The 230,686-nt window shown below is 61.6% G+C and carries 182 protein-coding genes, 3 tRNA genes, 1 other RNA gene and 7 pseudogenes (2 of these 193 running past the window's edge); 80 read left to right on the plus strand and 113 right to left on the minus strand.

All coding sequences use genetic code 11. The features are described from left to right. From iscR to ubiT, 3 genes are all read right to left on the minus strand, one after another. Positions 1–91 carry the start of a Fe-S cluster assembly transcriptional regulator IscR gene (gene iscR / locus C3F36_RS01385; protein WP_025327241.1) on the minus strand. The gene continues 413 nt to the left of window position 1, outside the view, so 91 of the gene's 504 nt are visible here — the first part of the coding sequence; the start codon lies at positions 89–91; its stop codon lies off the left edge, out of view. A 94-nt stretch (positions 92–185) separates the two neighbouring features. Further along, positions 186–911 carry a tRNA (cytosine(32)/uridine(32)-2'-O)-methyltransferase TrmJ gene (trmJ, locus tag C3F36_RS01390; RefSeq protein WP_042880722.1) on the minus strand — a complete coding sequence of 242 codons (726 nt, stop codon included), beginning with the start codon at positions 909–911 and terminating at the stop codon, positions 186–188. A 190-nt stretch (positions 912–1,101) separates the two neighbouring features. Continuing rightward, entirely contained in the window at positions 1,102–1,614 is a 513-nt protein-coding gene (gene ubiT / locus C3F36_RS01395) for a ubiquinone anaerobic biosynthesis accessory factor UbiT (RefSeq protein WP_041213385.1), read from the minus strand. 189 nt (positions 1,615–1,803) lie between these two features. Between ubiT and ubiU the strand changes: the two genes are divergently transcribed. Together ubiU and C3F36_RS01405 are read left to right on the plus strand one after the other, a co-directional pair. Next, entirely contained in the window at positions 1,804–2,799 is a 996-nt protein-coding gene (gene ubiU, locus C3F36_RS01400; RefSeq protein WP_010675064.1) for a ubiquinone anaerobic biosynthesis protein UbiU, read from the plus strand. 12 nt (positions 2,800–2,811) lie between these two features. After that, positions 2,812–3,684, plus strand: coding sequence for a U32 family peptidase (locus tag C3F36_RS01405; protein ID WP_039038733.1), 873 nt, complete (start codon positions 2,812–2,814; stop codon positions 3,682–3,684). A gap of 75 nt (positions 3,685–3,759) precedes the next feature. Here C3F36_RS01405 and nlpI read toward each other — a convergent pair whose 3' ends face one another. The 7 genes from nlpI to queA form a co-directional block, all read right to left on the minus strand. Next, positions 3,760–4,692 carry a lipoprotein NlpI gene (gene nlpI, locus C3F36_RS01410; protein ID WP_280520777.1) on the minus strand — a complete coding sequence of 311 codons (933 nt, stop codon included), beginning with the start codon at positions 4,690–4,692 and terminating at the stop codon, positions 3,760–3,762. Between the two features lie 90 nt (positions 4,693–4,782). Next, a complete protein-coding gene (locus tag C3F36_RS01415) occupies positions 4,783–5,151 on the minus strand; it encodes a rhodanese-like domain-containing protein (RefSeq protein ID WP_039038735.1) in 369 nt (122 codons plus the stop codon). Between the two features lie 100 nt (positions 5,152–5,251). Continuing rightward, on the minus strand, positions 5,252–6,199 hold the full coding sequence (gene secF / locus C3F36_RS01420) for a protein translocase subunit SecF (RefSeq protein WP_039038736.1): 948 nt from the start codon (positions 6,197–6,199) through the stop codon (positions 5,252–5,254). A 9-nt stretch (positions 6,200–6,208) separates the two neighbouring features. Then, complete coding sequence (gene secD, locus C3F36_RS01425; protein WP_039038737.1) at positions 6,209–8,062, minus strand: protein translocase subunit SecD; 1,854 nt, start codon at positions 8,060–8,062, stop codon at positions 6,209–6,211. Positions 8,063–8,080: 18 nt separating this feature from the next. Beyond that, positions 8,081–8,416, minus strand: a complete 336-nt coding sequence (gene yajC, locus C3F36_RS01430; protein WP_010675070.1) for a preprotein translocase subunit YajC — start codon at positions 8,414–8,416, stop codon at positions 8,081–8,083. A 50-nt stretch (positions 8,417–8,466) separates the two neighbouring features. Beyond that, positions 8,467–9,603, minus strand: a complete 1,137-nt coding sequence (gene tgt / locus C3F36_RS01435) for a tRNA guanosine(34) transglycosylase Tgt (RefSeq protein WP_010675071.1) — start codon at positions 9,601–9,603, stop codon at positions 8,467–8,469. A 118-nt stretch (positions 9,604–9,721) separates the two neighbouring features. Beyond that, on the minus strand, positions 9,722–10,789 hold the full coding sequence (queA, locus tag C3F36_RS01440) for a tRNA preQ1(34) S-adenosylmethionine ribosyltransferase-isomerase QueA (protein WP_041215015.1): 1,068 nt from the start codon (positions 10,787–10,789) through the stop codon (positions 9,722–9,724). A 211-nt stretch (positions 10,790–11,000) separates the two neighbouring features. Between queA and C3F36_RS01445 the strand changes: the two genes are divergently transcribed. From C3F36_RS01445 to C3F36_RS01460, 4 genes and pseudogenes are all read left to right on the plus strand, one after another. After that, the gene (locus tag C3F36_RS01445; RefSeq protein ID WP_104454300.1) at positions 11,001–11,447 is read left to right on the plus strand and encodes a CBS domain-containing protein; all 447 of its coding nucleotides are present in this window, start codon (positions 11,001–11,003) and stop codon (positions 11,445–11,447) included. 629 nt (positions 11,448–12,076) lie between these two features. Further along, on the plus strand, positions 12,077–12,643 hold the full coding sequence (gene ahpC / locus C3F36_RS01450) for an alkyl hydroperoxide reductase subunit C (RefSeq protein WP_010675074.1): 567 nt from the start codon (positions 12,077–12,079) through the stop codon (positions 12,641–12,643). Between the two features lie 142 nt (positions 12,644–12,785). Next, positions 12,786–14,372: an alkyl hydroperoxide reductase subunit F gene (gene ahpF, locus C3F36_RS01455; protein ID WP_104454301.1), complete on the plus strand. Its 1,587-nt coding sequence runs from the start codon at positions 12,786–12,788 to the stop codon at positions 14,370–14,372. Positions 14,373–14,556: 184 nt separating this feature from the next. Further along, positions 14,557–14,865: pseudogene (locus tag C3F36_RS01460) on the plus strand (helix-turn-helix domain-containing protein); the annotation flags it as partial. A gap of 79 nt (positions 14,866–14,944) precedes the next feature. Here C3F36_RS01460 and istB read toward each other — a convergent pair. Continuing rightward, positions 14,945–15,700 carry an IS21-like element ISAs27 family helper ATPase IstB gene (gene istB / locus C3F36_RS01465; protein ID WP_043851824.1) on the minus strand — a complete coding sequence of 252 codons (756 nt, stop codon included), beginning with the start codon at positions 15,698–15,700 and terminating at the stop codon, positions 14,945–14,947. A gap of 22 nt (positions 15,701–15,722) precedes the next feature. After that, the gene (gene istA / locus C3F36_RS01470) at positions 15,723–17,288 is read right to left on the minus strand and encodes an IS21-like element ISAs27 family transposase (RefSeq protein WP_043851823.1); all 1,566 of its coding nucleotides are present in this window, start codon (positions 17,286–17,288) and stop codon (positions 15,723–15,725) included. A gap of 204 nt (positions 17,289–17,492) precedes the next feature. Between istA and C3F36_RS01475 the strand changes: the two are divergent. Continuing rightward, positions 17,493–18,230 (plus strand): annotated as a pseudogene (locus C3F36_RS01475) (IS481-like element ISAs19 family transposase); the annotation flags it as partial. 50 nt (positions 18,231–18,280) lie between these two features. Here the strand turns inward: C3F36_RS01475 and C3F36_RS23685 are convergent. From C3F36_RS23685 to C3F36_RS01510, 7 genes and pseudogenes are all read right to left on the minus strand, one after another. Next, a pseudogene (locus C3F36_RS23685) lies at positions 18,281–18,433 on the minus strand (IS5/IS1182 family transposase); the annotation flags it as partial. Between the two features lie 243 nt (positions 18,434–18,676). Beyond that, positions 18,677–21,553: an aminomethyl-transferring glycine dehydrogenase gene (gene gcvP / locus C3F36_RS01485; protein WP_104454302.1), complete on the minus strand. Its 2,877-nt coding sequence runs from the start codon at positions 21,551–21,553 to the stop codon at positions 18,677–18,679. Positions 21,554–21,785: 232 nt separating this feature from the next. Next, on the minus strand, positions 21,786–22,175 hold the full coding sequence (gene gcvH, locus C3F36_RS01490; RefSeq protein ID WP_010675081.1) for a glycine cleavage system protein GcvH: 390 nt from the start codon (positions 22,173–22,175) through the stop codon (positions 21,786–21,788). 76 nt (positions 22,176–22,251) lie between these two features. After that, positions 22,252–23,349: a glycine cleavage system aminomethyltransferase GcvT gene (gene gcvT / locus C3F36_RS01495; protein WP_104454303.1), complete on the minus strand. Its 1,098-nt coding sequence runs from the start codon at positions 23,347–23,349 to the stop codon at positions 22,252–22,254. A 381-nt stretch (positions 23,350–23,730) separates the two neighbouring features. Further along, complete coding sequence (locus C3F36_RS01500) at positions 23,731–24,951, minus strand: FAD-dependent 2-octaprenylphenol hydroxylase (RefSeq protein ID WP_199769641.1); 1,221 nt, start codon at positions 24,949–24,951, stop codon at positions 23,731–23,733. Between the two features lie 100 nt (positions 24,952–25,051). Further along, positions 25,052–26,275 carry a 2-octaprenyl-6-methoxyphenyl hydroxylase gene (gene ubiH, locus C3F36_RS01505; protein WP_104454304.1) on the minus strand — a complete coding sequence of 408 codons (1,224 nt, stop codon included), beginning with the start codon at positions 26,273–26,275 and terminating at the stop codon, positions 25,052–25,054. A gap of 187 nt (positions 26,276–26,462) precedes the next feature. Beyond that, the gene (locus C3F36_RS01510; RefSeq protein WP_042864005.1) at positions 26,463–27,032 is read right to left on the minus strand and encodes a UPF0149 family protein; all 570 of its coding nucleotides are present in this window, start codon (positions 27,030–27,032) and stop codon (positions 26,463–26,465) included. Between the two features lie 173 nt (positions 27,033–27,205). On the opposite strand from C3F36_RS01510, the gene zapA reads away from it, so the two are divergent. From zapA to C3F36_RS01525, 3 genes are all read left to right on the plus strand, one after another. After that, positions 27,206–27,538: a cell division protein ZapA gene (gene zapA, locus C3F36_RS01515; RefSeq protein ID WP_158656059.1), complete on the plus strand. Its 333-nt coding sequence runs from the start codon at positions 27,206–27,208 to the stop codon at positions 27,536–27,538. A gap of 16 nt (positions 27,539–27,554) precedes the next feature. Beyond that, positions 27,555–27,737, plus strand: a non-coding RNA gene (ssrS, locus tag C3F36_RS01520) — 6S RNA. A 202-nt stretch (positions 27,738–27,939) separates the two neighbouring features. After that, complete coding sequence (locus tag C3F36_RS01525; protein ID WP_041205620.1) at positions 27,940–29,277, plus strand: IS4-like element ISAeme15 family transposase; 1,338 nt, start codon at positions 27,940–27,942, stop codon at positions 29,275–29,277. 36 nt (positions 29,278–29,313) lie between these two features. Here the strand turns inward: C3F36_RS01525 and emrD are convergent, their stop codons facing one another. From emrD to C3F36_RS01565, 8 genes are all read right to left on the minus strand, one after another. Continuing rightward, positions 29,314–30,513 carry a multidrug efflux MFS transporter EmrD gene (gene emrD / locus C3F36_RS01530; protein WP_104454306.1) on the minus strand — a complete coding sequence of 400 codons (1,200 nt, stop codon included), beginning with the start codon at positions 30,511–30,513 and terminating at the stop codon, positions 29,314–29,316. A gap of 269 nt (positions 30,514–30,782) precedes the next feature. Continuing rightward, positions 30,783–32,213 (minus strand): ABC transporter ATP-binding protein, encoded by a 1,431-nt coding sequence (locus tag C3F36_RS01535; RefSeq protein ID WP_104454307.1) that lies wholly within the window; start codon positions 32,211–32,213, stop codon positions 30,783–30,785. Then, on the minus strand, positions 32,210–33,016 hold the full coding sequence (locus C3F36_RS01540; protein WP_104454308.1) for an ABC transporter permease: 807 nt from the start codon (positions 33,014–33,016) through the stop codon (positions 32,210–32,212). The genes C3F36_RS01535 and C3F36_RS01540 overlap by 4 nt, the downstream gene beginning before the upstream one ends. Positions 33,017–33,018: 2 nt before the next feature. Then, positions 33,019–33,981 carry an ABC transporter permease gene (locus tag C3F36_RS01545; RefSeq protein WP_104454309.1) on the minus strand — a complete coding sequence of 321 codons (963 nt, stop codon included), beginning with the start codon at positions 33,979–33,981 and terminating at the stop codon, positions 33,019–33,021. Further along, complete coding sequence (locus tag C3F36_RS01550) at positions 33,978–35,504, minus strand: ABC transporter substrate-binding protein (RefSeq protein ID WP_104454310.1); 1,527 nt, start codon at positions 35,502–35,504, stop codon at positions 33,978–33,980. The genes C3F36_RS01545 and C3F36_RS01550 overlap by 4 nt, the downstream gene beginning before the upstream one ends. A gap of 196 nt (positions 35,505–35,700) precedes the next feature. Then, positions 35,701–36,363, minus strand: coding sequence for a glutathione S-transferase family protein (locus C3F36_RS01555; protein WP_039038751.1), 663 nt, complete (start codon positions 36,361–36,363; stop codon positions 35,701–35,703). 31 nt (positions 36,364–36,394) lie between these two features. After that, positions 36,395–37,003, minus strand: coding sequence for a glutathione S-transferase family protein (locus C3F36_RS01560; RefSeq protein ID WP_048207874.1), 609 nt, complete (start codon positions 37,001–37,003; stop codon positions 36,395–36,397). Positions 37,004–37,123: 120 nt separating this feature from the next. Next, complete coding sequence (locus C3F36_RS01565; protein ID WP_104454311.1) at positions 37,124–37,579, minus strand: hypothetical protein; 456 nt, start codon at positions 37,577–37,579, stop codon at positions 37,124–37,126. A gap of 200 nt (positions 37,580–37,779) precedes the next feature. Here C3F36_RS01565 and suhB point away from each other — a divergent pair, with 200 nt between their 5' ends. Further along, a complete protein-coding gene (gene suhB, locus C3F36_RS01570; RefSeq protein WP_039038754.1) occupies positions 37,780–38,583 on the plus strand; it encodes an inositol-1-monophosphatase in 804 nt (267 codons plus the stop codon). Positions 38,584–38,683: 100 nt separating this feature from the next. On the opposite strand, the gene C3F36_RS01575 is transcribed toward suhB, so the two are convergent. Beyond that, a complete protein-coding gene (locus C3F36_RS01575; RefSeq protein ID WP_039038755.1) occupies positions 38,684–39,559 on the minus strand; it encodes a flagellar protein MotY in 876 nt (291 codons plus the stop codon). 68 nt (positions 39,560–39,627) lie between these two features. Next, positions 39,628–41,601, minus strand: coding sequence for a methyl-accepting chemotaxis protein (locus C3F36_RS01580; protein WP_199769642.1), 1,974 nt, complete (start codon positions 41,599–41,601; stop codon positions 39,628–39,630). 145 nt (positions 41,602–41,746) lie between these two features. On the opposite strand from C3F36_RS01580, the gene rnt reads away from it, so the two are divergent. Both rnt and C3F36_RS01590 read left to right on the plus strand, forming a co-directional pair. After that, complete coding sequence (rnt, locus tag C3F36_RS01585; RefSeq protein ID WP_010675098.1) at positions 41,747–42,409, plus strand: ribonuclease T; 663 nt, start codon at positions 41,747–41,749, stop codon at positions 42,407–42,409. A 226-nt stretch (positions 42,410–42,635) separates the two neighbouring features. Then, positions 42,636–43,958: a Na+/H+ antiporter family protein gene (locus C3F36_RS01590; protein ID WP_104454312.1), complete on the plus strand. Its 1,323-nt coding sequence runs from the start codon at positions 42,636–42,638 to the stop codon at positions 43,956–43,958. 63 nt (positions 43,959–44,021) lie between these two features. On the opposite strand, the gene C3F36_RS01595 is transcribed toward C3F36_RS01590, so the two are convergent. The 8 genes from C3F36_RS01595 to ydiJ all read right to left on the minus strand — a co-directional run bounded on the left by C3F36_RS01595 (position 44,022) and on the right by ydiJ (position 55,367). Beyond that, complete coding sequence (locus tag C3F36_RS01595) at positions 44,022–45,215, minus strand: MFS transporter (protein ID WP_048207897.1); 1,194 nt, start codon at positions 45,213–45,215, stop codon at positions 44,022–44,024. A 104-nt stretch (positions 45,216–45,319) separates the two neighbouring features. Continuing rightward, positions 45,320–46,225, minus strand: a complete 906-nt coding sequence (locus C3F36_RS01600; RefSeq protein ID WP_104454313.1) for a LysR family transcriptional regulator — start codon at positions 46,223–46,225, stop codon at positions 45,320–45,322. Positions 46,226–46,433: 208 nt separating this feature from the next. After that, positions 46,434–48,341: a putative bifunctional diguanylate cyclase/phosphodiesterase gene (locus tag C3F36_RS01605; RefSeq protein WP_104454314.1), complete on the minus strand. Its 1,908-nt coding sequence runs from the start codon at positions 48,339–48,341 to the stop codon at positions 46,434–46,436. A gap of 1 nt (position 48,342) precedes the next feature. Continuing rightward, complete coding sequence (locus tag C3F36_RS01610; protein ID WP_104454315.1) at positions 48,343–48,825, minus strand: molybdopterin-dependent oxidoreductase; 483 nt, start codon at positions 48,823–48,825, stop codon at positions 48,343–48,345. A 331-nt stretch (positions 48,826–49,156) separates the two neighbouring features. Beyond that, entirely contained in the window at positions 49,157–51,055 is a 1,899-nt protein-coding gene (locus tag C3F36_RS01615; protein WP_182958328.1) for a DEAD/DEAH box helicase, read from the minus strand. Positions 51,056–51,235: 180 nt separating this feature from the next. Further along, positions 51,236–51,697 carry a hotdog fold thioesterase gene (locus C3F36_RS01620; protein ID WP_042882837.1) on the minus strand — a complete coding sequence of 154 codons (462 nt, stop codon included), beginning with the start codon at positions 51,695–51,697 and terminating at the stop codon, positions 51,236–51,238. A gap of 125 nt (positions 51,698–51,822) precedes the next feature. Continuing rightward, the gene (locus C3F36_RS01625; RefSeq protein ID WP_103858443.1) at positions 51,823–52,311 is read right to left on the minus strand and encodes a hypothetical protein; all 489 of its coding nucleotides are present in this window, start codon (positions 52,309–52,311) and stop codon (positions 51,823–51,825) included. Then, the gene (gene ydiJ / locus C3F36_RS01630) at positions 52,311–55,367 is read right to left on the minus strand and encodes a D-2-hydroxyglutarate dehydrogenase YdiJ (RefSeq protein ID WP_199769643.1); all 3,057 of its coding nucleotides are present in this window, start codon (positions 55,365–55,367) and stop codon (positions 52,311–52,313) included. Before ydiJ ends, C3F36_RS01625 begins: the two co-directional genes overlap by 1 nt. A gap of 169 nt (positions 55,368–55,536) precedes the next feature. Here ydiJ and C3F36_RS01635 point away from each other — a divergent pair, with 169 nt between their 5' ends. From C3F36_RS01635 to C3F36_RS01650, 4 genes are all read left to right on the plus strand, one after another. Then, positions 55,537–56,463 (plus strand): cation diffusion facilitator family transporter, encoded by a 927-nt coding sequence (locus C3F36_RS01635; protein WP_041214996.1) that lies wholly within the window; start codon positions 55,537–55,539, stop codon positions 56,461–56,463. Positions 56,464–56,763: 300 nt separating this feature from the next. Next, positions 56,764–58,305, plus strand: coding sequence for a TerC family protein (locus tag C3F36_RS01640; protein WP_104454318.1), 1,542 nt, complete (start codon positions 56,764–56,766; stop codon positions 58,303–58,305). 175 nt (positions 58,306–58,480) lie between these two features. After that, the gene (locus tag C3F36_RS01645) at positions 58,481–59,590 is read left to right on the plus strand and encodes an alkene reductase (protein WP_104454319.1); all 1,110 of its coding nucleotides are present in this window, start codon (positions 58,481–58,483) and stop codon (positions 59,588–59,590) included. Positions 59,591–59,729: 139 nt separating this feature from the next. Further along, positions 59,730–60,716, plus strand: coding sequence for a zinc-binding dehydrogenase (locus C3F36_RS01650; protein WP_104454320.1), 987 nt, complete (start codon positions 59,730–59,732; stop codon positions 60,714–60,716). 74 nt (positions 60,717–60,790) lie between these two features. On the opposite strand, the gene C3F36_RS01655 is transcribed toward C3F36_RS01650, so the two are convergent. Further along, positions 60,791–61,810, minus strand: a complete 1,020-nt coding sequence (locus C3F36_RS01655; RefSeq protein WP_104454321.1) for an adenosine deaminase — start codon at positions 61,808–61,810, stop codon at positions 60,791–60,793. 202 nt (positions 61,811–62,012) lie between these two features. Between C3F36_RS01655 and C3F36_RS01660 the strand changes: the two genes are divergently transcribed. The 5 genes from C3F36_RS01660 (at position 62,013) to C3F36_RS01680 (ending at position 66,564) form a co-directional block, all read left to right on the plus strand. After that, a complete protein-coding gene (locus tag C3F36_RS01660) occupies positions 62,013–62,762 on the plus strand; it encodes an HAD-IIA family hydrolase (RefSeq protein ID WP_005337281.1) in 750 nt (249 codons plus the stop codon). 141 nt (positions 62,763–62,903) lie between these two features. After that, the gene (locus tag C3F36_RS01665; protein WP_104454322.1) at positions 62,904–63,272 is read left to right on the plus strand and encodes a cupin domain-containing protein; all 369 of its coding nucleotides are present in this window, start codon (positions 62,904–62,906) and stop codon (positions 63,270–63,272) included. Between the two features lie 205 nt (positions 63,273–63,477). Next, positions 63,478–65,142 carry an asparagine synthase B gene (gene asnB / locus C3F36_RS01670; RefSeq protein ID WP_041213050.1) on the plus strand — a complete coding sequence of 555 codons (1,665 nt, stop codon included), beginning with the start codon at positions 63,478–63,480 and terminating at the stop codon, positions 65,140–65,142. 169 nt (positions 65,143–65,311) lie between these two features. Further along, positions 65,312–65,812, plus strand: coding sequence for a thioredoxin family protein (locus tag C3F36_RS01675; protein WP_052814548.1), 501 nt, complete (start codon positions 65,312–65,314; stop codon positions 65,810–65,812). Between the two features lie 128 nt (positions 65,813–65,940). Then, positions 65,941–66,564 carry a glutathione S-transferase family protein gene (locus C3F36_RS01680; RefSeq protein WP_104454323.1) on the plus strand — a complete coding sequence of 208 codons (624 nt, stop codon included), beginning with the start codon at positions 65,941–65,943 and terminating at the stop codon, positions 66,562–66,564. 72 nt (positions 66,565–66,636) lie between these two features. On the opposite strand, the gene maiA is transcribed toward C3F36_RS01680, so the two are convergent. From maiA to C3F36_RS01710, 6 genes are all read right to left on the minus strand, one after another. Further along, positions 66,637–67,275: a maleylacetoacetate isomerase gene (gene maiA / locus C3F36_RS01685; protein ID WP_199769644.1), complete on the minus strand. Its 639-nt coding sequence runs from the start codon at positions 67,273–67,275 to the stop codon at positions 66,637–66,639. Between the two features lie 69 nt (positions 67,276–67,344). Continuing rightward, positions 67,345–68,343: a fumarylacetoacetate hydrolase family protein gene (locus tag C3F36_RS01690; protein ID WP_104454325.1), complete on the minus strand. Its 999-nt coding sequence runs from the start codon at positions 68,341–68,343 to the stop codon at positions 67,345–67,347. A 10-nt stretch (positions 68,344–68,353) separates the two neighbouring features. Next, positions 68,354–69,502, minus strand: coding sequence for a homogentisate 1,2-dioxygenase (locus C3F36_RS01695; protein ID WP_104454326.1), 1,149 nt, complete (start codon positions 69,500–69,502; stop codon positions 68,354–68,356). Beyond that, complete coding sequence (gene hppD, locus C3F36_RS01700; protein ID WP_041214989.1) at positions 69,495–70,649, minus strand: 4-hydroxyphenylpyruvate dioxygenase; 1,155 nt, start codon at positions 70,647–70,649, stop codon at positions 69,495–69,497. Before hppD ends, C3F36_RS01695 begins: the two co-directional genes overlap by 8 nt. A 239-nt stretch (positions 70,650–70,888) precedes the next feature. Next, positions 70,889–71,542 (minus strand): HAD family hydrolase, encoded by a 654-nt coding sequence (locus C3F36_RS01705; RefSeq protein WP_104454327.1) that lies wholly within the window; start codon positions 71,540–71,542, stop codon positions 70,889–70,891. Continuing rightward, positions 71,539–72,183 carry a TIGR01621 family pseudouridine synthase gene (locus C3F36_RS01710; RefSeq protein ID WP_104454328.1) on the minus strand — a complete coding sequence of 215 codons (645 nt, stop codon included), beginning with the start codon at positions 72,181–72,183 and terminating at the stop codon, positions 71,539–71,541. Before C3F36_RS01710 ends, C3F36_RS01705 begins: the two co-directional genes overlap by 4 nt. 88 nt (positions 72,184–72,271) lie before the next feature. Here C3F36_RS01710 and C3F36_RS01715 point away from each other — a divergent pair, with 88 nt between their 5' ends. Beyond that, positions 72,272–73,864: a GGDEF domain-containing protein gene (locus C3F36_RS01715; protein ID WP_104454329.1), complete on the plus strand. Its 1,593-nt coding sequence runs from the start codon at positions 72,272–72,274 to the stop codon at positions 73,862–73,864. Positions 73,865–73,967: 103 nt separating this feature from the next. On the opposite strand, the gene C3F36_RS01720 is transcribed toward C3F36_RS01715, so the two are convergent. Further along, positions 73,968–75,521, minus strand: coding sequence for a methyl-accepting chemotaxis protein (locus C3F36_RS01720; protein ID WP_104454330.1), 1,554 nt, complete (start codon positions 75,519–75,521; stop codon positions 73,968–73,970). Positions 75,522–75,904: 383 nt separating this feature from the next. Between C3F36_RS01720 and prpB the strand changes: the two genes are divergently transcribed. From prpB to prpF, 5 genes are all read left to right on the plus strand, one after another. Beyond that, entirely contained in the window at positions 75,905–76,804 is a 900-nt protein-coding gene (prpB, locus tag C3F36_RS01725) for a methylisocitrate lyase (protein WP_104454331.1), read from the plus strand. A 64-nt stretch (positions 76,805–76,868) separates the two neighbouring features. Next, the gene (prpC, locus tag C3F36_RS01730) at positions 76,869–78,026 is read left to right on the plus strand and encodes a bifunctional 2-methylcitrate synthase/citrate synthase (RefSeq protein ID WP_104454332.1); all 1,158 of its coding nucleotides are present in this window, start codon (positions 76,869–76,871) and stop codon (positions 78,024–78,026) included. After that, positions 78,026–78,178, plus strand: coding sequence for a hypothetical protein (locus tag C3F36_RS23185; RefSeq protein ID WP_158656061.1), 153 nt, complete (start codon positions 78,026–78,028; stop codon positions 78,176–78,178). Before prpC ends, C3F36_RS23185 begins: the two co-directional genes overlap by 1 nt. Beyond that, on the plus strand, positions 78,178–80,796 hold the full coding sequence (gene acnD, locus C3F36_RS01735; RefSeq protein ID WP_199769645.1) for a Fe/S-dependent 2-methylisocitrate dehydratase AcnD: 2,619 nt from the start codon (positions 78,178–78,180) through the stop codon (positions 80,794–80,796). Before C3F36_RS23185 ends, acnD begins: the two co-directional genes overlap by 1 nt. 152 nt (positions 80,797–80,948) lie before the next feature. Beyond that, complete coding sequence (prpF, locus tag C3F36_RS01740; RefSeq protein WP_104454333.1) at positions 80,949–82,148, plus strand: 2-methylaconitate cis-trans isomerase PrpF; 1,200 nt, start codon at positions 80,949–80,951, stop codon at positions 82,146–82,148. Positions 82,149–82,252: 104 nt separating this feature from the next. On the opposite strand, the gene C3F36_RS23190 is transcribed toward prpF, so the two are convergent. The 3 genes from C3F36_RS23190 to C3F36_RS01750 form a co-directional block, all read right to left on the minus strand. Continuing rightward, complete coding sequence (locus tag C3F36_RS23190) at positions 82,253–82,486, minus strand: DUF6719 family protein (RefSeq protein ID WP_102983837.1); 234 nt, start codon at positions 82,484–82,486, stop codon at positions 82,253–82,255. A gap of 163 nt (positions 82,487–82,649) precedes the next feature. Then, a complete protein-coding gene (locus tag C3F36_RS01745; RefSeq protein WP_104454334.1) occupies positions 82,650–83,696 on the minus strand; it encodes an alpha/beta hydrolase in 1,047 nt (348 codons plus the stop codon). Between the two features lie 97 nt (positions 83,697–83,793). Further along, a complete protein-coding gene (locus tag C3F36_RS01750) occupies positions 83,794–85,950 on the minus strand; it encodes a TonB-dependent siderophore receptor (RefSeq protein ID WP_104454335.1) in 2,157 nt (718 codons plus the stop codon). A gap of 130 nt (positions 85,951–86,080) precedes the next feature. Between C3F36_RS01750 and C3F36_RS01755 the strand changes: the two genes are divergently transcribed. The 4 genes and pseudogenes from C3F36_RS01755 (at position 86,081) to C3F36_RS01770 (ending at position 90,626) form a co-directional block, all read left to right on the plus strand. Beyond that, entirely contained in the window at positions 86,081–87,019 is a 939-nt protein-coding gene (locus C3F36_RS01755; RefSeq protein WP_233759694.1) for a helix-turn-helix transcriptional regulator, read from the plus strand. 163 nt (positions 87,020–87,182) lie between these two features. Beyond that, positions 87,183–87,839, plus strand: coding sequence for a Bax inhibitor-1/YccA family protein (locus C3F36_RS01760; RefSeq protein WP_010675134.1), 657 nt, complete (start codon positions 87,183–87,185; stop codon positions 87,837–87,839). Positions 87,840–88,018: 179 nt separating this feature from the next. Beyond that, positions 88,019–90,159: pseudogene (yccS, locus tag C3F36_RS01765) on the plus strand (YccS family putative transporter). Positions 90,160–90,281: 122 nt separating this feature from the next. After that, complete coding sequence (locus C3F36_RS01770) at positions 90,282–90,626, plus strand: TusE/DsrC/DsvC family sulfur relay protein (protein ID WP_039038798.1); 345 nt, start codon at positions 90,282–90,284, stop codon at positions 90,624–90,626. A 105-nt stretch (positions 90,627–90,731) separates the two neighbouring features. On the opposite strand, the gene dedD is transcribed toward C3F36_RS01770, so the two are convergent. The 7 genes from dedD to C3F36_RS01805 all read right to left on the minus strand — a co-directional run bounded on the left by dedD (position 90,732) and on the right by C3F36_RS01805 (position 99,641). Beyond that, entirely contained in the window at positions 90,732–91,535 is an 804-nt protein-coding gene (dedD, locus tag C3F36_RS01775; RefSeq protein ID WP_104454337.1) for a cell division protein DedD, read from the minus strand. A 179-nt stretch (positions 91,536–91,714) separates the two neighbouring features. Further along, positions 91,715–92,974, minus strand: coding sequence for a bifunctional tetrahydrofolate synthase/dihydrofolate synthase (gene folC / locus C3F36_RS01780; protein ID WP_199769646.1), 1,260 nt, complete (start codon positions 92,972–92,974; stop codon positions 91,715–91,717). A gap of 2 nt (positions 92,975–92,976) precedes the next feature. Next, entirely contained in the window at positions 92,977–93,840 is an 864-nt protein-coding gene (gene accD, locus C3F36_RS01785; RefSeq protein WP_010675139.1) for an acetyl-CoA carboxylase, carboxyltransferase subunit beta, read from the minus strand. A gap of 119 nt (positions 93,841–93,959) precedes the next feature. After that, positions 93,960–94,769, minus strand: a complete 810-nt coding sequence (gene truA / locus C3F36_RS01790) for a tRNA pseudouridine(38-40) synthase TruA (RefSeq protein WP_048207918.1) — start codon at positions 94,767–94,769, stop codon at positions 93,960–93,962. Between the two features lie 166 nt (positions 94,770–94,935). Continuing rightward, positions 94,936–97,062: a FimV/HubP family polar landmark protein gene (locus tag C3F36_RS01795; RefSeq protein WP_104454339.1), complete on the minus strand. Its 2,127-nt coding sequence runs from the start codon at positions 97,060–97,062 to the stop codon at positions 94,936–94,938. A 293-nt stretch (positions 97,063–97,355) separates the two neighbouring features. Next, positions 97,356–98,372, minus strand: a complete 1,017-nt coding sequence (locus C3F36_RS01800) for an aspartate-semialdehyde dehydrogenase (protein WP_041214974.1) — start codon at positions 98,370–98,372, stop codon at positions 97,356–97,358. 147 nt (positions 98,373–98,519) lie between these two features. Beyond that, a complete protein-coding gene (locus tag C3F36_RS01805; RefSeq protein ID WP_045524344.1) occupies positions 98,520–99,641 on the minus strand; it encodes a 4-phosphoerythronate dehydrogenase in 1,122 nt (373 codons plus the stop codon). Between the two features lie 250 nt (positions 99,642–99,891). Between C3F36_RS01805 and C3F36_RS01810 the strand changes: the two genes are divergently transcribed. Further along, a complete protein-coding gene (locus C3F36_RS01810; RefSeq protein WP_104454340.1) occupies positions 99,892–100,614 on the plus strand; it encodes a phosphatase PAP2 family protein in 723 nt (240 codons plus the stop codon). A 53-nt stretch (positions 100,615–100,667) separates the two neighbouring features. Here C3F36_RS01810 and C3F36_RS01815 read toward each other — a convergent pair whose 3' ends face one another. Then, the gene (locus C3F36_RS01815) at positions 100,668–101,489 is read right to left on the minus strand and encodes a MetQ/NlpA family ABC transporter substrate-binding protein (RefSeq protein WP_041214971.1); all 822 of its coding nucleotides are present in this window, start codon (positions 101,487–101,489) and stop codon (positions 100,668–100,670) included. A gap of 341 nt (positions 101,490–101,830) precedes the next feature. Between C3F36_RS01815 and C3F36_RS01825 the strand changes: the two genes are divergently transcribed. From C3F36_RS01825 to C3F36_RS01835, 3 genes are all read left to right on the plus strand, one after another. Next, positions 101,831–102,217, plus strand: a complete 387-nt coding sequence (locus C3F36_RS01825; RefSeq protein WP_104454342.1) for a VOC family protein — start codon at positions 101,831–101,833, stop codon at positions 102,215–102,217. Positions 102,218–102,286: 69 nt separating this feature from the next. Then, positions 102,287–102,826 carry an isochorismatase family protein gene (locus C3F36_RS01830; protein ID WP_104454343.1) on the plus strand — a complete coding sequence of 180 codons (540 nt, stop codon included), beginning with the start codon at positions 102,287–102,289 and terminating at the stop codon, positions 102,824–102,826. A gap of 5 nt (positions 102,827–102,831) precedes the next feature. Continuing rightward, the gene (locus C3F36_RS01835; protein WP_223915819.1) at positions 102,832–103,023 is read left to right on the plus strand and encodes a hypothetical protein; all 192 of its coding nucleotides are present in this window, start codon (positions 102,832–102,834) and stop codon (positions 103,021–103,023) included. Positions 103,024–103,041: 18 nt separating this feature from the next. Here the strand turns inward: C3F36_RS01835 and modF are convergent, their stop codons facing one another. Together modF and ppsA are read right to left on the minus strand one after the other, a co-directional pair. Next, a complete protein-coding gene (gene modF, locus C3F36_RS01840; RefSeq protein WP_104454344.1) occupies positions 103,042–104,496 on the minus strand; it encodes a molybdate ABC transporter ATP-binding protein ModF in 1,455 nt (484 codons plus the stop codon). A gap of 118 nt (positions 104,497–104,614) precedes the next feature. After that, positions 104,615–106,987 carry a phosphoenolpyruvate synthase gene (gene ppsA, locus C3F36_RS01845; RefSeq protein ID WP_039041363.1) on the minus strand — a complete coding sequence of 791 codons (2,373 nt, stop codon included), beginning with the start codon at positions 106,985–106,987 and terminating at the stop codon, positions 104,615–104,617. A 307-nt stretch (positions 106,988–107,294) separates the two neighbouring features. Here ppsA and ppsR point away from each other — a divergent pair, with 307 nt between their 5' ends. Continuing rightward, complete coding sequence (gene ppsR, locus C3F36_RS01850) at positions 107,295–108,107, plus strand: posphoenolpyruvate synthetase regulatory kinase/phosphorylase PpsR (protein ID WP_010675153.1); 813 nt, start codon at positions 107,295–107,297, stop codon at positions 108,105–108,107. A gap of 129 nt (positions 108,108–108,236) precedes the next feature. Here ppsR and C3F36_RS01855 read toward each other — a convergent pair whose 3' ends face one another. Next, entirely contained in the window at positions 108,237–108,512 is a 276-nt protein-coding gene (locus tag C3F36_RS01855) for a hypothetical protein (RefSeq protein WP_081000923.1), read from the minus strand. A gap of 356 nt (positions 108,513–108,868) precedes the next feature. Between C3F36_RS01855 and C3F36_RS01860 the strand changes: the two genes are divergently transcribed. Further along, positions 108,869–110,245 carry an amino acid permease gene (locus C3F36_RS01860; RefSeq protein WP_104454345.1) on the plus strand — a complete coding sequence of 459 codons (1,377 nt, stop codon included), beginning with the start codon at positions 108,869–108,871 and terminating at the stop codon, positions 110,243–110,245. Positions 110,246–110,407: 162 nt separating this feature from the next. Here C3F36_RS01860 and C3F36_RS01865 read toward each other — a convergent pair whose 3' ends face one another. The 9 genes from C3F36_RS01865 to C3F36_RS01905 all read right to left on the minus strand — a co-directional run bounded on the left by C3F36_RS01865 (position 110,408) and on the right by C3F36_RS01905 (position 133,667). Then, positions 110,408–111,109 (minus strand): SIMPL domain-containing protein, encoded by a 702-nt coding sequence (locus C3F36_RS01865; RefSeq protein WP_104454346.1) that lies wholly within the window; start codon positions 111,107–111,109, stop codon positions 110,408–110,410. Between the two features lie 54 nt (positions 111,110–111,163). Continuing rightward, positions 111,164–111,721: a hypothetical protein gene (locus C3F36_RS01870; protein ID WP_010675157.1), complete on the minus strand. Its 558-nt coding sequence runs from the start codon at positions 111,719–111,721 to the stop codon at positions 111,164–111,166. An 87-nt stretch (positions 111,722–111,808) separates the two neighbouring features. Continuing rightward, on the minus strand, positions 111,809–124,378 hold the full coding sequence (locus C3F36_RS01875; protein WP_158656064.1) for a retention module-containing protein: 12,570 nt from the start codon (positions 124,376–124,378) through the stop codon (positions 111,809–111,811). Between the two features lie 267 nt (positions 124,379–124,645). Further along, a complete protein-coding gene (locus tag C3F36_RS01880; RefSeq protein ID WP_069652577.1) occupies positions 124,646–126,571 on the minus strand; it encodes an EAL domain-containing protein in 1,926 nt (641 codons plus the stop codon). 3 nt (positions 126,572–126,574) lie between these two features. After that, entirely contained in the window at positions 126,575–127,318 is a 744-nt protein-coding gene (locus C3F36_RS01885) for a transglutaminase-like cysteine peptidase (protein ID WP_372587717.1), read from the minus strand. 114 nt (positions 127,319–127,432) lie between these two features. Beyond that, a complete protein-coding gene (locus C3F36_RS01890; RefSeq protein ID WP_010675164.1) occupies positions 127,433–128,764 on the minus strand; it encodes a TolC family outer membrane protein in 1,332 nt (443 codons plus the stop codon). A 35-nt stretch (positions 128,765–128,799) separates the two neighbouring features. After that, positions 128,800–130,215, minus strand: coding sequence for an HlyD family type I secretion periplasmic adaptor subunit (locus C3F36_RS01895; protein ID WP_010675165.1), 1,416 nt, complete (start codon positions 130,213–130,215; stop codon positions 128,800–128,802). Further along, positions 130,208–132,352 (minus strand): type I secretion system permease/ATPase, encoded by a 2,145-nt coding sequence (locus C3F36_RS01900; RefSeq protein ID WP_039040368.1) that lies wholly within the window; start codon positions 132,350–132,352, stop codon positions 130,208–130,210. The genes C3F36_RS01895 and C3F36_RS01900 overlap by 8 nt, the downstream gene beginning before the upstream one ends. 370 nt (positions 132,353–132,722) lie before the next feature. Continuing rightward, entirely contained in the window at positions 132,723–133,667 is a 945-nt protein-coding gene (locus C3F36_RS01905; RefSeq protein WP_042864044.1) for a TIGR01212 family radical SAM protein, read from the minus strand. Between the two features lie 613 nt (positions 133,668–134,280). Between C3F36_RS01905 and gltB the strand changes: the two genes are divergently transcribed. Together gltB and C3F36_RS01915 are read left to right on the plus strand one after the other, a co-directional pair. Next, complete coding sequence (gltB, locus tag C3F36_RS01910) at positions 134,281–138,738, plus strand: glutamate synthase large subunit (RefSeq protein WP_104454348.1); 4,458 nt, start codon at positions 134,281–134,283, stop codon at positions 138,736–138,738. 12 nt (positions 138,739–138,750) lie between these two features. Continuing rightward, positions 138,751–140,166, plus strand: coding sequence for an FAD-dependent oxidoreductase (locus tag C3F36_RS01915; protein WP_042014661.1), 1,416 nt, complete (start codon positions 138,751–138,753; stop codon positions 140,164–140,166). Between the two features lie 82 nt (positions 140,167–140,248). Here the strand turns inward: C3F36_RS01915 and C3F36_RS01920 are convergent, their stop codons facing one another. Further along, positions 140,249–140,827 carry an O-methyltransferase gene (locus C3F36_RS01920; RefSeq protein WP_104454349.1) on the minus strand — a complete coding sequence of 193 codons (579 nt, stop codon included), beginning with the start codon at positions 140,825–140,827 and terminating at the stop codon, positions 140,249–140,251. Positions 140,828–140,888: 61 nt separating this feature from the next. Between C3F36_RS01920 and C3F36_RS01925 the strand changes: the two genes are divergently transcribed. Further along, entirely contained in the window at positions 140,889–141,083 is a 195-nt protein-coding gene (locus C3F36_RS01925) for a hypothetical protein (RefSeq protein ID WP_104454350.1), read from the plus strand. Here C3F36_RS01925 and C3F36_RS01930 read toward each other — a convergent pair. From C3F36_RS01930 to C3F36_RS01950, 5 genes are all read right to left on the minus strand, one after another. Next, positions 141,080–141,511, minus strand: a complete 432-nt coding sequence (locus C3F36_RS01930) for a protease (RefSeq protein ID WP_161957683.1) — start codon at positions 141,509–141,511, stop codon at positions 141,080–141,082. The genes C3F36_RS01925 and C3F36_RS01930 overlap by 4 nt on opposite strands. Positions 141,512–141,555: 44 nt before the next feature. Next, positions 141,556–142,596, minus strand: coding sequence for a M35 family metallo-endopeptidase (locus tag C3F36_RS01935; RefSeq protein WP_199769647.1), 1,041 nt, complete (start codon positions 142,594–142,596; stop codon positions 141,556–141,558). Positions 142,597–142,849: 253 nt separating this feature from the next. Next, entirely contained in the window at positions 142,850–143,485 is a 636-nt protein-coding gene (locus C3F36_RS01940; RefSeq protein ID WP_042879439.1) for a DUF2913 family protein, read from the minus strand. A 114-nt stretch (positions 143,486–143,599) separates the two neighbouring features. Next, complete coding sequence (locus C3F36_RS01945; RefSeq protein ID WP_010675179.1) at positions 143,600–144,895, minus strand: DEAD/DEAH box helicase; 1,296 nt, start codon at positions 144,893–144,895, stop codon at positions 143,600–143,602. A 245-nt stretch (positions 144,896–145,140) separates the two neighbouring features. Continuing rightward, positions 145,141–145,791 (minus strand): DedA family protein, encoded by a 651-nt coding sequence (locus C3F36_RS01950; protein WP_010675180.1) that lies wholly within the window; start codon positions 145,789–145,791, stop codon positions 145,141–145,143. Positions 145,792–146,122: 331 nt separating this feature from the next. Between C3F36_RS01950 and C3F36_RS01955 the strand changes: the two genes are divergently transcribed. Continuing rightward, entirely contained in the window at positions 146,123–147,091 is a 969-nt protein-coding gene (locus C3F36_RS01955) for an autotransporter domain-containing protein (RefSeq protein ID WP_104454351.1), read from the plus strand. A gap of 216 nt (positions 147,092–147,307) precedes the next feature. Continuing rightward, positions 147,308–147,940, plus strand: a complete 633-nt coding sequence (locus C3F36_RS01960) for a topoisomerase DNA-binding C4 zinc finger domain-containing protein (RefSeq protein ID WP_104454352.1) — start codon at positions 147,308–147,310, stop codon at positions 147,938–147,940. A 193-nt stretch (positions 147,941–148,133) separates the two neighbouring features. Here the strand turns inward: C3F36_RS01960 and C3F36_RS01965 are convergent, their stop codons facing one another. The 7 genes from C3F36_RS01965 to dapB form a co-directional block, all read right to left on the minus strand. Further along, positions 148,134–149,114, minus strand: coding sequence for an IS5-like element IS5 family transposase (locus tag C3F36_RS01965; protein ID WP_233759695.1), 981 nt, complete (start codon positions 149,112–149,114; stop codon positions 148,134–148,136). Positions 149,115–149,239: 125 nt separating this feature from the next. Next, the gene (locus tag C3F36_RS01970) at positions 149,240–150,403 is read right to left on the minus strand and encodes a DUF1615 domain-containing protein (protein WP_199769648.1); all 1,164 of its coding nucleotides are present in this window, start codon (positions 150,401–150,403) and stop codon (positions 149,240–149,242) included. Positions 150,404–150,548: 145 nt separating this feature from the next. Continuing rightward, a complete protein-coding gene (locus C3F36_RS01975) occupies positions 150,549–151,454 on the minus strand; it encodes a GGDEF domain-containing protein (RefSeq protein ID WP_052130408.1) in 906 nt (301 codons plus the stop codon). A gap of 242 nt (positions 151,455–151,696) precedes the next feature. Then, the gene (gene leuA, locus C3F36_RS01980) at positions 151,697–153,355 is read right to left on the minus strand and encodes a 2-isopropylmalate synthase (RefSeq protein WP_104454354.1); all 1,659 of its coding nucleotides are present in this window, start codon (positions 153,353–153,355) and stop codon (positions 151,697–151,699) included. A gap of 503 nt (positions 153,356–153,858) precedes the next feature. Then, a complete protein-coding gene (gene carB / locus C3F36_RS01985; RefSeq protein ID WP_010675188.1) occupies positions 153,859–157,083 on the minus strand; it encodes a carbamoyl-phosphate synthase large subunit in 3,225 nt (1,074 codons plus the stop codon). 16 nt (positions 157,084–157,099) lie between these two features. Further along, positions 157,100–158,236, minus strand: coding sequence for a glutamine-hydrolyzing carbamoyl-phosphate synthase small subunit (gene carA / locus C3F36_RS01990; RefSeq protein WP_010675189.1), 1,137 nt, complete (start codon positions 158,234–158,236; stop codon positions 157,100–157,102). A 659-nt stretch (positions 158,237–158,895) separates the two neighbouring features. Beyond that, positions 158,896–159,708 carry a 4-hydroxy-tetrahydrodipicolinate reductase gene (gene dapB / locus C3F36_RS01995; protein ID WP_010675190.1) on the minus strand — a complete coding sequence of 271 codons (813 nt, stop codon included), beginning with the start codon at positions 159,706–159,708 and terminating at the stop codon, positions 158,896–158,898. 316 nt (positions 159,709–160,024) lie between these two features. Between dapB and C3F36_RS02000 the strand changes: the two genes are divergently transcribed. From C3F36_RS02000 to serA, 4 genes are all read left to right on the plus strand, one after another. Next, positions 160,025–161,371, plus strand: coding sequence for a Na+/H+ antiporter NhaC family protein (locus tag C3F36_RS02000; protein WP_104454355.1), 1,347 nt, complete (start codon positions 160,025–160,027; stop codon positions 161,369–161,371). Between the two features lie 104 nt (positions 161,372–161,475). Beyond that, positions 161,476–162,072, plus strand: coding sequence for a 5-formyltetrahydrofolate cyclo-ligase (locus C3F36_RS02005; protein ID WP_104454356.1), 597 nt, complete (start codon positions 161,476–161,478; stop codon positions 162,070–162,072). Positions 162,073–162,215: 143 nt separating this feature from the next. Then, complete coding sequence (gene rpiA / locus C3F36_RS02010) at positions 162,216–162,869, plus strand: ribose-5-phosphate isomerase RpiA (RefSeq protein ID WP_104454357.1); 654 nt, start codon at positions 162,216–162,218, stop codon at positions 162,867–162,869. Between the two features lie 265 nt (positions 162,870–163,134). Then, the gene (gene serA / locus C3F36_RS02015) at positions 163,135–164,367 is read left to right on the plus strand and encodes a phosphoglycerate dehydrogenase (protein WP_039040384.1); all 1,233 of its coding nucleotides are present in this window, start codon (positions 163,135–163,137) and stop codon (positions 164,365–164,367) included. A gap of 78 nt (positions 164,368–164,445) precedes the next feature. Here serA and C3F36_RS02020 read toward each other — a convergent pair whose 3' ends face one another. Next, entirely contained in the window at positions 164,446–164,826 is a 381-nt protein-coding gene (locus C3F36_RS02020) for a diacylglycerol kinase (RefSeq protein WP_039040385.1), read from the minus strand. A 141-nt stretch (positions 164,827–164,967) separates the two neighbouring features. Here C3F36_RS02020 and C3F36_RS02025 point away from each other — a divergent pair, with 141 nt between their 5' ends. Then, a complete protein-coding gene (locus tag C3F36_RS02025) occupies positions 164,968–166,035 on the plus strand; it encodes a 3-deoxy-7-phosphoheptulonate synthase (protein ID WP_041213104.1) in 1,068 nt (355 codons plus the stop codon). Positions 166,036–166,275: 240 nt separating this feature from the next. Here C3F36_RS02025 and C3F36_RS02035 read toward each other — a convergent pair whose 3' ends face one another. From C3F36_RS02035 to C3F36_RS02045, 3 genes are all read right to left on the minus strand, one after another. Then, the gene (locus C3F36_RS02035) at positions 166,276–167,049 is read right to left on the minus strand and encodes an ATP-binding cassette domain-containing protein (RefSeq protein WP_104454358.1); all 774 of its coding nucleotides are present in this window, start codon (positions 167,047–167,049) and stop codon (positions 166,276–166,278) included. Further along, the gene (gene btuC / locus C3F36_RS02040) at positions 167,036–168,043 is read right to left on the minus strand and encodes a vitamin B12 ABC transporter permease BtuC (protein ID WP_104454359.1); all 1,008 of its coding nucleotides are present in this window, start codon (positions 168,041–168,043) and stop codon (positions 167,036–167,038) included. Before btuC ends, C3F36_RS02035 begins: the two co-directional genes overlap by 14 nt. A 75-nt stretch (positions 168,044–168,118) precedes the next feature. Further along, on the minus strand, positions 168,119–168,850 hold the full coding sequence (locus C3F36_RS02045; RefSeq protein WP_104454360.1) for a substrate-binding periplasmic protein: 732 nt from the start codon (positions 168,848–168,850) through the stop codon (positions 168,119–168,121). A gap of 112 nt (positions 168,851–168,962) precedes the next feature. Between C3F36_RS02045 and C3F36_RS02050 the strand changes: the two genes are divergently transcribed. Beyond that, positions 168,963–169,319 (plus strand): DMT family protein, encoded by a 357-nt coding sequence (locus C3F36_RS02050; RefSeq protein ID WP_010675200.1) that lies wholly within the window; start codon positions 168,963–168,965, stop codon positions 169,317–169,319. A gap of 56 nt (positions 169,320–169,375) precedes the next feature. Next, the gene (gene tapW, locus C3F36_RS02055) at positions 169,376–170,512 is read left to right on the plus strand and encodes a type IVa pilus ATPase TapW (protein WP_029314740.1); all 1,137 of its coding nucleotides are present in this window, start codon (positions 169,376–169,378) and stop codon (positions 170,510–170,512) included. Between the two features lie 61 nt (positions 170,513–170,573). On the opposite strand, the gene C3F36_RS02060 is transcribed toward tapW, so the two are convergent. From C3F36_RS02060 to C3F36_RS02070, 3 genes are read right to left on the minus strand one after another with little or no spacing between them, the layout of a single operon-like run. After that, a complete protein-coding gene (locus C3F36_RS02060) occupies positions 170,574–170,816 on the minus strand; it encodes a FeoC-like transcriptional regulator (RefSeq protein WP_010675202.1) in 243 nt (80 codons plus the stop codon). Between the two features lie 46 nt (positions 170,817–170,862). Next, the gene (feoB, locus tag C3F36_RS02065) at positions 170,863–173,133 is read right to left on the minus strand and encodes a Fe(2+) transporter permease subunit FeoB (RefSeq protein WP_104454361.1); all 2,271 of its coding nucleotides are present in this window, start codon (positions 173,131–173,133) and stop codon (positions 170,863–170,865) included. Continuing rightward, on the minus strand, positions 173,130–173,357 hold the full coding sequence (locus C3F36_RS02070) for a FeoA family protein (protein WP_010675204.1): 228 nt from the start codon (positions 173,355–173,357) through the stop codon (positions 173,130–173,132). The genes feoB and C3F36_RS02070 overlap by 4 nt, the downstream gene beginning before the upstream one ends. A 119-nt stretch (positions 173,358–173,476) precedes the next feature. Between C3F36_RS02070 and C3F36_RS02075 the strand changes: the two genes are divergently transcribed. The 7 genes from C3F36_RS02075 to C3F36_RS02105 all read left to right on the plus strand — a co-directional run bounded on the left by C3F36_RS02075 (position 173,477) and on the right by C3F36_RS02105 (position 178,736). Beyond that, complete coding sequence (locus tag C3F36_RS02075; protein ID WP_039041208.1) at positions 173,477–173,806, plus strand: translation initiation factor; 330 nt, start codon at positions 173,477–173,479, stop codon at positions 173,804–173,806. A 253-nt stretch (positions 173,807–174,059) separates the two neighbouring features. After that, complete coding sequence (locus C3F36_RS02080; protein ID WP_010675206.1) at positions 174,060–174,617, plus strand: TMEM165/GDT1 family protein; 558 nt, start codon at positions 174,060–174,062, stop codon at positions 174,615–174,617. A 217-nt stretch (positions 174,618–174,834) separates the two neighbouring features. Further along, on the plus strand, positions 174,835–175,773 hold the full coding sequence (locus tag C3F36_RS02085) for a DUF2157 domain-containing protein (RefSeq protein WP_042014993.1): 939 nt from the start codon (positions 174,835–174,837) through the stop codon (positions 175,771–175,773). Further along, positions 175,766–176,773 (plus strand): DUF4401 domain-containing protein, encoded by a 1,008-nt coding sequence (locus C3F36_RS02090; RefSeq protein ID WP_104454362.1) that lies wholly within the window; start codon positions 175,766–175,768, stop codon positions 176,771–176,773. The genes C3F36_RS02085 and C3F36_RS02090 overlap by 8 nt, the downstream gene beginning before the upstream one ends. Next, positions 176,770–177,264, plus strand: coding sequence for a GDYXXLXY domain-containing protein (locus C3F36_RS02095; protein ID WP_104454363.1), 495 nt, complete (start codon positions 176,770–176,772; stop codon positions 177,262–177,264). The genes C3F36_RS02090 and C3F36_RS02095 overlap by 4 nt, the downstream gene beginning before the upstream one ends. A 190-nt stretch (positions 177,265–177,454) precedes the next feature. Beyond that, a complete protein-coding gene (locus C3F36_RS02100) occupies positions 177,455–178,177 on the plus strand; it encodes a substrate-binding periplasmic protein (RefSeq protein ID WP_104454364.1) in 723 nt (240 codons plus the stop codon). Between the two features lie 280 nt (positions 178,178–178,457). Further along, on the plus strand, positions 178,458–178,736 hold the full coding sequence (locus tag C3F36_RS02105) for a hypothetical protein (RefSeq protein ID WP_029314742.1): 279 nt from the start codon (positions 178,458–178,460) through the stop codon (positions 178,734–178,736). A gap of 102 nt (positions 178,737–178,838) precedes the next feature. Here the strand turns inward: C3F36_RS02105 and C3F36_RS02110 are convergent, their stop codons facing one another. Further along, the gene (locus C3F36_RS02110; protein ID WP_039041204.1) at positions 178,839–179,126 is read right to left on the minus strand and encodes a hypothetical protein; all 288 of its coding nucleotides are present in this window, start codon (positions 179,124–179,126) and stop codon (positions 178,839–178,841) included. Positions 179,127–179,212: 86 nt separating this feature from the next. Next, positions 179,213–180,271 carry a GGDEF domain-containing protein gene (locus C3F36_RS02115; protein ID WP_104454365.1) on the minus strand — a complete coding sequence of 353 codons (1,059 nt, stop codon included), beginning with the start codon at positions 180,269–180,271 and terminating at the stop codon, positions 179,213–179,215. A gap of 1,391 nt (positions 180,272–181,662) precedes the next feature. Here C3F36_RS02115 and C3F36_RS02120 point away from each other — a divergent pair. Then, positions 181,663–184,734 carry an STAND family AAA ATPase gene (locus C3F36_RS02120; protein WP_102948574.1) on the plus strand — a complete coding sequence of 1,024 codons (3,072 nt, stop codon included), beginning with the start codon at positions 181,663–181,665 and terminating at the stop codon, positions 184,732–184,734. 528 nt (positions 184,735–185,262) lie between these two features. On the opposite strand, the gene cysS is transcribed toward C3F36_RS02120, so the two are convergent. Then, positions 185,263–186,639, minus strand: a complete 1,377-nt coding sequence (gene cysS / locus C3F36_RS02125) for a cysteine--tRNA ligase (RefSeq protein WP_104454366.1) — start codon at positions 186,637–186,639, stop codon at positions 185,263–185,265. Positions 186,640–186,830: 191 nt separating this feature from the next. Between cysS and C3F36_RS02130 the strand changes: the two genes are divergently transcribed. From C3F36_RS02130 to acuI, 6 genes are all read left to right on the plus strand, one after another. After that, entirely contained in the window at positions 186,831–187,328 is a 498-nt protein-coding gene (locus C3F36_RS02130; RefSeq protein ID WP_039041198.1) for a peptidylprolyl isomerase, read from the plus strand. Beyond that, positions 187,318–188,004: a DUF4269 domain-containing protein gene (locus tag C3F36_RS02135; RefSeq protein WP_104454367.1), complete on the plus strand. Its 687-nt coding sequence runs from the start codon at positions 187,318–187,320 to the stop codon at positions 188,002–188,004. Before C3F36_RS02130 ends, C3F36_RS02135 begins: the two co-directional genes overlap by 11 nt. A 13-nt stretch (positions 188,005–188,017) precedes the next feature. After that, positions 188,018–188,743 carry a UDP-2,3-diacylglucosamine diphosphatase gene (gene lpxH / locus C3F36_RS02140; protein ID WP_104454368.1) on the plus strand — a complete coding sequence of 242 codons (726 nt, stop codon included), beginning with the start codon at positions 188,018–188,020 and terminating at the stop codon, positions 188,741–188,743. A gap of 128 nt (positions 188,744–188,871) precedes the next feature. Beyond that, the gene (locus tag C3F36_RS02145) at positions 188,872–189,120 is read left to right on the plus strand and encodes a GlsB/YeaQ/YmgE family stress response membrane protein (protein ID WP_010675223.1); all 249 of its coding nucleotides are present in this window, start codon (positions 188,872–188,874) and stop codon (positions 189,118–189,120) included. 154 nt (positions 189,121–189,274) lie between these two features. After that, a complete protein-coding gene (gene acuR, locus C3F36_RS02150; protein WP_041213120.1) occupies positions 189,275–189,910 on the plus strand; it encodes an acrylate utilization transcriptional regulator AcuR in 636 nt (211 codons plus the stop codon). 52 nt (positions 189,911–189,962) lie between these two features. Further along, entirely contained in the window at positions 189,963–190,946 is a 984-nt protein-coding gene (gene acuI, locus C3F36_RS02155; RefSeq protein ID WP_104454369.1) for an acrylyl-CoA reductase (NADPH), read from the plus strand. A 162-nt stretch (positions 190,947–191,108) separates the two neighbouring features. Here acuI and C3F36_RS02160 read toward each other — a convergent pair whose 3' ends face one another. The 4 genes from C3F36_RS02160 to C3F36_RS02175 form a co-directional block, all read right to left on the minus strand. After that, a complete protein-coding gene (locus tag C3F36_RS02160; protein ID WP_042014762.1) occupies positions 191,109–191,582 on the minus strand; it encodes a DMT family transporter in 474 nt (157 codons plus the stop codon). Between the two features lie 14 nt (positions 191,583–191,596). After that, on the minus strand, positions 191,597–192,385 hold the full coding sequence (locus tag C3F36_RS02165) for an amidohydrolase family protein (protein WP_233759696.1): 789 nt from the start codon (positions 192,383–192,385) through the stop codon (positions 191,597–191,599). 151 nt (positions 192,386–192,536) lie between these two features. Continuing rightward, a complete protein-coding gene (locus C3F36_RS02170; protein WP_104454370.1) occupies positions 192,537–193,454 on the minus strand; it encodes an IS5 family transposase in 918 nt (305 codons plus the stop codon). A gap of 21 nt (positions 193,455–193,475) precedes the next feature. After that, positions 193,476–194,141 (minus strand): hypothetical protein, encoded by a 666-nt coding sequence (locus C3F36_RS02175; RefSeq protein WP_199769649.1) that lies wholly within the window; start codon positions 194,139–194,141, stop codon positions 193,476–193,478. A gap of 58 nt (positions 194,142–194,199) precedes the next feature. On the opposite strand from C3F36_RS02175, the gene C3F36_RS02180 reads away from it, so the two are divergent. From C3F36_RS02180 to C3F36_RS02190, 3 genes are all read left to right on the plus strand, one after another. Next, positions 194,200–195,105, plus strand: coding sequence for a LysR family transcriptional regulator (locus C3F36_RS02180; RefSeq protein WP_043156228.1), 906 nt, complete (start codon positions 194,200–194,202; stop codon positions 195,103–195,105). 575 nt (positions 195,106–195,680) lie between these two features. Continuing rightward, positions 195,681–196,700 (plus strand): Fic family protein, encoded by a 1,020-nt coding sequence (locus C3F36_RS02185; protein ID WP_103260365.1) that lies wholly within the window; start codon positions 195,681–195,683, stop codon positions 196,698–196,700. Between the two features lie 228 nt (positions 196,701–196,928). Next, positions 196,929–197,909, plus strand: a complete 981-nt coding sequence (locus tag C3F36_RS02190) for an IS5-like element IS5 family transposase (protein ID WP_026141915.1) — start codon at positions 196,929–196,931, stop codon at positions 197,907–197,909. 108 nt (positions 197,910–198,017) lie between these two features. On the opposite strand, the gene C3F36_RS02195 is transcribed toward C3F36_RS02190, so the two are convergent. From C3F36_RS02195 to C3F36_RS02250, 12 genes and pseudogenes are all read right to left on the minus strand, one after another. Then, positions 198,018–198,686, minus strand: a complete 669-nt coding sequence (locus tag C3F36_RS02195; protein WP_158656065.1) for a tyrosine-type recombinase/integrase — start codon at positions 198,684–198,686, stop codon at positions 198,018–198,020. Positions 198,687–199,093: 407 nt separating this feature from the next. Beyond that, positions 199,094–199,180: transfer RNA gene (locus C3F36_RS02200), tRNA-Leu, on the minus strand. Between the two features lie 40 nt (positions 199,181–199,220). Further along, positions 199,221–199,294: transfer RNA gene (locus C3F36_RS02205), tRNA-Cys, on the minus strand. A gap of 34 nt (positions 199,295–199,328) precedes the next feature. Continuing rightward, positions 199,329–199,404: transfer RNA gene (locus C3F36_RS02210), tRNA-Gly, on the minus strand. Positions 199,405–199,583: 179 nt separating this feature from the next. Continuing rightward, positions 199,584–200,138 (minus strand): CDP-diacylglycerol--glycerol-3-phosphate 3-phosphatidyltransferase, encoded by a 555-nt coding sequence (gene pgsA, locus C3F36_RS02215; RefSeq protein ID WP_104454371.1) that lies wholly within the window; start codon positions 200,136–200,138, stop codon positions 199,584–199,586. Between the two features lie 213 nt (positions 200,139–200,351). Further along, complete coding sequence (gene uvrC, locus C3F36_RS02220) at positions 200,352–202,202, minus strand: excinuclease ABC subunit UvrC (RefSeq protein ID WP_104454372.1); 1,851 nt, start codon at positions 202,200–202,202, stop codon at positions 200,352–200,354. A gap of 179 nt (positions 202,203–202,381) precedes the next feature. Further along, positions 202,382–203,026, minus strand: a complete 645-nt coding sequence (uvrY, locus tag C3F36_RS02225; RefSeq protein WP_010675231.1) for a UvrY/SirA/GacA family response regulator transcription factor — start codon at positions 203,024–203,026, stop codon at positions 202,382–202,384. Between the two features lie 210 nt (positions 203,027–203,236). Further along, a complete protein-coding gene (gene kdsB / locus C3F36_RS02230) occupies positions 203,237–204,016 on the minus strand; it encodes a 3-deoxy-manno-octulosonate cytidylyltransferase (protein ID WP_104454373.1) in 780 nt (259 codons plus the stop codon). Next, positions 204,013–204,210 carry a Trm112 family protein gene (locus C3F36_RS02235; RefSeq protein ID WP_010675233.1) on the minus strand — a complete coding sequence of 66 codons (198 nt, stop codon included), beginning with the start codon at positions 204,208–204,210 and terminating at the stop codon, positions 204,013–204,015. The genes kdsB and C3F36_RS02235 overlap by 4 nt, the downstream gene beginning before the upstream one ends. A gap of 111 nt (positions 204,211–204,321) precedes the next feature. Then, positions 204,322–205,320, minus strand: a complete 999-nt coding sequence (gene lpxK / locus C3F36_RS02240; protein WP_104454374.1) for a tetraacyldisaccharide 4'-kinase — start codon at positions 205,318–205,320, stop codon at positions 204,322–204,324. Further along, positions 205,320–207,089, minus strand: a complete 1,770-nt coding sequence (msbA, locus tag C3F36_RS02245; protein ID WP_042014329.1) for a lipid A ABC transporter ATP-binding protein/permease MsbA — start codon at positions 207,087–207,089, stop codon at positions 205,320–205,322. Before msbA ends, lpxK begins: the two co-directional genes overlap by 1 nt. A 134-nt stretch (positions 207,090–207,223) precedes the next feature. Then, a pseudogene (locus tag C3F36_RS02250) lies at positions 207,224–209,451 on the minus strand (DNA internalization-related competence protein ComEC/Rec2). Positions 209,452–209,479: 28 nt separating this feature from the next. Between C3F36_RS02250 and C3F36_RS02255 the strand changes: the two are divergent. The 3 genes from C3F36_RS02255 to C3F36_RS02265 all read left to right on the plus strand — a co-directional run bounded on the left by C3F36_RS02255 (position 209,480) and on the right by C3F36_RS02265 (position 212,107). After that, on the plus strand, positions 209,480–209,998 hold the full coding sequence (locus tag C3F36_RS02255) for a DUF2062 domain-containing protein (protein ID WP_039040274.1): 519 nt from the start codon (positions 209,480–209,482) through the stop codon (positions 209,996–209,998). Further along, a complete protein-coding gene (locus tag C3F36_RS02260) occupies positions 209,992–210,486 on the plus strand; it encodes a DUF2062 domain-containing protein (RefSeq protein WP_104454375.1) in 495 nt (164 codons plus the stop codon). Before C3F36_RS02255 ends, C3F36_RS02260 begins: the two co-directional genes overlap by 7 nt. Positions 210,487–210,601: 115 nt before the next feature. Next, positions 210,602–212,107 (plus strand): helicase HerA-like domain-containing protein, encoded by a 1,506-nt coding sequence (locus C3F36_RS02265; RefSeq protein WP_104454376.1) that lies wholly within the window; start codon positions 210,602–210,604, stop codon positions 212,105–212,107. Between the two features lie 79 nt (positions 212,108–212,186). Here the strand turns inward: C3F36_RS02265 and C3F36_RS02270 are convergent, their stop codons facing one another. The 3 genes from C3F36_RS02270 to C3F36_RS02280 all read right to left on the minus strand — a co-directional run bounded on the left by C3F36_RS02270 (position 212,187) and on the right by C3F36_RS02280 (position 215,746). Beyond that, positions 212,187–213,377 carry an amino acid aminotransferase gene (locus C3F36_RS02270; RefSeq protein ID WP_041213134.1) on the minus strand — a complete coding sequence of 397 codons (1,191 nt, stop codon included), beginning with the start codon at positions 213,375–213,377 and terminating at the stop codon, positions 212,187–212,189. Between the two features lie 135 nt (positions 213,378–213,512). Continuing rightward, complete coding sequence (locus C3F36_RS02275) at positions 213,513–214,454, minus strand: hypothetical protein (RefSeq protein ID WP_164882637.1); 942 nt, start codon at positions 214,452–214,454, stop codon at positions 213,513–213,515. Between the two features lie 218 nt (positions 214,455–214,672). Beyond that, entirely contained in the window at positions 214,673–215,746 is a 1,074-nt protein-coding gene (locus C3F36_RS02280; protein ID WP_104454377.1) for a porin, read from the minus strand. A gap of 378 nt (positions 215,747–216,124) precedes the next feature. Between C3F36_RS02280 and dinG the strand changes: the two genes are divergently transcribed. The 3 genes from dinG to C3F36_RS02295 all read left to right on the plus strand — a co-directional run bounded on the left by dinG (position 216,125) and on the right by C3F36_RS02295 (position 220,037). After that, complete coding sequence (gene dinG / locus C3F36_RS02285) at positions 216,125–218,197, plus strand: ATP-dependent DNA helicase DinG (RefSeq protein WP_104454378.1); 2,073 nt, start codon at positions 216,125–216,127, stop codon at positions 218,195–218,197. A gap of 213 nt (positions 218,198–218,410) precedes the next feature. Beyond that, a complete protein-coding gene (locus C3F36_RS02290; protein WP_039040268.1) occupies positions 218,411–219,070 on the plus strand; it encodes a YccT family protein in 660 nt (219 codons plus the stop codon). Positions 219,071–219,140: 70 nt separating this feature from the next. Continuing rightward, positions 219,141–220,037, plus strand: a complete 897-nt coding sequence (locus C3F36_RS02295) for a histone deacetylase family protein (RefSeq protein ID WP_104454379.1) — start codon at positions 219,141–219,143, stop codon at positions 220,035–220,037. Between the two features lie 89 nt (positions 220,038–220,126). Here the strand turns inward: C3F36_RS02295 and C3F36_RS02300 are convergent, their stop codons facing one another. Further along, complete coding sequence (locus C3F36_RS02300) at positions 220,127–221,275, minus strand: MFS transporter (protein WP_104454380.1); 1,149 nt, start codon at positions 221,273–221,275, stop codon at positions 220,127–220,129. 301 nt (positions 221,276–221,576) lie between these two features. After that, entirely contained in the window at positions 221,577–222,527 is a 951-nt protein-coding gene (gene ylqF / locus C3F36_RS02305) for a ribosome biogenesis GTPase YlqF (RefSeq protein ID WP_041213141.1), read from the minus strand. Positions 222,528–222,868: 341 nt separating this feature from the next. On the opposite strand from ylqF, the gene C3F36_RS02310 reads away from it, so the two are divergent. The 5 genes and pseudogenes from C3F36_RS02310 to rnk all read left to right on the plus strand — a co-directional run bounded on the left by C3F36_RS02310 (position 222,869) and on the right by rnk (position 227,830). Then, complete coding sequence (locus tag C3F36_RS02310) at positions 222,869–224,260, plus strand: alkaline phosphatase (RefSeq protein WP_039040264.1); 1,392 nt, start codon at positions 222,869–222,871, stop codon at positions 224,258–224,260. A gap of 24 nt (positions 224,261–224,284) precedes the next feature. Next, the gene (locus C3F36_RS02315; RefSeq protein ID WP_171865824.1) at positions 224,285–225,652 is read left to right on the plus strand and encodes an alkaline phosphatase; all 1,368 of its coding nucleotides are present in this window, start codon (positions 224,285–224,287) and stop codon (positions 225,650–225,652) included. A gap of 50 nt (positions 225,653–225,702) precedes the next feature. Next, positions 225,703–226,386 carry a hypothetical protein gene (locus C3F36_RS02320; protein ID WP_048208747.1) on the plus strand — a complete coding sequence of 228 codons (684 nt, stop codon included), beginning with the start codon at positions 225,703–225,705 and terminating at the stop codon, positions 226,384–226,386. 81 nt (positions 226,387–226,467) lie between these two features. Continuing rightward, a pseudogene (locus C3F36_RS02325) lies at positions 226,468–227,201 on the plus strand (substrate-binding periplasmic protein). 233 nt (positions 227,202–227,434) lie between these two features. Then, on the plus strand, positions 227,435–227,830 hold the full coding sequence (rnk, locus tag C3F36_RS02330; RefSeq protein WP_010675253.1) for a nucleoside diphosphate kinase regulator: 396 nt from the start codon (positions 227,435–227,437) through the stop codon (positions 227,828–227,830). 100 nt (positions 227,831–227,930) lie between these two features. On the opposite strand, the pseudogene C3F36_RS24050 reads toward rnk, so the two are convergent. Further along, positions 227,931–229,057 (minus strand): annotated as a pseudogene (locus tag C3F36_RS24050) (GGDEF domain-containing protein). A 461-nt stretch (positions 229,058–229,518) separates the two neighbouring features. On the opposite strand from C3F36_RS24050, the gene C3F36_RS02340 reads away from it, so the two are divergent. Both C3F36_RS02340 and C3F36_RS02345 read left to right on the plus strand, forming a co-directional pair. Next, positions 229,519–230,307: a transporter substrate-binding domain-containing protein gene (locus C3F36_RS02340; RefSeq protein WP_010675255.1), complete on the plus strand. Its 789-nt coding sequence runs from the start codon at positions 229,519–229,521 to the stop codon at positions 230,305–230,307. A 99-nt stretch (positions 230,308–230,406) separates the two neighbouring features. Then, positions 230,407–230,686, plus strand: the 5' portion of a protein-coding gene (locus tag C3F36_RS02345; protein ID WP_199769699.1) for an amino acid ABC transporter permease. The gene runs 665 nt beyond the window's last position; only the first 280 of its 945 coding nucleotides appear in the window; it begins with the start codon at positions 230,407–230,409; its stop codon lies off the right edge, out of view.

Raw genomic sequence — 230,686 nt, forward strand, 5'->3', positions numbered from 1 at the left:
TATCAGCCAGGGGCACAGGCCCCTGCTCTGCATGCAACGCCACGTCGAGCATGGCTGTCACCGCGTAACGTCCTTTTGAGGTCAGTCTCATATGCCTTACCGTCTTGCGAACCAATCAATATGTGGCATATGGTCACATACCCGACTAAATCAGTCAAGTATATGCTTGAGTAAATCAGTCGGGATTAATCCTGTGCCCTGGACTTCTGGACAGAGGTGAGAATGCCCCGCAGGATGTTCAACTCCACCGCTTCGGGTCTGGCCCGATTGAACAGACGACGCAGTTTGCTCATCACATGGCCTGGGTGGTCATCGGCAATGAATCCCGTCTTTTGCAACGTCTGCTCCAGATGCTGATAAAACCCTTCCAGTTGCTGGGCGCTGGGGTACTCGACCCGCTCATCCTCCGGCTCCTGGTTCTGTACTTCCAGCCAGCGCATCCGCACCTCGTAACAAAGGGTCTGCACTGCCATGGCCAGATTGAGGGAGCTGTATTCTGGATTGGCGGGAATGGCCACATGGAAGTGGCATTTTTGCAGTTCGTCATTGGTGAGGCCGGTGCGTTCACGGCCAAACACCAGCGCGACCGGGTGCTCCATGCCCTCGGCAACCAGCTTCTCGCCCGCTTCACGGGGATCCAGCATGGGCCAGCTCAGGGTGCGGGAGCGGGCACTGGTGCCGATGACCAGACCACAGTCGGCAATGGCCTCGTCCAGGGTCGGCACGATTCGGGCGCGAGCCAGGATATCGCTGGCCCCCGCCGCCAGGGCGACGGCCTCCTCATCCGGCTGGGCCTGGGGATCGACCAGCACCAGTTGAGTCAGTCCCATGGTCTTCATGGCCCGCGCCGCGGATCCCATGTTGCCGGTGTGAGAGGTGTTTACCAACACGATACGAATCTGATCCAACATGCCCAGTCAATCTTAAGTCAAAAATGGCGCGCAATTGTAACATAACCAATCGCTATTTTGGCACCGCTTCCGACCAGGCATTTCTGCACAAACAGGCAGATGACGCCTCCCCACCCTGCGTGGTCACGCTGACAGTGGGGTACTGCGGCTCAAGTTCACCTGTTCCGCAGCACTCGGGCAAGAAAACGGCTCAGCCCATTGTCGCGGCAGTGGGCACGTGCGTCTCGCGGGCCCGCTCGATAAAGGTCGCCAGATCCATCAGGGGGTATTTCATCAATCCCAGCCCGTCCAGATCCAGGCTGTCCATCAGATTTTTCACCTCCAGGCCCAGCTCTGTATCCCCCTCTATCTTCAGTCGGCGCTGGAAGAAGAGGGAATCCGGGTCTTCACGGCGCCCGGCGATCAGAACAAGATCCTGGCTATTGCCGCTGAAACAGACATCGGCGTGTTCACACTCCCTCGCCACTACCAATTTGCCCCCCTGCTCGCTGATAAACCAGCATAACCCCAGATCGCTGACTTCCACTTTCAGCCACTTGCCCGCAAGAAACGCAAATTCCCCCTCTTCGATGGCCTCCCGGAATACCCTACCCAGCAGGGCCTCCATCAGGTTTTGTTGCAGCGGGAAGGGCACCAGCTTGAGGGGGTGGCGCAAGAGACGGGGTGCCTGTTCGACCAGGCGACGTTGCAGATGTTGAAACACGATAAACTCCCAGTTTTTTGCGCATTCAAGCACAGCCCCTTCGGCAAGATCCTGTTGAAAATCAAACTTGTGCCCACTTACCTCAAGAAGGGTAAAGCCACCTAAAGCTGCCTCAGGTCAAAAAGCGGGAGGGCAAGCATGAATACAATCGGGCCACTTTTGCATTTTTGCCCTCTCGGAGCGTACCCGATGGAATTACTCTGCCCGGCAGGCAGCCTGCCGGCACTGAAGACAGCCGTGGATAACGGGGCCGATGCGGTCTACATCGGCTTCAAGGATGACACCAATGCCCGCCACTTCGCCGGGCTCAACTTCACCGACAGCAAGCTGGAAAGAGCGGTTGACTATGTCCACCAGCATGGCCGCAAGCTGCACATCGCCATCAATACCTTTGCCCACCCGGGCTCCGACGCCCGCTGGAAGCAGGCCGTGGACAAAGGGGTGGCGCTCGGTGCCGATGCCCTGATCATCGCCGATCTCGCCGTGCTCGATTATGCCAGCCGCCGCCATCCCGACATGGAGCTGCATGTCTCGGTCCAGGCCAGCGCCACCAACGCCGCCGCCATCCGCTTCTACCAGCAGCACTTCAACGTCGGCCGGGTGGTGCTGCCGAGGGTGCTCTCCATGCATCAGGTCAGGCAGCTGGCCCGCGAGACCGACGTCGGCCTCGAGGTGTTCGCCTTCGGCAGCCTCTGCATCATGGCGGAGGGGCGCTGCTACCTCTCCTCCTACATGACAGGCGAGAGCCCCAACACCGTCGGTGCCTGCTCACCAGCCAAGTTCGTGCGCTGGGAGGAGACCCCGAGCGGCCTCGAATCCCGCCTCAACGAGGTGCTGATCGATCGTTACGGCCCGGGGGAAAATGCCGGCTACCCGACCCTGTGCAAGGGGCGCTTCGAGGTGGATGGCCAGACCTATCACGCGCTGGAGGAGCCCACCAGCCTCAACACCCTCGGCCTCCTGCCCGAGCTGTTCCAGACCGGCATCCAGTCAGTCAAGATCGAGGGACGCCAGCGCAGCCCCGCCTATGTGGAGCAGGTGACCCGGGTCTGGCGCGCCGCCATCGACGCCTATCAGGCCAACCCCGAGGCCTATCAGGTCAAGGCCGAGTGGGATGCCCAGCTCGCCCGCGTCTCCGAGGGGAGCCAGACCACCCTCGGTGCCTATCATCGCCAGTGGCAATAAGGAGCCCTGTTCATGAAATTCTCTCTCGGCCCCCTGCTCTTCTACTGGCCCAAGGCCGACACCCAGGCCTTCTATCAGGCGGCCGCCGCCAGCCAGGCCGACATCGTCTATCTGGGGGAAACCGTCTGCAGCAAGCGGCGCGAACTGAAAGTGGATGACTGGATTGCCCTCGCCCGTCAGGTGGCGGGCTCCGGCAAGCAGGCGGTACTCTCCACGCTGGCGCTGATCTCAGCTCCCTCCGAGCTCAAGGAGGTCAAGCGGCTGGTCGACAACGGCGAGCTGATGATCGAGGCCAACGATCTGGGGGCCGTCCAGCTCGCCAGTGAAGCCGGGCTGCCGTTCGTCTGCGGCCCCGCCATCAACGCCTACAACGCCGACGTGCTGCGCATGCTGCTTAAACAGGGGATGCAGCGCTGGGTGATGCCGGTGGAGCTCTCCCGCGACTGGCTGATGCAGCTCAATCAGGATCTGGGCAGGGAGCGCCAGCAGTTCGAGGTGGAGGTGTTCGCCTATGGTCATCTGCCGCTCGCCTACTCGGCACGCTGCTTCACCGCCCGCTCCCTCGACCGGCCCAAGGACAACTGCGAACTGGCCTGCATCCACTACCCCACCGGGCGACTTGCCAGCAGTCGCGAAGGGCAGAAGGTGTTCAACCTCAACGGCATCCAGACCCAGTCCGGTTACTGCTACAACCTGGGTAACGAGCTCAAGGGGATGGAGGGCCTGGTGGATGTGGTGCGCCTATCGCCCGAAGGCATGGAGACCCTGACGATGCTGGAGCGCTTCAAGGCCAACGAACAGGGGATGGCCCCCCTGCCCTTGCTGCAGGAGCGGGACTGCAACGGTTACTGGCGCCAGATCCCCGGCATGAGCCTGGTGGAGTAGCGGTACACCCCGTGTCACCAGACAGCAAAAAGGCCTCGTCAAGAGGCCTTTTTCATGGGGATCAAACCCTTTTAGTCACGCTTTGCCGCTCTTGCCCTGGGCTCCGGGTGGCTGGGGCTTGCGCGCCATCAGTTCCAGCTCCAGCAAGGCATAGCGATGCTCGATGAAGTCATAGACGTTGTTGGCCAGCGCCAGCTTGAAGTAGCTGATGGCTTCCTTGCGGTTACCCTTGGCCAGCTCGAACTTGCCGAGGTAGAAGTAGGTCTCGCACAGGCGCTCGGCGAGCTCCCTGTTGTCCTTGACCCCTTTCACCACGTTGCTCATCAACTGGGTGGCATTGATGTCGCCCGTATAGAGGCGCACCAGATCCCAGTTCCAGGCGTCGTCGTCATACTTGTTGAGCCGCTCGCGCATCCGGCTCATGGCCGCCGGTCCGTTGAGCTTCTGCTCGGCCAGATAGAGCCAGATCACCCGATAAGGGTCTTCTGGTTGCGCCTCGTAGAAGCGCTTCATATCCGCCGCGGCAAGCTCGGGGCGATTGCCGTAATAGAGCGCGATTCCCCGGTTGAGATAGGCGTAGTCGTAATCCGGGGCGAGCTCCAGGGCGGAGTCGAACGCCTCATAGGCCTCGTCGTAGTTCTGCTGTTGAACCAGATAGACACCGATGAAGTTGTAGGCCTCGGCAAAATCCGGCTTCTCCCGCAGGGCGCGGTTGAAGTCGAGTCGCGCCAGGGAACGCAAGCCCACCCGGTCAAACACCACGGCACGCTCATAGAAGAGTTCTGCCCGCTGTTCGGTCGTCAATTCCATTTCACTGAGCATCTGCCCGAGTCGCGCCAACGCCAACTCGCTCTGGTAGGAGACCTGCAAGGGGGTCGCCAATACCAGTGAAGCGGGTTGCGGCTTGGGAACTTGAGGCGCTTTTACCTGACTGCTACTGCTGCAACCCCACAAGGGGAGCAACAACAGGATACCCGTGAGGTATCCAATCCCTATCCTGACGTTCAATGAACACTCCGACGCTTACGCTTGACCCCGCATATGGTAAAGATCACGGGGCCGTTTGTCATGTGGCGCAGCCCCTCTCCCTCAAATAAATCAGGATTCGACAGGGTATCCGGCATCGCTCCAGCCGCGAAAGCCTCCATCGACGCTGACGACCCGGGAATAACCCATCTTCTGCAGATTATCCGCCACCAGGATGGAGCGAAATCCCCCACCACAATAGAGGTAGAGTTCGGTGTCGGGATCCGGATACCGGGTCTCGATGTCACGCTCTATCACCCCGCGCCCGAGATAGGTGGCCCCCGGCAGATGGCCCCTAGCCCACTCGCTCTCTTCGCGCACGTCGATCAGATGAAATGCTCGGCCCTCATCCTGCCAGCGCTTGATTTGATGCACATCGGTTTCCTGCACCTGCGGGCGGATGGCCTCTACCAAGGCCAGAAAACGGGGATTGTGTTGCATGGGCTTGCTCCTTGCTTTGGGTAATGGATGCTGGGTTGTGGGGAGCATCATGACTCACCCCGGCCACAAGAGAAAGGGCGCCTTGCGGCGCCCTTGTCTGTTACGGCAGGATCTCTTGCTGATCCGCGCCCTCTTTTTCCACCTGGGTCGGCAGCATGTGCTCCCGCTTGATCCCGAGGAACATGGCTGAGGCGCTCGCCACATAGATGGAGGAGTAGGTCCCGAAGGCCACCCCGATCACCATGGCGATGGAGAAACCGTGGATCAGAGGCCCGCCTTTGAGCAGCAGCGCCACCACCACCACGAAGGTCAACCCCGAGGTGATGATGGTCCGGCTCAGGGTCTCGGTCATGGAGAGATCCATGATCTCCGCGGTGTCCCCACGGCGTACCTTGCGGAAATTCTCCCGCACCCGGTCGAACACAACGATGGTGTCGTTCAGGGAGTACCCCACCAGCGTCATCAGCGCCGCCAACACGGTCAGGTCGAACTCGTACTGGAAGTAGGCAAAGATGCCGAGGGTGATGATCACGTCGTGAGCCAGGGAGAGGATGCCCCCCGTGGCCAGACGCCACTCGAAGCGCACCGCCACGTAGATCAGGATACAGAGGATGGAGGCCAGCATGGCCAGGGCACCGTCGGTGGCCAGCTCGTCACCCACGGAGGGACCGACGAACTCGACACGCTTGAGCACGGCGCTCTCGTCGACCAGCTTGGCGGCCGCCAGGACCTCGTTGCCCTGCTGCTCGACCTTGACGCCCTCTTGGGGGGCCATGCGCACCAGCACATCACGGCTGGAGCCGAAGAACTGCAGGGTCGCCCCGTCAATCTTCTGCTGATCCAGCGCCTCGTGCATCTTGTCCAGGCTCACCGACTGCTGGAACCCCACCTCGATGGTGGTACCGCCGGTGAAGTCCAGCCCCCAGTTCAGGCCACGATCGTACAGAACGTAGAGGGCGAGCACCGTTACCAGAGCAGAGAGGACCATACCCAGCTTGGCGAAACGCATGAAGGGGATGGGCTTTTCAAAATGTAGAATTTGAAACATGTCTCTTCCTTAGATCGGCAGCTTGTCGATGCGCCGTCCACCCCAGGCCAGGTTGATGATGGCGCGGGATACCGTGATGGCAGTGAACATGGACGCCGTCAGGCCGATCCCGAGGGTCAGGGCGAAGCCCTTGATGGCACCGGTACCGATACCGAACAGGATCACGCAGGTGATGAGCGAGGTGACGTTGGAGTCGGCGATGGTGGAGAAGGCGCGGTCAAAGCCCAGGTGAATGGCTTGCTGCACCCCGCGACCATTGCGGATCTCTTCACGAATACGCTCGTAGATCAGCACGTTCGCATCCACCGCCATCCCCAGCGTCAACACGATACCGGCGATGCCCGGCAGGGTCATGGTGGCCCCCGGGATCATCGACATGATACCGACGATGAGCACCAGGTTCATGGTCAGCGCCAGATTGGCCACCCAGCCGAAGGCACGGTAGTAGATCCCCATGAAGAGCACGATCACCAGCATGGCCCAGCCGATGGCTTCCATCCCGCTGTCGATGTTCTGCTGACCCAGGCTCGGGCCTATGGTGCGCTCTTCGACGATCTGGATCGGGGCAATCAGGGCACCGGCACGCAGCAGCAGCGCCAGGTTGTGGGCTTCGTTGGCGTTGTCGATCCCGGTGATGCGGAACTGGCTACCCAGGCGAGACTGGATGGTGGCGACGTTGATCACCTCCTCCTGCTTGCGGAACTTGCGCTTGCCGTCCGGACCAGGCTGACCCACCGGCTTGTACTCGATGAAGACGGTCGCCATGCCTTTGCCAACGTTGTCCTTGGTAAAGTTGGCCATCTTGTTGCCACCCTGACCATCGAGCTTGATGTTGACCTGGGGACGGCTGTATTCATCGAAACCGGACTGGGCACCCACGATGTGGTCACCGGTCAGGATCACGCGCTTTTGCAGTACCACGGGACGACCGTTGCGATCGTTGTAGACCTTGGAGCTCGGCGGCACGCGGCCTGCGGCAGCGGCCTGGATATCGGCAGCCTCATCGACCATGTGGAACTCCAGGGTCGCGGTGGCACCCAGGATCTCCTTGGCACGGGCGGTGTCCTGGATCCCCGGCAGCTCGACGATGATGCGCTCACCGCCCTGCTGCTGGACCAGCGGCTCGGCCACACCCAGTTCGTTCACCCGGTTGCGGATGATGGTGATGTTCTGCTCGAGGGCATACTTCTTCACCTCTTTGACCTTGGCTTCGCTCAGACTGGCCAGCAGGATGAAGTCATCCCCTTTCTGGTCGGTGGTGAAGACAAGATCCGCATTCTGGCGACGCAGGAAGGAGAGTGCCTTAGCCTGATCGGCCTCGTCACGGAAGACCACCTGCACCTGATCCCCGACCCGGCGTACACCGGAGTAGCGGATCTTCTGGGTGCGCAGCTCGGCGCGGAAATCCTGCACCATCTGTTCCTGCTGCTTGGCCAGCGCTTCGGCCATGTCCACTTCCATCAGGAAGTGCACACCGCCCCGCAGGTCAAGACCGAGCTTCAGGGGCGCCGCGCCGATGGCCTCGAGCCAGGCGGGGGTGGACGGTGCCAGGTTGAGGGCGGTGATGAAATTGTCGCCCAGCTTGTTGGCCACGATGTCGCGCGCCTTGAGCTGGTCTTCGGTGTTGTTGAAACGGATCAGGATGAAGCCGTGCTCGAACGCCGCATGCTTGACCGGGATCTTCGCCTCGTCGAGGGTTTCCTTCACCTGATCGAGGGTTTCTAGTTTGACTTCGGCACCACGGCTGGCAGAGACCTGCAAGGCCGGGTCTTCGCCGTAAAGATTGGGGGCTGCATATAGAAAACCGATGGCGATCACGACGATCACCATCAGGTATTTCCACAGCGGATAGCGATTTAACACGCTGTGCTCCTCGGGAGATTAGAGGGACTGGATAGAACCCTTGGGCAGAACGGCAGAGACGAAGTCACGCTTGATGGTGACCTGGGTCTGATCGTTCAGGGCCAGCACAATGTAGTCGCTGTCGGCGGAAACCTTGGCGATCTTGCCGACCAGGCCACCGGAAGTGAGCACTTCGTCGCCCTTGGAGAGGGAGCTCATCAGATTGCGATGCTCCTTGGCACGCTTGGCCTGGGGACGGTAGATCATGAAGTAGAAGATGAGACCGAACACGGCCAGCATGATGATCATTTCCATGCCACCACCCTGTGCTGCCGGAGCCGCGCCTTCTGCATACGCCTTGGAGATAATGCTCATTTAACAACCTCTTATTGATGTAGATTTGAATACTAACTTATATGTCGTTGTTATTTCACGTCATTTTCAGCCAGTGGAGGCACAGGCTTCCCTTGCCGACGGTAAAACTCAGTTACAAAGTCGTCTAATTTACCCTGCTCGATCGCGTCCCGCAAACCCTGCATCACGCGCTGGTAATAACGCAGGTTGTGGATGGTATTCAGACGGGCACCGAGGATCTCGTTGCACTTGTCCAGATGGTACAGATAGCTGCGGGTGTAGTTCTTGCAGGTGTAGCAATCGCAGTCCGCATCCAGGGTGCTGGTGTCTTCCCGGTACTTGGCGTTGCGGATCTTGACCACGCCATCGGTGGTAAAGAGATGACCGTTGCGGGCGTTGCGGGTCGGCATCACGCAGTCGAACATGTCGATACCGCGGCGCACCCCTTCCACCAGATCCTCCGGCTTGCCCACCCCCATCAGGTAGCGCGGCTTGTCGGCCGGAATTTTCGGGCAGACATGGTCAAGGATGCGATGCATGTCCTCTTTGGGCTCACCCACGGCGAGACCGCCGACCGCGTAACCGTCGAAGCCGATCTCAAGGAGACCGTCCAGCGACACATCCCGCAGCGGTTCGTAGACAGAACCCTGGATGATGCCGAACAGGGCGTTCTTGTTGCCGAGCGCATCGAACTTGTCACGGGAGCGCTTGGCCCAGCGCAGGGACATCTCCATGGACTTGCGCGCTTCCTCGTAAGTGGCCGGGTACGGGGTGCACTCGTCGAAGATCATCACGATGTCGGAACCCAGATCGTACTGGATCTCCATGGACTTCTCGGGATCGAGGAAGATCTTCTCGCCGTTGATGGGATGACGGAAGTGCACCCCCTCCTCGGTGATCTTGCGGATGTGCCCCAGACTGAATACCTGGAAACCACCGGAGTCGGTCAGGATCGGCCCCTGCCAGTTCATGAAGTCGTGCAGATCGCCGTGGGCGCGCATCACTTCCTGACCCGGGCGCAGCCAGAGGTGGAAGGTGTTGCCAAGCAGGATCTGGGCACCGGTCTCACGCACCTCTTCTGGGGTCATCCCCTTGACGGTGCCGTAGGTGCCGACCGGCATGAAGGCCGGGGTCTGGACCACGCCACGCTCGAACACCAGTTGACCGCGACGGGCACGCCCATCGGTGGTTTTCAATTCAAATTTCATTGCTACCTCTATTCAGTCAGAGAAACAGTCTGACAACAAAGGGCCCGAGGGGCCCGGTAATATGAAGCCGGCCGGCATACTGACAAGCAGAGCCTGAACGACTTCTGAAGGGCAAGGCTTAACCCTGCACCCGGCGACGGGTGACGAACATGGCGTCCCCGTAGCTGAAGAAACGGTACTGTCCCGCCACGGCGGCCTGATAGGCGGCCATCACGTTGTCATAGCCGGCAAAAGCGCTGACCAGCATGATCAGGGTGGATTCGGGCAGGTGGAAGTTGGTGATCATGGCATCGACCACCTGGAACTCGTAACCGGGGAAGATGAAGATGTCGGTGTCATCGAAGAAGGGCGCCAGCGGCTTGCCCTGGGCCAGGGTCGCCTTGGCTGCGCTCTCGAGGGATCGTACCGACGTGGTCCCCACCGCAACCACCCGACCGCCGCGGGCGCGGGTCGCCGCGATGGCATCCACCACCTCCTGGGGCACTTCGGCGTATTCCGAGTGCATGTGGTGATCTTCAATCTTGTCGACGCGCACCGGCTGGAAGGTGCCCGCCCCCACGTGCAGGGTCACGAAGGCCATCTCCACGCCCTTGGCACGGATCTGCTCGAGCAGCGGCTCGTCGAAGTGCAGACCGGCGGTCGGCGCCGCCACGGCACCCGGCTTCTGGTTGTAGACGGTCTGGTAGCGCTCCTTGTCGGCATCCTCGTCGGGGCGGTCGATGTAAGGGGGCAGCGGCATATGGCCGATGGCATCCAGAATGGTCAGCACAGGGCGCGGGTCGAGGAAGTGGATCTCGAACAGAGCGTCGTGGCGGGCACGCATCTCGGCCTCGACGGGCACGCCGTCGGCACCGCCATCCAGAAGGAGACGGGTACCTGGCTTGGGGGACTTGGACGAGCGGACGTGCGCCAGCACGCTGTGCTCGTCCAGAATGCGCTCCACCAGCACCTCCAGCTTGCCGCCGCTGGCCTTCTGGCCAAACATGCGGGCCGGAATGACCCGGGTATTGTTGAACACCAGCAGATCGCCGGGGTTGAGCTGGTCAAGCACATCGACAAAATGACCGTGGCGCAGGGCGCCGGTTTGACCATCGAGCTGCAGCAGGCGGCTGGCGGTACGCTCCGCCATGGGGTAGCGGGCAATCAGCTCGTCTGGCAGATCAAAATGAAAATCGGATACTTGCATCTTTCACCTCGGGGGAATCGGCGGCTAGTCTAGTTATCCCCCTCTTCCAAGGCAACCCAAAAGACTAAAAACCCAAGGAAGACAAGGGATAGCGGGCCATTTTGTGAGGTTGGGCCCGTTAAAAAACCTTTAAGGTTTTGTATTGACCCCGATCATGTTCTGGCGACGGGGGCTGGGCTAGGGTGGAAGCAGACACACAAGGAGGCCCACCATGATGACCCTCTCCGAGATCATGACTGAACACCCCTTTACCCTGGGTCCGGAAAACAGCGTCAAGCAGGCGATGGAGCTGATGCAGCAGGAGCGGATCCGTCACGTTCCCATCGTCGATGAACACCAGCATCTGCTCGGTCTGGTCACCCTCTCGGACATCCTGGCCACCCGCGAGTCCAAAATGCTGCTGATCAATCCGGAGCGGGAGGCAGAGTTCACCGACAGCGTCCAGCTCGACGAGATCATGACCCGTCAGGTGGCAAGCGTGGATCCCCACGCCGGCATCAAGGAGGCGGCCCTGTATCTGCAGCGCCACAAATATGGCTGCCTGCCGGTACTCAAGGGGCGCAAGCTGGTTGGCATCGTCACCGAGTCGGACTTCATCGCCGTGGCCATCAATCTGCTGGAGCTGATGGAGGAGCAGGAGCCCCCAACCGACTTTTGATCTTAAAATTCTGTAATAAAATTACAATAAAAGCGTTTTCAGCCTAATTTAACGGCTATTCAAGTGAAACACTTTCAATTTGACTGTAAAATTACACCACAAAACTTGCGTTGTGACATTCATTACACTATGATGCCCACCATGCAATGGTTGCCGAAGAGGAGGTGAGGATTGTGCACCCGCCATCTTCTCTTCATATGTCTGCAAGTTTGCACACCCCGTAGTTAGTCTTTGCTGTAAAGCATATTTATCGCCATTCCTTGTTTGATGACCCGGCCCTGTCTGTGCGACGGCGCCGGGATTTTTTTATCCCTCTTTTTTCTACTGCGCCGCCTCGTCTGCCCCCTTCTCTGCTCACGCAATGAAAACAAATCCGGCCCAGCCCTTGAAAATGTGACATGCAGGACAGAAATTGAACTTCGACAATGAGTTATCTCCGAAGGCCTGAGATATTCATGTTAGGTACAGTTGTGATGGTCTATCTAATAAATAGATTTATGTAATTCAAAATTGTGGCTTTGACCGATTAGAAAAAGTCACTATGATGACTCCATCGAAAGTTAAGCGCCTCGTCTGGCACGACTCTTCAACACCAGACAGGCATATGTACATCACCAAGGAGCAAATACATGTCTACCTACATCAACACTGAAATCAAGCCGTTCAACGCCACCGCCTACCACAATGGCAAATTCGTTCAGGTGTCTGACGCTGACCTGAAAGGCAAGTGGTCCGTGGTGTTCTTCTACCCGGCTGATTTCACCTTCGTCTGCCCGACCGAGCTGGGCGACCTGGCCGACAACTACGCCGAATTCCAGAAGCTGGGCGTCGAGATCTACGCCGTCTCCACCGACACCCACTTCACCCACAAGGCCTGGCACGACACTTCTGACACCATCCAGAAGATCCAGTACCCGATGATCGGCGACCCCACCGGCACCATCACCCGCAACTTCGGCGTGATGATCGAAGAAGCTGGCCTGGCTGACCGCGGTACCTTCGTCATCGACCCGCAAGGCGTCATCCAGATCGTTGAAATCAACGCTGGCGGCATCGGCCGTGACGCACTGGAACTGCTGCGCAAGGTCAAGGCTGCCCAGTACGTTGCTTCCCACCCGGGTGAAGTGTGCCCGGCCAAGTGGAAAGAAGGCGACGCCACCCTGGCCCCGTCCCTGGATCTGGTAGGCAAAATCTAAGCCTCCCCGCTCTGAAGACCGGCCCGTTCAAGGGCCGGTCTTGTTTACGGCCCTCAGAAAATGCGCCGGTCTGCTGTGTGGACCTCTGTTTTCTGTATCCGGTCATCGTGCCGACCCGCATTCAGCAAGAAGGAATTCGACCATGTTAGATACCAACCTCAAACAACAACTCAACGGTTACTTGCAGTACATCGTCAATCCCATCGAGATCAGCGTGTCCGGCAATGACAGCGACAAATCCGCCGAACTCCTGGCATTGGCCAGCGAGATCGCCGAGATGTCCCCCAAAATTTCCCTGACCGATGGCACCAATGCCCGCAAGCCTTCCATGAGCATCGCGCCCCAGGGCCAGGCCCCGCGCGTGCACTTTGCCGGCATTCCCATGGGTCATGAATTCACCTCCCTGGTGCTCGCCCTGCTGCAAAGCGGCGGTCACCCCTCCAAGGCCGATCCGGCCGTGCTGGAGCAGGTGAAGAACCTCAAGGGCGAGTTCCACTTCGAGACCTATATTTCCCTCTCCTGCCACAACTGTCCGGACGTAGTACAGGCCCTGAACCTGATGTCCACCCTGAACCCCGGCATCACCCACACCATGATCGACGGTGCCCTGTTCCAGGATGAGGTGAACGAGCGTCAAATCATGGCGGTCCCGAACGTCTACCTGAACGGTCAGCCGTTCAGCCAGGGCCGCATTTCGCTGGAAGAGATCGTTGCCAAACTCGACACCGGCGCTGCCGAGCGCAAGGCGCAAGAGCTGAGCGAAAAAGCGCCTTATGACGTGCTGGTGGTGGGCGGTGGCCCGGCCGGTGCCGCCGCGGCCATCTATGCCGCCCGCAAAGGCATTCGCACCGCCATTGTCGCCGAACGTTTCGGTGGCCAGGTGATGGACACCGTCGGCATCGAGAACTTCATCTCCGTGCCCTACACCGAGGGCCCCAAGCTGGCAGCCAGCCTGGAGCAGCACGTCAAGCAGTACGGTGTGGAAGTGATCACCGAGCAGCGTGCCGCCGCCATCAGCAAGGATGGTTACGTCAACGTGGACCTCGCCTCCGGTGCCACCTTGAAGAGCCGCGCCGTGATCCTGGCGACCGGTGCCCGCTGGCGCGACCTGAACGTGCCGGGCGAACTCGAGTACCGTACCAAGGGTGTGGCCTACTGCCCCCACTGTGACGGCCCCTTCTTCAAGGGCAAGCGCGTGGCGGTGATCGGTGGCGGCAACTCCGGCATCGAGGCGGCCATCGATCTGGCCGGCATCGTCGAGCACGTCACCGTGGTGGAGTTCGCCGATACCCTGCGTGCCGACGACGTGCTGCAGAAGAAGGCCCGCTCCATGGGCAATATCGACATCATCATGAGCGCCCGCACCACCGAAGTGATCGGCGACGGCAGCAAGGTGGTGGGCATGGACTACGAAGATCGCACTACCGGCGAGATCAAGCACCTGGCCGTGGCCGGCATCTTCGTCCAGATCGGTCTGGTGCCGAACACCGAGTTCCTCAAGGGGAGCGAAGTGGCCCTGACCCGCTTTGGCGAAATCGAGATCGACACCAAGGGTGCCACCTCCCTGCCCGGCGTCTATGCCGCAGGGGATGCCACCACGGTACCGTTCAAGCAGATCATCATCTCCATGGGGGCAGGTGCCACCGCCGCCCTGGGTGCGTTTGATTACCTCATTCGCAACCCGGCGCCGGAAGCACAATCTACCCAGGCCGATGCCGTGACAGCCTGATAACCGCCCAACAAAAAACCGACTCCCTGGAGTCGGTTTTTTTATCCCTGTCGTTGGGTCGGCAGCCTTCAACGCCTGTATGGAGATGGTATTCACCTGACAGTTGCCCACAAAAGGGAGTGGTCATACGGCTTCAAACCGGATAACAAAACGGTACCCCTACCGTGTTATCTGGAGTCACCGTATGACCACCAACGAGAAAGTAGCACGTCGCAAACTCAGCCTGCTAGAGCTCGCCAAAGAGCTCAATAATGTCAGCAAAGCCTGCAAGCTCATCGGCTACAGCCGTCAGCAGTTCTACGAAATTCGCCGTAATTACCAGACCTATGGCGCCGAGGGATTGCTCGACAAATTGCCCGGCTGTAAAGGGGCTCATCCCAATCGGGTCGCTCCCGAGATTGAACAGGCCATCCTCGATTACTCCCTCACCAGACCAACTCATGGCCCGCTGCGGGTCGCGCAAGAACTGGCTCTGCAAGGCATCAATGTCAGTGGCTAATAACATCATGTCGATCAGCCAATAACATCATGCCGATCACTTTTTTTCTGCCCGCGTTTATAGCGTCTTCCTTTTACTCCGCCTGATCGGCATCGGTCAAGTTGGCGCCCTGTTTTCTCATCGATTCTCCCGTTAAGGTCACGCGCACCGCTCTGTGGATCAGTCGGTCCAAGATCGCCTCGGCGAAGGTTGCCTCTCCGATCATCCCGTACCACTTCTCCACCGGCAATTGGCTCGCCACTATCGTTGAGACGTTGCCGTAGCGGGTATCGATGATCTCCAGCAGGTTGCTGCGTTCGCTCGCGTCCAGCATCTCCATGCCCCAGTCATCCAGGATCAGTACCCCTATGTTGCTTACCCGCTCCAGCAGTTTCGGATAGCTGCCATCCGCTTGGGCCAGTCGCATCTCTTCAAGTAGGGTTTTCAGCCGGTAATACCGCACGCCCACTCCTTGCCGGATAAAGTAACGGCCCAGGGCACACGCCAGGTAACTCTTGCCACAGCCTGCCGCGCCCGTTAGCAGCAGGTTTTGTTGATGACTCAGCCAGTGTCCTTCCAGCAGTTGGCGGATCTGCGCTTTGCTCACGCCTCGACCCGCCCGATAGTCGAGCTGCTCCACCTGTCCGGCTAGCCGGAACCGGGCTTGCTTCTCCAGGCGGTTGGTTTTCCTCTGCTCCCGCTGCACCAGCTCATGGCTCAGTAATAGTTGCAGCCGCTCTTCAAAACCCATATCCAGGTACAGCATGCTCTGGGCCTGCTGCTGGTTCAGAGCCTGTTTCATGCCGCTCAAGTGCAGGCGGCTTAGTTGTTCATCGAGGTGTAATTGCATCGGCTTCTCCTGATCCGTGGGGTTAGTGGAAGTAGTGCTCGCCATGGACATTGTCATGACGGATGTCTTGCAGCGGATCCTGTCGCTCGTTGGCAATGAGTTGTTGCTCCTCCAGGCCATGCTTGAGCATGCTGCGGATGTTGTGCAGCCGGTTGGCGCCGGTCAGGTGCCCCCGGAGGCAGGCCGCTTCCAGCCGCTCCTTGCCATAGGTTTTGCTCTGCCCCAGCAAGGCCAGGCAAGGGCGCACCGCTTGCGTCGAATGCTCTGCCTGCCGGATAAAGCCATCCACCCAATGCGTGGTGTAGGGGCCGATGGACGCCGCCCAGCCAAGCAGTCGCTCTGGCGACCACTCCAGCAGTGCCTGATGATGCGCGGGCATGTGTTCACGCAGGCTGCTGTGCTGGCCTTTGTGATGACTCCGCTGGTGTTCGGCCACGATCTTGCCCGCGTGGTACAGCGTGACGGTATGCTCGGCCAGATGCGCCTCCAGCCGCTTGCCCTGCAAGGCATAGGGCACTGAGTAATAGTGCTTTTCCAGATCGACGTGGTAGTCCTTACCAACCAGCACCGGCACTACTTTGGTGTAGTGATAGGGATAATCCGGCAACGGCTTGAGCGCCGGTGCATCGAGCTCGGCAAACAGTGAGGCACGGCAGCCAGGCAGCTTCTGGAAGGATTTCTGGTTGAGCCGGGTCAGCAGTTCACCCATTCGCTGATTGAGCTGGGCCAGGCTATGGAAGGTTTCATGACGCAGCACCGCCAGGATCCAGCGGGTGACGATCTGCACGCCCACCTCCGCCTTGGACTTATCCTTCGGCTTGCGGGGCCGCGCGGGCATGATCGCCGTACCGAAATGGGCCGCCAGCATCTGGTAGGTAGGGTTGAGATCCGGATCGGTATTGCGCGCCACGCTGACGGCACTCTTGAGGCAATCAGGTACCACCAATTGCGGCACACCGCCAAAGAACTCGAAAGCGCGCTTGTGGCTCATCACCCAGTCATCGAGCTGCTGGGAGCGGGTGGCCTCGGCAAAGGTGTAGTTGGAGGCCCCCAGCACGGCGACAAAGATCTGGGCCCGGTAAAGGATCTCGCCGGTATGCGGATCGACAATGGGCATGGTCTGGCCGCAGTAGTCGACAAAGAGTTTTTCGCCCGCAATATGGGTCTGCCGCATCGAGGGTTGCAGCAGCGCCGCCCACTCTTTATAGAGCCGACAGAAGTGGTTGTAGCTGTAGTGGGAGCCTGGATGGCGCTCGGCGTACTCCTGCCATAGCAGCTCGAGGGTCACGCCTTTTTGACCTGGTTTTTTGAGTTCCTGATGCAACAAGGCCCAGTTGGGAGTGGGTTTGTGCTGAGTTTTATGGACAGAGCAGGTCTTGAGAAATGCGCGCTCCAGGGAGACATCATCCCAGGACTCAGACAGGGGCCAGGTCATGATACCCAGTTGAGCCGCCCGGTTGAGGTAATAGGATACGGTGCTAGGAGAGATATGCAGGCTGAGGGCGATCTGCCGATGAGCCAGTTGAGCCTGATATTTAAGGCGAAGAATTTCTTTGAGTTTTCTCACAGTGATAGGCCTCGCAGACATGCACGTTCCTCTGTTGGAGCAGATGGGAAAGTGCGGGTTTAACGAAGCGGGGAGAAAAAGTCACCAATAACATGGATGCCGATCATGGTTTCCCATCGAGGGTAAAAAGTGATCGGCGTGGGATGTTATTGAGTGATCGGCATGGATGTTATTACGTGATCGGCATGAATGTTATTGAGCGATCGCCATGCGTGGGAATATGCAGTCAGTGCGGGCGGTGTGCGTGGCGTGTGGCAACGGCACGACTTGCTCTCCAAACACGACCGCTTGCTGCGCCTTGAGAAAACTCACCGGGAGCAGACCATTGAGCTCAATGACGAGCAGATTCGCCTGCTCGAACGCTTCAGCCCCGAGTTTCGCGAACGCCAGATTGAGGTTCACTACACCGGAGAACTGGTGGCGGTCGACACCTTCTTCGTCGGCGCGCTCAAGGGGGTTGGCAAGGTGTATCTGCAAACCGTGCTGGACTGCTATAGCCGCCACGCCTGGGGACGGCTCTACACCAGCAAGCTGCCGGTGACCTCGGTTCATGTGCTCAATGAAACGGTACTGCCGTTTTTCGAGGCCCACGAGGCACGGGTCTATACCATCCTGTCGGATAACGGGCGCGAGTTCTGTGGACGTCCTGACCACCATCCCTACGAGCTGTTCCTGCAACTGGAGGGGATTGAGCACCGGACAACCAAGGTACGCAGGCCGCAGAGCAACGGCTTTATCGAACGGCTGCATCGCACACTGCTGGATGAACACTTCCGTATCAAGGGGAGGACGACCTGGTATGAGTCGGTAGAACAGATGCAGACAGACCTGGATAGCTACCTGGAACACTACAACACCCAGCGGCCACATCAAGGCAGGATGATGGAGGGACAGACGCCTTACAGCATGTTCAAGAAGGGTCTGAAATTGATACCGAAGGAAGTGCGCAGTAAAGTAGCGTAAACAAGACACCGGTTTGAGGCCGGTGTCAGGTGATAACTAGATCTGTACATGCCGTTGTCAGCTTTCGGGTAGACCGGTTCAATGACACTGAGCATTCTGGCCCATGGGAGCAAAGCGTCCATGCGGGCTAGGAATGTCTCTTTGCGGGTTTTGCGGCGTTTACCATTGAACTTGCTATCCGCGGAAGTAAACTGTTGGACCATGCTGAACCTCATCCCTGATACCAAGTGAGACTGATAGTCTCACACCAGAGTCTTGTTCGCACCTTCCCCAACACGGCTGAAAGATCAAAATGCGATCATTTTTATAATTTAATGACTCTCAGTCCACGGAATAATAAAAAGGCCCTGCTGTTGCAGGGCCTTTGAGTTTCCAACTTGAATGGTCGGTTTCCAACTTCAATGTCACGGTTTCCAACTTAAATGGCCGTGATCACTGCGCCGCGATTACTTGGCGTAATCCTCGGTGGGTACGCAAGAGCAGAACAGGTTGCGATCACCATAGACGTCGTCGATGCGGTTGACCGACGGCCACAACTTGCTGGCGCGCACCGCGTCGGATGGGAAGACCGCCTCGGCGCGGCTGTAGCCACGGTTCCACTCTGCATCCATCACGTCGTCCTGGGTGTGCGGCGCATGGACCAGGGGGTTGTCGGCGAGGCTCCAGTGACCGTCCTGCACCCGGGCGATCTCGGCGCGGATGGCGGTCATGGCTTCCACGAAGCGATCCAGCTCGCGCTTGGATTCGGATTCGGTCGGCTCGACCATCAGGGTGCCCGCTACCGGGAAGCTCATGGTCGGCGCGTGGAAGCCGTAGTCCATCAGGCGCTTGGCCACGTCCATCTCGCTGATGCCACTGGCTTCTTTGAGCGGGCGGATGTCCAGGATGCACTCGTGGGCCACCCGGCCGTTGCGACCTGTATAGAGCACGGGGAAGGACTCGCCGAGCTTCTTGGCCAGGTAGTTGGCGTTGAGGATGGCGACCTGGGTGGATTTCTTGAGCCCCTCGTCCCCCAGCATGGCGATGTACATCCAGCTGATGGGCAGGATGCTGGCCGAGCCGAACGGGGCGGCAGACACGGCGCCGTTGTCACGGCTCTCCTTGTCGGTCTTGACCACGGCGTGACCGGCCACAAACGGTGCCAGGTGTTTCTTCACGCCGATGGGGCCCATGCCCGGACCGCCACCGCCATGGGGAATGGCGAAGGTCTTGTGCAGGTTGAGGTGAGAGACGTCCGCGCCGATAAAGCCTGGCGCCGTCAGCCCGACCTGCGCGTTCATGTTGGCGCCGTCGAGGTACACCTGACCACCATACTGGTGAACGATGTCGCACACCTCCTTGATGGTCTCCTCGTACACCCCGTGGGTGGAGGGGTAGGTCACCATCAGGCAGGAGAGCTGGTCTCCGACCTCGGCGGCCTTGGCCCGCAGGTCGTCCAGATCCACGTTGCCTGCCTTATCACAGGCGGTGACGATGACCTTCAGGCCCGCCATCTGGGCGGAAGCCGGGTTGGTGCCGTGGGCAGAGGCCGGGATGAGGCAGACATCGCGATGCCCCTCTCCGCGAGACTCGTGGTACTTCTTGATGGCCAAGAGGCCCGCGTATTCGCCCTGAGCGCCGGAGTTGGGCTGCATGCAGACCGCATCGTAGCCGGTCACCTTCACCAGCCAGTCTTCTAGATCTGCCAGCAGCAGCTGGTAGCCTTGAGTCTGCTTGAGCGGCGCGAAGGGGTGCAGCTTGCCAAATTCAGGCCAGGTCACCGGGATCATCTCGGCGGTGGCGTTGAGCTTCATGGTGCAGGAGCCCAGGGAGATCATGGCGTAGTTCAGGGCCAGATCTTTCGCTTCGAGACGGTGGATGTAGCGCAGCATCTCGGTCTCGGAGTGGTACTTGTTGAATACCTCGTGGGTCAGCACGGCGTCGGTGCGCAGCAGATCTTGCGGAATGGCGTGATGCGTCTGGGCGGCCTGGTCGAGGGCCTCCACATCGAGGCCGTGACCCGCCCCAAGGAACAGGTCGAACAGCTCGGCCACATCGCCTCGGGTGGTGGTTTCAGAGAGGGACACACCGACCGCACCGTCCAGATCCCCACGCAGGTTGATGCCGAGCCCTTCGGCCTTGGCAATGAGTGCAGCCTTGTCCGACGTCAGTACTGTGAGGGTATCGAACCAGCTGGCGTGCTTGAGGGCCACACCCTTGGCGGTGAGGCCGAGCGCCAGGATGGTGGTCAGACGGTGCACGCGGGAGGCGATAGTCTTGAGCCCCACCGGGCCGTGGTAGACGGCGTAGAAGCTCGCCATGTTGGCCAGCAACACCTGGGCGGTACAGATGTTGGAGTTGGCCTTCTCGCGGCGGATGTGCTGCTCGCGGGTCTGCATGGCCATGCGCAGGGCGCTCTTGCCACGGGCATCCTTGGAGACGCCGATGATGCGACCCGGCATGGAGCGCTTGTAGGCGTCGCGGGTGGCGAAGAAGGCGGCGTGGGGGCCACCGTAACCCATGGGCACACCGAAGCGCTGGGCACTGCCGAACACCACGTCGGCACCCAGTTCACCCGGGGATTTGAGCAGCAGCAGGGAGAGCATGTCGGTCCCGACGCAGGCCAGCCCCTTCTGGGCCTGGACGGCGGCAATGAGGGAACGCAGATCGGCCACATTGCCGGTGGTGCCCGGGTACTGGAACATGGCACCGAACACCTCTTCGCTCACGGCCTCGCCCGCAGGGCCGACCACCACATCGAAACCGAAGTGGACCGCGCGCTCCTTGACCACGTCGATCACCTGGGGGTGAACGTCCTCGGCCACGAAGAAGAGGTTGGATTTGGATTTGGCCATGCGCTTGGCCAGCGCCATGGCTTCGGCGGCGGCGGTGGCTTCATCGAGCAGGGAGGCGCTCGCCAGATCCATGCCGGTGAGATCCAGGGTGAGCTGCTGGAAGTTGAGCAGGGCTTCGAGACGGCCCTGGGCCAGCTCGGGCTGATAGGGGGTGTAGGCGGTGTACCAGCCCGGGTTTTCCAGCACGTTGCGCAGGATGACGTGGGGCACGTGGGTGTCATGGTAGCCCATGCCGATGTAGCTCTTGGCGATCTGGTTCTTGGCCGCATAGCCCTTGAGCTTGGCCAGGGCCTCCACTTCGGTCATGGGGGCGCCGATACCAAGCGGCCCCGGACGACGGATGGCGGCGGGGACCGTCTGCTCAATCAGATCGTCTAGGCTCTCGGCCCCCACGATGGCGAGCAGGGCCCGCAGTTCTTCCTCACCCGGGCCGATGTGACGGCGGATGAAATCGGTTTTTTGCTCGAGTTCAAACAGTGACTGGGTCATTTCCCTATTTCCTGGTAATAGGTCCTGGCATGACATCCTGATAACCAAGACCTGATGTTCCTGTAGCCGGTCGATACCGGCTCCACTCATGTTCTGTGTCCGCCGCGGGCAGACGGGGAATGCGGCAAGGGCATCCCGAAGGCGCAAAGGCTGTGCCCTTCCTGCAACCGCCATGGCCGCAGGATGGCAGTCATACAAGAGGGCCCTGCTGTGTTGGCAGGGCCCGGGGGCATTACTCTTCGTCCACCACGTTCTGGTAGCCTTCGGCATCCAGCAGGTTGGCGAGCTCGCCCGCGTCGTCCAGCTTGATGCGGAACAGCCAGCCGGCGCCGTAGGGGTCGGAGTTGACCAGCTCGGGGCTGCCTTCCAGCTCTTCGTTGACGGCCAGGATCTCGCCGCTCACCGGGCTGTAGATGTCGGAGGCGGCCTTGACGGACTCCGCCACGGCGCAATCTTCACCGGCGCTCACCTGCTTGCCCACTTCCGGCAGATCGACGAACACCATGTCCCCCAGCAGATCCTGGGCGTGCTCGGTGATGCCGACCACGGCTTCGCCGTTGGCTTCAACACGGACCCACTCGTGGGAGGTGGCATATTTCAGTTCGCTCGGGATATGGCTCATTTGTGCTTCCTTTATGCTCTTGGATCGCTTCAACAAAAATGGGGCGGCGAAGGTCAACCCTCGCCGCAATCAATGATTACACCAGCGGCTGGCCGTTGCGCACGAAGGCCGGCTTGGTGACTTTCACGGTGACCTGCTTCTTGCGGATCTCCACCTGGGCCTGTTCGCCGATATCGCGGGGCACCCGCGCCAGGGCGATGCTGTAACCCAGGGTGGGCGAGAAGGAGCCGGAGGTGATCACCCCTTCCCGTGTCTCGCCGCTCTCGCTGGTGAAGGTGACCGGCATGCCGGCACGCAGCACGCCCTTTTCTTCCATCACCAGACCCACCAGCTTGGGCTGGTTGCCGGCGGCCTTCTGGGCTTCCAGGGCGGCGCGGCCGATGAATTGGCGGGAGGCAGGCTCCCAGGCCAGGGTCCAGGCCATGTTGGCGGCGAGCGGAGAGATTGTCTCGTCCATGTCCTGACCGTAGAGGTTCATGCCCGCTTCCAGGCGCAGGGTATCACGGGCACCCAGGCCACAAGGGGCCACGCCGTTGTCCAGCAGGGCCTGCCACAGATCGCACGCCTTCTCCTGGGGGACCACGATCTCGTAGCCATCTTCGCCGGTGTAGCCGGTGGTGGCGATGAAGAGATCCCCGGCCTGCACACCGAAGAAGGGCTTCATGCCTTCGACCGCCGCATTCTGCTCGGGGGTGAACACCTTGGCCGCCTTGGCCTTGGCGTGGGGGCCCTGCACCGCGATCATGGCAAGCTCGGGGCGCTCGGTCACGCTCACGGCAAAGTCGATGGCGTGATGGCGGATCCAGGCCAGATCCTTCTCGCGGGTGGCGGAGTTCACCACCAGGCGGTAGAAGGTATCGGTCAGGAAATAGGTGATGAGGTCATCGATGACGCCGCCTTCCGGATTGAGCATGCCGCTGTAGAGGGCCTTGCCGGGGACGGTGAGTTTGGCCACGTCGTTGGCCAGCAGGTGTTGCAGGAAGGCTTTGACCCGCTCGCCGGTCAAATCGACGATGGTCATGTGGGAGACATCGAACATGCCTGCATCGGTGCGCACCACATGGTGCTCTTCCAACTGGGAACCGTAGTTGATGGGCATCTCCCAACCGTGGAAGTCCACCATCTTGGCACCCGCTTCCAGGTGTTTCGGATGCAATACAGTAGTCTGGATCATCGCTGTGTTTCCTTAAGCGTTCGCGACAACACTCGCAATCCGCCCCGGCTCGTCGGGAACTACGGACCACAAGCTCTGTGCTCGTTCCCGCCCGGGCGGGCAGGAGTGATTCCTTGAACGGAGCGGATTATATGACAAGCGTGCCGGGGCACCGCTCAAAAAAAACTAATCCTCACCCGACTCACTGACACCAGACACTAAGGCAAAAACAGTGATAAAAACAACCAAAACCGCGCCATTGCGGGATTTAATGTTGATTTTTACCGTCCCGTCACAATTTACAGAAAAACGTTTCGCTTCTCGCCAACATTAAAGGCTGACACCCCGAAGGGGAATCTCGCCCTGTCAGATTAGTTTTTTTGTTAAAACCCCGGAGTAGGATTAGATTTTTTCACCCTTGGCCAGGGTGGGCAGCTCCCCATCCAGCCCCATGGCGGCCCGGATCATGCCCTGCTTGAGGGGACCAAGACCGTCGACGGCGCGAAGCCCCACCCCACGCACCAGCTTCTTGAGGGGGTTGCTGCCCGCAAACAGTCGCTTGAGCCCCTCCATGGCCGCCAACATGCGCGCCGCCTCGCTCTTGCGCCAGCGCTCGTAGCCCCGCAGGTTGGCGAGCAGGCCGATGTCCGCGCCCTTGCCGTGATGAATGAGGATCTGCTCCGCCAGGGCGGCGGCATCCAGCAAGCCCAGATTCACCCCCTGCCCCGCCAGCGGGTGGATGGTGTGGGCCGCATCCCCCACCAGCACCAGGCGCTCGCGGGCAAAGTCGCGGGCGTAGCGGGCGGTCAGCGGAATGGCGCTGCGAGCCCCCTCCACCTTGCACAGCCCGAGGCGCCCATCAAAGGCGGCGGTGAGCTGGCGGTTGAAGCCATCGTCATCCAGGGCGCAGAGCGCCTCGGCGCGGGCCGCGGGCACAGACCACACGATAGAGCAGAGGTCGGGCTGCCACAGGGGCAGGAAGGCGAGCGGCCCCTGGGGGGTGAAGATCTGGCGCGCCACCGCCTCATGGGGCTCGGCACAACGCACCGTCGCCACCAGGGCGTGATGACCGTAATCCCAGCTGGTGAGCGGGATATCGGCCTGACGGCGCACCCAGGAGTGGGCGCCGTCGGCGGCCACCACCAGCTTGGCCGAGAGGGCCTGGCCATCTTCCAGCAGCAGCAGGGCGCCCGCTGGCCCGCACTGCAGGCTGGTGGCCTGGGCCGGGGTCAGCATCTGGATATTGCTGGCCCCCGCGATGGCGTCCAGCAGCGCAAGCTGGATCACCCGATTCTCGACGATGTGGCCAAGGGCCCCCTGACGCAGGCTGGCGGCATCGAAATCGATGTGGCCGAAACTGTCCTGCTCCCACACCTGCATCTTCTCGTAGGGCTGCAGGCGGCGCGCCACTATGCCGTCCCAGGCGCCGACCCCTTGCAGGATGTGCTGACTCGCGAGGCTCAGGGCACTGACCCTGTTGTCCGGCGTCTCACCGAGCGTTGCATCGGGCAGCCGGCCTTCCACGATGGCCACCTTGATCGCCCGGTTCTTGAGGGCGGCAGCGAGCCCCAGGCCCACCATGCCCCCCCCCACGATCACCACATCCACATCTTGCATCTGCATTCTCTTGTGTCCTTTCCGGGCGAGTCGCCAGGATCTGCGAGGCGACGCCCACAGGCGTGCCTCTTGCTCGAAATCGTCTTTGCCGCCGGGGCGACAGCGCTTATTGGCCGCACACCTCGTCCACGAATCCCAGGGTGCGGGAGGCGAGCGGTGCCTTGAGCCAGGGCACTCTGCCCATCAGGGAGAGCGCCAGATTGCGGCCCACCACCAGGGGAGCGTGATGGTTTGAGAAGAGCTGGGCCAGGGAGGACGTGAGCCAGACGGTCTGGGCCTGATCGTCCCGCCGCTGCTGCCAGTAGCCGCTTAGCACCTCAAAGCCGCCGATGTCTTCCCCCGCCGCGAGCGCACGGGCCAGGGTCCGGGTCAGCACGTCCAGATCCCGCATGCCGAGGTTGAACCCCTGACCGGCGATGGGATGCAGCAGGTGAGCGGCGTTGCCCACCAGCACGGTACGCTGGGCCAGGGGATAGTCGGCCACCGTCAGCACCAGGGGGTAGAGGTTGCGCGCCCCTGTGCGCACGAAGCGCCCGAGTCGCCAGCCAAAGGCCTGCTGCAGACGGGCGAGAAAGGCGGCATCATCCAGCGCCATCAGGGCCTGTGCCTCGTCCCGCGGGACGCTCCACACCAGGGAGGATAGGCCGTCCTGCATGGGCAGCAGGGCCAGCGGCCCTCCGTCGGTGAAGCGCTCGAAGGCCCGTCCGGCGGGATCCTCGGCGGTCTTGACGGTGGCGATGATGGCGCTCTGACCATAATCGTGGCGACTGACCGGCATCTTGAAATGCTGGCGCACGAAGGAGTGGCCCCCGTCGGCCGCCACCAGCAGCCGGGTGCGGTAGCGCGCGCCCCCCTCCAGGGCGAGCGTCACTCCCCCCTCGTCGGGGTCAATGGCCTCAAGCCTGGCCGGGCACAACATACGGATCTGCGGGCAGGCGGCGATCGCCTCTTGCAGCACGATGCCCGCCGCCGACAGCTCGATCACCTGACCGAGGGCGGGCAGGCCATACTCCGCCGCCGACAGCCGGGTCTGGCCGCAGTGGCCCCGATCCGACACATGGATATGGGTGATGGGGGAGCAGTGGGGCGCCAGGTGCGGCCAGAGGCCGTGACGGGCCAGCGCCTCGCAGGTACCGGCGGAAAGCGCGATGGCACGGGCATCGAAACCGGGATGAGCATTGAGCTCGGGCGCACTCGCCTCCAGCAGCAGGATCTGCAGGGGGGCACCATCCTGTCCTTTCAGGGCGGCAAGGGAGAGTGCCAGCACGGCACCGCTCATACCACCGCCGACGATAGCCACGTCGACGTGAACCAGATCAGTTTGAGACATGAGAAGAGGGCATAGGCGAAAAAACGTGGGCCAATCCTACCACAAAGGTGGCGGACGGGATGCGAAGCCACGGGCAAAAAACCGCTTTGGCACCATGGGTTAGCAGAGTACCTCCCCTGCTCTCACCCCTTGTAAAACAGAAAGAGCGCCGTGATGCGCTCTTTCATTGACCCGCTGGGCGGGCAGATCAGTGCAGGGTCGGCGGCGTGCTCGGCGCGGCCGGGCGCTTGCCAAACTCCTCGAACGCCATCATGACTCCGAGGCGCACGTGTTCGTAGAGCACCAGGAAGGAGGCTTCGTTCTCTTCATCTTCCTGATCGAACTCGGCAGAGACCTGGGTGATGCTGGCGATGTCCTGAATCATCTCCTGCAGCTCTTCGGATGCCTTGGAGAGCTCCTGTTGGACCACGCCAAAGCCGGCCAGGAAGGCCTGGGACCAGTCCACCAGCGAGTCGATGCGCTCATCGAGCGGCGCCTCGTCGCTTGGCAGCAGCAGCTCGACGCCCTTTTGTGCCATCAGGCTCTCGATCACCTCGTGATAGAGGTCGGTCATCACCTGGCGCACCGGTGCCGGCAGACCGAAACCGTCGTTGATCAGATCATTGAAATGGGGCTGCCAGCTTTTGTCGTCCAGGGCCACGCCACCGCACACCAGGCCGCAGATCACGCCATGGGCCTCGACGGCCGTCGCCATGAGGTCGTGCTGTGCCATCAGGTCCGCCACGGCGGCGTATTTCAGGGGGTTTGTTTTGCTCATCTAGGATCCGCTCAAAGTTCAGGCAAATATGCAGAATTTATGGCCGAGATCCTAGCATTCTCCCCCTGCCAGAGCCAGCAAGGCCTTGAAACTTCTGCATCTGCGCTATATAGTCCCGCCCAGTTGTCCACGTGGATAAAGGCGGAAATCAGCCCCGCCGTATTGAGGAAGGCATGAGCATAGAGGCCGTAGAAATCGTCATTCTGGGACGTCCCTACAAGGTGTCCTGTCCCCTGGGACAACAAGATGCCCTGCGCCAGGCCGCCGACCAGCTGACCGACAAGCTCATCGAGCTTCGTCAACGTTCCAAGGTCTCCAGCAACGAACAGCTGGCCGTCATGGCAGCGCTCAATTTCTGTCATGAGCTCTGCCTTGAAAAAGAGAAAAACCACCAATACTCTGAGACCATGGACAAGCGGATCAAGATGCTGCAACGCACCATCGAAGCCGCCTTGATCGAGCACGGACAATACGGTAAATCCAGCGAAGAGGCGCAACAGCCCTAATCGCACCGAGTTTTGAAATTCCCTGGAGTGTTTGTCAGCCGGTTCAAGTCCCCGAGCCGATATTCATACCAAACAGGGGGTCTGCCTTCTGGCTATTGAGCATGCTCGGCCCGACCGAGAAGCCTGCGGCCAGATTAGATCTCCGCCTTGAACCGACGGTTCAAGGGCCCAAACCGGCAACGGCATCTCCGGGGTACCTACCCAAAAAAGCCCGTCATCACGACGGGCTTTTTCTTTGCCTGCGCGGCAATCCCCTTCCACTCGCCTACGGCGTCTCGCCACCCGGCAGGAGGCAGTAAAAAGCCCGCCAACGAGGCGCAATGCTGATCAGTTAAGGATCCATTGACCGATCCTTCTGCTGTAGGACAATCCGGAACCAATCACTGGTTCCGGATTTTTTTATGTCTATTGCAAACGATCTGAACGATGTTGTTGAGGCATCTGGCGACATGCTGGCTCGGCTGGCCATTTTTGCCGACCATATTCCCGACGAATGGATTACTGCCGCTGCCGCCTTGTCTGAAAAGGCCACTATCCGCCGACGCCGCTTACCTTCTGATATGGTCTTGTGGCTCGTCGTGGGGATGGCCTTTTTCCGCAATGAGCCCATCTCCGAGGTCGCTCGGCGCCTCAACATCTGTGCAGAAGGGTTGGCCAATGATGCCTTGCTCGCGGACAGTGCCCTGTCTCAGGCCCGTCAGCGACTCGGCAAACAGCCGCTCGAGTGGCTGTTCAAACAGTGCGCCGATGTGTGGGGGCGGGAACGTTATCCTGAAGACCATTGGCACGGTTTACAGGTCTTTGCCATCGATGGGGCCCTGTTCCGAACCCAGGATATGCCTGAACTCAGAGCACATTTCGGCTCGGGTAACACCTCAACCAACCGGCAGACACCCTACCCGATGCTGCGGTTGGTCACGCTCATGAATGTCCGCTCGCATGTCATTGCCAACGCGGCCATCAGCCCGTACCGCAAAGGGGAAATCCCCCTGGCCAGCGAGTTCATTCACTCATTGCCGGACAAGTCAGTGACCCTGCTGGATAAAGGCTTCTTCGGTGCCGACCTGTTGCTGCGTATTCAGGCCGAAGACACCGACCGTCACTGGCTCATCCCGGAACGCAAGGGGCTGGTATACACGGAACTTGAGCGCTATGGCGACGGTGACCGTCTGTTGCAAATGACGGTCTCGCCTCAGGCTAGCAAGAAAAACCCGGCGTTGCCGACACACTGGCAAGTTCGCGCAGTGACCTATGAGGTGGCAGGCAAGGAGAAAACGGTCTTTACCTCCCTGCCCGTGGCGCGATTCAGCGCAGCTCAGGTGGCGACCCTGTACCACGAGCGCTGGGAAATCGAGCTGGGATACCGGGATATCAAAAGCGCGATGCAGCACAACGCCATCACGCTGAGAAGCAAGAAAGTGGACTTGGTCTATCAGGAGCTGTGGGGATTGCTGCTTGGATACAATCTGGTCAGGCGGGAGGCCAGCCAGGCCGCCGTAGCCCATCAGCGAGCGCCCAATGAGGTGAGCTTTAAGTTTGCCTGTCAGTTCATCGCGAACCAGATGGCAGTGATGGCGGGCGCGTTATCGCCAGCCCATACGCCACGGAGGTTGGCGGAGTTGCGGGGCTGCATAGGCGTCATGTTCATAGAAAAACGCCCCAGGCCATCGAGACCCAGGGCGGTGAAGATATCAAAGACCCGTTTTCCGGTAAATCGCAATGCGGCTCCGCTTAAGTGAACAGCATTGCGCCTTCGGGGCGGGCTCTTGGCCGTGTCAGACGGCCATCTGCTCGTGGGGCGCACCGTGGTGGCGCAGCCACACAAAGCTCAAGGCCACGATCAGCACCATCACCGTCATGATGGCCCCCAGGGTCACCTGCCCCGTCATCGGGAAGCTGGCGGCCAGCAGGGTTACCACGCCAGCCCCCAGATTCTGCATGCCCCCGAGCACGGCTCCTGCGGTGCCCGCCTGGCCCGGGAAGGGCTCGATGGCACAGGAGGTGACGGTCGGATAGAGAATGCCGCTGCCAATGAAGTAGACCGCAGCCCCGCCCACCAGGGAGGCAGCGCTCACCATGCCGAGCAGCCCGGGTACCAGGATGATGAGCGACCCCAGGGCCAGGAAGGCGATGCCAAGGCGCATCAGCTTGCCCTGGCTCAGGCGAAAACTCAGTCTGGCGGAGAGCCAGGCGCCGAACAGATAACCGGGCAGCGGCAGCACGAACAGCACGCTGACGGTGCGGGCACTCAGCTTGAGCACGTCCCCCAGCAACACTCCGGCCGCCGCCTCGAACACCGCGAGGCCGGCAAAGGTGGCCATCAGACAGAGCAGGTTGCCCTGAAAACGCGGGTTGCCGAGCACATGACGATAGGCGGCGCCCACCCGCAGCGAATGCTGGCGGGCGGATGCTGGCAGCGTCTCGCCAAACCAGGCCAGCAGCGCCAGGGTGGTCAGGGCACCAAAACCGAACAGGAACCAGTAGCCGGCACGCCAGTTGAACAGCTCGGTGAGCCAGCCGCCCAGCACAGGTGCCAACAGAGGGGAGAAGATGACCCCCATGCTTACCAGGCTGTTGGCACGGTTGAGCTCGGCGCCACTGTAACGGTCGCGCATCACGGTCCGGCTCATGGCGCCCCCTGCCCCGGTGCCCAGCCCCTGGATCAGGCTGCCCGCCAGCAGGGCGGTGAAGCTCGGGATCAGCTGGATGGTGAGGGTACCGACCAGGAAGATCATCATGCCGATGATGAGCACAGGGCGACGACCGATGCGATCCGACAAGGGGCCATAAACGAACTGGGAGAGGCCGTAGGGAATGAGGTAGCAGGCCATCACCGCCTGCAGCTGGCCGGAGGCCACATGGAAGTCCCCCGCCATCATGGGAATGGAGGGCACATAGAGGGTCTGGGTCATCTGACCCACGGCGACCATCAGAATGGTCAGGAAAAACAGGGGATAGAAGCTGTGCCGATACATATCTCGTCCGAAAAAGATCAAAAAGCCGCCACCCTCCGGGCAGGGATCTGCAGGAGGTGTCTGACAAAGGTCGTTGAAGAGGAACAAGGCGGAGGACCCGCACCCGCCAGCAGCAGGACGCTCTCTGGCTTACGACAATCTTAGTGATTCATATCACAAAAAACGAGCGAAACTTTATAATCTGCTTACCCAAGTTTTTCTAATGCGACGGGTCCAAGGCCCCGTCACTGTCATCTCATCATGGGGGAAGGATTCATCCTGTCCCCTCTTTACCCCACTCTTCTCACCTCGGCCGACGCGCCTTCGAACATGGGGGAACCTACCTCCCCCAGTCTCAGACAACGAGGGGCAACCTTGCCGGCCAGCCCCTCGTCATGGGTCACCAGCAGCAGGGCGCAGCCTATCTCTCCCAGTTCCTCCAGCATACAGGCGATGGTCTGTTGCTGGCTCAAGGGATCGAGCCGGGACGTGGGCTCATCGGCGAACAGCAGCACAGGGCGCAGCAGCAGGGCCCGGATAAGCGACAGCCGCTGCAGCTCCCCTCCCGAGACCTGGTTTGGCAGGCGCGTCAGCAGCCGTTCATCCAGCCCCAACCGGGCCAGATAGTCGACAAGCCGATGGCGAGGCAGCCTGTGCAGACGCAGCACATCATCGAACTGGGTGGCGAGGCGCACTCGGCTTGCAAAGGCCTGCACCGGATCCTGATAGAGCTTCTGCCAGCGGCAGGGGGCTATCCCTTCCCGGCGCAGCACCTCCCCTTGCAGGGGGCGTTGCAGACCCAGCAGCACGTTGCCGAGGGTGCTCTTGCCCGCGCCGCTCGGCGCCATGATGGCCATTCGCTCCCCTTGCGCCAGGGCAAGGTCGAGCCCCGTAAACAGGGGTTGATCCCCATATCCCATGGCAAGCCCCTTCCCGCGGATGAGCCAGTCACCGGTGGGAGGGACAGCCGCCTCGGGCCAGGCGGAGGGCTCCGCCGCCAGCAGGGCCCGGGTATAGGCATGGGATGGCGTGTGCAGCACACGCTCGGCGGGCCCCTGCTCCACGATCTCTCCTCCCTTGACCACCAGCACCCAGCCCCCCAATGCGCGAGCCAGGGAGAGATCATGGGTGATGGTCAGCAGATGGCGTCCACGGGCCAGGTAGCCCAGCAACGAGGCACTCAGCCTGGCTGCGGCCCGGCTGTCGAGCCCCTTGGTGGGCTCGTCGGCCACCAGCAGACGGGCCTCCCCCAGGGTGGCGGCGGCAAAGGCCGCGCGCTGGGCCATGCCTCCCGAGAGCTGGTGTACAAAGGCGCCATCCCGCCCGGCCAGTCCAAGCCGCTCCAGGGCGGCGCGGGCCCGCGATCGGGCCTCCTTGCCCCCTGGCAGCCACCCCTCCTCCACCTGGGCAAGCAACCCCATGGTGGGATCCAGCGCCAGCACCGGCTCCTGGGGCAGCATAGCCAGCTCCCGCCCCCAGAGAGTGCGCAGACGAGGCGTGTCGGCCAGGTTGTGATGGCGGCCACCCGACACCATCTCGCCCCGGCCTGTCAGGGGGGCTGGCAAGGTCCCCATCAGGGCATGAGCCAACAGGGATTTGCCCGAACCGCTCTCCCCGATCAGGGTCAGGGCGGTGCCGGGATGAATGGTGAAATCCAGCGCCTGCAACAGGGTTTTCTGGCCATCATCGACCTGCAACCCCTTGATATGAATGGCCGTCATGAGGTGGTTCCTTGTGAAGATGGCATGTCAAAGCCGCGCGTCTGATGAAGCAGCACCAGAGCCAGCAACATCAGCCCCATGACAAGAATGGGGGCCAGTAGCAGACGGGGAGCCTCCTGATAGTGGGGCAGCGCCTCCGTCATCATCAGCCCCAGCTCGGGCGTTGGCGGCTGAATGCCGACGCCGACAAAGCCCAGGGTAGAGAGGGTTAGAATGGCACCCGCTAGGCCGAAGGCCATCATGGTGAGCAACTGGGGGGCGAGCTCGGGCCAGAGATGGCGCCGCACCACATGGGCATGGCCGAATCCCAGCAGACGGGACGCCTCCACCTGGGGCGAGGCGAGCAGCCCCCGGCTGCGGGCACGCACCACCCGGTAATACTCCACCCACTGGGCCATGGCCAACCCGAGATAGAGGATGGCAAAGCCACCCTGGGCCATGGCGGAGAAGAGCAGCACCAGCAACAGGCCTGGCAGGGCCAGCACGCCGTCGGCCAGGCTGCGCAGCAGACCGTCGACCCAGCCGCCGCGCCAGGCCGAGAGCCAGCCCAGCAATGAGCCCAGCAGCGCCGCCGTGATGACGCACAGCAGTCCCAGCAGCAGGGAGAGCCGGGTCGCCGCCGCGAGGCGCGCCATCAGGCTGCGCCCCATCTGATCCCGCCCGAGGGGCTCCTGCCAGGAGGGATCAGCCAGAAACTGTGCCAGATCCTGAGCCGCCGGATCGGGCCAGAGCACGGGGCCCAGCAGGGCAAACAGCACCACCAGCAGGAGCAGACCCAGCCCCGTTTTGACAGACAACGACATGATCAGGACTCCTTGGGACCACGGGGGTCAATGGCAAGACAAAGCAGGTCGGTGAGGGTATTGAGCAGCACGAAGAGCACCGCCAGCACCAGCACAGTCCCCTGAACCATGGGGATGTCGCGCCAGAAGATGGCGTGCACCAGCGCATGGCCGATCCCGGGCCAGGCAAACAGGCTCTCGACCACCACGACCCCCTCGATGAGCAGCACCAGCTGCACGCTGGTGTAGGCGATGATGCTGACCCCGGTGTTGCGCAGACCGTGGCGCCAGAAAACCCGGGCCGGCGAAAGCCCCTTGGTGTGGGCAAATCGATAATAACCGGACTGCACCACGGTGAGCACGCTTTCACGCACCACCCGGGAGAGCACGCCGGAGAGCCCCAATCCCAGGGTCAGGGCGGGCAGCAGCAGGTTGCTCCCCTCCCCGTGCCCTGCCGCACTGACCCAGCCCAGCTCCACCGAGAGCATCACCATGAGCACCAGGCCGAGCAAGAAGGGGGGCAACGCACGCATCAGCACGCTCCAGCCCAGGGTCAGGCGATCACACCATCCCCCCGGGCGCAGCGCACTCAGGCTGCCAAGCGGCAGCGCCACCACCAGCGCCAGCACCACGGAGGCGCTCGCGAGCGTCAGGGTGGCGCCCAGGTGATGACCCACGTCGGTGGCGACCGGTGCGCCCGTCACCAGGGAGCTGCCGAGATCCCCTTGCAGCAAGGCCCACAGCCAGTCGCCAAAACGGACAAGGGCCGAGCCGGCCAGCCCCAGCTCGCTGCGCACCGCGTTGGCCGCCTCGGCGGTGACATAGTCATAGCCATAACGACCCGCCGCGATGCGAAAGGCGATGTCTCCGGGCAGGGACTGCACCATCAGAAAACAGAGTCCGGCCACCAGCAGGGCAACCACCAGCGCCTGCACCAGACGCTGACCCAGTATCCCCATGACGCGAGACAAGGGTGTCGCTGTCATCGTGCGCTCCATGTCAACTTGTCCAGGCCATAGCTGCGCTCCTGGGGATCGAGTTCAAACCCCTCCAGCCCCCGACTGACCGCCGCGCTCTGGCGGTACCAGGCGATGGGCAGGAGCGGCAACTCCTGTTGCAGTGTCGTGGCTATCTCCCGGCGAGCCGCAGCGGCGTCTGTGGGCGACAAGGCTTGCGTGGCAAGGCGGGTCAGTGTTTGCGTCATGGCCGGGGAGTGCCAGTTCATCACCCCCCAGTCCGCACCGGCAGGGGCCAAGTCCCCCAGCAAGGTGACCAGGGGATCCGGTACCAGGGCATAATTGCGGGCGTAGAGACCAAGCTGGAGCGAGCCGTCCTGATGGCCCGCCGGGATCTCGCTCGAGTTGCCCACCGCCACCTTGAGCTCCACCCCCACCGCCTTCCACTGCGCCTGCAGTGCCGTGGCGAGGAGCGGCAGCTCCGGACGGTCAGGGAAGGTACGCAGGGTCAGGGCGAAGCGCTCTTCCCCCTTGCGCAGCACACCGTCCTCCCCCGGCTGCCAGCCTGCCGCCGCGAAGGCCGACCGGGCCGCCTTGACGTCATAGGCAAGCGGCGTCAACCCGAGCTGGTGCCACTCCCCCAGAGTGGGGGGAAAGAGCTGGGTTGCCGCCATCTCGGGATCCCGCAGCAAGGCGGCTGCCATACCACGACGATCGATGGCGAGACTCAGGGCACGGCGCACCACCGGATCGCTCAGACGGGGATCGGCGCCATTGAGCTTGAGCTGGATGGTCCGTGGCAGGGTGACCGAGGCGATGGAGACCCGTGATGCCTGCTGCAAGCGGCGGATGCTGACCGGATCCAGCCCCCAGGCGATGTCGGCCTGACCGCTCTCGGCCATCAGGGTGCGGCTCTCTGCACGCCCCACCGTCAGGTAGCTGACCTCCTCGATTGCGGGCCTGGCCCCCTGCCAGCCGTCGAAACGCACAGTCTCTATCCGCTGGGGTTGTTGCAGGCGGGTGATGCGGTAGGGGCCAGAGCCTATCACCTGGGTTACCTCCCCCTTGGCATCGTAGGCGGCCTTCGCCAGGATCTGGGTGCTAGGGTGGGCCAGCACGGCGGGCAGGGAGGCGAAGGGTTCGCTCAGGGTGACCTTCAAGACGCCATCTCCAGATCCGATGGACGCAATGGGAGCGCTGGTCATCACGCCGGGCTTGCGCCAGGCCTGTTGCAGGGCAAAAGCGGCCTGCTCGGCGCTCACCTCGCTGCCATCGTGAAAACGGGCCCCGGGGCGCAACGTGAATCGCCACTGCAGACCGTCATCGCTACGCGACCACTCACTGGCAAGCCCGGGTTGCAGATTGCCTTTCCCATCAACATCCACCAGGGTCTCCGCCACCTGCATGCGAGTAAAGAAGACCCCGTTGCTGGCGGGGTCGACACTGTGGATCTCCCAGGGCCCCACCATGGCAAGCGGTTTGCCGTCGGCTGCAGTCGTTCCTGCCATCAGAGCCAGGGCGAACCACCCGGCTGCGGTGCATTTTTTTGTCATCCTTTCCATCCAAGCTTCATGTTCATCAACCAAAGATGATGGCGTTATAACATAACAATTAATCAGGAAGAATGACTTTTGATTTTTGATAAATGGCTTATTTGAAAGACAAAAAGCGACTGCGATGCAGATCGTCAAACAACGGGGAGTCAAAGGGGAATAAAAAAGATGGCCCGTCAGGGCCATCATGATGGCGTCAGCGAGTCACCATCTGCTGCGCCCGCTTGACCTGATCCTCGGGGCTCTCATTGCGCGGTGGAATGGTGATGCCCTTCTGGCAGGCGGGCCTGGCTTCCATGCGTGCCATCCAGGCCTGCAAATGCACCAACCCCTCGATGGAGATACCACTCCAGTCGTGGATGCGCACCCAGGGCCAGGTAGCGATATCGGCGATGCTGTACTCGTCCGCCAGATACTCATGGTGTGCCAGATGACCGTCGAGCACCTCGAACAGACGTCGCCCCTCCTTCTGGTAACGCTCGATGGCGGCCGGGATCTTCTCGGGGAAATAGCGATAGAAGACGTTGGCCTGCCCCATCATGGGACCGACGCCCCCCATCTGGAACATCAGCCACTGGATGGCCTGGGAGCGACGCTTGGGATCCTGCGGCAGCAACTTGCCGGTTTTTTCCGCCAGATAGATAAGGATGGCGCCGGACTCGAACACTGCGAAGTCACCATTGTCCCGATCGACGATGGCCGGGATGCGGCCATTGGGGTTGATGGCCAGGAACTCGGGCTTCTTCTGCTCCATGGTCGCGAAATCAAGGGGAATGACCTTGTAGGGCAGCCCCAGCTCTTCGAGAGCAATCGACACCTTGAACCCGTTGGGCGTGGCGGCAGTGTACAACTCTATCATCTTGGACTCCTTGAACGTTCAGGGGAAAGGATCAGGCCTGGGCGCTGGACCGGGCACTCACCCGGTCATGCCAGTCCTGCAAATGGGGCTGTTCGGGGGTGATACGCAGGCCAACTACCTTGCCAAAATCAATGGTACAGAGGGCAAGAATGTCGGCGATGGTGAAGCGCTCCCCCGCAATATAGGGCACCTCGGCAAGACGGGCATCAAGCTTGTCAAACCAGATCTGAGCCTGTTGCTTGCACTCCTCCCCCCATTCGGGGAAGACCCGCTCCCGGTCTTTGTAAAAACCGGTGATATGACGAAACGCCATACCGGTCGGCAGCCAGAGGTTGAACTCGATGAAGCGACTCCACATCTCTATAGTGGCGCGCTCCAGCGCGGTGCTGCCAAACAGGTTCGGTTCGGGATGAAGCTCTTCAAAATAGCGACAGATGGCCAGGGTTTCACTCAGACAGGTTCCGTCATCGAGTTCCAGCACAGGAATGCGCCCGGCCGGGTTCTTGGTCAAAAAGGTGGGCGCCAGGTTTTCCCCCGCCCCCAGATCGACCTGCTGATATTCCATCTCGATCCCCTTCTCCGCCAGAAACATTCTGACCCGACGGGCATTGGGGGCTCGTCTCAGCTCATAAACCTTCATGTCACCTCCGTCGACGAACACACGGTGAACCGCTGCACAGGCCATAGCAAAGCGGCACAATGTCGGTCAGTTATGACAAATATTGTGCCGCTTGAACAGCCCGCATCGAGGGGGAGATGATTAGCTGCTCAGTACCCCTGGTTGGCGCTGGCGCAGCAAGATAAGACGGGAAAGCAGCGGAAAATAGGATTCAAACTTGCTTTTCAGCACCAGGCTGCAGGCAGGATCCGCCAGTTCGGCCTCATCCAGCAGAATACCGTTGGAGACGAAATAAAAATGCGGATCCCGGACATCCGGCCCCTGTGGAGTATGTTCATACTGTCGATGCACCAACAGGGGAAGCACCGGCAATCCCAGTGCACTGCCTCCTGCAGGCCAGAGCGGAGCAGGCCAGGCAGCGCCCTCTTCTTCCAGCAGCAGGATCGCCGCTTCATCCTTCGACGGTTGCCACTGCTGGGGCTGTGCCACCCGGACCTCGGTGACATAATCGCTCTCTTCGCTGGCGGCACGCAGTGCGGCCAACACACCCAGAGTCGTCCGCGACGACGGTTTCTGACTGACTAATGACAGATTCATGGCTCATATCCCTATGCTCACCACAGCCTGTTATCCGGCTGTCGCGATAAGACTAGTTGATTACAGGTCTTTATTGGAGCCGTCAGATCTGTCAGTCACCACCCTGACCGAATGAGGGCATAGCAGTTGCTATTCCCGAATATCTTGGTAAGATGTCGCGTCCTTTTATCCCCCGTTCTTTAACATCCAGTGGTGAACCTATGCATCCGATGCTGAATATCGCCGTGCGCGCTGCGCGCAACGCCGGTCAAGTAGTAGTAAAAGCCTTTTCTCAACCCGAGAACATCGAGGTTATCCAGAAAGGCAGCAATGACTTCGTGACCAACGTTGACCGTGACGCCGAAGCGGCCATCATTCACACCATCAAAAAATCTTACCCGGAACACAGCATCGTTGCTGAAGAGTCTGGCGAGATTGCCGGTACCAATCCGGACTACCAATGGATCATCGACCCACTGGATGGCACGACCAACCTGGTCAAAGGCATTCCGCACTTTGCCGTTTCCATCGCTCTGCGCGTCAAGGGCAAGACCGAACAAGCCGTTGTCTACGATCCCATCCGTGACGAGCTGTTCACTGCCACCCGCGGCAGCGGCGCCCAGCTGAACGGCTACCGCATCCGCGTCGGCAAGGCCAAAGAGCTCTCCGGCACTATCTTGGCCACCGGGTTCCCGTTCAAGCAGAAGCACCACATCGAACCCTACCTGAAGATGTTCCAGAGCATGTTCATCGAGTGTGCAGACATCCGTCGTGCTGGCTCCGCCGCGCTGGATCTCGCCTATGTGGCCGCTGGTCGCGTCGACGGTTTCTGGGAAATCGGCCTCAAGCCCTGGGACACCGCCGCCGGTGAGCTGCTGGCCAAAGAAGCCGGCGCCATCGTCACCGACTTCGTTGGTGGTCACAACTACGAAAACTCCGGCAACATCGTGGTGGCCAACCCCCGCGTGCTGAAAGAGATGCTCGGCAAGATCCGCGAAAACCTGCCGGAATCCCTGGCCAAGTAATCCCGGATACCCGCGAAAAAAATGCCAGTCGGTTCGCCGACTGGCATTTTTTATTCCTGACTACAGCGAAAATCCCGCCCCTCTCGATGACTCAGCGGGATCAGATAGTGCCGTTGCGTCCCATGTTGATCACCACCCGGCGGTTCTTGGCTCGGCCAGCTTCCGTTTCGTTGGAGGCCACGTGCTGTTTCTCACCGTGCCCTTCCACCGAGATCTTGCCCTCCTCGATGCCGAGATCCACAAACACCTGCTTGATGGCATCCGCTCGCTTCTCGGAGAGCTTCTGGTTTGGCCAGCGGCCGCCATAGCTGTCGCTGTAGGCGTCGATCACCACCACATCGATGCTCTTGTCTGCCTTCACATAGTCACCGATCATCGCCAGCCGCCGCTTGGAGGCCGGTGACAACTGATCGCTGTTCTTGTCATAGGAGAGCACGCTGAAGGCGATGTCGTTGAAGCTGTAGGGCAGCAAGCCACTCAGGCAGTCCATGAACGCCTGGTACTTCACCCTGAAATTGACCGACGAGAGCGATACCCGCACCGGCCTGTCCTGACGATACCAGTCGCGATACTGGAAAGTCGGCATACGCCCTCCTTCCAGCTCGTCCAGCATGGTCCAGGCGGTCTGCCCCGCCACCAGGCCGTCAAACTGCTGATAGAACTGCAACTGGCTGATCTGTCGCCCGGCTACCCCGGGACGCCAGCTGGGGGGCATGATCCCGAGGCTCACTGTCTGGGTACGCGCCTGGGGTCGCTGCCCCTTGAGCTCGAAATCCAGATTGATCTTGCGCCCGGCCCGGCTGACAAAGGCCCCGGTTCCCCAGCGGGGAATAGGATGCTCCAGCCTGCACTCCACCTGGGTATCAGAGGTCAGGCGCCAGACGGATTGATCCAGACCGGCGCCAAATTCGGTCACGCCCGCCTGCAACTGCATACTCACTGATATGCTGATCAACCCCAACACCCAAGCATTCAACGGCTTGTCCTCCACACTATCTCGAATTATCTATCGGCAGCGGCAGGACAAGCTTTAGGTCAAAACGCTCAGTGGGGGGAAGAAGGGGCCATCAGCTTGAAGCTGGCGATGCGTCCCGCCAGATCCCGGGCCAGGGCATCCAGTTCGGCACTGTGTTGTTGCAGGGTATGGGAGTGCTGGCGATGGGCCTCATACACGTCACGGATGGTCATCACGTTTTGCTGGATGTCGTCGGTCACGTAACGCTGCTCCTCGGTGGCGGTGGCCACCTGGGCCGTCATGTCGCTCACCTTGCGCACCTCGTTGACGATGTCGGTCAGCTCGCTCCCCGCCCGTTTGGCCTCCGTCACGCTAAGACCCGCCTGTTCGGTCCCCGTGTGCATGGCAGCCACCGCCTCGTTGGCCCCCTGGCGCAAGCGGCCCAGCATCCGCTCTATGTCATCCGCCGCCTGCTGGGTACGGGAGGCAAGCGCTCTCACCTCGTCGGCCACCACTGCAAAGCCGCGCCCGGATTCACCGGCACGGGCCGCCTCGATGGCGGCATTGAGGGCCAGCAGGTTGGTTCTGTCCGAGATCTGCTTGATGAGGTTGAGCGCTTCGCCCACCGACTCGGTATCCTGATGCAGGCTGTCCACAAGTTGCTGGGTATCACTCAGGGTACCCGCGACCTGCTGGATGGTTTGGATGGTCTTATCCACCTCCTTGTCACCCTGCTTCGCCCGGCCGATGGCCTGCTGAGTCGCCTGGGAGGTCTGGGTTGCGTTGCGGGCAATCTCCGCCACAGTCGATGCCATCTCGGTGGCGGCAGTCGCCACCAGATCCACCTGCCCGCATCCCCTGACTACGCCGGCATTCACCTCGGCAATGACCTCGGCCGAGCTGGCGGCGCTGCGTATCAGCACGTCACAGGAGTGGCGCACAGCCAGCAGCAAACTCTCCAGGTGCCCGAGGAAATGGTTCAGATCCCGCGCCAGGGCCCCCAGCTCATCCCCGGATCGCCAGTCGACCCGCACGGTCAGGTCGTTCTCCTGCACCAGGCGCTTGAAGGTCTGGTGCAGGGCCATGAAGCCCAGATGCAGATCCCGCACTACCCGCCAGCAGACGAAGGTGGTCAGGACGATGCACAGCAACACGCCAGCCGCCCCCCACCAGAAGTCACTGGCACTCCCGACCCGCATCTGTTCAACCCGCTCGAAGAGCTGCCGATAGAGGCTGTCTTCTATCTCCTTGAGCAGGCCTATCTTGTCGGTACTCAAGGCAAACCAGGCCTCCGCATCGACACCAAAACCGCCGCTGGCCGCCTTGTCCAGGGCCAGTTTCTCCATGGCGGCCACCTTGGCCACCACGGGTGAGGCGAGGCTGTCGTTCAGCAACTGACGCTGGGCGGGACTCGCCACCGCCTGGAAACGTTCGAGATAGGTATTCTGGGCCGCCAGCAGGGAGATGAACTGCTGCAACAGCGCTGGCGTGAAGCTGTCACGGCCAAAGACGTTGCTGAGCGTCGCCCGCTCCAGCCCCGCACGCTCCTTGCTCTGCAGGAAGGCGGCGTAGGCATTGGTCTGCAGGGCGATGGTGGCATCCATGCTGTCGACGCTTATCTTGTCCACCACCGCCAGCAAGGCGGTCACGAGGCGGGTATAGAAGCCGACCTGTTCCGCCACCTCAACCCCCAGGGCGCTGACCCGCTCACGCATGGCGGTGAGTCCCGCCACTCCCTGCTGCACCTCCGTCAGCGCCAACAAGGCAGGATCCTGATGAAAACGCTGCAACAGACTGTCCACCACCTTGCGCTGGGCAGGCAGCGCATCGCGAAACTTGCTGCCGCCAGAGCCGAGGAAACCGGCCGACATGCCGCGCTCCCGTTGCAGCTCATGGGCCAGCTGCGCCGCCTCCTTCACCACCGCCAACGCGACCAGGGCCCCGCTCATCTCCTGTTCGACCCGATAACGTTCATAGACGTACCGGCCGGAGAAAAACAGCAGGGCCAACAGCGGCAGACAGACCACCAACATCATCTTGTGTGCCAATCCCAGCTTCTTCATCGACCTCTCCCTCCATGGTTGACGTCGCCCATTATAAGCACAGGTGTTTCAAAATGGCCCTCTTGCTGTCCCATGGCGGCAGATAAGGGACAAGGGCCCGCTTTTTTGCCATAATGCCGCCTCCTTTCACGCCGACCGAGATACCATGACCGACGCCGTTCACACCCTCAAGGGCCGTTTTCGCGGCTTTTACCCCGTCGTCATCGATGTTGAAACCGCCGGATTCAATGCCAAGACCGATGCCCTGCTGGAAATAGCCGCCCACACCCTCAAGATGGATGAGCAGGGCTGGCTCGTCCCTGACCAGATCTTCCATTTTCATGTCCAGCCCTTTGAGGGTGCCAATCTGGAGAAAGCGGCGCTGGAGTTCACCGGCATCGACCCCTTCAACCCGCTGCGGGGCGCGGTGGACGAGAAGGAAGCACTCACCGAGATCTTCAAGGGGGTGCGCAAGGGCATGAAGGAGCAGGATTGTGGTCGCGCCATCATAGTGGCCCACAACGCCACCTTCGACCACGGCTTCGTGATGGCCGCCGCCGAGCGGGCCGGCCTCAAGCGCAATCCGTTCCACCCCTTCGCCACCTTCGACACCGCCGCCCTCTCGGGTCTTGCCCTGGGGCAGACGGTGCTGGCCAAGGCCTGTCAGAGCGCCAATATTCCCTTTGACAACAAAGAGGCCCACTCGGCCCTCTACGACACCGAGCGCACCACAGAGCTCTTCTGCCACATCGTCAATCGCTGGAAGAGCCTGGGAGGCTGGCCTCTGGCCAACCCGGATGAAACGACGGACACCGAAGACGAGGGCTGAACACTCCCAGCCCCTGCCCAGACAGGCTGCCCATGGCAGCCTGTCTGCATGAGGGGACCTGTCTGGGCAATGAAGAAGGGCCATTTTCCCGGTTCCCGTTCACCGCCAGCAGAAGATGCGTCCCTTGGCCGGGATCTGCCGATTTTTTTCTCGACATTTAGCCTGTTTTTCGCAAACTAGCTGGCTTTCACACGACTGACAGCAACACAATCCATAAGGAAATCAAATGAATCCTGTTGTTATCGCGGTGGCGCTGATGCTGGTGCTCAGCCTGCTGCGGATCAATGTGGTGGTCTCCCTCGCCATCGGTGCCATCGTGGGTGGCCTGCTCGGCGGACTCTCCCTCGAGCAGACCCTCAGCACCTTCACCGGCGGCCTGGGCGGCGGTGCAGAAATCGCCCTCTCCTACGCCATGCTGGGGGCTTTTGCGGTAGCCATCTCCCGCTCCGGCATCACCGATCTGCTGGCCCGCAAGGTCATCAACCAGCTCGGCAAGGATGCCAGCAGCACCCGCATTCTCTGGGTCAAGAGCCTGCTGCTCACCTCGGTGCTCGCGGTCTCCATCTCCTCCCAGAACCTGATCCCGGTGCACATCGCCTTCATTCCCATCCTGATCCCGCCGCTGCTGCATGTCATGGCCCAGATGCAGATCGACCGCCGTCAGGTGGCCTGTGTCATCACCTTCGGCCTGACCGCAACCTACATGCTGCTGCCGGTGGGCTTTGGCGGCATCTTCCTGAACAACATCCTGGCCAAGAATCTCGTCGACAACGGCGTACCGGTGGAATTCAGCCAACTGCCCCTGGCGATGGCCATCCCGGTATTCGGCATGTTCCTCGGCCTGCTCATCGCCGTCTTCTTCAGCTACCGCAAGCCTCGTCAGTATGATCTGGAGCAGATCCTGGCCGCCGAACCCGAGACGGTCGAGCTCAATCTCAACCACATCTGGGTCGCCCTGCTGGCCATCGCCGTGGCACTCGGCCTGCAACTGATGACCAACAGCATCGTGCTGGGGGCGCTCGCAGGCTTCATCATCTTCACCTGCGGCGGCGTCATCAAATTCCGCGAGAGCCAGGATGCCTTCACCCAGGGTGTGCGCATGATGTCCCTCATCGGCTTTATCATGATCTCCGCCGCAGGCTTCGCCGCCGTCATGAAGGAGACCCACGGGGTGGAGAGTCTGGTGCAGTCCGTCTCCACCATGATGGCCGGCCACAAGGGACTGGCGGCCTTCCTGATGCTGCTGGTGGGCCTGCTCATCACCATGGGGATCGGCTCCTCCTTCTCCACCGTGCCCATCATCGCCACCATCTATGTGCCCCTGTGCATCCACCTCGGCTTCTCGCCCATGGCGACCATCGCCCTGGTGGGCACCGCGGGCGCGCTGGGGGACGCGGGTTCCCCCGCCTCCGACTCGACGCTCGGCCCCACATCGGGCCTCAATGCGGACGGTCAGCACGACCACATCTGGGACAGCGTGGTGCCAACCTTCATCCACTACAACATCCCCCTGGTGATCTTCGGCTGGATTGCCGCCATGGTGCTCTGAGTCCATCCCGAGCAGACAGACAAAAGGCGACCCCGGAGTCGCCTTTCTTGTCTTGCACATGCCTCAGATGGCCGGTTGCAGCCCCCGCCTGCCGGCCAGGGCGCAGAGACAGGCAACCAGGGCTAACCCCATGCCGGCTGCTCCCACCCCGAGCCAGTGTCCCTGTTGCCAGACCAGCATCCCCAGGCTGGAGCCGAGGGTTCCCCCCAGGAACATGCCGGTCATGAAGAGGGTATTGATGCGCCCCCTGGCCTCAGGTCTCAGACCATAGATGCGCTGCTGATGGGCGATGAGTGCGCTCTGCACTCCGAGATCCAGCAAGATGACCCCGCACGCCAGCCCGGCCAGAGAGAGCCACAGCTCGAAGCAGATCCAGGCAAGCACCACCAGCACAGCACCGGCCAATACCACTGGTCTGGCCCCCAACCGATCCGCCATCCGGCCTGCCAAAGGGGCCGCCACCACCCCAGCCACCCCGATGACGCCGAACAGACCCGCCATGTCGGCCCCCAACCCATAGGCAGGTTCGGCCAGGTAGAACGCCAGCACGGTCCAGAAGGCGCTGAAGGAGGCAAACAGCAAGGCCTGGGTCAGGGTCGCGCGGCGCAAGGCGGGCTCCTCGCGCCACAGACCGACCAGAGAATGAAGCAGACGGCCATAACCGAGGGGAGAGCGCGGTAATCCGGATGGTATCATCCTGGCCATCAGCAGGGCCCCCGACAGGGCCAGGGGAATGGCCAGCCAGAACATGGCGCGCCAACTGCCATAGGCGGTGACCAGGCCGGCGACCGTTCGGCTGAGCAGTATCCCGGCCAGTAGACCACTCATCACGCTGCCGACCACGGCACCACGGCGGGCGGGATCAGCCAGGGTCGCCGCCACCGGAACTATCTGCTGGGCAGCCGTGGCCCCGATGCCGAGCAGGACGGAGGCCAGCATCAAGGTGGTGGCACTCGCGGCCGTGGCCGCCAGCAGGGAAGCCAGCGCGATCAGTGCAAACTGCCCCGGAATAAGCCAGCGGCGCTCGACTACATCGCCAAGCGGCACCAGCAAAAGCAGACCCATGGCATAGCCGAGCTGGGTCAGCATGGCGATCAATGGCATGCCCGAGTGCCCGGGAAAGTCCTGCGCCATCACAGCCAACATGGGCTGGTTGTAGTAGATGTTGGCAACTGCCAGGCCGCATGACAGGGCCATGGCGAAGAGCAGGGAGGGGCCGGGGGTTGCGGCCCCTCCGGCAGAAGGCGATGTACTCATGATCTTCTCCTCGTGGTAGAAGGGCTCCCGCCAGGACACGGGCCCCATGCGCACAGCCTACCCGGGGAGCGTCGCCACCAGTAGAGCGGTGGGGACCATAACAGTTATTCCGCTGGTGCATGCCCCACGCCGGGCAGGCCGGTCACGAATGCCAGAAAGGCGCTCGCCTTGGCACCGGGCTGGCGACTTGCCGGGAGCAGGGTCCAGAGCTCCTGCATGGGCAGTTGCCACTCGGGCAGCACCGCCACCACCTCGCCGCGGGCAAGCTCGGGGGCAAACATCCACTCCGAGGCGATACCAAGCCCCAGTCCTGCCAATACGGCGGCGCGCATGCCTTCGGCCGCCGAGACCATCAGCCTGCCTTCTCCGGAAACCACCTTCTCCTCGACGCCGCGGCGAAATCGCCACTGCTGCCCCACTCCGGGCCGTGGACTGTAAAGCACCAGATCATGCTGTTGCAGAGCCTGAGGGGTCTCAGGCTCTCCTTTGGCGGCCAGATAGGCCGGCGTCGCCAGCACCCGCATGTCGCTTCGGGCGAGGCAGCGGGCGACCAGCGACGAGTCGGCCTGTTTGCCGATCCGCAGAGCCACCTCGATGCCCGCCGAAATGAGATCCACATTGCCGTCATCCAGCAGGATCTCCAGATCCAGTCCCGGGTGAGCCGCCAGAAAACCGGCAAGATGGGGAATGATATGCAGGCGGGCGAAAGTGACGGGAGCGCTCACCCGCAGACGCCCGCTCAGGCCCGCCCGGCATTGCTGCACCATGGCATCGGCCTCGTTGACCTGGGCCAGGATCTCTCTCGCCCGCAGATAGTAGGCCTCTCCGGCCTCGGTGGGCGCCAGCCCCCGGGTCGAACGCAGCAACAGGCGGCTGCCAAGGTGCGCCTCAAGCTGGGCAATCAATCTGGAAACCGTGGGTTGCCCCATCCCCAGTCGGCGGGCCACCGCCGAAAACGAGCCGGTCTCCACCGCCAGCACGAACACCTCCATCACCCCCAAGCGATCCATCTATGGCTCCTCTGCCCTGTGGCACTGTTCGTGGCACAAGGTAGCACTGGGACTGTCCTCTCGCACCCTCGTTCTGGCAGGAGGCACAAGAAAGCCACGTCATAGGCGGTCCTGCCATGGGAGAAAGGTGTCGGGATGAAATATCAACCAGGAACGATCGAACAGAGGGACTCGAAGACAAGGCTACAGGAGCTCGATTGCCCCAAGGCTACCCCAGTGCCACTTCCTGAATGGCGGCGCTGTGGGCGAAATAGCGGTGACAGAACTGCATGAACTCTGGCAGCGGCAAGGGACGCGAGTAGAAATAACCCTGGATCTCATCCACCCCTATGGTGAGCACCGCCTTGAGCTCATCGCTGTTTTCCACCCCTTCTGCCACGACACGCACCCCCAACTGATGAGAGAGGGTGGTGATGGTCTCGACGAAGAGCACCTGCCGGGTGTCACTGTCGATCGCGGTGATAAAGGATCTGTCTATCTTGAGCTTGTCGAAATAGAGTTCACGCAGGTAGGAGAACGAGGACCAGCCGGTCCCGAAGTCATCGAGGGCCACCCGCACCCCAATCTGGCGCAGGGAGTGAATGATCTGCTTGCTCAGGGCGATGTCATCGAGGGCGATGGTTTCGGTCAGCTCCACTATCAACTGGTGCAGTCCCAACGGACCGTCACTCATCTTCACTTCAATCTCCCTGGCCAACCCCATGTTGAACATGGAGTTGGAGAGGTTGATGGAGATCTCGAGCGGTGCTAATACCTCTTTCGGGAAGCCGGACAGATCGAGCTGCATGCGCCGGATGATCCAGCCCCCGAGCGCCTCGCCCAACCCGTTCTCTTCTGCCAGCGAGATGATGTCGAGGGGGGCAATAAAGCCATATTCCGGATGATGCCAGCGGATCAGCGCCTCCGCCCCCAGCCTCACTACACTCTGGCCGCGCACGATGGGCTGATAGTAAAGGGCCAGTTGCGGGCAGTGGATAAGCTCCCGCAGCTCGGTCGACAGCCGGCGTTTGCGCTGATAGTGCTGATCCATGCTGCTGGAGAAGAGCACATTGCGATTCAGCCGCTTGCGCTTGGCGCTGTCGAGGGCGATATCGGCAAACAGCAGCATCTCTTCCGGTGAATGATCCGGTTTCACGTACTGGCTGGTGCCCATGAAGACCCGCACCCGGTGCGCCGGATCGGCGGCAAACACCAGATCCGCCAGCTCGCTGCGCAGTTGCTCCAGAAACGGGAAGCGCAGATAGGTGGGCATGGTGCCGGTGATGATGAGGGTGAACTCGTCACTGCCGGTTCGGGCAGCGAAGATCCCCTGGCCAGAGGCGGCCTTGATCCGCGCCGCAAGCCGTTTGAGCAAGGCGTCCCCCACTTCGTAACCCAGACAGTCATTGACCTCCCTGAAATGCCCCAGATCCATGAGACAGACGGTGATGCTGCTGCGCCGACCGGGATGGCTGGTCCACTGTTGGAGGTGCTTGATGAGCGCCGCCCGGTTGGGGAGACGGGTGAGAGGGTCGTTCCACGCCAGAAAATGCTGGCGACGCACTTCGCGAAACAGCACCATCAACATCACCATGGTCGCCAGCATCAGAAATCCCAGGATGAAGAAGTTCTGGGTTTTCGACTCGTTGAGCAGCTCACGCTGGGCGATGGCAGAAGGCCCGGTGAAGTTTTTCACCATCACGTCCCGCACCCCGCGCATCTCGTCATCGAGCGCGGCCGTGAACATCTTGAGTGCGGGGGAATCCGGCTCCCCTTGCACCACATCCTGCTCATAATGTTCGAAGAGAGCGAGGATCTTGCCGACCGCCGTGTCCGCACCGAACCGGGCCCTGACCGACTTTGCCTCCTCCCCGTGCAAGAAGACATCGAGCCAGTTCCAGGCAATGTCAAAGCGCTTGTTCATCTCCTCCCGGCTGGCGGCACCGGCACGATAGAGCTGCAAGCCCTCCTCGAAGGCGTGGATCTCCAGCTCGAGCTGGGCCAGTGCCCAGGCGGAGAGCTGGGTGTAGCGCGTCACCGCATTGAACGCGTGGTCATAGTTCCAGACCGACCAGAGGGTCACCCCCAAAAAGGTGGTCACCATCAGGATCAGGCTCAAGAACTTGCCGCGCAGCATCTTATTTGCTCTCCAGCGCCGTCAGCTGCCACACCATCCGGCTGTGATAGAGCTCCTTGTTGAGTTCGGGATGGTCGGTGAGGGGATAAATGACCCAGAGCGGCCCCTTGTTGCGCAGAGTCAGCGCCTTGCCATCCTGCTTCTCGGCCACCAGCACCGGGTACTTCTCCCCGTCTTCCAGCGGCAGTGCGGTCCAGTATTCATTGACCGCGAGGGCCTTGACCTCCTGGCTCTTGAGACCGTAGGTCCTGACCAGGTCCCGCAGCAACACCCCGCGATAGAGGTGCTCCCCTTCAGTCCAGGGCGTCCCCGTCTTAACCTCCGTCTGCGGCAAGGCCTCAAACTCGGCACGGGTCAGCACCACCTCCCCCTTGCCATTGCAGCACCCCGCCCCCGCAATTCTGAAGAAGGGCTCCTCCGCCAACACCATACCCGACACGAGCCATCCGGATATCAGCAACACCTTGCCAAGCCACTTGCCCATCACGCACCTCCCTGTCATACGGTTTATTTATTCATCTCACTCTGCTGACTCATATGCAAACAACAGAATGCACCTTCAGACCAAAGTCGCAGTCGTTTGCAACCAGCAACTATCTCTGCGCCTTCCAAAAGTACCCAATCGCTTCCCAAAGAATGACACCAGGCGCCACCCCCAGGCAAATGGATTGCACCATTTTTCTTTTCACTGGCTCCTCATAAAACCGGGTGCCCGCCACGGCCGGAAAAAGGTGACAATCTTTGCTACGCATCTGAAAAACAGACACAAAAAAGGCCGCTCCATGGAGCGGCCTTCTCATCAGTGCAGTCAGGGTTTAGCTGTCGCGGCGCTTGTTGCCACCGAATTTGCGACCCTTGTCGAAACCGCCTTCACGGCGATCCTTGTTGAAGGGACGGTCACCCTGGGGACGGCGATCCTTGTTGAAAGGACGGTCGCCACGGAACGGACGATCACCACGGGGCGGACGGGGAGCAGTGTTGCCGCCGGCCGGCACTTCGGTGTAACGGGTGATCTGCAGCGGACGCTGGCAGACACGGGCCTTCTTGATCACTTCCAGCACCTCGGCGCTCATGCCCTTGGGCAGATCGACGGTGGAGAAGTCATCGGCGATGTCGATGTTGCCGATGAAGCGGCTCTCGATGTTCGCTTCGTTGGCGATGGCACCCACGATCTGGCCCGGCTTGACGCCGTGATGGGCGCCCACGTCGACACGGTAACGCTCCATCTCCACGTCCGGGTTGTCTTTCAGCGGACGCGGTTCGAGGGACGGCATGCGACGGGCCGGACGATCGCCACGGTCACCGAAGTCACGACCGCCACGGTCGTTGAACTCACGACGCTCAAAGCCACCGCGATCGTTACCAGCGTTGAACACCGGATCCGGAATGGAGTCATCCAGCAGCAGCGGTTGATCGCCCTGTACCAGCTTGGCCAGTGCGGCAGCCAGTTCCAGCGGATCGGCAGAATCTTCTTCGATCAGCTCGTTCACCAGATTCACGTAGATCTCGAGCTCTTCGCCCATCATGGTTTCGCGGATGCGCTCCTTGAACTTGGCCAGACGGTGCTGGTTGATGTCCTCGGTGCTCGGCATCTTCATCGGCTCGATGGCCTGACGGGTTGCGTGCTCGATGGCGCGCAGCATGCGACGCTCACGCGGTGCCACGAACAGGATGGCTTCGCCCTTGCGACCGGCACGGCCGGTACGGCCGATACGGTGAACGTAGGATTCGGTGTCGTAGGGGATGTCGTAGTTCACCACGTGGGTGATGCGCTCAACGTCCAGACCACGGGCAACCACGTCGGTGGCGATCAGGATGTCCAGCTGGCCCTGACGCAGCTTGTCGACTGTACGCTCACGCAGCTTCTGCGGGATGTCACCGTGCAGCGCTTCACAAGCATGACCACGGGCAGCCAGCTTGCCAGCCAGTTCTTCGGCGGCGTTCTTGGTGCGTACGAACACCAGCAGGGCTTCGTAGGGTTCGACTTCCAGCAGACGGGTCATGGCGTCCAGCTTGTGCAGACCGGTCACCTGCCAGTAACGCTGGCGAATGGTGGTGGCGGTCGCAGTCTTGGAGGCGATCTTGATCTCTTTGGGCTGCTTCAGGTGCTTCTGGGCCACACGACGGATCTGCTCCGGCATGGTGGCGGAGAACAGGGCAACCTGACGACCGGCCGGGCACTGTTCCATGATCCAGTCCACGTCGTCGATGAAGCCCATGCGCAGCATCTCGTCCGCTTCGTCCAGCACCAGGGCTTTCAGACCGGAGAGGTCCAGGTTCTTGCGACGGATCAGGTCCATCACGCGGCCCGGGGTACCCACGACAACCTGGGCACCGCGACGCAGGGCGCGGGTCTGGGTTTCGTAGGAAGCGCCGCCGTAGATGGGCAGCACGTGGAAATCGGGCATGTGGTGGGCATAGCGTTGGCACGCCTCTGCAACCTGCAGGGCCAGCTCGCGGGTCGGGGCCAGCACCAGGATCTGGGTGTTGCGGTTACCAGCTTCCAGACGAGACAACAGAGGCAAGGCAAAAGCAGCGGTCTTCCCTGTACCGGTTTGTGCCTGCCCCAGCAGATCGTGTCCCGCCATCAGGTGGGGAATTGCTGCGGCCTGGATGGGAGACGGGCGCTCATAGCCCACGTCCTGCAGCGCTTTCAATACAGGCGCGGCCAGTCCAAGCTCACTAAAAAGGGGCAGTTGTTCGGTATCAGACATAGATTCTTCCAGATTAAGGCAGGCGGCTAACACCGCGGAATAGCAAAAAGGCGGCGATTATAGCGCCACTTTGTTCTGCTGTCTTGAAAAATGTGATAGGTGTCTCAAGACGTTGGCAATTATAGAGGGATCTCGCGACTATGGCTTGCTTATTTTTCACTCATGATGCGTTATTGCCGATCACGCTTCGCCAGAGTCCTTGTCCCGCTTGTGCTTGAGCACTGCCATGGTCAATCGGCTGGTGCACAATAAACGACCACGTTCATCGCGAATCTCGATCTGCCACACCTGAGTCGTCGCCCCCAGATGCAGCGGCGCGCAGCGCCCCGTCACCATCCCTTCCCGCTTGGCCCGTAGGTGATTGGCATTGACCTCCAGCCCCACGCAATAACTCTCCTCCCCCACCGCCATGTTGGCCGCAAGCGATCCCAGCGTTTCCGCCAGCACCACGGAGGCGCCGCCGTGCAGCATGCCGAGTGGTTGATGGGTGCGGTGATCCACCGGCATCGTGGCCTCCAGCCAGTCGGGGCCAAAGGCGGTGTAGACGATGTCGAGGTGGGCCATCAGGGTGTTGCGGGAGCTGGCGTTGAGCCCCTCCAAGCTCATGGGTTTGCGCCAGATGGGGCTGCTTTCTTGACTCATGGTGAGCGGACTCCTTGCGTGATCACGGGTTATCGCTGCGCTGTAGCGGCAAACCAGCAGTGTCGGCGAAAAAGGAGCAAAAAAAAAGATGCCCACGCCGGGGCATCTTGCATCGAGATTGACCCTCACCAGGGATAGGTCACCCCTGGCCACTCGGCCCAGGGGCCGTCCCGCCCCGGCAGGCGCGGCTCGGACCAGCGCCATACCTTGCCGAGCCAGGCGCGCAGTTCGGCTTCGAGTTCGCTGTCAGTGAGCGGCGCCTCGACCACCTTCCAGAAGAAGAGCTCCACCTGCACCTCCGGCAGTACCGACGGATAGAGGTAGACACCGCCCCAGAAGCGGGGCTCCCTGTTCGGGCTCCAGAGGCCATAGGCAAAGGAGCGCTTGGCCAGAAACTCGGAGTGCTGCCACTCCAAGTCGGCCTCGTGCTGACTCAGGCTGAAATTGGCGGAGGGCCACACATCATCCGGGCGAAACAGCTGATGGAGCTGATCCCGCTCGCGCAGGATGGCAACAAACTCCACCACGGCCTGGGACGGCGTGGTGGGGAGCAACAGAAAATGCGGGTGCCGATAGGCCTTTGGCACCCGGAATCCCTTGGGAAAGTGGAGCATCAGAGCAGTTCCAGCAGGGCCTGCAGCGGATGCTTGAGCTTCTCCCCCTCCATCCGCTTGACCTGGCTGCGGCACGAATAACCGGTGGCCAGACAACGGGCTTGCGGCAGGCGAGCCAGGGGCTCGGCCCAGCTCAGACCGTAGATCCCCTTGGAGTTCTCCACCTGTTTGGCGTCGTGACCATAGGTGCCCGCCATGCCGCAGCAACCCACCGACACCGGCTGCAAACGTGCACCGAAGCGGCCGAACAGGGTGCTCCAATCACCGTGGGTGGTGGGCTTGGCGGTCTTCTCGGTGCAGTGGGCAAACAGATACCAGGGGTCGGTGCCAACCTCTTCCCGCAGCGGCAGCGCCTCGGCAGGCAGGGAGAGCAGCCACTCCTGGGGCAGCAGCACCTGGAAATCGCCGCGGGCGGGGCCGAGCGCCTTCACGTACTCGTCCCGGTAGCAGAGCACCAGAGAGGGGTCGACCCCCACCATGGGGATGCCGAGGACCGCCACCTTGTTGAGGAACTGGGCGCTGCTGGCAGCAGTGCGGGCGAAGGCGCGCAGGAATCCCTTCACGTGCTGAGGCTTGCCGTTGGGTTTGAACGGCAGCAGGTAGGGCTGATAACCCAGCTTGCTGGCCAGCTTCACCAGGTCACGCACCACGGGGGCGTCGTAGTAGCTGGTGAAGGGATCCTGCACGATGAGCACCACTTTTTGGCGCTGCTCGGGGCTCATGGCCTCGAGGCCCGGCAGATCGAAATAGCGGGCGCGGTGATCCCGCAGCTCCTCGGCCAGGGTCGGCACGGAGAGCAGCGGCACATCCACCATGCCGATGCTCTTCTCGGTCGCCTTCTGGGCCCACTCTTTTTCGAGGAAGAAGTTGACCAGCTTGGGGGCCTTGGCCAGCAGGGGCGCATAGCTCTCTACCGTGCCCACGAAGTAATCCTTGGGGCCGCGCAGATATCGGCTGTGATAGAGCTGCATGAAGCGGGCGCGGAAGGTGGGCACATCCACCTTGATGGGGCACTGGCTGGTGCATGCCTTGCACGCAAGGCACCCCTCCATCGCCTCCATCACCTCGTGGGAGAAGTCATACTCGCCCCGGGCGCGGGCCACCGTATTGCGGAACTTGTCGACGATCTGCTTGAAGCGCAGACCCCCGCTTTGCAGCGCCACCTCTTCGGCAAGGGGATCGAAGCCCTGCTCCGACAACTGGCGCAGCCATTCACGCATCAGGCCAGCCCGCCCCTTGGGGGAGTGACGGCGGTCGCGGCTGATCTTGACCGAGGGGCACATGGGGGAGTCGGTCTCGAAGGTGAAACACAGACCGTTGCCGTTGCAATCGAGGGCCCGTGTATAGCTCTCGCGCACGGCAATCGGGATCTGGCGGTCGAACTTGCCGCGCTTGGGCCCGTCCACTGAGACAAGCGAAGCGCCGCTGCCATAAGGCATGCAGATCTTGCCCGGGTTGATGCGGTTGGCCGGGTCGAACGCCCCCTTGACCCGTTGCAGCTCTTCCCACAGCTCGCCGAAGAAGGCGGGGCTGTATTCGGAGCGAAAGCCCTTGCCGTGCTCCCCCCACATCAGGCCGCCGTATTTGGCGGTGAGCGCTACCACCTGATCGGAGATGCGCCGCAGCAGCACCTCCTGCTCGGGATCGCACAAGTCCAGCGCCGGGCGCACGTGCAGCACCCCGGCATCGACGTGGCCGAACATGCCGTAGTCAAGGCCGTGAGCGTCCAGCAGGGCGCGAAACTCCATGATGAAGTCCGCCAGGGATTCCGGCGGCACGGCGGTGTCTTCGGTGAAGGCCACCGGCTTCTTGCGCCCCTCGGCATTGCCGAGCAGCCCCACCGACTTCTTGCGCATGCCATAGATGGTCTCGATGCTCGGCAGGTGGTCGCACACCTGATAGCCAATGACCCCGGCTTCACCACGCGCCAGCAGGCCGTCGATGCGCCGGCACAGCTCCGCCACCTTGGCCTTGTGCGCATCCTCGTCGGTGTCGGCAAACTCGACGATGTTGAGCCCCTGCAGATCCTTGCCGGGCACATCCTGGATGAGATCCTTCACCGAGTGCCAGATGATGTCGGCGCGAGCCAGTCCCAACACCCGGGAGTCCACCGTCTCCACCGACAGGGCGTGGGCCTGTACCATAAAGGGGGCATTTCTGAGCGCGGAGGGGAAGCTGTCGTACTTGACGTTGACCAAGGTGCGGTAGCGCGGGATGGGGGTGATGTTGAGGCGGGCTTCGATGATGAAGCCCAAAGAGCCTTCCGAGCCGCACAGCACCCGGCTCACATCCAGAGTGTCGGTATCGGGCTGATAGAGGTGCTTGAGATCGTAACCGGTCAGAAAGCGGTTGAGCTTGGGGAAGGTGGCCTCGATATCGGCGCGCCGCTCGCGGCCGATGCGATAGAGGGTGCGATAGATCTCCCCCTCCCGGTTCTCCAGCGCCAGCTTATCCGCCAGACGCTGGCCGGTCACCGGCTCGGTCGCCATGAGATCGCCGTTTTCCAGCACGGCCTTGAGGCCGAGCACGTGATCCGAGGTCTTGCCGTACACCAAGGAGCCCTGCCCCGAGGCATCGGTGTTGACCATGCCCCCTAAGGTGGCCCGGTTGGAGGTGGAGAGATCCGGCGAGAAGAAGTAGCCGTGGGGCTTCAAATAGGCGTTGAGCTGGTCTTTGACCACCCCGGCCTGGGCCCGTACCCAGCCCTCTTCCAGATTAATTTCCATGATCTGGTTCATATGGCGCGAGAGATCGACGATAATGCCGCCGCCCAAGGATTGGCCATTGGTGCCGGTACCGCCGCCGCGAGGGAAGAAACTCAAGGTTGCGTACTCGGGCCCCTGGGCCAGCTTGAGCATCACCGCTATGTCATCCGCACTGCGCGGATAGAGAACCGCCTGAGGTACGACCTGATAGACGCTGTTATCCGTCGCCATCGCCAACCGGCTTGCATAAGACTTTTCGATATCACCACGAAATGCTGATCGCGCCAGCAACTCAAGAAACTGCAGGGTTGTAGGTGACAAACTGTCCTGGTAATCGAGTCTCGGGATCATGAATCCTTGTTCCCATCCTTTGCTTGATGCCGGCATTCCGGCGACAACGACCGTTCGGACCTGCCTCTTTGCGGGTGTCCGAACCAGTCCGCTCACATGTGAGCGGGCAGTATATCAGCTAGAAAACCGCTTGCGCGCGCAATCTTCACCATTTGAAAGGAGGACTTTTATGGCTCACTACAGCCATGTTATCAGTACGCTTATTCGCACCGAAAAACAGGCGCTGACCCTGTCGCTGTTTGGTTGCATCACCTTTGCCATTTTCGGGATCGGCTATGGTCTGTTCGTCGGTTCCAACGCCATCATGCTGGACGGCATCTTCACCCTGTTCAGCATGGGCATGACGGGCCTTGGGCTCATCACCGCCTACCTGGTCACCCGCCCCTCCGACGCCCGTTTCCAATACGGCTACGCCCACTTCGAACCCATCGCCAACGTCATCAACGGCGCCATCATTCTGCTGCTCTGCCTCGGCGCCCTCTATGGCGGCATCACCTCCCTGCTGGCAGGAGGACGGGAGATCGATCTCGGCCACGCCCTCATCTATGCCGTCGTCTCCACCTTCTTCTGCGGCATCCTCTATCTCATCGAGGCCGACGTGGCCGAGCGGGTCAACTCCGAGCTGGTGCGGGTGGACTCCAAGGAGTGGCTGGTGGATACCCTGCTCAGCGCCACCCTGCTCATCGGCTTTCTGGTCGCCATCGGGCTCGATACCCTGGGTTACGGCCACTACAACCGCTACATAGACCCGGTGCTGGTCTCGCTGCTGGCCCTGTGTGCCACCCTCATCCCCATCAAGGTGCTCGGTCGCAACCTGCGGGAAGTGCTGAAGATTGCCCCCAAGGGGGATGTCTCCCGGCTGGTGGCCAGCGAAGTCGAAGCCCTGCGCCTGCGCCATGGGGTCGAGTGCTACAGCCACCTGGCAAAAAGCGGCCGCCGCTTCGATCTCGAGCTCAACATCCTGGTGGCCCCCGGCCAGGAGTGGCCCGTCGAGCGCCAAGATGCCCTGCGCCAGGAGCTCTGGTCCCGCCTCGGCGATACCCTGGGAGACGCCTGGCTCTCGGTCTGCTTCACCCGGGAAAAACGCTGGTTGTAAGCCGCAAGGCGGGGCTTGCCTGGCAAGCTCCGCCTGTCCCTGTCGCCCTGTTGGGCGAGCACCTCCCCTTGCGCATCCAGACCCCTCTTGCCAAATACGGGATTCCCGTTATCATCAGGGCTCACTTTTGACCCGAGGTTTTATTGCCCATCATGGACAATCCCCGAAGTAGCCCTTCGTCTTTTCCCATCAAAGCCTATCTGTACCTGCTCAACCAACGCCTCTGAAGCGATCGTCTCCGTCACCACGGCCACGCCGTGACCACGATTCACTGCATCTGTCTTCATTGAGGTCAATCACATGGAATTCTTGCTGGACCCGTCAATCTGGGTCGGTCTGCTTACCCTGATCATCCTGGAAATCGTTCTCGGGATAGACAACCTGGTCTTCATCGCCATCCTGGTGAAAAAACTGCCCCCCGCCCAGCGGGACAAGGCGCGCATCATCGGTCTCTCCCTGGCCCTGCTGATGCGCCTGGGACTGCTCACCATCATGTCATGGCTGGTCACCCTCACGGCTCCTCTGCTGCACATCTGGGATCACCCCTTCTCCGGTCGGGATCTCATCCTGATGGGAGGCGGACTCTTCCTGCTGTTCAAGGCCACCTCCGAGCTGCATGAGCGACTCGAGGCCAAGCCCGAGGAGCAAGGCGGCACCGGCGTCTATGCCGGGTTCGGGGTGGTGATCGCCCAGATCCTGGTGCTGGATGCGGTCTTCTCCCTGGACTCCATCATCACCGCCGTCGGCATGGTGGATCACCTCGGCGTCATGATGGCGGCCGTAACCATCGCCATGGTAGTGATGGTGCTTGCCTCCAAGCCCCTGACCCGCTTCGTCAACGCCCACCCCACTGTGGTGGTGCTCTGCCTGAGCTTCCTCTTGATGATCGGCTTCAGCCTGGTGGCGGAGGGCTTCGGCTTCCACATTCCGAAGGGCTACCTCTACGCGGCCATCGGCTTCTCGGTGCTCATCGAGTTCTTCAACCAGCTCGCCCAGCGCAGTGCCCTGCGCCATGAGGCGTGCCAGCCCCTGCGCGAGCGCACCACCGCCGCCATCTTCAAGCTGATGGGGGGGAACAAGCGCTCCGCCCACCCGCAGGAAGACGAAGAAGAGGTGCAGGCTCAGCCCCTGCCCCCTGGTTTCGGTGAAGAGGAGCGTTACATGGTGAGCGGCGTGCTGTCGCTGGCCGAGCGTTCCATTCGCACCATCATGACCCCGCGCTCCGAGATGGAGTGGATCGACGTGAGCGACAGCGAGGACGAGATCCGCGCCCTGCTGCAACGGGCCCCCCACAGCCTGTTCCCGGTCTGTGACGGGGAGCTGGACGAGATCATCGGGGTGGTCAAGGCTCGGGATCTGCTGTTTGCCCTCAACGAGGGGCAATCCCTGGCAGCACTAGCCAGACAGAACGAGCCCGTCATCGTGCCCCAGACCATCAACGTGATCCGGCTGCTGGCGGAGCTGCGCCAGGCCAGGGGCAGCCTCATTCTGGTGGCGGACGAGTTTGGCGTCATCCAGGGGCTGGTCACCAACCACGATCTGCTGGAGGCCATCGTCGGCGAGCTGCCGGACGAGGACGAGACCCCCGATGTGGTGCGCGAGGGCGAGCATTGGCTCATCCACGGCACCACCAACATCCATCAGGTGGAGCAGGCACTGAACTGCGACGGGCTGGTGAGCGAGAGCGACGAGTACGTGACCCTGGCGGGCATGCTGCTCTCCCACTTCGGCAGCCTGCCCGACGTCGGTCAGCAGTTGCACCTCGGCCAGTTCTGCTTCGAGGTCATGGCCGTGAGCGAGCGGCGCATCGAGCGAGTACGGGTCACCCCACTCTCCCCCTGATCATCGGTGGCAATGCAGCAAAAGAGGGCCTTTGGCCCTCTTTTTTCTGGCCCGAGCCCGGCCCCTCCCGGGCCATTGCTGCGATAACGGCAATTCTCTTCTGCAATCCCCCCTCTTTTTCACAATAACAATCCCCTCTAAAGTCACCTCACTCCCAAAGATTGAGGAATCCATCATGCACCACGATCCCCTGTTCTGCCCCCTTCGCCTCGGCCAGCTGCACCTTGCCAACCGCATCGTCATGCCCCCCATGACCCGCTCCCGCGCCAGCCAGCCCGGGGACGTGGCCAACGCCATGATGGCGACCTACTACGCCCAGCGTGCCGGGGCCGGCCTCATCATCAGCGAAGGCACCCAGATAGATCCCCTGGGCAAGGGCTACGCCTGGACGCCGGGCATCCACAGCGCCGAGCAGGTGGCAGGCTGGAAGCAGGTAACAGACGCGGTCCACGCCGAGGGGGGCATCATGTTCGCCCAGCTCTGGCACGTGGGCCGGGTCACCCATCCTGACAACATCGGCGGCGCCCAGCCCCTCTCCTCCTCCGCCATCCAGGCCAAGGGAGTGAAGGTGTTCGTCGACAACGGCAGCGATGCCCCGGGGTTTGTGGAGACCGTCACCCCGCGCGCCATGACCCAGGCCGACATCGACGCCGTGGTGGGGCAGTTTCGCCAGGCCGCCCGCAACGCCATGGAGGCGGGCTTTGACGGCATCGAGTTGCACGCCGCCAACGGCTACCTCATCAACCAGTTCCTCGACTCCGAGTCCAATACCCGCACCGACAGCTATGGCGGTTCGCTCGAAAACCGGCTGCGTTTCCTCAAAGAGGTGACCGAGGCGGTCTGTGACGAGATCGGTCCCGACCGGGTCGGGGTGCGTCTTGCGCCGCTCACCACCCTCAACGGCACCGTGGATGCCAACCCCCAGGAGACCTATCTGGCCGCCGCGCGCCTGCTGGGCCAGCTCGGCGTGGTCTATCTGCACGTCGCCGAAGCGGACTGGGACGACGCCCCCCTGATGGCGGAGAGCTTCAAGCAGGGGCTGCGCGACGCCTTCCCCAACACCCTCATCTACGCCGGCAAGTACGATGGGGAACGCGCCCGCGCCGCCATCGAGGCGGGCTGGGCCGACATGATTGGCTTCGGTCGCCCCTTCGTGGCCAACCCCGACTTGCCGAACCGCCTGCGCCACGGCCATCCGTTCGCCCCCCACGATCCCGCCACCCTGTTTGGCGGCGGCGAGAAAGGGCTGACCGACTACCCCGTCTATGGGGCAGAGCGGGCATAAGGCGGCTGGCGCTTAACCTCTTCCCGGGCGGGCCCTCCAACAGGGGGCTCGCCTTGTTGTCTTGCCAGTGCAACAGTAATTCAAGACATTGTTACGCCATATGACTCAATCTGCGCCCCCTCTCTTTCAAGGAGTCACCATGAACCATACCCAGGCCTGGTGCTGGCACGCCCCCGGCGAACCGGACCAGCTCACCCTCACCCGGCAAGCGCTCCCCACCCCCGGGCCCGACGAGGTCCTCGTCGCCAACCGGATCATCGCCTTCAATCCGGTGGACTGGAAACTCATCGAACAGGGTCATCCCCACTGGCAGCCCGGCCATGTGCCCGGCGTCGATGGCATGGGCACCCTGGTGGCACTGGGGGCCAACGTCACCCACCTGCGCCCCGGCACCCGGGCCGCCTATCACACCGACCTGCGCCATGGCGGCAGCTTTGCCCGCCACACCCTGGTGCCGGCTCGCGCCCTGATGCCGGTGCCCGATGCCCTGAGCGACGAGGCGGCCGCCGCTCTCCCCTGCCCCGGCCTCACCGCCTGGCAGGCGCTGGCCAAGCTGCCGCACCTGCACGGGGAGGCCCTGCTCATCTCGGGGGCTGGCAGCAGTGTCGGCCGCTTCGCGGTGCAAATTGCCCTCCAGAAGGGTGCCCGCGTCTTTGCCAGCGCCAGCCCGCGCCACCACCAGTGGCTCAAACAGCTAGGCGTGCAGGGGGTGGCGGACTATCGGGATCCCGACTGGCTGGCCCAGTTGCAGGCCGCCAACGGTGGTGAACCCTTCGAGGGGATCATCGATCTGGTCTCCAGCCAGCAGGCAGAAGCCTTGCTGCCTGCCCTTGGCTATTACGGCCACATGGTGACGGTGCTCGGGCGCATCGCGCGCAACCCGCTGCCCGCCTTTAGCCATTGCCACTCATTGCACGAGATTGCCCTCGGCGCCCAGCACGCCTTTGGCTCGGACAAACAGTGGAGCCGTCTGGTAGCGGCCGGTGTCGCCATGATGGCGCAGATGGTGAACGGCGAGCTGACCCTGCCGCCGCTGGTGGTGGGCGACTTCGACGCCCTGCCCTCCCTGCTCACCCGCGTCAAGCAGGAGGGACAAGGAGAAAAGTATCTGGTGCGGGTGGGTTGATACCCGCCCAACGATGGCACAAAGAGGCCCGCCATGGCGGGCCTCCTGCATTCAAGGTGTGCAAGGCGGCCTGCTCAGTGCAGGCTCACCCCGTGCAGGGCGGCATGGAGGCGAATGTCCCGGGTCAGACGCACCTTGTCCGCGAGGCTCAGCCAGCTCGCCTCCACGGCATTGAGACTGAGGCGGCACAGCTGCTCCTGGCTGGCGCCAAGCCCGTCGGCCAGGGCCTGGAAGTTGGCCCCCAGGTATCCCCCGAAATAGGCGGGATCGTCGGAGTTCACGGTGACGCAGAGCCCCTGCTCCAGCAGCCTCAGCACATTGTGGTGGGCCATCTGGTCAAACACCCTGAGCCGCACGTTGGAAAGCGGGCAGACGGTGAGGGGCAGCCGTGTGTCGGCCAGGTAGCTCAGCAGCGCGGGATCCTCGACACAGCGCACCCCGTGATCGATGCGTTGCACCCCGAGCTCCCGGATCGCTTGCCAGATGTAGCCCGCAGGTCCCTCCTCCCCCGCGTGGGCCACCACCGGCAACCCCAGTTCCCTGGCCCGGGCAAAGACCCGGGCAAACTTGCTGGGCGGGTTGCCCTGCTCCCCCGAATCGAGGCCGATCCCGTGCAGGCGCGCCAGGTACGGCGTGGCCTCTGCCAGGGTGGCTAATGCCGCCTCTTCACTCAGGTGGCGCAGGAAGCTCATGATGAGCCGCCAGCTGATGCCAAAGGCTGCTTCGCCAGCCTGTAGCGCCCGCTCGATGCCCCCCAGCACGGTGGCAAAGGGCACGCCGCGGGCGATGTGGGTCTGGGGGTCGAAAAAGATCTCCACGTGCACCACGTGATCGGCAACGCAGCGCTCGAGATAGGCCCAGGTGAGGTCGAAGAAATCCTGTTCGTGGATGAGCACGCTGGCGCCGAGGTAGTAGAGATCGAGGAAGGATTGCAGGCCTTCGAACTCATAGGCGGCGCGCAGGCTGTCGACATCGGGCCAGGGCAGCGCCACCCCGTTGCGCTGGCCGAGGGCGAACATCAGCTCGGGTTCGAGGGTCCCCTCGATATGCAGGTGCAGTTCCAGCTTGGGCAAGCCGGCAATAAAGTGCTCCATGATGACGGCTCCATCGTCAGACTCCGTGCGGACACCACCGGGGCGGCGCCCTCCCTTCGCCTTCATTGTGCACCCATCTGGCCCGCCGGAGGAGACTTGTCATCAAAGGGCCTTATAATGGCGGCACAAAAACCATAACCGATTGAAGAGACGAACAGAGGGATGCCCTGTCCCCCGCTCTTGCGCCCTACAAGGAGAATTCATGAAGAAAAACGTCATCTGTGACATTGACGGCGTCATCCTGCACAACAACGATCTCATTCCCGGCGCCGACCGCTTCGTCCACCGCCTGCTGGAGCAGGGCAGCAAGCTCCTGTTCCTCACCAACTACCCGGCCCAGACCCAGAAAGATCTGCAAAACCGCTTCCGCTCCGCCGGAATAGAGGTGCCCGAGGAGTGCTTCTACACCTCCGCCATGGGCACCGCCGACTTTCTCAAGCGCCAGGATGGCAAGAAGGCCTATGTGATTGGCGAAGGGGCCCTGACCCACGAGCTCTACAAGGCCGGCTTCACCATCACCGACATCGACCCGGACTTCGTGGTGGTGGGGGAGACCCGCAACTACAACTGGACCATGATGCAGCAGGGCGCCAAGTTCGTGGATCAGGGGGCCCGCTTCATCGCTACCAACCCGGATACCCACGGCCCCATGATGCACCCGGCCTGCGGCGCCCTGTGTGCCCCCATCGAGCGGATGACCGGCAAGAAGCCCTTCTATGTCGGCAAGCCGAGCGCCTGGATCATTCGCGCGGCCCTCAACCGGATGGAGGCCCACTCCGACGACACCATCATCATCGGCGACAACCTGCGCACCGACATCCTGGCGGGCTTCCAGGCCGGTCTCGAGACGGTGTTGGTGCTCTCCGGGGTGAGCAAGGTGGCGGACATCGACCGCATGCCGTTTCGACCGAACCACATCTTTGACTCCGTGGTGGACATCGACATCGTCTGATCCCGGGTGCCGCCCTTCCGGTGGCCTTCAGCCTGCACGGGCCCCCTTGGCAAAGGGGGCCCGTTTCGTTTAACGTAAGCTTAACATCGTTAAACAAACTAAACGGGAGCAGGATGCTCCTTCGCCACTCAAGGACGCACCATGAAGAGCCTGAACGACTGGATCCTGCTGGACAAACACACTGTCTCCCCCACCCCGATGATGCCAGCCCCCGAGCGCATCAGGACTGGAACGCCGAGCCAGACGGCATGGAACCACTACTCCGACCCTAGCCAGCAGTTTCACGTGGGCTTCTGGGCTTGCGAGCCGGGCTGCTGGGCCGTTCACTATACCGAACACGAATACTGCCAGATGCTGGAAGGGGAGGCGGTGATCCACGACGAGCAGGGCGGCCGGTTGCACCTCAAACCGGGGGATCAGTTCGTCATTCCCGCCGGTTTTGTCAGGCAGTGGGAGACCCTCACCCCTTGTCGCAAGCTCTATGTGATCTTCGAACCCGCCGCGACTTGACGCGCACGTCAATCCTGACCCTCTCTCTTCAGGCGGCCGGACGGCCGCCATCCCCTGCGCAACTTGACGCTTACGGCATGATTTTCTGCGGTTTTCCCGCTTGCAAAAGGGTTTTCCGCTAGGCATTGTGATTGGCGAGGAATGTAAATGGAATTTCGAGCCCAAACGTGGGGGGCTCATATAAAAATCAAGAGGATTACCGCCAATGTGTTCTATTTTCGGCATTCTGGACATCAAGACCGACGCCACTGCCCTGCGCAAATCGGCCCTGGAGATGTCCAAGCGACTGCGTCACCGCGGGCCTGACTGGTCCGGCGTCTACAGCTCCGACAAGGCCATCCTGGTGCACGAGCGCCTGGCCATCGTCGATCCGGGCAACGGCGCACAGCCTCTCTACAACCCCGAGCGCACGCACGTATTGGCCGTCAACGGCGAGATCTACAACCACAAGGAGCTGGAGAAGAACCTCAAGGTCGACTTCCAGTTCCAGACCCACTCCGACTGTGAAGTGCTGCTGGCCCTCTACAAGGAGAAGGGCCCGGCGTTTTTGGACGATCTGAACGGCATCTTCGCCTTCATCCTCTATGACGCCGAGCAGGATGCCTACCTGATTGGTCGCGACCACATGGGGATCATCCCCCTCTATACCGGCCGCGACGAGCACGGCAACTTCTATGTCGCCTCCGAGATGAAGGCGCTGGTGCCCGTGTGCAAGAGCGTCGAGACCTTCCCGCCGGGACACTACCTGTGGAGCAAGGATGGCGAGCTTAAAACTTGGTACAAACGGGACTGGATGGAATACGCGCCGGTCGAGCACAACGTCAGCGACAAGGCCGAGCTCAAAGCGGCCCTGGAAGCGGCGGTCAAGCGCCAGCTGATGTGCGACGTGCCCTATGGCGTGCTGCTCTCCGGTGGTCTGGATTCGTCCGTCATCTCCGCCATCACCAAGCTCTATGCCGCCCGCCGGGTGGAAGACGATGGCAAGAGCGAAGCCTGGTGGCCGCAGCTGCACTCCTTCGCCGTCGGCCTGGAAGGGTCGCCGGATCTCGCCGCCGCCCGCAAGGTGGCCGATCACCTCGGCACCATCCACCACCAGATCCACTTCACCGTGCAGGAAGGGCTGGATGCCCTGCGGGACGTCATCTATCACCTCGAGACCTATGACGTCACCACCATCCGCGCCTCCACGCCCATGTATCTGATGGCCCGCTACATCAAGGCGATGGGGATCAAGATGGTGCTCTCTGGCGAAGGCTCCGACGAGCTGTTCGGCGGCTACCTCTACTTCCACAAGGCACCCAACGCCCGTGAGTTCCATGAGGAGAACGTGCGCAAGCTCGCTTCCCTGCACCTCTATGACTGCCTGCGGGCCAACAAGTCCATGGCCGCCTGGGGCGTGGAAGGCCGCGTGCCCTTCCTCGACAAGGAGTTCATGGACGTGGCGATGCGCCTCAACCCCGCCGACAAGATGTGCGGCAAGGGCAAGATCGAGAAGCACATCCTGCGGGAAGCCTTCGAGGATCTGCTGCCCCACGAAGTGGCGTGGCGCCAGAAGGAGCAGTTCTCCGACGGCGTGGGCTACTCCTGGATTGACAGCCTGAAAGCCATGGTCGAGGAAGAGGTGACGGATCAGATGTTCGAGGCAGCGGCCTTCCGCTTCCCCGTCAATACCCCGCTCACCAAGGAGGCGTACTACTACCGCGCCATCTTCGACGAGCACTTCCCGCTGGAGTCCGCCGCCCGCACCGTGCCCTACGGCAAGTCGGTCGCCTGCTCCACCCCGACCGCGCTCGAATGGGATGCCAAGTTCAAGGAGATGGCCGACCCCTCCGGTCGCGCCGTGATGGACGTCCACCAGCAGGGTTACTGATCGCCCCTGACCTGAATACAAAGCCCCTCTCGAGGGGCTTTGTTGTTTTCTGCCATTCCATTGCCGCTTTTTTTGCCTTCCCCTTCCCTGTTTGCGGCTTGGCGCAGGAAACGCCTCGTGTCACATTGTCTGCGCCTGGAAGCAAAGATAACGACACAAGGAAGAGACCATGAAACGACTGTTACTGCCCCTGATGCTGGGCTCCCTCCTTTTCAATGGCGCCACCTGCGCGGGCGACCACCTCTGGAGTCAGAGCCTGCCCGATTACAGCCAGGGTTATGACGAGACGCGGGATCCGGCCCGCGATCTCGCCGCCGCTACCGCCAAGGCCAGTGCCGAGGGCAAGAAAGTCCTGCTGCTGGTGGGGGGCGAATGGTGCAGCTGGTGCCAGGAGATGAACCGCTTTCTGGACCGGGAACCCGATCTCGCCGGCCAGCTCAACCGCACCTTCGTGGTGGTCAAGGTGAACGTCAGCGAGCAGAACAAGAATGAATCCTTCCTGAAAGCCTATCCCGAGTATCTGGGGGTCCCCCACTTCTACGTGCTGGATGCCAAAGGCAGGCTGCTCGAGTCCTTCAACACCGGGCTGCTGGAGAAGGGGAAGAGTTACGACGGGGAGAAACTCGGCAAATTTATCGCCTATTTCCAGCCCAGGACCACCCACGGCTGACTCGCCAGTCAATAAAACAGGGCCCCGCACGGTCAGTGACAGTGCAGGGCCCTGATGGCTACGCAAACAGGGAAGTGGCATGTCTGCGACAAACAGGCCATCCATCACCCCGGACAAGGACGAAAAAGATGTTGCGAATACTGGGCAAGGCGTCGTCAATCAATGTGCGCAAGGTACTGTGGACCTGTGCCGAGCTGACCCTCCCGTTCGAGCTGGAGGAGTGGGGATCCGGCTTAAAACCCACGGACACCCAGGCGTTTCTGGCGCTCAACCCCAATGCCATGGTGCCCGTCATTCAGGATGAGGATTTTACGCTGTGGGAGTCGAACACCATCATCCGCTACCTGGCGACGCGCCATGGTGCCAATGCACTCTATCCCGCCGAGGCGAGAGCCAGGGCCAGGGTCGATCAATGGATTGACTGGCAGGCATCGGACTTGAACACCGCCTGGCGCTACGCCTTCCTGTCGCTGGTGAGGCGCTCTCCCCAGCATCAAGAACATCAGGCCCTTCACGCAGCTTGCCTGCAGTGGTCTCACTGCATGGAGATCCTGGAGAGACAGCTTCAAACAACCGGAGGATATGTGGCCGGTCCGCACTTCTCGCTGGCAGATATTCCCATCGGGCTGTCAGTCAACCGCTGGCTGGAGACGCCCTATGATCGCCCGTCGCTACCCGCCGTGGACGACTACTATCAGCGACTGAAAGAGCGGCCGGGGTTTCGACGCTATGGGGCCAATGGCACGCCCTGAGGCGAGCAAGATAACCCGGGCAAGGAAAGAGACGGCAGACCGGGCCAACGCGCTGGCCCGGTCTGCACAGCTTCAGGGCTGGGCATCTGGCTGATTGGCGGGGGCAGCCTTGATAAAGGCCTGCAACTGCTCGCAGTTGGCGACGATGCGCGCAATGGTGGGGTAGTCATCCAGGGTCATGTCGAAGCGGCGGGCGTTGTAGACCTGGGGCACCAGCATGCAGTCCGCCAGGGTGACCTCGTTGCCCACGCAATAGATGCTGGCGGTGGTCATGAGAAGCTGTTCCAGCGCGGTGAAGGTCTCGTCAATCCAGTGGCGATACCAGGCATCCCGCGCCATCTTGCTCTGCCCCAGCTCCTGCTCCAGGTAGTGCAGCACGCGCAGGTTGTTGAGGGGGTGGGTGTCACAGGCGATCATGTTGACGATCTGGCGCACCCGGGCACGTTCGATGGGGGCGGAGGGCATCAGGGGGTAGGCGGGATAGGTCTCGTCGAGGTACTCCATGATGGCCACCGACTGACCCAGATGCACGTCATCGTCCACGAGAAACGGCACCAGCCCCTGGGGATTGACCCGGCGGTAGGCCTTCTCCTTCTGCTCACCCTGCCGCAAGTTGACCGGGTGCTGCTCATAATCGAGCCCCTTGAGTTGCAGTACCAAACGCACGCGAAAGCTGGCCGATGAGCGCCAATATCCAAACAACTGCAGCATAGTGTGTCCCTGTGGTGGCAGGTGTCTGCCACCTGCCGTGTCGCCCGCCCCTCCAGGGGTCGGGCTCTCCTAGCTCGCCCGCTCGGCCGTTGCTTGCGTGACCCGCTGCAAAATGGTGCCAAACAGACTCATCCCGTTGCGATCCTGCATCGCGATGGACACTGTATCACCAAAGCGCAGAAAGGGTGTAGTGGCTTGACCTGACTCGATAATTTCCAGCATCCGCCGCTCGGCAAGGCAGGAGGATCCCCGGCTTCTGTCGTAGTTGGATACGGTGCCCGAGCCGATGATGCAACCCGCCCCGAGCGGCCTTGTCTTGGCGGCATGGGCAATCAGCTCATCAAAGTTGAAGGTCATGTCCACCCCGGCGTCGGGCTGCCCGAACAGGGCGCCGTTGAGGTAGGTCACCAGGGGCAGGTGGACCTTGCCATCGCGCCAGTCATCCCCCAGCTCGTCCGGGGTGATGGCCACCGGCGAGAAGCTGCTGGAGGGCTTGGACTGGAAGAAGCCGAAGCCCTTGGCAAGCTCCCCGGGGATGAGGTTGCGCAGGCTCACGTCGTTGACCAGCATCAAGAGCTTGATGTGGCTCGCCGCCCCCTGCGAACGGGTGCCCATGGGCACGTCGTCGGTGATGACGGCGACTTCCGACTCAAAATCGATGCCCCACTCCTCGGAGCCCATCACGATGGGGCCACGGGGCGGCAGGAAGCTGTCAGAGCCTCCCTGATACATCAGGGGATCGTGCCAGAAGCTTTCTGGCATGTCGGCGCCGCGGGCCTTGCGCACCAGCTCCACGTGATTGACGTAGGCACTGCCGTCAATCCACTGGTAGGCGCGAGGCAGCGGGGAGAGGCACGCCTCCTCATCGAAGGGGAAGGCGTCGGGGCAGGCGCCCTCGTTGAGTCGCTGATAAACCTTCGCCAATTGCGGCGCCACTTCGCCCCACTGGTCGAGGGCCGACTGCAGAGTCGGGGCAATGGTCGTCACGTGGACGGCGCGCGCCAGATCGCGGCTCACCACCACCAGGGCGCCGTCGCGCTTGCCATTGTTCAGGGTTGCCAGTTTCATATCGAATTCCTTATTTGCCGAGCGTCTCTGGACGCTGCCAGCTGGTGACATAACCGGGGTGTTCGACCCCTTCGCAGATCGGGCCGACGGCCAGGGCATCACGGGTGTCGAGCATCACCGCCACCTCGTCGGTGAAGGTCTTGGCATGAGCCAGTCCCGCCGCAAAGGCCTTGGGATGGGGACCATGGGTGAAGCCGGCAGGGTGGAAGGTGACCATGCCCCGCTTGATGTTGTCCCGGCTGAAGAAGTCCCCGGCGTGGTAGAAGAGCACTTCGTCGAAGTCGTCGTTGCTGTGGTAGAAGGGCACCCGCAGGGCGCCTGGGTCACTCTCGATGGGACGCGGCACGAAGGTGCAGACCACGAACCTGCTCGCCACGAAGGTGGAGTGAGCCGAGGGAGGCAGGTGGTAGCGGTGGCTCATCAGCGGGCGGATATCCCGCCAGTTGAGGCGCACCACGCACAAGTCCCCGTGCCACCCTTGTGCATCCAGCGGGTTGAACGGCCAGGTGACGACCGAGACCTGATCGTGGCGCTTGATCTGCAGCGACCAGGGGTTTTCATCCTGCTGGGCCAGGAAGCGCTCGTTGATGGCGGGCACGTCCAGGGCCGCCGGATCGAAGATGGCGTGATTGCCCACCAGTCCCTTGTCCGGCAGCTGATAACTGTCTTCCGTCGCCTCTATCATCAGGATGAAGAGGGGCGCGGTGGGCTCGATGCGCCACATGGTGCCACGGGGGATCACCACATAGTCGCCATCTCTCAAGATGAGGTGTCCGTAGTCGCAGTAGAACTCGCCGCTCCCCTCGTGAATGAACAGGAGCTCGTCGCCATCGGCGTTTCGCACCAGAAACGGCATGGGCTCATGCAGGCGCCAGATGCGGTAGCGGCAGTGGGGGTTGCTGAGAATATCCGGCATCACCCAGGGGGAGAGGGAGCTCACCTCCTCCTGCAGATCGTTCAAGTCAAACGCCCGTGGCCGAAGCGGCCCTTCCCAGTTGACCCAGTCGGTGGGAGCATGCTTGTGGTGCATGTGGGTGGCCGGACCGAAGAAGCCCGAGCGCCCCAGCTCGCGCTCATAGATGGCCTGCTCCGGCAGATCGGCATGGGCCTGGCGGGAGTGGGTTCCCTCCCGATGGGGGAAGCTTATCCAGTTACGCATCGCTCGGTTCTCCGTTTTTCTGGCCCTGCGCGGCACTGTTCACCTCCCCTTGCGTGGATCCGTCCAGCACGCCACGGCGGATCTGATCCAGCTCGATGGATTCGAACAATGCCTGGAAGTTGCCCTCACCAAAGCCCTCGTTGCCCTTGCGCTGGATGATCTCGAAGAACACGGGCCCGATCACGGTATCGGTGAAGATCTGCAGCAGGATGCCGTCCTTCGTCGGCGAGCCGTCGATGAGGATGCGCAGCTCTTTCAGCGCCGCCAGATCCTCCTGATGACCCGCGACCCGGCTGTCCACCTTCTCGTAGTAGGTGTCCGGCGTCGGCATGAAGCCGGTTCCCCGCCCTCTGAGCGTGCGGATGGTGTGATAGATGTCGGCAGAGGCGAGCGCGATGTGCTGGATCCCCTCCCCCTTGTACTGGCGCAGGTACTCCTCTATCTGGGACTTGTCGTCTGCCGACTCGTTGATGGGAATGCGAATTTTGCCGCAAGGGGCCGTCATGGCGCGCGAGTGCAATCCGGTCAGCTTGCCCTCGATGTCGAAGTAGCGGATTTCCCGGAAGTTGCCGATCCGCTCGTAGAAATTCGACCAGAGGTTCATGTTGCCGCGATGGACGTTGTGGGTCAGGTGGTCGATCTCATAGAGCCCCGCGTCCACCTCGGCCATGCGGGCCTGCCAGTCGGGGTAGAAGATAAAGTCCACGTCATAGATGGAGCCCCGCTCGCCATAGCGATCGACAAAGGAGAGGGTACTCTCGCCGATGCCGTAGATGGCGGGGATGTTGAGTTCCATGGGACCTATTTTGCCCACAAACGGCTTGGCCCCCTGGCCGATGGCGTACTGCTGGGCACGGCCGGCATCGCTCACCCGAAACGCCATGCCGCACACGCTCGGACCATGGGCCCGGGCAAACTCCTCCGCCTGGGAGTGGGGCTCGGCATTGACCACGAAGTTGATGTCCCCCTGGCGATAGAGCCAGCACTGCTTGTGCCTGTGCTTGGCCACTTCGGCAAAGCCCAGTGAGACGAACAACGCCTTGAGGGCCGCAATGCCCTTGAGATCCGGCGCCGTGTACTCGACGAACTCAAACCCGTCGGTGCCAAGGGGGTTGATGGTGTGAGTACGGGAAGAGGGGGTGGTCATGATGCGCTCCTTGCGATGAACTGATAACGAAACGGTTCACGCCGCAAGGGCTTGACAGGCAGCCCGCACGGCATTGTTAACAACTTGTTTCATTAGAGTGGCGAGCGCAGGGAATGAGAAGGGGCGGCGTTCAGATAGTTTGGCGGGGATCCGCGCCAAAAAATGTAAATGAAATGTGACATAACAGCCCCAACCTTGCACTGCGCTCGTTAGCGTCCCGCAAGGCTGTCAGCTTTGCCTTACAGCGACCAATAACGGGGTTCGATATGGGGCAGCACCGCCCTCGCCTTTAGCAATCGAGTCCTTTGCGGGTTGATGAGCCAGGCCTGCTCCCCCAACGCCAGCAGGGGCAGATCGTGCAGGCTGTCACTCAGGGTGAGTGCGGCCTCCAGGGTCAGGAGCTCGGGCAGCAGCTTGTGCCTGCCATGGCAATAGAAGCGCGGCACCAGGCCGCCGAAACGGTAACCCATCCGCGAGCCGATGATGCGGTGAGGGAGCCTTGGCAGTTGACGATGGAGCTGGGCACGGACCAGGGCGCGGGGACTGGCGGAGATGACCCAGCAGTGGTGCCCCTCCCCCGTCAGGAGGGCTCGCGCCTCCCGATACAGACCGGGCCGGGTCAGGCTGTACTGCCGTACCAGGGCGCGCCAGGCCAGGGGGGATAGCCCGAGGGTGATGGCCCACCAGATGAGTGCAATGCCGCGACTGCGCTGACCTGGCAGCAGATAGATCACGGCACCGAACGCCATCAGTGGCCACAGCAGCAGCGGCCAGATACGGCGGCGCAAGATGAAACGCAGCAACCCCGCATGGCTGTCATCCGGCGCCAGGGTGTCATCGAAGTCGGCCAGGATCCAGCCACGGACTGGGACTCTCGCGGTTGCAGCGCTCATTCGGTGATCTCTGCGATGGCGGCATGCAACTCGGGCAGGAGGAACAGCGCCCCCTCATCGGGCGGACAAACGAGATCGAAGCTCTCACCTGCCAGGATGAAGGAGAGGCGCCAGGCGTGCAGATAACCGCGATCCGCCGCCGTGCCGCCGTAACGCTCATCTCCGAGGATGGGGGCTCCCACGCTCTTCAAGGCCACCCGGATCTGGTGGGTCTTGCCGGTCCGGGGCTTGATGCGATAAAGGCGCAGCCCCTCGCGCACCGAAACGGAGTCGAACCAGCTGATGGCCGGATTATCCTGGGTGCGGCTCAGCATCCAGCTGCCGCCTCGCCCTTTCTCCATGTCACCCTTCACCCAGCCCTGCTTCTTCTTCGGCTTGCGATCGGAGAGTGCCAGATACTGCTTGCTCACTTCCCGCGCCGCGAAAGCCATGCTGAGGGCGCGATTCGCTTCGGCGGTGCGGGCCAGCAGCACCAGCCCAGAGGTCATCTTGTCCAGTCGATGGACCGGATAGAGGTCAAGACCGGTATCCATTCTGACCCGATTGACGAGACCCGGCTCGCCGGCATCATCGTGCATGCCAATGCCCGGACGCTTGTTGATCACCATGAAATCTTTGTGCTGCAATTGTATCCGGTACATGTATAACCCTTTAGAATGTTATTTGTTAACAACTTGAATGCAGGCCTGCAGGCCATCTTCATGGACCCTCAGCACAAGAATCGCACGAATGAAAAAATGCCTGTTTTGGCTGTTGTTGCTTGGCATCACTTGCTTCTCGCCCCTCCAGGCCAGTGAACGGACACGTGATCTGCCGGAGAAGGTGGTATTGCAGTTGCGCTGGCTGCATCAGCCCCAGTTTGTGGGCTATCACATGGCCAAGGCCAAGGGGTATTACGCCGACGTCGGTCTGGATGTCGAGATAAGGCCAGGTGGCAAGGGAATAAGTCCGGTTCAGGAGGTGCTGGCCGGACGCGCCGACTTTGGCGTCGGCAACACCGAGGTGCTGACCCACTACGCCCAGGGCAAGCCACTGTTGGCGCTGGCCAGCGTCTACCAGCACTCTCCCTCCATCTTCCTGGCACGCCGCGACAGCGGCATTCTCACCGTTGCGGACATGCGTGGCAAACGGATCATGATGTTTCCGGGTCATCAGGATGCCGAACTGCTGGCCACCCTCTACTATCAGGGGCTTCACGAGCGCCAGCTCATCCCGGTACCCACTTCGGTCAACATCGACGATCTGATCGCCGGCCGGATAGACATCTTCAACGCCTATCTGAGCAATGAGCCCTTCTATCTGGAAGAGCGCGGCATCTCGGTGTCCGTCATCAACCCTCGCAACTACGGCATCGATTTCTACAGCGACATTCTCTTCACCACCCAGGCACAGGAGCGGCTCAATCCGGAGCGGGTGGCACGTTTTCGTGCAGCCAGCCTCCAGGGATGGCGCTATGCCCTCACCCACCCCGAGGAAGCCATCGCCCTGCTGCGCACGGAGTATGGCGTCAACCGCAGCCAGGCCCACATGGAATACGAGTTGCAGATGAGCAAGGAGATGATCCAGCCGCTCTATGTGGAGATCGGGTATATGAATCCGGATCGCTTCGCTCACATCATGCGGCAGCTGGTGGAGATAGGCCTCCTTGCCAAACCGGTCTCCCTGACCCGTTTCCTCTATCAGGTCCCCTCAGAACAGTGGATCTTCTGGCGTCCATGGTTCCTGCTGAGCCTGGGTGTTGGTGGTCTCATCCTGCTGCTCTCCCTCTATCTTCTGATGAGCAACAAGCGGCTCAACCAGGAAGTGGCCCTGCGCAAGCAGCGAGAGCAGGAGATACTGCAACTGGCTCGCCTCGATCCCCTTACCGGGCTGCCCAATCGACTGAGCCTGATGGAGCAGTTGAAACACCAGGTGCAAAGCGACAATCCTGGCTGCCTGCTGTTTTGCGATCTCAATGACTTCAAGCGCATCAACGACAACTTCGGCCACAGCCAGGGGGATGCCATCCTCTGCCAACTGGCCCGACGGATCCACGACGCCATCGGCCACCAGTGCTATTTTGCCCGCTTGGCAGGGGACGAGTTCATCCTGCTGCTGCCGGGCTACGATATCCGTCAGGCAGAGGAGGTCACCGCCGTGATCCGCCAGGCCATGCAGACCCCCTTCGTGGTCAATGACCAGCCGATGCAGGTGGGCATCAGCATCGGCGTCAGCCACTACCAGCATGACTGGAGCCCGGAGCAGTGGCTCATCCAGGCCGACAGGGCCATGTATTGTGACAAGGGTGGCCGCGTCATCACGCTGGCGGAGCAGTCCGGCTGACTGGTTCATCTCCCGGCACACAGAGCCGATACCCCCATGAAACCAATAAACAGGAAGGCCACCCCAGGGGTGGCCTTCCTGCATTGCATGAGTCTGACCGCTCTTACCCGAAGGTCTGCCCCAGGGATTTGAGCTGGCGAGCCTTGGTGAGCAGGATGTCGCTCGAAGCGTCCATGTCCTGCATCTTGTTGCTGTTGGTGTGGGAGTGCTGGGAGATGGCGTTGACGTTGCGGCTGATGTCCTCCACCACCGCCTGCTGCTCCTCTGCCGCCGTCGAGATCTGGGCCGAGAGGTCCACCACCCGTTCTATTTCCGCCAGCACCTGATGCAGGCTCTCTGATCCTTGGCGGGTCAGGGTCACGCAGGATTGGGTCTGTTGCAGGTTCTGCTGCATCATGCCCTTCCAGCCGTTCAGGGTACGCTGGATCTGGCCTATGCTGCTCTGGATCTGCTCGGTCGCCTTGTGGGTGCGCGTGGAGAGGGTTCGCACCTCGTCCGCCACCACCGCAAAGCCTCGCCCCTGCTCCCCTGCCCGCGCCGCCTCGATGGCGGCGTTGAGCGCCAGCAGATTGGTCTGATCCGCAATGCCCTGGATCTCGCTCATCAGCACACCGATGCGGTCCGACTCCTCCGCCAGTGCCACGGCGGCCGTGAAGGCATGCTCTGCCTGGGTGGCCAGCTCCGTCACCCTGTGCTGGGTATCTTCCAACTGCTGATCGGTGTGTTGGCAGTGCGCCTTGGCCTGGGCTATCTGGTTGTCCGTCTCCAGGATATTGCGGGCAATCTCGTGGGCTGTCGCCGCCATCTCGGTGATGGCCGTCGCCACCTGCTGGGTCTGGACATCCTGTTCGGCGATGTCGGCGCTCGCCTCGCTGGAGGCTGTTTTCAGATGCACCGCGAGATCCTGCAGGGAGAGGGTCGCATCGTCCACTCGTCCAAGGACGGTGCGGATCCTGGCCTGCAACAGCTTGATGTGGAAGTCTGCAATGGCACTGGCATCCTCCCCCGAATAGATGAGCCGGGTCAGGCTGTCATATTCGTCCGCGAGCTGTCGCAGATAACGGGGGGTAGTGATGAGGGTGTCACGATAGATCAGGGCCAGCCACAAGAGAGGCAACAGGGTGAACAACGGCCCCCAGGGCCCCATCAGATAGGCCCCCCCCGCCAGCATCAGCAAGACACCGATGATGGCCAGCCCGTGGCGCATCGGGCGCAGGCTCAATCCGCCCTTTCGCTCCCCCCGCTCCACGCTCTTCAATCTGGCATAGGTGCGCCCGGCCACGGCTTTCATCTCCGGTGCGGCGCGACTGCGGACCGACTGGTAGCCATTGATCCGCCCCTGCTCGAAGATAGGGGTGACATAGGCATCCACCCAATAGTAACGCCCATCCTTGCAGCGGTTTTTCACCATGCCGCGCCAGGGTTTGCCCTGCTTGAGCTTGCCCCAGAGGTCAGCAAAGGCGGCCTTGGGCATGTCCGGGTGGCGAACCATGTTGTGGTGCTGGCCGATGAGCTCGGCCCGGCTGTACCCCGCTACCCGGCAGAAGTGATCATTGGCGTAGGTGATCACACCCTGCAGGTCCGTGGTGGAGACCAGCTGTTCATTGGCAGGAAAATCCACCTCTTCGTCGATGAGATGAACCTGGGTTTTCTTCATGGCGCACACCCCTTGTTTGATCACCCACTGAGCGTAGCCAAACGCCTACGGGCAAGCAACGCAGAGACCCAGTCGGGGAGGATGGCTGAGACACAATTTGCATCCTGTTTGACGCCGCGCAAGATATTGGCCCCCAAAGCCCCTATTTGGCCAAAAAATGCCCGGTATTTTCCCAGGTTCACCTCTCTCCCGCACGATGCATCACACCAAAAAATGGGTCCAACGAGTCTGTGATACTGGCGTTGCAGGGAACCCCGTCAGGGGAGAGCGCACTTGATGCGACCTTGGACCTAAGCATAATTGACGTTAACGTAAACGTAGTGTGAGATGATACCGTTCACCCTACACATACAGCAGACACGCACCCCATGAAAGGAGTCACCATGTCCCACCTCTCCCCCTCGGCCGGCAAGCGTTTTCGCACGGCCCTGGCCAACGAAAAGCCCCTGCAGATTGTCGGCACCATCAATGCCTACATGGCGCTGATGGCCGAGCGCAGCGGCTTCCAGGCCCTCTATCTCTCCGGCGCCGGGGTGGCGAACGCCTCCTATGGCCTGCCGGATCTCGGCATGACTTCCATGAATGACGTGCTCATTGATGCCGAACGCATTACGGCTGCCACCCAGGTGCCACTCCTGGTGGACATCGACACCGGCTGGGGGGGCGCCTTCAACATCGCCCGCACCATCCGCGCCTTCGAGCGTGGCGGTGTGGCCGCCGTCCACATGGAAGATCAGGTGGCCCAGAAGCGCTGCGGTCACAGGCCGAACAAGGCGGTGGTCACGGTCTCGGAGATGGTGGACAGGATCAAGGCCGCGGTGGATGCCCGCCAGGACGAACATTTCGTCATCATGGCCCGCACCGACGCCCTGGCGGTGGAAGGACTGGGCTCGGCCCTGGAGCGGGCCGCCGCCTATGTGGAGGCCGGTGCCGATATGATCTTCGCCGAGGCGGTCACCGAGCTGGACCAGTACGATCGCTTCAAGCAGGCGGCCGGGGTGCCCATCCTCGCCAACATGACCGAGTTCGGCAAGACCGAGCTGTTTGACAAGGAGGCGCTCGCCGCCCACGGCGTGGACATGGTGCTCTACCCCCTGAGCGCCGCCCGCGCCGCCAATCAGGCCGCCCTCAACGTCTATCAGACGCTTCGCCGCGACGGCCACCAGCGCGCCGTGGTCGACACCATGCAGACCCGGGAGTCCCTCTACGATTTTCTCGGTTACCACCACTACGAGCAGACCCTGGACAGGCTGTTCACCCAGGATCTGTCGACCAAGGAATAAGACGGCGACCGGCCGCCTTATGCTGGCGGCTGGCGCATCAACGGACTGAATGAGGAAACATGTGATGAGCGCCCTGCCCGAAACCACCGGCTTCAAGCCGAAGAAATCCGTCGCCCTCTCCGGCAGCGCCGCCGGCAACACCGCCCTGTGCACCGTCGGCCTCTCCGGCAACGACCTGCACTACCGTGGCTACGACATCCTGGACGTGGCCACCAGCTGCGAGTTTGAAGAGATAGCCCATCTGCTGGTGCACGGCCATCTGCCCAATGTGGCGGAGCTTGGCGCCTACAAGGCCAAACTCAAGGCCCTGCGCGGCCTGCCCACCGGAGTGAGGACCGCCCTGGAACAGTTGCCTCCCTCCGCCCACCCCATGGACGTGATGCGCACCGCCGTCTCCGTGCTGGGGTGCCTGTCACCGGAGAAGGACGATCACAACCACCCGGGCGCCCGGGACATCGCCGACAAGCTGATGGCCTGTCTCGGCTCCGTGTTGCTCTACTGGTACCACTTCAGCCACAACGGCAAACGCATCCATGTGGAGACCGACGACGACTCCATCGGCGGCCACTTCCTGCACCTGCTGCACGGGCACAAGCCACGCGACTCCTGGGTTCGCGCCATGCACACCTCTCTCATCCTCTACGCCGAGCACGAGTTCAACGCCTCCACCTTCACCGGCCGCGTCATCGCCGGTACCGGCTCGGACATGTTCTCCTGCATCACGGGGGCCATCGGTGCCCTGCGCGGGCCCAAGCACGGAGGCGCCAACGAGGTGGCCTTCGAGATCCAGAAGCGCTACGAGAACCCGGACGAGGCGGAGGCCGACATTCGCGCTCGGGTCGAGAAAAAAGAAGTGGTCATCGGCTTCGGCCACCCGGTCTACACCGTCTCCGATCCCCGCAACAAGGTGATCAAGGAGGTGGCGCGCGAACTCAGCCAGGAGCAGCACAACACCAAGATGTTCGATATAGCCGAGCGGCTGGAATCCACCATGTGGGAGGTCAAGAAGATGTTCCCGAACCTCGACTGGTTCAGCGCCGTCAGCTACCACATGATGGGGGTGCCCACCGCCATGTTCACCCCGCTGTTCGTCATCGCCCGCACCTCAGGCTGGTCGGCCCACGTCATCGAGCAACGCATCGACGGCAAGATCATCCGCCCGAGCGCCAACTACGTCGGCCCGGAGGATCTCAGGTTCGTGCCGCTCAAGGAGCGCAAGTGATGATCAACACGCAATATCGCAAGCCCCTGCCCGGCACGGCGCTCGACTACTTCGACGCCAGGGAGGCGGTCGACGCCATCGCCCCGGGCGCCTGGGACAGGCTCTACTACACCGCCCGCGTGCACGCCGAGAAGAATCAGGAGCGCAAGTGATGATCAACACGCAATATCGCAAGCCCCTGCCCGGCACGGCGCTCGACTACTTCGATGCCAGGGAGGCGGTCAACGCCATCGCCCCCGGCGCCTGGGACAGGCTCTCCTACACCGCCCGCGTCCACGCCGAGAATCTGGTTCGCAAATGCGAGCCGGCCATCCTCGGCGAGTGCCTCGGCCAGATAGTGCACAACAAGCGCGATCGCGACTTCCCCTGGTTCCCGGCGCGGGTGGTGTGTCACGACATCCTGGGTCAGACCGCCCTGGTGGACCTCGCGGGCCTTCGCGACGCCATCGCCGAGCAGGGTGGCGATCCCGCCCAGGTGAACCCTGTGGTGCCGGTGCAGCTCATCGTCGACCATTCCCTCGCCGTGGAGTGCGGCGGCTTTGACCCCCAGGCGTTCGAGAAGAACCGCGCCATCGAGGATCGCCGCAACGAGGATCGCTTCCACTTCATCGACTGGACCAAGCAGGCGTTCAAGAACATCGAGGTGATCCCGCCTGGCAACGGCATCATGCACCAGATCAACCTGGAGAAGATGTCCCCCGTCATCCACGCAGATCGCGGTCTGGCCTACCCGGATACCTGCGTCGGCACCGACAGCCACACCCCCCACGTGGATGCCCTCGGCGTCATCGCGGTGGGGGTGGGTGGGCTGGAAGCCGAGAACGTGATGCTGGGGCGCGCCTCCTGGATGCGGCTGCCTTCGATCGTCGGCGTGGAGCTCTCCGGCAAGCCGCAGCCCGGCATCACCGCCACGGACCTGGTGCTGTCGCTCACCGAATTCCTGCGCCAGCAGAAGGTAGTCGGCGCCTACCTGGAGTTTCGTGGGGAGGGGGCCGCCGCCCTCACCCTCGGCGATCGGGCCACCATCTCCAACATGGCGCCGGAGTATGGCGCTACCGCGGCCATGTTCTTCATCGACCAGCAGACCCTCGACTACCTCAAGCTCACCGGCCGTGACGACGAGCAGGTCAGACTGGTGGAAACCTATGCCAGGGAGGCCGGTCTCTGGGCCGATGCCCTGGCGGGCGCCCAGTACGAGCGGGTGCTGCACTTTGACTTGTCGAGCGTGGTGCGCACCCTGGCTGGCCCCTCCAACCCCCATCGCCGCCTGCCGGTATCGGCATTGGCCGAGCGCGGAATCGCGGTGGACCTGGACAAGGCTCGTGCCCAGGAGGCTGACGGCCTCTTGCCCGATGGCGCCGTCATCATCGCCGCCATCACCAGTTGTACCAACACCAGCAACCCGCGCAACGTGATTGCCGCAGGCCTGTTGGCCCGCAACGCCAACCGGCTCGGCCTGATGCGCAAGCCCTGGGTCAAATCCTCCCTCGCCCCCGGCTCCAAGACGGTCGCGCTTTACCTGAAAGAGGCGGGGCTGATGGATGAGCTGGCACAGCTCGGCTTCGGCGTCGTGGCGTTTGCCTGCACCACCTGCAACGGCATGTCCGGCGCGCTGGATCCCGCCATCCAGCAGGAGATCATCGAGCGGGATCTCTACGCCACGGCGGTGCTGTCCGGCAACCGCAACTTCGATGGCCGCATCCACCCCTATGCCAAGCAGGCGTTCCTCGCCTCCCCGCCCCTGGTGGTGGCCTACGCCATCGCAGGCACCATCCGCTTCGACATCGAGAAAGATGTGCTGGGGGTAGTTAACGGCAAGGAAGTGCGCCTCAAAGACATCTGGCCGAGCGACGAGGAGATCGACGCCGTGGTTCGCACGGCGGTCAAACCGTCCCAGTTCCGCCAGGTCTATATCCCCATGTTCACCATAGAGGAAGACCAGGGCCCGAAAGTGGCGCCCCTGTACGACTGGCGTCCGCAGAGCACCTATATCCGTCGCCCGCCTTACTGGGAGGGGGCACTGGCGGGCGAGCGCACCCTGCGTGGCATGCGGCCCCTGGCGCTGTTGCCGGACAACATCACCACAGACCACCTCTCCCCTTCCAACGCCATCCTGCCGGGCAGCGCGGCGGGGGAATACCTGGCGAAGATGGGCCTGCCGGAGGAGGACTTCAACTCCTACGCCACCCACCGCGGCGATCACCTGACCGCCCAGCGCGCCACCTTCGCCAACCCCCAGCTGGTCAACGAGATGGCGGTGGTGAACGGCGTGGTGCAGAAGGGGTCCCTCGCCCGCGTCGAGCCGGACGGCAAGGTGATGCGGATGTGGGAAGCCATCGAGACCTACATGGCGCGCAAGCAGCCCCTCATCATCGTGGCCGGTGCCGACTACGGTCAGGGCTCGTCCCGTGACTGGGCGGCCAAGGGGGTGCGCCTTGCCGGGGTGGAGGTGATCGCAGCGGAAGGCTTCGAGCGCATTCACCGCACCAACCTCATCGGTATGGGGGTGCTGCCGCTCGAGTTCAAACCGGGCACCACCCGCCTCACGCTGGGCCTCGATGGCACCGAGACCTATGACGTGGTGGGGGAGCGCCAGCCGCGCACCGATCTCACTCTGGTGATCCGCCGTCGCAGCGGCGAAGTGATCCAGGTGCCCATGACCTGCCGCCTCGACACCGCCGAGGAGGTCTCGGTCTATGAGGCGGGCGGCGTGCTGCAACGCTTCGCCCAGGACTTCCTGGCGTCAACCGCGCAAAAGGCCGCAAGCTAAATCGCAACCCCGCCCCTTTGAAAAAGGGGAAGGCATAAGGCACCCTCTCCCTTTGGGAGAGGGTTGGGGTGAGGGGACATCCCCCTCATCCGCCCTTCGGGCACCTTCTCCCAGAGGGAGCAGGATCTATGACTCTTTTCAGGACACTCTCTATGGCCCACATACCACAAGTCAGAATTCCGGCCACCTACCTTCGTGGCGGCACCAGCAAGGGGGTCTTCTTTCGCTTATCTGACCTGCCCGAGCGCTGCCAGCAGCCGGGCCCGGCACGGGATGCCTTCTTCCTGCGGGTCATCGGCAGCCCCGACCCCTATGGCGCCCACATGGACGGCATGGGGGGGGCCACCTCCTCCACAGCCAAGTGCGTGATCCTCTCCAAAAGCCAGCAACCCGATCACGATGTGGACTACCTCTACGGCCAGGTCGCCATCGACAAGGCATTCGTGGACTGGAGCGGCAACTGCGGCAACCTCTCCACCGGCGCCGGGGCCTTCGCCATCCACGCCGGCCTGGTGGACCCGTCCCGCATCCCGGAGCACGGCACCTGTGAGGTGCGGATCTGGCAGGCCAATATCGGCAAAACCATCCTCGCCCACGTGCCGGTGACAAACGGCCAGGTGCAGGAGACAGGCGATTTCGAGCTGGACGGGGTGACCTTCCCCGCCGCCGAGATCGTGCTGGAGTTTCTCGACCCGTCCGACGAGGGTGAAGACGGCGGCGCCCTCTTCCCCACCGGCAATCTGGTGGACGATCTGGAGGTACCCGCGTCTGTTGTAAAGAGCGGCGTACTGAAAGCCACCCTGATCAGCGCAGGCATCCCCACGGTGTTCGTCAACGCCGAGGACATTGGTTATGAGGGCACCGAGCTGCGCGAGGCGATCAACACAGACCCGCAAGCGCTCGCCCGTTTCGAGGCGATCCGGGTTGCCGGTGCCCTGCGCATGGGGCTCATCAAGCGCCCCGAAGAGGCGGCCACTCGCCAGCACACCCCGAAAATTGCCTTCGTCGCACCCGCCAAGGATTACCGCACCGCCAGCGGCAAGGAGATTATTGCCGGCGAGATCGATCTGCTGGTGCGGGCCCTCTCCATGGGCAAGCTGCACCACGCCATGATGGGCACCTGCGCCGTGGCCATCGGCACGGCGGCGGCCATTCCCGGCACCCTCGTCAATCTGGCCGCCGGGGGCGGCGAGCGCGAAGCGGTGCGCGTTGGTCACCCCTCCGGCACCCTGAGAGTCGGAGCCCAGGCAGAGCAGGTAGCGGGACAGTGGACGGTCACCAAGGCGGTGATGTCCCGCTCCGCCCGCATCCTGATGGAAGGCTGGGTGCGGGTCCCTGGAGATGCCTTCTAGCCCGCTGCGGCATCACACCGACCAGGCCAGCCAGACGAAAAGAGCCCCAAGGCGACTGCCTCAGGGCTCTTTCTTGGATGTTTCAGGCTGTCAAAATCACATCATCATTGCGGTCTTGCCACACACTCCACCTTTCTTGGCACATTGTGCTTCGCATCCCCGCCGATGAGCCGCTTGACCTGCCCTGGTGGGCAGCGACCGTCATCCACATAGGCGGTCTCCCCAAGGGGCAGCCTGCCTGGGGGCGGATCCTGACTCAGATAGGTGACGGGAATGGGCGCAGGCGCAAACCCACTGCACCCCGACATCAGGAGTGCGCCGCACCACAGAGCCAGCATGCCTCCCCTCTTTCCTGCAACCGCCATCGCTCACTCCCTGCCTCTGTCGGGGCACCGACCCGGCGCCCCTCGTTTCGGCAGTCTACCCAGGGATGGCGCCGGACCGACACCCGTCTCCGGCGCCGTTGTGACGATTCCAGACACAGGCAAAAATATCGGCTTTTCACGGCTTCGACCCGTAGTAGTGGGTCAGCAGGGCATCGGCCTCGTCCACGGAGATCGCCATCTGCGGCCAGCGCGCGGCCTTCTCCCTGATGTCCCGCAGGCTCCCCAGCTCCGGGCGCAGTGCGCTGCCGAGGTGGCGGTTCAGGGCATCAAAGCGGGCGATCACCCCCTGTCGGCTGAAGTGCCCGGGCGCCAGATCCATCCGGTAGCCCTGAAACAGCCACTGGAGTCCCTGATAGACGGCGGGGTGGTAGACGCTGTGATGATCCTCCTCCTCGAAGTAGCGGCTGGTGACGTGCAGGTTTGCGCCGGGTGCCCCCACTACCTGCCGCGCAAACTGCTGCAGGCGATCCCGGTGAAACGCCGAGCGCCCGAATCCCGGGGTGAAGGGGTTGTTGGCCACCGCCATGAACAGCGAGGAGGCGTGCTTGAGCGGCCCGGTCAACTCCGACGCGATGCGCTCGTAATTGCGGGGGTAATCGAACCAGAGGCTGGCGTCGATGGCGATCACACCCGGGAACTGGCCGCCGTCTTGCGCCTGTGCATCGAGCGCCAGCAGGCCGCCGAGGGAGTGGCCCACCAGCAGGGTCGGCGCCCGGGTCCGAAACCTCTCCTCGATGAGGGGGCGCAGCTCCTCACTCAGATAGCGCAGGAACCGGGGCCCGCCCCCCGTCACGGCATAGCCGGGCCCCGCCGGTGCCCCATTTGGCAAGGTCATGGTGTGGCTCGGGGTGTAATCCCGCATCCGGTCGGTGTTGTGGACCGCGACGATGATGAGGGGGGGGATAGCCGGCTTGAGCCCGGCCCGCAGGGCCCGGGTGATGCCGACAACCTCCAGCAGGCTCTTCTCCCCGTCGAGCAGATAGAGCACGGGGAACCGAGCCCCGGGCTCGCGTTCATATTCCTGGGGCAGGGAGACGCTGTATTGCCGCGTCTCCCCCAGCAGGGCCGAATGGTGGGTGAAGCGCTGGGCGTAGTGGAGCATGTCTGCCTGGGCAGAAGAGAGTGTGATCATGGTGAGCAGCAGGGTGATGAGTCTTGTCATGAGATGAACCAGGATTGTGTCGCCAGCCTTGGGGATCCCCCGTAGGGCGGCGCACAGAGACGACAACAGGGCCCGCAGGCCCTGCTGTCGTCGGTCGTTACAGCTTGTAGGTGAAGCCTGCCATCAGGTTCGCCGACTCGCCGTACATGTTGAAGGTGCTGGTGGAGCCGACCCGGTAGAAGTACTCCCGGTCGAGCAGGTTGTAGAGGTTCAGGGTCGCCTGCATTCTGTCGTTGATCTCGTAACGCACCGCCGCATCGAACAGGGCATAGCCCCCCTGATGGGTCTCGACCCCCTTCTGGTTGAAGCCGTAGTCGCTCACCGCCGTCATTCCTGCCCCGAGGTGCAGCCCCTGCACCCAGTCGGCCAGGTGGTAGTCGGTCCAGAGTGAGAGGGCGTGACGGGGGATGGTGTCGAATTTCGGGTTGTGATCCCCGGCCTTCTCCTCGATGTCGGTGAAGGTATAGCCGGCCATCACCATCCAGTTCTGGCTGAAATAGCCGCTCGCCTCCAGCTCCACCCCTTGCGTCTCCACCTTGCCGGTAGCCCAGTAGGTGTTGGTGATGGCAATGCCCTGATCGTCGTAGGCCTGGGCCGCGATGTTGTCGTCCTTCATCAGGAAGAGGGCCGCCCGGGTGTTGAGCAGGCCGTCACGCAGCGAGGACTTGATGCCGGTTTCCCACTGGCTGCCCTCCCGGGGCTTGAGCAGGTTGCCGCTCTCGTCCTGGCTGGTCTGGGGCTTGAACACCTTGGAGTAGCTGGCATACCAGGCGTGTTCGTCGCTCAGGTCATAGACGGCCCCCGCGTAGGGGGTGAGCTTGCCGTTGAACGCACTGGACTCGCCGCTCTGGGCTCCGGAACTCAGGGTCGTGCTGACGGCATCCAGATCGTACCAGGAGACGCGGGCCCCGGTGATCACCGCCAGCGGCTCCAGCAGACGCCAGGTCACCTTGCCATACAGACCGAGCTCCGACTGCTCCTCATGGTCATTCTTGGTGTAGCTGTAGTCCGGCTTGGCGACCCGGATCGGGTCGAAATCGAACACATTGATCTTGCCGAGGTTGCGGTTGGTGTAGGTCTGAATGTCCGACTCGTAGCGCTTGTAGTCGGAGCCCAACACAAACTCGCTCTTGTGCCCCAACAGATCGAACATCTGACTGTAGTTGACATCGAAGGCCATGTTCTTCTGCTGGTTTCCCTGGCCGTTGAACATCAGCCCGGTGTTGCCCGCCGCGTCCACGGGGCCGTTGGTGAAGGTCTGCTCCAGCCGCATGTCGTGATCCATGTAGCGGGCCGAGACCTGACCCACCCCGCCGTTGGCAAAGGCGTGTTGCAGCGAGGCCCCCACATCCGTGGTGTCGGCGTCGAAGAAGTCTTCAGCCGACCCCAGGTAGGTGCTGCGGCCGATGTCGAGCAGGGAGCCGTCCTTGTACGCCGGCAGGCCGTTGGTGGGCAGGATGTCCTTGGTCTGGTGCAGGGCGTAGACGGAGAGGCGGGTGCGATCCGAGAGATCGAACTCCAGGGTGCCGTAGTAGGTACCGTTGTCGTTGTTGTTGTAGTCCACCTGGTTCTTGATGTCAGCGTTGGCCACCACGACGCGGCCGCGCAGGGAACCCTCGTCGTTGAGTGCGCCCCCCATGTCCGCCTCCAGGTAATGCCTGTCCCAGCTGCCATAGCGCGCCGTGACCGAGCCCTTGAAGGCGTCGGTCGGACGCTTGAGCACCATGTTGATCACGCCCCCCAGCTCGCTGGTGCTGTTGAAGAGGCCGGAGGGGCCCCGCATGATCTCCACCCGATCCACCGCCGCCAGCGATGGCAGGGTGCCGTACTTGCTCTGCATGGGCGATGGCAGGCCGTTGAGGTTCACTTCGTCGTACTCATAGCCACGGGAGAAGATGGAGGAGCGACCGCTGTCGTTGACCAGGGTGCGCAGACCCGGCGTGAACTTGGCCAGATCGTCCACCGCCACGAAGTTACGCTCCTCGATGTAGTCGTTGGTCAACACGGTGATCGACTGGGGGATGTCTTTGAGGGCCGCCGGCGTCTTGGTGCCGACGGTGGCCGAGTCGACCCCATAGCCTCCCGTCTCCTCCGACGGCGACATCCCGTAGAGTGGATTGCCATAGACGACCAGGGTTTCGTCCGGCTTGATGTCCGGTGTGTGTGCCCCTGCCGGGGCGGCAACGGTGACGGCCAGAGCGGCAGAGATGGCCAGAGCCAGCGGGCTTCGCGCTTTATCCTTCAAGACAACCATAGTAAGAGTGACCCCAAGATAGAGATGATAATCATTTTCATTTGATTTTCCGGGGGCTAATATATCACTCCATCTTCCGCCGCAGTTTTGCGGTGTGGTCATTTCACTCTTCGACATGGTCAAATTGCACATGACTGACACAGTGGCAAGGGATACCAGCGCACGCCAGCGAGGCCGCTTCACCGGCAGGGTGGAGAACCTGGTGATCCAGGAGGGTCTTCGCTTTCACAACAAGGACATCGTTCACAAGGCAGACTTCGCCACCGAGCGGGAGTTGCCGCCGCAGTTGATCATCGCCATTCCCCTCGAGAGCCGGGCCCTGATGACCTATGGCGCCACTCACAGGCTCAAGGGGTGTCGCTTCCACGAGTCCGACCCCATAGTGGCAACCGCCATCCTCTATACCGAGCCCGACATCGTGCAGGGGGCGGCCAAAGCCCAGGTGCGCAGCCGCAGCATCGTCCTCTCCCTGGACCACACCTGGCTCGCCCACAACCTGGCACAGGCGCATCGCAAGGCTTTCACACAGACCTTCAGCCGCCATCTGAGCCGCGTCGACTGGACCCTGCCCGCTGCCCTTGGACAGATTGCGGAAGCGCTCAATCTCACCAGCAGCCAGAACGCCTCCGAGATGCTGATGCGCAAGGCCTTTGCCCTCAGTGTCTGGGAGAGCCTGATGCCCAACCTCCAGCAGGCCGCCTCCCCCTGTTGCCAGCGCCAGAACGAGCAACCGACGCGCCTCAAGATGCTGCTCAGGGATGAAAAAGTGGACGAGATGACCCTGACCGAGATCGCGGCCACCCTCGGCATGAGCGTCTCCACCTTGCAGCGGGCCGCAAAAAAAGAGCTGGGCATGAGCCTGCAGCGCTACCTTCGCCAGCGAAAGCTGCAAGAAGCGCGGGCCAGGCTGGAGGCGCGCAGCCTCTCTCTGCAAGGGGCCGCCGCCCACGCCGGCTATGACCATGTGGCCAATTTCATCACGGCGTTTAGAAAGCAGTTCGGCTTCTCGCCGACGCGGATCGCCAGACAGGGTAAAGAGCAGGAACAGGCGCCCTCTGCAACGCCTTGAGCCTCCTTGTTCATGCGCAATACATCTTTGCTCTGGGATAGTAGGCACCACGCAGGTGGGGCGGCGCTTGAAATCAGCGCTCGTCATCCACACATTCAGTGCATACAATGCGTTAACGAAGCACAACTGGTCGCTTCACCCCGGAAATCAAGAGGACATCAAGATGGATACCCGTTCTATCTACACTGGCACCCAGGGTGCCGTGCGCGACACCAACAAGGTGCTGCGCAACACCTACATGCTGCTCTCCCTCACTCTTGGCTTCTCAGCCGTGGTAGCCGGGGTAGCAACCGTCATGAACATGCCGCCCTTGCACTGGGCCGTGTTCCTCATCGGTGTCTACGGCCTGATGTTCCTGACCGAGAAGAACCGTGACAACGGCATGGGGCTGGTGTTCACCTTCGCCCTGACCGGCCTGCTGGGCTATAGCCTCGGCCCCATCATCAACATGTACATGAACAACGGCGGCGGCGAGATCGTGATGACGGCGCTGGGCGGTACTGCGCTCACCTTCTTCGGCCTGTCTGCCTATGCCCTGACCACCAAGCGGGACCTCTCCTTCCTCGGCGGCATGCTGTTCGTCGGGTTCTGGGTACTGCTGGTTGCCATGGTCGCCAACATCTTCCTGCAGATGAGCGCCCTGAGCCTGGCCCTGTCCGCCATGTTCATGCTCTTCTCCTCCGGCGCCATCCTGCTGACCACCCAGCAGATCGTGCGCGGCGGCGAGACCAACTACATCTCTGCCACCGTCACCCTGTATGTCTCCATCTACAACATCTTCCTGAGCCTGCTGAGCCTGCTTGGCGGCAACCGCAACTGATGGATGCTTGATATGCACAAGACCCCGCTTCGGCGGGGTTTTTATTGGCGCCCATTTCTGTCAGGATAAGTTGCAAATCAAGGATATGAAGCGAAGTGGCCCTGATCTAAATCAGGGCCGTTTCGTTATCGACAGGTTATGCTGTCGCTTTCGTTTCGCTCAAGGGTTGCCTTCATCCCATGCCGATGGATTTCTCCGGCCTGCTGCGCCGGCTGCTGACAGACAGCCACATCTATTTCGCCCTCAAGGTCCTGCTCGCCATCGCGGGGCTGCTCGCCTTCGCGCTGGCTACCGGTGACATCCAGCTCACCGTGCTGCTCTCCCTCGGGGTGGTGGCCGGCGCCATCGCCGAGACCGACGACAGCCTCTGGGGCCGGGTCAAGAACCTCGCCATGACCCTGCTCTGCTTCCTGTTCGCCTCATTGTGCGTGCAGTATCTCTTCCCCACACCCTGGCTCTTTGCCATCGGGCTCGCGGGCTCCACCTTCCTCTTCGTGATGGTGGGCGCCCTCGGCCAGCGCTACGCCACCATCAGCTTCGGCTCCCTGCTGATTGCCATCTACACCATGCTGGGGGCAGCCAAGGCGCCGGATCTCTTCTATCAGCCGCTGGCCCTGTGCGCCGGGGCCCTCTGGTACGGCCTGGTGTCCCTGGTCTGGCTCTGGCTGCTGCCCTACAAGACCCTGCACGAGCAACTGGCCCAGAGCTACTTCGCCCTCGCCCGCTATTTGCAGGAGAAATCTCGCTTCTTCCCGGCCGACGAACACGGCGCCCAGGCCATCCGCCACAATCTGGCCCAGCTCAACATCAACCTGGTCAATGCCCTGAACCAGGCCAAGACGGCGCTCAATGCCCGTCTTCATGCCCCCGGCCGCCACGGGGTTGCCCCCGAGCTCGCGGGCCTGCTGCGCCTCTACCTGCTTGCCCTGGAGATCCAGGAGCGGGCTACCTCCAGCCACTACCCCTACAGCAAGCTGGAAGCAGAGCTCAAGCAGGGCATCGTCCTCGACGGCTTCCAGGAGGTGCTGTCACAGCTTGCCGACGCCTGTCAGCAGCTTGGCTACGCCATCCTGGTGCACAAGCCCTACACCCACCACAAACGCATTCACTGGACCCTGGAGGCCCTCGGCGATCAGCTGGAGTTCACCCACCTCAAGCAGCACTACCCCAAGACCCTGCTGACACCGATGAAGTTCCTGCGTCGCAACCTGGCCAGCATCAACCAGTTGCTGCAAAGCGCCGAAGAGCTGCAAAACCCCGCAGCCCCCCCACCAGCCTGCCTCCCCTGGCACGGCCGGTCGCCCTGCCCCTGCTGGCATTGCTCAGGCAGCACCTGACCCCTAACTCCATGGTGTTTCGCCATGCTCTGCGGCTCTCCCTCGGGCTGGTAGTGGGCTATGGCATTCTGCAGGCGTTTCACCTGGACAAGGGGTACTGGATCCTGCTCACCGTATTGTTCGTCTGCCAGCCAAGTTACAGCGCCACCCGCCGTCGTCTGGTGCAGCGGATGCTCGGCACCTTTGCCGGTATCCTCATCGGCGTGCCCGTGCTCTGGTTCTTCCCCGAGCTGCACCTGCAACTGGGGATCATGGGGCTGGCCGCCTTCCTGTTTTTCACCCAGGTGCGCAGCAACTACAGCGCCGCCGTCTGCTTCATCACCCTCTACGTGCTGATGGCGTTCAACCTGCTGGATGGCATCGGCTTCGCCATCCTGGGACCCCGCCTGCTCGATACCCTGCTCGGCTGCCTGCTCTCCTACGCCCTGGTGGCCTGGCTCTGGCCCGACTGGCAATACAAGCGGTTGCCAACCCTTATCGCCAACTCCCTGTCCGCCAATGCGAAGTACCTCTCGGCGGTACTCGCCAGCCTGCATCGCCAACGGGATGAATCCCTGGACTACCGGGTGGCCCGCAAGTGTGCCCACCTCGCCGACAGCGAGCTGGCCATGGCCTGGCAGAGCATGCTGGTGGAGCCGAGCAAGCGACGCCGCTTCCTGGATCTATGCTTTACCCTCACCTGGCGCAACCATGCCCTGCTCTCCTATATCTCGGCGCTCGGGGCCCATCGCGACAAACTCGAGCCCATCGAGGGGCTGGAGGAGATAAGCCGCCACATCAGCCAGACCCTGGAGCAGGCCGCCGATCACCTGTCGGGGCAGATGCCGACGCCACTCGCGGGAGCCTGTCCGGCCATCGCTCCGGAGAGCAGCGAGGAGCAGCTGATGCTGAGCCAGCAGCTCTCCCTCATCAGCCAGTTGGCAGACGAGCTGTTGGTGCTGGCCAACGACGGCCAGTTGCTGACAGGTCAGGGGCGAACCTAGCCGGACATAGCCGCCGGGCCTGTCCCGCCCGAGGCAGGCGCCAAGCGCCGCCCCGGTTGCCGGACGGGACGCAAGGCGCTACCATGCCCGCCCCATTGAGATAGCCTTTTCGAGGAAGCGTCATGTCCGAGCCACACCATTTGCAGTTCAACGGCCAACTCATCGAGACCGATGCCCAGGGCTATCTGCGCCACAGCGAGCAATGGAGCGAGGCGCTGGCCTTGGTGCTGGCCGAGAAAGAGGGGATAGTGCTGGAGGATCCCCACTGGGAAGTGGTGCGTTTCGTACGGGCCTTCTATCTGGAGTTCAACACCTCCCCCGCCATCCGCGCCCTGGTCAAGGCGATGGAAAAGCAGTACGGCCCGGAGAAGGGCAACAGCCGCTACCTCTACAAGTTGTTCCCGGAAGGCCCCGCCAAGCAGGCCACCAAGATCGCAGGCCTCCCCAAGCCGGTGAAGTGCATCTAGGCCTCCTCGGCAGCCCGATAGCCACACTGCCTCCCCCGTGTTGGACACAAAAAAAGACCGCGCCCATGTTGCCATGAGGCGCGGTCTTTTCATTTCATCGCCCTGTCAGGGGTTGTAGGCCACCACGGAGCCGCTCAAGCCTGTCATCTGACTGATCCGGCTCTGCATGCCCTGCAACTTGGCCTTGGAGACATCCGGCCCGATGAAGACCCGGTTGATCTGCCCCTGCACCGGAGTTCTCGGCGACGTCTGGGCCGAGTAGCCCGCCGCCCTCAGCTTGCTCACCAGGGCATTGACGCTGTCTGCATTCTTGAAGGCGCCGAGCTGCAGGATCCAGCTCCCCTGAGCCGGGGCTGCTGCCGGTGCCGTAGTCGGCTGGGCCATCTTGCTCGCGATGAGATCATCCATGGTCTTGATCTGGCCCGCCTGTGGCTTGGCCTCCACCGGTTTTTGCACCTCTACCGGCTTGGTTGGCACCGGCTTGGGTTTGGGCTGCTCCACCGGTTTCTTGGCGATCACTTCCGGCTTGGGCTCGGGTTTGGGCTGGGGCTTGGGTTGCGCCACGGCCTGTACCGGCTGCTGCTGGGTGATGGGAGCCTGACTTGCTCCCGCTGGATTGGCTCCCCCCTGATTGGACAGGGTCACGGTATCGCCAATCTCCTCTACCTGCCACTGGGTCGCGGCAGAGGCCTGCTGCTGACTCGCCAGATGCTCGGCCGGCAGGGTGCTCGCCGCCGAGACCTGAAGCGCAGGCTTGGCGGGCTCCAGCTCCGGACGCAGGGGTATCTTGGCGAAGGCCTCGTCCTTCTGCTCCAGCTTGTTACCGTCCATCAGGTCCGGCAGAAAGATGACCACCAGGGCGACCAAGATGACGGTCCCCACCAATCTGTTTTGAAACTTCGAAGCCAAGTTAATTTCCACCCATGTTACTTAGGATCCATTGCAATCTTGCACACTTCGCAAAGAACGCCTCCCCTCACGCCGGCTGGCGAAGCCGGGTCCCTCGCCACCCACTTGGCCTGAAAGGGGATTATCCAGTGCAAAACCCGGCCCGTCGTCACGATGACGGAGCCAGGGGAGCGAACGGCTCAGACCGAGCCCAGAGCCAGCACGTCGGCGACAGTGTAAAACGAGCCGAACACAATGACCATATCGTCAGGACTCGATGCGGCCAAGGCGGCGCCGTAGGCATCCCCCACGCAGGCAAAGGTGAGCGCCACGCCCCGGCCGCCGCCAAGGGCCGTCGCCAACTGGTCGGCCGTGGCCGCGCGCGGGCCGTGGAGGCTTGCCAGGAACCACTCGTCAATCAGACCGCCAAGCTCGGCCAGCGACCCCGCCATGTCCTTGTCCTTGAGCATGCCAACCACGGCGCGGCGCTTGCCCTTGCCGGGGAGCTGGCGCAACTGGCTGGCGAGATAGGCGGCAGAGTGGGGATTGTGGGCCACGTCGACGATGACCAGCGGCGAGGTTTGCAACTGCTGCATCCGGCCAGCAAGGCGAGCATTGGCCAGGCCGTCGCGAATGGCGGACTCCGCCAATGGCAGACCGAGGGACTCCAGCGCCGCCAGCACGGTGACCGCATTCATCAGCGGCAGGGCCGGTTTGGGCAATCCCGACCAGTGGTGCAGGCCGTGATAATCCCAGTCACCTTCATGCTCGTCACCACGAAAATCGATGCCGACCTGACGCAGGCAGGCGCCGAGGCGCGCCGCTTCGCTTGCAATGGTCGACGGCGGATTGGGCTCCCCGCTGATGGCGGGTTTACCTTTGCGATAGACGCCAGCCTTCTCCACCGCCACCGCCTCCCGGGTATCCCCGAGCCAGTCGCAGTGATCCAGGGCAATGGAGGTGATCAGGGCGACGTCCGATTCCACCACATTGGTGGCATCGAGCCGTCCCCCCAGCCCCACTTCCAGCAAGAGCACATCGGGCGCGGCGCGGCGAAACAGCCACAGACCCGCCAGGGTGGCGAACTCGAAGAAGGTGAGGGCGATGTCGCCCCGGGCGGCTTCCACCTCGGCAAAGGCCGCGCAGTGATCGCCATCGTCCAGCTCCTGGCCATTGACGCGCACCCGCTCGGTAAAGCGCAGCAGATGGGGGGAGGAGTAGACACCGACCCGGTAGCCGGCGGCCATCAGGATGCTGGCCGCCATGGCGCAAGAGGAGCCCTTGCCGTTGGTGCCCGCCACCGTGATCACCTTGAACGGCAGTTCGGTGAGGCCCATGCGGCGGGCAACCGTGCCGACCCGCTCCAGCCCCATGTCGATGTTGGCCGGGTGGATCTGCTCCAAATAAGAAAGCCAGTCGACCAGCGACCGGCTTTGGGATTGTTGCATGTGTGAACTCATCTTCAGTCTTCGATGACCTGAGTGTTCATCAGCTTGGCCAGCAGACCGGCCAGACGGTTGCGCATTTCGCGCCTGTCGATGATGAGATCGATGGCACCCTTCTCCAGCAGGAACTCGGAGCGCTGGAAGCCTTCCGGCAGTTTCTCGCGCACGGTCTGCTCAATGACGCGGGGGCCGGCAAAGCCGATCAGCGCCTTGGGTTCGCCTACGTTGATGTCACCCAGCATGGCCAGACTCGCGGAGACGCCACCCATGGTGGGGTCGGTCAGCACGGAGATGAAGGGCAGGCCCGCCTTGGTGAGGCGATCTAGGGCCGCACTGGTCTTCGCCATCTGCATCAGGGAGAACAGGGCTTCCTGCATCCGCGCACCACCGGAGGTGGAGAAGCAGACCAGGCCGCGGCCCTCCTTGATGCTCTCCTCGACGGCGCGCACGAAGCGGGCACCGACCACGGAGGACATGGAGCCCCCGATGAAGGAGAACTCGAATGAACAGGCGACGACCGGTACCCCCTTGAGGGTCCCCTTCATCACCACCAGCGCATCCTTCTCGCCCGTCTCTTTCTGGGCGGCAGACAAACGATCCTTGTAGCGCTTGGAATCCTTGAATTTCAGGATGTCTTGCGGCTCCAGCTCGGCCGCGACTTCGCTGCGTCCCTCGGCGTCGAGGAAGCTCTCGAGACGGGCACGTGCGCTGATGCGCATATGATGGTCACACTTGGGGCACACTTCGAGATTGCGCTCCAGCTCTGCCCGGTAGAGCACCTGTTCGCAAGCAGTACACTTGGTCCACACCCCTTCCGGAATGTTGTGACGACGCGGTGTGGTGATCTTGCTCTTGGGAAGGATCTTCTCAAGCCAGCTCATGGAATTCCTTAATGCATTTGTGCCTGACAAAACACATCGAGCCTTGATTGTTCAATGACTTAACGGCTCGATGGCAATAAACGACGGATCATTAAACCACAAATTTTCGGGCCCAGTTACTAAAAACTGGTCGTACCCGGTGCCGAGTCCGGCAGCCACAGCGGGCCGAGGGGCGGCCGGGGCAACCCGAATTCGGCCGGGTAATCCACATCCACCAGATAGAGACCGCCCGCCTTGGCGGTCGGGCCCGCCAGGTTGCGATCCTTCGCCGCCAGCACCTCGGCAATCCACTCCACCGGTTGAAGCCCCTGCCCCACCAGCAGCAGGGAGCCGGTGATGTTGCGCACCATGTGATGCAGGAAGGCGTTGGCCTTGATGTCGAGCACGATGTAGGGGCCGGAACGGCTGACACACAGGTGGGTCACATTGCGCCAGGGGGTGTTGGACTGACAGGCGACAGCCCGGAAGGTGCTGAAGTCGTGCTCCCCCAGCAGGCTCTGGCCCGCCTGGTGCATCAGCGTCGCGTCTATGGTTTCGTGGTAGTGACTGACGCCACTGCCGAGGATGGCCGGGCGGTAGTTGTGGTTGTAGATGACGTAACGGTAGCGACGGGCGGTGGCGCTGAAGCGGGCATGGAAATGCTCGTCCACCTCCCTGACCCAGCGCACGGCGATGTCAGGGGGCAGGTTGGAGTTGAGCCCCAGGGTCCAGGCGCCTTCTGCGCGGTTCGACTCGGTATCGAAGTGGATCACCTGGCCGGTGGCATGCACCCCCGCATCGGTGCGACCGGCACACTGGATGGAGACGGGGTGGTTGGCGATGCGGCTGAGGGCTTTTTCCAGCTCCTCCTGAACGCTGATCACTTCGCGCTGGCGCTGCCAGCCGAAGTACCGGCTGCCGTCATATTCAATACCAAGGGCAATTCGCATGGGTAACGGTGTCTTCTGATGAAAGGATGCAGTGAAAGAAACGGGGCGGATTATACGCGCTCGGGCTCAAAAGTCCCAGACCGGGCGAGGCCGCGGTGCGTGGCCCCCAAAGAGAGAGGGCAGCCCGCGGGCTGCCCTCTCTGGTGCATGGATGACAAGGGCCTGCCTAGCCCAGACGCTTGAGCAGCTTCTGCGCCTCGCTGCGCTGGTGCTCGCTGCCCTGGGCCACCGCCTCTTCCAGCAGCTCGCGGGCGCTCTCCTTGTCGTCGATCTCGAGGTAGGCCCGGGCCAGATCCAGCTTGGCCCCCACCCCGCCGTCATCGGCATCCACATCAAAGCCGTTGGACTCCGGCAGCACCTCGGGGAAACCGTCCAGCCCCACATCCAGAGAGAAGCCCTGATAGGGTTCCTGCTCCGTGCTGCTGGCATCGGCATCGGCCAGCAGCTTGTCGATTTCAACGAAGTCGCTGTCTTGCACCTGTTCGCGGGGTTTCACCTCCCCCTGATGGGACTCCACCTCGGCGAAGGCATCCTCGAAGTCCGCCAGGGCCAGCTCGCTGGGATCCCACTCGGACGCCGCCGGCTTGGTGGGCTCCAGCCCGAGCTCGGCCAGCATGTCGTCCACATCGTCCTTGCCAAACCCCGTCTCGTCGATGTGCGGCGCCTTGGCGGCAAGCTCATCGTCGGTCGGCTCGCCAAACCCGGTCTCTAGATCGCTCAGATCGAAGTTGGCCAGTGTCTCGTCACGCTGGCTGCGGCTCTCCTCCTGGGCCTGGGCCAGATCCGCTTCCAGATCCGCGTCCAGCTCGGCAAACAGGGCGGCCTGCAGCTCCTCCTCGGTCATGATCTCGTCATGACCACGAGCAGAGGAGGTGGGCTCGTCGGAGAGATCGAGTTCCGGCACCACGGGCAGATCGAAGTCCCCCTCGTGGGCCAGATCCAGCTCGGGCACCAGATCCGGATCCCGGTTCGCCGTCGTCATCGCAGGCTCCACATCAAAAGCGGAGAGCGCCGTCTCGTCATCCCGGAAGATGACATCGGCGGCAGCACTGGCGCCATCTTGCTTCCTGCTCACTTCCGGCTCGTTGAGATCCGGCATGCCATGGAGGGGCTCGTCATCCGCGATGCCCACCGTCATCAGCTGATCAAACTCGCTGTTCTCGTCTCCCATGACCATGGAGGTCGACTCGGAGAGGCTCTTCTCCTGCTCTTCCAGCTCGCGGCGGGCACGAGCACGCAGCCAGAGCGTGACCAGGGCAAGCACCAGGAGTACCGGCAGCAGGATGATCATGGCGAGATTGAGCGGCGAAGAGAGCAGCTCCATCAGCCAGCTCTGTTTGGGCACCGGCGCCACCACGGGAGGCGTCGGATTGGCCTTGAGTTCCGCCACCTCTTTTTGCAGGGCGGTTTGATCCTGCAACTGGGCCTTGAGGGTCTCCACCTCTTCGGTCAGGGCTTGCAGACGCAGCTTGAGCCTGTGGTTCATCTCGGTGACCTGGCCGAGCTGGGCGTTGGCATCTTCCAGGGCCAGCGCCATCTCGGTGGAGGGCTTGCCCACCGGGGTGGCGGGAAGAGGGGTTGGCGCCGTGCTGGCGGCGCTGCTCACAGCAGCACTCACCACCACGGGGGTGGAGACAGCCGCCTTGGCGGTCTCCTTCACCTCGGGGGCAGGAGCCGTCGCCTTGGGTGCCGCCGGGATCGGCGCCGCCTTGGGCGGTGTGCTCTTGGCCACCACAGCCGGCTTGGCCGGAGCAGGCTTGCTCGCCACCGGCTGGGCGACGTGGGATTGCTTGTTGGCCAGGTATTTGGGGCTCAGCCCCTTCCAGCTCGCGTTGTCGCTGTTGAAGCGACGGCGTGCTTCGGCATCTGTGATGCGCCCCGCCTCTGCGGCGGTGGGCAGCAGGATGTGGGAACCCACCAGAATGTGGTTGATGTTGCCGTCTGCGAAGCTTCGGGGGTTCTTGTCATAGATGGCCACCATGGTCTGGTAGACGCTTACCCGGTTGGACGGGCGATGCTTGCTCGCCAGACTCCAGAGGGTATCGGTGGGACGCACGGGACCATAACTGCCAGCCGACGCAGCAGGCACCTGACGCACGATGGGCTGGGCCCTGGGCAGGGTGACGGGCGCCACGGGCTGGGCCCGGGGCTCTGGTTGCACCGCGGGGGGCGGTGAGCCATCCGGTCCCTTGAGTTCGACAAAGAAGGGTTCTCGCGCCCCCTCTTCGGCCTGAACCGTGCCCAGAAGCCCCAATGCGAGTAGCGTTGCCAGCGTTATGCGGGAATGTCCCATATTCGTTCCTTCGTATGACGGCCCTATCACATTGAAAAATCTGGATAGTTACCCCAAAACAATCGGCTCAATATAAATCAGGCGCCGGTCTCAAGCCAGCGATCCGACATATTTCGCGCCCGGCGGCGACCAGAAAGCAGCCCCAGACGCGAACCAGAGTGTAGAAAAAAACCTAGTCCACTGATATCACACGGTATTCCAAAAACCGGAGAGTGGGTTCCCGGTCACATACCGGGGCCAAGGCGCCCACATCAAGGCGGGGTTCCCTCCCCGCCCGGGGCCGACATCCGGCCTCAGAGGTAGTCGCGTACCAGCAGTTCGGCAATCTGCACGCTGTTGGTTGCCGCGCCCTTACGAACGTTATCGGCCACGATCCACATATTGATACCACTCGGATGAGAAATATCCTGGCGTACCCGCCCGACCATCACATCATCCTGACCGGTGGCATCGCGCACCGGGGTCGGGTAGTCCCCTTCATCATCAAACAGGGTGACGCCCGGGGCATTGCGCAACAGCTCCTTGACCTGCTCGGCGTCCAGCGGCTGGTGCAGCTCCACATGAACCGCCTCAGCGTGACCGTAGAAGACCGGTACCCGCACGCAGGTGGGGTTCACGGCGATGCTGGCATCCCCCAGGATCTTCTGGGTCTCCCACACCATCTTCATCTCTTCCCGGGTGTAGCCGTTGTCGGTGAAAGCATCGATCTGCGGGATCAGGTTGAAGGCGATCTGCTGCGGATAGAGGGTCGGCTCCACCGGACGGCCGTTGAGCAGGTGGGCGGTCTGGCCCGCCAGCTCGCTCACCCCTTCCTTGCCGGAGCCGGAGACGGACTGGTAGGTCGCCACGTTGATGCGACTGATGCCCACCTCGTCGTGCAGGGGCTTGAGCGCCACCAGCATCTGGATGGTAGAGCAGTTGGGGTTGGCGATGATGTTGCGGTTGCGAAAATCGGCCAGCGCGTCCGGGTTCACTTCCGGAATGACCAGGGGAATGTCCTCGTCGTAGCGGAAGCAGGAGGTGTTGTCGATGACGATGCAGCCGTGCTCGGCGGCGATGGGCGCCCATTTGGCCGAGACCTCGGCACCGGCGGAGAAGAGTGCGATCTCCACCTGGCTCCAGTCAAAGGCCTCCACATCAAGGATGTCGACGTTCTTGCCGCCAAAACGCACCGTGTCCCCAGCGCTGCGACTGGAGGCGAGCGGATAGAGGGTCGCTACCGGGAAGGCGCGCTCCTCCAGGATCTCGATCATGGCCTGACCCACGGCGCCGCTGGCACCCAATACCGCTACGTTGAATTGCTGACTCACTGATCTGTTCTCCTGTGATGCGGCCCGTCGGGGCCGGGCATGAGGGCCCCGGCTGGCACGCGTATCGGTTTGATGACAGGCCCGCCATGATGCCGGGCCGGGGGGAAGCGCCGCCTGAGCAAGCCCCTCCCCTTGTTGAAATCGGGTTTATTGCTCCGAGACGGCAAAACCCAGTCGGGCCAATCTGTCGTCGGCGAAGGGCCCTTTCAGTTGCAAGGCGCCAAGTTCGCGCCGCTCGGGGTAGCGCTTGCGCTGCTCATCGAAGCTGCCAGGCAGCCCGATCCGGTTGCGAAAACGGGCGTCGTCCCGGCGCACGTCATAAACAAGGTGGACAAGCTGCTTGATGAGCGCCTGATCCGCTGGCTGCCCCGGCGTCAGCTCGCGCACCTCTGGGGCAGGCAGCAGGGATTGCAGATCCTGGCGCGGGGTGCGCCCCAGTTGCCGGCACAGTGCCTCATAGAGCATCCAGGTGCCACGGGCCTTGCCTTCCAGGCTGTAACCGGCGATATGCGGGGTGGCCAGCTCGGTATGGGGCACCAGTTCATTGAGGGGCTCCGGCTCTCCTTCCCACACGTCCATCACCAGTCGCAGGGGATGGGGTCCCTGCTGGCGGACAAGCAGGGCACGGTTGTCCCACACCTCGCCGCGGGAGGCGTTGATGAGGATCTGCCCGGCCGGACGCTCGGCGATCTCCTCGGCACCCAGCAGGTGGAAGGTGGCCTCATCCCCTTCACGAAGATAGGGGACATGGAAGCTGACGATGTCGGCATCCAGGGCAGTGCGGTAATCCACGAAGTCGCCAGCGGCGCCGCTGCGGGCCAGGGGCGGGTCGCAGCGCAGCACCTTCATCCCGAGCGCCTCGGCCTTGCCGGCCACGCTCTCGCCGGTGTTGCCGGCGCCGATGACGGCGAGGCTCATCTCGCTCAAGGTCAGCTCATGGCGTTCCGCCAGAACCAGCAGGGCGGAGAGCACGTAGTCCCCCACCGACACCTTGTTGCAGCCGGGGGCGCTGAAGAAGGGGATGCCCCGCGCCGCCAGCAGCCCCTGATCGATGTGATCCGTGCCGATGGTGGCCGTACCGACAAACCCCAGCCTGGGGCAACTCGCCAGGAGCGCTTCGTTGACCCGGGTCACGGAGCGCACCAGCAGCACATCCGCCTCTTGCAGATCCGCGGCCCTTATTTCTCGTCCCGGCAGGGGAACCACTTCACCAAATTCCGCAAACAGCTCCACCGCATGGGGCATATTTTCATCAACGACGATCTTCATCGGCACGCATCTCGTCCACAAGGGCCACAGGCGCGCCATTCTAGCCCAAACGCGACGGATTTTCAGAGGCTTGTTGGCAGACCGCTCTGCGGCCATCTTTCCGCCTCCCGGCCTCAGGTGCGGGCACGATGCCCGGCAGCATCATATGTAACAGCCTGTTGCCCTCGCCCCCTTCGCCTTGACCAGAGCAACCTGACTGGCACAATGACGCCTCTTTTTAGCCGCTCGCGCCACCGAACCGGACCCCTTGATGCCGACTCACTCCTCTTCGTTGCCACGCTGCAAGGTGCTTCATTTCAATGCCCTCCTGCTCCTTCCCCTGCTATTGCTCGTCTGCCTGCCCTGGCAGCCGTTCATGACCCAGGCCCTGCAATCGGGCTGGCTATGGTGGCCCTACGCCCTCACCCGCATGGTGGACTTGCCGGGGCTGGTCTTCACCATCGCCGCCCTGCTGCTGCTCACAAGACACAAGCTGACGCTGGACAGTCGCGCCCTGCTGGCGCTGGCTGGCGCCCTCTTTGCCGTGCTGGCGAGCGACTGGGTCATCAAGAGCCTCATCAAGCTGCTGACCGAGGAGCCCAGGCCCTACCTCATCTGGCTGGAGAGCCAGGAGCTGATCCCCGCCATCCGCCAGTTCTATGGAGGAAGCCAGGCCCTTCGCAGTGAACAGGTCCACGCCGCGACCCAGTTGCTGGCGCTGCCCGCCTGGCTCGGCCAGCACTGGCAGGCAGAGGTCAACTACGCCTTTCCCTCCGGTCACAGCATCGCCGCCATGAGCCTCGCCCAGTTCTTCGGCCTGATCTGGCTGGCCCGGGCACCCGCCGGGGCCTGGCTGCTGCCGCTCTGGGCCATCGGGATCGGCCTCTCGCGCACCCTTATCGGCATGCACTGGCCCCTGGATGTACTGGCAAGCGCCCTGCTTGGCAGCCTCACCGCCCTCCTGGCCGCCCGCTGGTGGTTGCGCCACTACTGACCTCCAATAAAAAACGGGCACCTGGGTGCCCGTTTTTATCGCTTGTACGCCACTCACCCCTTCTGCTGCCAGCCCTCGGGATACTTGTAGCCGACGAAGCGCTTGGCGGCATAAGCCTTGAATTCAGGGGAGTTGTAGGCGGCCGCCACATCCTTGGCAAACGGCTTGCCCGCATCGGCGCTCTTTACCACCACCCAGTTGATGAAGTCATAGCTGCGCTCGAGGAAGAGGCCGGAGCTGAACGGGATCCCGCTTGAGGCGGCAAAGTTGCCGTTGATGACGGAGAAATCCACATCCTCACGGGAGCGCGGCAGCTGCGCCGCTTCCAGCAGCACCAGCTTGAGATTGTGGGGGTTCTTTACCACGTCGAACTCGCTCGCCTTGAGGGGATTGATCCCCTCCTTGAGGCTCAGCCAGCCCAGATCCTGCAACATCAGCAGTGCCCGCGCCTGGTTGGTGGGATCGTTCGGGATGGCGACCGTGCTTCCCTCTTTCACCGCCTTCAGATCCCCCAGCTTGCCGGCGTAGAGGCCCATGGGACCGGTCGGCACCTGGGTGATGGGCGCCAGAGAGAGACCCCGGTCTTTGGCGAAGCTCTCCAGATAGGGCTTGTGCTGGAAGCAGTTGACGTCAAGCGACCCGTCCGCCAGGGCGATGTTGGGGGTCACGTAATCGGTGAACTCCACCAGTTTGACCTTGTAGCCCTTGGCTTCAAGCTGCGGCTTGATAGAGTCGGTCACCATGTCGGCAAAGTCGCCAACCGTGGTGCCGATGACGATCTCTTTCTTCGCCTCATCGATGGCAAAGGCGGACAGCGGCAGGCTGCTGGCGAGCAACGCCAGGGCGGAAAGGGTGAAGAAGGAACGACGTTGCATAAAAACTCCCTGTCAACATGATCATCAAAACGGTGAGCGGTCGGGGGCGCGAACATGCAGTCAGCGCACAACCATCTAGCCATCTAAACGGCTAACTGAGCATACCATAACAGAGCTCGTAGCCTTCGCCAAGCAACAAAACCGGGCAAGCTTGGCCAGCACGATGTAAAGCGCATCCCGCAACTGGATGAAAAATCTTTGACGGAGCACGCAGTTATGCGCCTTGCCCTCTCCCTGCCTAGCGTCAAACTGACTTATTGTGGTCATTCGATACCCATTTCAACGGGTTCCTATGAGGGCCTGATGGGCTGCTCTACACCCAGACAACACAAGGAGTCACCGTGTTCGATCATGTTGAAATCAAGGTGGTGCGTTTTGACTCCTGTCAGCACTTCTACGCCACCGTACTGGCTCCTCTTTTGATAGAACTCAAATGGTCTGATGAGACGGCGGCCGGTTTTGGCCTGATGGGCCGCGATCACGTGGGCTTTCTGATTGAGCGGGGGCAGCAGGGCGCCTCCTGCCATCTCGCATTCAGAGCCGACGACGCGACCCAGGTGGATGCGTTCCATCACGCGGGGATCAAGGCAGGTTTTGCCTGCAATGGGTTGCCGGGACTGCGTCCCCACTATGCCCCCAATTACTACGCCGCCTTCCTGCGCGATCCCGATGGCAACAACATCGAGGCGATGACCTACCTTGAATGCCCAGACACGGCAAGCGAGTGAAGCAGCGCCACTCAGTCAGCCAACGAAAGCCTTCAGGCGAGGTAGTCCGCCACAAACAAGGAGACATTCATGCTTGAGCAAAACACCACTGGCCTGCTGGTCATCGATATCCAGGGCAAACTGGCCCGTCTGGTCGAGGAGAGTGACGCCCTGATTGCCAATACCGCCAGGCTGGTGCAAGGGGCCAGGGTGTTGGGGCTGCCGGTTGTCTGGCTGGAGCAGAACCCGGACAAGCTCGGTGCCACCGTGCCCGAACTGCAGTCGCTGCAGGCAGGCGATCTTGTGCTGCCCAAATACAGCTTCGGCGCCCTGGGGGAGCCGACGGTGGCGACCGCGCTGGCCGAAAGCGGGGTCGAGCATTGGCTGGTATGTGGCATCGAGACCCATATCTGCGTCTACCAGAGCGTGCTGGGGCTTCTCGCCAGCGGTGCCGGGGTCTCGCTGGTGGTGGATGCGGTGTCATCCCGCTCCGCCGCCAACCGGGATCTCGCCATCGGCCAGCTTGCGGCCAGGGGAGCTGCGCTGACGTCGGTGGAGATGTGTCTTTACGCGCTGATGAGGGATTGCCGCCATCCGGCATTTCGCCAGATCCTCTCCCTGGTGAAATGACCGCCATGATGGACAATATGGCGCCCTTTCTGTTCGCCCTCATCGCCTTCGGGGCGGCACTCATGGTGACGGTGACGGGGATGGCGGCCACCCGTCACTATCTTGCCTGGCTCTGGCTGGGGATCATGCTCTTCTTCGGGCTGTGGTGGACGCTGCTGGGGATGCCGCCGCTCCTTGCCGAACCAGCCCCTCTCTGACCATGCCGCCCGGACGGCTCAGCCCCCCAGACGCTCCTGCAGATAGTCGTATCCTCCCCCCTCCCTTGGCACGAAGCTCAGCCTGTGGGTCAGACCGGGGGGCGCATCATCGGCATGATGGGAAACGAACAACAACTGGGTTCCCTCGCCCACGAGGCGCGCTACCATCTCCCGCACCAGGTGACGGTTGAGGGGATCCAGCCCCTGCAAGGGTTCGTCCAGGATGAGCAGCGGCGGATGTTTGACCAGGGCACGGGCGATCAGCACCAGTCGCTGCTGACCGAAAGAGAGAGAGTGGAAAGGCTGCGCCCCCTGATCGGCCAGCCCCAGCAGGGCCAGCCACTGGTTGGCCAGCGCCAGCTGACGATCCCCCGGCCGGGTATAAAGCCCGATGGAGTCGTAGAAACCGGAGAGGATCACTGTCTGCACCGGGCAGCTGACACGATAGTCCAGATGCAGCGCCGGGCTCACGAGCCCGATATGGCGCTTGATCTCCCAGATGCTCTCGCCGCTGCCCCGCCGCCGTCCGAACAGATGGAGCTCATTGTTGTAACCTTGCGGGTGATCTCCGGTGATGAGGGAGAGCAGGGTCGACTTGCCAGCGCCGTTTGGTCCCACCAGTTGCCAGTGCTCCCCCTCGTCAATGGTCCAGTCGAGCCCGTCGATGATCACCTGATCCCCGTAAGCGATACGCATGGCTTTCATGACGACCCGAGGGCCGGGAGGCAAGGGCTCGGGTGTCGTCAGCGGTGGCGGCAAATGGGGGGACGTGGTTTCGGCGCGAGCCAGCTGGGCCACCTCCTGGCTGCCGAGCACCGCCTCGCGCTCCCCCGCCAGCAGCAGACGACACTCGCCGAGCAGGCCGAGGTGAGTGGCAAAGGGGGGGATCTCGTCAAAACGGTTGACGATCACCACCAGGCGCAGCCCCTCTGACACCAGGTCGGCCAGCAACATCATCAAAGAAGCCCTGGCCCCCTGATCCAGGCCATCGAAGGGTTCGTCCAGCACCAGCAGCTCGGGTCGCCCCAGCAGGGCCCGGGCCAGCAGCAGCTTGCGCCCCTCCCCGCTCGAGAGGTAGCGATAGGGGCGCTCCCACAGGGATTCGATGCCAAAACGGGCCAGCAGCGCGCGGGCCTCATGCTCCTCGCCCCCTGCCTCCAGCATCAGGGTCGATACCCGATACCCCGCCTCCTCCTCTTCCCCCAGCATGTCGGTATTGCGCCGCTGCCAGTCCAGCTCCCCCAGCTGTTGCTGCGACTCGAACGAGAGTCGCTCGGCCCGGACTCGACCCGATACCGCTCCGGCACGCACGACCAGCTCGCCGCACAGGGCCAACGCCAGCGCCGTCTTGCCGCTGCCGTTGCTGCCGACGAAGGTCCAGCAGGCCTGCGGGGTGAGACAGAGTTCGGGAATAACCAGGGTGTGGTGGCCACGCAGGGCCAGGGTGGCGGATTGCCACTGCAATGAGGTCATGGGATCGTCCTGTGATGGGTGCGGAGCACCTTGCTCTTTCCCCTTGTAACAGAAAAAGGGGGGCGCAGACAAAAACGGCGCCATTGCGGCGCCGTGTCATCAAAAAGCGGGGACGGGTTTAGCCGGCCTTGTGCTGCTCGGCCAGATAGAGCCAGGTGTCGACCACGGTATCGGGGTTGAGCGACACGGAATCGATCCCCTGCTCGACCAGCCAGGCGGCGAAGTCCGGGTGATCGGACGGCCCCTGGCCGCAGATCCCCACGTACTTGCCCGCCTTGCGGGCGGCGGCGATGGCCATGGCCAGCAGTGCCTTGACCGCCTCGTTTCGCTCGTCGAACAGGTGGGCGATGAGCCCGGAGTCCCGATCCAGCCCAAGGGTCAACTGGGTCATGTCATTGGAGCCGATGGAGAAGCCGTCGAAGTGCTCGAGGAATTTGTCCGCCAGCAGCGCATTGGAAGGCAGCTCGCACATCATGATGACTTTCAGGCCGCGCTCGCCACGGCGCAAGCCGTTCTCAGCCAGTATCTCCACCACCTGCTCCGCCTCACCCAGGGTACGCACGAAGGGGATCATCACCTCGACGTTGGTCAGCCCCATGACATCCCGCACCCGTTTCATCGCCTCGCACTCGAGGGCGAAGCAGGGGCGGAAACTGTCGGCAATGTAGCGCGACGCACCACGGAAACCGATCATGGGGTTCTCTTCATGGGGTTCGTAACCACGGCCCCCCACCAGGTTGGCGTACTCATTGGACTTGAAGTCCGACATCCGCACGATGACCCGCTCAGGCCAGAAGGCGGCCGCCAGGGTGGCGATCCCTTCCGTCAGCTTGGCTACGTAGAACTCCCTGGGGCTCTCGTAGCCCGCGATCATCCTGGTGATGGTGGCCTGGAGTTCCGGGGTCTGCTGATCGAACTCCAGCAGCGCCTTGGGGTGGACCCCGATCATGCGGTTGATGATGAACTCGAGGCGGGCCAGGCCCACGCCGGCATTCGGCAACTGGGCAAAATCGAAGGCGCGGTCCGGATTGCCGACGTTCATCATGATCTTGATGGGCAGGCGCGGCATGTTGCCCACCTCGGTCACCGCCACGTCAAAGTCGAGCTCGCCGTCATAAATGAAGCCGGTATCCCCTTCCGCACAGGAGACGGTGATGAGCTGACCATCCTGGATGTGGTCGGTGGCGTTGCCGCAACCCACCACTGCCGGAATGCCAAGCTCCCGGGCGATGATGGCGGCGTGACAGGTGCGTCCACCCCGGTTGGTGACGATGGCGGAAGCGCGCTTCATGATGGGCTCCCAGTCCGGGTCGGTCATGTCGGTGACCAGCACATCGCCGGGCTGCACTTCATCCATCTGGCTGATGGAGGAGATGACACGGGCCGGACCCGCGCCAATCTTGTGGCCGATGGCACGCCCCTCGATCAGCACCTTGCCGGTTTGCTTGAGGGCAAAGCGCTCGAGGGTATTGGCTTCCTGGCGGCTACGCACGGTTTCCGGACGGGCCTGAACGATGTAGAGCTTGCCATCCTGACCATCCTTGGCCCACTCGATGTCCATCGGGCGGCCGTAGTGCTGCTCGATGATGAGGGCCTGCTTTGCCAGGGCCATCACTTCCTCGTCCGTGATGCAGAAGCGGTTGCGCTCGGCATCGGTGGTGTCGACCACCTTCACCTGACGGCCATGACCGGCATCCCCGGAGTAGGTCATCTTGATGAGCTTGGAGCCCAGCGTCTTGCGCACCACGGCAGGGCGCCCGGCCTTGAGGGTCGGCTTGTGCACATAGAACTCGTCCGGGTTGACGGCCCCCTGCACCACCATCTCGCCCAAACCCTGGGCGCCGGTGATGAAGACCACGTCGTTGAAGCCGGATTCGGTGTCCAGGGTAAACATGACGCCTGAGGCAGCGAGATCCGAGCGCACCATGCGCTGCACCCCGGCAGAGAGAGCGACCCCCTTGTGGTCATAGCCCTGATGGACCCGGTAGGAGATGGCGCGATCGTTGAACAGCGAGGCAAACACATGCTTGATGGCAGTCATGACGGCATCGATACCGCGCACGTTGAGGAAGGTCTCCTGCTGACCGGCAAACGACGCATCCGGCATGTCTTCCGCAGTGGCGGAGGAGCGCACGGCAAAGGAGGCCTCGAGCCCCGCGCTCAGCTTGTCATAGGCCTCCCGCACCGCCTGCTCCAGAGCGGGCTGGAAGGGTGCTTCCACCACCCAGTCGCGGATCTGCTGACCGGCCCGGTTGAGGGCGGCGATGTCATCCACATCCAGACTGTCGAGCAGGTCATGGATCTTGCCGTTGAGGCCGCTTAACTCCAGAAACTCGTTAAACGCAAAGGCCGTGGTCGCAAACCCGCCCGGCACGGACACGCCGACCCCCGAGAGGTTGCTGATCATCTCGCCAAGGGATGCATTCTTGCCGCCGACGCGTTCAACGTCCTGCATACCGAGCTGTTCGTACCAGAGTACGTACTGTTGCATTTGCATGTCTCCAGGTTGGGGGGCCAGGGTGACAATTCACCTGCTGTGCCAAGTCGTGTGTTTTTGTTAGTGTCTGTTGCCAACGACCATGAAAACGTTTTCTATTTATTGTCAAAAAAATCCCCGAGCAAGAGTTGGGGATGGTCGTTTGACACAGGCATTCTACAATAGCGACACAAAAAGGTAACGACTCAGGTTTGCAAGCGAGTTCACAACTTGGGCATGGCAGATCTGTTGACAAAAACGATATGGTTTCGAGAGATACTTATTTCTCGCCGCCCCCTGGAGCGCACCACAGGAGTCCGCAGTGCACACCGTATTCTATGTATCCGACGGCACCGCCATCACCGCCGAAGTCTTCGGCCACGCCGTGTTGAGCCAGTTTCCCCTGGCCTTCGAACAGGTCACCATCCCCTTTGTCGAGACCCAGGAAAAAGCGCGCCAGGTACGGGCACGCATTGACGAGCAGTTTCGCCAGACCGGGGTGCGCCCCATCCTGTTTCACACCATCGTCGACCCCATGGTGCGTGAAGAGGTGCTCAAGGCCCAGGCCAGCAGCCACGATTTTCTCAACACCTTCGTGAGCCCTCTCGAACAGGAGCTCGGTATCAAGGCCGAACCCAGGTTGCATCGCACCCATGGCATGGAAAACCGCAAGCTGTACGACGATCGCATCGAAGCGGTCAACTTTGCGCTGGCCAACGACGATGGCATCACCACCAGGGAGTATGACGAGGCAGACATCATCCTCATCGGGGTCTCCCGTTGCGGCAAGACACCGACCAGCCTCTATCTGGCACTGCAATTTGGCATTCGCGCCGCCAACTATCCCTTTATCGAGCAGGACATGGGATCGCTGGAGCTGCCCGCCGCCCTCAAGGCCAATCGCCACAAATTGTTCGGCCTCACCATCATGCCGCAGCGGCTGCACGAGATCCGCAACCAGCGCCGCGCCAACAGCCGCTACTCCTCGCTTGATCAATGCAAACAGGAGCTGGCCAGCGTCGAGAGGCTGTTCCGCCAGGAGGCGATCCGCTTCCTCGATACCAGCTCCCACTCGGTCGAGGAGATCAGCGCCAAGATCCTGGAAGCGACCGGCCTTCGCCGCCAGCTCTGCTAACCTGCAAGGCTGCGACAGCACAACGCACCATGAGACAGAGGAGTGGCAAGATAACGAAACAGAAGAACAGGATGAAAAAATAATGCCAGCATCATCGCTGGCATCCCATCACTCGCGGGGCAAGCAGGCTCAGGGCTTGTTGAGTTCCTTGTTGTTCATCAACATGCCGTGAAAATTAATGAGTCCCCTGCCCTTGCGGACTCGCTCGCTCAGCCAGCAAGCTGGCACCAGCCCCATCCCGGCAGCAAGGATGAGCACCATGGCGATGTGGTTCACCAGGTAATCCGCTCCCAACCAGCCCCAGACAACAAGGCTGCTCATCGCCATCGTCAGCAACATGGGGGATAGCCAGATCCCGAGCCAGAGCACGACCATCACCAGGCCACCCACAATACGCTCCATCATATGAGTCCCTTTTTATCAAAGGGCAACAAGGCCATGAAAACCGGACTGAGTCAATAGATGGAAATCCATCAGAACACAAAACCAGCAACCACTCTCAAACCCCCTTTCCAGGTCATGAAAAACCTGCATGTCGCACAAAATAGCAGCCAATGATGAGGAAAACAGGTGCATGAATGGTCGATTATCACTATTCTGCTCGAGTTGGTAGCCGCTACAAAAAACAGCCAGCGGCAAACCGTAACGATATAAATACGGATTTCGTCACGTTTTCGGCACAAGATGCCGCGCCAGGCAGAGGACGTGCTGTGGCTGACGGGACGCGAGCCGAGTGATTTCAGCGACGTAAGGAAGGATGCATGGATCTTCAACAACACGGCGACGAGCTCAAGCGCGGTCTGAAAAACCGCCATATCCAGCTTATCGCACTGGGCGGTGCCATCGGTACAGGCCTGTTCCTCGGCATTGCCGACACCATCAAGATGGCGGGCCCTGCGGTGCTGCTGGGCTATGCCATCGGCGGCTTCATCGCCTTCCTCATCATGCGCCAGCTGGGCGAGATGGTGGTGGAAGAGCCGGTTGCCGGCTCATTCAGCCATTTTGCCTACAAGTACTGGGGTGACTTCGCCGGCTTCGCCTCCGGCTGGAACTACTGGGTGCTCTATGTGCTGGTGAGCATGGCCGAGCTGACGGCAGTCGGTATCTATGTCCAGTACTGGTGGCCCGAGATCCCGACCTGGATGTCGGCGGCCTTCTTCTTCGTGCTGATCAACGCCATCAACCTCTCCAACGTCAAGGCGTTCGGCGAGATGGAGTTCTGGTTCGCCATCATCAAGGTGGTCGCCATTCTCGGCATGATCGGATTCGGCGGCTGGATGCTGTTCTCCGGCAGCGGCGGCCCCGAGGCCACGGTCAGCAACCTCTGGGCCCAGGGTGGCTTCTTCCCCAACGGCGTCGGCGGGCTGGTGATGGCAATGGCCTTCATCATGTTCTCCTTCGGCGGTCTGGAGCTGGTCGGCATCACGGCAGCAGAAGCGGACAATCCCGAGAAGAGCATCCCCAAGGCCACCAATCAGGTGATCTACCGCATCCTCATCTTCTACATCGGTGCCCTCACCGTACTGCTCTCCCTCTATCCCTGGGGCAAGGTAGTGGAAGGCGGCAGCCCGTTCGTGATGATCTTCCATGCGCTCGACAGCAACCTGGTAGCCAACGTACTTAACCTGGTGGTGCTGACCGCCGCGCTGTCGGTGTACAACAGCTGCGTCTACTGCAACAGCCGCATGCTGTTTGGCCTGGCCAAGCAGGGCAACGGCCCCAAGGCCCTGCTCAAGACTAACAAGAGCGGCGTGCCCCTGACCGCCATCACCATCTCGGCCGCGGCCACCCTGCTGTGCGTGCTCATCAACTATTTGATCCCGGGCAAGGCCTTTGGTCTGCTGATGTCTCTGGTGGTCTCCGCCCTGGTCATCAACTGGGCCATGATCAGCCTGGCGCACCTCAAGTTCCGCAAGGTGAAGGCTGCAGAAGGCGTCACCACCAAGTTCAAGGCACTGTGGAGCCCGTTTGGCAACTACCTCTGCCTCGCCTTCATGGCCGCCATCCTGGTGATCATGTACATGAACGACGGCACCCGCATCTCGGTCGAGCTGATCCCGGCCTGGGTCCTGGTACTCGGTATCGGATATCTGCTCAAACAGAAGAGCCAACGCAAGCTGGCGACCAACCTGGGCTAGGCATCAAGCCTCCTCCAACAAAAATGCCGGTCAGTGACCGGCATTTTTTTATTCCATTCCCGTTTCACCTGACCCAGTTCGCGGCTCGCTTGTCCTGCCAGCCCCTGCAATGACAAACCCGAGGGGTTGCCTCGGGTTTGAGTGATGGACAAAGGGGCTGTGTTATTCCAGCAGGAAGACGGCTTCTACATTGTCAGTGATGCTGATCTGCTGCTGTTGATAGCTGTTTTCCATCATGTCGGCGGCAGGGGCTGCCGCAGCCTTCATGGCACGGGTATAGACCGGCATGGGGGAACTGTTGCGGTATTCAACGCTATACACTTTGCCAAGCTTCATGCCGAAAGCCTTGGCCAGGGATTCCGCCTTGCTCGTGGCATCAGCGACAGCACCAAGCCGGGCCTGCTCCTTGATGACCTGTGGTGACTTCAGGCCGTACTCTATCTGGGTCACGGACTCCAGACCCGCCTTGAGGGCGGTGTCCATCAGCTGGCTCAACTTGTCGAGCTGGTAGAGTTTGACCGCCAGCTGACGCTGGGCACGGTAACCCACCATTTTGGGTTGCTTGTTCTGGGGGTACTGGTACTCGGGGGAGATCACCAGATTGCCAGCCTCCACGTCGCTGCGCTTGATGCCGAGGCTCTCCAGCTGGCCAAAGAAGGCTGCTACCTTGGTATCTACCTGCTGTTTGGCCTTGATGCCCTGCTTCTCCAGTGCCGTGACGGCGACATTGAGCGTCAGCATGTCTGGTTCAGCCTTCTGCTCCGCATAGCCACTGACGACCAGATGGGGGGCCTGAGGAACCTCGATGGCAAGCAACGGAGCACTGACAACCAGCGCGGACAGGGTAAGAAGGGGACGCCACATAAAAAAACCTCCATCATTTAGATGGAGGTCATTATGCATGTCGTCGATTGGGATTCATATATCGTGTGTCGGCGGGATCTGGTCCAGCACCTGATTGGTCATGTCGATATTGATGCTGATCTCCCCTCCTCCTGAATTGCCATGGCTTGTCATCACGGGAGCAGGCGCCTGGCTGCCAAACAGCGATTCATCCTCAAAGTGGAACGAATCCCACGACAGAACATGACCTTGTGATGGCAGATTCGGCTCGGACGTCGTCACGACGGCCAGCGCACCCCAGTCAAGCTCCTCGCCGTGGCTGAGCAGCCCCTGCAAGGAGGTATCGCTCAGGCTCTGCAACGAATACTCCTGCTGCCCCCACTCATGGCCGACCAGCACCATCATATGGGGCAGGGGCGCATCCTCTGCCGGTGTGAAGCTGATACGAGAAGCGGCAAAGTCCACATTCAGCAACCCCGCCACCTCACCATCTTCGCTCTCCAGCTCCAGACCGTTGAGCGTGTCACCCGTCATCGTGGCCTGATAGCCAAAGCGGCCGGTGCAGACGATATTGTCCTGCCCGTTCCAGCTATAGCGAATGCCGTCGATGTCGACCCAGTTGAATGACTGCATGGTGACCCTCTCCTGATACTGCAGCTATCTTATCTGCCCACTCCATCAAATAACAGGGGCCGGGCACACCCGGCCCCCATACCCTGCTTACGGATCGACCTTGAGGTTGCCCTGATCCAGCAGATCCTGAATGATCTGCAGATTGGATTTGCCAGCCGTCAGATCCACGTTGTCAAAGAGGATGGTATGAGTCGTGGTGCCACTTCCCGCTCCATCCAGATCAATGGTCAGTGTCGACTTGCCACTGCCCGGACCAGGAGCAAAGGTAAGATAGTGATCCAGTGTGCTCGCATCGGCATGCTCACCACTGAGCAGTTCACTCAGGTCCAGAACATCTCCATTGGCCCCCGTGGTGAAGTCTTTGATGGTATCCGTGCCTCCTGCATCACCAGCCATCCATTTGAAGGTATCCTTGCCAGCCCCACCAGTCAGGGTATCACTGCCGGTACCCCCAATCAGCAGGTCGTCGCCACCACCACCACTCAAGATGTCGTTACCTGCCAGTCCGCTCAGGACGTTGGCATTGCCATCGCCGGTCAGGCTGTCGTTGAACATGGAACCTACCAGGTTTTCCATGTTGCTCAGGCTGTCTGTCCCTGCCCCTCCGGTATTCTGATTGGCGCCATTGACTGTGACCGTGACCCCAGCAGAGCTGTCGAAGTAACTGGCCGTATCATTGCCGTTGCCGCCGTTCAGGGTATCGTTGCCAGCGCCACCGATCAGGAGATCATTGCCTTCACCGCCATTCAAGGTGTCGTTGCCGAGCCCCCCAAGCAGGATGTCGTTCCCGGCATTCCCGTTGAGCCTATCGTTTCCAGACCCCCCGATCAGGATCTCGTCGAGATAGCTCCCGGTGAGTGTCGAACCGCTCTGCACATCCACATACACCTTGGCCGTATCTGTGGTCGTGCTATTGGTGTAGTTGAACGAACCCTCGTAAGAGCTGGGGGTCGCATTGCCGGAAGTATTGTCAAATGTTACCGAGCCTGCATTGTCTGTGACGGTCCCTCCAACGGCTCCCGAGATGCCCGTGATCATCTGGGTCGCAGCCAGAGGCCCGGTGTCATTGGCAAGCAGGGCCCAATCCGGAATGGTCGCGGGGTCCTGGTTAGTGATGATAAAGTCATCACGAACCACGGTAGGACCGACCGCCGGGTTGATAACGATGGACAAGGTGCTGGACGCAGTATCCCCATCGTTGTCTATCACACTGTAACCCACGACCTGGTTTATCCCCCCGACCGGAATGGATGACGGCGGAGTATAGGTGTAGGCGCCGTTGTCCATGTCCACCTTGAGGATGCCGCCAGCAAGTGTAATGGTCCATTCGTTGGTCGTTGTATTGAAGGTCCCGGCTGATGTCCCTCCCGAAACGCCGGCGGAGTCCGTCTTCTGGTTGTAGGTATAAGTCACCCCCCCCACGGTAATGGCATTGAGCCAGCCACCATCGGCCCCGGCACTCGCCGCTACACCGTTGATAAGTTGTCCTGCCAAGGGCGGGGCTACCACGGTGCTCAAAAGGGTCGCGGTCAGTTGGCTGAAGTCAGTCACCACCACTGCAGTGGTATTTGCCGGGCTGGCACCACTGACCCCGTTGTAGGCAATGGGATCCAGTGCAGACTGGGTCGCTCCCGAGCCCATACCGAGCGCGTACGAATTGATGTTGTTCGCCGTCAGGAAATCGGCCCAGTCCTTGGTTTCACCGCTCAGTGTCGTGCCGTCACCATCGATCCCGTTTCCACCGCCAAGCGAGTTGTTGCCATCAGGAACTGTGGCGGGGGTACCGCTCAACGAGCTGGCATTTGGCAGACCATCCGACATGAAGTAAGAGACATTTTGCGCATTAGCGAGTTTACCTGTATCGCCAAAGGCTTTGATTGCCTCGTTCAGTGCATCATCGTAGTTGGTCGAGTCAGTGGGGGTAAGGCCAAGGATGATCGCCTTGGCTACATCGATCGAGACCCACACCCCGGTCGGATTGGCGGCTGAAGTGGAGAAGGTCACGATATTGACCATGACGCTGCCGTAGGCGCTGTATTTGTCCAGCAGCTCCAACGCGGACTTCTGCATCACCTGCATCCGAGTCATGCCTTGATATCCAGATGGATCACCCATACTACCGGAGATATCGAGGATCAACATCAGATTCGTGTTCTGCACCTGAGTCGCCTGGCCTGCATTGGTAACAGCATTGGCAATGGGGGCATCATCGCTGATCACAACCTGCAGGTTACCCGTGCCACTGTCGCCACTGGCATCCGTAGCCGACACGACGAAACTCGGACCATTCGCTGTATCACTGTTGCCTTGAACGTTGTGAGTCAGCACATTGTCTTTGAGCGTGTAGGTATAGTTCACCGTGTAGACACCGGCCGTGGGTCCGCTGACACCGGTTACCGTCAGCATTCCTTCCGTATTGTTGATCAAGGTCTGACTGCCGCCACTAGTCAAGTTGTAAGCCTGCCCACCGATGGTCAAGGTAGTCAGATTTTCCCCCTGGGTGTTGATGGTGAAGCTGCCATTGAATATCTCCGAATTACCACTGGCGGCCGTCCCCTCAGGCAGTCCCTCCTCATCAACCGTCGCATTGCCGATGGTCAATACAGGGACACGGGTATCCTGAGCAATATTGATGGTCAGAGTTGCCGGATCCGTATCACCATCGCCATCTTTGAGCGTGTAGGTAAATACCTCCGAGGCCCCCACGGGAACCGATGCCGCCGTGAGCGTATAACTGTATTCGCCATCCAGCCCCATGGTCAGCGTCCCATACAGCCCGGTCACAGTGAATCCACCGGCAGGATTACTGTCTGAATTGCCGTTCGAGCTCACGACCTGGCTGATTGCCGCACCATCCGCCCCCATGACGTCCACCCCGGCACCGGCTGTACCGCCGATGGTACCCGCCCCGGTAATGACATTGCCCGTCACCGGAGTGAACACACCTTCAGTGGCACTGTCAGCATCATCGTTGGCCGTCGGCACGTCATCCACGATCTGCACGCTCAGGGTGTTCGAGGCCGAGTCCCCGTCGCTGTCCACCAGGCTCACCGCGAAGTCTTCGAACAGGCTGTTGTTGCCGTTCGCCGTCGGGTGCGCCTCGTTGTCGTTCAGGGTGTAGCTGTAGCTCACCAGCCCCGTCGCCGGGTTGTACCCGGTGATGGTCAGGGTGTTGCCCAGCGGCGTGGTCACCCCGCTCAGCGGGAAGCCCGCCACCACCCCGTTCACCACGATGTTGATGCCACCCACGCTCAGGGTCTTCACCCCGTCCGGCGCGCTGATGGTGAAGTCCCCCGTCACCGTGGTCGACTCCTTGCTGCTGTCCGACCCCGCCGACTCATTCGCGCCGCGGGTCGCCAGCAGGTCGTCTTCGTACACCTTCGCATCCCCGCCCTCGCCCTTGGGCGTCAGGTTGGTGATGGTCACCCCGTCATCGTCGTTCTTGATGGTCAGGGTCAGGGTCGCCGTGCTCACGTCTCCGTCCGCATCCGTCAGGGTGTAGGTGAACACTTCGCTGCCCACCCCGCCCCCGGTCAGCGCCTTGAAGTCACCGTCGCTCGGGTTGAGGGTGTAGATGTAGGTGCCGTTGGCATTGAGCACCAGGCTGCCGTAGGTCCCGCTCAGGGTGCCCGCGGTCACCGCCGCGCCATCCGCCCCCTGCACGTCGTTGGTGATGACGTTGCCATTGAGGACCAGGTTGTTCTCGCTCGCCACCGTCAGGTTGACGTCGCTCACCGCCGTCGGCACGTCGTCCACGATCTGCACGCTCAGGGTGTTCGAGGCCGAGTCCCCGTCGCTGTCCACCAGGCTCACCGCGAAGTCTTCGAACAGGCTGTTGTTGCCGTTCGCCGTCGGGTGCGCCTCGTTGTCGTTCAGGGTGTAGCTGTAGCTCACCAGCCCCGTCGCCGGGTTGTACCCGGTGATGGTCAGGGTGTTGCCCAGCGGCGTGGTCACCCCGCTCAGCGGGAAGCCCGCCACCACCCCGTTCACCACGATGTTGATACCACCCACGCTCAGGGTCTTCACCCCGTCCGGCGCGCTGATGGTGAAGTCCCCCGTCACCGTGGTCGACTCCTTGCTGCTGTCCGACCCCGCCGACTCATTCGCGCCGCGGGTCGCCAGCAGGTCGTCTTCGTACACCTTCGCATCCCCGCCCTCGCCCTTGGGCGTCAGGTTGGTGATGGTCACCCCGTCATCGTCGTTCTTGATGGTCAGGGTCAGGGTCGCCGTGCTCACGTCTCCGTCCGCATCCGTCAGGGTGTAGGTGAACACTTCGCTGCCCACCCCGCCCCCGGTCAGCGCCTTGAAGTCACCGTCGTTCGGGTTGAGGGTGTAGATGTAGGTGCCGTTGGCATTGAGCACCAGGCTGCCGTAGGTCCCGCTCAGGGTGCCCGCGGTCACCGCCGCGCCATCCGCCCCCTGCACGTCGTTGGTGATGACGTTGCCATTGAGGACCAGGTTGTTCTCGCTCGCCACCGTCAGGTTGACGTCGCTCACCGCCGTCGGCACGTCGTCCACGATCTGCACGCTCAGGGTGTTCGAGGCCGAGTCCCCGTCGCTGTCCACCAGGCTCACCGCGAAGTCTTCGAACAGGCTGTTGTTGCCGTTCGCCGTCGGGTGCGCCTCGTTGTCGTTCAGGGTGTAGCTGTAGCTCACCAGCCCCGTCGCCGGGTTGTACCCGGTGATGGTCAGGGTGTTGCCCAGCGGCGTGGTCACCCCGCTCAGCGGGAAGCCCGCCACCACCCCGTTCACCACGATGTTGATGCCACCCACGCTCAGGGTCTTCACCCCGTCCGGCGCGCTGATGGTGAAGTCCCCCGTCACCGTGGTCGACTCCTTGCTGCTGTCCGACCCCGCCGACTCATTCGCGCCGCGGGTCGCCAGCAGGTCGTCTTCGTACACCTTCGCATCCCCGCCCTCGCCCTTGGGCGTCAGGTTGGTGATGGTCACCCCGTCATCGTCGTTCTTGATGGTCAGGGTCAGGGTCGCCGTGCTCACGTCTCCGTCCGCATCCGTCAGGGTGTAGGTGAACACTTCGCTGCCCACCCCGCCCCCGGTCAGCGCCTTGAAGTCACCGTCGCTCGGGTTGAGGGTGTAGATGTAGGTGCCGTTGGCATTGAGCACCAGGCTGCCGTAGGTCCCGCTCAGGGTGCCCGCGGTCACCGCCGCGCCATCCGCCCCCTGCACGTCGTTGGTGATGACGTTGCCATTGAGGACCAGGTTGTTCTCGCTCGCCACCGTCAGGTTGACGTCGCTCACCGCCGTCGGCACGTCGTCCACGATCTGCACGCTCAGGGTGTTCGAGGCCGAGTCCCCGTCGCTGTCCACCAGGCTCACCGCGAAGTCTTCGAACAGGCTGTTGTTGCCGTTCGCCGTCGGGTGCGCCTCGTTGTCGTTCAGGGTGTAGCTGTAGCTCACCAGCCCCGTCGCCGGGTTGTACCCGGTGATGGTCAGGGTGTTGCCCAGCGGCGTGGTCACCCCGCTCAGCGGGAAGCCCGCCACCACCCCGTTCACCACGATGTTGATACCACCCACGCTCAGGGTCTTCACCCCGTCCGGCGCGCTGATGGTGAAGTCCCCCGTCACCGTGGTCGACTCCTTGCTGCTGTCCGACCCCGCCGACTCATTCGCGCCGCGGGTCGCCAGCAGGTCGTCTTCGTACACCTTCGCATCCCCGCCCTCGCCCTTGGGCGTCAGGTTGGTGATGGTCACCCCGTCATCGTCGTTCTTGATGGTCAGGGTCAGGGTCGCCGTGCTCACGTCTCCGTCCGCATCCGTCAGGGTGTAGGTGAACACTTCGCTGCCCACCCCGCCCCCGGTCAGCGCCTTGAAGTCATCGTCGTTCGGGTTGAGGGTGTAGATGTAGGTGCCGTTGGCATTGAGCACCAGGCTGCCGTAGGTCCCGCTCAGGGTGCCCGCGGTCACCGCCGCGCCATCCGCCCCCTGCACGTCGTTGGTGATGACGTTGCCATTGAGGACCAGGTTGTTCTCGCTCGCCACCGTCAGGTTGACGTCGCTCACCGCCGTCGGCACGTCGTCCACGATCTGCACGCTCAGGGTGTTCGAGGCCGAGTCCCCGTCGCTGTCCACCAGGCTCACCGCGAAGTCTTCGAACAGGCTGTTGTTGCCGTTCGCCGTCGGGTGCGCCTCGTTGTCGTTCAGGGTGTAGCTGTAGCTCACCAGCCCCGTCGCCGGGTTGTACCCGGTGATGGTCAGGGTGTTGCCCAGCGGCGTGGTCACCCCGCTCAGCGGGAAGCCCGCCACCACCCCGTTCACCACGATGTTGATGCCACCCACGCTCAGGGTCTTCACCCCGTCCGGCGCGCTGATGGTGAAGTCCCCCGTCACCGTGGTCGACTCCTTGCTGCTGTCCGACCCCGCCGACTCATTCGCGCCGCGGGTCGCCAGCAGGTCGTCTTCGTACACCTTCGCATCCCCGCCCTCGCCCTTGGGCGTCAGGTTGGTGATGGTCACCCCGTCATCGTCGTTCTTGATGGTCAGGGTCAGGGTCGCCGTGCTCACGTCTCCGTCCGCATCCGTCAGGGTGTAGGTGAACACTTCGCTGCCCACCCCGCCCCCGGTCAGCGCCTTGAAGTCACCGTCGCTCGGGTTGAGGGTGTAGATGTAGGTGCCGTTGGCATTGAGCACCAGGCTGCCGTAGGTCCCGCTCAGGGTGCCCGCGGTCACCGCCGCGCCATCCGCCCCCTGCACGTCGTTGGTGATGACGTTGCCATTGAGGACCAGGTTGTTCTCGCTCGCCACCGTCAGGTTGACGTCGCTCACCGCCGTCGGCACGTCATCCACGATCTGCACGCTCAGGGTGTTCGAGGCCGAGTCCCCGTCGCTGTCCACCAGGCTCACCGCGAAGTCTTCGAACAGGCTGTTGTTGCCGTTCGCCGTCGGGTGCGCCTCGTTGTCGTTCAGGGTGTAGCTGTAGCTCACCAGCCCCGTCGCCGGGTTGTACCCGGTGATGGTCAGGGTGTTGCCCAGCGGCGTGGTCACCCCGCTCAGCGGGAAGCCCGCCACCACCCCGTTCACCACGATGTTGATACCACCCACGCTCAGGGTCTTCACCCCGTCCGGCGCGCTGATGGTGAAGTCCCCCGTCACCGTGGTCGACTCCTTGCTGCTGTCCGACCCCGCCGACTCATTCGCGCCGCGGGTCGCCAGCAGGTCGTCTTCGTACACCTTCGCATCCCCGCCCTCGCCCTTGGGCGTCAGGTTGGTGATGGTCACCCCGTCATCGTCGTTCTTGATGGTCAGGGTCAGGGTCGCCGTGCTCACGTCTCCGTCCGCATCCGTCAGGGTGTAGGTGAACACTTCGCTGCCCACCCCGCCCCCGGTCAGCGCCTTGAAGTCACCGTCGTTCGGGTTGAGGGTGTAGATGTAGGTGCCGTTGGCATTGAGCACCAGGCTGCCGTAGGTCCCGCTCAGGGTGCCCGCGGTCACCGCCGCGCCATCCGCCCCCTGCACGTCGTTGGTGATGACGTTGCCATTGAGGACCAGGTTGTTCTCGCTCGCCACCGTCAGGTTGACGTCGCTCACCGCCGTCGGCACGTCGTCCACGATCTGCACGCTCAGGGTGTTCGAGGCCGAGTCCCCGTCGCTGTCCACCAGGCTCACCGCGAAGTCTTCGAACAGGCTGTTGTTGCCGTTCGCCGTCGGGTGCGCCTCGTTGTCGTTCAGGGTGTAGCTGTAGCTCACCAGCCCCGTCGCCGGGTTGTACCCGGTGATGGTCAGGGTGTTGCCCAGCGGCGTGGTCACCCCGCTCAGCGGGAAGCCCGCCACCACCCCGTTCACCACGATGTTGATGCCACCCACGCTCAGGGTCTTCACCCCGTCCGGCGCGCTGATGGTGAAGTCCCCCGTCACCGTGGTCGACTCCTTGCTGCTGTCCGACCCCGCCGACTCATTCGCGCCGCGGGTCGCCAGCAGGTCGTCTTCGTACACCTTCGCATCCCCGCCCTCGCCCTTGGGCGTCAGGTTGGTGATGGTCACCCCGTCATCGTCGTTCTTGATGGTCAGGGTCAGGGTCGCCGTGCTCACGTCTCCGTCCGCATCCGTCAGGGTGTAGGTGAACACTTCGCTGCCCACCCCGCCCCCGGTCAGCGCCTTGAAGTCACCGTCGCTCGGGTTGAGGGTGTAGGTGTAGGTGCCGTTGGCATTGAGCACCAGGCTGCCGTAGGTCCCGCTCAGGGTGCCCGCGGTCACCGCCGCGCCATCCGCCCCCTGCACGTCGTTGGTGATGACGTTGCCATTGAGGGCCAGGTTGTTCTCGCTCGCCACCGTCAGGTTGACGTCGCTCACCGCCGTCGGCACGTCGTCCACGATCTGCACGCTCAGGGTGTTCGAGGCCGAGTCCCCGTCGCTGTCCACCAGGCTCACCGCGAAGTCTTCGAACAGGCTGTTGTTGCCGTTCGCCGTCGGGTGCGCCTCGTTGTCGTTCAGGGTGTAGCTGTAGCTCACCAGCCCCGTCGCCGGGTTGTACCCGGTGATGGTCAGGGTGTTGCCCAGCGGCGTGGTCACCCCGCTCAGCGGGAAGCCCGCCACCACCCCGTTCACCACGATGTTGATGCCACCCACGCTCAGGGTCTTCACCCCGTCCGGCGCGCTGATGGTGAAGTCCCCCGTCACCGTGGTCGACTCCTTGCTGCTGTCCGACCCCGCCGACTCATTCGCGCCGCGGGTCGCCAGCAGGTCGTCTTCGTACACCTTCGCATCCCCGCCCTCGCCCTTGGGCGTCAGGTTGGTGATGGTCACCCCGTCATCGTCGTTCTTGATGGTCAGGGTCAGGGTCGCCGTGCTCACGTCTCCATCCGCATCCGTCAGGGTGTAGGTGAACACTTCACTGCCCACCCCGCCCCCGGTCAGCGCCTTGAAGTCACCGTCGCTCGGGTTGAGGGTGTAGGTGTAGGTGCCGTTGGCATTGAGCACCAGGCTGCCGTAGGTCCCGCTCAGGGTGCCCGCGGTCACCGCCGCGCCATCCGCCCCCTGCACGTCGTTGGTGATGACGTTGCCATTGAGGACCAGGTTGTTCTCGCTCGCCGCCGTCAGGTTGACGTCGCTCACCGCCGTCGGCACGTCATCCACGATCTGCACGCTCAGGGTGTTCGAGGCCGAGTCCCCGTCGCTGTCCACCAGGCTCACCGCGAAGTCTTCGAACAGGCTGTTGTTGCCGTTCGCCGTCGGGTGCGCCTCGTTGTCGTTCAGGGTGTAGCTGTAGCTCACCAGCCCCGTCGCCGGGTTGTACCCGGTGATGGTCAGGGTGTTGCCCAGCGGCGTGGTCACCCCGCTCAGCGGGAAGCCCGCCACCACCCCGTTCACCACGATGTTGATACCACCCACGCTCAGGGTCTTCACCCCGTCCGGCGCGCTGATGGTGAAGTCCCCCGTCACCGTGGTCGACTCCTTGCTGCTGTCCGACCCCGCCGACTCATTCGCGCCGCGGGTCGCCAGCAGGTCGTCTTCGTACACCTTCGCATCCCCGCCCTCGCCCTTGGGCGTCAGGTTGGTGATGGTCACCCCGTCATCGTCGTTCTTGATGGTCAGGGTCAGGGTCGCCGTGCTCACGTCTCCGTCCGCATCCGTCAGGGTGTAGGTGAACACTTCGCTGCCCACCCCGCCCCCGGTCAGCGCCTTGAAGTCACCGTCGTTCGGGTTGAGGGTGTAGATGTAGGTGCCGTTGGCATTGAGCACCAGGCTGCCGTAGGTCCCGCTCAGGGTGCCCGCGGTCACCGCCGCGCCATCCGCCCCCTGCACGTCGTTGGTGATGACGTTGCCATTGAGGACCAGGTTGTTCTCGCTCGCCACCGTCAGGTTGACGTCACTCACCGCCGTCGGCACGTCATCCACGATCTGCACGCTCAGGGTGTTCGAGGCCGAGTCCCCGTCGCTGTCCACCAGGCTCACCGCGAAGTCTTCGAACAGGCTGTTGTTGCCGTTCGCCGTCGGGTGCGCCTCGTTGTCGTTCAGGGTGTAGCTGTAGCTCACCAGCCCCGTCGCCGGGTTGTACCCGGTGATGGTCAGGGTGTTGCCCAGCGGCGTGGTCACCCCGCTCAGCGGGAAGCCCGCCACCACCCCGTTCACCACGATGTTGATACCACCCACGCTCAGGGTCTTCACCCCGTCCGGCGCGCTGATGGTGAAGTCCCCCGTCACCGTGGTCGACTCCTTGCTGCTGTCCGACCCCGCCGACTCATTCGCGCCGCGGGTCGCCAGCAGGTCGTCTTCGTACACCTTCGCATCCCCGCCCTCGCCCTTGGGCGTCAGGTTGGTGATGGTCACCCCGTCATCGTCGTTCTTGATGGTCAGGGTCAGGGTCGCCGTGCTCACGTCTCCGTCCGCATCCGTCAGGGTGTAGGTGAACACTTCGCTGCCCACCCCGCCCCCGGTCAGCGCCTTGAAGTCACCGTCGTTCGGGTTGAGGGTGTAGATGTAGGTGCCGTTGGCATTGAGCACCAGGCTGCCGTAGGTCCCGCTCAGGGTGCCCGCGGTCACCGCCGCGCCATCCGCCCCCTGCACGTCGTTGGTGATGACGTTGCCATTGAGGACCAGGTTGTTCTCGCTCGCCACCGTCAGGTTGACGTCGCTCACCGCCGTCGGCACGTCGTCCACGATCTGCACGCTCAGGGTGTTCGAGGCCGAGTCCCCGTCGCTGTCCACCAGGCTCACCGCGAAGTCTTCGAACAGGCTGTTGTTGCCGTTCGCCGTCGGGTGCGCCTCGTTGTCGTTCAGGGTGTAGCTGTAGCTCACCAGCCCCGTCGCCGGGTTGTACCCGGTGATGGTCAGGGTGTTGCCCAGCGGCGTGGTCACCCCGCTCAGCGGGAAGCCCGCCACCACCCCGTTCACCACGATGTTGATGCCACCCACGCTCAGGGTCTTCACCCCGTCCGGCGCGCTGATGGTGAAGTCCCCCGTCACCGTGGTCGACTCCTTGCTGCTGTCCGACCCCGCCGACTCATTCGCGCCGCGGGTCGCCAGCAGGTCGTCTTCGTACACCTTCGCATCCCCGCCCTCGCCCTTGGGCGTCAGGTTGGTGATGGTCACCCCGTCATCGTCGTTCTTGATGGTCAGGGTCAGGGTCGCCGTGCTCACGTCTCCGTCCGCATCCGTCAGGGTGTAGGTGAACACTTCGCTGCCCACCCCGCCCCCGGTCAGCGCCTTGAAGTCACCGTCGCTCGGGTTGGGGGTGTAGGTGTAGGTGCCGTTGGCATTGAGCACCAGGCTGCCGTAGGTCCCGCTCAGGGTGCCCGCGGTCACCGCCGCGCCATCCGCCCCCTGCACGTCGTTGGTGATGACGTTGCCATTGAGGACCAGGTTGTTCTCGCTCGCCACCGTCAGGTTGACGTCGCTCACCGCCGTCGGCACGTCGTCCAGCACCACAACATCCAGCCCTGCACTGGTCGTATCGCCATCGAGGTCCGTCAACACGACGTTGAAGCTCTCCGTCAGAGCCCCATCATTTGCAGATTTGTTATGTGTTTCGTTATCGTTCAGGGTGTAGCTGTAGGTCACGCTGCCAACCCCTGTCACCGGGTTGTAGCTGACGCCGGTCACCAGCAGTTGATTTCCCAAAGGACTGGGGATCCCCTGGGGGAAGGTGGTCAAGACCTGGCCATTGCTGATCAGCGTCACACCTCCCAGCGTCAGGCTTTGTACTCCATCTGCCGCATTGAATGTAAAGGTACTGCTCTTGGTCAAGGCAGCGCCATCGGGGGCTGAGCCATCCGGCAATGCGGCTTCATCAAGGACAAGCTCACCACCCTCGACCTGCAATCCATTCAGCGAGACAGGCTCATCTACAGGGGTGATGGTGATGGTCAGAGTGGAGTCGTTGGTATCATCCCCATCCGTTACGGTGTAATTGACCGCAGGTACGGGGCCTGTGTAGTTCAGCGCGGGGGTAAAGGTATAGGAGCCGTCCGCATTGATGATCAGCGTACCAATCCCATCCAGCGTGCTCTCAACGCCAGCAGCAATTCCCTGATTGCTGCCCCAGCTATAGGAAATGACAGACGAATCAAGGGGACCATCCGGATTGTTGCTGTTGTCGAGCACATTGCCACTGATGGCCTGATCTTCCTGGGTGACAACAGACTCATCCTGATCATCGAGCTGATTCTCGGGCAGAAGATCGTCTTCCTGCAGCACATTCTGATCGATCAACGTGTCATAGCCGGTATCGAATCCGGCCTCGGCTATGGTCGCATCTCCGATGCGGTCTATGACAACAAAACCACCATTGCCACTGGCCCCAGCGACCCCGCCGATACCGCCACCACCACCGGCGGCAGGTGCCCCACCAGCAGCAGAGGCTTCGAAGTTCTTGGTCGGGTCAACCCCTTGCAGGATGGATTGTTGCAACGCCGCAATTTCTGGCGACACTTCAGGCGAGCCTTGCTGATGATTGGCAACCGATGAGGAAGATTGCCCCTCTGGAGGCATCTCTGTCCCTGCCGGGACACCATTGCCCTCTGCAGGTTTGTCATCGTAGGGCGCCAGCATCAATTTGGCATCATCAGCGATATTGAGTCTGGCGCCAGGCTGCAGTATCTCGCCAGGCTGGAGAGGGCGACTGCTGCCATCGGCAAGCAGGATCTGAACGTTGCCTTCTACGGAAGAGACGACCACGGTTTTGTCGATGATTTGGGTGCGCATATCCATTGCTCCAGGGTGACAGATCTTGATGCCTACACTCTAGATACGCCCCCGTCCTGCTTCCGTTGCAAAAATGTACAGGGTTGAGTCTCTTTGACTTCATCCGATGCAGCGAATCGAACGAATATTTTTTACATATAAAAATCAAATAGGTAACAGCGCGAGTTTTAGTGATATTACCTATATGTCGCGTAAAAATGATGTACATATTCTAAACAGATATAAAAAAGGGCCCTTAATGGGCCCCTTTCTATCGAGTTGTACCGCTTATGCCAGTGGAAATGCAGGGTGAACGAACCCCTGATAACCATCGATATGCAAACTGGACAACAATTCAACCTGCCGTTTATCTTCCACACGGGTGGCGATGGTCGTGACACCCGCGTTGTGGGCAGCCCGACAGACAGCCGCCAGGAAGGAGGTATCGGCGCCTGGTTCCATGACCTGGCTGGTATACCCGTGGTCCACCTTGACATAAGCGGGGGTCAGCTCTTCCAGATAGCCGAGGGACTGGAAGTGCCGGCCATAGTGATCGACCCCCCACAAGAAGCCGTGCTCTCGCAACAGCTCAACCAGATGAGTCACATACTCTTTGTGTTTCATGATGGCCGCTTCCGGGATCTCGAACAGCAGTCGCTCCTTCAGCTCCACGTTCAGCGACAGATAGCCTCTGAGCCATGTCAGGAACTCATCCGAACAGAGAGAACCCGCCGTGATATTGACTGCCAACACCAATTCCGGTTGCTGCTTGAACAAGGGGACGCAGGCTTCCAGCACCGCCTTGTCAAACTCGGCCCCCATCTTGAACTGCTCGATCGCAGGCAAGAACTGCCCTGCGAAGTAATCCGTTCCATCTCGCGAGATGGCCGCGAACAACTCGGCATGCAGGCGGGTACCATCATCGAAGCGGCATGCAGGCTGTGCCTTGAAGCGCCAGAGATGTCTGGCAATGGCATCCTGCACCAGGTCTCGCCAGGCAAGGCGTCCCATCAGTCCCTGCTCATTGCCGCCTTCCATCACGACGGCACCGCGCCGCTCATTGCGCGCTTTGCCAAGGGCGTTATCCGCCTTCGTCAGCAGGGCCGAGAGATCGTCATTGCCATCACGGCCAGCGATGCCGACGACGGACAGCGCACCGCTTTCTCCCATGGGATTGACAACCAGATCGGCGATACGGCTGTTGATGAGCTCCGCCAGCTCCTTGAGCTGAGACAGATCATCGGTGGGGCAGAGCAAGGCATACTCCGTCGCCGAGATCCGGGCCAGCGCCGCGCCATCCCAGCCATCCAGCAATTCCCTGAGCACCTGTGCAATGGATTTGACCATGTTGTCCCTTGCAGCAAAGCCCTCTTCCCGATAGAGATCGTCCAGCATGTCGACGGCCACCAGCATGACCCCGCCCTGCCCGGCTTCCGCAATCCAGGCATTGACCTGCCCGACGAAGTAAGAGCGGTTGCCAAGCCCGGAGACGGCATCCACATAGACGCGGGCTCGCAGATTCTCGGCCTCGTCGGCCTGCTCTTTGAACTGCACGGCAAGCTTGCTGGAAAGGGTATTGATGGCCTGTACCACTTGCCGCAGCTCGCGGGTCTTGGGCTCGGGAATGGCGTGGCCGAAATGGTGCAGCTCGATTTCAACCGCCTGATCGCAAATCAGCTTGAGCGGTTTGAGCAGATAATTGAGCGCCCGCATCAGCAAGAGAGTGGTGACGAGAAAGCCGACCAGGAACCAGGTGGCCAGTTCGCTCATTCCTTTCCAAAGCTCGTAGTAGGCTTGTCCAGGGTGGCCGACGACCTTCAGCTTGCCCAGTTGCAGCCAACCCGACGTCAAAATCGATTCATTGGCCACTTCAGGGAACAGCTCCAGCCCAATGAACCACTGTGGGACCCCTTCGATATGGCTGCTGTTCTCCAGCTCGATGACATCCTTGGAGGCCAGCAGATCGAGACGGACCAGCTTGTAGTAACCCCCGTCGAACACCGCCTTGATCACGGATTCGGCACTGACCTTGTCGCCGTTCTCCAGATAGGGGGTCAGCGCCAGACCCAGTGCGGTGGACGTATTGATGACGGTGGTCTCCTGCTGCTGCGCCAGGTAGTTGCGGGTCGAATTGAATTGCACCCAATAGGTGGCGGCAAACAGCAATCCGAACAGCAGCAGCATGGTTGCCAATAGTTGTCTGTAGAGCGTCATAGGTTAATCATCCAAATTGACCGCAGGCCGAGCCAATCGCCCCGATGTCATGCGATTGCGTAAGTCTGTCCATAATCCCAAGCGGGATGATTGCCCGGCCAGTTCCCCTTGACCACGCGCCTTCATCAGCCACAAGTGACTACCGTTAAAACTGTAAATTGGCAACAAATCCGCCCGTTGGGTCGCCGGGCGAATTGATCCGACAAGATTGTCCAGAATCAGGGGTACTGCCGCAGGCGTCTCATAGTAGGCAACGACCATATGAAACTGGTTATAATCCAATGCCTTGACATATACCATTCGCATTTTTTCATCAGGGATGCCAAGTTCCAGCAAGGTAAAATACTTGGAAATGCTGAAGTCTTCACAATCTCCCCCCGCTGCGCCCAGAAATTCCAGCGGTGTCGCCCAATAATCCTTCTTGTGCCACAACTTGATGTCATCGATGAAACGCATCTGGTTGAAGAACTGGTTCACCTTCTCCAGCTTCTGCCGATCCGTCAGCCCCGCCGCCTTGTTCTGCATTGCCAAAGTGCGCCAGCTGGTGACCCGTTTGCCGGCCCTGGGGCCATAGGTCTCCTCCGCGCGCTTGACCAGTTTCATATCCTCCGGTGAGAGAGGCTGGCTGGCGCTGAGCAGCAGGGGGATCGCCAGCAGGGCCAGCCACAGCAGGCGAACCCGCCAGGGCGCACGTGCACCTGCGACAGCTCGATACCCATCACGTCGGCTCCAACCTGTCGATGCCACTTCTTTCTGTGTCATGACGCCGCCATCATCCCCTGACCGCCGGACGCATAAAAGAATGACTGCAGCACGCTGCAGCCATTCCCCTTGCCTGATATGACATCAGTGGCAGGGCCATCAGTTGTTGTTGGCCTGCCATTCAGCCGGTTGCTGCACATTCAGGGCATTGAGCAGACCACCGGTGGCATTGAGGATACGATAATCCGCCAACAGGGAGTCGTACTCGGCAGTGATGTAGCTGCGGCGAGCCTCGAACAGTTCGTTCTCCGTGTTCAGCACGTCCAGCAAGGTCCGTTGGCCCAGGCCGAATTGCTTCTTGTACGCCTGTACGGTGTCATAGCTGGCGTCCACGTGCTCTTTGAGGAAGACTTTTTGCTTGGCCAGCGACTCTTTGGCGTTCCAGGCGAGGCGGGTCCCCTCTTCCACCTGACGGAAGGCATTCATGTGAATGTCTTTGGCCTGGGAATAGAGCGCTGAGGTTGCCTTACTTTCTGCCAGATCGGACCCACCGCGGAACAGGTTGTAACGCATCCGGACCATGGCGGTGAGATCGTCGTTACGGCCTTTGACCGCATCGATGTCCTCGTTCCAGTTCTGATCCACTTCAAAGGCCACGTTCGGGTAGAACCCGGACTTGGAGCCTTCATGCTGGTACTTCGCCTCTTCGATGTCCTGCAGAGATGACAGCAGGGTCGGGTGAACCTCTGTTGCCGTCTTCAGCGCATCTTCCAGTGTTGCGGGCAGGAGTTGGGTGTTCGGTACTGGCTGAACGAGATCCTTGGGCACTTCATTGACGACACGGATGAACTCGCTCTCGGCATCCCGATAGTTGTTCTCCGCCGCCGCCTGATTGGAGTAAGCCCGAGCCACACGACCGTCGATCTGGGTCTGGTCAGCGGTCGACCCAAGACCGGAGTCGGTCCGTTTCTGGATGTCACTGCGGATCTGCTCGTGGGTTTCAAGGTTCTGCTTGGACAGCTCCAGGATCTCCTGCTGACGCAGCATGTTGAGATAGACCTCGGCCACGCGCAGGGCCGTGTTCTCCGCCTCGGAGATCATCGCCAGGCGCTGGGCCTGGGCGGCGGCATCGGTCCGTGCCACGTTGCTGCTGACATCAAAGCCGTCAAACAGCATCTGGCGAAGGCTGATCCCGGCCTCCTTGCGCGTCATGGAGTCATCGATCGTCTGTGAATTGGGACCTGCGGCACGGGTCGAGGGACTGTCAGTCTTCTCGTAACCGACGCCACCACGCAGATCAATGGTGGGGTAATAGCCGCCCTTGGCTCCATCATGCTGATACAGTCGTGCCTGATAGAGATCAAAAGCTTCCTTGATTTTCGGATGGGTAGCCAGTGACTGCGCCACTGACTGTTCCAGCGTCTGTGCCTGGCTCAGGCCCGGGAACAGTATGGTGCCACTAACCAGCATGGCAACAATCGTCTTCTTCATAGTATCTCCAGTCATGTTGTTTTTAGATTGTTGGCTTATCGTTCTCTCAGTGCCGACTGCTTAGCCCTCAAGATGGGTTTCAGCAAGTAGTCTAGGACACTTTTTTTACCAGTAATAATATCTGCACTGGCTAACATACCGGGGATGATGGGAAGTGCGTTAAGCTCATCGCCCAGATAACTCTTCTCGGTTCGTACTCGCACCAGATAGAAGGAATTGCCCTCCTCATCCTGGATTGAGTCGGCACTTATCTGTTCAACCTTGCCATGTAAACCTCCATAAATAGTGAAATCATAGGCAGTTATCTTGACCACGGCCTCCAGTCCTGGTCTGAGGAACGCGATGTCCTTGGGCGACACCTTGGCTTCAACCAGCAGGGTATCTTCCAGCGGCACTATCTCCATCAGGTCCATGCCCGGCTGAACGACCCCACCCAGCGTATTAATCTTGAGCTTTTTGATGGTCCCCTTGAGAGGCGCGATCACACTGGTACGATCGACTCTGTCCCTGAGGCCGACCTGACCCTCCGACAACTGGCTCAACTTGCCTTGACGTTCGTTCAGCTCGGTCTGGGAGTCCGCCCGGAATTTCAGGGCGATATCATTTCGCTTCGAGATGGTCTCCCGCAGTACCGAGTTAAGCTTGGGCACCAGCAGGCGGTTCGCCTCCAGCTCCCCTTGCATTTCGTTGACCTGCCGCTCCAGTTTAATTAGCTCCACTTGAGGAACTATACCCTCTTTTGCGAGAGGACGGCTGATGTTCAGCTCCTGACGAGCCAGATCAACGCTGCGGCCCACGGTCCGGATCTTGGCATTGAGCTCTATGGTCTCCTGCTCTTTCTGCTCGATCTGCTGTCCCAGGATGTAGAGCTGGTTCTTGAGGTTGTTTAACCGCGCCTCCTGCACCGATCTTTCACGGGCGGCATATTCGGCAAATACATTCTCATACCCTTCGGGGAACTCGATGGCCTGTTTGTCGATGGCAACCTGTTCACGCCAGCCCAGATTGGGCTCGTTCTTGACCACCACGCTGCGAATTTCGGCGCGCAGGCGGGCGATATCCCCCTTGAGGGTGACCAGCTCCTGCTCCCGTTCGCGAAAATCCGACTTGAAGCGGGTATCGTCGATGCGCAGCAGTGGCTGTCCCTTCTCGACGATGTCCCCCTCCTTGACGAAGATCTCCTTGACGATCCCCCCTTCCAGGTTCTGGATCACCTGCAACTGGCGCGACGGTATCACCTTGCCCTGGCCGACTGTCACTTCATCCAGCTCTGCCCAGGCTGCCCAGACGATGGCGCTGACAAAAAACAGGAAGCAGGCCCACAGCAGGACTCTGGCACGGGTGGGTGTCGTCAGCAGCACGGCGGCGGCGCCGTCATCCACGTACTCGAGATGTTCGGGTGCAGGCAAGACCGTATCTGAGGGCGTTTTCTTGAACCAGTGGTTAGCCATTCGCCGTCTCCTGCACCCGCACCTTGCCTTCCTTCAATTGCTGCAACACCACCTCTTTGGGACCGTCCGCCACTATCTTCCCCTGCTCCACGACGATGACCCGGGAAGCGACATCCAGCATGGAGGTCTTGTGGGTGATGAGGATAAGGGTGGTTTCGGGGCCGAGCCGCGCCAGCTCCTGCTTCACGTGCATCTCTGACTGGTTGTCCATGTTGGAGGTCGGCTCGTCCATCACCAGAATGGGGGGATCGTTGAGCAGGGCGCGAGCCAGCAGGATGGACTGACGCTGGCCACCGGAGAGCTGACGTCCCCCTTCGCCTATCTGTCTGTCGAGACCGTTGGGATCCCGGTTGGTAAAGTTGGTGACCCCGGCCCGCTTGGCGGCGCGCAAGACACGGGCATCATCCACCAGGGGATTACCCAGCATGATATTGTCCCGCACGGAACCAAAGAAGAGGGTCACATCTTGCGGCACGCAGCCGATGTTGCGGCGAATGATGGTCGGCGGCAGTTGGTCCAGCTCAAAGCCATCCAGACGCACTAGGCCATCAGTCGGGCGATAGAGGCCCATCAACAATTTCTCCAGCGTGGTTTTACCCGCACCGATGCGTCCAATGATGGCCACCTTCTCACCCGGTTCGATGCGCAGGTTGATGTTGTGCAGGGTACTGCTCTCCATGCCCGGATACTTGAAGGAGACATTTTCAAACTCGATGCGCCCCTGGATGACCGGATGGTGGATGTACTGCCTGCCCTCCTCCTGCTCACCCGGCGTCATCATGATCTTCTCCAGGATCTCGAGCGCCGACTTGGCCTGATTGTAGCGGGTGGAGAGCACCGACAGCTGCACCATGGGGGCGATGGCCCGGCTCGACAGCATCACGGCCGCTATCATGCCCCCCATGGTCACCAATCCTTCCGAGATCTGGTAAACACCGACGATCACCAGTCCCACTGTCACCACCTGCTGGATGTAGCTCGCCAGAGAAGACATGGAGTTGGTGATGCGCCGGGTTTGCACGCCCCAGGTCGAGATGTGGGACACCGCCTGCTCCCAGCGGTGCTGGAACATGCTCTCGGCCCCGAAAATCTTCACGGTCTCAAGGCCCGAGATGCTTTCGATCAGATTGGCGTTCTTCTGGGAGGCGAGTCGGGAGCCCTCCTCGATGGATTGCTTCAGCGGTGCCTGAATGTAGAAGCTGTAGGCCACCAGGATCAGGATGGCGATGATGGGCACCACCACCATCACACCGGCGAAAATCCAGATGATGAAGAGGAAGAAGATGGCAAACGGCAGATCGATCAGGGTGGAGACGGTGGCCGACGTGAAAAACTCGCGCACCGATTCAAACTCCTGCAAGTGCTTGGCAAAGGCACCGGTCGACGCAGGCCTGGACTCCATTTTCATGCCCATCACCTTGGCAAAGATTTTGGCCGACAACAGCACGTCGGATTTCTTGCCTGCAATATCGATGAAGTAGCTGCGCAGCTGGCGCATCACGAAGTCGAAGGTGAACACCACCATGGCTCCAACCGCCAGCACCCAGAGGGAGTCGAATGCCAGGTTGGGCACAATCTTGTCATAGACGTTCATGGTGAACAGGGGGCTGGCGATGGCAAACAGGTTGATGAGGATCGAGGCCACCAGCACATCCCGATAGATACCGCGGGACTCGAACAAGGTGCTCCAGAACCAGTGACCATCACGGGTCTCCAGCACTTTGGGCGAGCGCTCATCAAACTTGAACTGCCGCTTGACGTAGAACAGACGACCATTGTACTCGTCACCCAGCTGGGCAAGACTGACCCATTGGGCCGCGTCTCCGGCCTGGGGAAAGATGACCCTCGCCTGGGTCCGTTCTTCATTCCATTCAAGCAAGATGCAGGCGCCGCCATTGCGCGTCTGCAAGACGCAGGGCAGCAGCAGGGAGGAGATCTGTTCAAGGGGCTGGATCACTTCGCGGGCAGAGAGACCGCCCCGCTCGGCGGCACGACTGAAGAGCGCCGTGCTGAGACGCCCGGAGACCAGTGGCAAGCCGGTGGTGAGAGCATCCTGACTGTTGGGCACCCCGTAAAAGCGGGTCAAAAAGACCAGGCACTCCAACAGTTCATCTATATGGCTGGTTTCTGCTTGCATAGCATCCCATCAAACATGATTCAGAAGGTTGTCTCGGGGCCGAATATCCAAAGCCCGGTGGCGATCCGGAAAAACAGAACAGACCTCGCCACCCAGACCCACAACCCGATTAGCGCACAGAGCCGGGACACTGCATGTCTCGCCTCCCTCACAGATTTTCATGCCGGAAACGGAGGGGACATGCCGGGCAACTGATGTTGCCAAGAAATATGCCACCCGGTTCGAAGAGACACCGCCCGGTATACAAACTGCAAAGAGTTATTGATAACTATATCTTTTTTCAAGCCGACCATCTTATCAAGGTGACTTGAACGAAACTATACTCCAAAGACTGAATTTCATCTAATAACCCACTGTTTTTTTGACGAAATTAGAGTTGGCACTCGCCCGTGGAAGGGAGAGAAAAAGGGCGTCCCAGGCAGTGCCCCTGAGGGCCTGAGCGTGCCAGCGCCGCGGCAATGGCGGTCATGGCGCTCCAGCGATTCTCGCACCAGGCGGGGGCCAGCAGGGTCGGGCGGCGCGCCGACGCCGAGACCCTGTGATAGACCACCTCGGGAGGCGTGTACTGGATCATGGCGACCGCCGCCGCCACATACTGCTCCATCGTCAACACATCCAGCCGCCCCGCCTGCCACGCCTTGCCAAGTGTGCTCCCCTCCACCACATGCAGTGGGTGAAGCTTGATCCCCTCGACGCCGGTCTCCACGACACGGTGGAGGGTTTCCAGGCTGTCCATCGGCACCTCGCCGGGCAGGCCGACGATGAGATGGGCACACACCTTGATGCCTCGCAGATGGGCTCGGGCAACGGCATCGGCATAAGCGGCATAGCCGTGACCCCGATTGATGCGTTGCAACGTCTTGTCGTTGGCACTTTGCAGCCCGAGCTCCAGCCACACCTCGTAGCCGCGGGCCTGATAACCTGCCAGCAGATCCAGCACCGCATCGGGTACACAATCAGGGCGAGTTCCGACGCAGAGCCCCACCATGTCGCTCACCGACAAGGCTTCTTCATACATGCGCTGAAGGTACTCCACTTCGGCATAGGTGCTGGTATAGGCCTGAAAGTAGGCCAGATAGCGCCTGGCCCGGGTCACCTCGTCCCGGCGTGCCAGCAGTTGCTGCACCACGGAGAGTTGCTGGGCCGACTCGTCGGCAAAGGAGGAGACATTGCAGAAAGTGCAGCCACCCCGGCCCAGGGTGCCGTCCCGGTTGGGGCAGGTAAAGGCCCCGTGGATGGAGAGCTTGTGGATCTTCTGGCCGTGGCGCTGCTTGAGATCCTGGCCAAATGTATTGATGAGTTCGTGTAACTGCATGACACCTCCGAAATGAGGTGTCATTCTAGCGACGCAGCCCGGCGGGCAGGCTGCGCTGGATCAATCCCGCTCTCTACCCAAAAATCATATAAATATTCACGTTAGATGCGATAAATACCCAACAGTCGGCATTCAGGGTCACTTTTGACAACCTGTCACTCCTGCAACCTGGAGAATAGTGTCATAACCTCTCGCCCATAACCGGCTGTAACTACTGAAAAAATCCTGTTTAGTCTGCTTATGGACAAATGCAAGACGCAGGATCCTGAAATGTGATCCCCGCCAAGCACACCAGAGATGACTTTGTAAAATTACTACAGTTTTCCGCCACCATGCAGTCAACCACTAAACCGTCCATAAACAGAACATAAAGCCAACAAATAAATAAAAAGCAGTCACAAATACACAAAAATGCTGATTGAGTCTCAAAAACCCACATTTTGTTATGGCGATGTAACATTGCAAACAAGCGGGATGTCCAATTGACCTTGCCCGAAAATCCCATTAGTTTGGAGATTCGCCACCTCAGGCGGACGGAACCACAAGAGCCAATCGCAATTTATGCAGTCTGTTGATGACAGTGCGATGGAAGGCCGAGCAAGGGAGAAATGCAATGTCACTATATGATCCAAAGCTGGAGAGGGATAACTGTGGCTTCGGCCTGTTGGCCCACATGGAAGGGGAAGCCAGCCACAAGCTTGTCCGTCTCGCGATGTCAGCCTTGGCTCGCATGCAGCACCGCGGCGGTATCTCCGCCGATGGCAAGACCGGCGACGGCTGCGGCCTGTTGCTGCAAAAACCCGACAGCTTCTATAGAGCGGTCGCCGAAGAGAAGGGATGGCACCTGGGCCGCAACTACGCGGTCGGCATGCTGTTCCTCAACCCCGATCCCATCCTGGCCCAGGCCACTCGCGACATCATCGACGAGGAGCTGGAAAGAGAGACCCTGAGTCTGGTCGGCTGGCGCAAGGTGCCCATCGATACCAACGTACTCGGTTCCATCGCCAAGGCGTCCCTGCCCAGCATTGAACAGGTCTTTGTCAACGCGCCCCCGGGCTGGGTCGACAAGGATCTCGAGCGCCGCCTCTATATCGTGCGCCGCCGCATCGAGAAGCGCATCAGCGACGACTACTTCTATGTGGTCAGCCTTTCCAACCTGGTCACCGTCTACAAGGGACTGTGCATGCCGGTGGATTTGCCGCGCTTCTATCTGGATCTGGCCGACATCCGCATGCAGGCCGCCATCTGCGTGTTCCACCAGCGTTTCTCCACCAACACCAGCCCGCGCTGGCCGCTGGCGCAGCCGTTCCGCTACCTCGCCCACAACGGCGAGATCAACACCATTGCCGGCAACCGCCAGTGGGCCAAGGCGCGCAGCTACAAGTTCGCCACCCCGCTGATCCCCGATCTGCAAGAGGCCGCCCCCTTCGTCAACACCACGGGGTCGGATTCCTCCAGCCTCGACAACATGCTGGATCTCTTCCTGGCCGGCGGCATGGACCTGTTCCGCGCCATGCGCCTGCTGATCCCGCCTGCGTGGCAGAAGCACCCGAACATGGATGACGACCTGCGCGCCTTCTACGACTTCAACTCCATGCACATGGAGCCCTGGGACGGCCCGGCCGGCATCGTCATGACCGACGGTCGTTACGCCACCTGCGCACTCGACAGAAACGGTCTGCGTCCGGCACGTTACGTCATCACCAAGGACAAGTTCATCACGCTGGCCTCCGAAGTGGGCACCTGGGACTACACCCCGGACGAAGTGCTGGAGAAGGGCCGTGTCGGCCCGGGGGAGCTGTTCGTGGTCGATACCAGCAACGGCAAGATCTGGACCAGCTTCGAAATTGACGACGATCTCAAGAGCCGTCACACCTACAAGCAGTGGATGGACAAGCACTGCAAGCGCCTGGTGCCCTTCGAGCAGATGGACGATGCCAGCACGGGGTCGCGGGAATTCCCGGATGACCGGCTCAAGACTTACCAGAAGCTGTTCGGCTACTCCTTTGAAGAGCTGGATCAGGTGATCCGCGTGCTCGGCGAGAATGGCCAGGAGGCAGTGGGCTCCATGGGGGATGACACCCCGATGGCGGTGCTCTCCTCCAGCCAGCGTACCCTGTACGACTACTTCCGCCAGATGTTCGCCCAGGTGACCAACCCGCCCATCGATCCCCTGCGGGAAAATCACGTCATGTCCCTGGCCACCTGTATCGGCCGCGAGCAAAACGTGTTCAACGAGACCTTCGGTCACGCCCACCGGGTGCTGTTCCAGTCGCCGATCCTGCTCTACTCCGACTTCCATCAGTTGCTGGCCCTGGAAGGTGAGCACTACCGCCATGCGGTGCTGAGCCTCAACTACCAGCCCGAAGAGGGGCTGCAGGCTGCCCTCGAGCGCCTCTGCCACGAGGCAGCTGAAGCGGCCCGCAGCGGCGCGGTGCTGCTGGTCCTGTCAGACCGGGACATCAGCCCGGATACCCTGCCCATCCCGGCCGCCATGGCGGTGGGTGCGGTGCAGCGTACCCTGGTGGACAACAACCTGCGCTGCGACGCCAATATCCTGGTGGAGACCGCGAGCGTGCGCGACCCGCACCACTTCGCCGTGCTGCTGGGCTTTGGCGCCACCGCCATCTACCCCTACCTCGCCTACGAGACCCTCGCCAAGCAGGTAGAGGAAGGCGTGCTCAAGATGAGCCTGCGCCAGGCCATGCTCAACTACCGCAACGGCATCAACAAGGGCCTCTACAAGGTGATGTCCAAGATGGGCATCAGCACGGTGGCAAGCTACCGCTGCTCCCAGCTGTTTGAGGCGGTGGGCCTCTCCAGGGCTGTTGTCGAACTCTGCTTCCGCGGCGTATCGAGCCGCATCCAGGGTGCCGACTTTGCCGACATCCAGCAGGATCAGATCAATCTGTCCCGTCTGGCCTGGCTCGGCCGCAAGCCGCTGACCCTGGGCGGCCTCTTGAAATTCGTCCACGGTGGCGAGTACCACACCTACAACCCGGACGTGGTGCAGACCCTGCAAGTGGCGGTGCGCTCCGGCAACTACGCCGATTACAAGGAGTATGCCCGTCTGGTGAACGAGCGCCCGGTCGCCACCCTGCGCGATCTGCTGTCGCTCAAACAGGGCACCACCCCGGTTGCGCTGGATCAGGTGGAGCCAGCCGCCAGGCTGTTCCCCCGCTTCGACTCCGCGGCCATGTCCATCGGCGCCCTCGGCCCCGAGGCCCACGAGGCCCTGGCCATCGCCATGAACCGCCTCGGCGGTCAGAGCAACTCCGGCGAAGGCGGCGAGGATCCCAAGCGTTTTGGTACCGAGAAGAACTCTCGCATCAAGCAGGTGGCTTCCGGTCGCTTTGGCGTCACCCCGCACTACCTGATGAACGCGGACGTGGTGCAGATAAAAGTCGCCCAGGGTGCCAAGCCCGGTGAAGGTGGCCAGCTGCCCGGAGACAAGGTCACCGCGCAAATCGCCCAGCTGCGCTACTCCGTGCCCGGCGTGACCCTGATCTCCCCGCCGCCCCACCACGACATCTACTCCATCGAGGATCTGGCCCAGCTCATCTTCGACATCAAGCAGATCAACCCGAACTGCCTGGTGTCGGTGAAACTGGTGTCCGAACCTGGCGTCGGCACCATCGCCTGTGGCGTGGCCAAGGCCTATGCGGACTTCATTACCGTCTCCGGCTACGACGGCGGCACTGGCGCCAGCCCGCTCACCTCGGTCAAATACGCCGGCTCCCCCTGGGAGCTGGGCCTGGCCGAAACCCAACAGGCGCTGGTGGCCAACGGCCTGCGCCACAAGGTGCGCCTGCAGGTGGATGGCGGTCTCAAGACCGGTCTGGACATCATCAAGGCGGCCATCCTCGGCGCCGAGAGCTTTGGCTTCGGTACCGGCCCCATGGTGGCACTCGGTTGCAAATACCTGCGTATCTGCCACCTGAACAACTGCGCCACCGGCGTCGCCACCCAGGATGAGAAGCTGCGCCGCGAACACTTCACCGGCCTGCCGGAAATGGTGATGAACTACTTCAAGTTCATCGCCGAGGAGACGCGCGAGCTGATGGCCGAGCTGGGCGTCACCCAGCTCACCGACCTCATCGGTCGTACCGACCTGCTGGAAGCCCTGCCCGGCCTCACCGCCCGTCAGGCCAAGCTGGACTTGTCCGGCATCCTGGCGGCCCCGGTTGCACCGGCAGGCTCCAGTCTGTTCAGCCAGCAGCACAACCCCACCTTCGACAAGGGGCCCTTGAACCTCAAGATGGTGGAAGACCTGCTGGACGCGGTGGAAAACATGAGTGGCGGCGAGTTCCGCTACGACATCCGCAACACCGATCGCTCCGTGGGTGCGCGTCTGTCCGGCGAAATCGTCAAGCGCCACGGCAACCAGGGCATGGCGGCCGATCCGGTCAAGGTGCACTTCAACGGCACCGCCGGCCAGAGCTTCGGCGTCTGGAACGCCGGCGGCCTTGAGATGATCCTCACCGGGGATGCCAACGACTACGTGGGCAAGGGGATGACCGGCGGCAAGCTGGTAATCAAACCCCACGTCGGCGTGGCGTTCAAATCCCACGAGGCGGCCATCATCGGCAACACCTGCCTCTATGGCGCCACCGGCGGCAAGCTCTATGCCGCAGGGACCGCAGGCGAGCGGTTCGCGGTGCGCAACTCAGGGGCCTTGGCGGTGGTCGAGGGGATTGGCGACAACGGCTGTGAATACATGACAGGCGGCATCGTCACCGTGCTCGGCAAGACCGGTGTCAACTTCGCGGCGGGCATGACAGGCGGTTTCGCCTACGTGCTCGACGAGTGCGGCAACTTTGCCAAGCGCACCAACCCCGAGCTGGTCGAACTGCTGGAGGTGGCGGATCTGGCCATCCACCAGGAGCACCTGCGCGGTATCATCACGGCGCACCTCAACGAGACAGGCAGCTCGCGTGCCGAGGAGATCCTGGCCAACTTCGACTCCTATGTGCCCAAGTTCAGGCTGATCAAACCCAAGTCCAGCGACGTCAAATCGCTGCTTGGCCACACCAGCCGTTCCAGTGCAGAACTCAGAATCCAGGCGCAATAAGGAGGGAACCCTATGAGCCAGAACGTATTCCAGTTTATCGATGTCCAGCGGGTCGACCCGCCCAAGAAGCCGCTCAAGATCCGCAAGATCCAGTTCGTGGAGATCTACGAGCCCTTCAACCAGGCCCAGGTCGGCATGCAGGCGGATCGCTGCCTCGACTGCGGCAACCCCTATTGCGAGTGGAAGTGCCCGGTACACAACTACATCCCCAACTGGCTGAAGCTGGCCAACGAGGGACGCATTCTGGAGGCGGTGGAGCTCTCCCACCAGACCAACAGCCTGCCGGAGGTGTGTGGCCGCGTTTGCCCACAAGACAGACTGTGTGAGGGTGCCTGCACCCTCAACGACAGATTCGGCGCCGTGACCATCGGCAACATCGAAAAATACATCACCGACAAGGCGTTCGAGATGGGCTGGCGCCCGGATCTCTCCAAGGTGGTCAAGACCGGCAAGCGGGTCGCCGTCATTGGCGCGGGCCCCGCGGGCCTTGCCTGTGCCGACGTGCTGGCACGCAATGGCGTCACCCCTGTGGTGTTCGACAAGTACCCGGAGATCGGCGGCCTGCTCACCTTCGGTATCCCCTCCTTCAAGCTGGAGAAAGAGGTGATGCAACGCCGCCGCGAGATCTTCGAGGGGATGGGGGTGGAGTTTCGCCTCGAGACCGAAGTGGGCCGTGACGTCACCTTCGCCGACCTGCTCGGTGAGTTCGATGCGGTCTTCCTCGGGGTCGGCACCTACAAGTACATGAAGGGCGGCTTTGCCAACGAAGAGGCGCCGGGGGTCTACGACGCCCTGCCCTACCTCATCTCCAACGCCAATCGCTTGCTGGGCTTTGAGAAGGCGCAAGCCGATTACATCGACTTCGCCGGCAAGCAGGTAGTGGTGCTGGGGGGCGGCGATACCGCCATGGACTGCGTGCGCACCGCCATCCGCCAGGGGGCCGATCGGGTGATCTGCGCCTACCGCCGGGATGCCGAGAACATGCCAGGCTCCAAGCGGGAGGTGAAAAACGCCCAGGAGGAAGGGGTGGAATTCATGTTCAACCTCCAGCCCATCGGCGTGGAGCTGGACGCCCACGGCCGCACCTGCGGCATCAAGGTGGTGAGCACCGAGCTCGGCGCCCCCGATGCCAATGGCCGCCGAAATCCTGTGGTCATTGAAGGCTCCGAGCAGGTGCTGCCCGCCGATGCGGTGGTGATGGCGTTCGGCTTCCAGCCCAACCCCCAGCCCTGGATGGCAGAGCACGGCGTCGAGCTCGACGGCCGGGATCGCATCAAGGCGCCCGAGAAGGCCGAGTACGCCTTCCAGACCAGCAACCCCAAGGTGTTCGCCGGTGGTGACGCGGTGCGCGGCTCGGATCTGGTGGTGACCGCCATTTACGAGGGTCGCAAGGCGGCCGAAGGGATCATGGACTACCTGGCCGTGTGATCTGCCGTCGCAAACACGCTGTCATGCAAACAGCCCCGCTCGTGCGGGGCTGTTTTTTTATGCCTGGCTTTGGTGCTGCGCTCTAGCACCGCACCACCAGCCACTCCCCCTTGCCCACCGGCACCAGGGAAGTCAGGAAATCGGGGTCACGCCGCACCTGTGCCATCCACTCCCTCATCTCGTCCTCATGGGAGATGGCATTGTCCACCACCAGCAGGCCACGAGGGGCAAGCAGGCGCTGGATCTCTGGCCACCAGGCCTGGTAATGGCGGCGATCGGAGTCCAGAAAAATGAGCTGATAGCCCGCCGTCGGCAGGCAGGGCAACAGGCTGCCGGCCTCCCCCGCCAACTGCTCAATCCAGGGAGTGAGCCCGGCCCGCTCAAAGTTGGTCGCCGCCATGGTCCGTTTGCCCTCGTCCAGCTCGATGGTGGTGACCCGGCCCCCCAGCCGTTTCACTGCCTCGGCCAGCCAGAGGGTGGAGTAACCGTTGGAGGTGCCGATCTCCAGCACAGCCTGCGCCCCCCTCGTCTGCACCAGCACCGCCAGCAGTTCGCCGGTGTCGCGGGTAATGTTGAGCATCTTGCTGCCACGGGAGTGTTGCGCGCCGTCATTCTGCTCGCCAAAGCGCTCCAGCTCCCGTTTCAGTTGTTCCAGTGCCATGTCTCCTCCTTGACTGTGTAAACGAGTCGGCCCGGTGCATGGCATGGCTGGACCGCCCCTCATGTTCATCATTTTGCTATCGACCCACTCGGTGGCCCATCCCCTGCGTCATCCGGATAAAGACAACACCCTGGCTCACTATGTGATCACGCTGGTGCACTGCTGCTGGCGGGAAAGCCAATCTTCACGCGGTCTGGCGGTGGCCCCCCGCGCCGTCGGGCTGCTGGATACCAAGGGCAAGCCGCAGATCGCCTAGGGGGCCACCCGGGTAAAGTCGACGGCGGGGCAGCTGGGCGCCACGCCCTTGGTCAGCGTCAAGGGCTGGGCACGATAGCTGAGCCGGTAGCGGCCCGGTTGAGACAGATCGTAGGCCTGCGCCAGATCCGCATCGGCCTGGCTCTGCTCCCCCGCCCCCAGGTGCAGGAAGTCGCCGTCCCCGGGGGTACCTCGCTTGGCAAGCGGCCCTCGATAGTCCAGCGGCTCCCCATCGCGGGTCAGGTCGATGGCATCGGCAAACCACCCCTCGAAGGGGGTGAACCAGGTCAGAACCTCGAGGGGCGTCTCCCCCCGGTTGGTCAGGGTCATCACCAGGGGCAGGGGTTCGTTCACCCCGCTCTCTGCGCTGACCGACAGCTCGCACTGCAAGGGCGCCAGTGCCAGGGTGGTGAGCAAGAGTGTCATCATGGTGCCTCCGTCAAAAAAGGGGCCATCCGGCCCCTGTTTGCAACTCAATTTTCGCTCGGGGTATTCTCGGCGAAATATTCGTGGTTGTCGGCATTGTTCAGGGCCTTCTGGGGATCCGTGCTCGCCAGATTGCGCGCATTGGCCTGACCGTATCCCAGATCGTCGGTGCCCGCCACCACGTTGAAGTGGCTCAGCTCGTGGACAATGGTGCCGGCGCGAGAATCGGTCCCGGTGACCGGCGCAGTCCAGAAGCTCTTGCACAGATAGACCTTGTAGGGCTGGTCCGGATAGACATAGGCAAAGTAGCTCTGCTTGCAACCGCAGTCGAAGGTGAGCGGCTTGTTGTCGATGGTATCCTTGATCTTGCTGAAGTTGGTCTCGGCCTGGTTCCAGCGGGTGGCGTCATAGGCGCCAAACCAGCTCCGGTAGCGCTGCCCATTCGGCTTGTCCACCGCGAGGTAGCTGCTGGAGTTGTTGGCGATGCCACTCGCGGCATCGAGCGCCGCCAGGATGTCGCTCTTCTGGGTGTTGGTGCAACGGCCGCTGAAGCTGACCGAGGCGCTCACCGCCTGGGGCTCGGCCACCGCCGCCTTGGCCAGCACCCGATCGTCGCTCACCCCGTCCACCCAGAGGGTCACGGCATTGGACTCGCTCGCCTGGGCCTGTTTGGCTTTGGCCGTTTTCCCCTCCTGCGCCACGGTCGGCAGCAGGTAACGGATGCTGTACTGGCCCTGGGCGCTCATGTCGTAGAGACCGGAGACCTCCGCCTGCACTGTCAGGCTCTGGCCCGCCTTGAGCAGTTGGTAGTCCTTGTCACTCGGTGCGGCCCGCTTGATCAGGGCCCCTTCGTAATCCACCGGCTGGCCGTCACGCTCCACCTGGAACAGGGGAGCATCCTCGCTGCCCGGCAGTTGCCATTTGAGCAGACGAACCGGCTTCTCCCCGGTGTTGGTCAGGGTCAGGTTGACGCGCACATCGTCTGTGCTGCCCTCCACCAGGGTGAGCCGGGCATCGAGTCCGGCGGCGCAGAGCGGGGACGCCAGCACGCCGGCCAGCAACAGGGCAATTGGAGTCGCTTTCATCATGTTTCCTCATTCATTGAGTGTCGCCTTGTCAGGCGGTCTGCTTCCTTTAAGGCCCTCTTTGGGGCCCATCCACCCTAGAGCAGAAGCACCACCCCACCATCCCTCCATATGGGGGACGCCCCCCATCAGAGGGGGAGCCCCTTGGCTGCGACAAAGATTGCCCGCCCGGCCCGAGCGTGCAGGCAACCCCGTGGGGGGCATTTGCCATAAAAAAACCCGGCGCAGGGCCGGGTGACGGGATGAGAAGGCGGGATCAGGAGGCCAGCAGCGCCAGGGCCGGCTGCGCGTTGCCCGGCATCAGCCGATAGGCCTTGTGGTGCTTGACCAAGGTGGTTTTCTTGTTGCCCTGGCTCAGCAGCAGGCCCCGGGCAAATGCCGCCTCGGCCAGTACCTGCTCGTCCCCGCGCACATAGAGGGTGAGGGGCTTGACCAGCTCACCCCCCTCGATATGACCCTGATACTCGCTGGCCGAGATGATCAGGCTGGATTGCCCCTGGCTCAGCAGCCGCTGCCGGGTGTTCAGTTCGCTGTCGGTGAACACCAGCCAGCCCGCCCCCTCCAGCGCCAAAAGCAGATCGGCCAGGCGCGCCCCCAGCTGTACCGGCTCATGCATGGCACGCTCATACTGGCGCTGCACCCGCTCAAGCAGCCCCTTGAGATCGGCCCCCGCCCCCAGCGTCCGCCCCAGTTGCACCCAGGCCTTGAGATCCTCCATCACCAGCCGGGAGAAGCGTTTCTCCTTGAGAGAATCCGCCATCCAGGTACAGAGAAAGTGGCTCTCCTGGGCGGGGGTGCGTTTGCCCGTCTTCTGGGCAGCGGTGCGCTCAAGCTCCGCCAGGCTCTGGCGGGCCATCTCGAGCAGGGCCTGATTGTAAGCAGGAAGGGTCATCTCGGATCCTCTGAAACGGGGCGGCCAGGGGCCGCGTCATCGACAGCACAAAGGCGCCAATGGCGCCTTTGGAGAGTAAACGCCCCTCCCCGACCGGGAGGGTGCGACGTTGCCTTATTTCGGCTGACGGGGCTTCTTGGCCGCCGCCAGACGCTTGAGGCGCTGACCTTGCAGTTTCGCCTCGGCCATGGCTTGGGCGGCGGCATTGTCTTCACGCTGCGGACGCTTGCCGAAGCGGCGGCGCTCCTGCAACTGCTTGATGAGGTCGTCACGGCTGCTCACCTCGTAACCCGGCACCATGATGCGGCGGATCTTCTGGCCGATGAGGGCCTCGATCTCCAGCAGGGTGCGCTCCTCCTCGCGACTGACGAAGGAGATGGCCATGCCGCTCTTGCCAGCGCGACCGGTTCGGCCGATACGGTGCACGTAATCTTCCGCGAGGAACGGCAGATCATAGTTGACCACGTATTCCAGGCTTGGAATGTCCAGGCCGCGGGCGGCCACCTCGGTGGCCACCAGCACCCGCAGCTTGCCTTCGGTGAATTCACGCAAGGCGCGGCGACGGCTCCCCTGGGCCTTGTCACCGTGTACCACGGCAGACTTGATGCCGTCGAGGTTGAGCTCCTCCACCAGTTCATCACAGCTCTCGCGGGTGCTGGCAAACACCAGCACCTGCTGCCAGTTCTGCTTGCCGATAAGCTCGGAGAGCAGCTCGCGCTTGCGCTTCTGTTCCACCGGATAAACGGTGTGGCTCACGGTGTCGGCAGTGGAGTTCTGCTTGTCGACGGCCACCACCTGGGGTTTGTCCAGCATGAGGTTGGCCAGCTTTTTCACCGCCTCGGAGAAGGTGGCGGAGAAGAGCAGGTTCTGGCGGGTCTTGTTGACCGCCTGCAGGATCTGCTGCACATCGGCGCTAAAGCCCATGTCGAGGATGCGATCCGCCTCGTCCAGCACCAGGGTCTCGACCCCGGAGAGGCTCAGGTTGCAGGCGGTGAGGTGCTCGAGCAGACGGCCAGGGGTGGCCACTATGATGTGTGCGCCCGCTTTGAGCTTCTTGGCCTGCACATCCTGTTTGCCGCCACCCACGATGGTGAGGGTAGTGATATCAAGATACTTGGCAAAATCGTTGATATTGCTCGCCACCTGGGCTGCCAGCTCGCGGGTCGGGGTCAGGATCAGCACGCGGGCATTGGAAGGTTGCACCGGCGCCGGGTTGTCTACCAGACGTTGCAGGATGGGCAACGCAAAGGCGGCGGTCTTGCCGGTACCGGTCTGGGCACTGGCCAGCACATCGCGGCCACGGCGAATGGCCGGGATGGCCTGGCTCTGCACAGGGGTCATCTCCTGATAACCGCAATCTGAGATGGCGCGCAAAATCTCGGGGGCAAAATCGAACGATTCAAATCTCATGTTGGGTTCCTGTGTTCCAGCGGAGCTGTAGTTGGCGTGGGTGGCCTGGGCCGGCGTGTGGCCTGGCATCGGCGAGGCGTGAAGCCAAGGACGGCTGGGTCTGACATCAGATCAGAAGATGAGCCGGAAAATGGCGGGCGCGAAGTGTAACAGATAGGCGACAGGAATGCCGCCTCAAATGGCCTGTATTTTTCCGGCGGCTGCGCTCTCCAGACGCGGCAGCAGGCGCAGCCCGGGCAGTGAGATCAGCGCACCCGCTTGCTCGGACGCTTGAGCAGCCGCATGCCGATGGCCGCCACCGCGATGACGAACAGCCCGAAAGAGGTGACGAGCAGGCACTTGGTCAGCAGCTCCTGATGATGAGCAAAGACCGGGGTCGCCATCACCATCTTGCCCACCATGCTCAATACCAGGGACCAGAGGAAGGCGCTGGCAAAACTCGCCACGGCCACCCGCAGCAGGTGCAGGCGGGAGACTCCCATCAACATGGGGGTCAACACTCTCACGAAGGGGATGAAACGGGACACGAACATGGCCCAGAAGCCGTAACGATCCAGCAGTCGGGAGGCCCTGGGCAGGCTCCCTTCCGGGATCATTCGCTCCACATGGCCCATGAAACGGGTGCCATGCAGTGCCTGCCCCTGCCAGTAGGCGAGCACGCTCCCTATCCCGGCCGCGAGCGGCAGATAGAGCAAGGTCACCTCGGGCCCCAGCACCCCCATGCCCACCAGACCGCCCGCCAGCAGCACCAGGCTGTCACCGGGCAGGGGCAGAAAGACGAAGCTCGATTCAAGGAAGAGGATCACCACCAGACAGGTGACGAGCAGACCGATTGCCTGCATTTGTATAAGCTGATCAAAATCCTGATGCCATATGGCAAGCAGCATGTCCTGCATCTGGTGTGACTCCCATCAACGTAATGCGCATTCGTCATGATGACCCGAAGGCCCCGTCTGGTAATCCATCCCTGCTACCCCCCCAATGTTCGTATGGGAGGCCTCTTATACACCCGGGGAACTGAACAATAAATTAATGTCTGTGATTTCTGCCCAGCGGTTCACCCTTCTCGCCCCCCCTGCCCCCGCCAAAGCGAGGGCAGCTTGGCCCATCAGGCCAATGCGCACACCCCAAAACAGGACGGGTCGGCCCTTGCCAGGCTGCCAAGCCAGATGAAACCCGTTACAGTGTGAACATGCCCCAATGGACGGGGTACTCATGGAGCCAGGTATGGCAAGACAGCTCTCTTCTCACACACTTTCCTTGCTGGCGGTGCTTGCCGGCGTCTCTGCCGGTCTTGTGACAAAGGCCCGTGCCAGCGACGAGAGCCTGGTGCAACAGCGCGCCAACGCCGTCGTCTCCCTCATGAGCTACGCCGTGGTGCCGGATATCACCGCCAGCAACCTGGATATCGGCAGCGGCACCAACGACACCTCCGCCCTCACCATCACCCAGCTCGGGGGTGGCGCCACCCTGAGCGAGGATGTTCCCCTCTATCTGGAGGGCACCCTGGGTTACAGCCGCTACGATCCCCAGTTTGTGTTCACCGATGGCAACGAGACCCGCACCATACCCACCAAATGGAACAGCCTGAGCGCCACCGGCGGCATCGGCTGGGATATCGGCGTCCACCGGGATCGCTTTGGTGGCAATCTGGTGCTGCGGCCCATCGCCAATGTCACCCTGGGCACGGTGGCCAGCGACCTTCGCATCGGGGCCGCCCTGCTCGAGCACAGGAGCGGCCAGAATCTGGACTTCCTCGACGGCGGCACCCTCAATGTCTACGGCCTCGGCGGCTCATTGATGCTGGACTATGAGCTCTTCTCCGCCGCCCAGGACATCAATGCCGAGCTGCGCTACTCCTACCAGCATCTGCAAAGCTTCACCGGCACCGCCGAGAGCGTCAGCGGTCAGGCCGATGCGGAAAACCTCGGGCTTTACCTGCGCCGCCGCGCCCCCCTCTGGGACTGGACCCTGCTGGACAGGCCCCTTCGCTACGTGCTGGAAGGGGCCAGAACCGAATACCTGGGGCAGCAACGGGGGCAGCTCGGTTTCAACAGCCTCAACTCCCTGGGACTTGGCCTCGAACTCGACAGCAGTAAGTACGACATCTTCATCACCCGCACCCGGCTGGTGGCCCGCTATATGTTCAGCAACAGTACCAGCGGCTACTCCATCGGACTGGCGATGAGTTTCTAGCGCGGCATGGCGACATGACCCGTCCCCATCACCAAATCTCTGACTGAATGCACATTTGACTCCATTGCCGCTATGAGGTCCCACCTGTATCTCCTAGCATGGGGATACGGGACGGTGATGAAGACGTGAAGCAAAACCACGCCGAGGATTGCGGTCAGGCTGACTGCCTACTGTGACCAGAGAACACATGACATTTCCAAGGATAGGGAGCTTGTTATGGCCAAATTTCTGAATACCAGCGCAACCAACTATTTTCTCGAAGAGCTGATAAAGGATGCCAAGGAGCGGTTAATCCTGATCAGCCCCTTTCTCAAGCTCAATGACAGGATCAAGGAGCTGCTGACCGACAAGAACAGGCTCAAGATCGATGTGCGGATCGTCTACGGCAAAAGCGAGCTGCAACCGGAAGAGATCAGCTGGCTCAAGGAGCTCACCTATATCCGCACCAGCTTTTGCAAGAACCTCCATGCCAAGTGCTACCTCAATGAGGAGATGTGCATCGTCACCAGCCTGAACCTCTACGAATTCAGCCAGGTAAATAACAACGAGATGGGCGTCTTGATTCTGCGCTCGGACGACGGAGAGCTCTACCGCGATGCCTATGCCGAAGCGCAGCGGATCATCAGAGTCAGTGAAGAGGTACGCATCACGCTGGAAAGGGTCGCCAGCAGCAGTGACGAGAGCGAAGCTGCGGTGGTAAATGCTGGGCCAGCCCCAGCTTGCCCCAAATGCGGTACCACCATGGTATTGCGTATCAGCAAGCGGGGGGACACCAAGGGCAATAGCTTCTGGGGGTGCACAAGCTATCCCAAGTGTCGCAGCATCATTCCCATCGAGACGCATCCCTGACCAGGGTCTGTAAAGGCATATCACTATGCTTATCGACCCGCTGCTAGGGAAGGTGCGAATAAGCGGGGAAATTCTTCTCGGCTGACTCAGTCATTTCATTTCTTCATGTTTGAGCCGATTTTTTCTCCCGTAAATGCCTTGAATCAGCCTATTTAGACCGTTTCTTCGCCATTTAAGGCGTTATTCCCAGTTTTTAGTGAGATCTCTCCCACTGACGTATCATTTGGTCCGCCCGAAACAGGTTGGCCAGCGTGAATAACATCGCCAGTTGGTTATCGTTTTTCAGCAACCCCTTGTATCTGGCTTTCACGAAGCCGAACTGTCGCTTGATGATGCGAAATGGGTGCTCCACCTTGGCCCGGATGCTGGCTTTCATGTATTCGATGTTGATGGCCGTTTTGTTCTTGCGTGGATGCTGTTTCAAGGTTCTTACCTTGCCGGGGCGCTCGGCGATCAGCCAGTCCACATCCACCTCGGCCAGCTCCTCGCGCTGTGGCGCCCCTTGGTAGCCGGCATCGGCTGAGACAAATTGCTCCTCTCCATGCAGCAGATTACCCAGCTGATTGAGGTCATGCTCGTTGGCCGCGGTGGTGACTAGGCTGTGGGTCAGGCCACTCTTGGCATCGACACCAATGTGGGCCTTCATGCCAAAGTGCCACTGATTGCCTTTCTTGGTATGATGCATCTGCGGATCGCGTTGCTGCTCTTTGTTCTTGGTCGAGCTGGGAGCCTCAATGATGGTGGCATCGACCAAGGTGCCTTGAGTCATCATGACGCCTGCTTCGGCCAGCCAGCGATTGATGGTCTTGAACAATTGGCGGGCCAGTTGATGCTGCTCCAGCAGGTGGCGGAAATTCATGATGGTGGTGCGGTCCGGCAAGGCGCTATCCAGGGATAACCGGGCAAACAGACGCATGGAGGCGATTTCGTACAGAGCATCTTCCATCGCGCCATCGCTCAGGTTGTACCAATGCTGCATGCAGTGAATGCGTAGCATGGTTTCCAGCGGATAAGGTCGCCGGCCATTACCAGCCTTGGGGTAAAACGGCTCGATGACTTCCACCATGTTTTGCCATGGCAGAATCTGCTCCATGCGGGACAAGAAAATCTCTTTTCTGGTCTGACGGCGCTTACTGCTGAATTCACTGTCGGCGAAGGTAAGTTGATGACTCATGATGAACCCTGTTCCATGGCTCCAGATGACAAACATGATCTCATATCAGGGACTTGTTCGCACCTTCCTTAGATAAATGATGAAATATATGGCGGCCCATTGGCCGCCCTGGTTGTCTCTGGCTGTCAGCGAATGCTCGCCATCTTCCTGACGCAGGCCTGCTCCCTGTCATCCACCCGCTTGGCGAACCAGGCGGTGGTGAGGTTGCGGGTGATCTTGGGGCTCTTTAGCTGGATGCCGGGCAGGATGGCGCGGGGTTGCCGTGTCCCGGCCTGTTTGTCGGCCAGGGCGAAGACCCTGTGGTAGAGATCGCTTTTGGCAAAGTCGCTGCTGTCCCCGAGCTTGAGGCTCTGGTGAATGGCCTGCTTGCTCATGTTGACGCGGCTGGCGATGCTGTGGACCGCGAGTTCGGTCTTGCCGGGCAAATCCGAGTCGTAGCGGATGAGATCCCCGTCCAGGGCCAGGGGCTTGCCACTCACCCGGCTTACCGCCGCCTGGAAGGCCGCATTGCGGCTCGCGTACCAGCCCGCATTGAAGTCGGCGAAGCGATAGAGGGTATCCGGGTAGTCGGCGGGATAGCCGAAGATGTGTTTGGTGCCAAACCAGATGCCGCCGCGACGAGTGAACACCTCGTGGCGAATGGACTCCTTCACGGGATAGGGGTAGCCACGGGCGTTGGCTTCGGCAAAGGCGACGCTCACCTGCATGGGGCCGCCGGTGCGCACCGGGTTGAGGTTGCCAAAGAGCTGCTTGCCCATGGGGACGCTGCCTATCATGTCTTCGAAGATCTCGCTCATCTCCCGCTCGGTGCGAAGTTTGTCGATGCGCTCGGCATAGCTCTTGCCGGTGGGGGATTGGATGGAGAGGGCCGTGCGCACCATGAACTCGGGGATGAGCAGCTTGCCGGCCCGGGCATTGATCTCCTTCCAGGCAATCTTGTTGAGGTTGGGCACCACGGGGTCCGCCTGATAGGTCGCCTCCTGCTCCGCCACCGCCAGCACGCTGCAGACGTTGTGATCGCTCACCGTCAGCCCCTGGGTGGTGAGCGCCGTCACCACGTCATTGGCCCAGCCCGGCTTGTCCACCACGTTGCGCGGCAGGAAGCGCACGATACGGCTCTTCATGTCGGCCGGTTTTTGCGGCTGCATCGCCTTGGGAATGGGGCGCCCCGCCGGCGTCGCCGGGCTGGTCGGGGAGGGAGGCTCGCTGGCACAACCCGACAGCAGGGCAAGGGTAAGCAGTGACAACCAGCGCCAATGGGCATGAAACAAAGAGTGAGAGGGGATCATGAAGGCTTCCTGAAGAGCGGGACCTGCCCCTCATCGTGAATGAGAGGGCTCGAATGCATGGAGGCGGACATTGTAGGGAACAAGTCTGACAAGATGAAGGCGGATGAACCTGCTGGCCCGCTGGCTGCGGCATCCCCTGGCGCCATCACGCCAGCTCCACCCGGTTGCGTCCCAGGTGCTTGGCCTGATAGAGGGCGAGATCAGTGCGCTGGAGCAGGGCATCCACTCCCTCCCCGCTCTGGCTGATGCCCAGGGCAAGGCTCACGGTGAATCTTACCCCGTCACCTGAGACCAGCTCTTCGGTCGCGCACCTTATCTGCTCCGCCAGCGCACGGGCTTTGTCGCCCGTCATGCCGGGCAGCCAGATGGCAAACTCCTCTCCCCCAAGGCGTGCCACCACCCCATCCAATGGGCAGAGCTGGCGCAGCAGGGTGCTGAATTCACGAAGTACATTGTCGCCGATGGCGTGGCCATAGCGATCGTTGATCAGCTTGAAGTGATCGAGATCCAGCAGCAGGAGCGGCGTCCCCTCCTCTCCGTGCGCCTCCAACACGGCGCGAAACGCCCGGCGATTGGAGAGCCCGGTCAGCTCGTCTGACATGGCGAGGGAGGAGAGCCGCATCTGAGTGCCATACATCTGCTGCACCATCAGCAGCACACCCCAGGCCGAGGCCAGCATGCCGATCGTGCGCAGGCTGTCTTCCACCGTGGAGAGCCACCAGGGCTGGAAATAGACCTCATCCATCAGATCGATGACGCCGGAAACGAGCCAGAGGGTCAGCCCGCCGGTAAGGGAGAGATAGGTTCTCAAGGTGATCTGGGCACACTGCACCACCCAGAACATGAACAGCAGGGTCAGCACGTTGAGCGCTTCGGCCAGAGCCCCGACGGTATAGAGGTTGTGCTCTGCCAGGGGATCAAAGCTGACCCCGGCCAGGATCCCCGTCAGCAGCAGCAGACAGGGCAGGCTCACCAGCGCGAGACGACGGCAGGGAGGAAGCGAGAAGAACCGGGCGGGGTGAACGGATAACCTGAGGGGAGTCTTCATCATGTTTTGGGCTCCAAGCGCGCATGTCTTCTATCCCGAATGGCAGCCGTTGGCTGCCATCGCCAGCGAACCCCGACGGCATTCCTGGTGGCAAATCACTGATATTGTGGGCCGATTTTTCCATAAAAAACAATCCCCTCACCATATGGGTCAGGGGATTGTTGCAACGGGGACGGCGCGATCTGCCGTGAATCCGGGCGGGCGACCTTCCCTGCTCGCCCTCACGGCAAGCGGGCAGTGCCGCCTCAGGCGCTCTGGCGCAGGGCCTGATGCTGGGCGGCGCCGTTGATCACCGCCTGCAGGGAGGCGTTGACCACGTCGCGACCGACGGCGACGCCACACATCCGGGTGCCCTCGACGCTCAGCAGCACATAGGCGGCGGCGCGGGATTCGGTGCCGGCGGTGAGCGCATGCTCGGAGTAATCCAGCACATCGATGTGCATGCCGGTCTGACGCTGCCAGCCGTTGACCAGGGCGGTGATGGCTCCCTCCCCTTCACCGCACAGTTGCAGGGTGCCGTGGGGGGTCTGCAACTCCAGGCGCAGGCTCTCCTGACTGTCATGACCGAGCTGGAAGCGCCCGATGCGATAGCCGTGGGCAGGCTCGAGATAGTGCTGCTCGAACAGGGTACGGATCTGCTCCGGGCTGATTTCGCTGCTGCTCGCCTCAGCCTCGGCCTGCACCCGGCGGCTGAAGTCGATTTGCAGCCAGCGCGGCAGTTGCAGACCGAGGTCACGTTCCAGCAGATAGGTCACCCCTCCCTTGCCGGACTGGCTGTTGATGCGGATCACCGCCTCGTAGCTGCGACCGAGATCGGCAGGATCGATGGGCAGGTAAGCCACGTCCCAGTAGTGATCCGGTTTTTCTGCCGCGAGAGACTTGCGGATGGCGTCCTGGTGGCTGCCGGAAAACGCCGTGTAGACCAGCTCGCCGGCATAGGGGTGGCGCGGGTGCAGGGCAATCTGGGTGCAGGCCCCCACGGTGGCGACGATGGCATCCATGTCGGACAGGTCCAGCTCGGGGTCAATCCCCTGGCTGTAGAGGTTCATGGCCATGGTGACGATGTCCATGTTGCCGGTGCGCTCCCCGTTGCCGAGCAGGGTGCCCTCGATGCGATCCGCCCCCGCCAGCACCGCCAGCTCGGCGGCGGCCACCCCGCAGCCTCTGTCGTTGTGGGTGTGGATGGAGATGCTCACCTCGGGTCGCGCCTTGAGGTTGCGGCAGAACCACTCCACCTGATCCGCAAACACATTGGGGGTGCTCACCTCCACCGTGGCGGGGAGGTTCAGGATCATGGGACGGGCAGCGGCACGCCACTCGTCGATGACGGCGTCACACACCTCGACGGCGAACTCCACCTCGGTGCTGCTGAAGCTCTCCGGAGAATACTGGAAACTCCACTCGGTGCCCGGATTGCGGGCCGCATACTCCCTCACCCAGCGCGCCCCCTGCACGGCGATGGCCTTGACCCCGTCCTTGCCTGAGTTGAACACATAGTTGCGCTGGGTCGGGTTGACCGAGTTGTAGACGTGAACGATGGCCCGTTTCGCCCCCTTGAGCGCCTCGAAGGTGCGGGCGATCAGATCTTCGCGTGCCTGCACCAGCACCTGGATGGTGACGTCATCGGGGATGAGGTTGCGCTCGATGAGTTCGCGCACAAAATCGAAGTCGGGCTGGGAGGCCGCCGGGAAGCCCACCTCGATGTGCTTGAAACCGATGTGGGTCATCAGCGCCCACATTTGCAGCTTCTGGGCCACCGTCATGGGCTCGACCAGCGCCTGGTTGCCATCACGCAGGTCCACGGCGCACCAGAGCGGTGCCCGCTCCAGTACCCGGTTGGGCCACTGGCGATCCGCCAGGTTGATCACGGGGGCACGGCGGTATTTGCGATGATCGAAGCTCATATTCAGATTCCCTTGACGGATGGGCGAGGCGCCGGACGACCGGGCCGACAGGCGGGTGGGGCAAGGAGGGGAAGCGGGTTGGTGCGGTAACACCGTCCCTGACGAGTCGCGCGGCGGTAACCCCGCGACCGGTTTTCCTGCGGCCCCCGTCGGTCACCGGGGCCGGCCACGGCAGCCGGATCGGGCTGCGGGCGCTGATCCTCTCGCACGCCACCTTTTGGTGTGTCGGCGCAGACGACCTTGTTTGTATGAGCACCCAGTATAGGGAGGTCGTGGGGGCGAGAGATTGCGAAGATTGCACCCCATCATGCCAATTCAGCAATATTGATGCAGTGAAAGTTCATTCATGGGGTGAGTATCACCACCCATGATGAATTATTCGCCATCTCACCCATCTTCCTTGAAGGCGTTTCCCCGGAAGTGGCAGGGCGCAGGCAATAAAAAACCCCGCCGTTGCTGGCGGGGTTTGCGTGCATCGAGCGGGCAGTGTGCTGCCGGTGCTCTTAGCGGTTGTTCACCTTCTCGTGCAGCTCCTGCACCGAGTTCACATTGGCGGTGGCATCGACACTGATGGCCATGCAGGTGGCGAAGGCCGCGTGCAGCGTGGTGGTGTAAGCCACCTTGTGCTGCAGGGCGCCACGGCGCAGCTGCTTGGAGTCCTCAATGGCCTGACGACCCTCGGCGGTGTTGACGATGTAGGTGTACTCGCCATTCTTGATGCGATCCAGAATGTGCGGACGACCCTCGTGCACCTTGTTGACCAGACGCGGGTTGATGCTCGCCTCGCCCAGAGTCACGGCGGTGCCGTGGGTGGCGTCGAGGTCATAGCCCAGCTCCAGCAGCTTGGCGGCCAGGTTGACCACCCGCTCCTTGTCGCCGTGGCGCACGGACAAGAGGGCGCGACCTTCGCTCGGTACCTGGTGACCGGCACCCAGCTGCGCCTTGGCATAGGCCTCGGCGAAGCTGCTGCCCACCCCCATGACTTCACCGGTGGAGCGCATTTCCGGCCCCAGCAGCGGGTCCACACCCGGGAACTTGGCGAACGGCAGTACCACTTCCTTCACCGAGTAGTAGGGCGGGATGATCTCGGTGGTGAAGCCCTGTTCTTTCAGGCTCTGACCGGCCATGACGCGGGCGGCGATCTTCGCCAGCGGGGCACCGGTGGCCTTGGAGACAAACGGCACGGTACGGGCGGCACGGGGGTTCACCTCGATGAGGTAGATCTCGTTGTCTTTCACCGCGAACTGCACGTTCATCAGACCGACCACGCCGAGTTCCAGCGCCAGCTTGCGCACCTGCTCGCGCATCTCGTCCTGGATGGCCTTGGACAGGGTGTAGGGCGGCAGGGAGCAGGCGGAGTCACCGGAGTGGATACCGGCCTGTTCGATGTGCTCCATGATGCCGCCGATAACCACGTCAACGCCGTCGCAGATGGCGTCCACGTCCACCTCGGTGGCGTCGTCCAGGAAGCGGTCCAGCAGCACCGGCGACTCGTTGGAGACGCTCACTGCCTCGGCGAAGTAGCGGCGCAGGTCCTGCTCGTCATAGACGATTTCCATGGCGCGGCCACCCAGCACGTAGGAGGGGCGAACCACCAGCGGGTAGGTGATGCGCGTGGCCAGTTGCACGGCCTGCTCCAGGGCGGTGACGGTGCCGTTTTCCGGCTGCTTGAGGCCGAGGCGCTCGACGGCGGACTGGAAGCGCTCGCGATCTTCCGCGCGGTCGATGGCATCCGGGCTGGTACCAATCACCGGCACGCCATTGGCTTCCAATGCCCGCGCCAGCTTCAGCGGAGTCTGGCCGCCGTACTGGACGATGACGCCCTTGGGCTGCTCGACACGCACGATTTCCAGCACGTCTTCCAGGGTCACCGGCTCGAAGTAGAGACGGTCGGAAGTGTCGTAGTCGGTGGAGACGGTTTCCGGGTTGCAGTTGACCATGATGGTCTCGTAGCCGTCTTCGCGCAGGGCCAGGGCCGCATGTACGCAGCAGTAGTCGAACTCGATGCCCTGACCGATACGGTTCGGGCCGCCACCGATGACCATGATCTTGTCGCGGTTGGTGGGGTTGGCCTCGCACTCTTCGTCGTAGCTGGAGTACATGTAGGCGGTGTTGGTGGCGAACTCGGCCGCGCAGGTATCGACCCGCTTGTAGACCGGGAAGATGTTGTGGCGGGCACGCAATTTACGCACTTCCCCTTCGGCCACGCCGAGGATCTTGGCCAGACGGGCGTCGGCAAAGCCCTTGCGCTTGAGGGCGCGCAGGAAGTCGGCGTCAAGACCGGCCATGCCGCGCTCTTTCACCTGCTCTTCCAGTTTCACCAGCTCTTCAATCTGCACCAGGAACCAGGGGTCAATCTTGGTCAGCTTGAACACGCCGTCCATGGAGAGACCGGCGCGGAAGGCGTCGGCGATGTAGAAGATGCGCTCGGCACCGGCATCCTGCAGCTCGTGACGGATGCGGGTCAGGGAGTCGGGGGCGTTCAGGTCAACCATGGGATCGAAGCCGGTCTTGCCGGTCTCGAGACCACGCAGGGCCTTGTGCAGGGACTCCTGGAAGTTGCGGCCGATGGCCATCACTTCACCCACGGACTTCATCTGGGTGGTCAGACGGTCGTTGGCGCCGGCGAACTTCTCGAAGTTGAAGCGCGGCACCTTGGTGACCACGTAGTCGATGGCCGGCTCGAAGGAGGCCGGGGTACGACCACCGGTGATGTCGTTCATCAGCTCGTCCAAGGTGTAACCGATGGCGAGCTTGGCGGCGATCTTGGCGATGGGGAAGCCGGTCGCCTTGGAGGCCAGCGCAGAGGAGCGCGACACCCGCGGGTTCATCTCGATGATGACCATGCGGCCGTCTTTGGGGTTGATGCCGAACTGAACGTTGGAGCCGCCGGTCTCGACACCGATCTCGCGCAGCACCGCCATGGAGGCGTTGCGCATGATCTGGTACTCCTTGTCGGTCAGCGTCTGGGCTGGCGCGACCGTGATGGAGTCACCGGTGTGGATGCCCATGGGGTCGAAGTTCTCGATGGCGCAGACGATGATGCAGTTGTCGTTGCGATCCCGCACCACTTCCATCTCGTACTCTTTCCAGCCGATGAGCGACTCGTCGATGAGCAGCTCCTTGGTCGGGGAGAGATCCAGACCGCGCTCGCAGATCTCCACGAACTCTTCGGTGTTGTAGGCGATGCCGCCGCCCGAGCCACCCATGGTAAAGGAAGGACGGATGATGCAGGGGAAGCCTACCATCTGCTGCACGCCCCAGGCCTCTTCCATGTTGTGGGCGATGCCGGCACGGGGGCACTCGAGACCGATGCTGCGCATGGCCTTGTCAAAGCGGGAGCGATCCTCGGCCTTGTCGATGGCGTCGGCGGTGGCGCCGATCATCTCGACACCGAACTCCTTGAGCACGCCATGCTGCTCCAGCGCCAGGGCGCAGTTCAGCGCAGTCTGACCACCCATGGTGGGCAGGATGGCGTCCGGGCGCTCTTTCTTGATGATCTCGCGCACCACTTCCCAGGTGATGGGCTCGATGTAGGTGGCGTCGGCCATCTCCGGGTCGGTCATGATGGTGGCCGGGTTGGAGTTCACCAGGATGACGCGGTAGCCCTCTTCTTTCAGGGCCTTGCACGCCTGGGCGCCGGAGTAGTCGAATTCGCAGGCCTGACCGATGACGATGGGGCCGGCGCCGAGGATCAGGATGCTCTGTAGGTCGTTACGTTTTGGCATGGCTCTCTTTATCCTCTTAGGCGCGATACTGCTTAATCAATTCAATAAAGTGGTCGAACAGACCGGCACAATCGTGCGGGCCCGGGCTCGCTTCGGGGTGACCCTGGAAGCTGAAGGCAGGACGGTCGGTGCGATGGATGCCCTGGAGCGACCCATCGAACAGGGAGACGTGGGTGGCACGCAGGCACTCGGGCAGGGTCTGCTCGTCCACCGCAAAGCCGTGGTTCTGGGCGGTGATCATCACGGTGTTGTCGTCCAGACTCTTCACCGGGTGGTTGGCACCGTGGTGGCCGAACTTCATCTTGATGGTCTTGGCGCCGGAGGCCAGGCCCAGCAACTGGTGGCCCAGGCAGATACCGAACACCGGGGTGCTGGTATCAAGGAAAGCCTTGATAGCTTCGATGGCGTAGTCGCACGGCTCGGGGTCGCCGGGGCCGTTGGAGAGGAAGATGCCATCCGGGTTCATCGCCAGTACCTCGGCGGCCGGGGTCTTGGCCGGCACCACGGTCAGGCGGCAGCCACGGTCCACCAGCATGCGCAGGATGTTGCGCTTCACGCCGAAGTCGTAGGCCACCACGTGGTATTTCAGCTCATCGGCCGCCGGGGTGACGTGACCCTTGCCGAGTTGCCAGCTGCCTTCAGTCCAGCTGTAGGATTCGCTCACGGTCACTTCCTTGGCCAGGTCCATCCCCTTCAAACCGGGGAAGGCGCGGGCCTGTTCGAGGGCATGGGCTTCATCGAGCTGCTTGCCGGCCAGGATGCAACCGGCCTGGGCGCCTTTTTCACGCAGGATGCGGGTCAGCTTGCGGGTGTCGATGTCGGCGATGCCAACGATGTTGTGAGACTTGAGGTAATCGGAGAGGGATTGCTGATTGCGGAAGTTGGAGGCCAGTATCGGAAGGTCCCGGATGATGAGGCCCTGAGCATGGACCTGACTGGACTCTTCATCTTCGCTGTTGGTGCCGGTGTTGCCTATATGGGGGTAAGTGAGGGTAACGATCTGACGGGAATAGGAGGGATCTGTGAGGATTTCCTGATAACCCGTCATCGACGTGTTGAAAACCACTTCACCAACGGAACATCCCTCGGCGCCTATCGACACGCCTTTGAACACAGTTCCATCTTCCAGCACTAGCAATGCAGTGTGATTCAAGACAACCTCCAGTTATTTAGCTTTAAATTCAGCAATTTACCTGGGTGTTGCGGGCTCGGTTCCGGTCTTTGACAGGACTCGAACCCGGCAGATTTCTGGCAAATTGGGCGCATTCTACTTAAAAACGATCTCATTTCAACGTCTTTTCTCGTTTGAAATGCATCTAAATTCAATAAACAAGCAACATTACCCATTATCTATGCACTCACTCGCTTTGCAACCCCCTCTTCAAAAAGAAAAGCCAAACACAGACAACAAAGCGGCATCCGATGCCATGCAACGCACAAAAATCCATATTTATTACTTAATAAACAGCAAGATAGAAAATTAAAAAACAAACAACACAACAGCAAAAACACCATTTGAAGCCAGAAAAGTGAACACCAAGAATAGAAAACGTTTTTCTTGGATTGCATTTTTAGTCTATTTCACATCAGGGCGAAATGCCCCCCGCAGGGGAATATTGAGACCCAAAGCCGTTACCCCTTGATGACATTTTTGTCGCAAGAGGGTGGCAGGCTTGTAAGAATGGCAGGATTTAGCGAGGTTCACTCAAAAAGTGATGATTAAGGCTTATTTCTACAAAAAAGTGACAAAAAACCCCGGCGGACCGGGGTTTGGCAAACAGTACGGGAGTCTGCACTCCCCCTGAAGACGGTTTATTTCAGACCGAGCACATCCTGCATGTCATAGAGACCGGCCCCTTGCTGGCCGAGCCACTTGCCCGCCCGCACTGCACCGTTGGCGAAGGTCAAACGGCTGGAAGCCTTGTGGCTGATCTCGACCCGCTCGCCGATGTCGGCGAACATGACGGTGTGCTCCCCCACCAGATCTCCGGCGCGGATGGTGGCAAAGCCGATGGTGTTGCGATCCCGCTCACCGGTGATCCCCTCACGGCCATAGACGGCGCACTCTTTCAGATCCCGGCCCAGGGTTTTCGCCACCACTTCCCCCATGGAGAGCGCGGTGCCGGACGGAGCATCCACCTTGTGTCTGTGGTGCCCCTCGATGATCTCGATGTCGGTGTACTCCCCCATCACCCTGGCCGCCTGCTCCAGCAGCTTGAACACCAGGTTGACACCGACCGAGTAGTTGGAGGCGAAGACGATGCCGATCTGCTTGCCCGCCTCGTGCAGGGCCGCCTTGCCCGCCTCGTCAAAGCCGGTGGTGCCGATCACCATCTGCTTGCCATGAGCCAGTGCAAAGGCGAGGTTCGCCAGGGTCACCTCGGGGCGGGTGAAGTCGATGATGAGATCGAACTCGTCCTTCACCTTCTCCAGACTGTCGCTGATGATGACGCCAAGGCGCCCCAGGCCGTTGAGTTCACCCGCATCCAGACCGATCACGGCAGAGCCCGGTCGTTCCAGCGCCGCTCCCACCACCACGCCCTCGGCGTTGGCGATAGCCTCCAGCAGCACCTTGCCCATACGACCATTACAGCCCATCACGGCCACACGGATCGGATTGTCCATCTCCACCCTCTCATCTCTTTATTATGGAAAGAGACCGTTTTACCAGCCCGCGTCCCCTTTGAAAAGCCCGATCTGGCCCGCCAAACCACCCCGACATTTAAACGATAAATTCAATAAAAACAGAATAAATAACGGAATAACCAGACAAGTCAGAATCACGAAGCAAAAAGCCCTATCCATCTGGACGGCTATCTTGACCCGGGCGGGCCGACTCACTACTGTTGCCCCCCCATGGTGGCAGGATGCCCGCCCTGTGCCCGCCCCGGAGGCGCCACAGGCAACGACAGGAGGTCATTGTTCAAGTTTCGAGGAACACATGATCCAGACCCAACCCCGTGCCAGAGCCCTGCTGCCCCTTCTGGTCTTTCTTGCCATCTTCATCGGAACCGGTACCTGGCTGACCCTGCAGGGGGTCGAGTTTGCCTTCTACCAGCTCCCCGCCCCCGTTGCCGCCCTGCCTGCCGTCATGCTGGCCCTGCTGATGGGACGCGAGGGGTTCAACAAGAACCTCGAGACCTTCTTCAAGGGGGTGGGCGAGAGCAACATCATGGCTATGTGCCTCATCTATTTGCTGGCGGGCGCCTTCGCCACCGTGGCCAAGGCCACCGGTGGGGTGGATGCCACGGTCGCCCTCGGCCTCTCCCTCATTCCGGGCTGGTGCCTGCTGCCGGGGCTCTTCCTCATCTCTGCCTTCATTGCCACCGCCATGGGTACCTCCATGGGCACCATCGGCGCCGTGGCACCGGTGGCGCTGGGCGTCGCCCAGGCCGCCGGCATCGATCCGATGCTGATGGCGGGGACCATCCTCTCCGGCGCCATGTTCGGGGACAACCTCTCCATCATCTCAGACACCACCATAGCCGCCACCCGCAGCCAGGGCTGCGAGATGAAGGACAAGTTTCGCGAGAACATCAAGATTGCCGCCCCCGCCGCCGTGCTGGTGATCCTGCTCTATCTGGTGCTGGGCTCCACCGGTGAAGCGCCGGCTCCCACCGCCGAGGCGGACTTGCTCAAGGTCGCCCCCTATCTGCTGATCCTGGTGCTGGCCCTCTCTGGCATGAACGTCTTCATGGTACTGGGGCTCGGCATCCTGGCGGCCGGTGGCGTGGGGCTGCTTGGCAGCTACTCCCTCGGCCAGTTCAGCAAGGACATCTATCAGGGCTTCACCAGCATGCAGGAGATCTTCCTGCTCTCCATGCTCATCGGCGGTCTGGGTGCCCTGATGGAACGCCAGGGGGGGCTAGCCTGGATAAGTGAGCGCATCGCCGCCCTGATTGCCCGCTTCACCCGCCACCACGATGGCGAGCAGAACGAGAAGGCGGCCGAGCTCGGCATCGCCGGCGTGGTGAGCCTCACCAACCTGTGCACCGCCAACAACACTGTCGCCATCATAGTCGCGAGCAAGGTGGCCAGGGATCTGGCGGACCATCACGGGGTCACCCCGCGCCGCGCCGCCTCCATGCTGGACATCTTCTCCTGCGTGGTACAGGGGCTGATTCCCTGGGGCGCCCAGGCGCTGCTGCTGGGTTCCATCTTCGCCCTCTCTCCGATCCTGGTCGTGAGCATGAGCTTCTACCCCATGGCGCTGGCCCTGGCCGCCATCGTGGCCGTCTTCCTCAAGCACCAGATGGGGGCAGTGGCTCCCGCCCCCCACCGTTCCTGACGCCCGACCTCAGGGGCCGCCCGGCTGGCGGCCCCGCCATCGGCTTTTCATCCCGTCGGCCCCTTGCTAAGGTAGCGCCAGCCCACCTTTGCCCAGGAGTCCCCATGCCGGATACCCAACCCGAACGCCAGAACCTGCGCCAGCTCATTCGCCAGCGCAGAAAAAGCCTGAGCCAGGCCGAGCAGCAGGCGGCGGCCCAACAGCTGGTCGAGCGCTTCCAGGAACACCCCGGCATCCTCGCGGCCAGGCGCATCGCCCTCTATCTGGCCAACGACGGGGAGCTCGATCCCCTGCCTGCCATCCACTGGCTGTGGGCCCAGCAAAAGGAGGTCTACCTGCCGGTGCTGCACCCCTTCACCCCGGGTCACCTGCTCTTCTTGCGCTACACCGCCACCACCCCCATGACCCGCAACCGCTACGGCATCGCCGAGCCCGAGCTCGACGTGCAGCAGGTGCTGCCCCACAGCATGCTGGACATCATCTGCGCCCCGCTGGTGGCCTTCGATGAGGCTGGCAACCGCCTCGGCATGGGGGGCGGCTACTACGATCGCACCCTCGCCTGCTGGCACGAGCACCAGCTCGGCCCAAGACCCCTGGGGCTCGCCCACGATTGCCAGCAGGTGGATGCCGTCCCCCGGGAGCAGTGGGACGTGCCGCTCCCCCAGATCATCACCCCCAGCCGCAGCTGGCACTTTGCCTGATGAGGCGGGGGCACCCCCTTCGGTTCAATAAACAGGCAAACGATTTACATCTTGGGGATTTTTGCGCCGGAACGTGAGCACCATGGTCGCTCTGGGGGGGATGCTTGGATATAATGCGCCCGCTTTTTCCATAAGGATCCATCATGACTCAAGATGAAATGAAGAAGGCGGCCGGTTGGGCTGCGCTCAAATACGTGGTACCCGGCACCATCGTCGGGGTGGGCACCGGCTCTACCGTCAATCACTTCATCGACGCACTGGCGACCATGAAAGACCAGATCAAGGGCGCGGTGTCGAGCTCCATCGCCTCCACCGAACGCCTCAAGGGTCTCGGCATCCCGGTGTTTGACCTCAACCACATCGATGCCCTCTCCGTCTACGTGGATGGTGCCGACGAGATCAACGCCAGCCGCGACATGATCAAGGGGGGCGGAGCCGCCCTGACCCGCGAGAAGATCGTCGCCGCCGTGGCCGACCAGTTCATCTGCATCATCGACAACACCAAGACCGTCGACGTGCTGGGCACCTTCCCCCTGCCGGTGGAAGTGATCCCCATGGCCCGCGAATACGTGGCCCGCGAGATCCGCGCCCTTGGCGGCAACCCGGTGTGGCGTGAAGGGGTGGTGACCGACAACGGCAACATCATCCTGGACGTCAAGGGCATGGCCATCACCGATGCCAAGGCTCTGGAAACCCGCCTCAACAGCATCGTGGGCGTGGTCACCAACGGCCTGTTCGCCCACCGTGGCGCCGACGTTGTGCTGATCGGCACCCCCGAGGGTGTGATCACCAACTAAGGCCTGCTCCCCGGACCTCCCCCTCCGGGCAAGCCCCCGCCCCGGTCAGTCAATCTGACTGCCCCAAATGGACAACGGCGCCTCATGGCGCCGTTTCTGGTTATCCCTCAATGGGTTGTAGCAGCACATCTGCAACAATCGTTGATAACTTCAAAGAATTTGACTTTCGTCACAAATATTCCCTCTCCCAAACGTTTTTGCTACTTTACGGTTTTCTTCACACTGCAAGCCTGAACGCATTTTTCAAAACAATAGAGGGAACGTCATGACAGCCAAGTTTTCGCTGGACAAGGATAAGATCAAGGTACTGCTGCTGGAGGGAGTCCATCCCAACACGGTGGAGACCTTTCGGGCAGCCGGCTACACCAATGTGGAATATCTGAAGACGTCCCTGTCGGAAGAGGAGTTGATCGAGCGCATTCGTGACGTGCATTTCGTGGGCCTGCGTTCACGCACCCAGATCACCGAGAAGGTGCTGGATGCCGCCACCAAGCTGGTGGCCATCGGCTGCTTCTGCATCGGCACCAACCAGGTATCCCTCGACGCCGCCCACGTGCGCGGCATCCCCGTCTTCAACGCCCCCTTCTCCAACACCCGCTCCGTGGCCGAACTGGTACTGGGGGAGATCCTGCTGCTGCTGCGCGGTATTCCCGAGAAGAACGCCAAGTGCCATCGCGGCGTTTGGGAGAAGCTGGCCAACCGCAGCGTCGAAGCCCGCGGCAAGAAGCTCGGCATCATCGGCTACGGCCACATCGGCACCCAGCTTGGCATCATCGCCGAGATGATCGGCATGAAGGTCTACTACTACGACATCGAGAACAAGCTCTCCCTTGGCAACGCCATCCAGGTGCCGAACCTGGTGGAGCTGCTCAACATGTCTGACGTCATCAGCCTGCACGTACCGGAAACCGCCTCCACCAAGGATCTCATCGGTGCAGAGCAACTGCGCATGATGAAACCGGGCGCCATCTTCATCAACGCCTCCCGCGGCACCGTGGTGGACATCGACGCCCTGGCCGACGTCATCAAGAGCGGCCACCTCTCCGGCGCCGCCATCGACGTCTTCCCGGTGGAGCCCAAGTCCAACGACGAGGAGTTCCTCACCCCCCTGCGCGGCCTGGACAACGTGATCCTGACCCCCCACATCGGCGGCTCCACCCAGGAAGCCCAGGAAAACATCGGTCTGGAAGTGGCCAACAAGCTGGTCAAATACTCCGACAACGGCTCCACCCTCTCCGCGGTCAACTTCCCAGAAGTCTCCCTGCCCGGCCACAAGGGCTCCAGCCGCCTGCTGCACATTCACCGCAACCAGCCCGGCGTGATGAACCAGATCAACCAGATCTTCGCCGACGAGGGGATCAACATCGCCGGTCAGTACCTGCAGACCAGCAGCGAGATCGGTTACGTGGTCATCGACGTCGAAACCGAGCACAGCGAGAAGGCCCTGGCCCGTCTCAAAGAGATCAATGGCACCATCCGTGCCCGGATCCTGCACTGATAAGCCCTTATCTGCGCAGCAAAAAGCCCGTCGTGATGACGGGCTTTTTTATGTCAGGAGAAAGGCTGCTCTCGCAACCTACCACCAGCCCAGCAGGTTGCGGCCCACCAGGGCGCCCCACACCAGGGCATTGAGGGCCAGGGCGATGAAGACGGCGGCGGAGCCCAGATCCTTGGCGCGGCCCGAGAGTTCGTGATGCTCGGAGCCGATGCGATCCACCACCGCCTCCACGGCGGAGTTGAGTACCTCGACGATCACCACCAGCCAGCTGATACAGACGAGCAGCAGGATCTCGTTGAGGGAGTCACCTATCCAGAATGCCAGCGGCATCAGCAGCAGGATGAGCAGCAGCTCCTGACGGAAGGCGGCCTCGTTGATCCAGGCCGATTTGAGACCTTTCATGCTGTAACCGGTTGCGTTGATGATGCGGGTGATCCCGGTCGCGCCTGGCTTTGCCACGATAACTACCTCATTTGAAATGGCTTTTGGGTTCACATCCTATCAGAGCCGCCCAAGGTTTCCATCGGGTGACTTTTGCTTTATTTTATTCCCTTGCATTTTGGCATCCCGCCCACCTTATCCACTCGAGAATTGAGTCGTATGTCCATTCACACCGATGAATTGCGCACCCGTCGCCTGGAGGCCCTGATCACCCCCAGCGAGCTGGCGCACGCCTTCCCGTTAACCGACACCATCGCCCAGAACCTGCTGGATGCCCGCCGCCAAGTGGAAGCCATTCTGTCCGGTGAGGATCAGCGCCTGCTGGTCATCGTCGGCCCCTGCTCCATCCACGATCCCGCCGCCGCCCACGAATACGCTCTGCGTCTGAACACCCTGCGTGAAGAGTACAAAGAGAGCCTGTGCATCGTGATGCGCACCTACTTCGAGAAGCCGCGCACCATCGTCGGCTGGAAGGGGCTCATCAATGATCCGCGCCTGGACGGCAGTTTCGACGTCAATGAAGGGCTGAAACTGGCCCGCAAGCTGCTGGTGGACATCAACGAGACCGGCATGCCCACCGCCACCGAGTTCCTCGACATGGTGACCGGCCAGTACATCAGCGATCTCATCACCTGGGGCGCCATCGGGGCGCGCACCACCGAGTCCCAGGTTCACCGGGAGATGGCCTCCGCCCTCTCCTGCCCGGTGGGGTTCAAGAACGGCACCGACGGCAACACCCGCATCGCCATCGATGCGGTGCGCGCCGCCCGTCACAGCCACATCTTCTACTCCCCGGACAAGGACGGCAAGATGACCATCTACCGCACCGCCGGCAACCCCTACGGCCACGTGATCCTGCGCGGCGGCCACAGGCCCAACTACGACACCGCCAGCATCGACGAGGCGTGCGAGGCTCTGGCCCAGGTGGGCCTGCCGGAGCGCCTGGTGGTGGACTTCAGCCACGGCAACAGCATGAAGGATCACCGCCGCCAACTGCTGGTGGCCCAGGATATCTGCGATCAGCTGCGCCGCGGCCGCACCGGCATCGCCGGCATCATGGCCGAGAGCTTCCTGGTGGAAGGGCGTCAGGACGTGGAGAACGGCTGTGCCGCCACCTTCGGCCAGAGCATCACCGATGCCTGTCTGTCGTGGAGTGACACCGAAACCCTGCTGGCCATGCTGGCAGAAGCCGCTCAGGTGCGGCTGGAGAAAACCCGCCAGGGTTAACGGCTGCGCCATCATCCTTCGGCCAGAGCATCACGGATGCCTGCCTGTCATGGGTAGACACCGAGACCTTGCTCGCCATGCTGGCCGAAGCGGCCAAGGTACGTCTGGACAAGCTGGGCTGAACAGCGAATAAAAGCAAAGGGGCCAGTATTCCTGATACTGGCCCCTTATTCTTGCAGGCGGCCGATTACGCTTCGCTAATCGACCCTACAAACGCTATCTCTCCTCTGCGCCCCGTTCTCAAAGACTCGGCATAAACCAGGTGCGGCCGGCCGCTTCGATACGATCGGTGCGGATCTGGAACACCCGCTCCAGCAGCGCCTCGTCGATGATCCCGACGTCCCCTTCCCCCACCACGCGGCCCTGTTGCAGGCAGAGCACGCGATCCGCCCAGTCGATGGCCAGATTGATGTCGTGGATGGCCACCACCACCAGCAATCCCTGCGCGGCCAGTTGCTTGAGCAGCCGCAGCAGCGCCATCTGGTGATGCAGATCCAGCCCCGCCAGGGGTTCGTCCAGCAGCAGCACCCGCCCGGTCGGGTTGAGGCTTGGCCACAGTTGCAGCAGGGTGCGGGCGATCAGCACCCGCTGCTGCTCCCCCCCGGACAATCGGCTGAAGTCCCGTGCCAGCAGGGGCGCCAGTTCCAGGGCGTCGCACACATCCGCCACCGCCTGCGCCTGGGCATCGGGGCCCCCCTCCTCCAGCCCCAGGCTCAGCACCTGGAACACCGGGATGTGGAACAGCTGGGGCTGGCGCTGGGGCAGCATGGCGCGCCGCGTTGCAAGCTCGGGCCAGCTCAGGGTCGTGATGGCCTCTCCTCCCAGCAAGACGGCGCCATCGGCGGGCAGCAGGCCCGCCAGGGCTCCGAGCAGGGAGGACTTGCCGCTGCCGTTGGGGCCGAGCAGGGCCACCAGCTGACCACCGGGCCAGGCGAGATCCAGGGGGGCGAGGCGATGGGGGATGGCCAGGGCGCGGGCCTCCAGCCGCCAGGGGGTGGGATCAGCGGGACACATCGGCATCTTGCCTCAGCAGTAGATAGATAAAGAGCGGGGCGCCCACCGAGGCGGTGATAACCCCGATGGGCAGTTCACCGGCGTGCAGCGCCGAGCGGGCCACTAGATCGGCCCCGAGCAGCAGGGCGCCGCCCCCCAGCGCCGAGGCGGGCAGCAGGAAGCGCTGATCGCTGCCACCGCACAGGCGCAGCAGGTGAGGCACCACCAGGCCGACGAAGCCGATGACGCCGCACAGGGAGACCGCCACCCCGGTGAGCAGGCAGACCGCCAGCACCAGGCGTACCCGCATGCTGTCCACGTTCAGCCCCATGAGGCGGGCCTGGGTCTCCCCCAGCAGCAGTTGTTGCAGTGCCCGCCCCTGCCAGCAGAGCCAGCCGAGGGTGAGGGGCAGCACCAGCCACCACCAGGCGAGCTGCTGGCTGCCGTAGGCGAGACTCCCCATCATCCAGAACATGAATTCCCGCAAGGCGCCGTCGTCGGCGAAATACATCAGCCAGGTCATGGCCGCATTGGTGAGGATGCCGATGGCGACCCCAAACAGCAGCAGCCGCCCATGGCCGAGCCGTGCCCGGTGTGCGAGACGGATGAGCAGCATGGTCACCACCAGGGCGCCGCCAAAGGCCGCCAGCGACAGCCCCCAGCCCGGCAGATAGAGCCCGAGCCCCTTGGCCACCGCCATCGCCACCATGGCGGCCAGCCCAGCGCCGCTCGAGACGCCGAGCAGGCCGGGTTCCGCCACCGGGTTGTGCAGCATCACCTGGAGCACGGCACCTCCGCAGGCAAGGGAGGCCCCCGCCAGCAGGGCCAGCAGGGCGCGCGGCAGGCGCAGCTCCAGCAAGATACGCAGCTCCAGATCCCCCAGCGGCTGCCAGGGCAGCAGCACGAACTCCCCGAGGGCGAGGGAGAGCAGGAACAGGGCCAGGGTCAGCAGCGACAGCAGGAGCAGCCAGCGGCGCTGCCAGCGCTGCTGGCGACGGATGAGAGCGAGATACACGGGATCCCCAAGAAGCGAGGCCCGCCGGGGGGCAGGCAGGAAAGCTGCATGATAACAGCGCGTTACCACCCAAGGTCAAGGCTGGTAGGGCTTGGCCAGCGCCGCTATCTCGCCGCTCTCCACCATGGCTTGCAACGCCTGCGCCAGCTTGGAGCCCAGCTCGTGGTGGGGTGAGTGCTTGCTCATCCCGAGGTAGAGCACCACCGGGTTGGGGGGCTGGAAGGGCGCCTTGACGAGGCCGGCGTCGTTGTGCTGGCTCAGGGCGTAATCCACCTGGCAGTCGGTCCCTATCATCAGGGGCAGGTGGCCCCGCTCCACCATGCGCTGCAACTGGTCTTCGGTAGGAACCCCGTGCTTGTCGAGCTGGGTGTCGCCATCAAAGGGGGGGAAGTAGGCGGAGTTGAGCACATAGCCTATCTCGCGGCCTCGCAGATCCTCGTAGCGCCTGAGGCCGGCCACGGCGGCGGGCTTACCATAGAAGGCAGGCCGGCACTGGTAATAGGACGGCTGCAGGTAGTCGATGAAGGCGGCCCGCTCCTCGGTGTGAGCCAGCCCTATCATCAGATCCGCCTGACCGGTCTGCATCTGTTTAAGTGCCCGTCCCCAGGGCACCCGTTTGAGGGTGAGCACAATGCCGCTGCGTGCCTGCAACTGGCGCAGAATGTCGATATCCAGCCCCTGGAAGTCGTCGTTCTCTGCCAGCATGCGAAACGGCGGCCAGACATCGGTGGCCACCGTCAGGGTCGGCGCACCTTGCGCCCAGCAGGCAAACAACAGACAAAGCGCACCCCAGCTTGTCTTGCCCATCCAGCTTTCGCCTTCTTTTGTTACATCCTTGTGAGCTAAAAATACCCTCAAGCACCACTTATGAAAACCCATGGAGTCGAGATAAAATGCATTGATTTAAAAGGAGAACCTAATGAACCCCATCATGACCAGTATCGGCCTGCTCATCTGCAGCAACGTCTTCATGACGTTTGCCTGGTACGCCCATCTCAAGAGCATGAATCACAAACCCTGGATCATCGCCGCCCTGGTGAGCTGGGGGATAGCCCTGTTCGAATACCTGTTGCAGGTGCCCGCCAACCGCATCGGCCACACCGTGCTCTCCGTCGGCCAGCTCAAGATCCTGCAGGAGGTGATCACCCTCACCGTGTTCGTTCCCTTCTCCATCTTCTATCTGAAAGAAGATCTGAAGTGGGACTACCTCTGGGCGGGTCTGTGCATCCTGGGCGCGGTCTTTTTTGTGTTCCGCGAAAAACTGACCGGCGCCTGAGGCTGTACACTCAAGCCATTCATCATCCCCCAGCCCTTTGAGCGACGAGGCCCCTCATGGAATTGAGAGACATGCTGCAGATCCTGGCCAAACAGGACGGTTCCGATCTCTATCTCTCCACCGGCGCCCCCCCCTGCGCCAAGTTCAACGGCGCCCTGCGCCCCCTCACCCAGGAGCCCCTGGGGCCGGGCGAGGTGGCCCGCATCGCCTACGACATCATGGATCTCGAGCAGAAACAGCAGTTCGAGAAAGAGCTGGAGATGAACCTCGCCATCTCCCTGCCCCAGATAGGCCGTTTTCGGGTCAACATCTTCAAGCAGCGCAATGAAGTCTCCCTGGTGGCGCGCAACATCAAGACCGAGATCCCCCGCTTCGAGGATCTCAAACTCCCTCCGGTGCTCCTCGACACCATCATGGAGAAGCGGGGTCTGGTGCTCTTCGTCGGCGGCACGGGGTCCGGCAAATCCACATCGCTCGCGGCCCTCATCGATCATCGCAACCGCAACAGCGGCGGCCACATCATCACCATCGAGGATCCGGTGGAGTTCGTCCATCGCCACCAGAAGAGCATCATCAACCAGCGGGAGGTGGGGGTGGATACCCGCAGCTTCCACGCGGCCCTGAAGAACACCCTGCGCCAGGCGCCGGACGTCATCCTCATCGGTGAAATCCGCGATCGGGAGACCATGGAGCATGCCCTCGCCTTCTCGGAGACCGGGCATCTGGCCATCTCCACCCTGCACGCCAACAACGCCAACCAGGCGCTGGATCGCATCATCAACTTCTTCCCGGAAGAGCGCAGACCCCAGCTGCTCAACGACCTTGGCAACAACCTCAAGGCCTTTGTCTCCCAGCGGCTGGTGAAGACCACGGACGGCGGGCGCCGGGCGGCGGTGGAGGTGATGCTCGGGACCCACACGGTGCGCGATCTCATCAAGCGCGGCGAGTTTGGCGGCCTCAAGGAGATCATGGAAAAATCCAGGGCCCTTGGCATGGTGACCTTCGACAGCACTCTGTTCGATCTGGTGGTCGAGGGGGTGATCGACGAGGAGGAGGCGGTGAAGAACGCGGACTCCCAGAACAACCTGCGCCTCAAGATCAAACTCTGGCGGGAGAAGGGCCAGATTGGCAACAGCGCGGCGGCGAGCGGCTGGAGCCTGGAGCCCACCAAGGACGAGGGCGACCTCTTCTGAGACGGGCCCGGCGGCCACGAAAAAGGGAACCCTCGGGTTCCCTTTTGCATATGGGCAGGCATCACCCCTTCTGGATCAGCCCTATCTGGCCGGGCTCGCACCACTCGAACGTCACCTCTTCGTGCTTGCCGCAGCAGGAGCCGCCACACAGGCGGCTCTCCCGCTTGGCGACGCGCCCCTTGCGCATCCAGACCCCGAGCATGGCCTCTACCGCATCCTCGGAGGTGTGGAAGTGGCGGGCCAGTGCCCGCCGGCTCACCTTCTTGTGAAGGGCCAGATAGTCCCCCAGTTCACGCAGGATCACAGAATACCCTCCCTCTCGGCGCACTCGCCCCTGACCATGAGCCCCTTCACAGGGTCACCACCTTGCGGGCGACGATGTCGCCGTGACGACGCCCCAGCCACCAGAGCAACACCAGGGAGAACAGATAGCTCAGGCTCCAGACCAGGCTCTGCGCCGGGTGGGCGGCGAAGGTCGCCAGTTGATAGAAGAGAGTGGCGCACAGGAAGGCGACGTAGTTGCACCAGGCGGCGGTGAACAGGGCCCACTGGCGACCGGTCTCTCGCACCAGAGCCCCCATGGCGGCGGCGCAGGGCATGTAGAGCAGCACGAACAGCAGGTAGGCAAAGGCTCCGGCCACGCCGTCGAAGTGGGTCTGCATGTTGCCGTAGGTGGAGGTGTCCACCTCCTGGGCCTCGGCTGCCGCCTGCTTGTCCTCCAGATCCCCCACCTTGAGCCCCATGGGATCGGCGGGGTCGATGTCCGCCAGGTTGGCGGGAATGGTGGCCAGCGCCGCTTTCAGGCTGCCCAGCAGGGAGTATTCACTCTCCTCCTCATCACGGGCGCCGCCGGCGTAGAGGCTGTTGAGGGTAGCGACCACCGCCTCCTTGGCAAAGATGCCGGTGAGGATGCCCACCGTGGCCTGCCAGTTGTCGTCCCGCACGCCTATGGGATGCAGCACCGGGGTCACGGACTGGCTCAGCTTGCTCAGCACCGAGTTCTCCTGATCCTGGTTGCCGAAGCTGCCGTCGGTGCCCAGCGAATTGAGCACGCTAAGCACCGCCACCATCAGGACGATGGTCTTGCCCGCGCCGAAGATGAAGCCCTTGAGTTTCTGCCAGGTGCGCAGCCCCACGTCCACCGGACGGGGCCACTCGTAATCGGGCATCTCCATCACCATGGAGTCGCTCTTGCCCGGCAGCAGGGTGCTGCGCAGGAAGAGGCCGGTGAGCACCGCCACCAGGATGCCGAACAGATAGAGACCGAACACCAGGTTCTGCCCCGACTCGGGGAAGAAGGCCACCGCGAACAGGGCGTAGACCGGCAGACGGGCACCGCAGGACATGAAGGGTGCCATGGCCGAGGTCATCAGCCGCTCGCGCTCCGACCCCAGGGTGCGAGTCGCCATCACCGCGGGCACGGTGCAGCCAAAGCCCATCAGCATGGGGACGAAGGCCTTGCCGGGCAGGCCGAGGCGACGCATCAGGGCATCTACCACGAAGGCGGCGCGGGCCAGATAGCCGGAGCTCTCCAGCACCGCGAGGAAGAGAAAGAGGCAGCCCACCACGGGGATGAAGGTCGCCACCGTCTGCAAACCGGCACCCACGCCGTCCGCGAGCACGGCCCCCAGCCAGTCGGGGGCACTCATCAGCCCCAGCAGGTGGTGCACTCCGTCCACGAACAGGGCCCCCCCGAGGATGTCGAAAAAGTCGATGAAGGCGCTGCCCACCTTGATGGCGAACATGAACATCAGGTACATCACCAGCAGGAAGAAGGGGATGCCCACCCAGCGGTTGAGCAGCACCCTGTCCAGCCGTTCGCTCTGGGCGACGGTGAACTTGTCCTGATGACGGCACGCCTGCTGGCACCAGTGGTGGATATGGCCGTAGCGCAAATCAGCGAGTTGCAGGTCGATGTCCTGGGCGTGGTGGGCGCGGCTCACCACGTTGTCCGCCGCCGCCTGCTGCCCCGCCGCCAGGGTCTCCTGCATGGCGATGTCTTCCTCCAGCAGGCGCAGGGCGCGACCACGGCGATGCAGATGATGGGGGGCGAGCAGAGTCTCCAGCTCGGCGATGTCTCCCTCGAGGGGCTGACCGTAGTCGAGCACCAGGGCGGGCTGGGACTGGCCGATATACTGGTGGATCCCCTCTTTGAAGGCCGCCACCTGCTGGCGATTGTGGGCCGAGAGTGACACCACGGGGCACCCCAGCGCCTTGGCGAGCAAGGCCTCGTCGATGGTGATGCGCCGCTTTTGCAGCAGATCCATCTTGTTGAGCACCACCACCATGGGCAGCCCCAGCTCCCGCAGTTGCAGGGTAAGGTAGAGGGAGCGCTCCAGGTTGGCGGCATCGATGACGTTGAGCAGCAGATCCGGCTGCTGGCGCTGGACGAAGCGACTGGCGATCTGCTCGTCCAGGCTCGCCTCCTGGTTGGCCAGGGCATAGATGCCGGGCAGGTCCACCAGGGTGTATTCCTGCCCGCGGGCAGCAAAGGCCCCCATCTTCTTGTCGACGGTGACCCCGCTCCAGTTCCCCACCTGCTGGCGGGAGCCGGTCAGGGCGTTGAACAGGGAGGTCTTGCCGCTATTGGGATTGCCCACTGTGACCAGGTTGTAGCTCATACCGGCTCCACCTCGATTTGCTGGGCCAGACTCCGCTGCATGGAGAGGCAGATGCCCTGGCACTGGATCTGGAGCGGGTCCCCCAGGGGGGCGGCCCGCAGATAGAGGATCTCGGTCTGGGGCAGCAGCCCCATCACCATCAGCTTGCGCCGCAAGGCGCGGCCAAGGTGGTTCATGTGCGTGATGCGAGCGCTCTGTCCCGGCGACAGCTCTGTGAGTACCATGACGGGCTCCTGAAGTTAAACAAGAATAATTCGCTTTTAATGGGGGGATTATAAGCTGTGCCCTCAACATTTATTTGCGTAAAATCAAACTCCGCTTAGCTAACCGACAAAGTATTGCCATGAGTCACGACAACAACAGCCGCCTGGTCTACAGCACGGACGGCGGCATGATCAAGGAATCCGCCCCTGCCCAGCACGCCTCCCCCTTCCCCGCCGACGGGGTCGTGCGCATCCGTCGCGAGACCAAGGGACGCAAGGGGGCCGGGGTCATCAGCATCCACGGCGTTCCCGCCGACCAGCAGAAGGCCCTCGCCACCCTGCTCAAGAAGAAGTGCGGTACCGGCGGCGGTCTCAAGGAGGGGATCATCGAGATCCAGGGAGACAAACGGGACCTTATCAAGGCCGAACTGGAGAAGGCCGGCTTTCAGGTCAAGCTGGTGGGGGGATAATTCCCCATCCCGCGCCTTGCCTCACCGGGGGTTTTTCCCTAGAATGCCCGCTCCCATCGAGGGGGAGTAGTCTCGCCACGGACCCGTTCCGTGCGCGATCCTGATCAACATACTTGGTGCCAACTCACCATGGTCAGGGTGGTCCGGGCAATGCCGGATTTGACAAGACCTTTGACGGGCCAGTGCCAAAACCGGGGACGGATGGTGCAGGCTTGTCTCTGGTTTATAACAATTCCGTCCCCCGGTCATTTTTATGGAAGCCTTGTTAACCTCAACCATCAGCGTTGCCATCGCCGAGATCGGCGACAAGACACAGCTGCTGGCCCTGTTGCTCATCTGTCGTTTTCGCAAACCCTGGCCCATCATCGCCGGCATGCTGGCTGCCACCCTGCTCAACCACGCAGGGGCCGCCTGGATAGGGGAATTCATCAGTCGCTGGATGGATCCCAAGGTGATGACCTGGCTGGTCGCTGGCGCCTTCATCGCCATGGCCGCCTGGATCCTGGTGCCGGACAAGATGGACGATGAAGAGAGTTCCCTGGACAAGTACGGCCCCTTCATGGCCACCTTCGTGCTCTTCTTCATCGCCGAGATCGGTGACAAGACCCAGATAGCCACCGTGCTGCTGGCAGCCAAGTACGACTCCCTGATCCAGGTGATCACCGGTACCACCCTCGGCATGATGCTGGCCAACGTGCCCGTGGTGCTGCTCGGCAAGCTCGGGGCCGACAAGCTCCCCCTCAAGGGGATCCGCATTGCCTGCGCCATCCTCTTTGCGGGGCTTGGCATCTCCACCCTGATCTTCGCCTGACCTCCATAGAAGCCGGCGGGGGATCAGCGTGAGCACTGATCGCCACCGCCGCCCCGGACGTCCTTCAGGCCCCCTCCTCACGGCGGGGGCCTTTTTAGTGCAAAGACATGGCCCCGTGCCGCGACCTGTGTCGCAGCGCCAACGGCGCCCCTGCCCCGAGACGCGGCGCCGTGCCATAATGCCTTATCTTTCAGGCATCACGGCTTCAGGAGCCCCCATGCACCTCACCTCAAGACAGACCCTGCTCGACTGGGTCAGGCGCGGCCGCCTGCCACGGGCCTCGCTGCCTGCCGCCCTGGCCCTGTGCGATCTGCCCCCCGGCCCTGCCCGCTGGCAGTGGCTGTTCGACAGGCTGCTGCTCTGGCTCGGCTGCCTCTGCCTTGGCGCCGGCCTCGTCTTCTTCGTCGCCTTCAACTGGCAGGCCCTGGGGCGCCTCTCACGTCTCGCCCTGCTGGAGCTGCCGTTGCTCGCCATGCTCCTGGTGCTCTGGCGCAAACCCATGAGTGACACCCCGCGCCAGGCCCTGCTGCTGGCCCTGGCCCTCAACCTCGGCGCCCTGCTCGCCCTGGTGGGTCAGACTTACCAGACCGGCGCCGACCCCTGGCAGCTCTTCGCCACCTGGGCCCTGATGCTGCTGCCGCTGGCGGCCCTTGGCAGAAGCCCGCTGCTCTGGACCCTGGCCTGGCTGCTCGGTCAGCTCGCCCTGGTGCTCTACTGGCGGCTCGGTCTTCTCGATCTCTTCTTCTCCTTCAACGAGGAGGCCCTCGGCTGGTGCCTGACCCTGCTCAACGCCGCCCTCTGGGGTCTGCTCATCCTGGTGCCCGCCCGCTACGCCCTGATGCCCTCCTGGCTCGCGGGGCTGGCCGCGGGGCTCGGCATCACCCTGCTCACCCTGCTGGCCCTGTTCGATGCCGCCTCTCCCTGGGTCTGGCCTGCCTGGCTCGCCTGGCTCGGCGCCGCCTACCTGCGCTGGCACCACAGGTTCATCGCCGGGCTCGCCATGGGGTGCCTGAGCCTTATCGCCGTGATCCTCGCGGCCCTTGGCAAGTGGATGGAGCCGGACATGAACGGCTTTTTGCTGCTGGCCCTCATCGCCATCGGCCTGTCGGTGATGGCCAGCCGCTGGCTGCAACAACAACGGAGGCAGCATGTCTGATCTCACCCCCTGGGAGCGCCTGCGTGCAGCCCAACTTGTGGAAGGGGATGCCCCCCGGGATGAACAGCCCCACTGGTCGGGCCGTTTTCTGCTCGGCATGGTGGGCTGGATAGCCGCCCTCTTCCTGCTCTTCTTCCTCTTCATGGCCTTCGAGCAGCTGACCCGCGACCCCAACAACGCCCTCGCCATGGGGATGGTGCTGATGGCCGCCGCCCTCGGTCTCAACCGCATGGCGACCCGCAGCGATCTCTGGGATCAGTTCGTGCTGGCGCTGGCGCTGGCGGCAGATGCCTGGCTGCTCTACGGCCTGCTGGACAGGCTGGATCTGAACGTCGCGTGGCTCTGGTTCGGTCTGACCGCCTTCTCCCTTGGGGTGGCCGCCCTGTTCGAGCACTGGCTGATCAGGCTGTTCCACAGCTTCGCCGCCGCCATCCTGCTCACCCTCGCCCTCGCCTGCCTCGGCCTGCACCTGCTGGCCCTGCCGCTGGTGATGGGCGCCGTCGCCCTGTGCTGGCTGCAGGCGGAGCGCGATCCCGCCCGCCATCTGCTCTATGAATCCCTCACCCTGGGGCTGGCACTCTCCCTGCTGGTGCTGGGACGGCTGCACCACCCCCTGTGGGAGGGAGGCACCAGCGTGCTCAATGAGCTCGGCAGCTCCCGCCTGCCCCTCTGGCTCAATCCCCTGCTCTGCGCCGCCCTGCTGCTCGCGGTCATGGTTCGCCTCAGGCTGCCGCTGCGCTACGGGCTGCCGCTGGTGGTGATCAGCGCCATCATTCCCGGCATGGGGGCTGGCGCCCTGGTGCTGGTGCTCGGCTTCTACGCCAGCAGCCTGGCCCTGATGACCCTGGCAGGCCTCCTGCTGCTCGGCTTTGGCTCCCTCTATTACTACGATCTGGGGCTGACCCTGATGACCAAGTCCTGGCTGCTGCTCGCCTCGGGGGCCCTGCTGCTCGGTACCCGTCAGTGGCTCAAGCACCTTCACAACGGGAGCCCCTCATGAGACGCCTCGCCTTTTTGCTGACCGGTCTTGCCCTGCTCGCCGGCATCAACGCCACCGTCTGGCGCTTCGAGCACGCCATGAGCCAGGGGGATGTGGTGCTGATCGAGCTGGCACCGGTCGACCCCCGCTCCCTGATGCAGGGGGACTACATGCGCCTGAACTACGCCCTCGCCCGCCAGCTGGCGGGCCGCCAGGCCGCCGCCGGCCCCCACACCCTGGTTGTTCGCCTGGATGAACATCAGGTGGTGCACTGGGTGGAAGGGGGTAAGCCCGAGGCCCCGGGCCCGGGGGAGCGCCTGCTCAAGGTGCGCCAGCGCGACGGCCAGTGGTTTATCGGGCCTGACGCCTTCTTCTTCGAAGAGGGCACGGGAGATCAGTATGAGTCGGCCCGCTACGGCGAGTTTCGTCTGCAAGAGGATGGCAGCACCCTGCTGGTAGGGCTGAGGGACGAAGCGTTCACCCCCCTGGGTCACCCCCGTCCGGCCTGGTAAAAAGGGGGCGCCGACCCGGTTGTGAGTGGCAAGATGATGACGGCCCCCAGCGGATAACGTCTTCGCCGGGTGGCGAAACGCCGTGACTTGGCAACACTTGAAACTGGGCACTCGGCAGCAGGACGGTCAGGATGAACATAGACATTGCAGTCCCCCTTCGCAGACTGGTCGCCTGCGCCGCCTCGCGGCCATGGTCTGGGGCACTCCCGCGACCCAGGCCAGCCCGGCGCTCGCCAGCCTGCACTACCTCACAGAAGAGTACAAACCCTACAACTTCACCGGGGAGGATGGCGCCCCGACCGGCTTTGCCATCGACCTGCTGCACCTGGTGTGGCAAAAGACCGGCACCCCTGTCCAGCCCGTCAGCATCCTCCCCTGGGCCAGGGGTTACTACCTGCTGACCCAGAAACCCAATGTGGTGCTCTTCTCCACCGCCCGCACCGAGGCGCGCAATCCCCTGTTCAAGTGGGCCTGCCCCATCGGCTATGCCGAGATAGTGTTGATGGGGCTCGCCAGTCGCCCCCTGACCCTGACCAGGCTGGAAGATGCCCAGCGCTACACCATAGGCGCCGTGCGATCCGATGTGGGGGAGCAACTGCTGCTCAACGCCGGCTTCGACGAGCAGAAGATCATGACCGCCAACCGCCTCTCCCAGGCCCTGCGCATGCTCACCTCGGGCCGCGTCGAGCTGATCTCCAGCAACAAATCCACCCTGCTGGATCTCATCAAGACCCAGCAGCTGGATCCCGCCCAGTTCGAGGTGCGCTGGATGTTGAGCTCCGAGCAGTACTGCTTCGCCTTCAGCCACCCGGTTGACGATGCCCTGGTCAGGGAGTTCCAGATCGGCCTGACCCAGGTGCTGGCCAGCAGCGACTTCCAGCAGCTCCAGCACAAATACTTCCCCTCCCCCTGATCCCTTCCCCCGCCGGGGCCGCCAAGGCCCCGGCCCGCCTTTGAGCCAGCGCACGAAACCCGTTTAATGTTCGCCACTTGCAACGACAAGGGGTGACGCAGACCGTCCCAGGTCCGTAATATAGGGCGCAGGAGCCTGTTGGCCCCTTTTTCACGGCAAGGGGCAGGGCGCACGGTGGCAGCGACAGTCAGGGGCGGCAGCGTGCCCGCCGACCGCCTTCATCGGGCAGCGCCGCGCTCACGCCCTTCCCCGCCATCTCTCCGATCTCTTGGGAACACACATGCACAACACAGCGAAATGGTTGATGAGTCTCTCGGTCTGCGCCCTTCTGATGGCCTGCGGCGGTGACAAGACCACCGGCAAGGCCTGTCTCGGGTCAAACAACGACACCCTGGTGGAGGGGATGCAGGACAAATGCAAGGCGGGGGACATTGTCGCCACCAAGCACCCGGCCTATTTCTGCGATTTCAACTACGCGGTCACCTTCAACAGCTACAACTCCGCGATTTGCGTCTACTCCGGCGGTCTGAAACCGGAGAGAACCACGGAAAAATCATAACTGGCGACCCATTTACCCCGTCTGACACGAAGAGGGCGGCAGGATATGTGGTCAATGCCCGGGCGGCGATGCCGCCCAGGCCATCCGGGGGCGGCTTCGCCCCTATTTCACCCGCATCAGACGGTGATGCTGCCCGGCGCACTCGAGCTGGAGCACCTGGGATCGGGCCATGGCCTCCACCCTGGCCAGCATCTCGGCGCTGTAGCCCTTGCGGCGCATCCATTGCAAGGGCTCCTCAAAGCCCCCTTCGTTGACCACGAAGGTATCTGTGTAGGACTCCTTGACGATGCTGACCACCCAGATGCGCTGCTGAAACTCGCAGAGTCCGGCCACCAGAGTGGCCGCCCGCCCGGCCAGGGCGCGCACACGGCGGGCAAGAAGATGAACCATGGTATGGGCTCCGAACTGATAAAAGGGAAAACAGACTGGCACCCGGGTGGACGCGCCACCCTGTGCCCTCTCAACCCGCCCCGCTCCTATCGCGGGGCAGACAACTGACTGGAAGGAGGCGGGTTCCCGCCCTCCCCTGCGGCCCGGCGCTGGCGCTTGACCGCATACATGCTCGCATCGGCCCGGTTCAGCGCCTCCTCGACGCTGACCTCGGCCGGCATCACGGCCACCGCCCCCACGCTGGCACCGGGATAATGGATCACCTTGTCCCCCACCGGCAGTGACAGCACGCTGTGCTCGAACAGGCGCTGGCGAAACGCCGCCACCGCCCCGTCCAGCGTGTCGGCGTCCGGGAAAGGCCCCATGCCCACGGCCACGAACTCGTCCCCCCCAAAGCGGGCCAGCAGATCGCCGCCACGCAGGGTCTCGCTCAGTTGCCGCGCCATGGCGGTGAGCAGCCTGTCCCCCGCCTCGTGGCCATACTCGTCGTTGATGGCCTTGAAGCCATCGAGATCCACAAAGGCGATGAGCACCGGATGCCCCGCCCGCTCCGACAGGGAGAACAAGCGGGTGAGCTCCAGCATCAGGGCGCGGCGGTTGGGGAGCCCGGTGAGGGGATCGGAGAGGGCCAGGCGCGAGAGCTCGTCGTTGGCCTGCTGCAATTGCCGCAGCAGTTGCTCCCGCTCCACCTGTTCGGCAATCAGGTGCGCGAAGAAGGCGATGAGCTGCTGCGCCCCCGCCACCGCGGGTTTTTGTTCGGTACTGGCGCCGCACAGGGTGCCATAGAGGGAGCCGGTCGAGGTGCGCACCGGGCTGCTCAGATAGGAGCGAATGCCGAGCTCGCTGGCCGCCTGGGAGTCCCCCCACAGAGCGGCGACGTCATCGGTGTAACCAATCTCTTCGTCGATGGCACGGCGACACAGGGTATCGCTCCACTCCACCGTCATCCCCTCGGGGATCTGCAGCCCGGCCACATTGCGGGCATAACGGACATGCTGGGTGCTTTGCCCGAGGTCAATCTCGGTGAGATAGGTCGACTCCAGCCCGGTCACCGACGCCAGCATCTCCAGCAAGGGGCGGGTCAGGCTCTCCAGATCCCGCGCGTTTATCATCTGCTCCGACAGGGCCTGCAATATCTTGTCCATGCCTCTCTCCCAGCTTGCATGTCATGTCCGCACACCTTAGCCAACTCGGGGCACGCCAGACAAGTGCGAGAAAGGGGTAGACCGGGAAAACACCCACCCGCTCACGGCCTGGCGGGCGCGCCGCCACGCCCGGGGCCCCCCCCGGCGGCCCGCCCCGGGCCATAACTTTGAACCAGCGCAAAAAACCCATCATTTCTGACACATCCCTCAGCAATAGCCGTGGATCGGGCCCCGTCGGCTCCGTAGGATGGTAATGGGTGCCCGTTGGCCCCTGTTTCGTCCCGTCGGGTCAGCGGCGCATTGTGGTAGCGAGAGCCAGGGGCGGTAGCAATTCTGGCGGATGCCAGCCCGGCATCCCGCGCCTGCGGCAAGGGGCGAGGGTGTCACCCTCGACGGGAGTGCCCGTCAGCCTCGAGGCTCCATCCTCTCCCCTGCGGGTAAGACGTTAGAAACCATTGGTAGAGTCGAGTAGGGTCGATTAGCGAAGCGTAATCGTCCGCGGTAACAGTCCCCTCTCCCCTTGCGGGAGAGGGTCAGGGTGAGGGGTTCGGTAACGCCATTGCCTGGCGAATGCCACCCCACGCCTCAATGGCATGGCTTCGCCATGCAGGACACGAGGGCGCTGCCCTCGACCGGGTTTCGCCCTTATCCCCTCGCCCCTTTGGGGGAGAGGGCCAGGGTGAGGAGTCGGTAACATCATTACTCGATGTCGTAGACCGCTGGATTGACATGGCTTCGCCATGCAGGACACGAGGGCGCTGCCCTCGACAGGGTTTCGCCCGCCCTTCGGGCTTGGGCGAGTGACTTTTCTTTGCGTGGCCAAAGAAAAGTCACCAAAAGAAAGGCCACCCCCACTTGTTCGCCCTCCTGCGTTGGGTTCCCTCGGTTCAGGCAAAAGGTCTGGCGGAACGACGCAGACGGTACATCCCTGTACCGCCTGCGTCTGCGCCGTCGTCCATGACGGCGCTCCTGACCTTGTGCCCTCACCTCGGCGAACAACAGGGGGGCAACACCCAACCCGCAGCACCGAGGCCGGTTAACAGGCGCAGGGTACACCAAGCGCAGCGCATTGCACTGTGGTAACCCCCCGTCTATTCGGGGCAAAAATCGGGCGGGTTGTTATCTCAGAGCCAACCCCTCGCCCACCCCATGGCGTGACCAGATTGCCTCACCAATGAAACAAGAATTATCAACGTAGCTTCATTGGTGAAAAAATCATGGTGAGTATAACGACAAGCGGCACCCATCCCTATCGGGAAACGGTTTTATATTGAAGGCCCGAGAGTGAGTATTTCACTGTAATAACACCTTATTTCTCGAACGTCCTATTATGTTTTTTAATCGAACCTATAACCATTAACCACAATTAATAAACCACATAAGTGATAAGCATGAAAATTTCAATTCTCCATTTAAGTGACATTCATATAAAAGGAACAACGGAGGAGGAATTTCTTGAAAAAATAGTTCCAAATCTTACTAATCTCACATCCTATCATGCATCATCCTCTGACGTTATATTCATAGCGATCACCGGAGACATTGCATTCAGCGGTAAAGAACATGAGTATTTAATAGCATCTAGGTTTATAGAGAAACTAAAAAATGACATTAATGCAGATACTAAAAAGCCTGTTGAGATAATCATAGTGCCTGGAAATCATGACTGTAACTTTAGCAATGCAAACCAAGCCAGATCTATCTTACTTCAATTTTTAACATCTAATAGTAATTCTAGTTTAGAGAATGAAACCATAAATCAAATTGCATCTATACAAGATGAGTATTTTAAGTTTGAAAAAGACGTAAATCCTAATTACATCGAACACTCTAAAATCTTTAAAACATTTGACTACGTACATGTCAATACAACAGTTAGATTTGCACTAATAAATACATCTTGGTGCTCAGAGTTGCATGAAAAACAAGGAAAAATGATAATTCCAAACAATGCAATTAATTTCGGTAAAATCAACCAAAGCGATATTGTAATAACTCTATTTCATCACCCGTTCAATTGGTTTTCACAAAGTTGTTATCATGACTTCAGGAAAAACACCAGAGAGCATTCAAACTTCATAGTAACAGGCCATGAACATCAGCCTACCGTGACCGATACATATGAACAAAACTCTGGCGAATGTGTTTTTATCGAAGGGGCATCATTGCATGATGATTCTAACAACTCAGAGTTTTCAGTCATCAATATTGATACAGACTCACATCACTACATTATTTCAACCTATAAATATGACCCTGCGGAGCAAATATACGTTGCCAACTCAGAATGTACAAATACATATGGCTGTGATACAAAACATAAGAATGGTAGCTTGTCCTACTCATTTGAAATACTAGAAAACAATAATGACTTGGGCGGTGCATTCCAAAACTCAGGCACGGACCATCTAAAGATTAGTGATATATATGTTTACCCACATATTAAAGAAATAGGAAACGATGTAGACAACCATCTATATGATGCATCCGAGTTAAAAAAAGTTGATTTTATTGGTGAGTGTATAATCCTAAAAGGTGATGAAAAAACAGGAAAAACTACCCTACTTAAAACACTCCTAGTTGAACATTTAAAAAATGGCCTACATCCAATTTATATGGATGGGAAGGAATTAAAAATATCAAAGCCGAATCAACTTACACGCAGTATAGAGTCAGCAATAAATGCCCAATACACTAAAGAATCTGCTTTCGACACTTACAAACAAGTACCGAAGGAAAAAAGAATTTTGTTTTTTGATAATTTTGACGAAATTCAAGTAAAATCAACAAGTGGGCTAGACTCCATTCTTAATGAGCTAAAAAGTACCTTTGGAAACATCGTTATCACAGTAAATGAACTTTTTGATCTAACTTCATTTATTAATGAGCATACTGTAAACCCTTTTAATGGATATAGAAATTTCTCTATTCAACCATTTGGCTTTAGAAAACGGAATGAACTTATAAAAAGATGGTATAGCGTTGGTAGTAACAAGTTTGAAGATGAGTCTTTGCTTTTCAATAAAGTAGATAAAGCTGAGAAAAACATTGGTATCATAATATCTAAAAACCTTATTCCACCAGCTCCAATTTATCTTTTGACATTAATGCAAAGCATGGAAGCTGGACATGGCAGTGAGTTGAATGAGAGTTCACTAGGTGAATATTATCGTTTCCTAATCACACAGTCCCTACTTAATAATGGGATAAAAAGAGAAAATCTTACTGAATACTTTGAGTATTTATGTCAACTATCTTGGTATGTCCATCAGAACACAAGAGAACAATTAACGCACGAAGAGGTAAGCAATTTTAACAGTATTTTTAGTAATGAGCGTCATACCGTAGAGCTAAGAACTAGGCTTGGAGAGCTGTGTGCAGCAAACATATTGTCAAACTATGGAGGACTCTACTCATTTAAGTACCCTTACATATACTATTTCTTCAAAGGGCTATATTTGAGTGATAATATTGAGCTACACGTATGTGTTGAACATATAAATCATTGCTTCAAACACCTTTATGTTAGATCAAACGCACATACTATACTATTTTTAGCTCATCATGCTGGTTCAAGCTCGACTAGAACTTTAATTGAGTGTATGAAACATGCAATGTCATCATTGTTTCGAGATAATTCGCCTGTCACGTTCGAAACAGATGAGGGATTAACCAACATTGTTCGACATTCACCTAATTTAATATATAACAAAACTTCACCTGAAGAACATCGCCAAAGAGTAAATGAAACTAAAGATCTTGCAGACAGTGATAATGATGGTCTATCAGAAATTGAAGAAGACAACCCAGACGATCTAAGTCTTGTTGCACAGATAACTACTATGTTCAAAGCGATCGAAATTGCGGGTCAATTTTTGAAGAACCAATACGCAAAAATCAACCGCTTAGAAAAAAGAGAGATTTTAAACGAAATATTTTCAGCACCATTGAGAAGCTTAGATAATTTCTATGAGTTTATAAGAGAGAATCCGGATGCACTCATATCCGAGATTGAGAAAAAAATTGAGCGAAAAGGAATATCAAATGATAAAGAAAAAATTAGGGTTGCTTCACAACAAACTGTGTCAGCACTAATTCAATTCCTTTCCGTAATATATTTAACAAAACCGGCTCAAGCAGCAAACTCAGCTAACTTATTTGAGGATATTTTTCATATTGTTGATGATAAAAAAACGACATCATACAAAATGATTAGATTGGCTCAATTACTTGACTCACCGAGTGCAATTCCAAGGGGGCACATCGAGGAAATTTTAAAAGAGTCAAAAAACAATATCTTTGTCAAAAAGATACTTCAAATAATAGTAATAAAACGGCTTTACATGTACAGAACCGCAGAGGCTGACATGCAATGGATCAATAGTAAGCTAGATATTGACATCACCAAACAGAAAGAAATTTCATATATTAAAGGCTCAAATCTATTTCTCACCAAAAAATAAACCTAGTTTTTTACAACCTCAATAAACACGCTAGAAACATTGAGCAATGTGATAGTTAAAAACCGCGGCCTTGAGTTGCGGTTTTTATTTATATTGCCCAGATAATTTTTACCAAAACGCTATTTCCCCCTTGCACTGCTCCAAGGCAGGATAGGCAGCCAATATGCAAGATGAAGCCACGGACTGGCACGGTATTGGCTCCCCCTGCAATCCGCCGAGTCGAGTTCAGCGGGTCAGGAGCGCCATCAGGGATGATGGCGCAGCCGCAGTCGGCACAGGGATGTGCCGTCTGCTGCGCTCCGTCCGACCCGTTGGACGAGACGAGGGAACCCGCGAAGCGGGCGGTTTGCCGGGGGAGAAGACCTTTGGTGACTTTGGGTCTTTCCAAAGTCACTCGCCCCAGCCCGAAGGGCGGGCGAAACACCTTCGAGGGCAAGGCCCTCGCCCAAACAAAAACCGCAGCCCCAGGGCTGCGGTTTTCTTATTGGCTCAACCTGTTGGCACTAGGCGCCAACAGGGCCACCGGCCTTAGGCACGGCGCCAGCTGGTCTTGCCGGCGCTGTCTTCCAGCACTATGCCCATCTCGGTGAGACGGGCTCTAGCGGCATCGGCAGCAGCCCAGTTCTTGTCGGCGCGGGCCTGGTTGCGCTCGGCGATCAGGCGCTCGATCTCGGCGACCTCTTCGTCCGCTTCGTCACCCTTGAGGAAAGCATCCGGATCCTGTTGCAGGATGCCGAGCACGGCGCCCAGTTCCCGCAGACGGGCGCCCAGTGCGGCGGCAACGGCCATGTCTTCACCCTTCTGGCGGTTGATCTCGCGCACCAGATCGAACAGGGCGGAGTAGGCTTCCGGGGTGTTGAAGTCGTCGTCCATGGCATCAACAAAGCGGGCCACCTGCTCGTCGCCACCGGCAGCAGCGGCCAGCGGCAGATCCCGCAATGCGGTGTACATGCGCTCCAGGGCGGCGCGGGCTTGCTTCAAGTTATCTTCCGAGTAGTTGAGCTGGCTGCGGTAGTGACCGGACATCAGGAAGTAACGGACGGTTTCGGCGTCATAGTGGGCCAGCACGTCACGGATAGTGAAGAAGTTGCCAAGGGATTTGGACATCTTCTCTTTATCCACCATCACCATGCCGCTGTGCATCCAGGTGTTGACGTAGTCGCCGCCGTGGGCGCAGCAGGACTGGGCAATCTCGTTCTCGTGGTGCGGGAACTGCAGATCGGAGCCGCCGCCGTGGATGTCGAAGTGGTTGCCAAGGTGCTTGGAGTTCATGGCGGAGCACTCGATGTGCCAGCCAGGACGGCCCGGGCCCCAGGGGCTGTCCCAGGTCGGCTCGCCGGGCTTGGACATCTTCCACAGCACGAAGTCGAGCGGATTGCGCTTGGCATCCACCACGTCAACCCGGGCACCGGCCTGCAGCTGCTCCAGATCCTGGCCCGAGAGCTTGCCGTAGTCGGCGTAGGACTCGACGATGAACATCACATCGCCGTTGTCCGCCACGTAGGCGTGCCCTTTTTCCAGCAGAGTTTCAACCAGGGCGATGATCTCGCCGATGTGCTGGGTGGCGCGGGGTTCGATGTCCGGACGCACCATGCCGAGGGCGTCGAAATCCTGGTGCATGTCGCCGATGAGGCGCTCGGTGAGAGCGTCACAGGTCACGTGCGTTTCGGCGGCGCGCTTAATGATCTTGTCGTCCACGTCGGTGACGTTGCGCACATAGGTGAGGTCGTATCCTGCATAACGCAGGTAGCGAGCGACGACGTCGAAGGCGACGAAGGTACGGCCATGGCCGATATGACAGTGATCATAGATAGTGACGCCACACACATACATGCCCACCTTGCCCGGGTGGATAGGTTTGAATTCTTCTTTTTGACGAGTGAGTGTGTTGTATATCTTCAGCATCTTATGACCACTGCCTGTGAGTAAAATGGCCTGCCATTCTAACCGCATCCGGTATAGAAAACGAGGCAGAAAAAGCCCCCTCTCCCCCCTGCCATCTATGCCGCAGAGCCTTGATGGGCTAGAATTGCCACCACTTTATGCCATACACCTGCGGGCAACTTGCTGCCCGCGTCAAAATGAAAGGACAACTCATGGTTACTCTGCACACCAACCACGGCGACATCACCCTGACCCTGAACGCGGAAAAAGCCCCGGAGACCGTGGCCAACTTCCTGCAATACTGCCGTGACGGTCACTACGACAACACCATCTTCCACCGCGTCATCGACGGCTTCATGATCCAGGGTGGCGGCTATGCCCCGGGCTTCGAAGAGAAAGAGACCCGCGCTCCCATCAAGAACGAGGCGGCCAACGGTCTGTCCAACAAGATCGGCACCATCGCCATGGCCCGCACCATGGAGCCGCACTCCGCCAGCGCCCAGTTCTTCATCAACGTGAACAACAACGACTTCCTGGACTTCAAGTCCGCCACCACCCAGGGCTTCGGCTACTGCGTGTTCGGTGAAGTGACCGCCGGCATGGACGTGGTCAACAAGATCAAGGGCGTGAAGACCGGCAACTACGGCCGCATGCATCAGGACGTTCCGACCGAAGACGTCGTCATCACCAAGGTGACCCTTGCCGAGTAATCCCTGCCGGCCAGGCTCTGATACCACTGCGGCCCCGGCCGCAGTTTTTCCATCTGCCGCCCCCAACTGGCGCCGCCTCGACTATCTGGCCCAGGGCAACGCACGTCAGCGCTCGGCCCACGCCCTGCTGAGCGGCGGCCTGTGGAATGAGCTTGGCCCCCTGTGCAACGATCTGGCCCTGGTGAGCACGATCGCCATCGGGCTGGATAGGCCCGGCAGCGATCTCGACATCCTCTGCCAGCATCCGGACCCGGCCTTCCTTGCCGCGACACTGGCAGCACAAGGCTGGCAGGTGCGAAGCAAGGGCGAGCAGGTCTGGATCGCCGAGCAGCGACGCCACGGGCCAGATGGCCAGTGCTGGCCAGTCGAGCTCTACCTCACCCCTGATCCCCTCGAGATGTGTCATGGCTGGCGCCACCTCAGCCTGATGGCCGCCCTGCTTGAGCGCTTTGGCGCCCCCTTCCACCGGGAAGTGCTGCGCCTGCGTGTTGATGAAGGGCTCAAGGGGGAAGCGGCCATGTGCCGCCTGCTGGGTCTGTCCGGCGACCCTTACGAGGCGTTGCTGACCCTGGAGGACGTCAACCTTGCGGGGCTCTGCTGCCCTTCCCTCCCCCACCCGCTCGACGAGCAAGGTCACAGGCCTTGTCCGCACCCAGGCGGGACTCTCTTACCATGATGCCCAGGAACTCATGAGCACCCTCTTTATCAGTGACATTCACCTCAGCCAAGGCAGGCCCGACATGACGGCAGCCCTGGTGCGCTTTCTGGCCGAAGACGCGCCCGGGGCCGACGCCCTCTATGTGCTGGGGGATCTGTTCGAATTCTGGATTGGGGACGACGACCCCAACCCGCTCCACCGCGAGGTGGCCGATGCCTTTCTCGCCCTGAGCCAGCAAGGGGTGCCCCTCTATTTCATTCACGGCAACCGCGACTTCCTCTTGGGGCGCCAGTTTGCCAAACGGGCCGGCATGACCCTGCTCGGCGACCCCTGCGTCATCGAGCTGTACGGCGAGCGGGTGCTGCTGAGCCACGGGGATCTGCTCTGCACTCGAGATGAGGGCTACCAGAAGTTTCGCCGCATCACACAACTCAAATGGCTACGCTGGCTCTTCCTGCGCCTGCCGCTCTCGCGCCGCCAGGCCATCGCCCACAAGATGCGCGGCCAGAGCCAGATGGAGAATGCCCAGAAGAGCCAGATCATCATGGACGTGACCCCGGAGGCGGTGGACGACATGCTGCGCCAGCACGGCTGCCGCCTGATGATCCACGGTCACACCCACAGGCCCGCCATCCACGACTTCACCCTGGATGGGCGTGCGGCGCGGCGCATCGTGCTGGGAGACTGGTTCGAGCAGGGGTCGGTGCTGGTCTGCTCCCCCGCCGGGCAGCGCCTCGACACCCGCGCGCTCGGCTGAGGCCCTCTGCCTGCCATGGTCAGGAGCGAGTCTCATATGACCGTTTCTGACTCACGCCGTGCTGTGGCGGGATACAAGCTGGATCCCTGCATATACTCTGGTTCTCTGCACACAACGAGGAGAAGACCATGGGATTTCTTACTTGGGTGGTACTGGGACTGATCGTCGGCATCCTGGCCAAATGGATCATGCCGGGCAAGGATGGCGGCGGTTTCTTCATGACGGTGATCCTGGGGGTAGTCGGTGCCATGGTGGGGGGCTATGTCAGCACCCTGCTCGGGATGGGAACGGTCACCGGCTTCAACCTGCCGAGCATCATCATCGCCACCGTTGGCGCCCTGATCGTGCTGTTTGTCTACAACAAGCTGCGCAGTTGAGGCGCAGCCACCCATCGATGCGAGGGCGCCACTGGCGCCCTCGCTGTTTTCTGCCCCGCTGGCGCCAGCTTGCTGCGACTACCCGCTCTCATCCCCCGTGCCTTAGCCCGGCCCGGGCTTGCATCATTTCTAGTTGAGGCGTCTAATAACCCCCATGCCAACCAGCGACGCTCTGCCCCGCCGCCCTCGCGGCCGCCCTGCCCAGCACGGGCACACCTATGCCGACACCCGGGATCTGTTGATCCGCCGGGGCATGGAGCTGCTGACCGAGCAGGGAATCGCCGCCACCTCCATCGAGCGGGTGTTGCAGTCGACCGGGATCCCCAAGGGCTCCTTCTATCACTACTTCGCCACCAAGCACGACTTCACTCTGGCGGTCATGGATGCCTATCACCACTACTTCTGCCGCAAGCTGACGCGCTATCTGGAGGATGAGAGCCTGCCCCCCCTGGCCCGTCTTGTTGCCTTCGTCGACAGCGCCTGCCGGGGCATGACCCGGTTTGCGTTCCAGCGGGGCTGCCTCGTGGGCAACCTGGGTCAGGAGGTGGTGCAGCTCTCCCCCGAGCTGTGCCTGCGCCTCGAGCAGATCCTCCTCGACTGGGAGGTGCTGCTCACCCGCTGCCTGAGGGATGCGGTGACGGCGGGGGAGCTGCCCCCTGATTGTGACTGCCCTGCCCTCGCCCATCAGTTCTGGATCGGCTGGGAAGGGGCCGTACTGCGCGCACGCCTGGTGGGCGATACCGAGCCCATGCTCTCTTTTCTCAATTTTTTCATGAAGTTAGCAAAGTGATTTTTTTACGACGATTAATAGTCAGTCAGTCCAATTAATGGGAGTAGACAAGATGTTCAACGGTATTCTGATCGAGAAAGACGAGGCGGGTTATCGCGCCAGCTACCAGAGCCTCTCCGAGGAGATGTTGCCTGCCGGGGATGTGACCGTGGCGGTAGAGTGGTCTTCCCTCAACTACAAGGATGGCCTGGCCCTCACCGGCGCCTCCCCTGTGGTACGCCGCTTCCCTCTGATCCCCGGCATCGACTTTGCCGGTACCGTGCTGGAGAGCCAGCATCCCGACTGGCACCCCGGCGACAAGGTGGTGCTCAACGGATGGGGCGTGGGCGAGACCCACAGCGGCGGGCTGGCGGAGCGGGCACGGGTCCGGGGCGACTGGCTGGTTGCCCTGCCTGAGCGCATCCAGCCCCGGGACGCCATGGCCATCGGCACCGCAGGGTACACCGCCATGCTCTGCGTGATGGCGTTGGAGAAGCACGGCATCACCCCCGGTGACGGTGACATTCTGGTGACGGGCGCCAACGGCGGCGTGGGCAGCGTGGCGATCACCCTCCTGGCCAAGCTGGGCTATCGGGTCGTGGCCGCCACCGGGCGGCTGCACGAGGCCGACTATCTGACGTCCCTCGGCGCCGCCGAGGTGATCGATCGCGCCGAACTGGCCACGCCGGGACGCCCGCTGGGCAAGGAACGCTGGGCCGGCGTCATCGACACCGTCGGCAGCCACACCCTGGCCAATGCCTGCGCCACTACCCGCTACGGCGGCGCCGTGGCTGCCTGCGGTCTCGCGGGAGGGATGGACTTCCCCTCCACCGTCATGCCCTTTATCCTGCGCGGCGTCACCCTCTATGGCATCGACAGCGTGATGGCACCGCGCCCGCTGCGCCAGCAGGCCTGGGCCCGACTGGCCGAGGATCTCGACCTGACCCGCCTCCATCTCCTCACCCGGGAAGTGCCCCTCTCCCAGGTCGTGACCCTGGGGGATGCCTTCCTGGCAGGCCAGGTGCGCGGCCGGATCCTGGTCAATGTCCAGGGGTGATGACTGACGCGATATGAGCCGGCTCGCCTGACCACGTCAGGCGAGCCTCTTTGTGTCCCCCTATTCAGGTCATGGAACTGAGCCGGGATGCAAACCCCATCAGCAGAACGCCTGCCCCTGGGCAGACGTTCGTGAAGGTCAAAACATCAGAAGGCCGCTTCATCAGTGCATAAGGCGCTCAGCTAACCGATCACCGAACAGCATGATGACGAGCCCGGTCAGCATGACCAACATTCCACCCAGCTTTATCAAAGATACCGGACGCTGGATGGTGCCAAGCAGACCAAAATGGTCGATGACCTGGGATGAGAGCAACTGTCCGACGATGGCCAACCCAAGCAGGGCTGACAACCCGATTTTCGGTGCGAGCACGATGTAGCTGAACAGCGCGCAAGCGCCGATCAGGCCGCCGGCCAGACTCCACAGAGGCTGTGATGGAATGGCCGCAAGCGAGGTGAATAATCCGCCACGCAGCAGCGAGAAGACCCCGAGGCTGAATGCACCGGCCGCAAAGGAGAACAATGCGGCGGTGACCGAATCGCCCCCGAGTCCTCGTGCCAGCTGGCTATTCAGAGTTGTCTGCAGCGTGATCCCGAGACCTGCGGCAAAAGCGATGACGTAATACAGCGTGCTCATGGGTTGCATACCTGTCAGTGTGCATGTGCCAGCGGCAGGAAGGCGTCAGCAAAAATGTCAGGCTCATACCCGGCGGCGGCAAACAGATGCTCACGGGACTCATCAATGGCGGCGCGAAGGCGCGTGCTGTCTACGCCCAGCACCTTGCCATGCTGCTTGACGATGCGCCCGCCAATAATGACGGTATCAATGTTGCTGCGCTCTGTCGCATGCACCACGGTGCCAAAGGCATTGCCGGACGGGTAGAGGTTGATGTCGCCAGCATTGATCAGAATGAGATCCGCCTGTTTTCCTGGCGTCAGGCTCCCTACCTTGTCCAGCAGCCCTGCACAGGCAGCACCATCGACAGTCGCCGATTTGAGAAGTTGGGCAGCCGGCAGCGTGGTCAGCGAGTGGTCGGAGCCGCAACAGTGCTGCTGATGTATGCCCATCACCCGTTGCAGGTAAAATGCCACGCGCATTTCCATAAACATATCAGTACTGTAAGAGGTTTCATTGTCGACGCTGAGGCCAGGGTTGATGCCATGACGCTGCGCCGCCTGGATGGCAAACATACCGTCCTCGATGCCATAGTGCGCATCGGAGCGCGGGCAGACATTCACCCGGACACCGGCTTCTCGCAGGATCTTCCATCCCTCATCTGGCAGTGACGTGCAGTGATTGAAAATATTGTCCGGGCCGAGCAGACCGCGCCGATGCAGTGACTCCAGCTCAGACGCCATAAAAGAACCAAAGAATTCAGTGACGATCGGCAGCCCCAGCCTGCGAGCCTCGGCCCACAATGCAGGCTCCAGCTGGGCCATGACAGCAAGGGAAACCAGGCTCTCTGGGTTGTCCTTGAAATATTTCTCTTGCAGGCGTTGCCAGTTACCCGGCCAATGAGCCTTGTCCCATTCCCGGCGTTGTTGATCAAATCCGTCGCTGGATGGCCGTTCCCCAACCCGTTGATACCACTCAATTCACTGGCTGGCGAACAGGCATACCAAGCCCTATCAGCTTGTTCATCACCTTCACGCCAGCCAGGATTTCGCCCACCTGGGCGTTGTAGTTCCGCAGGCTCAGCGTTGGCCCGATGAGTTGCTTGAACCGGTACATGGCGGTCTCGGCTATCGAGCGCTGGTGATAGCCGGAGTCTTTCTTCCATTGCTTCAGTTCACCGGCCTTGAGCGCCGTCACCGCCTCGTTGCGGGGATGGCCTTCCTCCCACGGTGCCGCATTTTTTCTCGGCGGTATGGTGGCTTTCGCCCCCTTCTTCTTCAGTAGCGCATGACAGGCCTTGGTGTCATACGCACCATCGGCGCTGACCTGTTTTATCTTGCGTCGTAAGGGGTTGAGCAACGTCGGTAACACCTCGTTATCCGCCACCGTCTCCAGGCTGACTTCGGCAGCGATGACCGCATGGGTTGTGGCATCCACCGCCAAGTGGAGCTTGCGCCACACTCGTCGCTTCTCCTTGCCGTGTTTGCGAATTTTCCATTCGCCTTCGCCATAGACCTTGAGGCCAGTGGCATCAATGACCAAGTGAGCCACCGGGCCTTGGCTGGGGACGCGGTACTTGATGTCGACGGTCTTGGCGCGCTTGCTGATACAGCTATAGTCCGGCGACTGCAAAGGCACCGCCATCAGTTGGAACAACGAGTTAATGAAGCCTTCTAGCGCCCGCAGCGGCAACTTGAACAAGCCTTTTAGCATCAGGGCCGTCTCAATGGCGGTGTCACTGTAGTGGAAACCTCTCCCTCGGCGGCCATGGTGGACCAGGCAATGCCACTGCTTAATGGCTTGTTCGTCCATCCAGATGGTCAACGAACCGCGTTGCACCAAGGCTTGGTTGTACTGCTGCCAGTTGCTGATCTTGTGCTTGGACTTGCCCATCTGATGCTCTCGGAGACTGCGCTACAGGATCAGATCACCGAGATGACAGATAGTTCCCCGATTTGAGCAACAAGGCCCCCATTCCCCCGATACCGGTGCGCCGGAGGCGTGTATGGCACGGATCCCTGCATCCAGCAGGGCCTCGACGGCGGCGTCCGAATGGGCTGCGGTGCGGCTGTTATGGGAATTGTCAATGACGGTGGTGATGCCTGCATCAATGCAGCCCAGTGCCGTCAGCAGGTTGCCGATATACATATCGGCAGGGCGATAGTACTTGGCGAAAGAGAAGTGCGTGGCGTTGCTGTAGTCTTCCAGACAAGTGGCATTCGGATTGATGCGGCGCAGTTGTCCCTCCCAGGAGTGGCGATGAGAATCCACCATCCCCGGCATGGCGATTATGTTCGTAGCATTGATGATACGGGCACCATTCGCCTCCAGATTCTCGCCTATGGCCGTAATGGTTGATCCACTGATCAGAATGTCTCCACGTTCAATGTTACCCACGCTCTCATCCATGCTGAGGATCGTGGCTCCCTTGATCAAGATTGAATCTGGTATTACATCTTGATTATTAACAATATTTCTAACGTATCCGGTCATTTCAAGAGCCTCTATTCTAGCCAATGGCAAAAAGATACGGCACTCTATTACCCTGAAAAAGATGACCAAACTGTTTTCATAATTCATGATCTTCGAATAATCATGGGAACTATCGGTAGAGTTATCGTCTCAAGGGAGAAGGGCTGTGGATCGTATTCAGGCTATGCAGATCTTTATGCGGGTTGCTGAGACCGGAAGCTTCGTGCAGGCAGCAGAGACCCTCTCACTGCCTTCCTCGACAGTCAGCAGTACGATTAAAAACCTCGAAAAATACCTGCAGGTGCGCCTGCTGAACAGAACAACGAGGCGGGTGAACCTCACCCCTGAAGGCCTGCAGTATCTTGGCCAGTGCAGGGAAATACTCTCATTGATTGAACATGCCGAGTCCAGCCTGACGGAGGCTATCAAGCGGCCACAGGGGCGTTTGCGGGTTGATATGCCGAGCGGGATAGCACATTCCATCGTCATGCCGAATCTCAGAGACTTTCACCAACGTTATCCAGATATCTACCTGATGATAGGTGTGAGTGACCGGCAGGTTGATCTTGTTCAGGAAGGTGTGGACTGCGTGATCAGAACAGGAGAGCTGAATAACTCCACCCTTGTTGCTCGTCCCCTTGGCCGGTTTCGGTGGGTAACCTGCGCCTCGCCTGAATACCTTCACGAAAACGGTGTTCCCCAGTCCCCTGAAGAACTGTCTATGCACCAGGCGGTCCACTACTTTTCGGGCCTCGCCAGGCATGCAAACGAAATGCGCTTTGTCCGCGGTAAAGAGACTCTATCGGTTACTGTGAGCGGCACCGCAGCCGTCAATGACACGGGGCTTTATATCAAGATGTGCCTCGATGGCTTTGGCCTCATCCAGCTTGCCGAGAATGTTGTACTGGAGCACCTGCAGGCAGGAAGGCTCATCGAGGTGCTAGCAGATTGGCAACCGCCATCGGTGCCAGTCACATTGCTCTATCCCCATCAGCGTTTTCTGTCTCCTGCCGTGCGTGCATTTGCTGACTGGATTGCCGAACTTGTCCACAAGACCAGCCCGGGAAAATGAATACAACCATAGGATTCAAATCTGTTTGCTGGCCAACGAAACGCGAGGCCCAGGCGCCATAACAAGCCGCGCTAGCTTCAGTACCAAAGACCATCCCTAGACAACCTCGGCGCAGTGTCAAGACACATCTGCTTGCCTATGTCGGAGCACTCAGCCAGCCGATTACAGCAAATCACAGGGAGCAACAAGTCACCTGGACAGGAAATGGCCAATTCAGCAAAAGTGGGAAAGAAATTCTGGGGGGGGTAAAACAAAAACGACGCAATGAAGCGTCGTATCTGTTTAATCTGTAAGGCTTTTTCTTCAATTTTAATGGTGCCTGAGGCTGGAATCGAACCGGCACGACGCGAACGTCGAGGGATTTTAAATCAAAGGAACTCGTTTGCATCTCATTGCATGAAATAGCAAGTAGATGGAGCGAGTAACACCTCAAGTTCGCAACAAATCGCACCCCGTCATAGAACATCGCATAACGCTTATCACAGAATTCGCAAAGATACGCCGCCGTGTTGGTCTTGCCCCCGATCTGATAATCTGAGCCTTCGCATTTGCAATCGTTTCAGTCGGAGTCCCCCATGGCAGCCTATTCCCCTCCCTTCACCCTGACCCACGCCATGTTGAGCCGGGTGGCGGAGATCGCAGAATTGGTGGGGCAATGGCGCTCGACGCAGAGCTCGCAAGTCCCCATGCTGCGCCGGGAAAACCGGATCCGCACCATCCAGGCATCCCTGGCTATCGAGCACAACACCCTGAGCCTGGATCAAGTCACGGCAGTGATCGACGGCAAACCTGTACTGGGATTGCCCCGTGAGATCCAGGAGGTGCGCAATGCGTTTGCCGCTTATGAAGCAATGTCGGCTTGGGCCCCTACCTCTTCTGCGGATTTGCTCAGGGCCCATGGACGTTTGATGCACGGGTTATGCGATGACGCAGGGCAATGGCGTAGCAGTGGGGTCGGCATCTATCGAGGTGAGCAATTAGTGCATATGGCTCCCCCCGCGACTCAGGTTCCGCGTCTGATGGAACAACTGATGCAATGGTTGGCAGAAACAGAGGCCCATCCCTTGATCGCCTCTTGTGCCTTGCACTACGAGTTGGAGTTTATCCACCCCTTTTCCGATGGAAATGGTCGTATGGGACGCTTGTGGCAAACGGTGATCTTGAGCCGTTGGCAACCAGTGATGGCCTTCCTGCCGGTGGAAGCGATCATCAAAGAGCGCCAAGAGCACTACTACCACCAATTAAGTCAGGCCGACAGGCTGAGTGACTGCACCGATTTTATTCTGTTTCTGCTAGAGGCGCTGCGAGATGCGTTGGCCGAAGCGATTACCGCACAGCCGACATCTCAGCCCACCCTGCCAGAAAAAGTGAGGGTAGAAACGCCGGTAGAAATGAAGGTAGAAATGCGGGCAAAAACACCGGATGCAGTGTTGGCGCTCTTAGCGAGCGAGCCTGCCCTGACCCTGACACAAGTAGCCGAGCGAATAGGCAAATCGACCAGCACGGTGGAGCGAGCAGCTGCCGCATTGGTTAAAGCGGGGCGATTGCGCTTTGTTGGTCCGCGCAAGGGTGGGCATTGGGAAGTGTTGTCATAGGACTGCTTGCTAAGGCCACCGAGTGAGTTGCTACAGCCGCCCAGCTTCCAGGTCGCATCAGTAAACATATAACCAGCCAAGTAAACCCAAGCGCAACGAACCCCATTTGCGCACAAAGGAGGCGCAGTAACTCTCTGTTTTATCTCACTAACACCACAAGGGAAGGTGCGAACAAGTCCCTGATATGAGATCATGTTTGTCATCTGGAGCCATGGAACAGGGTTCATCATGAGTCATCAACTTACCTTCGCCGACAGTGAATTCAGCAGTAAGCGCCGTCAGACCAGAAAAGAGATTTTCTTGTCCCGCATGGAGCAGATCCTGCCATGGCAAAACATGGTGGAAGTCATCGAGCCGTTTTACCCCAAGGCTGGTAATGGCCGGCGACCTTATCCGCTGGAAACCATGTTACGCATTCACTGCATGCAGCATTGGTACAACCTGAGCGATGGCGCGATGGAAGATGCTCTGTACGAAATCGCCTCCATGCGTCTGTTTGCCCGGTTATCCCTGGATAGCGCCTTGCCGGACCGCACCACCATCATGAATTTCCGCCACCTGCTGGAGCAGCATCAACTGGCCCGCCAATTGTTCAAGACCATCAATCGCTGGCTGGCCGAAGCAGGCGTCATGATGACTCAAGGCACCTTGGTCGATGCCACCATCATTGAGGCACCCAGCTCGACCAAGAACAAAGAGCAGCAACGCGATCCGCAGATGCATCAGACCAAGAAAGGCAATCAGTGGCACTTTGGCATGAAGGCCCACATTGGTGTCGATGCCAAGAGTGGCCTGACCCACAGCCTAGTCACCACCGCGGCCAACGAGCATGACCTCAATCAGCTGGGTAATCTGCTGCATGGAGAGGAGCAATTTGTCTCAGCCGATGCCGGCTACCAAGGGGCGCCACAGCGCGAGGAGCTGGCTGAGGTGGATGTGGACTGGCTGATCGCCGAGCGCCCCGGCAAGGTAAGAACCTTGAAACAGCATCCACGAAAGAACAAAACGGCCATCAACATCGAATACATGAAAGCCAGCATCCGGGCCAAGGTGGAGCACCCATTTCGCATCATCAAGCGACAGTTCGGCTTCGTGAAAGCCAGATACAAGGGGTTGCTGAAAAACGATAACCAACTGGCGATGTTATTCACGCTGGCCAACCTGTTTCGGGCGGACCAAATGATACGTCAGTGGGAGAGATCTCACTAAAAACTGGGAATAGCGCCTTAAATGGCGAAGAAACGGTCTAAATAGGCTGATTCAAGGCATTTACGGGAGAAAAGATCGGCTCAAACATGAAGAAATGAAATGACTGAGTCAGCCGAGAAGAATTTCCCCGCTTATTCGCACCTTCCCTAGATGTTCGGCCAGCTCAAGCAATGATGCTCCGCTCTTAGCCATTAGGGAGGCGCTGGAATGCCGCAAGTCATGGAATCGAAAATCGCTGATACCAGATTTGACTAGGCAGACTCGCCAGTGGTGATCGAACTCAGCAAAAGGCCCGTACAGCTTGCCAGGGTGAGGGAATAGGTAGGCATCGCCAACCTGCCGGAATGGCATCAGCTCTTCAAGGACGGCTGTTGTGAGGGTTAGCGTCCGCCTGTCTCCGTTCTTGGTTTGCTCTAGGTGTGCAGTCTTGCGCTGAAAATCTATGTCCGACCATTTCAAATTGATCAGCTCGCTGCGCCGTGCCCCTGTAGCTAGCGCCATATGGATTAGCAGGTGCAGACGCTCCCAACGGCTATTGCTAGCGGCATCGAGTAGACGGCCTATCTCGGCATCAGATAAAAAGCGGGTACGCCCTGCGCTTTCAGCTTGCTGGCGAATCTCACGGGCGGGATTGTGCTTGGTGTCGTGCCGATCATTAAACCATTCAAACAGAGCGGATATGGCGGCCTTATAGCGGTTGATGGTGGCGGGGGACTTCTCGTCTTTGGCTAGCGCAACTAAGGCGTCTTTGATGTGTTGGCGCTGGATCTTGCCCACAGGCTACAGGCTTGTCACCCAAGCGATCAGACCACCAGACAAGGCGCTGAATGCCAGAAGTATCACGACCAGTGTACTGATCGAGATAATCGCGGATTGCATCAGAAAGGGGGATTGTAGTGAGGGAGACGGACGTCATGGCGTCCGCTAGGTCATCGCACACAGTGAGGCGCGACAAAAACGCTTCCGCATCTTTTTTTCTCGGAAACGACTTATCTATGCGCTGACCATTGCGCATCATTTGAACTCGGTAAGTCTTGCCGCGCTTACCGGATACGGTTCGTACTTGTGCCATGGTTAAAACCTCTTTCGCGTAATTTCGCGTTATGTGAGTGTCTTAACCGCAGTTTCAGAGCTTCTAGCGCCGCACTTGCCACGCTAACCTGTTGACCAGACAGGATTTTTAATGGTGCCTGAGGCCGGAATCGAACCGGCACGACGCGAACGTCGAGGGATTTTAAATCCCTTGTGTCTACCGATTTCACCACTCAGGCACCGCAATCGGTATCAAGTCCGCGGGCGGGCTTGTCAATATGGAGGCACGTTCCGGAGTCGAACCGGACTAAACGGATTTGCAATCCGCTGCATAACCGCTTTGCTAACGCGCCATGCAAAAGAGAGGAACTCTCTATTGTCTGAATTTGGAGCGGGAAACGAGACTCGAACTCGCGACCCCGACCTTGGCAAGGTCGTGCTCTACCAACTGAGCTATTCCCGCATCGGTCTGGCTGACTGCCTGACTGTGAGAACGCATTCTAGCGATGTTCCCCGCCCAGTCAACCAAAAACATTTAATACGCTGATCGTTCGGGTGTTTTTTACCCTTGTCCCACACTTTTGCAGCTCATGGCCGTTTCTCGGCGCCAGTGGCAGAGAAACGGCCATCTTCCCGTTTGGACTAGAACCGGGAGTGGTAGCTGAGATCGCCCCAGGCGGCCTTCATGTACTGGAACATGGACCAGAAGGTGAGCACGGTGGCCACGTAGAGCAGCACATAGGCGAGCCACACCATCCAGATGTCGTATTGCCAGATGAGGCCGGTGAGCGACACCATCTGGATCATGGTCTTCCATTTGCCAATCCAGCTGACGGCCACCGAGGAGCGCTTGCCAAGCTCGGCCATCCATTCACGCAGGGCGGAGATGATGATCTCCCGGCCAATCATGGTCATGGCGGGGATGGTGACCCAGACGGTGTTGTAGTGCTCGACGATGACCACCAGGGCCGACGCCACCATGATCTTGTCGGCCACCGGATCGAGGAAGGCGCCAAAGGCGGTGGACTGGTTCAGCTTGCGGGCAAGATAGCCGTCAAACCAGTCGGTTGCGGCCGCCAGGATAAAGACGATGGCCGCCGCCATGTAGGACCACTGATAGGGAAGGTAGAACAGGATGACGAAGACGGGGATGAGCAAAATCCGAAAGAACGTCAGCAGGTTAGGAATATTTGTCATTATTTTCAGCCACTTCTTGTATGCCGCTACATGGTAGCCCCAAGCCGATCGCGGATGCAACCGAACTGGCGCCCGCCTTGGTCCATTAATCCATCAATAACCTCAGGATGCCGGTCATTATGGCATTTGGGAGCCCCCTGCGTCACGGCTCTTGTGCGCAGGCGGCACGCCCTGATGCCCCCTGGCGTGACCACCTTCACACCAAAGGCAGCGCTAGAGCGAGTGCAATGCGTCGTGGATGGACTGGGCCAACTCCTGGCTGATGCCGGGCACCTTGGCCAGCTCGTCCACCCCGGCTTTTTTCACCTCCTGCAGGCCACCCAGGTATTTGAGCAGCGCCTGCCGCCGTTTCGGTCCCACCCCGGGAATGTCTTCCAGGGTACTGGTGGTACGCGCCTTTGCCCGTCTGGCCCGGTGGCCGGTGATGGCGAAGCGGTGGGATTCATCGCGAATGTGCTGGATGAGGTGCAGGGCGGGCATGTCCGCCGGCAGGTGCAGCTCTTCGTGACTATCCCCCAGGATCAGGGTCTCCAGCCCCGCCTTGCGGGTCACCCCCTTGGCGATGCCCACCAGGAGCGGATACTTGCCGCCGAGAAACTCCAACTGGCGCGCCAGGATCTCCTCGGCGCGGCGCAGCTGGCCAAGACCGCCGTCGATGAAGAGCACGTCCGGCACCTTGTCCGGCTCCTGCTGCTTGCCAAAGCGGCGCTCCAGCGCCTGCTCCATGGCGGCGTAGTCATCGCCACCGGTGATGCCGTCGATATTGAAGCGGCGGTACTCGGAGCTGAGCGGCCCCTCCCGGTTGAACACCACGCAGGAGGCCACGGTGCGCTCCCCCATGGTGTGGGAGATGTCGAAACACTCCATGCGGGCGATGGGGGTCTCGAGCTCCAGCAGCTCCTCCAGCTGATCGTAACGGGCGGTGATGGTGCTCTTGTGGGCGAGGCGCGAGCGCAGCGCGGTCTGGGCGTTGATGGCGGCGAGCTTGATGAAGCGGGCCCGCTCGCTGCGGGTCCGGCTCACCACCCGCACCTTGTAGCCAGCAGTCTGGCTCAGGGTCTCGGCGATGACGCTCTCATCCTCCAGCGCCACGTCCAGCAGCACCTCGCTCGGGATCTGCCGCCCCCCCTGCCCCGACAGGTAGAACTGCAGCAGGAAGGATTGCACCACCTCTTCCAGCGGCGTGTCGGCCGGCACCTTGGGGAAGTAGCTGCGCGAGCCCAGCACCTTGCCCTGGCGGATGAAGAGCACGTGGATGCAGGCGGTCCCCTGCTCAAAGGCGACCCCCACCACGTCGAGCTCGTCCAGCACGTTGCCGCTCACCGACTGCTGCTCGGTGACCCGGCGCAGGGCCTGGATCTGATCCCGATAGCGGGCCGCCTCCTCGAAGCGCAGATCGCCGCTGGCGGACTCCATCTTGCCCACCAGTTCCCCTATCACCTGCTGGTTCTTGCCCGCGAGGAACAGCTTGGCCAGTGCCACCTGCTGGGCGTATTCCGCCTCGCTCACCAGCCCCGCCACGCAGGGGCCGGCGCAGCGCTTGAGCTGGTAGAGCAGGCAGGGGCGGGTGCGGTTGGCATAGACCGCATCCTCGCACTGGCGCACCGGAAAGATCTTCTGCATCAGGTGCAGGCTCTCTCGCACCGCACCGCCGGAAGGATACGGACCGAAATACTCCCCCTTCACCTTGCGGGCACCGCGATGGACACCGATACGCGGGTGCTGATGGTCGGTGATGATGATCCAGGGGTAGGACTTGTCGTCCCGCAGCAGCACGTTGTAGCGAGGCTGGTACTGCTTGATGAGGTTGTGCTCGAGGATCAGCGCCTCGGTCTCGGTGTGGGTGACCGTTACCTGCACGTCGGCGATCTGGCGCACCAGGGTGCGGGTCTTGATGCTGTCGACGTTGACCCGAAAATAGGAGGCGAGCCGTTTTTTCAGATCCTTGGCCTTGCCCACGTAGATGACGGTGCCGCCGCTGTCGTACATGCGGTAGACGCCGCTCTGGTGGGTGACGGCGCCGAGAAACGCCTTGCTGTCGAAGAGAGGTTCAGACGAGGTCATGCTGGCTCCGGCAACGGGCAAGGGACTGGGTCAGCGTCTGCGGCAAACAGGGATAGGAAAAGAGGCTCATCGGCAACTCGGCTCACGGGTGAAAGCAGAAGACGGCACAGAGCATACTGCGCCGGGGCGGCAAAAAGCAAAAAGGCGGCACAGGCCGCCTTTGGTGTCCACACGCCCCCTTACAGGGTGTCGGCATCCAGCATGCCATAGCGAATGGCCAGATGGGTCAGCTCCACATCGCCGTTGATGCCCAGCTTGCTGAACAGGCGGTAGCGGTAGCTGTTGACCGTCTTCGGGCTCAGGTTGAGCTGCTCGGAGATGTCGGTCACCTTCTGCCCCTTGGTGATCATCATCATGATCTGCAGCTCGCGCTCGGAGAGGGACTTGAAGGGGTTCTCGTCGGCGGAGGCAAACTGGCTCAGGGCCATCTGCTGGGCGATCTCAGGGGAGATGTAACGCTGCCCGGAGTGCACCAGGCGAATAGCGTGGATCATCTCGTCCGGCGCGGCGCCCTTGGTGAGATAGCCGGCGGCGCCCGCCTGCATCACCTTGGTGGGGAACGGATTTTCTGAATGAATGGTCAGCACTATGATGCGCACATCGGGGCGGATCCGCAGGATCTTGCGGGTCGCCTCCAGACCGCCGATGCCCGGCATGTTCATGTCCATCAGGATCACGTCGGGGTGATGTTGCCGACAGAAGGCCACCGCGGTCTCCCCGCTCTGCGCCTCGCCCACCACCTTGATCCCGCGGACGTCTTCCAAAATGCGTCTTATCCCTGTACGCACCAACTCATGATCATCGACCAGGAATACATTAATCACCCAAACACCCCGTTTTTTATCTCGTTATATGCCAGTTAGGGTTAACACGGCGTCTTGCATCATAACCAAACTCGCCGATTTGGCAAACCATGGCCGGGAAAAGTTTGAAACTGCTCGTAAAATTCGTTTTAAATCAAATTACTATATAAAGAATCAACAGAAAAACGGCGCCTTGAGGCGCCGTAATGCATCAAACCCGTTCAGCCGGCCTCATCCGGCCAGCAGCGCGCGCACCTTGTCCAGATCGACCTGGGTATCCACCCCGACGGGCGGTGCTTCCAGCGCCTGGGCGACATGGATCTTCTCCCCGTACCAGAGCACCCTCAGCTGCTCCAGCGCCTCGATTTGCTCGAGCGCGCTCGGCTCCCAATCCACGTAACGCTGGATGAAACCGGCGCGATAGGCGTAGATGCCGATGTGGCGCTGGTAGTGCGCGCCAATCTGCTCGTGGCTCCCCGCAACGGGATCGCTGGCCGCAAAGCGATCCCGATCCCAGGGGATGCTGGCGCGACTGAAGTAGAGGGCATACCCCTCCCGGTCGGTCACCACCTTGACGGCATTGGGATTGAACGCCTCTTCGGCATCCCTGATCGGCACCGACAGCGTCGCCATGGGCGCGCTGGCCGCGGCCAGGTTGTCCGCCACCTGGCGGATGATGACGGGGGGAATGAGGGGCTCGTCCCCCTGCACGTTGACGATGATGGTGTCGGCGGCAAAGCCGTAGTGACGGCACACCTCGGCCAGACGCTCGGTGCCGGACTGGTGATCCGGTGAGGTCATGCACACCTCGAACCCGGCAGCGGCGGCAAAGGGAGCCAGAGCCTGCTGCACCCGCTCGTCATCGGTGGCGACGATCACCCGATCGGCGCCCGATTGCAGGGCCTTCTCCACCACGTGCTGCACCATGGGCTTGCCGTGAATGTCGGCCAGCGGCTTGCCCGGCAGCCGGGTGGAGGCGTAACGGGCAGGAATGACGACGACGAAACTCATGGCTTCAGCTCTTCCAGCGCCAGGTGACGGGCCCGGTTCTCCAGCAGCACCGGGATCCCCTCCTCCAGGGGATAGGCCAGTCTGTCGAAGCGGCAGATGAGCTCCTGAGGGCCCTCAGCGTGCGCTTGATAGTGCAGTTTCCCCTTGCAGACCGGGCAGGCGATGATGTCGAGCAGTTTAATATCCAGTGCCACAACGAAACTCCTTTAACGATTTCCCACAGGCGATCTTGCCTGGCATGTCAATGTGCAGGGCCAGCCCCCGAGTCCGGGCGCTGGCCGTCTGTTCCAATCCGGTGGCGCCCGTCAGGGCGCCTGGTGCCCGTTCCTTCTTCCGGGCTGCGGGCCCAGGGTGCGCAGCAGCGCCTCTCCCAGGGCATCGGGCAGCTCGGCGCTGACCGGCAGATACCACCAGTTGTCCGGGGCGAAGGGGCGGCACTTGACCGCATCCTTCTCGGTCATCAGCAAGGGGCGCTGGCCGAAGCGGGCCAGCAGCTCGGCGGCGTCGAACGCCTGGTGATCCCCGTAGCCGACGCTCTGCACCAGCTCGTAACCAAGGGCGGTCAGGGTGGCGAAGAAACGGGGGGGATGGCCGATGCCTGCCAGGGCATCCACCGGCCCCGAGAAAGGGGCCGTGAGAGGCGCATCGTCGCACACCCGGCGCAGGGTATCCGGCACCAGGCGCATGGCGTACTCGCCACGGGCGGGTTCGCCGCCGTTGCAGATGATGGCGTCCACCCGCTTGAGGCGGGTCGTGGGCTCGCGCAGCGGCCCCATGGGCAGCAGACAGCCATTGCCAAAGCGGCGCGCCCCGTCCACCACCACCAGCTCGATGTCACGGGCCAGGGCATAGTGCTGCAGGCCGTCGTCGGTGACGATGATGTCCACCTCACCGCTTTGCTCCAGCAACCGCACAGCATCGGCCCGTCTGGGGGCCACCGCCACGGGGCAGCCGCAGCGCCTTGCGATGAGCACGGGCTCATCCCCGGCCTCGGCCGGGGTGCTGCTCTCATCCAGTCGATAGGGGTAATGGGGCGCCTTGCCGCCATAGCCGCGGCTCACCACGCCGGGGCGCCAGCCCCGGGCCTGGAGTTGTTCCACCAGCCAGACCACCACCGGGGTCTTGCCGTTGCCCCCCACCGAGAGATTGCCCACCACCACCACCGGCAGGGTGGCCCGATAGGCGCGGAACCAACCCCGGCGATACCCCAGACGGCGGACGCCGCTGATGAGGGCAAACAGCAGGGCGAAGGGGGCCAGCCCCCAGCGCCAGAGGCTGTTCCCGTACCAGAGTCTGGCCAGCATCAGCCCTTGTTACCCGTGGCTGTATTACCAAACTGAATGGCCCGCAGCTGGGCATAAGTACCATGCATGTCCATCAGGGTTTGGTGGTTGCCGCGCTCGACGATGTGTCCCTCGTCGATCACCAGGATCTCGTCCGCCTTCTCGATGGTGGAGAGACGGTGGGCGATCACGAGGGAAGTGCGCGCCTTGCACAGCTCGTCGATGGCCGCCTGGATGTGGCGCTCGGACTCGGTGTCCAGGGCCGAGGTGGCCTCGTCCAGCAGCAGCACCGGGGAGTCCCGCAGCAGGGCGCGGGCGATGGCGATGCGCTGGCGCTGGCCGCCGGAGAGGGAGGCGCCGTTCTCGCCGATGACGGTGTCATAGCCTTCCGGCATCTTGCTGACGAAGTCGTCCGCATGGGCGATGCGGGCCGCCTGCTGGATCTCGTCGCGGCTGTACTTCTCTTCCGCCGCGTAGGCGATGTTGTTGGCCACGGAGTCGTTGAAGAGGTGCACGTGCTGGGAGACCAGGGCGTACTGCTTGCGCAGCTCGCTCAGGCGGTATTCGCGGATGTTGACGCCATCCAGCAGAATTTCCCCCTCTTCGATGTCATAGAAGCGGGTCAGGAGGCTCGCGATGGTGCTCTTGCCGGAGCCGGAACGCCCCACCAGGGCCACCGATTTGCCCGCCTCCACCTTGAAGCTGATGTTGCGCAGCGCCGGTGTCTCCTTGGTCGGGTAGGTGAAGGTGACGTTGCGAAACTCGATTTCACCTCGGGCACGTTCCAGGGTGCGGGTGCCGGTGTCCTGCTCCGGGGTGGAGTCCAGCAGACCGAACAGGCTCTGGCAGGCGGTGATGCCGCGCTGGAACTGGTTGTTCACGTCGGTAAGGCTTTTCAGCGGCTTGAGCAGCATCATCATGGAGGTGACCATGACGGTGAAGGTGCCCGCGGTCAGGGTCGCCTTGACGCTGTCGATGGTGGCGACATAGAGGAAGACCGCAAGGGCCACGGAGGCCACCATCTGGACGATGGGGCTGCCGATGGCGTCGGCGGCGACCATCTTCATGGTCTGCTGACGCATCCGGTTGCTCACCTGGTAGAAGCGCTTGTCCTCCACCTCCTGGCCCCCGAACATCAGCACCTCTTTGTGCCCCTTGAGCATCTGCTCGGTGGAGGTGGTGATGTCACCCACCGCCTGCTGGATGTGGCGGCTTATCTTGCGAAAACGTCGGCTGATGATGCTGATGAGGATCCCGACCAGGGGCCCCACCACCAGGAAGATCACCGACAACTGCCAGGAGTGCCAGAACATCAGGCCCAGCAGGCCGATGACGGTGGCCCCTTCCCGCACCAGGGAGACCAGGGTCGAGCTCGCGGCGGACGACACCTGACCGGCGTCATAGGTCACCTTGGAGAGCAGGTTGCCGGTGTTCTGGCGGTCGAAGAAGCTCATGGGCATGGCCATCAGGTGGCTGAACACCTGCTGCTGCAGGCGCATCACCACGTGGTTGCCGACCCAGGCCATGCAGTAGTTGGAGAGGAAGGCGGCGCAGCCGCGCAGAGCCACGATGCCGAGGACGAAGAAGGGCATCCACTTGAGCACGCTGCTGTCGTTGCCGTTGAGCCCCTGATCGATGAGCGGTTTGATGGAGTAGACAAAGGTGGTATCCACGGCCGCGTAACCCAGCATGCCAATGATGCCGCCCACCAGACCCAGCTTGCGATCCCGGACATAACCGAGCAGGCGCTTGAAGACGGTCCAGCTCTCTTGTGAGGTTTCTTGTTGCATGAATAGCCGTTAATAAGGGAAATGACGGGCTATTCTAGCCAAACCTTGGAGCTACACCAAGCGCCGCTGGCGCGATGGCTTCAACCCGGGTCACAAATGAAGGCCGCCCCTTGCCGGGCTGGCTCACCGGATCCTCACTCCCTTCCCCATACCTGCGGCTGCCACCAGGGGCCGCCACGCCTGTACCAGGGCCCCTGCTCCCGCTCGGCCCGGATCCTGAGGCCCGCGTCCCCCGGCTCGATCAGGATGGCGCCCGCCTCCCCCGTGACCCACTGCCGCGCCCCCTGGTATCGCGCCACCACCTCGGGGCGGGGAAAGCCCCACTGGTTCATGAAGCCTGCGCTGTGCACCACGAAGGCAGGTTTCACCGCCGCCACGAAGGGAGCCGTGGAGGAGGTGCGACTGCCATGATGCGGGCTCACCAGCAGGGTACTGGCCAGCCCCGCGCCCTCACCCTCCTCCAGCGCCAGTGCCAGCAGGCGGCGCTCCGCCTGCTGCTCGATGTCGCCGCTCAGCAGCAGCCGATGGCGCCCGTCATCCAGCTGCACCACGCAACTGTCGTTGTTGCGCCCCGCCCCGGCTGCCAGGGGCCAGAGCACCCGCACATCCAGCCCCTGCCAGTGCCACTGCTGACCTCGGCGGCAGGCCTGGGTAGCCGGTGCAAAGGGGAAGGAGGAGAGCTCCCGGCGCACCGCCATGCTCTGCAGCAGAGCCTGCCGGTTGCCCGCGTGATCCCTGTCTCTGTGGCTGATGATCAGGGTGTCGATCACCCGGATGCCGAGCCGGTTGAGCAGAGGCAGGATGGCCGCATCCGCCATGTTGTAGCCCCCGGGGTAGCGATCCCCGGTATCAAACAGGATGGCCCGCTCCCCCCGGGTGACGAGCACCGAGAGCCCCTGCCCCACGTCCAGCACCCGCACCTGCCAGGCAGCGGGAGCAGGCCAGAGGGCGAGCAGCAGGGCCGCCGCCACCGGTCCCCCCAGGGCGCGCCCTCCCGGCAGGTGCCATCCCGTCCACAGCAGGATCAGCAGGGCGCTGGCGGGCATCAGCCAGCCGGGCACCGGCCACCAGAGCTGCAGGCGATCCGCCAGCTGCGTGAGCCCCCACAGCACCCACTCCAGGCCGAAGGCGGAGACCCAGAGCAGGCCGTGGGCCAGCAACGTGGAGAGGGGCGCCACCAGTACGCCGACGAGCGCCAGGGGAATGATGACAAGGCAGAACAGCGGCAGTGCCAGCAGATTGAGCAGAAACGCCAGGGGCGCCATCCCCTCGAACAGCAGCAGTTGCAGGGGCAGCAATCCGAGCAGCAGCAGAAGTTGCAGCCGTACCAGGCCGGGGCGATCGTGCAACAGGCTCGCCAGCAACAGCAGGGCCACCGCCAAAAAAGAGAGCCAGAACCCCGCCGAATAGAGGGCGAAAGGGTCCCACAATGTCAGCACCACGAAGGCCCACAGCCAGATCCGGTGGCTCGGCCAGTCCCGCTTTAGCCAGCGCAGCAGGCTCCACACCAGCACCATGATGAGGGCACGCTCGGTGGCCACCGCAAACCCCGCCAGCCAGCTGTAGGTGGCCGCGAACAGGAGCGACACGCAGATAGCCCCGCGCAGCCCGAACAGCCGCCCGAGCCACCAGCCGAGCACCGCTACCAGAGCGATATGCTGGCCCGAGATGGCGATGATGTGGGTCAGGCCGCTGCCGCGAAAGAGTTCCCACTGGGCATCCGTGATCCCCCCTGCTCCCCGAAGGTGAGGGCCGCCAGCAGGGGGGCCTGCGCCATCCCCTCCCAGGCGCGACTCGCCGCCGCCAGCCAGCGATCGCGCACACCTGGGGGCACGGCATCCAGGGCGATGACCCGGCGCAGGTTGCCGGTGGCGGTGATCCCCTTGCCAAGGAGCAGGCGCCGCCCATCCATCCCCGCTTCGTTGGCCAGGCCATGGGCCGGCTTGAGAGAGGTCACCAGGGTGACGCGGCTGCCGGCAGGCAACGGCGGCAACACCTGATAGGCATTGACCCGCACCAGGGGTGGCACGATGAGGGGGCGATCGTCCAGGGTGTCGAGGCGCAGCAGCAGGCGCGCAAATTTATCCCCCTCTTTCTCTCCCGAAGACTCCGTACTTTGCACGTGTGCGGTTATGATGTGGCTCGTTTTTTTGCCAAGCTGATCCAGCCAGGCAAGCCGGTAGTGCAAATTCACCTGCATCCAGAGGATGCCGAGCAGCAGAAACAGCAGCCGCCAGCAACGACCACCGGCGAGGGGGAGCGCGAGCAGCAGCATCAGGCCACCCCATTCCCATGAAGGCAGCCATGGCCAAAGCAGTGAGGAGCTTGCCCCCAGGGCAAACGACAACAGACGCAGATCCATGGAGCAAGTATTTAGCAAGGTTCAGAACATGCCCAAACGAATCATACAGCGCTGGCTACCCGACCCGGCGACCCTCAAGGAACACAAGCACTTGCGACTCTTTGGCAAGCTGCTGCTGGATGCCAACCTCTGGCATCTCAACCGGCGCTCCGCCGCCGGTGCCTGTGCGGTCGGCCTCTTCATGGCCTGGGTTCCCCTCCCCTGCCAGATGCTGCTGGCCGCTGGCGGCGCCATCGCCTGCCGGGTCAACCTGCCCCTCTCGGTGGCCCTGGTCTGGCTCTCCAACCCCCTGACCATGCCACCGCTGTTTTATGGCGCCTATCTGGTGGGCTGCCAGTTGCTGGGGCAACCCTCCCAGCACATCGAGATCACCTTCACCTGGGCCTGGCTGGTGTCGGTGTTCGAGACGGTGGCCCCGCCGCTCTTGCTGGGCTCCCTGGTGCTTGCCCTGCTGAGCGCCCTCGTCGGCTATCTCCTGGTTCGCGCGGGCTGGCGCCTGAGCACGGTGCGCCAGTGGCAAAAACGCAAGGTGGCGCGCCCATGCTGAATCGCTGGTTGGCCCGCTTCAAGATTGACCCCGATACCCTGCGCCAACAGAAGTGGTTCGCCCTCTTTGGCGAGCGACTGCTGACCCCCGCCCTCTGGCAAGGGGGAACGCGGGCCCTCTGTGGCGCCGTGGCGGCCGGGCTGTTCGCCAGCTGGGTCCCCATGCCCATGCACTCCCTGGTGGCCGTCGCCCTGGTGCTGGCGTTCAGCTTCAACCTGCCGCTGGCCCTCTTGGCGGTCTGGTTCAACAACCCGCTGACGCTCCCCTTCATGTACCTCTACGCCTATCGTACCGGTTGCCTGGTGCTGAACGAGACGCCAGCCCCCTTCCATCTCACCTGGTCCCTGCACTGGCTGGAGCAGGAGGCAGCCACCCTGGTGCCCCCCTTCCTGCTCGGCAGCCTGCTGCTGGCGGTGCTGAGCGCCGCCGCCGGCGCCTTGCTCACCCAGCTGCTGTTACAACTGGGCAAGCTGACCCGCCCCCGCTAGGTTGCCAGCACGCCGTCCTTGTCTCGGGTGGCGTGCCTTGCCATCGTCTGCCTCTGCCACCACACTCCTTGTAACCCGTTGTTTTTCGACCCCCATTCGAAACAAGGAGCCCACCATGGCCGAACCGCTCACGCTGGCCCATGCCAATGGCCACCCCCTCTCCCTGCTACCCGCCATGGCCAATCGCCACGGCCTCATCACCGGGGCCACCGGCACCGGCAAGACAGTCACCCTGCAGGTGCTGGCGGAGGGGTTTTCCCGCCTCGGCGTGCCGGTCTTTCTTGCCGACGTGAAGGGGGATCTGAGCGGCCTGGGCACCGCCGGTACCCCCTCTGCCAAGCTGGATGCCCGTCTGGCCCAGCTCGGCCTTCAGGCACCCGACTTTGCCGCCAGCCCCACCCTGTTCTGGGATCTCTTTGCCGAAGAGGGCCACCCGGTGCGGGCCACCGTCTCCGACATGGGGCCTCTGCTGCTTGCACGCCTGCTCGGCCTCAACGACACCCAAAGCGGGGTGCTGGAGCTGGTGTTCAAGGTGGCGGACGACGAGGGGTTGCTGCTGCTCGATCTGAAAGACCTGCGGGCCATGGTGCAGTTTGCGGGGGAGCACGCCAAGACTCTCACCACCCGCTACGGCAATGTGTCGACCGCCTCCATCGGCGCCATCCTGCGCAACCTCCTCACCCTGGAGAGCGCGGGCGGCGATCACTTCTTCGGCGAGCCCATGCTGGACATCCAGGATCTGATGCAGACCGACGAGGCGGGCCACGGCCATATCAATGTACTGGCCGCCGGCAAGCTCACCCAGTCCAGCCGCCTCTATGCCTGCTTCCTGCTCTGGCTGCTCTCCGAGCTGTTCGAACAGTTGCCCGAGATAGGGGATCCGGAAAAGCCCGTGCTGGTGTTCTTCTTCGACGAGGCCCATCTGCTATTCAAGGATGCGCCCAGGGCACTGCTGGAGAAAATTGAGCTGGTGGTGCGCCTCATCCGCTCCAAGGGGGTGGGCGTCTATTTCGTGACCCAGAGCCCGGCCGACATCCCCGACAGCGTGCTGGGGCAGCTTGGCAACCGGGTGCAGCACGCCCTGCGCGCCTTCACCCCGAGCGATCAGAAGGCGGTGCGCATCGCCGCCAACACCCTGCGGGCCAACCCTGCCTTCGACGCCGCCGGAGCCATCACTGAACTGGGGGTCGGGGAGGCGCTCATCTCCCTGCTCGACGAGAAGGGGCGGCCCAGCGTGGTGGAGCGCGCCTTCATCGCGCCCCCGGCCAGCCGCATCGGCCCCCTGAGCGCGGCCGAGCGCCATGCGCTTATTCAGGGCTCATTGCTCTACGGCAGATACGACACCCAGGAGGACAGGGAGTCCGCGTTCGAGCGACTTCAAGAGACATTGCCCGCCGCCGGTGACGAGACCGCTTCCCCACAGACCGACCAGGGCGGCGGTCTGCTGGATGCCTTGAATGGCATCCTGTTCGGTCGCACCGGCCCCCGTGGTGGCCAGCATGACGGGGTGGTGCAGACCGCCGCCAAGAGCGTGGCCCGCACCCTCGGCAACGAGGTGGGACGCCAGCTGATGCGCGGGGTGCTCGGCTCCCTGCTGGGGAGCAGCAAGCGGCGCCGCTGATGCCGGAAAATGAAAAAGCCCGCCGTGTCGGCGGGCTTTTTATGGCTGAAGCAAGGCGCTTGGCGCAGATGCTTCTCTCTTACAACACCTTGGCGATGGCGTCGCAGAGGGGATCAATGTTGGCGCGGGTGATGCCTGCCACGCTGATCCGGCCGGAGCCGACGATGTAGATGGCGAATTCGCTCTTGAGGCGCTCCACCTGATCCTTGGAGAGACCGGAGAAGGAGAACATGCCGTTCTGTTCGCGGATGAAACTGAAATCCTGGTTCACCCCCCGCTCGGCCAGCTTCTCCACCAGCAACTCGCGCATCTCGCGAATGCGCACCCGCATGGCGGCCACTTCTTCCACCCACTCCGCATAGAGGGCCGGGTCGCTCACCACGGTGGTGACAACGGCGGCGCCATGTGACGGCGGGTTGGAGTAGTTGGCACGAATGACGGTCTTCACCTGGGTGAAGGCGACGTCGGCCACCGCCTTGGTCGCGCAGACCAGGGTGAAGGCGCCGACCCGCTCGTTGTAGAGGCCGAAGTTCTTGGAGAAGGAGCTCGCCACCAGCAGCTCGTCGTGGCACTCGGCGAAGATGCGAAGGCCTTCGGCATCCTCTTCGATGCCGCGGGCAAAGCCCTGATAGGCGAAGTCAAAGAGCGGCAGCCAGCCGGCGGCGGCACTCTGACTGGCCAGGGCGCGCCACTGCTCGGTGGTCGGGTCGATACCGGTCGGGTTGTGGCAGCAGCCGTGCAGCAGCACCAGATCCCCCGCCTGCGCGTCAGACAGGGAGGCCTGCATGGCGGCGAAGTCGAGTCCCTTGGTGGCGGCGTCGTAGTACTTGTACCACTTGACGGTCAAACCGGCCGCCTGGAACACGCTGACGTGGTTCGCCCAGGTGGGATCGGAGATCCAGATGGTCTTGGCGAGATTGTTGCGTACCACGAACTCGGCGGCGATGCGCAGGGCACCAGTACCGCCCGGCGCCTGCGCCGTCTTGGCGCGGCCGCTGGTCACCAGGGCGGCATCACGGCCGAACAGCAGTTGCTGCACGATGCGGCCGTATTCGATATTGCCTTCGATACCGAGGTAGTTCTTGGTCTTCTCGTCGGTCAAGAGCTTCTGCTCGGCTTGCTTGACGCAGTGAAGGATAGGAGTGGCACCGGTCTCATCCTTGTAGATACCGACCCCCAGATTGATCTTGTGGCTGCGAGTGTCGGCACGGAAGGCTTCGGTCAGGCCCAGGATCGGATCCGCTGGGGCGGCAACAACCTTTTCAAACATGGTATTCCCTGTAGTCCGTTGAGTTCGTTGGCTGGCAAAGTAGGTTGGCAAACAAAAGCGCCCGTCCAGGGAGCGCTTCGTCAGCTCTTTATACCACTGCCTTCCATAGGGGAAAACCGCTTTCTCGGCGCCGCCTCAACCAATCCCGTGCCAATCCGGTGCCAGGGCACACACCTCGACCGACAGACCCCGATTCGACTCCACCAAATCATTGCACTGCGCCATCAGCGCACGGGGGATACGGCTCGGCTCCCAGGGCCGGCCATCCCCCAGGGGAGCCCCGTAGGCCGCCTTGATGGGCACCAGATCCCGGGGCAGCCACCAGCTCGCCGGTCTCCCCAACCGCTGGGCCAATGCCAGTACTCTGTCGACCCCGGCCGGATCCAGGGCAGTGAGGTGGCTCCAGAGGGTCTGGGGCGGCAAAGCGGCGATCAGGGGCTCCAGCGTGCCGGGATCCTCGGCGGGATACCAGACCAGCAGGGCGTCGGCGGGCAGTGGCAACTCGGCGAAGGCGCCGACGGCATCGGTCGTGATCACCCGCTGTATCTCCCCCTCTCCCCAGAGGATCTTGCCAAGCTGCGCCAGGGTGCGGGCTGGCAGCGCCACCTCCCCCAGGGTCTGGAGCCAGGGAGCGGCATCCAGCAGGGTGCCGCCGCTGAGAAACAGGCTGAACGGCCGTGTGGCCCGCAGACGAAGGGGCAGATCGCTGCACAGCCGGATCCCCTTGTCTTCGAAGTCGATCTGCTCGATGGGGCTGAAATGACCCTCCCCCTTGCGATACAGGGCCGCCAGCACCCGCTCGTTGACCCGCTCCCCCAGTTGCCAACCGTGGGATTGCAGCCACTCCTCGGGTTCCGGCGGGGCACTGGCCATCTTCGCCAGCATCAGCTCCCGAGTCAGATAGCGGTGCCCGGCAGGGGTGAGCTCATAGTGATGATTGCCAAGGGCCAGCAGCAACTGGTTGTCCCGAAGCATGCCGATGAGCGGCTGCCATTGACGACCGCGAACAGCCTGGGGGCCGCCGCTCAGCAACTGCTGTGCCAGCGCGCGCCACTCGGGGTGGGTGAAATCGATCAAAGGCATCCTTCCCTGTCGGCAAACCATCCTTCAACGAATTGAATAATCTAGCGATTTACGACGAAGGAGCCAAGGGCGGAAAAGAGACAACGTGACCTGGCGCAGCACCGGACGTCGAAAGGAAGCGAAAGAGGTGAAAGGCAGATAAAACAAAACGGCCAAGCAAGCTTGGCCGTTTCATCAACTCTTTCACGATTCCCTATGAGAGGGAGCCTTGATTAGAAGTTGTATTGCATACCAACAGTCCACTCGTCATCTTGCTGACTCAGGCCTTGGATTTTGTATTCGGTGTAAGCTTTCAGCTTGGAGTTGAAGGCGTATTCAACACCCATGGAGGTGAAATCTACGGTGTCTTCGTAAGAAGTTACACCTTCCACTTTCGCTTCAGCGAAGTTGTAGCCAGCCAGGAAGGTCCAGGCGTCTACGTTGTAGGAAGCAGCCAGCTCGTAGCCACGCGCCTTGGCATCGTTGAAGCCGTCGAACTTGTAGGTGGATTCGTTATACAGGGCAGCGAAGTAGAAACCCTGATAGGTGTAGCTTGCGGCAACAGCCCAGTCATTCTTGTCGGTCAGATCAGCGCGACTGAAAGTACCGTTTTCGGAAGTGATGGTGAGGCTGGAGGCATCTTCGAAGCTCTTGGACTCGTAACCTGCGGCCAGACCCAGACCAAAGTCGAAGTCATAGGTTGCGCCCAGGGTGTAGCCGTGGTCCATTTTACCTTCAACACCAGACCAGCCAGCGTAGTTCGCATCATAGCTGCCGTTGTTGGTGATGTAGCCACCTTTCAGGCCAAAACCGTTCCACTGACCGTTATAGATAGCCTGACCTTCTTGACGATCATCATAGACGTTGGCCATGTCACCGTAGTCGTTGAAGATATCGGTCTTGGCGACGGTTGCATTGTAGAAAGCAGTTTCTGTCTGACCAAACAGGAACTGGCCATACTGGGAACCATCGAAGCCAGCATAGATGTGACGAGCCTTCAGCTCACGCTTGTCGCTGCCATAGGAGTTTTCGGAGGCCAGTTGCCACTCAGTTTTGGCAACGCCAGACCAGGTGTCATTCAGAGCCATTTTACCGGACCAGCCCAGACGGGCATAGGTGGTCAGCTCACCATCATTCTTGGAGTAAGAATCTGCGTCTGCATCGTAGGAGTCGTACTCGCCGAAGTACTGGGCATGTACACGACCGTAGATGTCGAAGGTGGTACCGTCTTTGTCATAGATGACGGCAGCGTTAGCTGCGGATGCAAACAGAGCCGGGATAGCAATAGCCAGAATTGTCTTTTTCATAGTTTCCAATGCCTACTGTAATTAAACACTAAGTTGTTGTTATTCCCTGTGTTAGCGATGTTCTTTGCATCACTATGGGGCCTGAGACTAGCACCGGGTTTTGCAATCCGCAATGAAAAAACTTGGAACTTTCCCGTGATTCCATAGTCATAGGGGAAAAAATGTGATCCAGGTCCCACCCCATTCCCTCGATGCGAGGACAACGTTTGTAGCGAAAAACGCTGCTTTTTTATGCCGGCTGAGGGGAGTCGTCCATCCCCAACCGCTGTGTTGGCATATTTGGCGGCGGCCATGCAAGGGGCTGTCATCCCTGCCTCGACCCGGGCGCCGGGTTGCGGGTATCCTGTCACTCCAATCCCAGCCATGACCCGCCAAGCCATGTTATCGACCCGTCTCAAAGCCAGTATTCGCGCTACCTATCGCCAGATAGCCGACGGCCTGCCCGGCTTTGTGCCCCGCAGGGAGCAGAACTTCCTGGTGGCCGAGATAGCCAAGACCCTCACCGGGGAGTACGACAGGTCTCGCCGTATCCTGGTGGCCGAGGCGGGCACCGGTATCGGCAAATCCCTCTCCTATGCCCAGGGCGCCATCCCGGTGGCGCGGCTCACCCAGAAGAAGCTCATCATCTCCACCGCCACGGTGGCGTTGCAAGAGCAGCTGATCCACAAGGATCTCCCCTTTTATCACCGTCACAGCGAGCTGCCGTTTCGCTTCATGCTGGTCAAGGGGCGCCAGCGTTACTGCTGCGAGCACCTGCTGGAGCAGGCGGCAAACGGCAGCGAGATGGCCAATTTCGAACTCGACTTCGGCGCATTGAGCAGACACAAGCCATCGGACGCTGACAAAGCGTGCTACCAGGGGCTGTGGCAGGCCTACACCGAAGGCAAGTGGGACGGGGATCGGGACAACTGGCCCAAACCCATTACGGACCCTTGCTGGGATCGCATCGCAGCCGACCGCCACACCTGCAACAAGGCGCTGAGCCACCATCAGCACTGCCCCTTCCATCGGGCCCGCAACGACATGGACGCAGCAGACGTGCTGGTGGTCAACCACGCCCTGCTGCTCTCCGACCTCACCATGGGGGGCGGCATCATATTGCCGCCGCCGGACGAGTGCATCTATGTGCTGGACGAAGCCCATCACCTGCCCACCATCGCCCGGGATCACGGCGCCGCCAGCGCCAGCATCAAGGGATCCCGCCGCTGGCTGGAAAAGCTGGTGCAAAGCGCGGGCAAGCTGGCCAGGACGCTGAACAAGGAGAGCCTCCTCGACCCCCAGCTCAAACTGCAGGATGCCCTGGCCTCTCTCCAGCCGGATCTCAAGGCCCTCGAGCAGTGGCTCGCCAGCAATGATCACCTCTTTGGCGGCGAGCCCCACCACAGATTCGCCGATGGGGTGCTGCCGGATCCCCTGCCCATGCTGGCGGAAAACCTCAAGGAGGCGAGCAAGAAGGCGTTGCGGGCGCTGGACAGAATGCAGGGGGCCATCGGCGAGGCGCTCAAGGATGGCGAAATTCGTCGCAAGGAGGCCGAGCCTCTGCTGGCGGAGAGCGGTTTTCACCTGCAACGGCTCGAGAGCTTCTGCGCCCTCTGGGAGATGCTGAGCCGCCATGTTCCCACCGGCAAGACCCCCCTCGCCCGCTGGATGGCCAGAAGCGAGGACGGGGACATCTGGTTGCACGCCTCCCCCATCGAGGTGGGGTATCTGCTGGAGGAGTGGCTCTGGTCCCGCTGTCTCGGGGCCGTGCTGGTGTCGGCGACCCTCACCGCCCTCTCCTCCTTCAGTTATTTTCGCCACCAGGTGGGGCTCAAGGAGCATGACGGCACCCGCTATCTGCGGCTGCGCTCCCCCTTCGACTACCACAAGGCCGAACTCTATCTGCCCAAGATGGCCCATGAGCCCAGTGCCCCCGCCTTCACCCAGGAGTTGATCGATACCCTGCCCCGTCTGCTGGCAGGCAAGGAGGCCAGCCTGGTGCTCTTCTCCTCCTATCGCCAGATGAACGAGGTGGCGGTGGGGCTGCGGGCCAAGGGGATGTCGCTCCTGGTACAGGGGGAAGCGTCCCGCAGCGCCCTGCTCCTCCTGCACAAACAAAAGTGCGACGGCGGCCAGGCCAGCATCCTCTTTGGCACCGGCAGCTTCTCGGAAGGGCTGGATCTGCCCGGCCACTACCTCACCAACCTGGTGATCACCAAGCTCCCCTTCGCGGTGCCCAACTCCCCCGTGGAAGAGGCAACCGCCGAGTGGATAGAGCAGCGCGGCGGCAACCCCTTCCTGCAACTGACGGTGCCGGAGGCGTCGCGCAAGCTCATCCAGGCCTGTGGCCGCCTCATCCGAAAAGAGGCGGATCGGGGGCGGGTCACCATCCTGGACCGGCGCCTGCTGACCAAGCGCTACGGCAAGGGGCTGCTGGACGCCCTCCCCCCCTTCACCCGACGCATCGAGTGACACGGCTGACGCCCGCCATGCGATCCCCTGTCTCTCATGTCAGGAGGGGGCAGGAAGATAGAAGAGCACGCTGCCCGCAGGACTCGGGGCAGCGGGATCCACACCCCGCACACCGGAAGGCGCCATAAACGGCTATTGCCGCTGTGGGGCAAACCTGTAAAAATGACCCCCTATTTTTCAGTGGGCAATTGCCTGACTGTTCAAGGAGATGAAATGAAACTGACTGTTCTGGTACCGGCCCTGGCTGGTCTGTTGTGGGCAGGTAGCGCCCTGGCCGCTAGCCAACTGGAAATTACGAATCCCTATGTCATCCAGCTGCTCGATGGCGAACCCGTCAACCCCCAGCTGCTCGACAAAGCCACCGTCTTCTCCCTGGAGCCCGGCAGGCACCAGGTCGTGGTCGCCTTCGAGGGCAACTACTCCAGCCGCAGTGAAACCAAGCTGGTCACCGCCGAGCCCTTGGTGATCAACTTCACCGCCGCCGACAACCAGCAACTCTTCCTCGACTTCAAGAAGCCCCGCAAGGAAGAAGAAGCCAAGCGTTTCGTCAAGGAACAGAACGTCGTTCTGAAAGACAAATCCACCGGCCAGGTCCTGAAATCCGAGCAGTTCGTCATGCCGACCGTGGGTGGCTTCCAGCTGACCCGTGACTATCAGCAGGAGCTGCTGAAGATGGGCAAGGCCTTCAACCAGCCCAAGACCGTTTCCGTCTCCACCGCCGCCGTGATGGCTGCCGCCAGCGCACCGGTGGAAGTGGCCCCGAGCAAGGCCATGAGCAACCCGGAAGCCCTGACCCAGCTGCAGAGCTGGTACAACAAGGCCGATGCGGAGACCCGCAAAGCCTTCCAGATCTGGGTGATCCAGCAGCAGTAAGGCGCATCGCACGCCTGCATCGAGGGGAGCCTGGCTCCCCTTTTTCATACCCGTTCATGGCCGATGCTTCATGTCACTGCGCATCTTCTATCACCCCCACTACTCCGCCCTGACACTGCCCGAGCGTCACCGCTTCCCCCTGGCCAAGTACCAGGCGCTGTTTGAACGCCTCGTCGCCCTCGACTATCCGCTGGCACAGGCCACCCCTGCCAGCCGTGAGCAGATAGAGAAGGTGCACGATGCGGCCTATGTACAGGCCGCCCTCGCCGGCACCCTCGATGAAGGGGCCATTCGCCGGCTTGGCTTTCCCTGGTCTCCCCTGCTGATAGAACGTACCATGCACTCGGTCGGCGCCACCCTGGCCGCCAGCCGCCACGCCCTTGCGCAGGGCTGCGGACTGCAGATCTCCGGCGGCTACCACCACGCCCACCGGGGGTTTGGCAGCGGCTTCTGCCTCTTCAACGATCTGGTGATCGCGGCACGAACCTGCCTGGACGAGGGACTCTGCGAGCGGGTACTGATCGTGGATCTCGATGTCCATCAGGGAGATGGCAGCGCCGCCCTGTGCACGGGCAGCCGTGACATCATCACCCTCTCCCTGCACGGAGAACACAACTTCCCCCGCCACAAGCCGGCCTCCCATCTGGACTTTCCCCTGCCAAGCGGCATGGAGGACGACGCCTATCTCGAGACCCTGAACCAGGCCCTCGCCCTGGCTCATCGCCTCTACGCCCCCGACTTCATCCTCTATCAGGCCGGGGTGGATGTGCACCGGGACGACGAGCTGGGCTACCTCTCCCTGAGCGACTCCGGCGTGCGCCAGCGCGATGCCATGGTCTTTGACTCTGCGCTTCGCCACGGGCTGCCCATCACCGCCGTACCGGGCGGGGGTTATCGGCGAGACTGGCAGCAGTTGATCCCGCTGCACTTCTCGCTCTTTGAAGTAGCAAGGCACCGGTTTGGTTGAGCGGCACCGCCCGGCCCATGACGAAAAAGAGGCGACCCTTGGGTCGCCTCTTCTATATCCGTGCACAGGGATGATGGCGCCGTCTGCCCTCAGGCATGGGCCATCGGCGTCGGGTGCTCGCCCATCTTGCGCAGCAGCATCAGCAGATAGACCAGGGAGACCCCGGCAGTCACCATGAACAGCAGATGATCCGAGTAGTGCTGCATCAAGAGCGCCGTCAGGGTCGGCCCGAGCAGGCTGCCGATGGTGTAGCTCAGCAGCAGCGCCTGGTTCATGGCCACCAGTTGATGCTGCTCCACCTTCTCGCAGGCCCAGGCCATGGCCACCGGATAGAGCGTGAAGCCCGCGGCCCCCAGAATGAACAGCGTCGGTCCCATGGCCGCGTTGCCGAGCATCGCCATGGCCCCCAGGATCACCACCAGCACCTGTACCCGCAGCACCGGCAGGCGCCCGAAACGATCCGCCAGACGCCCCACCGGCCATTGCCCCAGGATGCCGGCGCTCACCATCACCGCCATCCAGTAGCCGATGGCCCCGTCGCTCACCCCCTGGTGGTTCAGATAGAGCGGCATCAGACCATAAAGCACCCCCAGCACGATGCCGGAGAGGATGCAGCCGTTCACCCCCAGACGCGCCTGACGCAGGCGCAGCATCGGCCAGACCGGAGTCCTGGCCTGAAGGTTGCCTGACGGACTGGCGATGCGGGTGAACAAGAGCGGCAGCATGGCCGTCAACACCAGGGCGGTCACCCAGGGCAGCACCGCCATCAGCGACGTCGGTACCTTGCTCACCAGCAGTTGCCCAAGCACGGTGCCCACGTAATAGACCATCATGTAGGCGGCCAGCAGGCGCCCTCGATTGCGGGCGTTGCCGCTGCACATCAGCGCGCTCTCCACCACCACCCAGATCATGGCGCAGCCGACCCCGGCGATGAATCGCCAGGCGAGCCAGCTCCAGAACGCCAGGGTCATGCCGAGCCCGACGCAGCCTGCGGCAAAGAGCGCACTGGCCAGGTAGTAACTGCGATTGAAGCCGCAGCGGGCGATGAGTCTGCCCGCCAGCAGGGTTCCCAGCAGGTTGCCGGTGAAATAGGAGGAGCCGACCATGCCGACCTGCCAGGTGGGCAGATGCTCATGGGCGAGCCAGAGCGGAACCAGGGTATTCAATACCGCGATGGCCAGGGTCAGCAACAGCAGGCCACAGAGCAGGAGCAGCACCGGGCGGGAGTATGTGGTCATGGATAGAACCGTGGGGAGAGGCAAAATGCGAGCGCATCATGCCACCGCCTGTGCCTTTGTCAATCGGCACTGAGGCCGGGTCGCAAGGTTTTTCTGCCCACCGTGATGGCAACGCGGCACGGCCCTCCCCTGACGGGAGCCTCATCCCCTTGATTGGCCGACACCTTGGTCATGATGAGGGGAAGCGGGCGGTTGAATATCGACTCTGTGCCTCCCTCACGCCAGAGCGCCATGACCAGAAGAGGCGGCCCAGGGCCGCCTCTTCTTGCTATCAAGCACAACCTATCGTGCACAACGCCGGTCAGCGCTGGCGCTTCTTGGCGTACTTGCGACGAGCCCGGGCCTGGCGCTCCTCTTCCCGCTCCGCCTTCTCCCTGGCTTTCTGCTCAGCCTCGGCCTCGGCTTCCACTATCTCGACGCTCACCATCTCTGGCGTCTCCAGGGAGATCCGCCCCAGCATGCCGGACCGGAATTCATTGACCAGGATTTCCGAGGCCTTGTGCAGATCCGCAAGCCCCCCCTTGCGCATGAAGCCGCGCTGACGGGCAATGAGATCCAGCAGCTCGATCTCGGTCTCCGGCAGCTCGCTCAGCTGGTAGCGTGCCTTGATGCGCTCCGGATAGGCCTTGATGAAGTAATCGGCGGCAAACATGGCGATGTCGGCGTAATCGAAGACGGTATCCTTGATGGCCGCCGTGATCGCCAGTCGATAACCGCAGGAGGGCGGGTTGAGCTTGGGCCACAGGAAGCCAGGGGTGTCCGTCAGGATGACGTGGTTGTCGAGCTTGATCCGCTGCTGGGACTTGGTCACCCCCGCCTCGTTGCCGGTCTTGGCGATGATGCGCCCCGCCAGGGTGTTGATCAGGGTGGACTTGCCTACGTTGGGGATGCCCATGATCATGGCTCGCACCCCGCGCAGCTCGAAGTTGCGCTCCGGCAGCATCTCGTGGCACAGGGTCAGCAGTTGCTTGATCATCGTAGGCTCCTGCTGGGTCAGGGGCAGTGCCTTGATCCCCTTTTCCTGCTCCATGTGGGCCACCCAAAGCGCGGTGATCTCGGGGTCGGCAAGGTCTGCCTTGTTGAGCACCTTGATCACCGGCGTCTCCCCGCGCAGCTCCGGCACCAGGGGGTTCTCGCTGGAGAAGGGGATGCGGGCGTCGAGCATCTCGATGATGACATCGACCTGGGGCATGACCTCTGCAATCTCTTTGCGGGCCTTGTGCATGTGGCCGGGGAACCAGTTGATGGACATATCCGTTACTCTCTCATTGGCATGCGGTCCCCTCTCGGGGCTGCGGGCGCTCGGGGTTGCGGGTGCGTGGTGATGCGCCAGACCGCTGGCACTCATCGCAAGGGGGCGCATTTTACCTGCTGCGGCCCCGATTTGACAGGCTATTCTGGCCGGGTGTTGTCACCCGGGTGGCCGGATGCCCACCACGCCAGCGGGAGGTGAGTGGCAAAACACAATCAACATAACCCATTGATATAAGATAACATTTGCAAGGCGCTTTCACCGTATTGTCATCTCTCTTCACTAAAAGTGTCATCTGCCCCCTCTAGGCTGCGCTCAGGTTTCACAAGGAGCGAACCCCAATGAGAAAGATGGCAGGACTTGCAGTGATGATAGGCGCCGCCCTGGCCGCCGGCTGCAACTCCAACAACGACAGCAACACCCCGGAATCCAGCGCCAAGAACGTGATCTTCTTCCTCGGCGACGGCATGGGTCTCAACACCCTCACCGCCTCCCGGATCTATGGCGTCGGCGAAGAGGGCAGCCTCACCATCGACACCCTGCCGGAAACGGCCTTCATCAAGACCTTCTCCCACGATGCCCAGGTGACCGACTCGGCCCCCTCCATGGCGGCCTACATGACCGGGGTCAAGAGCAACAACGGCGTCATCAGCATGGACAGCGACGCCACCCAGGAGAGCGATTGCAGCCAGAGCGGCGGCAAAGCGGTGACCACCCTGCTGGAGCTGGCCAAGGCCGATGGCCGTGGCACCGGCGTGGTCACCACCACCCGGGTCACCCACGCCACCCCGGCCGCCACCTATGCCCATATCTGCAACCGGGATCTGGAGGCTGATATCGCCGTCCAGATGGTGCCGGGGGGCAGCGGTTACAACAGCGCACTGAAGGAGGGGCTGGATGTGGTGCTCGGGGGCGGCAGCAGCTTCTTCCTGCCCAGTGCCGACAAGGGCAAGCGGACCGATGGCCGCAACCTCATCGACGAGATGAAGGCGAAGGGCTATCAGTTTGCCGCCACCCTGGACGAGCTGAACCAGGCCGATGCGAGCAAGCCGCTGCTGGGCCTGTTTGGCTCAAGCCACATGAAATATGACCTGGACCGGCCCGCCAGCGAGCCGTCACTGGCCCAGATGACCCTGGCTGCCATCAAGCAGCTCAAGGGCAAAGAGAAGGGCTACTTCCTAATGGTGGAAGGGGGGCGTATCGACCACGCCCTGCACGACACCAACGCCAAGCGCGCCCTGCAGGATACCCTCGCCTTCGACAACGCCATCCTGGCCGCCATCAATGAAGTGAAGAAAACCGATCCCGAGCTGAAAAACACCCTGATCGTGGTCACCGCCGACCATGACCACACGCTTGTGCTCAACGGGTACGCCAAGCGCACCGGCAAGACCACGGCAGGCAATGCGGGCGTGCTCGGGCTGGTGAAGAACTACGAGACCGGCGAGCCGAGCAAGGATAGCGATGGCATGCCCTACACCATCATCGGCTTTGGCAACGGCTACAACCGAGTGGATGGCCCGCGCAGCAGCGTGGCGGCCCTCGACGACGCCACCACCTCCGCCGACGACTATCACCAGGAGGTGGTGGTCAAGGTGGGCGAGATAGGCAACGAGACCCACGGCGGTACCGATGTCTTCCTCGGCGCCATCGGCCAGGGGGCGGAGCGCTTCCACGGCTCTCTCGACAACACCGCCGTGTTCGGCAAGATCAAGGCTGCGGCCAAGCTGTAAGGGATTATCAGGATGAACATCACCATGAAAAAGACGCTGGTCTGCACCGCCCTGCTCGGCACGCTTGGCGGCCTCTCCCAGGCGCACGCCGCCGATGCCAAGAACGTCATCCTCTTTATCGGTGACGGCATGGGTCCCACCGTGCTCACCGCCACCCGCCTGTTCAAGGTGGGGGAAGAGGGGGATCTCGAGATGATGAAACTGCCCCAGAGCGCGCGCATCAAGACCTTCTCCCACGATGCCCAGACCACGGACTCCGCCCCCTCCATGGCGGCCTACACCACCGGCGTCAAGATGAACAACGAGGTGATCGCCATGAGCAGCGACACCAGGGCCGTGGCACCGTCCAAGGATGCCAACGGCAACAAGGGCATCAACAACTGCACCAGCGACAACGGAAGCCCGGTGCCCACCCTTCTCGAGCTGGCCAAGGCAGCCGGCAAGTCGGTGGGAGCCGTCACGACCACGGAGCTCACCCATGCCACCCCGGCGGCGACCTATTCCCATATCTGCCACCGGGATGCGGCCTACGCCATCGCCGAGCAGGCGGTACCGGGCGGCGCCGGCTTCAACCAGGCGCTGGGGGATGGGGTCGATGTGCTGATGGGGGGCGGCGCCAACCACTGGACGCCCTACAGCGCCAGCAACAAGGGCGGCCGGGCCGACGGCCGGGATCTCACCGCCGAGCTGACCGCCCGGGGCTACCGCTATGTCACCACCAAGGATGAGCTCTCTGCTGTCAACTCGGGCAAGGTGCTGGGGCTGTTCAGCACCAAATCCCACCTCGACTACGAACTGGACCGCGTCGCCAAGGGGGCGGCCAGTACCCAGCCGTCCCTCTCCGAGATGACCGCCAAGGCGATCGATCTGCTCAGCCAGAACAGCCAGGGCTACTTCCTGATGGTGGAGGGGGGACGTATCGACCACGCCCTGCATGCCACCAACGCCAAGCGATCCCTGACCGATGCGGTGGCGCTGGACGAGGCGGTCAAGACGGCCCTCGGCAAAGTGGATTTGAGCGATACCCTGATCGTGGTCACCGCCGACCACGACCACACCATGACCATCAACGGCTATTCAGCCAAGGGCAACAAGGTGCTGGATCTGGTCAAGAACGCCGATGGCTCGACCCAGAACGACGCGGACGGCAAGCCGTTCACTACCCTGGTATTCGGCAACGGCCCCAACCGCCAGGACCAGCGTCCCACCCTCACCAGCGATGAGGTGATGGCGGATGACTACCTGCAGGAGACCGGGGTCAAGCTCGGCTCCGAGACTCACGGCGGCGGAGATGTGATGCTGTTCGCGGGCGGCGCAGGCAGCAGCCAGTTCAAGGGCACCCTCGACAACACCCGGGTGTTCGGCAAGCTCAGGGAGGCCCTCGGCCTGTGATAAAGGGGCCCGGCACCTCGCCGGGCACCTTTTCCGTCGAGCGAGAGACGATGATGAAATATCTGCTTTCTTTATGGCTGCTGGGCAGCGCCCTCTCCTTCCCCCTCCTGGCCGACGAGGTGCCCGATCTGGCCGCCCGCATCCGCTACGTGGACAGGGTGACCGGCAGCGACGGCATCACCCGGGAGAGCCAGTGGCAGGAGAAGTGGCTGCGGGTCGGTGACCAGGTGTGGAGCCAGCGACTCATTCCCGTTCCCCTGGCCCGTGCCTATCACGCCACCCACGATGCCCGCCCCGGCCACAAGCACTTCACTCACCAGATGGCGGCGCGCTGGGTCACCCGCAGCGAGGGAGACGCACTCCAGTTGCGCTACGCCGATGCCTGGCACAACCAGCTGGTGGAGGTGCCGCAGGAGGAGTACGGCCAGGTGGCCTTCAAGCCGGAGTGGGCGCGGATCCGCCACCTCATCAACCCTGCCCTGTTAGAGGGAATGACACCGCTGGATGAGGCCGCCCCCGACCAGGCGAACTGGTATGAGACCCGTGAAGGTCGCCAGCGTACCCGCATCCTCTGGTCGAGCCGCTGGCAGTTGCCCCTGGTGGTGGAGTCGGCAAGCCTCGACGGTTATCGCAGCTACCGGATGGAGGTGACGCTCAAGCCGCTGCCAAAGACCCTCCCCTGGCAGCAACTGGCAGGGTACCAGACCCTGGACCTGCGGGATTTCTTCGACTGATCCCCCCAGGCGGCAATCGCCTGGCTGACATGGCGTAACGGGATGTTACACTCTCTGTACTCATCCCGGATCCGAACATCCATGCGCCTTGTTACTCTGCTTCTGCTGCTCTCTCCCCTGATCGTCTGCGCCTTTTCGGCCCGTGCCGTGGTCGTCGTGGCCGCGGACATTCCCCCTATGTGATCCGCGCCCAACAGGGTGCGCCGAGCGGCATGGCCATCGAGGTGCTGGAGGAGGCTGCCCGCCGCCTCGGGGAACCGCTCGAGATCGAGTTGATGCCGCTGGCTCGCGCCCTCAGCCAGGCCAGCCACCGCCCGGATGTCCTGTTGTTGCCCCCGGCCCGAAATCCCCAGCGCGAACCACTGTTTCTCTGGATTGCCCCCCTGCTGGAGGAGGCCTTCGTGCTGGTCAGCCATCGCCGTCACCATCCAACGCCGCTCTCCATGAAGACGCTGCCAGGCCTCACCGTTGGCGTGATGCGTGGCTCCCATAGCCAGAGCCTGTTCCAGCCGCTGACAGGGGTGACCCGGGAGCTGGTCACCGAGGAGGTCAGCAACGCCAGAAAGCTGGCGCGCGACCGCATCCAGGCATGGGCGGTGGCCTGGAACACCGCCCGTTACAACCAGCAGCGGGCGGGTCTGCCGCTCCCGGACCTGGTGCGGGGCGAGACCTTGCAGCAGAGCACCCTCTACCTGGCCGCCAGCCCCCGCTTCTCCCGCAGCGAGGCGCTGCGCTGGCGCCGGGTCATTCAGGAAATGAGGGAGGATGGCAGTCTCGCGCGCATCCTGCACCAGTACGATTACCAGGCTCCCTGATGAGACAGTCAGCCCAATTGCCAAACCACCCCAGAATGGTTATGGTATCTCCATGAAAGCAATCATGATTTTTTCCAGTACGCTCACACCCCGCTGAGCCCCCGCCCTCGCCCCGCTGCGCGAGTCGCTCGGGGGCATCGCTGTTGCTGTCTGCTTTTTACCCTTGCACCGTTTTTTGTCGACCAGTCTGCCCGTCATCCTGGTCCCTTCAGTCATTGATAAGGAAATACCCTATGAAACAGCCTCATCTCGTCATCTCCAGCCTGGATCTGGATCGCATCGAACAGCTGCTTGGCAACCACCCCCAGCACCTTGCCCTGCAAGAGGAGCTGGATCGCGCCGAGATCCGCGAACCCGCCGACATGCCGCCGGACGTGGTGACCATGAACAGCACGGTGCGCTTCAAGATGCAAAACAGCGGCAACGACTTCTGCCTGACGCTGGTCTATCCAAAGGATGTACAGGGGGACGAATCGAAGATCTCCGTGCTGGCGCCAGTGGGCAGCGCCCTGCTGGGGCTCAAGGTGGGTGACAGCATCGCCTGGCCGGGGCCGGCCGGTCGCACCATCCAGGTGGAGATCCTGGAAGTGGTCTATCAGCCGGAACGCGCGGGGGAGCTGCACCGCTGACAGGCTGCCATTCAGATCTGATGCGACCAGGTGGCTGACTCGGTATGCCTTTGTCCGGTCGGAGCTAAGGGCCACCGGCCGGGCATGACCTGACGGGGGATCAGGCCCCCTGACAGATCCGGTTCTTGCCCTCCCGCTTGGCCTGATAGAGAGCGCGACCTGCCTGGCTGAACAGGGTGTCAAAGTGCCATTCGCGGGCGCTGGGCGCCCACCCCAGGCTGGCCGTCACCCGGACCCCCTTCAGCCCCAGCGTTTCTATCCCCTGGCGGATCTGCTCGCAGCGCGCCTGCTGGGCCAGGGGGTCCCGCTCGGGCAACAGCAACACAAACTCTTCCCCGCCGAAGCGGCTGGCCACCAGATCCCGCTGGCCGGCAAGATAGCGACCCACCGCCTCCAGCACCCTGTCCCCGGTCTCGTGACCGTGGCGATCATTGATCTGCTGAAGTCGTCGAGATCCAGCACCACCAGCGCCCCCAGCCTTGCCATCGTCACGCAGTGATCCATGAAGCCGCGCCGGTTCAGGAGGCCGGTCAGGGGATCCTGGCTGGCCTGTCGACGCAGGGCCAGGGCCCGGTACTGGGTACAGAGCAGCAGCACCCCGAAGGTCGACAGATAGTTGCCCATCAGCATGGAGAGGAAGGGGAGCACATTGACCGCATGCTGATCCATCAGGACCCGCACCTCGCCGCCGAGCAGGGCCCCCATGCGCACCAGATTGAAACCGTAGAGCAGGATGTTGACCACGGTGAACACCAGCACCGCAGGCAGATAGTCAGGGTAGCCATGGCGCCAGATGAGCCAGACAATCACCGCCCCCACCATCATGTAGCTCAGGCAGGCCAGCAGCACCCGGGGGGCCATCTTGTCGTTGAAGATGACGCTCCAGCAAAGGATCAGCAGGTAGACCAGCATGAAGAGGGTGAAGGCCCGCCAGTTTGGCGGCTCCCCGAAGAAGCGCTGGATGGCGAGTGGCATCAGGGCGAGGCAGAAGGTGATGAGCAGGTTGGCCAGCCAGATCCCCGCGATATGGGGGGCAAATGCCTGCATGAAGAAGAGCGATTGCGCCGCCAGGGCACAGAGGCTGGACCACCACCAGAGCCCGAGACCGGGTATTTCCCTGTGGGTCCACCAGATGATGGAGAGGGTGATGAATCCCAGGCTGTAGCCCCCGAGGGCCATCAACATCAGGGTAAATACGTCCAGATTGAGCAGAATTGAGGCGTCCATTCCCGAACCTTCCAATGGGGATGGCTGAGTATATGGGAAGCCCATGACAAGACCCAGAGGGAGCCTATGGGCCGGGCAAAAATATTTGCCCAGCTCGCACGCCCTACTCCCCTTGAAGCGGGCCGGACAACGCCCTGTCTGTGCCCGGATTTTCCACCGAGACGGCCGCCGGATATTTTGCACTTGAACCGACGCCATTAGATAGATATGTTGTTTTCATGTGGTTTTATGAGTCACCACGACGGATAAAAGTCTCCATAACTTATTGAGTCTTCTGGCACAAACAGGTTTTGGTACATTTTTCATCCAACGAACCATTCATAGAATCTCATATGGGGCTTTTGCCCCGACCAAGACAATAATCCTGTCTTGCCTGCTGCCGGATGCAGCAGTCTCTTGTGCCATGGAGTCGCACGGGAGCAGGTTCAAGGCCGACCACATTTACGACAGAGACGTCATTTATGATCAAAAAACTCATTCTTTCTACCCTGCTGCTGTGCGGGCTGGCCAACGCCGCGCCCACTTCCACCCTGGATGCCGTACTGGAGCGCGGTGTGCTGCGGGTCGGCTTCGATGCCGGCTATCAACCCTTCGAGATGACCAACAAGCAGGGCCAGTACATCGGCTTTGACGTGGATCTCGCCAAGATGGTCGCCAAGGAGATGGGCGTGAAGGTGGAGTTCGTCAACACCGCCTGGGACGGCATCATCCCCGCGCTCTTGACCGACAAGTTCGACGTCATCATGGGCGGCATGACCGTCACTCCCCAGCGCAACCTGCGCGTGAACTTTGCCGATCCCTACATCGTCGTCGGCCAGACCATCGTGCTTCGCAAGGACAAGGCGGGCGAAATCAAATCCTTCCAGGACCTCAACGATCCCAAATACAAGATCGCGGTCAAACTCGGCACCACCGGCGAGCAAGCGGTCAAGCGCATGATCCCCAAGGCCACCCTGCTGCAGTTTGAAACCCAGGATGACGCCAAGCTGGAAGTGATCAACGGCAAGGTGGATGCCTTCGTCTACGACCTGCCCTACAACGCCATCTTCGCGTCCCAGAACCAGGGCGCCGTGGTGCACCTCGACAAGCCGTTCACCTTCGAGCCGCTGGCCTGGGCCATCCGCAAGGGGGATCAGGACACCCTCAACTGGTTCAACAACTACCTGCGCCAGATCAAGGGCGACGGCAGCTATGACCGTCTCTACAAGAAGTGGTTTGAATCCACCGCCTGGCTGAACCAGCTCAAATAACCTCTCAAAGGGGCGGCATGCCGCCCCTTCACGCAGACTCCCCACACGATAACGACAAAAGAGGTTGTGACAGTGATCAACCCCAAACTCACAAGACAGATGGAAAAACAGCCCAATCAGCTGCTCTGGCACGGGCTCTTCCTGCTGCTGGTGCTGGCCGCCATTTTCGGCATCTACAAGGCCGTGCAGGCAGTGGATTACACCTGGCGCTGGGAACGCATTCCCCAGTACATCGCCTATCAGGCAGAACAGAAACACTATGCCGAGTTTGACGGCACTGTGGTCGCAGACAAGGGACAGCTCTTCCTGCAAGACGATCTCGACCCCAGCCGCCGTCAGGCCATCGCCCCCAAGGGCTCCCAGCTGGCTGAAGGGGATA

The organism is Aeromonas sp. ASNIH2 (assembly GCF_002934795.1).
GTDB classification, from domain to species: Bacteria; Pseudomonadota; Gammaproteobacteria; order Enterobacterales; family Aeromonadaceae; genus Aeromonas; species Aeromonas caviae.

What these genes read in the sequence shown, in the direction of transcription:
- asnB (WP_041213050.1), top strand. Translation starts at nt 63,478, where the DNA reads ATGTGTTCTATTTTCGGCATTCTGGACATCAAGACCGACGCCACTGCC.
- C3F36_RS01965 (WP_233759695.1), bottom strand. Translation starts at nt 149,114, where the DNA reads ATGAGTCATCAACTTACCTTCGCCGACAGTGAATTCAGCAGTAAGCGC.
- rnk (WP_010675253.1), top strand. Translation starts at nt 227,435, where the DNA reads ATGAAACAGCCTCATCTCGTCATCTCCAGCCTGGATCTGGATCGCATC.
- C3F36_RS01550 (WP_104454310.1), bottom strand. Translation starts at nt 35,504, where the DNA reads ATGACAAAAAAATGCACCGCAGCCGGGTGGTTCGCCCTGGCTCTGATG.
- ppsA (WP_039041363.1), bottom strand. Translation starts at nt 106,987, where the DNA reads ATGCAACAGTACGTACTCTGGTACGAACAGCTCGGTATGCAGGACGTT.
- C3F36_RS01580 (WP_199769642.1), bottom strand. Translation starts at nt 41,601, where the DNA reads ATGAAGAAGCTGGGATTGGCACACAAGATGATGTTGGTGGTCTGTCTG.
- folC (WP_199769646.1), bottom strand. Translation starts at nt 92,974, where the DNA reads ATGAGTTCACACATGCAACAATCCCAAAGCCGGTCGCTGGTCGACTGG.
- C3F36_RS02145 (WP_010675223.1), top strand. Translation starts at nt 188,872, where the DNA reads ATGGGATTTCTTACTTGGGTGGTACTGGGACTGATCGTCGGCATCCTG.
- C3F36_RS02265 (WP_104454376.1), top strand. Translation starts at nt 210,602, where the DNA reads ATGGCCGAACCGCTCACGCTGGCCCATGCCAATGGCCACCCCCTCTCC.
- C3F36_RS01720 (WP_104454330.1), bottom strand. Translation starts at nt 75,521, where the DNA reads ATGAAGAAAACCCAGGTTCATCTCATCGACGAAGAGGTGGATTTTCCT.
- C3F36_RS01830 (WP_104454343.1), top strand. Translation starts at nt 102,287, where the DNA reads ATGCTTGAGCAAAACACCACTGGCCTGCTGGTCATCGATATCCAGGGC.
- C3F36_RS02175 (WP_199769649.1), bottom strand. Translation starts at nt 194,141, where the DNA reads ATGAATTATGAAAACAGTTTGGTCATCTTTTTCAGGGTAATAGAGTGC.
- C3F36_RS01650 (WP_104454320.1), top strand. Translation starts at nt 59,730, where the DNA reads ATGAACCATACCCAGGCCTGGTGCTGGCACGCCCCCGGCGAACCGGAC.
- C3F36_RS01445 (WP_104454300.1), top strand. Translation starts at nt 11,001, where the DNA reads ATGATGACCCTCTCCGAGATCATGACTGAACACCCCTTTACCCTGGGT.
- gcvP (WP_104454302.1), bottom strand. Translation starts at nt 21,553, where the DNA reads ATGACCCAGTCACTGTTTGAACTCGAGCAAAAAACCGATTTCATCCGC.
- gcvH (WP_010675081.1), bottom strand. Translation starts at nt 22,175, where the DNA reads ATGAGCCATATCCCGAGCGAACTGAAATATGCCACCTCCCACGAGTGG.
- C3F36_RS01880 (WP_069652577.1), bottom strand. Translation starts at nt 126,571, where the DNA reads ATGACGCTCTACAGACAACTATTGGCAACCATGCTGCTGCTGTTCGGA.
- C3F36_RS01500 (WP_199769641.1), bottom strand. Translation starts at nt 24,951, where the DNA reads ATGCAGATGCAAGATGTGGATGTGGTGATCGTGGGGGGGGGCATGGTG.
- C3F36_RS01665 (WP_104454322.1), top strand. Translation starts at nt 62,904, where the DNA reads ATGAAGAGCCTGAACGACTGGATCCTGCTGGACAAACACACTGTCTCC.
- C3F36_RS01890 (WP_010675164.1), bottom strand. Translation starts at nt 128,764, where the DNA reads ATGAAGAAGACGATTGTTGCCATGCTGGTTAGTGGCACCATACTGTTC.
- C3F36_RS01935 (WP_199769647.1), bottom strand. Translation starts at nt 142,596, where the DNA reads ATGATGAAAGCGACTCCAATTGCCCTGTTGCTGGCCGGCGTGCTGGCG.
- kdsB (WP_104454373.1), bottom strand. Translation starts at nt 204,016, where the DNA reads ATGAGTTTCGTCGTCGTCATTCCTGCCCGTTACGCCTCCACCCGGCTG.
- C3F36_RS02320 (WP_048208747.1), top strand. Translation starts at nt 225,703, where the DNA reads ATGATGAAATATCTGCTTTCTTTATGGCTGCTGGGCAGCGCCCTCTCC.
- acuR (WP_041213120.1), top strand. Translation starts at nt 189,275, where the DNA reads ATGCCAACCAGCGACGCTCTGCCCCGCCGCCCTCGCGGCCGCCCTGCC.
- prpB (WP_104454331.1), top strand. Translation starts at nt 75,905, where the DNA reads ATGTCCCACCTCTCCCCCTCGGCCGGCAAGCGTTTTCGCACGGCCCTG.
- C3F36_RS01970 (WP_199769648.1), bottom strand. Translation starts at nt 150,403, where the DNA reads ATGATCCCCTCTCACTCTTTGTTTCATGCCCATTGGCGCTGGTTGTCA.
- carB (WP_010675188.1), bottom strand. Translation starts at nt 157,083, where the DNA reads ATGCCAAAACGTAACGACCTACAGAGCATCCTGATCCTCGGCGCCGGC.
- C3F36_RS02315 (WP_171865824.1), top strand. Translation starts at nt 224,285, where the DNA reads ATGAAAAAGACGCTGGTCTGCACCGCCCTGCTCGGCACGCTTGGCGGC.
- gcvT (WP_104454303.1), bottom strand. Translation starts at nt 23,349, where the DNA reads ATGATCCAGACTACTGTATTGCATCCGAAACACCTGGAAGCGGGTGCC.
- acuI (WP_104454369.1), top strand. Translation starts at nt 189,963, where the DNA reads ATGTTCAACGGTATTCTGATCGAGAAAGACGAGGCGGGTTATCGCGCC.
- C3F36_RS01945 (WP_010675179.1), bottom strand. Translation starts at nt 144,895, where the DNA reads ATGAGATTTGAATCGTTCGATTTTGCCCCCGAGATTTTGCGCGCCATC.
- prpF (WP_104454333.1), top strand. Translation starts at nt 80,949, where the DNA reads ATGGCCCACATACCACAAGTCAGAATTCCGGCCACCTACCTTCGTGGC.
- C3F36_RS01905 (WP_042864044.1), bottom strand. Translation starts at nt 133,667, where the DNA reads ATGCAGTTACACGAACTCATCAATACATTTGGCCAGGATCTCAAGCAG.
- C3F36_RS01915 (WP_042014661.1), top strand. Translation starts at nt 138,751, where the DNA reads ATGAGCCAGAACGTATTCCAGTTTATCGATGTCCAGCGGGTCGACCCG.
- C3F36_RS02295 (WP_104454379.1), top strand. Translation starts at nt 219,141, where the DNA reads ATGTCACTGCGCATCTTCTATCACCCCCACTACTCCGCCCTGACACTG.
- C3F36_RS01615 (WP_182958328.1), bottom strand. Translation starts at nt 51,055, where the DNA reads ATGTCTGATACCGAACAACTGCCCCTTTTTAGTGAGCTTGGACTGGCC.
- C3F36_RS01960 (WP_104454352.1), top strand. Translation starts at nt 147,308, where the DNA reads ATGGCCAAATTTCTGAATACCAGCGCAACCAACTATTTTCTCGAAGAG.
- prpC (WP_104454332.1), top strand. Translation starts at nt 76,869, where the DNA reads ATGAGCGCCCTGCCCGAAACCACCGGCTTCAAGCCGAAGAAATCCGTC.
- C3F36_RS02100 (WP_104454364.1), top strand. Translation starts at nt 177,455, where the DNA reads ATGGTCTGGGGCACTCCCGCGACCCAGGCCAGCCCGGCGCTCGCCAGC.
- C3F36_RS02105 (WP_029314742.1), top strand. Translation starts at nt 178,458, where the DNA reads ATGCACAACACAGCGAAATGGTTGATGAGTCTCTCGGTCTGCGCCCTT.
- C3F36_RS01870 (WP_010675157.1), bottom strand. Translation starts at nt 111,721, where the DNA reads ATGCAGTCATTCAACTGGGTCGACATCGACGGCATTCGCTATAGCTGG.
- C3F36_RS01755 (WP_233759694.1), top strand. Translation starts at nt 86,081, where the DNA reads ATGACTGACACAGTGGCAAGGGATACCAGCGCACGCCAGCGAGGCCGC.
- C3F36_RS01695 (WP_104454326.1), bottom strand. Translation starts at nt 69,502, where the DNA reads ATGCGTAACTGGATAAGCTTCCCCCATCGGGAGGGAACCCACTCCCGC.
- C3F36_RS01595 (WP_048207897.1), bottom strand. Translation starts at nt 45,215, where the DNA reads ATGAGTACATCGCCTTCTGCCGGAGGGGCCGCAACCCCCGGCCCCTCC.
- lpxK (WP_104454374.1), bottom strand. Translation starts at nt 205,320, where the DNA reads ATGCTGGCCAGACTCTGGTACGGGAACAGCCTCTGGCGCTGGGGGCTG.
- ydiJ (WP_199769643.1), bottom strand. Translation starts at nt 55,367, where the DNA reads ATGATCCCGAGACTCGATTACCAGGACAGTTTGTCACCTACAACCCTG.
- tapW (WP_029314740.1), top strand. Translation starts at nt 169,376, where the DNA reads ATGGAATTGAGAGACATGCTGCAGATCCTGGCCAAACAGGACGGTTCC.
- C3F36_RS02085 (WP_042014993.1), top strand. Translation starts at nt 174,835, where the DNA reads ATGCACCTCACCTCAAGACAGACCCTGCTCGACTGGGTCAGGCGCGGC.
- modF (WP_104454344.1), bottom strand. Translation starts at nt 104,496, where the DNA reads ATGACCTCATTGCAGTGGCAATCCGCCACCCTGGCCCTGCGTGGCCAC.
- C3F36_RS01920 (WP_104454349.1), bottom strand. Translation starts at nt 140,827, where the DNA reads ATGGCACTGGAACAACTGAAACGGGAGCTGGAGCGCTTTGGCGAGCAG.
- C3F36_RS02290 (WP_039040268.1), top strand. Translation starts at nt 218,411, where the DNA reads ATGAAACTGACTGTTCTGGTACCGGCCCTGGCTGGTCTGTTGTGGGCA.
- lpxH (WP_104454368.1), top strand. Translation starts at nt 188,018, where the DNA reads ATGAGCACCCTCTTTATCAGTGACATTCACCTCAGCCAAGGCAGGCCC.
- istA (WP_043851823.1), bottom strand. Translation starts at nt 17,288, where the DNA reads ATGTCTGCGAGGCCTATCACTGTGAGAAAACTCAAAGAAATTCTTCGC.
- feoB (WP_104454361.1), bottom strand. Translation starts at nt 173,133, where the DNA reads ATGAGCTACAACCTGGTCACAGTGGGCAATCCCAATAGCGGCAAGACC.
- C3F36_RS01805 (WP_045524344.1), bottom strand. Translation starts at nt 99,641, where the DNA reads ATGAAGATCGTCGTTGATGAAAATATGCCCCATGCGGTGGAGCTGTTT.
- C3F36_RS01680 (WP_104454323.1), top strand. Translation starts at nt 65,941, where the DNA reads ATGTTGCGAATACTGGGCAAGGCGTCGTCAATCAATGTGCGCAAGGTA.
- C3F36_RS02120 (WP_102948574.1), top strand. Translation starts at nt 181,663, where the DNA reads ATGAAAATTTCAATTCTCCATTTAAGTGACATTCATATAAAAGGAACA.
- C3F36_RS01940 (WP_042879439.1), bottom strand. Translation starts at nt 143,485, where the DNA reads ATGACCCTTCCTGCTTACAATCAGGCCCTGCTCGAGATGGCCCGCCAG.
- C3F36_RS02300 (WP_104454380.1), bottom strand. Translation starts at nt 221,275, where the DNA reads ATGACCACATACTCCCGCCCGGTGCTGCTCCTGCTCTGTGGCCTGCTG.
- C3F36_RS01510 (WP_042864005.1), bottom strand. Translation starts at nt 27,032, where the DNA reads ATGAGCAAAACAAACCCCCTGAAATACGCCGCCGTGGCGGACCTGATG.
- C3F36_RS01640 (WP_104454318.1), top strand. Translation starts at nt 56,764, where the DNA reads ATGGAATTCTTGCTGGACCCGTCAATCTGGGTCGGTCTGCTTACCCTG.
- C3F36_RS02070 (WP_010675204.1), bottom strand. Translation starts at nt 173,357, where the DNA reads ATGGTACTCACAGAGCTGTCGCCGGGACAGAGCGCTCGCATCACGCAC.
- C3F36_RS01605 (WP_104454314.1), bottom strand. Translation starts at nt 48,341, where the DNA reads ATGCTGCGCGGCAAGTTCTTGAGCCTGATCCTGATGGTGACCACCTTT.
- queA (WP_041215015.1), bottom strand. Translation starts at nt 10,789, where the DNA reads ATGCAAGTATCCGATTTTCATTTTGATCTGCCAGACGAGCTGATTGCC.
- serA (WP_039040384.1), top strand. Translation starts at nt 163,135, where the DNA reads ATGACAGCCAAGTTTTCGCTGGACAAGGATAAGATCAAGGTACTGCTG.
- rnt (WP_010675098.1), top strand. Translation starts at nt 41,747, where the DNA reads ATGACCGACGCCGTTCACACCCTCAAGGGCCGTTTTCGCGGCTTTTAC.
- accD (WP_010675139.1), bottom strand. Translation starts at nt 93,840, where the DNA reads ATGAGCTGGCTTGAGAAGATCCTTCCCAAGAGCAAGATCACCACACCG.
- trmJ (WP_042880722.1), bottom strand. Translation starts at nt 911, where the DNA reads ATGTTGGATCAGATTCGTATCGTGTTGGTAAACACCTCTCACACCGGC.
- yajC (WP_010675070.1), bottom strand. Translation starts at nt 8,416, where the DNA reads ATGAGCATTATCTCCAAGGCGTATGCAGAAGGCGCGGCTCCGGCAGCA.
- C3F36_RS01925 (WP_104454350.1), top strand. Translation starts at nt 140,889, where the DNA reads ATGTTCATCATTTTGCTATCGACCCACTCGGTGGCCCATCCCCTGCGT.
- uvrC (WP_104454372.1), bottom strand. Translation starts at nt 202,202, where the DNA reads ATGACCTCGTCTGAACCTCTCTTCGACAGCAAGGCGTTTCTCGGCGCC.
- C3F36_RS01860 (WP_104454345.1), top strand. Translation starts at nt 108,869, where the DNA reads ATGGATCTTCAACAACACGGCGACGAGCTCAAGCGCGGTCTGAAAAAC.
- C3F36_RS02115 (WP_104454365.1), bottom strand. Translation starts at nt 180,271, where the DNA reads ATGGACAAGATATTGCAGGCCCTGTCGGAGCAGATGATAAACGCGCGG.
- C3F36_RS01770 (WP_039038798.1), top strand. Translation starts at nt 90,282, where the DNA reads ATGTCCGAGCCACACCATTTGCAGTTCAACGGCCAACTCATCGAGACC.
- C3F36_RS01760 (WP_010675134.1), top strand. Translation starts at nt 87,183, where the DNA reads ATGGATACCCGTTCTATCTACACTGGCACCCAGGGTGCCGTGCGCGAC.
- C3F36_RS01540 (WP_104454308.1), bottom strand. Translation starts at nt 33,016, where the DNA reads ATGTCGTTGTCTGTCAAAACGGGGCTGGGTCTGCTCCTGCTGGTGGTG.
- C3F36_RS02090 (WP_104454362.1), top strand. Translation starts at nt 175,766, where the DNA reads ATGTCTGATCTCACCCCCTGGGAGCGCCTGCGTGCAGCCCAACTTGTG.
- C3F36_RS01565 (WP_104454311.1), bottom strand. Translation starts at nt 37,579, where the DNA reads ATGAATCTGTCATTAGTCAGTCAGAAACCGTCGTCGCGGACGACTCTG.
- C3F36_RS02095 (WP_104454363.1), top strand. Translation starts at nt 176,770, where the DNA reads ATGAGACGCCTCGCCTTTTTGCTGACCGGTCTTGCCCTGCTCGCCGGC.
- hppD (WP_041214989.1), bottom strand. Translation starts at nt 70,649, where the DNA reads ATGACCACCCCCTCTTCCCGTACTCACACCATCAACCCCCTTGGCACC.
- C3F36_RS01625 (WP_103858443.1), bottom strand. Translation starts at nt 52,311, where the DNA reads ATGCTCCACTTTCCCAAGGGATTCCGGGTGCCAAAGGCCTATCGGCAC.
- C3F36_RS01535 (WP_104454307.1), bottom strand. Translation starts at nt 32,213, where the DNA reads ATGACGGCCATTCATATCAAGGGGTTGCAGGTCGATGATGGCCAGAAA.
- cysS (WP_104454366.1), bottom strand. Translation starts at nt 186,639, where the DNA reads ATGCTGAAGATATACAACACACTCACTCGTCAAAAAGAAGAATTCAAA.
- C3F36_RS23190 (WP_102983837.1), bottom strand. Translation starts at nt 82,486, where the DNA reads ATGCTGGCTCTGTGGTGCGGCGCACTCCTGATGTCGGGGTGCAGTGGG.
- C3F36_RS02035 (WP_104454358.1), bottom strand. Translation starts at nt 167,049, where the DNA reads ATGTGTCCCGCTGATCCCACCCCCTGGCGGCTGGAGGCCCGCGCCCTG.
- gltB (WP_104454348.1), top strand. Translation starts at nt 134,281, where the DNA reads ATGTCACTATATGATCCAAAGCTGGAGAGGGATAACTGTGGCTTCGGC.
- zapA (WP_158656059.1), top strand. Translation starts at nt 27,206, where the DNA reads ATGAGCATAGAGGCCGTAGAAATCGTCATTCTGGGACGTCCCTACAAG.
- acnD (WP_199769645.1), top strand. Translation starts at nt 78,178, where the DNA reads ATGATCAACACGCAATATCGCAAGCCCCTGCCCGGCACGGCGCTCGAC.
- C3F36_RS01600 (WP_104454313.1), bottom strand. Translation starts at nt 46,225, where the DNA reads ATGGATCGCTTGGGGGTGATGGAGGTGTTCGTGCTGGCGGTGGAGACC.
- dinG (WP_104454378.1), top strand. Translation starts at nt 216,125, where the DNA reads ATGTTATCGACCCGTCTCAAAGCCAGTATTCGCGCTACCTATCGCCAG.
- C3F36_RS02165 (WP_233759696.1), bottom strand. Translation starts at nt 192,385, where the DNA reads ATGGCCCAGCTGGAGCCTGCATTGTGGGCCGAGGCTCGCAGGCTGGGG.
- C3F36_RS01975 (WP_052130408.1), bottom strand. Translation starts at nt 151,454, where the DNA reads ATGATGAAGACTCCCCTCAGGTTATCCGTTCACCCCGCCCGGTTCTTC.
- C3F36_RS02190 (WP_026141915.1), top strand. Translation starts at nt 196,929, where the DNA reads ATGAGTCATCAACTTACCTTCGCCGACAGTGAATTCAGCAGTAAGCGC.
- C3F36_RS01955 (WP_104454351.1), top strand. Translation starts at nt 146,123, where the DNA reads ATGGCAAGACAGCTCTCTTCTCACACACTTTCCTTGCTGGCGGTGCTT.
- C3F36_RS01750 (WP_104454335.1), bottom strand. Translation starts at nt 85,950, where the DNA reads ATGGTTGTCTTGAAGGATAAAGCGCGAAGCCCGCTGGCTCTGGCCATC.
- C3F36_RS02045 (WP_104454360.1), bottom strand. Translation starts at nt 168,850, where the DNA reads ATGGGCAAGACAAGCTGGGGTGCGCTTTGTCTGTTGTTTGCCTGCTGG.
- C3F36_RS01645 (WP_104454319.1), top strand. Translation starts at nt 58,481, where the DNA reads ATGCACCACGATCCCCTGTTCTGCCCCCTTCGCCTCGGCCAGCTGCAC.
- C3F36_RS01895 (WP_010675165.1), bottom strand. Translation starts at nt 130,215, where the DNA reads ATGGCTAACCACTGGTTCAAGAAAACGCCCTCAGATACGGTCTTGCCT.
- C3F36_RS02025 (WP_041213104.1), top strand. Translation starts at nt 164,968, where the DNA reads ATGTCCATTCACACCGATGAATTGCGCACCCGTCGCCTGGAGGCCCTG.
- C3F36_RS01635 (WP_041214996.1), top strand. Translation starts at nt 55,537, where the DNA reads ATGGCTCACTACAGCCATGTTATCAGTACGCTTATTCGCACCGAAAAA.
- C3F36_RS01655 (WP_104454321.1), bottom strand. Translation starts at nt 61,810, where the DNA reads ATGGAGCACTTTATTGCCGGCTTGCCCAAGCTGGAACTGCACCTGCAT.
- C3F36_RS01545 (WP_104454309.1), bottom strand. Translation starts at nt 33,981, where the DNA reads ATGACAGCGACACCCTTGTCTCGCGTCATGGGGATACTGGGTCAGCGT.
- ubiU (WP_010675064.1), top strand. Translation starts at nt 1,804, where the DNA reads ATGGAATTACTCTGCCCGGCAGGCAGCCTGCCGGCACTGAAGACAGCC.
- ahpF (WP_104454301.1), top strand. Translation starts at nt 12,786, where the DNA reads ATGTTAGATACCAACCTCAAACAACAACTCAACGGTTACTTGCAGTAC.
- ylqF (WP_041213141.1), bottom strand. Translation starts at nt 222,527, where the DNA reads ATGTCCATCAACTGGTTCCCCGGCCACATGCACAAGGCCCGCAAAGAG.
- C3F36_RS01415 (WP_039038735.1), bottom strand. Translation starts at nt 5,151, where the DNA reads ATGCAACACAATCCCCGTTTTCTGGCCTTGGTAGAGGCCATCCGCCCG.
- C3F36_RS02185 (WP_103260365.1), top strand. Translation starts at nt 195,681, where the DNA reads ATGGCAGCCTATTCCCCTCCCTTCACCCTGACCCACGCCATGTTGAGC.
- maiA (WP_199769644.1), bottom strand. Translation starts at nt 67,275, where the DNA reads ATGCTGCAGTTGTTTGGATATTGGCGCTCATCGGCCAGCTTTCGCGTG.
- C3F36_RS02270 (WP_041213134.1), bottom strand. Translation starts at nt 213,377, where the DNA reads ATGTTTGAAAAGGTTGTTGCCGCCCCAGCGGATCCGATCCTGGGCCTG.
- istB (WP_043851824.1), bottom strand. Translation starts at nt 15,700, where the DNA reads ATGCAATTACACCTCGATGAACAACTAAGCCGCCTGCACTTGAGCGGC.
- C3F36_RS01815 (WP_041214971.1), bottom strand. Translation starts at nt 101,489, where the DNA reads ATGCAACGTCGTTCCTTCTTCACCCTTTCCGCCCTGGCGTTGCTCGCC.
- ubiH (WP_104454304.1), bottom strand. Translation starts at nt 26,275, where the DNA reads ATGTCTCAAACTGATCTGGTTCACGTCGACGTGGCTATCGTCGGCGGT.
- C3F36_RS02280 (WP_104454377.1), bottom strand. Translation starts at nt 215,746, where the DNA reads ATGAAAAAGACAATTCTGGCTATTGCTATCCCGGCTCTGTTTGCATCC.
- C3F36_RS02050 (WP_010675200.1), top strand. Translation starts at nt 168,963, where the DNA reads ATGAACCCCATCATGACCAGTATCGGCCTGCTCATCTGCAGCAACGTC.
- C3F36_RS01705 (WP_104454327.1), bottom strand. Translation starts at nt 71,542, where the DNA reads ATGAGCGCTGCAACCGCGAGAGTCCCAGTCCGTGGCTGGATCCTGGCC.
- C3F36_RS01865 (WP_104454346.1), bottom strand. Translation starts at nt 111,109, where the DNA reads ATGTGGCGTCCCCTTCTTACCCTGTCCGCGCTGGTTGTCAGTGCTCCG.
- ahpC (WP_010675074.1), top strand. Translation starts at nt 12,077, where the DNA reads ATGTCTACCTACATCAACACTGAAATCAAGCCGTTCAACGCCACCGCC.
- emrD (WP_104454306.1), bottom strand. Translation starts at nt 30,513, where the DNA reads ATGTATCGGCACAGCTTCTATCCCCTGTTTTTCCTGACCATTCTGATG.
- suhB (WP_039038754.1), top strand. Translation starts at nt 37,780, where the DNA reads ATGCATCCGATGCTGAATATCGCCGTGCGCGCTGCGCGCAACGCCGGT.
- C3F36_RS01555 (WP_039038751.1), bottom strand. Translation starts at nt 36,363, where the DNA reads ATGATAGAGTTGTACACTGCCGCCACGCCCAACGGGTTCAAGGTGTCG.
- C3F36_RS01810 (WP_104454340.1), top strand. Translation starts at nt 99,892, where the DNA reads ATGCCGACTCACTCCTCTTCGTTGCCACGCTGCAAGGTGCTTCATTTC.
- rpiA (WP_104454357.1), top strand. Translation starts at nt 162,216, where the DNA reads ATGACTCAAGATGAAATGAAGAAGGCGGCCGGTTGGGCTGCGCTCAAA.
- C3F36_RS02130 (WP_039041198.1), top strand. Translation starts at nt 186,831, where the DNA reads ATGGTTACTCTGCACACCAACCACGGCGACATCACCCTGACCCTGAAC.
- C3F36_RS23185 (WP_158656061.1), top strand. Translation starts at nt 78,026, where the DNA reads ATGATCAACACGCAATATCGCAAGCCCCTGCCCGGCACGGCGCTCGAC.
- pgsA (WP_104454371.1), bottom strand. Translation starts at nt 200,138, where the DNA reads ATGACAAATATTCCTAACCTGCTGACGTTCTTTCGGATTTTGCTCATC.
- C3F36_RS02005 (WP_104454356.1), top strand. Translation starts at nt 161,476, where the DNA reads ATGCCGGATACCCAACCCGAACGCCAGAACCTGCGCCAGCTCATTCGC.
- C3F36_RS01950 (WP_010675180.1), bottom strand. Translation starts at nt 145,791, where the DNA reads ATGCAGGACATGCTGCTTGCCATATGGCATCAGGATTTTGATCAGCTT.
- C3F36_RS01835 (WP_223915819.1), top strand. Translation starts at nt 102,832, where the DNA reads ATGATGGACAATATGGCGCCCTTTCTGTTCGCCCTCATCGCCTTCGGG.
- C3F36_RS02110 (WP_039041204.1), bottom strand. Translation starts at nt 179,126, where the DNA reads ATGGTTCATCTTCTTGCCCGCCGTGTGCGCGCCCTGGCCGGGCGGGCG.
- C3F36_RS02340 (WP_010675255.1), top strand. Translation starts at nt 229,519, where the DNA reads ATGATCAAAAAACTCATTCTTTCTACCCTGCTGCTGTGCGGGCTGGCC.
- C3F36_RS01660 (WP_005337281.1), top strand. Translation starts at nt 62,013, where the DNA reads ATGAAGAAAAACGTCATCTGTGACATTGACGGCGTCATCCTGCACAAC.
- C3F36_RS01930 (WP_161957683.1), bottom strand. Translation starts at nt 141,511, where the DNA reads ATGATGACACTCTTGCTCACCACCCTGGCACTGGCGCCCTTGCAGTGC.
- C3F36_RS02310 (WP_039040264.1), top strand. Translation starts at nt 222,869, where the DNA reads ATGAGAAAGATGGCAGGACTTGCAGTGATGATAGGCGCCGCCCTGGCC.
- C3F36_RS01795 (WP_104454339.1), bottom strand. Translation starts at nt 97,062, where the DNA reads ATGGGACATTCCCGCATAACGCTGGCAACGCTACTCGCATTGGGGCTT.
- C3F36_RS02075 (WP_039041208.1), top strand. Translation starts at nt 173,477, where the DNA reads ATGAGTCACGACAACAACAGCCGCCTGGTCTACAGCACGGACGGCGGC.
- C3F36_RS01610 (WP_104454315.1), bottom strand. Translation starts at nt 48,825, where the DNA reads ATGGGCAAGTGGCTTGGCAAGGTGTTGCTGATATCCGGATGGCTCGTG.
- secF (WP_039038736.1), bottom strand. Translation starts at nt 6,199, where the DNA reads ATGTTTCAAATTCTACATTTTGAAAAGCCCATCCCCTTCATGCGTTTC.
- dapB (WP_010675190.1), bottom strand. Translation starts at nt 159,708, where the DNA reads ATGGACAATCCGATCCGTGTGGCCGTGATGGGCTGTAATGGTCGTATG.
- C3F36_RS01560 (WP_048207874.1), bottom strand. Translation starts at nt 37,003, where the DNA reads ATGAAGGTTTATGAGCTGAGACGAGCCCCCAATGCCCGTCGGGTCAGA.
- C3F36_RS02170 (WP_104454370.1), bottom strand. Translation starts at nt 193,454, where the DNA reads ATGGGCAAGTCCAAGCACAAGATCAGCAACTGGCAGCAGTACAACCAA.
- C3F36_RS01855 (WP_081000923.1), bottom strand. Translation starts at nt 108,512, where the DNA reads ATGATGGAGCGTATTGTGGGTGGCCTGGTGATGGTCGTGCTCTGGCTC.
- leuA (WP_104454354.1), bottom strand. Translation starts at nt 153,355, where the DNA reads ATGAGCTTCGATCATCGCAAATACCGCCGTGCCCCCGTGATCAACCTG.
- tgt (WP_010675071.1), bottom strand. Translation starts at nt 9,603, where the DNA reads ATGAAATTTGAATTGAAAACCACCGATGGGCGTGCCCGTCGCGGTCAA.
- C3F36_RS02255 (WP_039040274.1), top strand. Translation starts at nt 209,480, where the DNA reads ATGCCCAAACGAATCATACAGCGCTGGCTACCCGACCCGGCGACCCTC.
- msbA (WP_042014329.1), bottom strand. Translation starts at nt 207,089, where the DNA reads ATGCAACAAGAAACCTCACAAGAGAGCTGGACCGTCTTCAAGCGCCTG.
- C3F36_RS02160 (WP_042014762.1), bottom strand. Translation starts at nt 191,582, where the DNA reads ATGAGCACGCTGTATTACGTCATCGCTTTTGCCGCAGGTCTCGGGATC.
- C3F36_RS01675 (WP_052814548.1), top strand. Translation starts at nt 65,312, where the DNA reads ATGAAACGACTGTTACTGCCCCTGATGCTGGGCTCCCTCCTTTTCAAT.
- C3F36_RS01875 (WP_158656064.1), bottom strand. Translation starts at nt 124,378, where the DNA reads ATGCGCACCCAAATCATCGACAAAACCGTGGTCGTCTCTTCCGTAGAA.
- C3F36_RS01690 (WP_104454325.1), bottom strand. Translation starts at nt 68,343, where the DNA reads ATGAAACTGGCAACCCTGAACAATGGCAAGCGCGACGGCGCCCTGGTG.
- truA (WP_048207918.1), bottom strand. Translation starts at nt 94,769, where the DNA reads ATGCGAATTGCCCTTGGTATTGAATATGACGGCAGCCGGTACTTCGGC.
- C3F36_RS01590 (WP_104454312.1), top strand. Translation starts at nt 42,636, where the DNA reads ATGAATCCTGTTGTTATCGCGGTGGCGCTGATGCTGGTGCTCAGCCTG.
- C3F36_RS01525 (WP_041205620.1), top strand. Translation starts at nt 27,940, where the DNA reads ATGTCTATTGCAAACGATCTGAACGATGTTGTTGAGGCATCTGGCGAC.
- C3F36_RS02000 (WP_104454355.1), top strand. Translation starts at nt 160,025, where the DNA reads ATGATCCAGACCCAACCCCGTGCCAGAGCCCTGCTGCCCCTTCTGGTC.
- C3F36_RS02260 (WP_104454375.1), top strand. Translation starts at nt 209,992, where the DNA reads ATGCTGAATCGCTGGTTGGCCCGCTTCAAGATTGACCCCGATACCCTG.
- C3F36_RS01745 (WP_104454334.1), bottom strand. Translation starts at nt 83,696, where the DNA reads ATGACAAGACTCATCACCCTGCTGCTCACCATGATCACACTCTCTTCT.
- C3F36_RS01715 (WP_104454329.1), top strand. Translation starts at nt 72,272, where the DNA reads ATGAAAAAATGCCTGTTTTGGCTGTTGTTGCTTGGCATCACTTGCTTC.
- C3F36_RS02080 (WP_010675206.1), top strand. Translation starts at nt 174,060, where the DNA reads ATGGAAGCCTTGTTAACCTCAACCATCAGCGTTGCCATCGCCGAGATC.
- C3F36_RS01710 (WP_104454328.1), bottom strand. Translation starts at nt 72,183, where the DNA reads ATGTACCGGATACAATTGCAGCACAAAGATTTCATGGTGATCAACAAG.
- C3F36_RS01900 (WP_039040368.1), bottom strand. Translation starts at nt 132,352, where the DNA reads ATGCAAGCAGAAACCAGCCATATAGATGAACTGTTGGAGTGCCTGGTC.
- C3F36_RS01620 (WP_042882837.1), bottom strand. Translation starts at nt 51,697, where the DNA reads ATGAGTCAAGAAAGCAGCCCCATCTGGCGCAAACCCATGAGCTTGGAG.
- C3F36_RS01405 (WP_039038733.1), top strand. Translation starts at nt 2,812, where the DNA reads ATGAAATTCTCTCTCGGCCCCCTGCTCTTCTACTGGCCCAAGGCCGAC.